Below are 223857 nucleotides of genomic sequence, written 5' to 3'. Positions count from 1 at the left end.
GCGGCAGCCGGCGGCAACGCCAGCCTGATGACCATCGGCTGATGGCCCGTGCCCGGTCGCCGCGAGGCGGCCGGGGTTTGCCGAAACCTTGCCCGGGAAAGCGGCCTGAAAGCTTTCCCGGGCATGCTGCGCCCGCCATAGGGCCTCAAGGAACAGCATGAACGCACTCTTTATCGGTTACGGCCGCATGGGCAGCGCCATCGGTGCGGCCTGGCTCGAGGCCGGCCTGGCCCAGCGCCTGGTCGCGGTCGACCCGCACGCGCCGGCCGACGCCGCCGTCGCCCATTACCCGGCGCTGACCCAGGTGCCGGCCCAGCCCTTCGATCTGATCCTGGTCGCTACCAAACCCGGCCATGCCTGTCAGGTGCTCGGCGAGTTGCCCGACGCCCTGTGCCAGCACGCCGTGGTGGTGTCGGTGGCCGCCGGCGTCACCTGCGCCAGCCTCACCGCCGCCCTGCGCGGACGCTGCCCGGTGGTACGCGCCATGCCCAACACCCCGGTGCTGGTCGGCGCCGGCTGCACCGGCCTGTATGGCGACGCCGAGCTGGATAGCGGCAAGCGCGAGCTGATCGGCCGCCTGTTCGGCGCCGTCGGCAGCGCCAGCTGGGTCGAGCGCGAGGAACTGCTGGACGCGGTCACCGCCATCTCCGGCAGTGGCCCGGCCTACTACCACCTGTTCAGCGAGGCGCTGGCCGATGCCGGCATCGCCCTCGGTCTTTCCCCCGAACTGGCCAGGACCCTGGCGGCGAAGACCGCCTTCGGCGCGGCCTCGCTGCAGACCCAGGCCGGTGCGGACTTCGTCGAACTGCGCACGGCGGTGACTTCGCCCAACGGCACCACCGCCGCCGCCATCGCCGTCTTCGAACAGGATCAGGCCCTGCGCCGCCTGGTCGCAGCGGCGGCGCAAGCGGCCCAGCGCCGCTCCCAGGAGCTTTCCCAAGGCGCCTGACCGGCCACGCCAATTGGCGCGGCCAAGCGCGACACGGCTGCCTGCAGTGGGCTACCCGCCCGGTGTCGCGTTTCCTCCTCTCCGGGCTCGTTTCGAGTCCAGGCACCAGCCTACCCGGCCAGTGCAGCAGCGGGGCCATCCGCCCCGCTCGCCCCCCTCCCCGGTCGGCCCTGGCCGGGAGAAATTTTCATTTTGCCGTCCTTGCATTGCCATAAAAGCTGACTAGCGTTTCAACAGTCGGACGTCGCTCAACGCCCGGCGCAGAGCTGCCTTCCTGCCCCCCAGGTGCTCTTCAAAAACGGCTGATCGCTTTCGCGCAAGTGCGTTTGCGCAGTTGCCAGCAGCTCGGTTGATGCAAATCAACGTGGCTGTCCACCCAAACGCGCTCAATACCGCAGTCGCTCCCCGACATGGAGGTAACGAGATGTCCGATTCGACCCAGAAACTGCGCCTGGCCGCCTTGATCGCCCTGGTGGTCGGCTCCATGGTCGGCGGCGGGATCTTCTCCCTGCCGCAGAACATCGCCGCCAGCGCCGGCGCCGGCGCCACCCTGATCGGCTGGCTGATCACCGGGGTGGGCATGCTGATGCTGGCCTTCGTGTTCCAGACCCTGGCCAACCGCAAGCCCGAGCTCGACGGCGGGGTGTACGCCTACGCCAAGGCCGGCTTCGGTGACTACATGGGCTTCTCCTCGGCCTGGGGCTACTGGATCAGCGCCTGGATCGGCAACGTCAGCTACATGGTGTTGCTGTTCTCCACCCTCGGCTACTTCTTCCCGGTGTTCGGCGAAGGCAACACTCTGCCGGCGGTGATCTGCGCCTCGGTACTGCTCTGGCTGCTGCACTTCCTGGTGCTGCGCGGGATCAAGGAAGCGGCCTTCATCAACACCATCACCACCATCGCCAAGATGCTGCCACTGGCGCTGTTCATCGTCATCGCCGCGGTGGCGTTCAAGCTCGACGTGTTCACCAACGACTTCTGGGGCAGCGGCAACCCCGAGCTGGGCAGCGTGATGGACCAGGTGCGCAACATGATGCTGGTCACCGTCTGGGTGTTCATCGGCATCGAGGGCGCGAGCATCTTCTCGGCCCGCGCCGAGAAGCGCAGCGACGTCGGCAAGGCCACGGTGGTCGGCTTCATCGGCGTGCTGCTGCTGCTGGTGCTGGTCAACGTGCTGAGCCAGGGCATCATGGCCCAAGCCCAACTGGCCGGGCTGAAGAACCCGTCGATGGCCGGCGTGCTGGAGCAGGTGGTCGGCCCCTGGGGCGCCCAGTTGATCAGCATCGGCTTGCTCGTATCCCTGGCCGGAGCCCTGCTGTCCTGGACCCTGCTGTGTGCCGAGATAATCTACTCCTCGGCCAAAGATCACACGATGCCAGAGTTCCTGCGCAAGGAGAACGCCAACCACGTCCCGGCCAACGCCCTGTGGCTGACCAATGGGCTGATCCAGCTGTTCCTCATCGTCACCCTGTTCAACGCCTCCACCTACCTCAGCCTGCTGTACCTGGCCACCTCGATGATCCTGGTGCCCTACTTCTGGTCCAGCGCCTATGCGCTGCTGCTGGCCTGGCGCGGCGAGACCTACGAGAACGCCGGCGGCGAGCGTAACAAGGACCTGCTGATCGCCCTGATCTCCACCCTCTACGCCGTGTGGCTGGTGTATGCCGCCGGCGTCCAGTACCTGCTGCTCTCCGCCCTGCTCTATGCCCCAGGCGCGATCCTGTTCGCCAAGGCCAAGCGCGAGCTGGGGCAGCCCATCTTCACCGGCGTCGAAAAACTGATCTTCGTCGTCGTGCTGATCGGTGCCGCCATCGCCGCCTACGGGCTGTACGACGGTTTCCTGAGTCTCTAGCGAGAAGGAGTTCGATATGTCCAAGAAAGCCCTCGGCGTCCATTCGGAAGCCGGCAAACTGCACAAGGTGATGGTCTGCTCGCCGGGCCTGGCCCACCTGCGCCTGACCCCGAACAACTGCGACGAACTGCTATTCGACGACGTGATCTGGGTGTCCCAGGCCAAACGCGACCACTTCGACTTCATGACCAAGATGCGCGAGCGCGGCATCGAGGTGGTGGAGATGCACAACCTGCTGGAAGAGACGGTGAGAAATCCCCAAGCGCTGAAGTGGATTCTCGACCGCAAGATCACCCCCAACAGCGTCGGCCTCGGCCTGCAGGGCGAGGTGCGCTCCTTTATCGAGGGCCTGGAGGCGCGCAAGATCGCCGAGTTCCTCATCGGCGGCGTATCCGGCGCCGACCTGGTCAGGCACAAGGACTCCGACGCGGCGAAGATGTTCAACGCCTACCTGGGCGAGTCCAGCTTCGTCTTCCCGCCGCTGCCCAACACCCAGTTCACCCGCGACACCACCTGCTGGATCTACGGCGGCGTCACCCTCAACCCCATGTACTGGCCGGCGCGCCGCCAGGAAACCCTGCTGACCACCGCCATCTACAAGTTCCACCCGGACTTCGTCGGCGAGCAGTTCGAGATCTGGTACGGCGACCCGGATCAGGATCATGGCGCCGCGACCCTGGAGGGCGGCGACGTGATGCCGATCGGCAACGGCACCGTGCTGATCGGCATGGGCGAGCGCACCTCGCACCAGGCCATCGGCCAGGTCGCCCAGGCGCTGTTCGCCAAGGGCGCAGCCGAGCGGGTGGTGGTGGCCGGGCTCGGCAAGTCGCGTGCGGCCATGCACCTGGACACCGTGTTCAGCTTCTGCGATCGCGACCTGGTGACCGTCTTCCCGGAAGTGGCCAACTCCATCGTGCCCTTCGTCCTGCGCCCGGACGAGAGCCGCCCCGGCGGCATCGACCTGCGCCGCGAGGACAAGTCCTTCCTCGACGTGGTCGCCGAATCGCTCAACCTGAAGAAACTGCGCGTGGTGGAAACCGGCGGCGACGCCTACGAGGCCGAGCGCGAGCAGTGGGACGACGGCAACAACGTGGTCTGCCTGGAGCCGGGCGTGGTGGTCGGCTACGACCGCAACACCTACACCAACACCCTGCTGCGCAAGGCCGGCGTCGAGGTGGTGACCATCAGCGCCAGCGAACTGGGGCGTGGCCGCGGCGGCGGCCACTGCATGACCTGCCCGATCATCCGCGACCCGATCGATTACTGAACAAGCCAGCCCCGGCGGTCATCCACCGCCGGGCGCCGTTTTCAGCTGCCCACAAGGAGAAAGAATCATGGCTTTCAACATGCACAACCGTAACCTGCTCAGCCTGATGCACCACAGCACGCGTGAGCTGCGCTACCTGCTCGACCTCTCGCGCGACCTCAAGCGCGCCAAGTACACCGGCACCGAGCAGCAGCACCTCAAGCGCAAGAACATCGCGCTGATCTTCGAGAAGACCTCCACCCGCACCCGCTGCGCCTTCGAGGTGGCCGCCTACGACCAGGGCGCCAACGTCACCTATATCGACCCGGGCTCCTCGCAGATCGGCCACAAGGAATCGATGAAGGACACCGCCCGCGTGCTCGGGCGCATGTACGACGCCATCGAATACCGCGGCTTCAAGCAGGAAATAGTCGAGGAACTGGCCAGCTACGCCGGCGTACCGGTGTTCAACGGCCTGACCGACGAATACCACCCGACGCAGATGCTCGCCGACGTGCTGACCATGCGCGAGCACAGCGACAAGGCCCTGCACGAGATCAGCTACGCCTACCTGGGCGATGCGCGCAACAACATGGGCAACTCGCTGCTGCTGATCGGCGCCAAACTGGGCATGGACGTGCGCATCGCCGCGCCCAAGGCACTGTGGCCGAGCGACGAACACGTCGCCGCCTGCAAGCAGTTCGCCGAGGAAAGCGGCGCACGCATCACCCTCACCGAGGACGCCAAGGCAGCGGTCAAGGGCGTGGACTTCGTCCACACCGACGTCTGGGTGTCGATGGGCGAGCCGGTCGAGGCCTGGGGCGAACGCATCCAGGAGCTGCTGCCCTACCAGGTCAACATGGCCATCATGAAGGCCACCGGCAACCCGCGGGCCAAGTTCATGCACTGCCTGCCGGCCTTCCACAACAGCGAGACCAAGGTCGGCAAGCAGATCGCCGAGCAGTACCCGCACCTGAAGAACGGCATCGAGGTCACCGAGGACGTGTTCGAGTCGCCCTACAACATCGCCTTCGAGCAGGCGGAAAACCGCATGCACACCATCAAGGCGATATTGGTCTCGACCCTGGCCGACATCTGACGCCCTAGAACCGTAGCCCGGATGAAAGCCGGGCTACGGCCTCGAACAAGGAGAACACCATGCGACTCGTCATCGCCCTGGGCGGCAACGCCCTGCTTCGCCGCGGCGAAGCCATGACCGCGGAAAACCAACGGGAAAACGTGCGAATCGCCTGCGAGCAGATCGCCAAGGTGGCGCCCGGCAACGAACTGGTGATCGCCCACGGCAACGGCCCGCAGGTCGGCCTGCTGGCCCTGCAGGGCGCCGCCTATGACGCCAGCAACCCCTACCCGCTGGACGTGCTCGGCGCCGAGACCGAAGGCATGATCGGCTACATGATCGAACAGGAGCTGGGCAACCTGCTGCCGTTCGAGGTGCCCTTCGCCACCATCCTCACCCAGGTCGAGGTGGACAGCGCCGACCCGGCCTTCAGGAAGCCGACCAAGCCGATCGGTCCGGTCTATGACAAGGCGGAGGCCGAGCGCCTGGCCGCCGAGAAAGGCTGGAGCATCGCCCCGGACGGCGACAAGTTCCGCCGCGTGGTGGCCAGCCCACGGCCACAGCGCATCTTCGAGATCCGCCCGATCAAGTGGCTGCTGGAGAAAGGCAGCGTGGTGATCTGCGCCGGCGGCGGCGGCATCCCGACCATGTACGACGGCAACAAGCTGCGCGGCGTCGAGGCGGTGATCGACAAGGACCTGTGCTCGGCGCTGCTGGCCGAACAACTGGCCTGCGAGCTGCTGGTGATCGCCACCGACGTCGACGCCGCCTATGTCGACTGGGGCAAGCCGACGCAGAAATCCATCGCCGCCGCCCACCCCGACGAGATCGACAAGCTCGGCTTCGCCGCCGGCTCCATGGGGCCCAAGGTGCAGGCCGCCTGCGAGTTCGCCCGCAACACCGGCAGCACCGCGGTGATCGGCTCGCTGGAAAACATCGAGGCCATCGTCCAGGGCACCTCGGGCACCCGCATCAGCCTGGACTGCGACGGCATCCGCTACTACTGACCCCGGCGCGGGGCCATGACCCCGCTCGCCACGTTGCAGGGACGTTCAGCATGTTCACCCCAGGCCATCTGCACCGCGACAACCTCGACCGCCCGGAAAGCCTGCGTCTGGCGCCGCCCTTCTCCGTCGACTTCTACTACCAGGTGCGCCAGGACCCGGCGCAGGGCCCGATGCTGCATATGCGCCTGGTCGGCGAGGTGCAGGGCCGGCATTTCGACGAGGAGTTCGAGCTGCACCGCGACGTCGCCTTCAACTTCGCCAGCGCCGCCACCCGCGTCGCCGCCCGTCACGGCCTGCCGATCAACGCCAGCCCGGTGATGCGCGGCCACGACGAGTACGACAAGGTGTTCGCCGATATCCGCGCCAAGCTGCATGCCAAACCGGGCGAAACGGTGAATCTCGATCACGTGCTGTGAGCGCCGTGGCCCGGATGAAATCCGGGCTGGCTGATCGACGCACAACGCTCGCAGGACGCGCGTCGCGTAGCGCCTGCCGGACACTCGGCGCTGCCGGCGCGCAAGGCGCCCCTATGCCTGCATGGTCCAGCCGTGCACACCCATCGCCGCCTGGCGCCCGGCCTCCGAGCGGGTCGGGTGCGGGTGGCAGGTCAGGGCGATGTCCTCGGCCGAGGCGGAGAACTCCATGGCCACGCAGTATTCGCCGATCAGCTCGCCGACGCTCGGGCCGATCATGTGCACGCCGAGAATCTGATCGGTAGTGGCGTCGGCGAGAATCTTCACGAAGCCTTCGGTCTCGTGGTTGATCTTCGCCCGGCTGTTGGCGCTGAAGGGGAACTTGCCGACCTTGTAGGCGCGGCCTTCGGCCTGCAGCTCCTCCTCGCCCTTGCCGACGCTGGCCACCTCAGGGCGGGTGTAGATCACCCCGGGGATCACCCCGTAGTTGACCTCGGCCGCATGCCCGGCGATGCGCTCGATGCAGGCCACCGCCTCGTCCTCGGCCTTGTGCGCCAGCATCGGCCCGGAGGTGACGTCGCCGATCACCCACACGCCGGGCACGCCGCTCTGATGTTTGTCGTTAGCGAGCATGCCGCGCCGGTCGGTGCTCAGGCCGACGCTCTCCAGCCCGAGCCCTTTGGTGTAGGGGCGGCGGCCGATGGCCACCAGCACGTAGTCGGCTTCCAGGCTTTCCGCCGCGCCGCCGGCGGCCGGCTCCAGGCTCAGGGTCACCCCCGACTTGCCGGTCTTGGCAGCGGTGACCTTGGTGCCGAGCTTGAAACTCATGCCCTGCTTGCCCAGGGTGCGCTGCAGGGTCTTGGCGGTCTCGCCATCCAGCCCGGGGCAGATGCGCTCGAGGTATTCCACCACGGTGACCCGGCTGCCCAGGCGGCGCCACACCGAGCCCAGCTCCAGGCCGATCACCCCGGCGCCGATCACCACCAGGTGCCCCGGCACCTCGGGCAGCGACAGCGCGCCGGAGGAATCGAGGATGCGCTGGTTGTCGATCTCCACGCCTGGTAAAGGCGTCGGTTCGGAGCCGCTGGCGATGACGATGTTCTGCGTCTCCAGCAGGCGTTCGCCGCCCTCGTGCAGCTTGACCTGCACCCGCCCCGGGCCGTCGATGCGCGCCCAGCCCTTGACCCACTCCACCTTGTTCTTGCGAAACAGGAATTCCACGCCCTTGGTCAGGGCTTCGACGCTGCCTTCCTTCTGTTTCATCATCTGCGGCAGGTTCAACTGCGGCGTCACCTCCACCCCCAGCGCACTCAGCTCGCCACCGGCCGCCGCCTCGTACAGCTCGGAGGCATGCAGCAGGGCCTTGGATGGCATGCAGCCGACGTTCAGGCAGGTGCCGCCGAGGGTCTCGCGGCCCTCCACGCAGGCCACCTTGAGCCCCAGTTGGCCGGCGCGGATGGCGGCGTTGTAGCCGCCGGGGCCGGCGCCGATGATGACCACGTCGTAGCTGCTCATGGCGAAACTCTCCTTGCCTCGGAAAATGCGCTCGGGCGGGCGCGCAACAGATGGAAGCCGATGAACGCCAGCGCGGCGAACAGGGCTTGCAAGGCAACCATAGGCCAGGCCGAGCCATCCTGCAGCCAGGCCAGCAACAGGCCGCTCACCGTAGCCCCGCTCATCTGCGCGAAGCCCATCAGCCCGGCCGCCAGCCCGGCGCGCTGCGGGTTGGGAATCACCGCGCCGGCCACCGCCGCCGGCAGCAGCATGCCGCCGCCCAGGGTCACCAGCACCTGCGGCAGGGACAGGCCGAGCAGCGACAGGCCAAACAGCACATAGATCGCCAGGGACAGGGCGGCGCCGGCTAGCACCAGCGCCACGCCGATGGCCACCACTCGCTGCGGTCCCAGGCGCTGCACGTTGCGCAGGGTGAACAGGGCGCCGCCGAGCAGGCCCGAGACAATGGCCGCGAAGGTCATGCCGTACTGCGCCGCGCTCAGCCCGAGCAGCCCGATATAGACCGCCGAGGAGCCGGCCACCACGACGAACATGGCGCCGTAGGTCATGGCGATGGTCAGCGCCAGCGCGCGGCAGCTGCCCAGCAGATCCCAATAGTCGCCCGCCAGACGACTCAAGCGCCCGGCCTGCGGGTCGCGCTGCAAATGGCTCTCGCGGTAGCTGCCGAGCACCGCCAAGAGCGCCACGCCGCCCAGCACCAGGCTGGCCACCAGCGGCGCCCGCCAGCCGCCGTACTGGGTCAGCAGACCGCCGAGCAGCGGCGACAGGACGATGGCGACGAACATGCCCAGCACCGTCAGCGCCAGGGCCGGACCCGCCTCGGCCTGCCACACGTCGCGCACTATGGCGCGCGCCAGCACCAGCGCGGCGCAGGCGCCGAAGCCCTGCAGCACACGGGCGGCGATCAGCATCTGGATGTTCTCCGCCAGCAGCATGCCCAGGCTCGCCAGCAGGTACAGCGACAGTCCGGCCAGCAGCACCGGGCGCCGGCCGAGACGGTCGGACAGCGGGCCGAGCAGCAGCTGGCCGAGACCGAAGGCGGCGACGAACAGCGACAGCGCCAGCAGGCTGCTGCCCGGCGCGGCGTGCAGGCCGCGCTCCAGGGCGCCGAGCGCGGGAATCAGCAACTGGGTGGAGATTTCCCCCAGGGCGGTGAGCAGCATCAAAAGCAGCAGCAACAGACGGGAGGGGGACGGACGCATGGCGAATCTCCGGCTCGGGGTGTTTATATTTCAACCATAATATGAAAGATTAGATGTCGTCCATCATAAAATTGGGAGACCCGCATGAACCCGCAAGACCGCGATACCCGTCTGGCCGCCTGGCACGCCGAAGAACAGGCGCTGCGCGCCAATCTCGCCGCCCCCGGCACCCTGGCCCTGGCCGAGGTGGCCAGCATGGCGCCCATGGACTTCTTCGACCGCATCGGCCGCGGCGAGCTGCCCAGCCCGCCCTTCGGCCAGCTGCTGGATTTCGTGCCGCTGCAGTGGGCCAGCGGTCGTTTCGTCTTCCAGGGCACGCCCGATGCGCGTCACTACAACCCACTGGGCAGCGTGCACGGCGGCTATATCGCCACCCTGCTCGACTCCTGCATGGGCTGCGCGGTGCACACCCTGCTCAAGCGGGGCCAGGGCTACACCACCAGCGACCTGCGCGTCAGCTATATCCGTGCCCTGCGCAGCGGCGCCGGCCCGGTACGCGCCGAGGGCCGCATCATCCACCTCGGCCGCTCCACCGCGCTGGCCGAAGGACGCCTGTACGACGTCGACGAGCGCCTCTACGCCATGGCCTCCACTACCTGCCTGATTCTCGATATGGCGCCGCCGGCGCCCTGAGTGCACAACGCGGTCGCGCCAAGGCGCGGCCGCGGGTGTAAGATGACAGCCAACATCTGAATCATCCGGAGCACCCCATGCGCTATTCGGAAGACCACAAGGCCAAGACCCACCAACGCATCATCGACGAGGCCGCGCTGCGCTTTCGCCGCGACGGCATCGGCGCCACCGGCCTGCAGCCGCTGATGAAGGCCCTGGGCCTGACCCACGGCGGCTTCTACGCCCACTTCAAGTCCAAGGACGAGCTGGTGGAGACCGCCCTGCGCCATGCCGTGCAGGACCTTGCCAGCAACACCGAACAGCAGGCCGAGAAGTCCGAGGCGCCGCTGCCGCGCTTTATCGCCAGCTACCTGTCCAGCGCGCACCGCGCCAACCCCGGCGCCGGCTGCCCGCTGCCGACCATGTCGGCCGAGCTGGGCCAGCGCGGCGAGGCCAGCGAGATCACCGACGCGCTGATCCGCAATCGCCTGGCGCTGATCGAAGAAAACCTCAAGGGCGACGACGCCGCCGAGCAGAGCGTGCTGCTGCTCTCGGCCATGGTCGGCGCCCTGCTGCTGTCGCGCAGCGTCAAGGACCCCGAGCTGTCCGACCGCCTGCTGAAGACCACCCGCCGCCTGCTGATCGAGCAGGCGCAGGACGCCCAGCAACAATAGGGGCGCCTGACCGGCGCCCCGCGCGCTTATTTGTAGCGCGCCGCCGCCTGGCTGTGCGACAGGTTCGGCCCCAGCGCCGCGCGGGCGGCGACGAAGGCGTCCCAGTCGGCGGCATCCGGCAGCGAGGGGATGGTCACCAGCTCGCCCTGATCGAAACCGGCCAGCGCCGCGTCGACCATCTCGCCCACCTCCATGATCATCGACGGCGGCAGCGCCGAGGCATCGGTGCCGCTGCGCTCCCAGATCTCGGTGCGGGTCACCCCCGGCAACACCGCCTGCAGTTGCACGCCCGAGCCACGCAGTTCGCCGGCCAGGGTCTGGGTCAGGCTCAGCACATAGGCCTTGGTGGCGCTGTACACGGCGTTGAACATCTCCGGCGCCAGCGCCACCACCGAGCCGATATTGACGATGGCGCCACGCCCGGCCTGGCCGAAGCTGGCGGCCGCGGCGGCGGCCAGATGGGTCAGGGCCACCACGTTGAGCTGGATCATCGCGTCCACCTGTTCCAGGTCGGCGCCGGCCAGCGGCCCGTTCATCGCCACCCCGGCATTGTTCACCAGCAGGCCGATGCGCGCGTCCTCGCGCAGGCGCTGCGCCACCTTGCGCACGTCGGCCGGCACGGTCAGGTCAGCCGGCATCACCTCGACGGCGACGCCGTACTCGCCGCCCAGGCGCTCGGCCAGGGCCTGCAGGCGCTGGGCGTCGCGCGCCACCAGCAGCAGGTCGTGACCACGCCGAGCCAGACGCTCGGCATAGGTGGCACCGATGCCGGAAGAGGCGCCGGTGATCAGGGCGGTGGCGGGTTTGCTTGCAGCGTTCATAGCGTTCTCCATGAAGAGGTTTGAGCGGGCCAGTTAGATTACGACCATAATCTTAATCACCTATATGAACCTCGCCATACTGCTCGTCAATGGCCTTTCCACTCCAGCCGACCAATGACCGCCACGGCCGTGCGCACCAACTTATGGCCGTTTCTGTCCCAGCGGTCAGCAAAAGGTGCACGAACGGCCGCCATCCTGCGCCGAAATGCAAGCCATCCGATTGATTTGCAAGGTCTATCGCCAATCACGAGAATTGGCGCCGTTTTTGCTCTAGCTGCACCAGCCTGACCAAGCAGACAGGTTTACAACCATAACGACACGCTACACACCAGGAGCCTTCATGAACCGCACCCTTTCTTCGCTGATCCTCGCCGGCGGCCTGCTGGCAGGCGGCCAGGCCGCCGCCGGCGACCTGCTGCACTGGCAGGACAACAGCCTGACCTACCTCTACGGCCAGGACTTCAAGATCGACCCGGAGATCCAGCAGACCGTCACCTTCGAGCACGCCAGCGGCTGGAGCTTCGGCGACCTGTTCATCTTCGTCGACGCGATCAAGTACAACACCGACGCCCGCAACGGCGCCGGCGACGGCCATACCTTCTACGGCGAGTTCAGCCCGCGCTTCTCCCTGGGCAAGCTCAGCGGCGCCGACCTGTCGTTCGGCCCGCTCAAGGACGTGCTGATCGCCACCACCTACGAGTTCGGCGAGGACGACGTCGAGTCCTACCTGATCGGCCCGGGCTTCGACCTGGCCATCCCCGGCTTCGACTACTTCCAGCTCAACACCTACCTGCGCACCACCGATGGCAGCCGTCCCGGCGACAACGTCTGGCAGATCACCCCGGTGTGGAGCTACACCATCCCGGTCGGCGAGTCCGACATCCTCATCGACGGTTTCATGGACTGGGTGGTGGACAACGACGAGAACAGCCGCGGCGACTACCACGCCAACCTGCACTTCAACCCGCAGATCAAGTACGACCTGGGCAAGGCGCTGAAGTGGGGCGAGAAGCAGCTGTACGTCGGCATCGAGTACGACTACTGGAAGAACAAGTACGGCATCAAGGACGGCGGCTTCGTCAGCGCCAACTTCGTCGGCCCGACCGACCAGAACACCGCCAGCCTGCTGGTCAAGGCGCACTTCTAAGCACCACCGAGGACTGGGCAACGCCGCTTGCGAGTGCCAGCATGCTCTGGTCACCTTCGGGAGCGGCGCCATGTCCGAGCTCATCGCCAGCCACACCGCCGAACGGCTGCAGGCCCTGCACCAGCAGGGCTTCGTCCTGCTGCCCGGGGTGCTGGAGGCGCCGCGCATCGCCGCGCTGCGCACCGCCATTGATGCCCTGCGTCCCATCCACTGGGACTACCAGGGCAGCCTCGACCACTACAAGTGCCTGTTCAACCGCGACCCGTTCTGGCTGCCCTACCTCGACCTGCCGCAGGTGATCGAGCTGGCCGAAGCGGCGCTGGGCGAGGATTGCCACGTGATCGGCCAGACCGCCTGGCGCTGCCACCCCGGCTTCGTCGGCAGCGAGCTGCACCTGGATCATCTGCCGATGGCGCTGCCGCCGAGCCTGCTGGACGATCCCGCCTTCGAGCTGCCGATGCAGATCTGCACCGCCCAGCTCTATCTCGACGACATCGACGCCGAGCTGGCCCCGACCCGGGTAATCCCCGGCAGCCACCGCGCCGGCCGGCCGCCCGCTGCCGGCGAGCGTCACTGGCGTGGCCGCGAGCCCGAGCCGATCTTCTGCCGCGCCGGCGATCTGCTGTTCTTTCGCAGCGAGCTGTGGCACGCCGGCAGTCCCAACCTGAGCCGCACGCGCAGCCGCTATCTGCTGCAGATCCATTACGGCCGGCGCATGGTGGCGCAGAAGTTCTCGCCCTACCTGCACTTTCGCTTCGACCCGGCGGTGCTGGCCGCCTGTACCCCGCGCCAGCGGCGCCTGCTCGGCGATCACGCCGAGGCCGAGTACGACTGAGCGCCGACGCAGTTGCGACCTTCGGCCAATCCCATCCATCGCTGCGCTGTGCTTAGCTGGCGGTCACGCCCGCACAAGGATGGCCGATGCCCCCGCGTATCCTGCTGCTCACTGCCCTGGCCATGCTGGCCTTCGCCGGCAACTCGCTGCTGTGCCGCCTGGCCCTGCGCGAGACGGCCATCGACGCTGCCAGTTTCACCGCCATTCGTCTCGCTTGCGGGGCGCTGACGCTCTGGCTGCTGCTGCGCCTGCGCACGGTGCGCCAGCCCATGGCCGGCAACTGGCCGGGGGCGCTGGCGCTGTTCGCCTACGCCGCGGCCTTCTCCTTCGCCTACCTGCAGCTGGACACCGGCGTCGGCGCCCTGCTGCTGTTCGGCGCGGTGCAACTGAGCATGCTGCTCTGGGGCCTGTGGCGCGGCGAACGCCTGGGCCTGGCGGCCAGCCTCGGCACCGCCCTGGCGGCCGGCGGTCTGCTTGCGCTGCTGCTACCCGGCGCCAGCGCGCCGCCGCTGGCGGCCGCCCTGCTGATGCTGCTGGCCGGTATCGCCTGGGGCGGCTATTCGCTGCTCGGCCGTGGCCAGGGCGACCCGCTGGCGGTGACCGCCGGCAATTTCCTGCGCGCCGCACCGCTGGCCCTGCTCCTGGCCCTGACGCTGCTGCCGCGGTTGAGCTGGGACGGCGCGGGGCTGTGCTACGCCCTGCTGTCCGGCGCGCTGACCTCGGGCGTCGGCTACGCCATCTGGTACAGCGCCCTGCCCGGCCTGCGCGCCAGCCAGGCCGCCACCGTGCAGCTCAGCGTGCCGATCCTCGCCGCCCTCGGCGGCGCCCTGCTGCTCGGCGAAGCGCTGAGCCTGCGTCTGCTGCTCAGCGCCGGCGCGGTACTCGGCGGCATCGCCCTGGTGCTCGGCAGTCGGCAACGCAGGGCCGGGAGCTAAAGCGGCTGGCGACGGTCTTCTATGCTGTAGCCAATGCTCATCCGGAAGATCGCCATGCCCCGTCTGTTTCGCCTCTGTTTTATCCTGCTGCTCGCCCTGGGCCTGGGCGCCTGCGCCAGCCTGGGCCAGCACGACCCGCTGCGCATCGACCTGGCCGGGCTGGACCCCTTGCCCGGCCAGGGCCTGGAGATGCGCTTCGCGGTCAAGCTGCGGGTGCAGAATCCCAACGACAGCGCGGTGGACTTCGACGGCGTGGCGCTGGAGCTGGAGGTCAACGGCCAGCCGCTGGCCAGCGGCGTGAGCGACCAGCGCGGCAGCGTGCCGCGCTTCGGCGAGACCCTGATCAGCGTGCCGGTGAGCATTTCCGCCTTCTCCGCCATGCGCCAGGCCTGGGGCGCCACCGACTACCGCCCGGGCCAGGGCCTACCCTACGTGCTGCGCGGCAAGCTGGCCGGCGGCCTGTTCGGCACCCGCCGGTTCAGCGACAGCGGCACTCTGGACTGGCCGGAGCCGCCGCGCGTCTACTGACAGGCCGCGCACGCCAACCCTTTTGGTGCACCCACTCGGCGCCGCTGCACCAAGACGGCTCGCCTGCGCCTCAGGCCGCCTGAGCCCGGCCCTGCAGCAGCTTGTCCAGCTGCTGCAGCAGATGGCGACGGCTGATCACCCCGAGCACCCGGCCACCGGCGTCGACCACCGGGTAGTTCTTCGGCTTGTCGCCGAGCATCTGCTGCACCAGTGCCATGGGGTCCATGTCGGCGCGCACGCTGAGCACGTCGCGGCGCATGATGTCGCCGACCGTGGCCACCCGCTGGTTGTAGTAGGCCACCTGGATCGCCACCTTCAGGCATTCCTGCTCGGACAGCCAGCCGAGCAGGCGGCCGTCGCCGTCGGTCACCGGGCCGCCGAGCAGCTCGTGGCGCATCAGTTTGGCGACCGCCTTGACCACGGGCATATCGGGATGGATGCGGGCGAAATCCCGGCTCATGCAGTCGGCGATGGAGGCAGTGATCATCGAGGTGGTCCTTGTGCGATTGGAGGAAGCGCCCGGGGACATGGCCCGGACGCTCAGCCGCTAGCAAGTTCCACGCCCTTTCCTGACAGATCGACGCAGGACGCGCCGGGAACCGCCTCTTGGAGGGCTCAGTTCTGTTCGGCGACGCGGCGCCGGCAGGCCTCGCCGAAGGCCTGGAAGATCTTCACCGAGTCGGGGTTGGCGGCGGCGCGCCATTCCGGGTGCCACTGCACTGCCAGCAGGAAGGGCGACAGGCTGGGGGCGTGAATGGCCTCGATCAGGCCGTCCTCGGCGCTGGCCAACACTTCCAGGCCCTGGCCCAGGTTGCGGATGGCCTGGCCATGCAGGGAGTTGACGCGGATCTCCGGCTGCCCCAGCAGCTCGGCGAACCAGCTGCCGGGCACCGGGTACACCGCATGGCGCGGCGCGTACTGCACCTCCACCGGGTCGTCGGGGTTCTCCCGGTGGTCGTGGTAGCCGGGCTCGGCATAGACCTTCTGGAAGATGTCGCCGCCCAGGGCCACGTTGATCTCCTGCATGCCGCGGCAGATGCCGAAGATCGGCAGGCCGCGCGCGAGGGCGGCGCGGATCAGCGGCAGGTCGAACAGATCGCGGTCGCGATCCTGGGTCTTGTTCGGCGTCTCGTTTTCCTGGCCGTAGAGCGCCGGGTCGATATTGCTGCCGGCGCCGGTCAGGTACACGCCGTCGGCCATGTCCAGGTACTGCTCGAGGTCAGCCGTGCCGCAGCAGGTCGGCACCAGCAGCGGCACGCAGCCGGAAAGCTCGACCAGCGGCTGGATGTATTTGTGGGTCATCACTTGATAGTCGTGGCCCTTGCGCTCCTGAGCGCCCATGGACATCAACACGACGGGTTTGCGCGGGGTACTGCGGATTTTCTTGTCGGACATACGTCACCTTGGGACAGGCCGGGCCTGTCGTTGCTGTGCAGGCCGGTGGCTGTCGCCGACTGCGGCCTGTTTGGCTAACTCCGTGCACCCGGGCTCGTCCTGAGCCGGGGTGCCGCCTTCCGACGGCGGCGCGAAACCGGGCCTTGGCGACTCTGCGCAAAGGGGCGCCACAGGAGCGCCCGCCACCCGGTTCGGCAGCGGAATCTATCGCCAGTCTGCCCGAGCCGTAAAATATGTCAAACAAATAAGCGCGACATTGTCGAACAAAATGCACTCGCAGATTCCGCTTAAATGGCTTAAGTCGGCATGATTCAAGCAAAAAGCGGTGAAACCTGCCCGCCCGGCAAGTCCAATATTTTTGACATCTCCGGTGAGCCGAGCGGCGTCCTAGAGCGGCGCCCACGGGCAAAACCCTATACAATTCAGGGTCTCTCAACCCACAGTCGAGGACGTCCCTTGAGCAGCCTGCCACCTTGCCCCCAGTGCAACTCCGCATACACCTACGCTGACGGCGAGCAGCTGATCTGCCCCGAATGCGCCCATGAATGGCGGGCCGGCGACGCCGCCGGGGGCGACGAGGCGGCGCGGGCGATCAAGGATTCGGTGGGCAACCTGCTGCAGGACGGCGACAGCGTCACCGTGATCAAGGACCTCAAGGTCAAGGGCTCGTCGCTGGTGGTCAAGGTCGGCACCAAGGTGAAGAACATCCGCCTGGTCGACGGCGACCACGACATCGACTGCAAGATCGACGGCATCGGCGCGATGAAGCTCAAGTCGGAGTTCGTGCGCAAGGTCTGATCTGCCGCACGCCCTCGGGGAAAATTGGCTAGCCTGAACACAAGCCCGCCCCGAGGAGACCCGCCATGCGCCTTCTGCTGCTCGTCCTGCTGGCCCTGGCCGCGGAGCCCTGGCGGGTGGTCGGCGACGAGCAGTTCGCCCCCTACAGCTTCGTCACCGCCGAGGACGACACGCCGCGCGGGCTCGACGTCGAGCTGGTCGAGGCGGTGCTGCGCGAGGCCAGGGTCGCGCACCAGATCCGCCTCTACCCCTGGGAGCGGGTCAAGCGCATGCTCGAGCGCGGCGAGGCGCAGATGGCCTTCCAGTTCGCCGGCACGCCGCAGCGCCAGGAGCAGTACGAACTGGTCGGCCCGCTGCGCAGCGGCGCCACGGTGTTCATGACCACCGCCAAGACCGCGATCGCCGACTGGCGCACGCTGGACGACTTCGCCCCCTACGTGATCGGCCAGGTGCGCGGCTACGCCTACGAGGAGCACTTCGACCGCGCCGACCTGGCCCGTGACAGCAGCGCGCAGAACCCGCGCCAGCTGGTGTCGATGCTGCTGGCCGGACGCATCGACATCATCGTCGGCGACCGCGTGCAACTGCAGTACTTCGTCCGCGAACAGCGCGCCCAGCAGCAGGAGCGCATCCTGCCCCGCCCGCTGGTGCAGATGCCGCGCTTCGTCGCCTTCGCCAAGGGCGATATCCAGCGTGCCCGGCAGTTCTCCGAGGCGCTGGTACGGCTGCGTAAGGCCGGCACGCTGGAGCGCATCGAGCAGCGCTGGGCACAATAGCCCGAGCCAGAGCGGCACCAGTGGTTGCACCCGGCGCCCCGCGCCGGCTTTACTCAGCTTTTACAGTCGCCGGCGAAATAATTGGCGCGATGCACGGTCGAAGGGATTAACCGGAACGCTCCGGCCCTAAAGGAGGCACGCTCATGCATACGCGTATTTCCCTCGTCACCGGGCTGCTCGCCAGCCTGGCGCTGGCCGGTCCGGAGCCCGCCCAAGCCTCGGACCGCCGCGATGCGGCCATCGCCGGAGCGGTAGTCGGCGCCGTGGTCGGTGGCGTGATCGGCGCCAACAGCCGGATCTACTACGCCCCACCACCGCACGTGGTGTACTACCCGCCACCGCCGGTGTACTACGAGCCGCCGGTCTACTACCGCCCCTATACCGTGGTGGTGGGCCCGCGCTACTACGAACCCCGGCCGTATCACTACAAATCGCGCCACTATCACCACCCGCACAAGCACTGGCGCGGCCACAAGCACCATCATCGCTATCGTCGTTAAACCCGCTCGCTCTGTGAAAAAGCCGCGACTATCGCGGCTTTTTCATCATTGGTGCGCGCGGCGCCCCTTACGGGGCTCAGGCCGGGCTGGCCGCCCATTGTTCCAGGCGCACCACGCTCTCGCGGTAGGGCTTGAGGCTCTTGCCCAGCAGCACGATGGACATCAGCACCGCCAGGGTGGTGACGATCAGCAGCGAGTAGCGCAGCGCGTTGTCGTCGGCGAAGACGAAGTCGGTCACCAGCGCTACCGCGGTCGGGCCTATTCCCAGGCCGATCAGGGTGATGACGAACAGGTAGATGGCCGAGGCCTGGCCGCGCATCGAGTTGGGCATGATCTCCTGGATCGCCGCCGGCGCCACGCCGAACGGCATGCTCAGGCAGAACACCGTCGGCGCCAGCAGCACGCTGGCCCAGAAGGCGGTGTCCATCAGCGGGAACAGCAGCACCAGCGGCAGCGCGCCGAGCGCGGCGTACAGGCCGACGCGCATGTTGGCGTCGCTGCGCCCGCGCTTGGCCATCCAGTCGGCCAGGCGCCCGCCGAAGACGATGCCCAGGCAGCCGAACACCGCCACTATGCAGCCGTAGACGATGCCGACCTGACCGGCGTCCCAGCCGTAGGTGCGGATATAGAAGGTCGGCACCCAGGCCGCGCTGCCGTAGCCGGCGAAGGCCAGGCCGGCGAAGCCGAAGTTGTGCAGCAGCACGGTGCGACGGTTGGCACGGATATAGCGGCCGACATCCGCCAGCGGCACCGCCACGCCGGCGCCGGCGCCACGCCGGGCCGGCTCCTTGACCGCCAGCATGAGCAGGGTGAACAGCACCCCGGCGCCGCCGAGGATCAGGAAGATCAACTGCCAGGGGCGCACTTCGCCCAGCACCGGCAGCAACACGTTGCCCTGCGCCGAGGCGAACTGGATGACCAGCCCGCCGACCAGGAAGGCCAGCCCCGAACCGAGGTAGACGCCCATGGAGTAGACGCTGATGGCGGTGGCGCGGCGCTCGGCGGGAAAGCTGTCGGCGATCAGCGAATAGGCCGCCGGCGACAACGCCGCCTCGCCCACGCCGACGCCGATGCGGCACAGCAGGAACTGCCAGTACAGCTTGGCCATGCCGCAGGCGGCGGTGGCGGCGCTCCAGAACAGCACGCCGACGGCGATCAGCCCGCGCCGGCTGCGGGTGTCGGCGACGCGCCCGAGGGGAATGCCGCAGATGGTGTAGAACAGGGCGAAGGACAGGCCCATCAGCAGGCTCATCTGCGTGTCGTTGATCAGCAGGTCGCGGCGGATCGGTTCGACCAGCAGGTTGAGAATCTGCCGGTCGACGAAGGACAGCACGTAGGCCACCATCAGGATGGCGACAGTGACCCAGGCACGGGCACTGGAGGGATAGCCGTTATTGTTGTTATGCACGGACGCTCTCCTCGGCACCGCTGAACGCGGCGCGCGGCGGTTGAAAGTGCGTCAGCTTAGGGCGATATAAACGGCGCTGAGTATCGCTCGAAGGTGTTATCAGGCGGGCGAATGCTTCATACCCGCCAGGGCGAATGGCGCGGCGGCCGCTTCAGATGGCCAGCGGCGCACGCTCGCACAGGGTCTTCAGCGCCGCCGCCCAGTCCGGGTGGTCGTTGAGGCAAGGCACCAGCTGCAGGCTCTCGCCGCCGGCTGCAACGAACTGCTCGCGGCCGCGGTCGCCGATTTCCTCCAGGGTCTCGATGCAGTCGGCGACGAAGGCCGGGCACATCACCAGCAGCTTCTTCACCCCCTGCGCGGCCAGCTCGTCGAGGCGCGTCTCGGTGTAGGGCTCGATCCACTTGGCCCGGCCCAGGCGCGACTGGAAGCTCACCGACCACTGCTGCGGCTGCAGGCCCAGGCGCGCGGCGAACAGCTCGGCGCTGCGCAGGCACTGCGCGCGATAGCAGCCGGCGAGCACCTCGGCCGAAGCCGTGCGGCAGCAGTCGGCGCCCTTCAGGCAATGGCCGCTGGGATCGAGCTTGTGCAGGTGGCGCTCGGGCAGGCCGTGGAAGCTCAGCAGCAGGTGATCGAACGGCTGCTCCAGGTAGGGCTTGGCGCTGGCCGCCAGGGCGTCGAGGTATTCGGCTTGCTCGAAGAACGGCGGCAGGATCGACAGGCGCAGCTTCAGCCCGCGTTCGCGCAGTACCCGCTTGGTCTCTTCGATCACCGTGGTGGTGGTGCTGTCGGCGAACTGCGGGTAGAGCGGCGCCAGGGTCACCTCGCGGACGCCCTGGTCGGCCAGGCGCTGCAGGGTGGTTTCGATGGACGGCTCGCCATAGCGCATCGCCAGTTCCACCGGGCCGCGCGTCCAGTGCGCCTGCATCGCCTGCTGCAGGCGGCGGCTGAGCACGATCAGCGGCGAGCCCTCGTCCCACCAGATCGAGGCATAGGCATGCGCCGAGGCCGCCGGGCGCTTGATCAGGATCAGCGACACCAGCAGGCGGCGCAGCGGCCAGGGCAGGTCGATGACATAGGGGTCCATCAGGAACTGATTGAGGTAACGGCGGACATCGGCTACTTCGGTGGACGCGGGCGAACCCAGGTTAACCAGCAACAATGCGTGATCGGTCATGCGAAATCCTAGTCAGTGATGGCCCAGCAGATCGGCCAGGGCCACGTCCAGATGGGTGAAGCGAAAACTGAAACCCGCCTCCAGCAGGCGCGTCGGCACCGCGCGCTGGCCGCCGAGCAGCAGCTCGGACAGCTCGCCGAGGCCGGCGCGCAGGGCGAAGGCCGGCGCCGGCAGGATCGCCGGGCGATGCAGGGCCTGGCCCAGCGCCCTGGCGAACTCGGCGTTGCGCACCGGCTGCGGCGCGCACGCATTATAGGGACCCCGGGCAGCGTCTCGCTGCAAGAGAAAGTCCATCAGGGCGATTTGATCGGCGATATGCACCCAGGGCATCCACTGCCGGCCGTCGCCGAGGCGTCCGCCCAGGCCCAGCCTGAACGGCAGCAGCAGACGTTTGAGCATGCCGCCATCGGCGCTGAGCACCAGGCCGGTGCGCACCAGCACCACGCGCAGGCCCAGTTCCTCGGCGCGCAGGGCAGTCTCCTCCCAGGCGCCGCACAGCTGCGCGGCGAAATCGTCGGTGACCTGCGGCGTGTCCTCGTGCAACTCGCGCTCGCCGCCGTCGCCGTACCAGCCCACCGCCGAGCTGGACAGCAACAGCGCCGGGCGCTGGCTGCGGCCCTGCAGCCAGGCCAGCAGCTGTTCGGTCAAGCCGATGCGGCTGGCCCACAGCAGCGCCTTGCGCTTGCTGCTCCAGGGCCGGTCGGCGATGGGCGCGCCGGCCAGGTTGACCACGGCATCGAGCGGCTCCTCGGCCAGCTCCTCGAGCCGGCCGATGCCGCGCACGGTCGCGCCGCACAGGCGCTTCACCTTGTCCGGCTCGCGGCTCCAGACGGTCAGGCGGTGGCCCTGCTCGGCCCAGTAGGCGCAGAGCCCGCGGCCGATCAGGCCAGTACCGCCGGTCAGCAGGATATGCATGGCATCGTCCTCGCATGGAAATTGATGAGCTTTCACCCCTAGTCTGGTTTATGACGCGCACACGTGCCTTTATTGATGGCCGCGTTTGTCCTAAACCTAGAATAAGGAGCGACACCCGAGGCAACAGCTGTACATGAAAGCATTCTTGTATAGCTTTTGTCCAAAGCGTAGCCTGTAAAGCATTCAGAGCTGACGAGGTCACCATGAACGCACCCATCGCCATCATCGGCACCGGCATCGCGGGATTGTCCGCCGCCCAGGCCCTGCACGCCGCCGGCCAGGAGGTCCAGCTGTTCGACAAGAGTCGCGGCAGCGGGGGGCGCATGGCCAGCAAGCGCAGCGATGTCGGCAGCCTCGACCTGGGCACCCAGTACTTCACCGCGCGCGACCGCCGCTTCGTCGAGGTGGTGCAGCAGTGGCTGACCCGCGGCTGGGTCGCCGAATGGACGCCGGGCATGTACCACGCCAAGGACGGTCAGCTCAGCGCCTCGCCGGACGAACAGGTGCGCTGGGTCGGCACGCCGCGCATGAGCGCCATCACCCGCGCCCTGCTCGGCGCCCTGCCGGTGCACTTCGCCTGCCGCATCACCGAGGTGTTCCGCGGCGGCAGCCACTGGAGCCTGCAGGATGCCGAAGGCTGCAGCCACGGCCCGTTCAGCCACGTCGTCATCGCCACCCCGGCGCCGCAGGCCAGCGCCCTGCTGGCGGCCGCGCCCAAGCTGGCCGGCGCCGCCGCCAGCGTGATCATGGAGCCGACCTGGGCGGTGGCGCTGGGCTTCGACACGCCGCTGGAGACCAAGGTCGAGGGCTGCTTCGTACAGGACAGCCCGCTCGACTGGCTGGCGCGCAACCGCAGCAAGCCCGGCCGCGACAACCGCCTGGACACCTGGGTGCTGCACGCCAGCAGCGCGTGGAGCAAGCAGCACCTGGACCTGCCCAAGGACACCGTGATCGAGCAGCTGCACGGTGCCTTCGCCGAGCTGATCGGCTGCGCCGTGCCGCCGCCCAGCTTCACCCTGGCCCACCGTTGGCTCTACGCCCGTCCGGCGCAGGCCCACCAGTGGGGCGCGCTGGCCGACGCCGACCTGGGCCTGTACGCCTGCGGCGACTGGTGCCTGTCCGGCCGCGTCGAGGGTGCCTGGCTCAGCGGCCAGGACGCCGCCCGCCGCCTGCTCGAACACCTGGCATGACGCCCGCGCGGCGGCTCAATCCGCGCAAGCTGCTGCTGTCGAAATGGACCGCGGCGCAGCCGCAGAACCGCGAACGCCACTTCCTGGTCACCGAACTGATCCGCGACGAGGCCGACACCATTCTCGCCGTGGAGCTGCAGGCCGTGCTGACCCGGCGCAGCCAGCGGCTCGACTGGCGCCAGCTGCAGGACACCCAGCGCTGGCTGCAAGGCTGGCGCTGAAGCCCCTCTCTTCCCCTCCCCGCCCTGACGCCGCGCTCGCGCGGCGCTTGTCGTCACACACAAAAAGCCATACACAAGCTGTACAAAGCATTTGACTTGTACAACAGCAGACCTATGATGGACAAAAGTTGTACATGGCTAAGCCCATGTACAAGACAGTCGGAGGTCGAGCCATGCAACCGAGCAAAGCCAAACTGGGCATCAGCGCCTGCCTGCTGGGCGCCGAGGTGCGCTACAACGGCGGTCACAAGCTGTCGCGCCTGTGCAGCCGCAGCCTCGCCGAGCATTTCGAGTTCGTCCCGGTGTGCCCGGAAGTCGGCATCGGCATGCCGGTGCCGCGCCAGCCGATTCGCCTGGTGGGCGACCCGCAGGCGCCGCGCGCAGTCGGCACGGTGGAACGCTCGCACGACGTCACCGACGCCCTGGCCGCCTATGCCGAACGCATGGCCGGCGAGCTGCAGGGCATCTGCGGCTTCATCTTCATGCAGCAGTCGCCGTCCTGCGGCCTGGAGCGGGTCAAGGTCTACCAGGACGGCGGCCGCCCCAGCGAGCCGGGCCGTGGCATCTTCGCCGCGGCCTTCTGCGCCCGTCATCCCGACCTGCCGGTGGAGGAAGACGGCCGCCTCAACGACCCGGTGCTGCGCGAGAACTTCCTCACCCGCGTGTTCGCCTATGCCGAGTGGCAACGCCTGCTGCAGGAGGGCCTGACGCGCCGCGCGCTGATCGCCTTCCACTCGCGCTACAAGTACCTGCTGCTGGCCACCGACCCGCTGCAGTACAAGGCCCTCGGCCGCCTGCTCGGCGACCTCGCCCGGCACGACCTGGCCAGCCTGGCGCCGCACTATTTCAGCCAGCTAATGGCGGCGCTGAAGCGCTGCGCCACGCGCGGCACCCACAGCAACGTGCTGCAGCACCTGGCCGGCTACCTCAAGCGCGCCCTAAGCCCCGACGAGAAACAGGAGATGCAACAGCTGATCGGCCAGTACCGCGACGGCGTGGTGCCGCTGGTGGTGCCGCTGACCCTGCTCAAACATCATTTTCGCCGCCACCCGGATCGCTACATCGCCGAGCAGGTCTACCTGCAGCCGCATCCGGAACGTCTGAGTCTGCGCAATGCCCTCTGAGCCGAACGACCAGCTGCAGCGCAGCGAGGCCGCCGATCAGCTGCGCAGCGCCCTCGCCCAGGGCTACCTGCCGATTCGCGACGTGGCGCGCAGCACCGGGGTCAACGCCGTCACCCTGCGCGCCTGGGAGCGCCGCTACGGGCTGATCGTGCCGCACCGTACGGCCAAGGGTCACCGCCTCTACTCGCCGCAACACGTGGCGCGCATCCAGGCCATCCTCGGCTGGCTCGGACGCGGCGTCGCGGTGAGCCAGGTCAAGGAACTGCTGGACAGCCGCCAACCGCTGCAGCCGCCGGCCGACGGCGGCTGGCGACAATTGCGCGGCGAGCTGCTCGGGCATATCGCCCAGCTCGCCGAACGGCGCCTGGACGAAAGCTTCAACGCCGCCCTGGCGCTCTACCCGCTGCGCACCCTGGTCGAACGCCTGCTCTGGCCGCTGCTCGGCGAACTGCAGCAGCGCTGGCAGGGTCAGTTCGGCGCGCGCCTGGAACAGGTGTTCTTCTTCTCCTGGCTGCGCAGCAAGTTCGCCACGCGCATCTACCACAACAACCGTCAGGCCGGCGGTGCGCCGCTGCTGCTGGTCAACCTCGGCGACGCGCCGATGGAGCCCGGCCTGTGGCTATGCGCCTGGCTGGTCAGCGACAGCGACTGCCCGGTGGAGGTGTTCGACTGGCCGCTGCCGCCCGCCGAACTGGCCCTGGCCCTGGAGCAGATCGCCCCGCGCGCGTTGCTGCTGTACGCCGACCAGGCGCTCGACGGCGCCCTGCTGCGCCGCCAGCTGCCGCGCCTGCACCAGCAGTGCCAGATTCCACTGCTGCTGGCCGGCCCCGCCGCCCATATCCACCGCGACGTGCTGGCCGAGCTGGCGCTGGCCGCCGACCCGCTGGCCGCCCATGCCTGGCTGCAGCGCCAGGGCCTGCTCGGCCCCCTCGAGGATTCACCATGCGTCAACTGATCTGGCTGCGCAGCGACCTGCGCGTGCACGACAACAGCGCCCTGGCCAGCGCCATGGCCGCCGGCCCGACCCTGGCGCTGTACCTGCTCAGCCCCAGGCAGTGGCTGGCCCACGACGACGCACCGTGCAAAGTCGACTTCTGGCTGCGCAACCTGGTCGAACTGCAGCGTGCCTTGCAGCGGCTGAATGTGCCGCTGCTGGTGCGCCAGTGCGACGACTGGGAGCAGGCACCCGCCATCGTCGCCGAAGTCTGTCACCAGCACGCCATAGGCACGGTGCAGGTCAACGAGGAGTACGGCGTCCACGAGAGCCTGCGCGACCGCACCACCGCAGCCTACCTGGCGCAGCAGGACGTCGCCTGGCACAGCCATCTGGACCAGTTGCTGTTCAAGCCCGGCAGCGTGCTGACCCAGTCCGGCGGCTACTTCCAGGTCTACAGCCAGTTCCGCAAGGTCTGTTACCAGCGCCTACACTCCGCCCTGCCGGCGCTGCGCGCACAACCAAAGGCGCAGGCGCCGCTGGACGTGGCCAGCGACCCGCTGCCCGCCGCGGTCGCCGGTTTCGCCGCTCCGAGCGAGGCGCTGCGCGCGCTCTGGCCGGCCGGCGAAGAGCAGGCGCACAGCCGCCTGGCGCGCTTCGCCGAGGAGCGCATCGAGTTCTACCAAGAGGCGCGCGATTTTCCCGCCACCCCCGGCACCAGCCAGCTGTCGCCCTACCTGGCCGCCGGCGTGCTGTCGCCGCGCCAGTGCCTGCATGCGGCGCTGCGCGCCAACCGCGGCGAGTTCGACAGCGGCAACCCCGGCGCCGTCACCTGGATCAACGAACTGCTCTGGCGCGAGTTCTACAAGCACATCCTGGTGGGCTACCCGCGGGTCTCGATGCACCGCGCCTTCCGCCAGGAAACCGAGGCGCTGCCCTGGCGTGACGCGCCGGAAGAGCTGGCCGCCTGGCAGCAGGGCCGCACCGGCCTGCCCATAGTCGATGCCGCCATGCGCCAGCTGCGCGAGACCGGCTGGATGCACAACCGCCTGCGCATGATCGTCGCCATGTTCCTGACCAAGAACCTGCTGATCGACTGGCGCGAGGGCGAGCGCTTCTTCATGCGTCAGCTGATCGACGGCGACCTGGCGGCGAACAACGGCGGCTGGCAGTGGAGCGCCTCCACCGGCACCGACGCGGCCCCCTATTTCCGCATCTTCAACCCCATCAGCCAGTCGCAGAAGTTCGATCCCGACGGCCACTTCATCCGTCACTGGGTGCCGGAGCTGGCCGGGCTGAACAAGCGCGACATCCATGATCCGGCCGCGCTCGGCGGGCTGCTCGCCCCGGCCGGCTACCCGCGGCCGATCGTCGATCTGGCGCGCTCGCGCGAACGCGCCCTGGCCGCGTTCAAGCATCTCGGCAACCGGGAGGTGCCCGCATGAGCGATTTCCTGTCCACCTTCGGCGAACGCTTCGCCGCGCTGAACAAGGACAACCTCGAGCGGCTCGGCGAGCTGTACAGCGACGACGTGCTGTTTCGCGACCCGCTGCACGAGGTACGCGGCCTGGACGCGCTGCGCCGCTACTTCGCCGAGCTGTACGCCAATGTCGACGCGCTGCACTTCGAGTTCCACGGCTGCGACCGGGTCGACGAGGGCCAAGGCTACCTGCGCTGGACCCTGAGCTACCGCCACCCGCGCCTGGCCCGCGGCGCACCGATCCGGGTCGACGGCTGCACGCACCTGCTGTGGCGCGACAAGGTCTATCTGCACCGCGACTACTTCGACGCCGGCGCCCTGCTCTACGAGCATCTGCCCGTGCTCGGCCAGAGCATCGGCTGGCTGAAGCGGAGGCTGGCATGAAGCGTATCTGGCTGACCGGCGCCAGCAGCGGCATCGGCATCGCCCTGGCCGAGGAACTGCTGCGCGGCGGCCACCGCCTGGCCCTCAGCGCGCGCCGCAGCGGCCCGCTGCAGGAGCTGGCGATGCGCTTCCCCGAGCAGGTGCTGGTGGTACCGGGCGATCTCTGCGAGCCCGAGCAGGTGCGCGCCATCGCCCAGCGCATCGAGCAGGCCTGGGGCGCGCTGGATTGCGCCATCCTCAACGCCGGCACCTGCGAGTACCTCGACGCCCAGGCGTACGAGTCCGCCCTCATCGAGCGGGTGATACGCGCCAACCTGCTGTCGACCAGCCACTGCATCGAGGCGGCCCTGCCCCTGCTGCGCCGGGGCGAGCGGCCGCACCTGGTCGGCGTCGGCAGCTCGGTGACCTTCCTCGCCCTGCCGCGCGCCGAGGCCTACGGCGCCTCCAAGGCGGCCATGCGCTACCTGCTGGAGGCGCTGCGCATCGACCTGGCCGGCGAAGGCATCGACGTCACCCTGATCAGCCCCGGCTTCGTCGACACCCCGCTGACGCAGAAGAACGACTTCCCCATGCCCATGCGCTGGCCGGCGGCAAGGGCCGCCCGGCACATCGCCGCACGGCTGGACAAGCACCCGCTGGAAATCGCCTTTCCCGCGCCCTTTATCGTCACCCTGAAACTCCTCGGCCTGCTGCCCAAACGCCTGCGCCTGGCCATCGGCCGCCGCCTGGCGCGCAGCGAGTCCACCACCCAGGACGCCCCATGAAAATCGCCATCATCGGCAGCGGCATCGCCGGCCTGACCAGCGCCTACCTGCTCAATCGCCAGCACGAGATTCAGGTGTTCGAGGCCAGCGACTGGGTCGGCGGCCACACCCATACGGTGGACGTCGAGGTGGACGGCCGCGCGTACGCCATCGACACCGGCTTCATCGTCTTCAACGACTGGACCTACCCCAACTTCATCCGCCTGCTGGAACAGCTCGGCGTGGCCTACCAGCCCACCGAGATGAGCTTCTCGGTCAGCGATCCGGCCAGCGGCCTGGAGTACAACGGTCACGACCTCAACAGCCTGTTCGCCCAGCGCCGCAACCTGGTCTCGCCGGGATTCTGGGGCATGCTGCGCGACATCCTGCGCTTCAACCGCCAGACCCAGGACGACCTGGCCTGCGGCCGCATCGCCGCCGACACCACCCTCGGCGACTACCTCGCGCGCAACGGCTACGGCCAGCGCTTCATCGACCACTACATAGTGCCCATGGGCGCGGCGATCTGGTCGATGTCGCTGGCCGGCATGCTCGGTTTTCCGCTGCAGTTCTTCGTGCGCTTCTGCAAGAACCACGGCCTGCTGTCGATCAGCGACCGCCCGCAGTGGCAGGTGATCGCCGGCGGCTCGCGCAGCTACTTGGCGCCGCTGAGCGCCAGCTTCGCCGAGCGCATCCGGCTCAATTGCCCGGTGCAGCGGGTCGAGCGCGATGCCGGCGGCGTCACCCTGCACAGCGCCGCCGGCGCCGAGCGCTTCGACAAGGTGGTATTCGCCTGCCACAGCGACCAGGCCCTGGCCCTGCTGGCAGGGCCCAGCGCCGCCGAACAGGCCATCCTCGGCGCCCTGCCCTACGCCGACAACGAGGTGGTGCTGCATACCGATACGCGCCTGCTGCCCCGGCGCCAGCTGGCCTGGGCCAGCTGGAACTACCGCCTGGGCGGGCCGACCGATCGACCGGCAGCGGTCACCTACAACATGAACATCCTGCAGGGTATCGACAGCGATACCACCTTCTGCGTCAGCCTCAACCAGGGCGCGGCCATCGACCCGGCCAAGGTGCTCGCGCGCTTTCGCTACGCCCACCCGCAGTACAGCCTGGCCGGCATCGCCGCCCAGGCGCGCTGGGAAGAGCTGCAAGGCAGCCAGCACAGCTACTACTGCGGCGCCTACTGGGCCAACGGCTTCCACGAGGACGGCGTGCTCAGCGCGCTGCGCGTGGCCCGCGCCTTCGGCGAGGCGCTGTGATGCACAGCGCCCTGTACAGCGGCTGGGTGCAGCATCGGCGCTTCGCCCCGCGCGCGCACGCCTTCCGCTACCGCATGGGCCTGCTCTACCTCGATCTGGACGAGCAGGACGCCCTGTTCGCCCTCTCAAAGCTGGCCGGGCGCAGCCGCTGGATGCCCTTCGCCTTTCGCGAGTCCGATTACCTGCCGCAATTCACCCGCGGCGGCATGCCCCTGGCCGAGGCGGTGCGCCAGCGCGTCGAGCAGGCCATCGGCCGGCGCCCGCTGGGGCGCATCTGCCTGCTGACCCAGCCGCGCAGCTGGGGCCTGGCGTTCAACCCGGCGAGCTTCTTCTACTGCTTCGACGCCGACGAGCAACTGCTGGCGATCCTCTGCGAAGTGAGCAACACGCCCTGGCGCGAGCGCTATCACTACGTGCTGCCGGCAGCCGGCACTGGGCGGCAGCAGTTCAGCGTGGCCAAGGCCTTCCACGTCTCGCCCTTTCTGCCGCACGAGCTTGAGTACCGCATGAGCTTCAGCCCGGTGGGCGAGCGCCTGGGCATTCATATGGCCGACTGGAACGGCGAGGAAAAGCTCTTCGACGCCAGCCTCAGCCTGCAGCGCCAGCCCCTGAGCCGCGCCAGCCTGCACCGCCATCTGCTGAGTTTCCCCTGGATGACCGCCAAGACCCTCGCGGCCATCTACTGGCAGGCCCTGCGCCTGCTGCTCAAACGCGCGCCCCTGTTCGCTCACCAGGCCGCGGAAGGCGACTTCCGCGTCGCCCGCCCGCAACCGAAGGACCTGCCCTATGAAAAGCTCTAGCCTGACCTCCGCCAAAGACAGCGTGCGTGCCGGCAGCGGCCTCGGTGCCGGCCTGTTGCGCCGCGCCGTACTGCGCCAGCTGGGTCGCCTGCGCCATGGCCGGCTGACCATCCACGAGGGCGCCGAGACCCTGCACTTCGGCGACCCGCAGGCCAGCCTGCGCGGCGAAATCCGCGTGCTCGACGGCGCGGTCTGGGGCCTGGTGGCCGGCAACGGCTCGATCGGCTCGGGCGAGGCCTATATCCACGGGTACTGGAGCACCCCGGACCTGACCGCGGTGATCCGCATCTTCGTCGCCAACCTGGAGGTGCTCGACGCCATGGAGCGCGGCCTGGCGCAACTCGGCCGGCCGCTGATCCAGGGCCTGCACTGGCTCAACCGCAACACCCGCCAGGGCTCGCGGCGCAATATCGCCGCGCACTACGACCTGGGCAACGAACTGTTCGAGCAGTTCCTCGACCCGACCATGATGTATTCGGCGGCCATGTTCAAAGGCGCGGATGACAGCCTGGAGCAGGCGCAGCTCAACAAGCTGGAGCGCATCTGCCAGAAGCTGGCGCTCAGGCCATCCGACCACCTGCTGGAGATCGGCACCGGCTGGGGCAGCATGGCCATCCATGCCGCCACCCGCTACGGCTGCCGGGTGACCACCACCACCTTGTCGCGCGAGCAGCATGCCCATACCGCACGGCGCATCCGCGAGCTGGGCCTGGAGGATCGCATCACCCTGCTGCTGGAGGATTACCGCGACCTCGAGGGCCAGTACGACAAGCTGGTCTCCATCGAGATGATCGAAGCGGTCGGCCACCGTTTTCTGCCCACCTACTTCCAGCAGTGCGCGCGCCTGCTCAAGCCCGACGGGCTGATGCTGCTGCAGGCCATCACCATCCGTGATCAACGCTACGAGCAGGCTTGCAAGTCGGTGGACTTCATCCAGCGCTACATCTTCCCCGGCGGCGCGCTGCCCTCGGTACAGAAGATGCTCGACGTGGTCACCCGCCATACCGACTTCAACCTGCATCACATGGAAGATTTCGGCCTGCACTACGCGCGTACCCTGCGCCTGTGGCACGACAACCTGCGCCAGGCCCGCCAGCGCCTGGAGCAGTTGGGCTACGACGACTACTTCTACCGACTCTGGGAGTTCTACCTGTGCTATTGCGAGGGAGGCTTCCTCGAACGCACCATTGGCACCGCGCAACTGCTGCTGGCCAAGCCGGCCGCGCGGCCCGCCCCTCTGCTAGGAAACTTCGATGCCTAAACTGATCGCCAACGCCCTTCTCTTCCAGCTCGGCTGGCTGGTCTGCGTCTTCGCCGGCGACAGCCCCTGGCTGCTGCTGGTGGCAGTGATCATCGGTGTGCACCTGCTGTGGGTCAGCAGTTGGGCGGCCGAAGGCAAGCTGCTGCTCAGCGTGTTTCTCGCCGGCAGCGCGCTGGACAGTTTCCTGCTCAACCTCGGCCTGTTCGACTTCGGCGAGCCGCGCCAACTGATCCCGCTGTGGCTGGCGCTGCTCTGGCTGCTGCTGGCCAGCACCCTCAACCATTGCCTGGCCTGGACCGCGCAGCCCTGGTGGAAAGGCAGCCTGCTCGGCGCGCTGGCGGCGCCGCTGTCCTACTACGGCGGCGCGCAGATCGCCGACGTCGGCCTGCCGCTGGGCACCTGGCCGACCCTGGCCATCCTCGCCGCGGTCTGGGCGGTGGCGATGCCGGTGCTGCACGGCTTCGCCCGGCTGTATCGCGCCCAGTACGAACAGAGTCTGCGTAGCCGGCGAGCGGCGTAGATTCGGCCTTGAGATCGACGGGCGGAGCGCTGCGCGCTCGCTGTTGGGCTTCGCTACGCTCAGCGCCAACCGGCGCCGCGAACCGCTCAGCCGTCCGCACACCACGACGGCGAGCCTTGGCGTACACTGCCGCGCCATGAGCCAGACCATCCCCCACAGCCAATTGCCGAGCGAGCCCGAAGTCAGCTGCAGCACCTGCGCGGCCTGCTGCTGCCAGCTGGAAGTGATGCTGTTCGGCGACAGCGGCGTGCCGCCGCGCTATATCGATACCGACCAGTGGGGCGGCGAGGTGATGCGCCGCCTGGACGACGGCTGGTGCGCGGCGCTGGATCGCGACAGCATGCGCTGCACCATCTACGCAGTGCGCCCGCTGATCTGCCGCGAATTCGAGCTGGGTGCGGCCGAGTGCCTGGAGCAGCGCCGCGGTATCGCCGGGGCCTATCGATAACGGGGTAAACCCGTGCGCCGCGCGCCCCCAATCCCCAGGCGAGACGCGCAACGAAAAAGACCGGGACTGGCCCGGTCTTGTGGTTCAGAAGCTCAGCCGATAATGCAGGGTGTAGGCTTCGGCGCCGTCGTTGGGGTTCTTCAGGCCGGCGTTGGAGTAGTGCACCGCGCGCAGGCCGACCTCCTGGCCGGAGAAGCGCAGGCCGACGCCGATGCGGTCCTCGAACTGGAAGGACGAGCCCAGGTCGTTGTCTTCCAGCTCGGTGCTGGAGAAGGCCGCCACGCCGATGCCCGCCTCGATATAGGGGCGCACATGCTGGCCGGCGAACTCGTAGACGAACACCGGAGCGAACGACAGGCTGTGGTTGCTCGCCGTCTCGTCGCCGTCCCAGTAGGTGTACCCCAGATCCCAGTAGCCGGTCAGGCGACCGACGTCGCTCTGCAGCCAGCTGCTGCTCCAGTCCCATTGCGCCCCCAGGCGATAGACCATGGTGGAATCGCCGCTCTGGCCGATGGCAGCGGTCACGTCCGCCGCCTGTACCGCCCCCATCTGTCCCATGGACAAGGCTGCACAGGCAGCCAAAACACACAGCTTCTTCATGAATTATTCCTTCTCGAGAAGTCAGCTAGAACGAATGACCTGCACCTCAGTATAGAAGCCTTCGTTATGAGCGAAAGGCTACAAAGGTACAAAACCCCGCTCAGAATGCCCGTACTTCGGCCGTCTCGCCCAGCAGCACCGGCAATACCCGCTGCATTTGCGCAGGCGACCCGCTGCTCCAGTAACGGGTCGCCTGCGCCGGCCCGGCGGCCAGCAGCTGGCCCTGTTCGAGCAGACGCTGCAGCTGGCGCGCCACCGCCGCGCCGGTGTCGATCAGGCTCACCGAGTCCGGCACCAGACGACGCAGCAGCGGCTTGAGGAAGGGGTAATGGGTGCAGCCGAGGATCAGCGTGTCGCAGCCCTCGGCCAGCAGCGGCGCGACATAGCCCTGCAGCAGCTCGCGGGTGGCCGGCGCCTCCAGCGCGCCGGCCTCGATGCACTCCACCAGCCCCGGGCAGGGCTGGGTGATCACCCGCACGTCGCTGGCGAAGCGGTCGAGCAAGGCGGCGAACTTGGCGCTCTTCAGCGTACCGGTGGTGGCCAGCACGCCGACCACGCCGCTGCGGGTGGCCGCCGCGGCCGGCTTGACCGCCGGCTCCATGCCGACGATGGGCAGCGCCGGGTAACGCTCGCGCAGCTCGGCCACCGCCGCCACGGTGGCGGTGTTGCAGGCCAGCACCAGCGCCTTGGCGCCTTGGGCGAGGAGGAACTCGGCGATGACGCGGCTGCGCTCGCGGATGAACTCGGGGCTCTTCTCGCCGTAGGGCACGTGGCCGCTGTCGGCGACGTAGAGCAGCGACTCGTGCGGCAGCAACTGGCGAATCTCGCGCAGCACCGACAGCCCGCCGACCCCCGAGTCGAACACGCCGACCGGCGCGTTACCGGCCATCGCCACCGCCGCACACGTTGCAGGCCGGATCGCGCTTGACCCGCAGCTCGCGAAAGCGCGTGCCGAGGGCATCGATCAACAGCAGGCGGCCGACCAGCGGCTCGCCGAAGCCGGCCAGCAGCTTGAGCGCCTCCAGCGCCTGCAGGCTGCCGACCAGGCCCACCAGCGGGCCGACCACCCCGGCCTCGCTGCAGGTCAGCTCGGCCTCGCTGCCGTGGCCGTAGAGGCAGTGGTAGCAGGGGCTGGCGGCGTCGCGCGGATCGAATACCGAGAGCTGGCCTTCCAGACGGATCGCCGCGCCGGACACCAGCGGCTTGCCGGCGGCCACGCAGGCGGCGTTGACCGCCTCGCGGGTGGCGAAGTTGTCCGAGCAGTCCAGCACCAGGTCGACGCCACCGACCGCCGCAGCCAGCGAGTCGGCATCCAGCGCCTGGCGATGCGGCACCAGGCGCACCTGCGGATTGATCGCGGCCAGCCGCGCCATGACCGAATCCACCTTGGTCTGGCCGATGCTGGCGGTGTCGTGGGCGATCTGCCGCTGCAGGTTGGTCAGGTCGACGCGGTCGAAGTCGGCCAGGTGCAGCTCGCCGACGCCGGCGGCGGCCAGGTACAGCGCCACCGGCGAGCCCAGCCCGCCAAGGCCGACGATCAGCGCGCGGCTCTGCTTGAGGCGCAACTGGCCGTCGACGTCGATCTGTTTGAGGAGAATCTGCCGGCTGTAGCGCAGCAGCTCGTCGTCGCTGAGCATGGTGGGGTCACTCATGATGGAAACGTCCCAGACTGATGCGCTGGTGGCCGGCCAGGTCACGCCGGCTGTCCACCTCGGCGAAGCCGGCAGCTCTGAGCAGCGCGCGCACCGCCTCGGCCTGATCGAAGCCGTGCTCCAGCAGCAGCCAGCCGCCGGGCTGTAGATGGGCCGGCGCGGCCTGGATGATGACACGGATATCGTCCAGCCCGTCGGCGCCGGAGACCAGCGCGCTGCTCGGTTCGAAACGCAGGTCGCCCTGATCGAGGTGATGGTCGTCGGCGCGAATATAGGGCGGGTTGCTGAGGATCAGGCCATAGCGCCGGCCGGCCAGGGCGGAGAACCAGTGGCTGTGGAGAAACTCGGCATTGTCCAGCTTGAGGCGCTGGCGATTGCGCTCGGCCAGGGCCACCGCCTCCGCCACCCGGTCCACCCCGGTGACGCGCCAGGCCGGCCGCTCGCTGGCCAGGGCCAAGGCGATGGCGCCGCTGCCGGTACCCAGGTCCAGCACCGCCAGCGGCGTGGCCGGCAGCAGCTCGAGGGCGCTTTCCACCAGCAGTTCGGTGTCCGGGCGCGGAATCAGGGTATGGCTCGCCACCTCCAGATCCAGGCTCCAGAAGCCCTGGTGGCCAAGGATATAGGCCACCGGCTCGCCGGCGCGGCGGCGCTGCAGATAGGTGTCGAACAGCGCCTGCTGCGCGGCATCGGGCTCGCGCTCCGGCCAGGTGCGCAGGTAGCTGCGCGGCTTGCCTAGGGCGGCGGCCAGCAGCAGCTCGGCGTCCAGCCGCGGCGTGGGCGAGTCGGGCAGATCGGCGGTATTGAGCAGGGATTCGATGGTGGCCATGGTTCTCTCGTAGGGTGGATCGGCGCGTAGCTCGCGCTTTATCGACCCACCGTGCGGGATGGTGGATGAAAACAGCGTCATCCACCCTACGGGTCTGTCAGCTCTTCCCGGATCGCCTCCGGGCTGCGGTGCGCACGGCGCAGCCTACGAGGCGCGCACCGTGCGGCTGCACTCAATCGCCCAGCGCCGCCAACTGGTCGGCCTGGTACTCGGCCAGCAGCGGCTCGATGATGGCGTCGACGCCGCCGGCGATCACTTCGTTCAGCGAATACAGGGTCAGGTTGATGCGGTGGTCGGTGACCCGGCCCTGCGGGAAGTTGTAGGTGCGGATGCGCTCGGAGCGGTCGCCGGAGCCCACCAGCAGCTTGCGCGTCTCGGAGATTTCCTTGTGCGCCGCGGCTTCCTGCTGGTCCTGCAGCTTGGCCGCCAGCCAGGCCATGGCCTTGGCGCGGTTCTTGTGTTGCGAACGCTCTTCCTGGCATTCCACCACGGTGCCGGTGGGAATGTGGGTGATGCGGATCGCCGAGTCGGTGGTGTTGACGTGCTGGCCGCCGGCGCCGGATGAGCGGTAGGTGTCGACGCGCAGGTCGGCCGGGTTGATCTCGATGGCCGCCTGCTCGTCCGGCTCCGGCAGCACCGCCACGGTGCAGGCGGAGGTGTGGATGCGGCCCTGGGACTCGGTTTCCGGCACGCGCTGCACGCGGTGGGCGCCGGACTCGAACTTGAGCTTGGCGTAGACGTTGTCGCCCTCGACGCGGGCGATCACCTCCTTGAAGCCGCCGTGCTCGCCTTCGTTGCACGACAGCACCTCGACCCGCCAGCCCTGCTTCTCGGCGTAGCGCGAGTACATGCGGAACAAATCGCCGGAGAAGATCGCCGCCTCGTCGCCGCCGGTGCCGGCGCGCACCTCCAGGTAGACGTTGCGGCCGTCGTTGGGGTCTTTCGGCAGCAGCATGCGCTGCAGCTTGTCTTCCAGGGCGACCAGGGCTTCCTTGGCCTGGGCCACTTCCTCTTCGGCCATCTCGCGCAGATCCGGGTCGCTGTCCTTGAGCAGCGCCTGGGCGCTTTCGAGGTCGCCCTGCACCTTGCGCAGTTCGCGGAAGGTGGCGATCACCGGCTCGATCTCGGCGTATTCCTTGGAATAGGCGCGGAACTGGCTCTGCTTGGCGATCACCTCGGCGTCGCCGAGCAGCGCCGTCAGCTCCTCGAAGCGGTCGCTGAGGTTGTCCAGCTTGTTCAACAGTGAAGCTTTCATTGCAGACCTTTATCGGACGGCGCGCCCTCGTCGAGGGCGAAGAGTTCCTGGGCCAGACCGAGCGCATCGAGGCGCCCTTCGGCGGTGAGTTTCTTCATGCGCACGCTGGGCGCGTGCAGCAGCTTGTTGGTCAGGCCGCGGGCCAGCTGCGCCATCACCTCTTCGGCGCTGGCGCCATTGGCCAGCAGGCGCTGGGCCTTGGCCAGCTCCTCGTCGCGCAGACGCTCGGCCTGCTGGCGGTAGGCCTTGAGCACGTCCACCGCGGCCAGCTCGCGCAGGCGCTGCATGAACTCCTCGGTGCCGGCGGCGATCAGCTCCTCGGCGGCCTGCGCCGCACCCTGGCGGCTCTTGAGGTTTTCCTCGATGACCTCGTGCAGGTCGTCGACGGTATAGAGGTAGACGTCGTCCAGCTCGCCGACCTGCGACTCGATATCGCGCGGCACGGCGATATCGACCATGAAGATCGGCTTGTGCTTGCGTTTTTTCAGCGCGCTTTCCACCGCGCCCTTGCCGAGAATCGGCAGCTGGCTGGCGGTGGAGCTGATGACGATATCGCTGTGCGCCAGCACCTCGGGGATGTCCGACAGCAGCACGGCGTGCGCGCCGAACTGCTCGGCCAGCTGGCTGGCGCGCTCCAGGGTGCGGTTGGCGACGACGATGCGCTTGATGCCCTGATCGTGCAGATGGCGCGCCACCAGGCTGATGGTCTCGCCGGCGCCGATCAGCAGCGCCTGGCTGCGGTGCAGGTCGGTGAAGATCTGCTTGGCCAGGCTGACCGCGGCGAAGGCCACCGACACCGGGTTCTCGCCGATGGCGGTGTCGGTGCGCACGGTCTTGGCGGTACTGAAGGTGGCCTGGAACAGCCGGCCGAGCAGCGGGCCGACGGTGCCGGCCTCGCGCGCCACGGCATAGGCGGACTTCAGCTGGCCGAGAATCTGCGGCTCGCCGAGCACCATCGAGTCCAGCCCGCAGGCCACGCGCATCATATGGCGCACCGCGTCGTTGTCGCTGTGCACGTAGGCGCAGGCGCGCAGCTCGTCGAGGCTCAGGCGGTGATAGTCGGCCAGCCACTGCAGCACCTCGTCGATGCTCAGCTGATCCTGCTCCAGGTACAGCTCGCTGCGGTTGCAGGTGGAGAGGATCGCCGCCTCGCGACTGGGGGTCAGCCGGCACAGCTGCTGCAACGCCTCGACCAGTTGCTCCGGGGTGAAGGCAACGCGCTCGCGCACCTCTACCGAGGCGGTCTTGTGGTTGATACCGAGGGCGATAAAGGCCATGCAGGGTCGCTGAGGGGCAGTACGGAAGGCGGCGATTGTCCTACTTCGACCCGGCGAGAACAACTACCGCGACCTATTGTCCCAATAGACAGTTCGCCGCGGCGTCCGCTGCCAGTGGGCTTGCCCCATGGCTTGTGTCATGATGCCGCGAACGTCGCAGGGCGCCAGCCGCCCGGAAATAACGCACGACAAGGCCCTATGAACAGACCCCTCGCGTTGCTCACCGCACTCGCCTTGCTCGGCGGTTGCCAAACCTTCGCCCCCAGCGAGCCGGACGGCACCCCGCCGGTGCAGGAAGCCGACCAGAAGACCCAGCTGGAGCCGAGCGAATACGGCTCGTTCAGCCAGGAAACCCTGTTCGCCCTGCTCACCGCCGAGCTGGCCGGGCAGCGCAACCGCTTCGACATCGCCCTCGGCAACTACGTGCAGCAGGCCAATGCCACCGGCGACGCCGGCGTCGCCGAGCGCGCCTTCCGCATCGCCGAATACCTCGGCGCCGAACAGGCGGCCCTGGACAGCGCGCTGATCTGGGCCGAGAACGCCTCCGGCAATATCGACGCGCAGCGCGCCGCCGCCGTGCAACTGGCGCGCGCCGGCCGCTACGACGAGTCCATGACCTTTATGGAAGGGGTGCTGCAACGCCAGGGCGACACCCATTTCGACTTCCTCGCCCTGTCCGCCGCGGAAACCGACCCGGACACCCGCGCCGGCCTGCTGCAGGGCTTCGACCGCCTGCAGAGCAAGTACCCGGACAACAGCCAGCTACTGTTCGGCAAGGCCATCCTGCTGCAACAGGACGGCCGCGCCGAGGAAGCCCTGGCCCTGCTGGAAAGCCAGCCGAGCAGCCAGACCGAAGTCTCCCCGCTGCTGCTGCGCGCACGCCTGCTGCAAAGCCTGAAACGCGGCGACGAGGCCCTGCCGCTGCTGGAGAAGGGCATTCGCCAGCACCCGGACGACAAGCGCCTGCGCCTGACCTACGCGCGCCTGCTGGTGGAACAGGATCGCCTCGACGAGGCCAAGGGCGAGTTCTCCACCCTGGTCCAGGAAAATCCCAACGACGACGACCTGCGCTTCTCCCTGGCCCTGGTGTGCCTGGAGGCCGAGGCCTGGGAAGAGGCCATCGTCTACCTGGAAGAACTGGTCGAGCGGCGCAGCCATGTCGACGCCGCCCACTACAACCTCGGCCGCGCCTACGAGGCCCTGGAGGACGCCGACAGCGCCCTGCAGGAATACGGCCTGGTCGGCCCGAGCAACGACTACCTGCCGGCCCAGCAACGCCAGGCCGAACTGCTGTTCGCCCAGCAGCGCGGCGCGGAAGCCAGCGCCCGCCTGGCCCAGGCCCGCGAGGCGCAGCCCGACTACGCCATCCAGCTGTACCTGATCGAGGCCGAGGCGCTGAGCAACCGCAGCCAGGTCGAACCGGCCTGGGCCGTGATCCAGCAGGGCCTGGAGCAGTTCCCCAACGATCTGAACCTGCTCTATACCCGCGCCATGCTGGCGGAGAAGCGCGACGACCTCGGCCAGTTGGAAAGCGACCTGCGCTTCATCCTCGAACGCGAGCCGGATCACGCCATGGCCCTCAACGCCCTCGGCTACACCCTGGCCGACCGCACCACGCGCTATGAAGAAGCGCGCGAGCTGATCGAAAAGGCCCACCAGCTCAGCCCGGACGACCCGGCCATCCTCGACAGCCTGGGCTGGGTCAACTACCGCCAGGGCAGGCTCGACGAGGCCGAACGCCTGCTGCGCCTGGCCCTGGAGAAATTCCCCGACCACGAAGTCGCCGCCCACCTCGGCGAAGTGCTCTGGGCCCAGGGCAAACAGCGCGAAGCCCGGCGCATCTGGCGCGACGCGCTGGCCGAAACCCCCGACAGCTCCATCCTGCGCGGCACCCTGCTGCGCCTGACCGGTTCCGAGACGCTCTGATGTTCCTGCGCCACCTCCTCGTTTTCAGCCTGATCGCCCTGCTCGCCGGTTGCGCCGGCCTTACCTCGCGCGAAGCGCTGGAAGGCCAGGGCGACCCCGCCCAGTGGCAAGCCCACAAACGGCAGATCACCCAGCTCGACGGCTGGCAGATCAGCGGCAAGATCGGCATCCGCGCCCCGCGCGATTCCGGCAGCGCCACGCTGTTCTGGCTGCAGCGCCAGGACTACTACGACATCCGCCTGTCCGGCCCGCTCGGCGGCGGCGCCGCGCGCCTGACCGGCCGCCCCGGCGACATCCTGCTGGAAGTGGCCAACCGCGGACGCTACCAGGCCGCCTCGCCGGAAGCCCTGCTACGCGAACAGCTGCGCCTCGACCTGCCGGTGTCCAACCTCTTGTGGTGGATTCGCGGCCTGCCCGCACCGGACAGCCGCAGCCGCCTGACCCTCGACGGCGACAGCCACCTGGCGCGCCTGGAACAGGACGGCTGGCAGGTGGAATACCAGCGCTACGCGCAGCAGAACGGCTACGCCCTGCCCGAGCGCCTCAAACTGTACGGCCAGGACCTGGAAGTGACCCTGGTGATCAAGGACTGGCAACCGCGTCTGCTGGGGCAGTAGTTTCCTTAGCCCGGATGAAATCCGGGGAATGACGACGTAATCGCACCTAGGGTGGAAAACCGCGAAGCGTCTTCCACCGCAGCCGGTGGCTGGAAAAGCGTCATCCACCCTACAAGCTAAAAGCCGTAGCCCGCCCTCTCCCGCCCCCACAATTCGCCAACTTGCACCTATGACCGCCACGCCCATCCCCGCCCACGCCGAACTGACCCTGCCCGCCCCGGCCAAGCTCAACCTGATGCTACATATCCTCGGCCGCCGCGCCGACGGCTATCACGAGCTGCAGACCCTGTTCCAGTTTCTCGACCACGGCGACGAGCTCGGCTTCAGCGTCCGCCAGGACGGCGAAATCCGCCTGCACACGCCCATCGACGGCGTGCCGCACGACAGCAACCTGATCGTGCGCGCCGCCAGGCGCCTGCAGCAGGCCTCCGGCACCGCGCTCGGCGCCGATATCTGGCTGGACAAGCGCCTGCCCATGGGCGGCGGCATCGGTGGCGGCAGCTCGGACGCCGCCACCACCCTGCTCGGTCTCGACCACCTGTGGCACACCCAGCTCGGCGAGGAGCGCCTGGCCGAGCTGGGCCTGGCCCTGGGCGCCGACGTACCGGTGTTCGTGCGCGGCCGCGCGGCCTTCGCCGAGGGCGTCGGCGAGCGCCTCACGCCGGTCGAACTGGACGAGCCCTGGTTCCTCGTCGCCGTGCCGCAAGCCTTTGTCAGCACAGCAGAAGTTTTCGGCGCGCCCGAGTTGACACGGGATACGCCGCCCATTAAAGTTCGCAGCCTTCTTGCGGGGGGTGGTCGAAACGACTGCCAGCCGGTGGTCGAGAAGCGTTACCCAGAGGTTCGTAACGCTTTGATCTTGTTGAACAAATTTGTTTCAGCTAGATTGACCGGCACTGGAGCTTGCGTATTTGGGAGCTTCCCAAAGCGGGACGATGCTGATAAAGTCGCCCGCCAACTTCCAGGCACTCTGCCGAGCTTTGTCGCTCAAGGTCGCAACATCTCGATGCTGCACCGCAGGCTCCAAGCATTGGCCAAGAAGTGAATGCTGAGCATTCGGTTATACGATACAGGGGCGTCGCCAAGCGGTAAGGCAGCAGGTTTTGATCCTGCCATGCGTTGGTTCGAATCCAGCCGCCCCTGCCATAACCTCCCACGGGAGGCATCGCCAGCCGGATCACACAGCGTTCGACACAGAATATAGGGGCGTCGCCAAGCGGTAAGGCAGCAGGTTTTGATCCTGCCATGCGTTGGTTCGAATCCAGCCGCCCCTGCCATTTTCCATACCCATCCAGGTATACCCCAGCCGGCAGGTACTGCGCGTGTCCAAGATGATGGTCTTCACGGGGAACGCAAACCCCGATCTGGCGCGACGGATCGTTCGTCAGCTGCACATTCCCCTCGGCGATGCTTCGGTCGGCAAGTTTTCCGACGGCGAAGTCATGATCGAAATCAACGAGAACGTCCGCGGCAAGGACGTGTTCCTGATTCAGCCGACCTGTGCGCCCACCAACGACAACCTGATGGAACTGGTAGTGATGGCCGATGCCTTCCGCCGTTCCTCGGCGACCCGCATCACCGCGGTCATCCCCTACTTCGGTTACGCCCGCCAGGATCGCCGTCCGCGTTCCGCGCGCGTGGCGATCAGCGCCAAGGTAGTGGCCGACATGCTCACCGTGGTCGGCATCGACCGCGTGCTGACCGTCGACCTGCACGCCGACCAGATCCAGGGCTTCTTCGACATTCCGGTGGACAACATCTACGGCTCCCCGGTCCTGGTCGACGACATCGAAGACCAGCGCTTCGACAACCTGATGATCGTCTCCCCCGACATCGGCGGCGTCGTCCGCGCCCGCGCCGTGGCCAAGAGCCTGGGTGTCGACCTGGCGATCATCGACAAGCGTCGCGAGAAGGCCAACCAGTCCGAAGTGATGCACATCATCGGCGACGTCGAAGGCCGTACCTGCATCCTGGTCGACGACATGGTCGACACCGCCGGCACCCTCTGCCACGCCGCCAAGGCGCTGAAAGAGCGCGGCGCCGCCAAGGTCTACGCCTACTGCACCCACCCGGTGCTGTCCGGCCGCGCCATCGAGAACATCGAGAATTCCGTCCTGGACGAGCTGGTGGTCACCAACACCATCCCGCTGTCCGCTGCGGCACAGTCCTGCTCGCGCATTCGCCAGCTCGACATCGCCCCGGTCGTCGCCGAAGCGGTCCGCCGCATCAGCAACGAAGAATCGATCAGCGCCATGTTCCGCTAAGCGGAACAGGCCAGATCAACACTGCCCCGCCTCGTGCGGGGCTTTTTGCCCTACCGCCCAACGCTGGTCGCAAGCGTGCAGGCGGTTTGGTTATTTTGGAGAAATGCAATGACTGACTTTACCCTGAATGCCGAAGTGCGTTCCGACCTGGGGAAAGGTGCGAGCCGCCGCCTGCGTCGTAACGCCAACCTGGTTCCTGCCGTGATCTACGGTGGCGACAAGGCCCCGCAATCCATCAGCCTGCTGACCAACCAACTGGCCAAGCTGCTGGAAAACGAAGCCGCGTTCAGCCACGTACTGGCCCTGAACGTTGCCGGCACCACCGAAAACGTGGTGATCAAGGCCCTGCAGCGCCACCCGGCCAAAGGCTTCGTCCTGCACGCCGACTTCCAGCGCGTCGTCGCCGGCCAGAAGCTGAGCGCCCACGTACCGCTGCACTTCCTCAACGAAGCTACCTCCGTTGGCGTGAAGCAGCAGGGCGGCGAAGTCTCCCACACCATCAACGAAGTCGAAGTTTCCTGCCAGCCGCAAGACCTGCCGGAATTCCTCGAAGTCGACCTGGCTGCCGTAGAAGTCGGTCAGACCGTTCACCTGTCCGACCTCAAGCTGCCGAAAGGCGTCGAGCTGGTCGCACTGGCTCACGGTAACGACCTGGCCGTGGCCAACATCCACGCCAGCCGCGTGAAAGAAGAAGGCGCTGCCGAGTAATCGCAGCGCGGAACCCGCCCGGTAGGCGATCACGCCGGGCGATTTCCTCGAAAGGGCTCCTGTATGACTGCCGTACAACTGATCGTTGGCCTGGGTAACCCCGGCCCCGAATACGACCAGACCCGGCACAATGCAGGGGCCCTTTTCGTTGAGCGCGTGGCGGACAGCCAGCGCGTCAACCTCAGCGTCGATCGCAAGTATTTCGGCCTGGTGGGCAAGTTCAACCACCAGGGACGCGAAGTTCGTCTGCTCATCCCCACCACCTACATGAACCGCAGCGGCCAGTCCGTGGCGGCCCTGGCCAATTTCTTCAAGATCAAACCCGAAGAGATCCTGGTGGCCCACGACGAACTCGACATGCCACCCGGCATCGCCAAGCTCAAACAGGGCGGCGGCCACGGCGGGCACAACGGCCTGCGCGACATCATCGCCCAGCTCGGCAACCAGAATAGCTTCCATCGCCTGCGGCTCGGCATCGGCCACCCGGGGCACGCCAGCCTGGTTTCCGGCTACGTGCTCGGACGCGCCCCACGCAGCGAACAGGAACTGCTCGACCAAAGCATCGACTTCGCCCTCGGCGTGCTGCCCGACATCCTCGCAGGCGACTGGACCCGCGCGATGCAGAAGCTGCACAGCCAGAAGGCCACCAAGTAACCACCTTTCCCTCGAGGGACACATCATGGGATTCAACTGCGGCATCGTCGGCCTGCCCAACGTCGGCAAGTCCACCCTGTTCAACGCCCTCACCAAATCCGGCATCGCCGCGGAAAACTTCCCCTTCTGCACCATCGAGCCGAACAGCGGCATCGTACCCATGCCCGATAGCCGCCTGGACGCCCTGGCCGAGATCGTCAAGCCGGAGAAGGTCATCCCCACCACCATGGAATTCGTCGACATCGCCGGCCTGGTAGCGGGCGCGTCGAAAGGTGAAGGCCTGGGCAACAAGTTCCTCGCCAATATCCGCGAGACCGACGCCATCGCCCACGTGGTGCGCTGCTTCGAAGACGAGAACGTCATCCACGTCGCCAACAGCGTCGACCCCAAGCGCGACATCGAGATCATCGACCTGGAACTGATCATGGCCGACCTCGACAGCTGCGAGAAGCAGCTGCAACGCGTCGCCCGCACCGCCAAGGGCGGCGACAAGGAAGCCGTGGCGCAGAAGGCCCTGCTGGAAAAACTCATCCCCCACTTCACCGAAGGCAAGCCCGCGCGCAGCCTGCTGAAGGACCTGGGCGACGAGGAGAAGCGCCTGGCCAAGACCTTCCACCTGCTCACCACCAAGCCGGTGATGTACATCGCCAACGTCGCCGAAGACGGCTTCGAGAACAACCCGCACCTCGACGTGGTCAACGCCATCGCCAAGGAAGAAGGCGCCATCGTCGTGCCGGTGTGCAACAAGATCGAGGCCGAGATCGCCGAACTGGACGATCTGGAAGAGATGCAGATGTTCCTCGAAACCATGGGCATGGAAGAGCCGGGCCTGAACCGCGTGATCCGCGCCGGTTACTCGCTGCTCAACCTGCAGACCTACTTCACCGCCGGGGTGAAGGAAGTACGCGCCTGGACCGTGCGCGTCGGCGCCACCGCCCCGCAGGCCGCCGCCGTGATCCACACCGACTTCGAGAAAGGCTTTATCCGCGCCGAAGTGGTCGCCTACGACGACTTCATCGCCTACAAGGGCGAAGCCGGCGCCAAGGAAGCCGGCAAATGGCGCCTGGAAGGCAAGGACTACATCGTCAAGGACGGCGACGTGATGCACTTCCGCTTCAACGTCTGACCCTCGTCAGCGCATAAAGAAACCCCGCTTCGGCGGGGTTTTCTTTGCCCGCGATTCGGCAGCCCCAAGACATACGCCCTACCTGTAGGAGCCAGCTTGCTGGCGATGCCCTTGCCCTCCCCCCCCCGCCCCACCGGTGCCAATACTTCCACTAGCTCAAACTGGGCCGTAGTCACTTTTCGCGCACAAACAAAAAGGGGTTAGCTTGCGCTAACCCCTTGAAATTAATGGTGGCTACACCGGGACTTGAACCTGGGACATCAGCATTATGAATGCTGCGCTCTAACCGACTGAGCTATGTAGCCAACGTGGCGCGCATTTTCCGCGTCTCGGTGGCGACTGTCAACCCTGTATCCTAGATAAATTTACGCTTTATCAAGCGGTTAGCCGGGCTGCATGCGGCGGCCGGGAGCAGGCTTGCGCCAGCCGGCGGCGAACGCCCGGCTGGCGAACCGGGCTCAGGTGCGATCCCTCTCGCAAGCGCTCAATAGCCCCCACCACCGCCCGTGGGGCTGCGCGGTTTTTCCTGCTTCTGTTGCGACATGTCGCCGCCATCGCCGCGTGGCTGGACGTCGTGACAGGAAGAGCCGCTGAGGGCGATCAGCACGGCGAGGGCGAACAGGGGGAGCATCGGTCTGAACATGGCGGGGTCTCCTCTGCGGTTATCCCCCAAGGCGGTTAGACAGATGAGCCGGGTAAATATCGTGCGTGCGGTGCGGCGGGGAGACCAGCGGCGCACGCCGGCAAGCCGGCTCCTGCGCCGCGCAGCGGTTCGCTCAGGCCTTGCCCGGGCGGGTGGCCAGCAGCAGGCCGGCGAAGATCAGCGTGGCGCCGGCCCAGTGGTAGGGCTGCAGGCCTTCGCCCAGCAGCAGCCAGCCGAGCAGCGCGGTGAAGACCGGCATCAGGTAGTTGGACAGCGCCGCCTTGGCCGCGCCGATGACCTTGACCCCGTGGTTCCAGGCCAGGTAGGCCAGCAGCGAGGCGAACACCGCGGTGTAGGCGATGGCGGCGAGGTTGCTCGGGGTGCTGGCGAAGTGCGCGCCCTGGCTCAGTTCGTACAGGTAGAACGGCAGGATCAGCGGCACGCCGAGCAGGATCAGCACGCCGAGCAGCGCCAGCGGCGGGATGGCGTGCAGGTAGCCGGACCAGCGCCGCAGCAGCAGCGAGTACAGCGCCCAGTCGGCCACGGCGAGCAGCATGATCAGGTCGCCGCGGTTGAACGACAGGCTGGCCAGGCGGCTCCACTGGCCCTGGGCGATCAGCACCAGCAGGCCGATGCCGGCCAGGGCCATGCCCCACCAGGCGCGCCGCGCCGGCCATTCGCCGAGCAGCAGGCCCGCGCCGATAAAGGTCATCAGCGGCAGGCAGGTGTTGACCAGGGTGATGTTGATAGCCGCGGTGGTCTGCGCCGCGCTGTACAGCAGCGAGTTGTAGCCGGCGATGCCGAGGCCGGCGACCAGCAGCAGGCGCCAGCCGGCGGCCTTGAGTTGCTGGCGGTGGCGCCACAGCGGCAGCGCGACGAAGGGCAAGAGCAGCGCCAGGGCCAGGCTCCAGCGCCAGAACGACAGGGCGAAGGGCGGGATCTCGCCGGCGAAGGCGCGCGCCACCAGGGCGTTGCCGGACCAGCAGAGCACGGCCAGCAGCAGGCCGAACAGGGCCAGCGGACGGGAAGGGTTGAGCGAATTCATTGGGCGTGGCGCAGCGGGCAGTCGGCGAAATTTACGGCCCGCGAGGCGCGGCCAGGGCATGGGTTGTGCTGAGCCAGCATGGCGTCGCTTCCGGATCGGGCGGCCTTGCACCATACGGAGGCAGTGGGGGCTTGGCAAGGTTGCGGGGCAGGCGCCGGGGGTGTCGAGCCTCGGTGCGCACGGCGCACCCTGCGGGCGAAGCGTCGAGCCTTGGTGCACGCGGCGCCCCCTGAGGGCGGCGCATCAATCCGGCGACGCGCCCGGCGCCGCCGCTGGCTCGACGCTTCTGGGGCGGCGCAGCGGTCGGGTCAGCAGCCAGAGGATCAGCAGCAGGCCGGCCAGGATCACCGCGCTGGCGCCCCATTGCAGCGGGCCGGCCAGGCGCAGCAGTTCGGCCGGATGCAGGCTGGGCTGGCGCAGCATGCGCTGCTCGGCCGCCGCGCCGCTGGTGGGGATGTCGGCCAGGCCGTCGCCGTCCAGGTCCGGCAGGTTGCGGATATGGTCGAGTAACGCCTGCCATTCCTTGAGTTCCTGCACGCCGGGGGTGTCCGGGTCCTGGTCGATGATGGCGTCTTCGATGCGCGGCAGCGGACGGCCGGCGGCGTCCTTGGGCACCACGTCGAGCAGGCCCTTGGTCAGGTCCGGCACCAACCAGGTGAAGCTGCCGACGTAGCTGGTGGCGCCGATGCTGTAGAGGCGCGGGTCGTTCAGATCCAGCTCGCGGTAACCGTTGACCGGGTCGCCGATCTCGATGCGGCTGACGCGGTCGAACGGCACGCGCCAGGGGTTGTAGCTGAAGCGCACGCCGGACACCCGCGGGTAGTAGCTGCGGCTGTCGCGCAGCTGGTAGGCGAGCAGCAGCACCTCCAGCATGGTCTTGATCTCGCGCGCGCTGACGTGGACCTTGATCAGCGGGTAGCCGGGTTCGTCGTCGAATTGGCCGATGCCCAGCGGGGCGATGCGGAACAGGTCGGAGACGCTCTGCACGCCGTGGCGGCCCTTGATCAGGTCGTCGCGGATGGTGCCGTTGCCGGTGAAGGCCAGGTCGGCGCCGGCGGCGTGGCGCAGGGCGTCGGTGACCAGGTTGGCCAGGGTGGTATCGGTGAAGTCGCGGCCGAGGCGCTGGTCGACCTTGGCCAGCGGCTGGTCGAAGCGATAGCCCTTGGGCGCCAGCATACGCTCGCTGACCACTTGCTTGAAGTCCTCGACCTGGGCGGTGATCGCCGCATCGCCGGCGATGCGGTCGTCGAGCGGGTGCAGGCGGTAGTCACGCAGGCGCGGCACACCGTCGGCGCCGAGGCTCATGCGCAGCTCGCCGAGGTACTGGATTTCCGAGCCGGCCTGCATCACCGGGGTGCGCCCATTGACCAGCACCGGCTGCGGCAGCGCCACGTGCGAATGGCCGCCGACCACTATGTCGATGCCCGGCACCTGCTCGACCAGCTCCACTTCCTCGCCGCGCCAGCTGCCGTCGGCCTGCTGGGTGACGCCCATGTGCGAGAGCAGGATGACCACCTCGGCGCCCTCCTCGCGCAGCTTGGCGACCATGATCTTGGCGGTCTCTACAGGGTCGGCGAAGGTCACCGGCTTGATCATCGGGCTGACCGCCACGGCGTTGTTGCCGAGCAGGCCGAACAGGCCGAAGCGGATGCCGCCGCGCTCGATCAGCTGGTACGGCAGGATGCGCCCGGCCTCGAAGTGCGCCTGCAGGCTGTCGTCCTCCTTGCGCGCGGGGTCGAAGCGGATATTGCTCGACAGCAGCGCCGGCAGCGCCTCGCCCTTGGCCCTGTGCGCGGCACCGATCATCGCGGCGAGGCCGGCGGGGCGGAAGTCGAATTCGTGGTTGCCGAGCACCGCGGCGTCGTAGCCCAGCTCGCTCATCAGGCGCAGCTCGCTGCCCATCTCGCGGGCGACGGTGTGAAACAGCGTGCCCATGGTGAAGTCGCCGCCGTCGAGCAGCAGCACCGCCTCGCCCTCGGCCGCCGCGCGGCGCTCGCGCAGCAGGGTGGCCAGGCGCGCGACCCCGCCGACCGTGTCGTCGTCGTTCAGCGTGGCCGGGCTGTATTCGTTGTCGGGGCCGAAGCCGAGCAGGCGTGATTGCCAGTCGTTGCTGTGCAGGATGGTGAAGCTGCGTTCGGCGGCCGCCAGCGGCGCGGCGCTCAGCAGGCCGGCGAGCAGCAGGGTGGGAAACAGGCGCATGGACGATCCTTGACGATGACTGCGGCGAAGTATGCAGCAAGCCGCCGACAGCGGCAGCGACCGATCGGGCCGCGGCTTGTCGCCAATCGGGTCAGGCATTCATTGCCACAGGTCAGCGCCGCAGACCGGCACAGCGACTAGGCTGAAAGCAGGACAGCGAAGCGGAGAAGAGCGATGGATCACTTTCACCTGATGCTGGTGCTGCTGATCGGCGGCTTCGTGCTGCTGGGGGTCGGCTTCAACTTCCGTGAACACGAATGGGGCGTGCGCGTGCTCGGCCTGGGGGTGTTGCTGATGCTGGTGCCGATTGCGCTACGGGTGCATCTGGCATTGGCGTAGATCGGGCGCACCCTACTGTTTCCAGCGCTCGGCGGCGCTCTGGTCGCTGCAGCGGCCTTCGACCCAGCGCGGGCCTTCGCTGGTGTCTTCCTTCTTCCAGAACGGCGCGCGGGTCTTCAGATAATCCATGACGAAGTTGCAGGCGTCGAACGCGGCCTGGCGGTGGGCGCTGCTGGTGCCGACGAAGACGATGGGCTCGCCCGGCTCCAGGCGACCGATGCGGTGGATGATCTCGATGCCCAGCAGCGGCCAGCGCGCGTGCGCTTCATCGGCGATCTTGGCCAGGGCCTTCTCGGTCATGCCGGGGAAGTGCTCGAGGAACATGCCGCCGACGTCGCGCCCTTCGTTGAAGTCGCGCACGTAGCCGACGAAGCTCACCACCGCGCCGATGCCGAGGTTGGCGGCGTGCAGGGCGTTGAGTTCGCTGCCGGGGTCGAAGGGTTGGGCTTGGACGCGGATGGTCATGCGGGCGTGTCTCGTTTGATGAGGGCTGAGGTCAGGGTCGGTCGGCGGGCTCTTGGTGAGCCGATTGGTGGGCTGAAGCCCACCCTACGCGGAACGCCGCCCGACCGCTCCTACAGGGGTATCAGCCACCGGTAACGGTGGGGAAGAAGGCCACTTCGTCGCCCTCCTCCAGCGGCTCGTCGAGGCCGCACAGTTCCTGGTTGCGCGCGCACATCAGGTTCTGCTCGCCGAGCACCTCCCACTCGCCGCCACGGGCCAGCAGGTGCAGGCGCAGTTCGTCGAGGCTGGCGAAATCGCCGCTGAGTTGCTCCTCGTCGCGGCCCAGGGCTTCGCGGTAACGGGCGAAATACTGCACGCGGATCATGCTGGCTCCTCCGCCTTGTAGTGGCCGCTCTTGCCGCCGAGTTTTTCCAGCAGGCGCACGTTCTCGATGACCATGCCGCGGTCCACCGCCTTGCACATGTCGTAGATGGTCAGCGCGGCGACGCTGGCGGCGGTCAGCGCCTCCATCTCCACCCCGGTCTGGCCGGACAGCTTGCAGCGCGCGGTGATGCGCACGGCATCCTCGCCCTCTGCGCTCAGCTCGACCTTGACCCCGGTGAGCATCAGCGGGTGGCACAGGGGGATCAGGTCGGAAGTTTTCTTCGCCGCCTGGATGCCGGCGATACGCGCCACGGCGAACACGTCGCCCTTGGGGTGCTCGCCGGCGACGATCATCTGCAGGGTAGCGGGCAGCATGCGTACGCGCGCTTCGGCGGTGGCCTCTCGAAAGGTAGTCGCCTTATCGGTGACGTCGACCATATGCGCGCGGCCTTGGGAATCGAGGTGAGTCAGCACGGGAAAGCTCCAGGCGGGGATCGGCCGATTGTAAACCCCTGGGTCAGGATTTGGCAGGCATAAAAAAGCGATGCCGCGTCATATGCCGGGACTCCACCCTGCTTCTGTAGCGGCGGATTTATCCGCGACCATCGCGGCTGAGGCCGCTCCTAGAGGGCGCGCAAATAATAACGCCCCTGCTCTTGCGAACAGGGGCGCGAGCGCTCAACAGCCCGAGCGCTACATATGGGTTTCCGCGTATTCGGCGAGGATCGAGCGCGGCACCCCTTGCAGGGTGATGTGCACCCCGTGGGGGAAGTCCTTGAAGCGTTCGGTGAGGTAGGTCAGGCCCGAGCTGGGCGCCGACAGGTAGGGGGTGTCGATCTGCGCCAGGTTGCCCAGGCACACCACCTTGGAGCCGTTGCCGGCGCGGGTGATGATGGTCTTCATCTGGTGCGGGGTGAGGTTCTGGCATTCGTCGATGAGGATCAGGCTCTGCTGGAAGCTGCGCCCGCGGATGTAGTTGAGCGACTTAAATTGCAGCGGCACCTTCTGCAGGATGTAGTCGACGCTGCCGTGGGTGCTCTCGTCGTCCATGTGCAGGGCTTCGAGGTTGTCGGTGATGGCGCCGAGCCAGGGCTCCATCTTCTCCGCCTCGGTGCCGGGCAAAAAGCCGATCTCCTGATCCAGCCCCTGCACGCTGCGGGTGGCGATGATGCGCCGGTAGCGCTTGCTGACCATGGTCTGCTCGATGGCCGCGGCCAGCGCCAGGATGGTCTTGCCGGAACCGGCGGCGCCGGACAGGTTGACCAGGTGGATGTCCGGGTCGAGCAGGGCGAACAGCGCCAGCGACTGGTACACGTCGCGCGGCTTGAGGCCCCAGGCTTCCTGGTGCAGCAGCGGCTCCTGGTGCATGTCGAGGATCACCAGCTCGTCGCCCTTGATCGCCTTGATCCAACCGACGAAGCCCTGCTCGTCGAGGATGAACTCGTTGATGTGCACCGCCGGCAGGTTGTCGGTGAGCTGCACCCGGTGCCAGGTGCGGCCGTGGTCCTGACGGGTCTCCACCTTGCTGACGCGGTCCCAGAAAGAGCCGGTCATGTCGTGGTAGCCCTTGGACAGCAGGGAGACGTCGTCCACCAGCTGGTCGGTGTGGTAGTCCTCGGCATCGATACCACAGGCGCGCGCCTTCAGGCGCATGTTGATGTCCTTGGTCACCAGCACCACGGACAACCCCGGATTACGCGATTTCAGCTCCACCAGCTGGTTGATGATCTTGTTGTCGTTGAGGTCTTCCGGCAGCCAGGTGATGGGCGCCGCGCGCTTGCTCATGAGAATCGACAGACGCCCGCAGGGGCCGCTCTTGCCGCGCTGGATGGGTACGCCGTGCTCCACGTCGTCCGGGCTGGCGACACCGAGGATCTGATCGATGAGGCGGATGGCCTGGCGGCATTCGGCGGCGACGCCGTGCTTGCCGGATTTCAGCTTGTCGAGCTCCTCCAGCACCGTCATCGGGATGGCGACGTGGTGCTCTTCGAAGTTCAGCAAGGCGTTCGGATCGTGGATCAGGACGTTGGTGTCGAGGGCGTAGAGGGTTGGAGCGGTGGGCTTGGAGCGTCCGTGGTCATCCATACTCGGTCACCTTCTTGTAGTAGCCAAGCGACGCAATACCAAGGCGGTGCTGCGCCGCGGAGAGGCCGCCGACTCCTCAGTGCCGGGGCTGAGAAGGTGCAAGCAAGGTGAGGGCCAGTGGCCGCCACCTGTCTGCAGGTTTCGGCGGTCTTGCTGTTTAATTACTCCAATTCAGGTGACAGAAAAACGTTTTTTTATGGTTTCGCAGGTTTATTTGTCGCCGCGACAAATAGCGCTTGGCGGGCTCTGGCGACGCCGTTACAGTCCGAAGTCCCACCCGCCGTTTTTCGTCCTCAGCCGTGGCCGACCTCGGCGCAGCGATTGACCTCCACCGTGACGTGCACCAGCTCGGCAAAGCCCGCCAGACGGGCCTTGTAGCGATCGGCCGTGGTTTCGCCATGGGTCACCACGCTGACGATGCAGGCGTACTGGGCGCGACCGACGCGCCACAGGTGCAGGTCGGCCAGTTCGGTGTCGTGCTCCTGCTCCAACGCGGTGCGCACACGCTCCACCAGGGGGCTGTCCATCTCGCGGTCGAGCAGCACCTTGGCGGTCTCCAGCAGCAGGCCCTTGGCCCACACCGCGATGATCAGCGCGCCGACCACGCCCATCAGCGGGTCGAGCCAGTTCCAGCCCAGCCACCAGCCGCCGAGCAGGGCGAGGATCGCCGCCACCGAGGTCAGGGCATCGGCCAGCACATGGAGGAAGGCGGCGTGGCGGTTGAGATCGCGCCCGCTGGCCGGCGCGTGATCGTGATCGTGATCGTGATCGTGCCCAGCATGGCCGTGGCCATGCTCGTGCTGGTCGCGCAGCATCCAGGCCGACGCCAGGTTGACCAGCAGGCCGAGCGCCGCCACCGCCAGGGCCATGTCGAAGGCGATCGGCTGCGGCCGCCACAGACGCCACAACGACTCGACGGCGAGCAGGGCAATCACCACCAGCAGCAGCACGGCGCTGGCGAAGCCGGCCAGCACCTCCACCTTCCAGGTGCCGAAGGCGAAGCGCCGGTCGTTGGCATAGCGCCGCGCCAGCAGGTAGGCCAGCGCGGTGAGACCAATGGCGAGCATATGCGAGGCCATGTGCCAGCCGTCGGCGAGCAGGGCCATGGAGTTGAAGGCGTAGCCGGCGGCGATCTCCACCAGCATGGTCGCGCCGGTCAGCGCGGTGACCCGCCAGGCCTGGCGCTCGGCCGTGGACTCCAGCGGGCGATAGTCGTGGGAAGGCTCCCAGCGCGAATGGTTGCAGCTCGTCATGACGACTCCCTGTGCGAGGTTCGCCGCCACACTACAACCCCGGGGCGGCCCCGGGGTCAAGCCGGCGCCTGGCGCCCGCTCCTGCACACCAGGCCCCGGATTGCCTCCGGGCTGGGCGCTGCGGTCGCTGTCCTGACTCAATCGTCCCTATAGGTGGTCTTGCCCGGCCCCAGCTTCTAGAATCGCCGCCAGACTTTCAGGAGCAGATGTCCATGCTGATGGTGATTTCACCGGCCAAGACCCTCGACTACGAGACCCGGCCGGCCACGCCGCGCTTCACCCAACCCGAACACCTCGACCACGCCCAGGAACTGATCGAGCAGCTGCGCGACTTCAGCCCGGCGCAGATCGCCGAACTGATGCACCTCTCGGACAAGCTCGCCGGCCTCAACGCCGCGCGCTTCGGCAGCTGGCAGCGGCCGTTCAACCCGTCCAACGCCAAGCAGGCGCTGCTGGCATTCAAGGGCGACGTCTACACCGGGCTGCATGCCGAGGACTTCTCCGAGGACGATTTCGACTTCGCCCAGGCCCACCTGCGCATGCTCTCCGGCCTGTATGGCGTGCTGCGCCCGCTGGACCTGATGCAGCCCTATCGCCTGGAGATGGGCACCAAGCTGGTCAACGGCCGCGGCAAGGATCTCTATGCCTTCTGGGGCGAGCGCATCAGCGGCTGGCTGAACGAGGCGCTGGCCGCCCAGGGCGACGAGGTGCTGCTCAACCTGGCGTCCACCGAGTACTTCGGCGCGGTCAAGCGCAAGGCGCTGAAGGCGCGGATCATCGACACCGAGTTCAAGGACCTGAAGAACGGCCAGTACAAGATCATCAGCTTCTACGCCAAGAAGGCCCGCGGCCTGATGGCGCGCTACGTGATCAAGGAGCGCCTGACCAACCCCGAGGGCCTCAAGGACTTCGACTACCAGGGCTACCGCTACTCGGCCGAGCATTCCAAGGAAGACAACCTGGTGTTCCTGCGCGACCAGCCGCAGGACTGATCCTCGCCTCGCGGCCCGGCGCCCTGCCCGGCCGCCTCCTCTGCCGCCGCAGCGACTGGCCGTCCAGGCCAGGCGCAGCGCTGGCCATCGAAGCCCTGGCGCCCCCACGAACCTTGGTTCCCGCCAACCAAACCCGCACGCCTTGGCAATTTCGACGCTGGCCTGTTTTAGCGCGAACCATTGCCCGTCCTTAGTTACCCGCTAATTGCACGCCAATTAAACTGCAAAGTGCCATCGTGCAATTTGCAAGTTGCCATTAACTTGCGATCAATTAATCGTTCAGCTTGCGTTCAGGAACAGGACGAACGGTAGGAACTATCGCCAAAGTCATGCACTCATACAGCCCGTAACACATTTCAATACATAACTTTCTTGCCATTTTAAACTGCCACCATGCGAATCAACCTTCGCTGGGCGGTTTCGCCCGGAAGAAAGTAGACGGGCCACCAGAGGGAGATAGACACCCGCGCAAGAGTACCGAAACAGAGGCCTCCATTCGGGCCGCACAGACAATACCCAAGGGCCACCACTTTATATAAAGGCCCACATTTGGCGCCACTTCCGGCGCCCTACCCTACTTATGCCTGAAGGAACTTGCTGACGCACAAACAGCAAGTTCGCAGAACAGTTTTGGCCATTTGGCCAGTATTTGAAAACGCATCGAACGGACGAGGTGAATACCATGCGAATCAGTATTTTCGGTTTGGGTTATGTGGGCGCCGTGTGCGCCGGTTGTTTGTCGGCCCGCGGCCACGAGGTGATTGGCGTGGATATCTCCGCGTACAAGATCGAGCTGATCAACAACGGCAAATCGCCCATCGTCGAACCGGGCCTGGAGGAACTGCTGCAACAGGGCCTGCGCCAGGGTCGCCTGCGCGGCACCACCGACGTCGCCGCCGCCGTGCTGGAGAGCGACGTGTCGTTCATCTGCGTCGGCACGCCGAGCAAGAAGAACGGCGACCTGGAACTGAACTACATCGAAGGCGTGTGCCGCGAGATCGGCTACGCCCTGCGCGACAAGCCCGGCCGTCATACCGTGGTGGTGCGCAGTACGGTGCTGCCGGGTACCGCGAAGAACGTGGTGCTGCCGATCCTCGAGGATTGCTCCGGGAAGAAGGCCGGGGTCGACTTCGGCCTGGCGGTCAACCCCGAGTTCCTCCGCGAGAGCACCGCGATCAAGGACTACGACTTCCCGCCGATGACCGTGATCGGCGAACTGGACAAGGCCTCCGGCGACCTGCTGGCCAGCATCTACGGCGAGCTGGACGCGCCGATCATCCGCAAGGACATCGAAGTCGCCGAGATGATCAAGTACACCTGCAACGTCTGGCACGCGGCCAAGGTCACCTTCGCCAACGAGATCGGCAACATCGCCAAGGCGGTCGGCGTCGACGGCCGCGAGGTGATGGACGTGATCTGCCAGGACCACAAGCTCAACCTGTCCAAGTACTACATGAAGCCCGGCTTCGCCTTCGGCGGCTCCTGCCTGCCCAAGGACGTGCGCGCGCTGAACTACCGCGCCGGCAGCCTGGACGTCGAGGCACCGCTGATCGGCTCGCTGATGCGCAGCAACGCCGCCCAGGTGCAGAAGGCCTTCGACATCATCGCCAGCCACGACACCCGCAAGGTCGCCCTGCTCGGCCTGAGCTTCAAGGCCGGCACCGACGACCTGCGCGAGAGCCCGCTGGTGGAACTGGCCGAGATGCTGATCGGCAAGGGCTATGACCTGGGTATCTACGACCGCAACGTCGAATACGCCCGCGTCCACGGCGCCAACCGGGACTACATCGAGTCGAAGATCCCGCACGTGTCCTCGCTGCTGGGCAGCGACCTCGACGCGGTGATCGCCAAGGCCGACATCATCGTCCTCGGCAACGGCGACGAGCGTTTCGCCAAGCTGGCCGCGCAGGCACCCAGCGGCAAGCGGGTGATCGACCTGGTCGGCTTCATGCCGCACGCCAGCAATGGCGTGGCCGAAGGCATCTGCTGGTAAGGCCAAGCGTGCCCGCGTGCCCTGCGCGCGGGTACCGAGAGACGCATATGGACAAGCTCAAGAACGGCCTCAACCACGCCAGCGGCTGGCTGCTGTACCTCAGCGCGCTGATGCTGCTGGCACTGGCCCTGCCACGTACGGTGTTCGACCCCGAATCGCGGGACTTCCTCCTGCTGATCGGCATCGTCGGCATCTGGCGTTATTCCATGGGCGCCGTGCATTTCGTGCGCGGCTGCCTGTTCCTCTACCTGGTATACCCCTGGTATCGCCGCAAGGTGCAAAGACTCGGCAAGGATGCCGACCCCTCTCATGTCTTTCTGCTGGTCACCAGCTTTCGCATCGAGGCGCTGACCACCGCCATGGTCTATCGCTCGGTGATCCGCGAGGCGATCGACTGCGGCTACCCGAGCACCCTGGTGTGTTCGATCGTCGAGCTGTCCGACGAGCTGCTGATCAAGACGCTCTGGGCCCAGGCCCAGCCGCCGGCGCACGTCAAGCTGAACATCGTGCGCATTCCCGGCACCGGCAAGCGCGACGGCCTGGCCCACGGTTTCCGCGCCATCTCCCGGCAGCAGCCGGATCGCGATGCGGTGGTGGCGGTGATCGACGGCGACACCGTGCTCGAGCCGGGCGTGGTGAGCAAGAGCGTGCCCTGGTTCAAGCTGTTCCCCAACGTCGGCGGGCTGACCACCAACGAGTTCTGCGAGGTGCGCGGCAGCTACCTGATGAGCGAGTGGCACAAGCTGCGCTTCGCCCAGCGCCACCTCAACATGTGCTCGATGGCCCTCTCCAAGCGCGTGCTGACCATGACCGGGCGCATGTCGGTGTTCCGCGCCAGCGTGGTGACCGACCCCGAGTTCATCCGCGACGTGGAGAGCGATCACCTCGAGCACTGGCGTCTGGGCCGCTTCCAGTTCCTCACCGGCGACGACAAGTCCAGCTGGTACAGCCTGATGCGCCTGGGCTACGACACCTTCTACGTGCCGGATGCGGCGATCAACACGGTCGAGCATCCGCCGGAGAAGAGCTTCATCAAGGCCAGCCGCAAGCTGATGTTCCGCTGGTACGGCAACAACCTGCGGCAGAACTCGCGCGCCCTGCGCCTGGGCCTGAATCGCCTCGGCGCCTTCACCAGTCTGGTGCTGCTGGACCAGCGCGTGTCGATGTGGACCTGCCTGCTCGGCCTGTGCGTGGCGATCATCGCCAGCATCAAGTACAGCCTGATGTACCTGTTGATCTACCTGCTGTGGATTGGCAGCACGCGCCTGGTTCTGACAGTGCTGCTGATGCTCTCCGGCCACCGCGTCGGCCCGGCCTACCCGGTGCTGCTCTATTACAACCAGATCGTCGGCGCCCTGGTGAAGATCTACGTGTTCTTCCGCCTCGACCAGCAGTCCTGGACGCGCCAGAACACCAAGCTCAACCGCGGCCTGTCCAGCTTCGCCAACTGGTTCAACAGCTGGTCGTCGCGCGCCATGACCTTCTCTGCCTCCTGTGTATTCATCGCCGCGCTGTTGGCGCTGGTATGACCGAACTCGAATAGGAACTAGCCACCATGAACTCAGTCGCCAACCTCAACGTCGTCCATGAGTCCGAGGCCCAGCGCCAGCACGCCCGGGTCAAGCTGCCCGGACGCCTGCGCTACAGCAATGCCCAGCGCGAACGCATCGACGTGCGCCTGCTGGATGTCTCCGCCGGCGGCTTCAGCTTCGCCAGCGAACGCACCGCGCACAAGGTCGGCGATTTCCATCGCGGCCAGCTGCAGTTCCAGCTCGACAGCCTGGTGCTGGGCCTGGACATGGATTTCCAGGTCTGCTCGGTGCAACCCGAACAGGGCCGCGTCGGCTGCCAGTTCCACAACCTCGGCACCCGCGAAACCGCCGCCCTGCGCCACCTGATCAGCGCCCACCTGGCCGGCGAGCTGGTCAACGTCGGCGAGGTGCTGCACATCCTCCAGCGCGAGAATTTCACCAAGGCGCGCAAGGCCGGCGCCGGGGCCGGCATGGGCTGGTTCGGCCGGCTGCGCGCGGTGTCGTTCAGCGCCGCGATCTTCCTCGTCGGCCTGGCCGCCTTCGGCTACATCGGCAAGTCGATCTACGGCCTGTACTTCGTCACCCACGCGCAGTCGGCGCAGATCAGCCTGCCCGCCCTGCAGGTGACCATGCCGCGCGAAGGCAGCGTGCAGAGCCTGGTGCAGCCCGACGGCATCGTCGAGAAAGGCGCACCGATCGCCACCTTCACCACCAGCATGCTGGAGATGCTCAAGGGCCATCTGGGCGAGGAGCAGCTCGAGCCGAGCCAGATCGAGGCACTGTTCAGCCGCGAGATGCAGGGCACCCTGACCAGCCCGTGCAACTGCAAGATCGCCCGCCAGCTGGTGGCCGACGGCCAGTTCGCCAGCAAGGGCGACGTGATCTTCGAACTGGTGCCGCAGGACGGCATCGCCACCGTCAGCGCCAGCTTCCCCTACCGCCACCTGGAACAGGCGCGCCCGGGCACCCCGGTGAGCTTCAAGGTGGCCGGCGAAGACCAGCCGCGCCGCGGCGAGATCGTCAGCAGCAGCCTGCACGATGGCGGCCTGTCCGCCGACATCCGCGTGCAGATCAAGCCCGAACAGACCCTGCCCGCCAGCCTGGCCGGCCAGCCGGTGGACGTGGTCATCGACCGCGGCCCGTCGCTGAGCTGGCTGGTCGACCGGGCCATCGCCGCCGGACGTTAACGCCATGTCTCTGCCTCTTCTCCGCCCCGCCCTGCTCGGCCTGGCCGTGAGCGCCGCCCTCGCCGGTTGCGCCGGCCTGCCCGATCAACGCCTGGCCCGCGAGGCGCTGCAGCGCGGCGACCAGCAGACCGCCGAGCGGCATTTCCGCCAGCTCGCCGAACTGGGTTACGACGAAGCGCAGATCGGCCTGGCCGACCTGTATGTCGCCAACGGCCAGCCGCAGGACCTGGCCGAGGCCGAGCGCGTCTATCGCCAGGCCCTCGACGGTTCGCCGCGGGCCAAGGCGCGGCTCGGCAAGCTGCTGGCGCGCAAGCCCGGCAGCAGCTCCGCCGAGCGCCAGGAAGCGGCCGAACTGCTGGAGACCGCCAGCCGCGCCGGCGAGCCCGGCGTGCTGCTGCCGCTGACCGAGCTTTACCTGTTCTACCCACAGGACTTCCCCGCCATGAACCTATCGCAACGCATCCATGACTGGCGCCAGCAGGGACTGCCGCAGGCCGAACTGGCGCAAATCCTCGTCTACCGCAGCGACGGCAGCTACGACCAGCACCTGGGCGAAATCGAACGCATCTGCCAGGCCGGCCTGGCGGCGAACGACGTCTGCTACGTCGAGCTGGCCACGGTGTACCAGAAGCAGGGGCGCGAAGAAGAACTCGACGCCCTGCTCGAACAGCTGATGGTCGGCTACCGCGCCGGCCGCGTGTCGCCCAATCGGGTCGACGCCGTGGCCCAGGTGCTGGCCGACGCCGAAGTCGGCCAGCCGCAGCCCGGGCGCGCGCAGGAGCTGCTCGAAGCCATCGCGCCGCAGCATCCGGCCGCCTGGGTCAGCCTGGCGCGGCTGCTCTACGACTACCCGCAGCAGGGCGACAGCGAGACCCTGCTCGGCTACCTGGACAAGGGCCGCGACGCCGCCCTGCCGCGCGCCGAGCTGCTGCTCGGGCGCCTGTACTACGAAGGCAAGCTGCTGCCGCAGGAGCCGAAGAAAGCCGAGGAGCACCTGCGCAAGGCCGCGCCCAGCGAGCCCAGCGCCAACTACTACCTGGGGCAGCTCTACCTGCGCGGCTACCTCGGCGAGGTCTACCCGCAACAGGCGCTCGATCATTTGCTCAGCGCCGCCCGCGCCGGCCAGCTCAGCGCCGACTTCGCCCTGGCGCAGATGTTCAGCCAGGGCCGCGGCGTCAAGCCCAACCCGGTCAATGCCTATGTCTTCAGCCAGCTCGCCCTGCCGCGCAACACGCCGCAGACCCACGAGCTGGCCCATGCCATCGCCCAGCGCCTGACCCCGGCGCAACTGGCCGAGGCCCAGCGCCTGCTGCAAGAGGAGCGCGAGGCGCGTGGCAACGCCTGGCGCGAACAGAACAGCCTGCAGGCGAGCCAGCCATGAACAAGGACACCCGTATGCAGTTCAATCGAATCGTCAGCCAGCTCGGCCTCGGTGCCAGCCTGCTCGCCGCCGGCACCGCCTGGGCGACCGACAACCAGACCGACTTCGGCCTGGACATCAAGATCACCGCGCAATCGGAAGACGACCGCGACCTCGGCACCCGCGACGGCGGCGACGTCAACGGCATCGGTCTCGATCTGCGCCCCTGGGCCTATGCCCAGCGCGGCGACTGGAGCGCCTTCGCCATGGGCCAGGCGGTGACCGCCACCGACACCATCGAGACCGACCCGCTGCAGCGCGCCGGCGACGACGGCGAAACCGCCGCCAGCAGCAGCCGCAGCGACGCGCGCCAACCGGACGACAGCTACCTGGCCCTGCGCGAGTTCTGGGTCGACTACAGCGGCCTCACCGCCTACCCCGGCGAGCGCCTGCGCTTCGGCCGCCAGCGCCTGCGCAGCGACGAAGGCACCTGGTGGGACACCAATATCGAGGCCCTGCACTGGCGCTTCGACAGCACCCTGCTGCAGGCCGATATCGGCGTCGCCGAACGCTTCTCCGAGTACCGCACCGACCTCGACGAGCTGGCCCCGGAAGACGAGGACCGCCGCCACTACTTCGCCGGCCTCGCCTACCAGTGGACCCCGGGCCACCGCATCGGCGCCAAGCTGCACCACAGCCGCGACGACGGCAGCCTGCCCAATGTCGGCGAGCGCGTCGACGAGCTGAGCAAGCGCCATACCGGCGACCTCACCTGGTTCGGCCTGCACGCCGACGGCGGCTTCTTCGAGCGCAACTCGCGCAACCGCCTCAACTACTGGGCGCAGATGACCTGGCTCAAGGGCGACACCGACCAGCTGCAACAGCAGGTGATCGGCGACGAACGCCTGGCCAGCGGCTCGCGTAGCCAGGACGTCGACGCCTGGGCGGTGGACCTCGGCCTGCGCTACAGCCTCGACGAGCACTGGAAGATCGGTGCGGCCTATGCCCGCGGCAGTGGCGGCGGCGATGAGGACGAGTCGCGCCAGTTCATGCAGACCGGCCTGCACAGCAACCGCGCCAATTTCACCGGCGTCGAATCGCGCCTGCACCGCTTCGGCGAGGCCTTCCGCGGCGAGCTCTCCAACCTGCAGGTGGCCAGCGCCTTCAGCTCCTGGCAACTGGGCCAGGACTACGACGCCAGCCTGGTCTACCACCGCCTGTGGCGCGTCGACGGCGACCAGGACATCGGCGACAGCGGCGTCGACGCGCCGCTGGTGGCGGGCGAGAAGGACGTCGGCCAGGAGGTCGACCTGGTCCTGACCCGCTACTTCAAGCAGGGCCTGCTGCCGGCCTCGGTGGCGGAACGACTCGACGAGCGTTCGGCCCTGGTGCGTCTGCGCGGCGGCGTGTTCCTGCCCGGCGACGCCTATGGCCGCGGCACCGACTCGGTGATGCACCGCGCCTTCGTCGACTTCATCTGGCGCTTCTGAGGAGAGATCCCATGCCACGCAGGATCAACAAGCGCCTCGCCTTCTGCCTGCTCGGCGCAGGCGCGCTGCTCGGCGCCGTGCAGCTGGCCGCGCCGCCGGCGCTCGGCGCCGAGAGCGAGCACCAGTTCGACTACCGGGTGCGCAGTGCGCCGGCCGAGCCGCTGCACCTGGAAGCGCCGACGCTGCCGGATCTGTCCGGCTACACCATGGACGCCGTGCTGGCCAAGATTCCGCGCCAGGACAAGGGCCGCGTGGCGGTGCGGCGCATGCTGCGCCAGGACGCGCTGAAGGACTTCACCGGCGGCAACGAGCGCCTGCGCGAATGGGTCAAGCGCCAGCAGGGCATGCCCCAGGCGATCTTCATCGAAGGTGGCCTGGTCACCGCGCAGGACCTGGCCAAGGCCCTGCCCGCCAGCCAGTTCGAAGAACAGCAGCCGGGCGTCTACATTGCCCGCCTGCCGATCGTGGTCGCCCAGGGCGCGACCCTGCACGTCGGCAAGGAGACCCGCGAGCTGCGCCTGTCGCAGGAACGCGGCGCGTTCCTGGTCAACGACGGCCTGATGTTCCTCACCGACACCCGCGTCACCGCCTGGCGCGAGGCCGACAAGGGCCCGGCCACCCTGCGCGACGACGGCAAGGAGTTCCGCCCCTTCCTGGTGTCCTGGGGCGGCAGCGAGCTGTACATCGCCGGCAGCGTGCTGACCAGCCTGGGCTATTCGAATTCCAAGTCCTACGGCGTGTCGATCACCCAGTACACGCCGAACATGCATGCCCGCCTCAAGCGCGAGGAGCCGACCGGCTGGCTGATCGATTCGGAGTTCGTCGACCACTGGTACGGCTTCTACTGCTACGAAGCGCAGAACGTGGTGATCAAGGGCAATACCTACCGCGACAACATCGTCTACGGCATCGACCCGCACGACCGTTCGCACGGCCTGATCATCGCCGAGAACAAGGTGTTCGGGACCAAGAAGAAGCACGGCATCATCATTTCGCGCGAGGTCAACGACAGCTGGATCATCAACAACGAGAGCCATGACAACAAGCTCTCCGGGGTGGTCATCGACCGTAACAGCGTCGGCAACCTGATCGCCTACAACCGCGTGCACGGCAACCATGCCGACGGCATCACCATCTACGAGAGCGGCGACAACCTGCTGTGGGGCAACCAGGTGCTGCGCAACCGGCGCCACGGCATCCGCATCCGCAACAGCGAGAACATTCGCCTGTACGACAACCTCGCCGCGCTCAACGAGCTGACCGGCGTGTACGGCCACATCAAGGACCTGTCCGATACCGACCGCGACCTCAAGCTCGACCCCTTCGACACCAAGGTGTCGATGATCATCGTCGGCGGCACCCTGGCCGGCAACGGCTCCAGCCCGATCAACATCGACTCGCCGCTGTCGGTGGAGCTGTACCGGGTCAAGCTGATCGCCCCGCGCAAGAGCAACGGCATCCAGCTCGCCGGCATCCTCGGCGAAAAACAGGAACAGATCCTCGACCTGCTGGTGCGCCAGCGCCAGCCCGTGCTGATCGACCCGATCGATCCCGAGCAGATGACCAATTGACGAGGCCCACCATGATCGTTTCTCCGCTCAAATCCCTCGCCCTGGCCGTGGCCTGCGCCGCCTGCGGTGCCCTGCAGGCGCAGGAGCGCCAGGCGCCGCAATACCAGGTCGAAGACTGCTGCTCGCTGTGCCCCGCCGCGCACGACGCCAGCCGCTACACCAGCAACTACATGAAGAACTTCATCACCCTGATGGACGCCGAGGAAGGCTGGCTGTTTCGCAGCGTGGAAGACCTGCGCACCGAGTTCGGCACCAGCGAAACCGGCTACCAGCGCCTCAAGGAACTGCGCGACGGCCTCAAGCAGCGCGGCGTGGAATTGGTGGTGGTCTATCAACCGACCCGCGGCCTGGTCAATCGCAGCAAGCTCAAGCCCGCCGACTACCAGCGCTTCGACTACGACAAGGCGCTGGCCAACTACCGCCAGGCGCTGACCCGCTTCGAGCAGCTGGGTATCTGGGTGCCGGACCTGAGCAACCTGACCGACGAGGACAGCGACCAGGCGTTCTACTTCCGCCGTGACCAGCACTGGACGCCCTATGGCGCCGAGCGCACCGCGCGCCTGGTGGCCGAGACGGTCAAACGCATCCCCGGCTTCGAAGATATTCCGCGCAAGGAGTTCGTCACCGAGCGCGTCGGCCTGATGGGCAAGACCGGCACCATGCAGAACGTCGCCAGCCAGCTGTGCGGCACCGGCTACGCGGTGCAGTACGTCGACCAGTTCGTCACCGAGCCGAAGGACGCCAGCGATGGCGACGCACTGTTCGGCGAGGCGAGCAGCCCGAAGATCGCCCTGGTCGGCACCAGCCACAGCGGCAAGAACTACAACTTCGGCGGCTTCCTCGAACAGCACCTGGGCGCCGAGGTGCTCAACGCCGCCTTCGCCGGCGGCGGCCTGGAAGGGGCGATGCTCGAGTACCTGGGCAGCGAGGCGTTCCAGAAGGATCCGCCGAAGATCCTGATCTGGGAATTCTCGCCGCTCTACGACCTGGCCTCGGACAAGATCCACCGCCAGCTGATGGCCACCCTGAACAACGGCTGCAGCGACCAGAGCGCCCTGCTCAGCGCCGAGACGCACCTGCGCCCGGGCAGCAACGAGGTGCTGGTCAACGGCGAGAATCGCCTGCTGACCCTGGCCGGCACGCGCCATCAGCTCGACCTGCGCTTCAGCGATCCCTCGGTCAAGCGCGTCGACGCCACCGTCTGGTACCTCAACGGCCGCCGCGAGCAACTCAAGCTGGAGAAACCCGACACCGCCGACACCGACGGCCGTTTCGCCTTCGAGCTGCGCGACGAGCCGGGCTGGGGCGAACAGAACTTCTTCGCCCTGGAAATCCAGAAACCCGAAGACAGCGCCGACGACCTCAAGGTCGAGGCCAGCCTGTGCCAGCGCCCGAGCGGTGCCGGCCAGCAGGTGGCCCGCCACGAGCCCAGGAGTTGAGGTTGCCCATGAAGCGATTCGCCCCCGCCCTGCTCGCCAGCCTGCTGTTCGGCGCTCCGGCCTTCGCCGCGCTGCAGCCGCCGCCCGGCTACCAGGCGCCGGTACGGCAGCAAGGCGGCCAGGCGCCCAGCTGCCCGGTGACGCCTGCGCCCTACACCGGTGCGCTGCAGTTCACCAGCAAATACGAGGGTTCAGGCAGCGCCCGCGCCACGCTCAACCGCCAGGCGGAGCAGAACTTCCGCGCGCAGACCGCGCCCATCACCCGCCTGGAAAAGGAAGCCGGGCGGATGATCACCGGCTATATGCGCACCGGTCAGCAGGGGCGCCTGGACTGCGCCATCGACTGGCTCGACCAGTGGGCCAGCGCCGATGCGCTGGCGTCCGAGCAGTTCAACCACACCGGCAAGTCGATGCGCAAATGGGCGCTCGGCAGCCTGGCCGGCGCCTGGCTGCGCCTGAAGTTCTCCGCGTCGCAGCCGCTGGCCGCCTACCCGCAGCAGAGCGCGCGCATCGAAGCCTGGTTCGTGCGTCTGGCCCAGCACACGGTGCGCGAGTGGAGCGACCTGCCGCTGAAGAAGATCAACAACCACAGCTACTGGGCCGCCTGGTCGGTGATGGCGGTGGCCGTCATCGCTGACCGCCGCGACCTGTTCGACTGGTCGGTGGGCCAGTTCCGCGTCGCCGCGGGTCAGGTCGACGACCAGGGTTACCTGGCCAACGAGATGCGCCGCAGCCAGCGCGCCCTGGCCTATCACAACTACGCTCTGCCGCCGCTGGCGATGATCGCGGCCTTCGCCGAGGCCAACGGCGTCGACCTGCGCGGCGAGAACCAGGGCGCCCTGCAGCGCCTGGCCGAGCGTGTGCTGCAAGGCGCGCGCGATCCGGCGGCGTTCGCCCAACGCAGCGGCGCCAAGCAGGACATGAGCGAGCTGCGCAAGGACTACAAGTACGCCTGGCTGGCGCCTTACTGCAGCCTCTACGCCTGCAGCGAACAGACCCGCGAACTGAACCGGACGATGGGGCCGTTCAACAGCTTCCGCCTCGGCGGCGAGGTAAGCCAGGTATTTGAAAGCCCGTAGGCGCGGCTTGAGCCGCGAATTTCGCGAACAAGTTCGCGCCTACGGGACGCAGCAAAACAAACCCTCCGCTCGCGGGGGGAAAGGGGGGCGCTGCCCCGGCTATTTTCGGAGAAGCCCGGATGGTCTTTTCGTCCAACGTCTTTTTGTTCCTGTTCCTGCCGATCTTCCTCGGCCTGTACTACCTGTGCCCGAATCGCGGGCGCAATCTGCTGATCCTGGTCGGCAGCTACACCTTCTATGCCTGGTGGCGGGTGGATTTCCTCCTGCTGTTCGCCGCGGTGACGCTGTGGAACTACGTCTTCGCCCTGCGCATCCAGGCCCATGCCGGCACCGAAACGGCACGCCGCTGGGTGGTGGCCGGGGTGGTCGGCAACCTGGCCACGCTGGGCTACTTCAAGTACGCCAACTTCGGCGTGGCCAATATCAACGCCCTGCTCGAATCCTTCGGTCTCGAGCCCTTCGTCCTCACCTCGGTGATCCTGCCGATCGGCATCTCCTTCTACATCTTCCAGTCGATCAGCTACCTGATCGACGTGTACCGCCGCGACACCGAACCGACGCGCAACCTGATCAACTTCGCCGCCTTTATCGCCCTGTTCCCGCAGCTGATCGCCGGCCCGGTGCTGCGCTACAAGGACCTGGCCGACCAGTTCACCGAGCGCACCCACAGCCTCGACAAGTTCAGTGAAGGCGCCACGCGCTTCATGCAGGGCTTCGTCAAGAAGGTGTTCATCGCCGACAGCCTGGCGCCGCTGGTCGATCACTGCTTCGCCCTGGAAAACCCCAGTACCGGCGACGCCTGGCTGGGCATGATCGCCTACACCGCGCAGCTCTACTTCGACTTCTCCGGCTACAGCGACATGGCCATCGGCCTGGGCCTGATGATGGGCTTTCGCTTCATGGAGAACTTCAACCAGCCCTATATCAGCCAGTCGATCACCGAGTTCTGGCGGCGCTGGCACATCAGCCTGTCGACCTGGCTGCGTGACTACCTCTACGTGCCACTGGGCGGCAACCGCCACGGCACCTTCAACACCTACCGCAACCTGTTCCTGACCATGCTGCTGGGCGGTTTCTGGCACGGCGCCAACTGGACCTTCCTGATCTGGGGCGCCTGGCACGGCACCTGGCTGGCCGTCGAACGGGCGCTCGGCGTGAAAGCCGCACCGATTGTGTTCAACCCGCTGAAATGGGCCTTCACCTTGCTGCTGGTGATGCTCGGCTGGGTGATCTTCCGCGCCGAGAATCTGGAGGTGGCCGGGCGCATGTACGCCGCGCTGCTGCCCTTCGGCGACTGGCGCCCGAGCGAGCTGACCCTGGCGCAGATCAGCGGGCTGCAGATGGTCACCCTGGCGCTGGCCTGGGTGGTGATCGCCGTCAACGGCGCCCGTCAGTTCCTCGCCAGCCGCAGCCAGGAGCCGGGCCTGACCCTGGCCAGCGCCGGTGTCGCCCTGCAGGCCGTCGACCTGCGCCTGCTGGCGCTGCGCGGTGCCCTGCTGCTGCTGTTCTGCGCCTCGCTGCTCAAGCTCTCCGCGCAGAGCTACTCCCCCTTCCTCTACTTCCAGTTCTGAGCGGAGGTCATCCATGAATCGCCCCGTCACTACCCTCTACGTCGCGCTGTTCAGCCTGCTGCTGGTACCCACCAGCCTGCTCGCCCTCGGCGGCCTGGCGGACTACCGGCCGCCCGCCGAACCGCGCGTGCTTGACGGCAGCCTGGCCAAGAGCCTCGAGCGGCACTACGACGAGCACTTTCCGCTCAAGCAGGTCGGCATCAACCTGTGGGCGGCCCTGGAATACCTGGCGTTCGGCGAAGGCCGCGCCGGCCTGGTGATCGGCCAGGACGGCTGGCTGTACTCGGACGAGGAATTCGACCCGGTGGTCGATGCTCAACGCCAGCTGCGCGACAACCTGGCGCTGATCCGTGGCGTGCAGCGCCAGCTGGAAGAACGCGATATCCAGCTGCTGCTGGCCATAGTCCCGGCCAAGACCCGCCTCTACCCGGAGCACACCGGCGCCCATCAGCCCAGCGCCCTGCAGCGCAGCCTCTACCCGCGCTTTCATCGCGCGGTGCGCAATGCCGGGATCGCCGCACCGGATCTGCTCGGCCCGCTGCAGGCGGCCAAGAGTGAGGCGCCGATGTTCCTGCGCACCGACACCCACTGGACGCCGGAAGGCGCCGAGGTCGCCGCGCGTGCCCTGAGCGAGGTGGTGCGCAGCGCCGTGCAGCTGCGCGGCGAGCCGCAGGAGTTCGTCACCGAGCCCCTGGAAACCCGCGCGCACCAGGGCGACCTGACCCGCTTCCTGCCGCTCGGCCCGCTGTTCGAGAGCCTGCTGCCGAGCGCCGACCGCCTGCAACTGCGCCAGACCCATGCCGCCGGCGGCGACGGCGATGCGCTGTTCGCCGAGACCGACCTGCCGGTGGCGCTGGTCGGCACCAGCTACAGCGCCAACCCGGCCTGGAACTTCGCCGGCGCGCTGCGCCAGCACCTGCAGCGCGACCTGGCCAACCACGCCGAGGAAGGCGGCGGCCCGCTGGTGCCGATGCTCAAGTACCTGCAGAGCGAGGAGCTGAACAACGCCCCACCGCAGCTGGTGATCTGGGAGTTCCCCGAGCGCTACCTGCCGATGACCAGCGATCTCACCGACTTCGACCCGCAATGGCTCGCCGCCCTGAAAGACGGCGGCGAGCGCCAGGGGCTGGCTGCCGCCAGCCACTGATTCATCCCCCAAGGAGGACTATCCGATGAACACTCAAACCACCCTGCGCCGCTTCACCCTGGGCGCCTGCGCCCTGGCCCTGGGCCTCGGCATGTTCCAGGCCCAGGCCGACGACGGCGCCCTCTACGGGCCCAAGGCACCCAAGGGCTCGGCCTTCGTTCGCGCCTACAACGCCGGCAACGCCGAGCTCGACGTCAACGTCGGCGAGGTGCAGCTCAAGCGGGTCGCACCGCTGGGCTCCAGCGACTTCGAGTACCTGCCGGCCGGCAGCTACCAGGCCCAGGTCGGCAACGCCCGGTTGCCGGTGCAGCTGCAGGCCGCCCACTACTACACCCTGGTCAGCCAGACCGGCAGCGCGCCGCGCCTGGTCGAGGAACCGGCGTTCAGCAACAAGCAGAAGGCGCTGCTGCGGGTGCAGAACCTCAGCGACAGCCCGCTCAGCCTGAAGACCGCCGACGGCAAGACCGCGGTGGTCGCCGATGTGCAGCCCGACGGCCGCGGCGAGCGCGAGATCAACCCGGTCAAGGTCGGCCTGGCGCTGTTCGAGGGCGAGCGCAAGGTGGCCGACCTCAAACCCGTGACCCTGGAGCGCGGCGAGGTGGTCAGCCTGTTCGTCACCGGCGCCCAGGGCAAGTTGGCGCCGGTGTGGGTCAAGCGCCCCATCGACGGTTGAGGAAACTCTGAAATAGCCGTCATTCCCGCGCAGGCGGGAATCCAGAGCCTGCGTAGTCCCTGGGCTCCCGCCTTCGCGGGAGTGACGATAAATGGCTTTTTCAGAACTTCCTTAAAGGCAACGAGTTTTTTCGAGAACAAGGAAAACGGCGGGCACACGCCGCACCACATGACGCTGGAGCACCTCATGACCCTCATCTCAGGAGACACACCATGACCCCGATCATCCTTTCCGGTGGCAGCGGCTCGCGACTCTGGCCGCTCTCGCGCAAGCAGTATCCCAAGCAGTTCCTCGCCCTCACCGGCGAGCACACGCTGTTCCAGCAGACCCTGCAGCGCCTCTCCGTCGAGGGCATGCAGCCGCCGGTGCTGGTGGCCAACCTGGAGCACCGCTTCATCGTCCAGGAACAGCTGCAGCAGATCGGCCAGCAGGCGCAGCTGCTGCTGCTCGAACCCTTCGGCCGCAACACCGCGCCGGCGGTGGCCATGGCCGCCCTGCAGCTGATCGCCGAGGGCCGTGACGAGCTGATGCTGGTGCTGCCGGCCGACCACGTGCTGGACGACCAGCAGGCCTTCAGCCAGGCCCTGGCGCTGGCCACCGTGGCCGCCGAGAAGGGCGAGATGGTGCTGTTCGGCGTACCGGCCGACCGCCCCGAGACCGGCTACGGCTATATCCGCGGCGACGTCGATGCGCAGCTGCCGGACGGCGTGGCGCGGGTCGCCCGCTTCGTCGAGAAGCCCGACGCCGAGCACGCCGCCGAATACGTGGCCAGCGGCGACTACTACTGGAACAGCGGCATGTTCCTGTTCCGCGCCAGCCGCTTCCTCGAGGAGCTCAAGCGGCACGACGTGGACATCTACGACACCTGCCTGCTGGCCCTGGAGCGCAGCCAGCGCAAGGACGCGGAAATCAGCATCGACCCGGCCACCTTCGCCTGCTGCCCGGACAACTCCATCGACTACGCGGTGATGGAGAAGACCACCCGCGCCTGCGTGGTGCCACTGGCCGCCGGCTGGAACGACGTCGGCAGCTGGTCGTCGATCTGGGAAGTGCACGACAAGGACGCCGCCGGCAACGTCACCAAGGGCGACGTGCTGCTCGAGGACAGCCGCAACTGCCTGGTGCACGGCAACGGCAAGCTGGTCTCGGTGCTCGGCCTGGACGACATCGTGGTGGTGGAAACCAAGGACGCCATGATGGTGGCGCACAGGGACCGCGTGCAGGACGTCAAGAAGCTGGTGGGCAGGCTCGACGCCCAGGGCCGCAGCGAGACCCAGAACCACTGCGCCGTGTACCGCCCCTGGGGCTCGTACGACTCGGTGGACATGGGCGGGCGCTTCCAGGTCAAGCACATCACCGTCAAGCCGGGGGCGCAGCTGTCGCTGCAGATGCACCACCACCGCGCCGAGCACTGGATCGTGGTGTCCGGCACGGCCAAGGTGACCTGCGACGACCGCGAGTTCCTGCTCACCGAGAACCAGTCCACCTACATCCCGATGACCTCGGTGCACCGCCTCTCCAACCCGGGCAAGATCCCGCTGGAGATCATCGAGGTGCAGTCCGGCACCTACCTGGGCGAGGACGATATCGAGCGCCTGGAGGACGTCTACGGCCGCAGCGATGCCGCGGTCATCAGCGCACATTGAGCCGCCGTAGTCCGGACGCAATCCGGGGCCCCGCCGCCGAGGCCCCCGGATTGCATCCGGGCTACGCCCCCTGTCACAGCTTGAGACAGCCCGTGCGGTTACCCTGACAAACCGCCTTGTGTAGGATGAGGGCAGACTTTTCCAAGGCTGCCCCCATGCTGATCGGTGTCCTGCTCGTCGTCTCCTGGCTGATCCTGCTGATCCGCTACCCGCTCAAGGCCCTGCCGATCTCCATGGCGGCGCTGGCCGGCCTGGCCCTGGTCGCCAGCTGGGTGCTCTGGCAGGAAAACCGCGACGCCCGCTACCTCGCCCACCTGGAACTGCGCCTGCGCTACGATCCGCAGCAGTGCCCGGCCGACCGGCCGTTGTTCGTCACGCTGAAGAACGGCAGCGACGCCGCCCTGCTGGAACTGCGCTGGGAAGTCGCCGCCTACCGCCCCGGCAACGCCACCAACCTGGCTCAGCGCCTGTACGAATCGCCGCGCTACAGCGGCCCCGGCGAACTGCTGCCTGGCGCCAGCTGGAACGACTGCCTGCCGCTGCCCGACCTGCGCAGCGGCTACAGCCCGGCTACCCTGGAGTTTCGCGCCGAGCGCCTGCAGGGCCAGTTCGTCCGTTGAGCCCCGGGCTGCGCCGCGCATACCGATAACCCGCCACAAGGAAGACCGCCGCATGTCCCAAGCCAATGTCCTGATCACCGGTTGCTCCAGCGGCATCGGCCGCGCCCTGGCCGACGCCTTCCAGGCCGCCGGTTACCGCGTCTGGGCCACCGCGCGCAAGGACGGCGATCTGGCGGCGCTGCGGCAGGCCGGTTTCCAGGCGGGGCAGCTGGACGTCAACGACGGCGAGGCCCTCGAACGCCTGGCCAGCCGCCTGAACGAGGAGATCGGCGGCCTCGAGGTGCTGATCAACAACGCCGGCTACGGCGCCATGGGCCCGCTGCTCGACGGCGGCGTTCAGGCCATGCGCCAGCAGTTCGAGACCAACGTGTTCGCCGTGGTCGGCGTGACCCGCGCCATGTTCCCGCTGCTGCGTCGCAGCCGCGGCCTGGTGGTGAATATCGGCAGCGTCTCCGGCGTGCTGGTCACCCCCTTCGCCGGCGCCTACTGCGCCTCCAAGGCGGCGGTGCACGCGCTGAGCGACGCCTTGCGCCTGGAGCTGGCGCCCTTCGCCATCGAGGTGATGGAAGTGCAGCCCGGCGCCATCGCCTCCAGCTTCGGCGCCAACGCCAGCCAGCAGGCCGAAGCACTGATCCGCCAGGACTCGCCCTGGTGGCCGCTGCGCGACGGCATCCGCGCCCGCGCCGGCGCCTCGCAGGACAACCCCACCCCGGCCGAGGCGTTCGCCGCGCAACTGCTCGCTGCCGTGCAGCGCGACAAACGCCCGCGCCTGCTGCGCCTGGGCAACGGCAGCCGCGCCCTGCCGCTGCTCGCCGCGCTGCTGCCCGGCGCCCTGCTGGACCGGGTACTGAGCAAACGCTTCGGCCTGGCCCGCAGCCTGTGAGCGGCGCCGTGCAACTGCGCTACTACGCCCTCGGCGGGGTGCTCGCGGCGGTGCTGCTGAACCTGCTGCTGCGCACCTTCGTGCGCCTCGGCGGGGTGCTGACCACCCTGCTGATCGCCGCCGCCATCGCCGCCGGCCTGGCGCTGCTGTTCCACTGGCGCGAAGGGCGCGCGCCGAGCAACGCCGAACGCTGGCGCTTCACCGCGCTCTACGGCGGCCTGCTGGCGCTGCTCTACCTGGGCCTGCTGGCGATGATGGCCCTGCAGGACACCCCCAGCCCCATGGGCCTGTTCCTGTTCAGCCTGCACTACCTGTGCTACCCGCTGCTGGCCTGGCTGGCCTTCTCGCCGCGCCACGGCCGCTGATTCCTGGTCAGGACGACACCCATGCTGCATACCCTCGCCGTCGCCAACTACCGCTCGATCAACAGCCTGGTGCTGCCGCTGGGCCAACTCAACCTGATCACCGGCGCCAACGGCAGCGGCAAGTCCAATCTCTACCGCGCCCTGCGCCTGCTGGCGGAAACCGCCCAGGGCGGGGTGGTCAATGCGCTGGCCCGAGAGGGCGGGCTGGAGTCGAGTTTCTGGGCCGGGCCGGAGCAGATTTCCCGGCGCATGCGCAGCGGCGAGGCACCGGTGCAAGGCGGCCCACGGCAGCACGCGATGCGTCTGCGCCTGGGCTTTGCCGGCGAGGATTTCGGCTATGCGATTGCCCTCGGCCTGCCCGAGCCGAGCCGCTCGGCCTTCGCCCTCGACCCGGAGATCAAGCGCGAGTGCATCTGGGCCGGCGCCAGCTACCGCCCCGCCTCGCTGCTGGTGGATCGCGCCGGGCCCATGGTGCGCCTGCGCGAAGGCCGCAGCTGGCAGGTGCTGGCCCAGCACCTGCCGAGCTACGACAGCCTGTTCGACCAGATCGGCAACGACCCGAGCTGCCCGGAAGTCTTCCAGCTACGCGAAACCATCCGCCGCTGGCGTTTCTACGATCACTTTCGCAGCGACGCCGAGGCCCCGGCGCGCCAGCCGCAATTAGGCACGCGCACACCGGTGCTGCATCACGACGGCCGCGACCTGGCCGCGGCGCTGCAGACCATCCGCGAGATCGGCGACCGCGCCGCGCTGGATGCCGCCATCGACGACGCCTTTCCCGGCAGCCGCCTGCATATCGACTTCCAGGCCGGCGGACGCTTCGCCGTCGAGCTGCGCCAGGAAGGCCTGCTGCGCCCCTTGAGCGCCGCCGAGCTATCCGATGGCACCCTGCGCTACCTGCTGCTGGTGGCCGCCCTGCTCACCCCGCGGCCGCCGTCGCTGATGGTGCTCAACGAACCGGAAACCAGCCTGCACCCGGATCTGCTGCCCGCGCTCGGCCGCCTGATCATCGCCGCCTCGCAGCACACCCAGGTGTGGGTGGTGTCCCACGCCAGCCGCCTGATCGCCACGCTCAAGCAAAGCCCGGCGTGCAACGCCCTGGAGCTGGACAAAGCGCTGGGCCAGACCGGCATCCGCGGCCAGGGCCTGCTGGACGAACCGGCCTGGCACTGGCCGGATTGAGTCATAGTGGGTGGGGGGCTACCACGAAAAAGCCCCGCCATCTCGCGATGCCGGGGCGTTGTCCACAACCGGAGCTCAATGCCCGTCGAGATAACGCTCGACATCCAGCGCCGCCATGCAGCCGGCACCGGCCGAGGTGATCGCCTGGCGATAGACCGAGTCGGCCACGTCGCCGGCGGCGAACACGCCGGGGATGCTGGTGGCGGTGGCGTTGCCCTCGCGCCCGCCGTTGACCACCAGGTAACCGTCCTTGAGCGCCAGCTGGCCCTCGAACAGGCTGGTGTTGGGGGTGTGGCCGATGGCGACGAACAGGCCGTCCACGGCCAGCTCGCTGCTGGCGCCGTCCTGGTGTTTCAGGCGCACGCCGGTGACGCCGCCGGCATCGCCCAGCACCTCGTCCACCTCGGCATTCAGGCGCAGCTCGATCTTGCCCTCGGCGATCCGCGCGCGCAGCTTGTCCTGCAGGATCTTCTCGGCGCGGAAGGTCTCGCGACGGTGGATCAGGGTCACCTTGCTGGCGATATTGGCCAGGTACAGCGCCTCCTCCACCGCGGTATTGCCGCCACCGACCACCGCCACCGGGCGACCGCGGTAGAAGAAGCCGTCGCAGGTGGCGCAGGCCGAGACGCCCTTGCCCATCAACGCCGCCTCGCTGGGCAGCCCCAGGTAACGGGCGCTGGCGCCGGTGGCGATGATCAGCGCGTCGCAGCTGTAGATGGCGCTGTCGCCGACCAGGGTGAAGCGCGGCCCGACCAGGTCCACCGCGTTGATATGGTCGAAGACGATCTCGGTCTCGAAGCGCTCGGCGTGTTCCTGCATGCGCTGCATCAGCGCCGGGCCGGTGAGGCCGTGGGGATCGCCCGGCCAGTTGTCCACTTCGGTGGTGGTGGTCAGCTGGCCGCCGGCCTGGATGCCGGTGATCAGCAGCGGCTTGAGATTGGCCCGCGCCGCGTACACCGCAGCGCTGTAACCGGCCGGCCCGGAACCCAGGATGATGACGCGGGCATGGCGAATGGCAGACATCGACTACTCCTCCCGGCACCTGCGCCGGCTGAGATAAGAACGGGCTCCCGAGCACGTGGGTAAGGCTGACGCAGGGGGAGCCCGGCAAAGTGTGAAACTGGTCGCCAGGCTAGCGAGCGCTCGGCGCGAGCGGAAATACCCATTGCCAATGCGCGACATAGAGCCCCGCTATCGACCGGAAGGATCGTCCGCCCTGGCTATACTGGGCCCATCGACTTCAGGGACGAATGCCGTCATGACCCTGCGCACCCGCCTGTTCTCGCTGTTCGCCCCCCTGCTGGTGCTGACCCTGCTGGCCGTCTACGGCCTCTCCGAGCGCCTGCTGCTGAGCCGCTTCGACCAGCAGGACAACCTGCGCCTGCAGGCCGAGGCGCACAAGGCGCATGCCCTGCTGCTCGCCCATATCCACCGCACCAGCAGCCTGCTGCGCAGCTATGCCTGGTGGGACGGCAGCTACGAGCTGCTGCTCGGCGAAGGCGACCGCAGCCGCTTCCTGCGGCGCAACCTCGACCCCGGGCAACTGGCCAACCTCGACTTCGACTTCATGGTGCTGCTCGACGACCGCGGCCAGGTGGTGGTCGAACAATGGGCGCCGCCGGACCTGCTCGACATGCTCCCGGTCGGCGGCGAGCGCCCGCGCAGCATCGCCAGCCTGCGCCGCGACATCCTCGCCCGCAGTCAGCGCCTGGGCCTTTTGCAGCACGGCGGCGATGCGCAGTTCCAGTCCGGCCAGCTGCTGCTGGTGCAGGGCGTGCCGCTGCTGCTGACGGTCAGCGCGGTGAGCAACAGCCAGGGCAGCGCCGAGGCCATCGGCAGCCTGCTGGCCGGCTATTTCTTCGACGGCGCACGCCAGGAGAACCTGCAGCTGCGCACCCTCGGCGACCTGCGCCTGCTGCCGCCCGTGGCGATGGACGACGACTGGCAACGCCTGGCCCTGCCCGCCGACACCCCGCTGCCGCAGGGCTGGCTCAGCCCGCGCAGCCTGCTCGACGCGCAGCGTCAGCGTATCGAGCTGCAATCGGCCAACAGCCTCGGCGAGCCGGAACTGCGCCTGCAGCTGACCGGCGAGCGCATCAACTTCCGCAAGGGCGGCGAGGCCATCCACTTCTTCCTCGGCCTCAGCCTGGCGATCGCCCTGGCGGCGGCGCTGCTGGTGTACATCGGCCTGGAGTTCTGGGTGCTGCGCCGCCTCGGCCGGCTCAATGGCGAGATCGCCGCCATCGGCGACCAGGCCCGCCTGCCGCGGGTCGGCGACCTCGGCCGCGACGAGCTGGGCGCGCTCAGCACCGGCCTCAACCAGATGCTCGAGCGCCTGGAACAGAGCGAGGCGCGCGACCGCGTGGTGCTCGACGCGATCCACGACGGCTACTTCGAGGTGGACGCCGAGGGCCGCCTGCAGCGTTTCAACCGCGCCCTGGAGCGCCTGCTCGGCTACCGCGACGACCAGCTGCTGCACCGCCCCTTCGTCGAGCTGCTGGCCGGCGACGAGGTCGAGCGCGCCCGCCAGCTGTTCCAGCAGGCGCGCGACGACGCCAGCCGCGACACCTTCACCGCGCGCTTTCGCCGCGGCGACGGCCAGACCCTGGACTGCGAGGCGCGGGTCAGCGCCATCCGCGAGCGCGGCGGCGCCTTGCTCGGCTACCGCGGCATCCTGCGCGACGTCAGCGAACGCATGGCCTACCAGCGCCACCTGCACGACCTGGCCTACCGCGACCCACTCACCGGCCTGGGCAACCGCAAGGCGTTCAACGAACAGCTGCAGCACGACCTCGACCAGGCGCTGAGCGGCAACGCCGGCCCGCTGGCCCTAATGTTCATCGACCTGGACCACTTCAAGCAGGTCAACGACCAGTTCGGCCACGACGCCGGCGACGCCCTGCTGGTGGCCATCGCCGCGCGTCTGCAGCACGGCCTGCGCCAGCCCGGCAAGCTGTACCGCCTGGGCGGCGACGAATTCACCCTGCTGCTCGCCGGCGCCAGCGCCGAGGCCGCGCAGGCCCTGGGCGAGCGTATGCTGGCCAGCCTCGGCGCGCCGTTCGACATACTCGGCGAGCGCATCGACTTCGTCACCCCGAGCATCGGCATCGCCCTCTGCCCGCTGCACGCCGGCGAGGCCGAGGCGCTGATCAAGGCCGCCGACAGCGCCATGTACCTGGCCAAGCGCAAGCGCAACCAGGTGGTGCTGTACCAGCCGCAGGCCAGCACGGCGGAGCCATGAACCGCTGAACTTTCGCCGCCCCGGCAAAGTCGGTATGGTCGCGCGACTCAACCACCCTGGAGCCCCTCATGCCCGCTGCCCCCGTTCTGTCCGGCCCGCAATACCTGCGCGAAGGCCTGAAGCTGGTGCTCAGCCCCGGCCTGCGCCTGTTCGTGCTGCTGCCGCTGACGGTCAACCTGATCCTCTTCGTCGCCTTGATCGGCGTCGCCGTGCAGCAGTTCGGCGGCTGGGTCGATGCCTTCATGCCCAGCCTGCCGAGCTGGCTGAGCTTTCTCGAGTACCTGCTGTGGCCGCTGTTCGTGGTGCTGGTGCTGCTGATGGTGTTCTTCAGCTTCACCCTGCTGGCCAATATCATCGCCGCGCCGTTCAACGGTTTTCTCGCCGAGAAGGTCGAGGTGGTGGTGCGCGGCGAGGATCACTTCCCGCCCTTCAGCTGGGCCGAACTGGCGGCCATGGTGCCGCGCACCCTCGGCCGCGAGGCGCGCAAGCTGGCCTATTTCCTGCCGCGCGCCATCGCCCTGCTGATCCTGAGCTTCATCCCGGTGGTCAACCTGGTGGCCGCGCCGCTGTGGCTGCTGTTCGGCGTGTGGATGATGGCGGTGCAGTACATCGACTACCCGGCGGACAACAACAAGCTGAGCTGGCAGGACATGCTCGCCTGGCTGCGCGAAAAGCGCTGGCAGAGCCTGAGCTTCGGCGGCATCACCTACGCCGCGCTGCTGATTCCCTTCGTCAATATCCTCGTCATGCCGGCGGCGGTGGCCGGCGCCACGCTGTTCTGGGTGCGCGAACGCGGCGCGGAGCCCGTCACAAAAACGCAACCCTGACGTCACATGGGCTACATGGCGGCGGCCCACACTGCCGTCATGAACCCGACCGCCCTGCAAATCACCCTGATCAGCGAAACCTACCCGCCGGAAATCAACGGCGTGGCCAACACCCTCGGCCGCCTGGTCGAGGGCCTGCGCGGCCGCGGCCATCGCGTGCAGCTGGTGCGCCCGCGCCAGGCGACGGACCCGGCGCAGCCGCTGGACGCCGACCTGCTGCTGACCCGCGGCTGGCCGCTGCCCGGCTACCCCGGCCTGCAGTGGGGCCAGTCGGCGCTGCACAAGCTGCTGCGGCGCTGGCAACGGCAACGCCCGGACGTGCTCTATATCGCCACCGAAGGCCCGCTCGGCCTGTCCGCCCTGCGCGCCGCCCGGCGCCTGGGCATCCCGGTGGTCAGCGGCTTTCATACCAACTTCCAGCAGTACACCGGGCACTACGGCGTCGGTCTGCTGACCCGCCTGCTGACCAACTACCTGCGCTGGTTCCACAACCGCTCGCAACTGACCCTGGTGCCCAGCGCCGGGCAGCAGATCGAGCTGCAGCGGCGCGACTTCGAGCGCCTGGCCCTGCTCGCCCGCGGCGTCGACAGCCAGCTGTTCCACCCCAGCCGGCGCAGCGAGGCGCTGCGCGCCAGCTGGGGCCTGGGCCCCGACGAGCTGGCCGTGCTGCATGTCGGCCGCCTGGCCGCGGAGAAGAACCTCGGCCTGCTGGGCAAGGCCTTCACCGCCCTGCAGGCGAGCCAGCCGCGCCGGCGCATGCGCCTGATCCTGGTGGGCGACGGCCCGCAGCGCGCCAGTCTCCAGGCGCAGCTGCCGGACGCGGTGTTCTGTGGCCTGCAACGCGGCGAGGCGCTGGCCGCACACTATGCCTCGGGCGATTTGTTCCTGTTTCCCAGCCTGTCTGAGACCTTCGGCAACGTGGTGCTGGAGGCGCTGGCCTCGGGCCTCGGCGTGGTGGCCTACGACCAGGCCGCCGCCGCCCAGCATATTCACCACGGGCACAACGGCGCCCTCGCCCGCCCCGGCGACGAGCACGGCTTCTGCGAGGCGGCCTGCTGGCTGCTGGAAGACGACGAGACCCTGCGCCGGGTTCGCCTCAATGCCCGCCAGCACGCCGGCAGACAGGGCTGGGACGGCATCGTCCAGCTGTTCGAACAGCACCTGCGCGGCGCCCTGCAGGCACCGCCCAAGGTCGCCGACAGGGCTGGCGCGGCCGCAATCCGGGGCAAGGCGCCCGGGCCCTGAGCCCTGCCGGATTGCAGCCAGGCTAGGCAGCCGAGGCGCACCCCGCACCCTGCCAGCGGGCGTAAAAAAGCCCCGATGTGCCGGGGCTCGAAAGTGGGCGCCGCAGACCGGCGCCCGGGGAAGAAGCCTCAGACCAGCTGCATCAGCGCATCGCGGCTGAACGGCAGGATGTCGCCCTCGCGCCCTTCGCGCACCTTCAGCGCCCAGTCCGGGTCGACCAGCAGCGCGCGGCCCACCGCCACCAGGTCGAACTCCTGCTTGTGCAACCGCTCGAGCAGGTTGTCGATGCTGGCCGGCTCGGCGACCTTGTCGGTCTTGACCATGAACTGCAGGAACTCGCCGTCCAGGCCGACGCTGCCGACGGTGATGGTCGGCTTGCCGGTGAGCTGACGGGTCCAGCCGGCCAGGTTGAGGTCGCTGCAGGCGAACTCCGGCTCCCAGAAGCGCCGGGTCGAGCAGTGAAAGATATCCACGCCGGCCTCGGACAGCGGCTTGAGAAAGGCTTCCAGCTCCTCGGGGCTCTGCACCAGGCGGGCGCTGTAGTCCTGCTGCTTCCACTGCGAGAAGCGCAGGATGATCGGAAAGTCCGGGCCGACCGCGGCGCGCACCGCCTGGATCAGCTCGATGGCGAAGCGCGAGCGGCCGGCCAGGTCGCCACCGTACTCGTCCGTGCGCTGGTTGCAGCCTTCCCAGAAGAACTGGTCGATCAGGTAGCCGTGGGCGCCGTGGATCTCCACACCGTCCATGCCGATGGCCTTGGCATCGCGCGCGGCCTGGGCGAAGGCGGCGATCACCTCGTCGATATCCTGTTTGGTCATGCCGTGCACCACGACATTGCCGTCCTTGAGCTTCTCCATCGGCCCGTAGCCCGGCACGCCGGCGTCCGGCTCGGTACCCAGGCGTCGCACGTTGCCCACGTGCCACAGCTGCGGAACTATCTTGCCGCCCTCTGCATGCACCGCCTCGACCACCTGCTTCCAGCCGGCCAGGGCGTCCTCGCCATGGAAACGCGGCACGTTGGGGTAGCCGTTGGCGGCCTGGTGGCCGACCGTGGTGCCCTCGGTGATGATCAGGCCGACGCCGGCGGCGGCGCGGCGGCGGTAGTACTCCACCACCTGGGCGTTGGGCACGCCGCCGGGGGAGAAGGAACGGGTCATCGGCGCCATAACCACGCGGGTCGGCAGCTCCAGGTTGCCGAGGCGGAAGGGGGCGAACAGGGCTTGTACGGGGGCGCTCATGGGGTCTCCTGGGGCCGGCCAACCGACCGGTCGTCTCGTTTCAAGGGTCAAGAAAAATCAGGCCTGCAGCAGACGCTCCAGGCGCAACACGAAAGCTTCCAGCGGCTGCAGGCTGCGGCCCACCTTGAGCCGCGCCAGCACGCCCTGCCAGGCGTTGGCAATAAAGATCGCGAGGTTGCCGCAGTCCTCGTCAGCGCTCAGCTCGCCGCTGGCGCGCGCCTGCTCCAGGCACTGACGGAGGATCTCCACCGAGGCCTGCTGGATGGCCTCCACTTCGGCGCCGATGGCCGGCAGCATCTCGCTCATCTCGAAACTCAGGCTGCCGATGAAGCAGTGGTACTGCGGCGAATCCTGGCGGGCGAAGTGCGCCAGCAGGTCGCGGTAGTAGCCGAGGATGCGCGCCCGCGGGCTCAGCGCCGGGTTGCCCAGCGCCTGGGCATAACGCTCCAGCCGCGGACGGTAGATAAAGGCCAGCGCCTGCAGGGCGAAGTCTTCCTTGCTGGCGAAGTAGTGATAGAAGCTGCCCTTGGGAATCCCGGCGGCCTGGACGATCTCCTGTACCCCGGTGCCGTGGTAGCCGCGACGGGTCATCACCGCCGAGCCCTTGCTCAGGATCAGGTCGCGCTTGTCGAGTCGAATGCTGTTCATGGCGCCGAGCATATGACCGGTCGTCTCGCTCGGCACAGCACTATTGATGATGGTGATTAAGAGCTACAAAAGCGCCGATTAGCGGAGATGGCGGGATGGCGGGATGGCCGTAGGGTGGATATCGCTTTTTATATCCACCAGAGCGGTGGATCGATAAAGCGCGATCCACCCTACGCGGCCAGGGTATCCCGACTCAGGGTTGCAGCCAGATCAGCGAGGCGAAACGCCCGGTGCGTGGGCTGCGCCGGTAGGAATAGAAACGCGGGTCGCTGTAGGTGCACAGGCCGCCGCCGCTGACCGCAGTGACGCCGACGGCGGCCAGGCGGATGCGCGCCAGCTGGTAGATATCGGCCATGTACTTGCCGGCATTGGCGCCAGGCACGAAGGCGCTTGCCGCTTCGCCGTGCTGGCGGACGAAGGCCTCGCGCACCTCGGCGCCGACTTCGAAGGCCGCCGGGCCGATGGCCGGGCCAAGCCAGACCAGCAGGTCCTCGGGCGCCACGTCGAGCGCCTGCACGGTGGCCTCCAGCACGCCGCCGGCCAGCCCGCGCCAGCCGGCATGGGCGGCGGCCACCCGAGTGCCGGCGCGGTCGCAGAACAGCGCCGGCAGACAGTCGGCGGTCATCGCGGTGCAGGCGATCCCAGGGGTGGCGGTCCAGCTGGCATCGGCCTCGGCGACCCGCGCCGGGTCGGCGGCGACCACCTGGATACCATGCACCTGGCGCAGCCAGGCCGGCTGGCAACCCAGCTGGCTGAGCAGGCGCTGACGGTTCTTGGCCACGGCGGCGGGGTCGTCGTCGACGTGCTCGCCGAGGTTGAGGCTGTCGAACGGCGCCGCGCTGACCCCGCCGCGGCGGGTGGTGACGCAGGCGCGCACCCTGGCCGGCGCGGGCCAGTCCGGGGTCAACCAGTCATGTGCCCAGGCGTTCACCCGACGAATGCCTCGCGGTCCTGGCGCAGCAGGGTGAGCAGCCAGACCAGGTCGTCCGGCAGCGGCGACTCCCACTTCATGCGCTTGCCGGTGGCCGGGTGGTCCAGCTCGAGGAAGCGCGCGTGCAGCGCCTGGCGCGGGAATTCCTTGAGGCTCTGCACCAGGCTCGGGCTGGCCGCCGGGGGAATGCGGAAGCGCCCGGCATACACCGGGTCCCCCACCAGCGGGTAGCCGACGTGGCTCATGTGCACGCGAATCTGGTGGGTGCGCCCGGTTTCCAGCTTGACCCGCACGTGGGTGTGCGAGCGGTAGCGTTCCAGCACCCGGTAGTGGCTGACCGCCGGCTTGCCACCGTCGGTCACCGCCATGCGCTGGCGCTGCGCCGAGCTGCGGCCAATGGGCGCGTCGATGGTGCCGCCGGCGGTGATCACGCCGATGCAGATGCATTCGTAGATGCGGCTGACCGTGCGCTTCTGCAACTGCTCGACCAGGATGGTCTGCGCCTGCAGGGTCTTGGCCACCACCATCAGGCCGGTGGTGTCCTTGTCCAGGCGGTGGACGATGCCGGCGCGCGGCACGTTGACGATGTCCGGCACGTGGTGCAGCAGGGCGTTGAGCAGGGTGCCGTCGGCGTGTCCGGCCGCGGGGTGGACGACCAGACCGGCCGGCTTGTCGATCACCAGCAGGTGCTCGTCCTCGTAGACGATGTTCAGTTCGATATCCTGCGCCAGCCACTCGCCCTGGGCTTCCTGCTCGGCGTCCAGCACCAGCTGCGCGCCGGCATGGACGATGTCGCGCGGGCGCGCCACGGCGCCGTCGACGGTCAGCCGGCCGTCCTTGATCCAGGCGGACAGGCGCGAGCGGGAGAACTCGCCGAACAGCTGCGCCGCCACCTGGTCGAGGCGCTGCCCGCCCTGTTCGAAGGGCACGGTGGCCTGGAGTTGGATCAGCTGTTTATTGATAGAAGTCATCTTCGGCAACGGCGGGAGCCCGGCCTTTGGTTTCGGCTACGGGCTTGTGGTTAAATACGGCGTCTTTGCCCCAGGGGAACCCAGGGGGCGCTCATCATAACAGGACGGCCGCGCGGCCGTCACAGGGACGCAAGCCGCCATGCAAGTGAGACACCTGCTGCTGATCGCCATCCTCGCCCTCACCGCCGCCTGCTCCTCGAAGCAGCCGGAGGTCGACGAAAACCTGAGCGAGGTGGAGCTGTACCAGCAGGCCCAGGCCGACCTGGACAACCGCAGCTACACCAGCGCCATCAGCAAGCTCAAGGCCCTGGAATCGCGCTACCCGTTCGGCCGCTACGCCGAGCAGGCGCAGCTGGAGCTGATCTACGCCTACTACAAGAACGTCGAGCCGGAGGCCGCCAAGTCCGCCGCCGAGCGTTTCATCCGCCTGCACCCGCAGCACGCCAACGTCGACTACGCCTACTACCTCAAGGGCCTGGCCTCCTTCGACCAGGACCGCGGCCTGCTGGCGCGCTTCCTGCCGCTGGACATGACCAAGCGCGACCCCGGCGCGGCGCGCGACTCCTATAACGAGTTCGCCCAGCTCACCAGCCGCTACCCCACCAGTCGCTACGCGCCGGACGCCAAGCAGCGCATGATCTACCTGCGCAACCTGCTGGCCGCCTACGAAGTGCACGTCGCCCACTACTACCTCAAGCGCCAGGCCTACGTCGCCGCCGCCAACCGCGGCCGCTACGTGGTGGAAAACTTCCAGGAAACCCCGGCGGTCGGCGACGGCCTGGCGATCATGACCGAGGCCTACCAGCGCCTGTCCCTTGACGACCTGGCCGCCACCAGCCTGGAAACCCTCAAGCTCAACTACCCCGACCACCCCAGCCTGGTCGACGGCCAGTTCGTGCCGCGCGAGGAAGAGGCGGACAACCGCTCCTGGCTGGCCAAGGCCACCCTCGGCCTGATCGAGACCGACACCCCGCTGCCGCCGGGCGAAACCCGCGCCAGCCAGGACGTGATCCGTCAGTACGAAGATGCCGAGCAGCAGATTCCGGCTGAGCTGCAGCAGGACGCCGAGACCGGCGAGACCGAAAAGAAGCGTTCGATCTGGAGCTACCTGACCTTCGGCCTGTTCGACTGATCGCTACGTCCGCATAGAAGGGAGGCCACGGCCTCCCTTTTTTATTGCCCGGAATCAGCGCACAGCCTGCCACCCGGCCCCTGTGCCGATGGCCGCGGCTTGGCTAAACTGCCGGCTTTAACCGACTAAAGAGCACACCATGGGCCTGTTCCGCCTGCTGTTCTGGATCGCCGTGATCTTCGCCGCGATCTGGATCTGGCGCCGCTTCGTCAGCAAACCGAAACGCCCGCGTCCGCGCGAGGACGCCGCCGCGCCCATGGTGCGCTGCGCCCACTGCGGCGTGCACGTGCCGCAAAGCCAGGCACTGAGCCAGGATCAGCGCTGGTACTGCAGCCAGGCCCACCTCGAACAAGGCCCGCACGCCGGTGATCGCTGACGCCAGCGTCCTCGACAGCACGCAGGGGCGGCGCATCCTCAGGCTCTACCACTTCTATCGCCTGAGCATCGGCCTGGCGCTGATCCTGCTGATCTCCAGCAACCTCGACGAGCAATTGCTGGACGTGGTGCATATCGAGCTGTTTCGCACCGGCAGCTGGATCTACCTGGTGATGAATATCTTCATCGCCGTGCTGGTGCAGAAGCCCAGGCACCTGATGCAGCTGTTCAGCCTGGCGCTGGTCGACGTGATCTTCCTCTCCGGCCTGTTCTACGCCGCCGGCGGCACGCCCAGCGGCATCGGCAACCTGCTGGTGGTGGCGGTGGCCATCGCCAATATCCTGCTGCGCGGACGCATCGGCCTGCTGATAGCCGCCGTCGCCGCGATGGCGCTGATCTACCTGACCTTCTACCTCAGCCTCAGCCGCCCGGCCGCCGCCGCGCAGTACGTACAGGCCGGCGCCCTCGGCGCGCTGTGCTTCGCCGGCGCGCTGTTCGTCCAGGGCATCACCCGCCGCCTGCGCCTGAGCGAGAGCCTGGCCGAGCAACGCGCCGCCGACGTGGCCAACCTGGAAGAACTCAACGCGCAGATCCTCCAGCGCATGCGCACCGGCATCCTGGTGCTCGACAGCCAGCACCGCGTGCTACTGGCCAACCAGGGCGCCACCCAGCTGCTGGGGCGCGGCGAACTGACCGGCAAGATCATCGACCCGCACTGCCCCGAGCTGGTCAAGCGCCTGCAGCAGTGGCAGCACAACCCCACCCTGCGCCCGGACAACCTGCAGGCCCAGCCCGGCGGCGCGGTGCTGCAACCCAGTTTCATTTCCCTGCAGCGCGGCGAGCAGCAGCACACCCTGGTGTTTCTCGACGACATCTCGCAGATCGCCCAGCAGGCCCAGCAACTCAAGCTGGCCTCCCTGGGAAGACTGACCGCCGGCATCGCCCACGAGATCCGCAACCCGCTCGGTGCCATCAGCCACGCCGCGCAGCTGCTGCAGGAGTCGGAAGAGCTGCAGGGCCCGGACCAGCGCCTGGCGCAGATCATCCAGGATCACTCCAAGCGCATGAACATGGTGATCGAGAACGTCCTGCAGCTGTCGCGCCGGCGCCAGGCCGAGCCGCAACTGCTCGACCTGAAATACTGGCTGCACCGCTTCGCCAGCGAGTTCCGCAGCTCGGCGCCGGCGGACCGGCAGATCCACCTGGAGACCCAGGGCGGCAGCCTGCAGACGCGCATGGACCCGCACCAGCTGACCCAGGTGCTGACCAACCTAGTGCAAAACGGCCTGCGCTACAGCGCCAAGCAGCACAAGAGCGGCCAGGTCTGGCTGCGCCTGTTCCGCGACGAGACCAGCGACCTGCCGGTGCTGGAAATCCTCGACGACGGCCCCGGCGTGCCGCCCGAGCAGGAGCAACACATCTTCGAGCCCTTCTACACCACCGAGAACAAGGGCACGGGCCTGGGCCTGTATATTTCCCGCGAGCTGTGCCAGGGCAACCAGGCGCGCCTCGACTACAAACCCCGCGAAGGCGGCGGCAGCTGCTTTCGCATCACCTTCGCCCACCCGCGCAAACTGAGCTGACCATGACCCGCCAGAGAGCCTTGATCGTCGACGACGAACCGGACATCCGCGAACTGCTGGAAATCACCCTCGGCCGGATGAAGCTGGACACGCGCAGCGCGCGCAACGTCAAGGAAGCGCGCGAGTGGCTGGCGCGTGAACCCTTCGACCTGTGCCTGACCGACATGCGCCTGCCCGACGGTACCGGCCTGGAGCTGGTGCAGCACATCCAGCAGCGCCACCCGCAGGTCCCGGTGGCGATGATCACCGCCTACGGCAGCCTGGACACCGCGATCAACGCGCTCAAGGCCGGCGCCTTCGACTTCGTCACCAAGCCGGTGGACCTCGGCCGGCTGCGCGAACTGGTCGCCACCGCCCTGCGCATCCGCTCTCCCGAGGGCGAGGACGCGCCGGTCGACAACCGCCTGCTCGGCGACTCGCCACCGATGAAGGCGCTGCGCAAGCAGATCCAGAAACTCGCCCGCAGTCAGGCGCCGGTCTATATCAGCGGCGAGTCGGGCAGCGGCAAGGAACTGGTGGCGCGACTGATCCACGAACAGGGCCCGCGCGCCGAGCAGCCGTTCGTTCCGGTCAACTGCGGCGCCATCCCCTCGGAGCTGATGGAGAGCGAGTTCTTCGGCCACAAGAAGGGCAGCTTCACCGGCGCCATCGAGGACAAGCAGGGCCTGTTCCAGGCCGCCAACGGCGGCACTCTGTTCCTCGACGAAGTGGCCGACCTGCCACTGCCGATGCAGGTCAAGCTGCTGCGCGCGATCCAGGAGAAGGCCGTGCGCGCCGTCGGTGGCCAGCAGGAAGTGGTGGTGGACGTGCGCATCCTCTGCGCCACGCACAAGGACCTGGCCGCCGAGGTGGCCGCCGGGCGCTTCCGCCAGGACCTCTATTACCGCCTCAACGTCATCGAGCTGCGCGTGCCGCCGCTGCGCGAGCGCCGCGAGGACATCGCCCAGCTGGCCACGGTGATGCTCGCGCGCCTGGCCGACGGCAGCGGCCTGGCCGCCGCCAAGCTGCAACCCGAGGCGCTGGAAAAACTGAAGAACTACCGCTTCCCGGGCAACGTGCGCGAACTGGAGAACATGCTCGAACGCGCCTACACCCTGTGCGAGGACGACCAGATCAGCGCCGCCGACCTGCGCTTGGCCGACGCCGGCGGCCCGAGCGGCGAGGCCGGCGAAACCAGCCTGGCGCAGATCGACAACCTGGAGGACTACCTCGAAGGCGTCGAGCGCAAGCTGATCATGCAGGCCCTGGAAGAAACCCGCTGGAACCGCACCGCCGCCGCCCAACGCCTGGGCCTGACGTTCCGCTCGATGCGCTACCGCCTGAAGAAACTGGGGATCGACTAGGAGACACACAGCGTTCCGCAGGGTGGATGTCGCTGTTTACATCCACCAAAGCGCGGGATCGATACCGCATGCAGCTGGCCAAGCTAGCCCAACCGCCCCGCCGGCGCATAGGGCGCCGGATCGATGATCGGCTCGCGCCCCAGCAGCAGATCGGCCAGCAGGCGGCAGGACGCCGGCGCCAGCACCAGGCCGTTGCGGTAATGCCCGCAATTGAGCCACAGCCCGGGATACGAAGGCACCTCGCCGATAAAGGGAATACCCTCCGGCGAACCCGGCCGCAGACCGGCCCAGTGGCCGACCACCTCGGCCTCCTTCAACGCCGGCAACAGCGTCTCCGCCGAATCCTTCAGACTGGCCAGGGCCACCTCGGTCGGCGTCTTGTCGAAGCCGGCATGCTCCAGGGTGCTGCCCACCAGGATATGGCCGTCGCGCCGCGGGATCGCGTAGCGCCCGCCGGCCAGCACCATGCTCGGCAGAAAGTCCGCGGCGCACTTGTAGAGAATCATCTGGCCCTTGACCGGCTGCACCGGCAGATCGATCCCCAGGCCCTTGAGCAACTCGCCACTCCAGGCCCCGGCGGCCAGCACCACACGCTCCGCGCGAATCTCGCCGTCGGCCGTGGTGACGCCGCAGATCCGCCCCCCCTCCTGAATGAAGCCGCTGACCGCACACTGCTCGTGCAACTGCACCTTGGGCATCGCCAGCAGCGCCGCGCGCAGCGCCTTGACCAGCCGCGGGTTACGCACATTGGCCACCCCCGGCATATGGATGGCGTGCGCGAAGCCCGCTCCCAACGCCGGCACCCGGGCATGCACCTCGTCAATCTCCACCGCCCGCAACACCCGCCCCTCGCGCGCCGCCCAGGCCAGCGCCTCGGCCTCGTCGTCCAGATCCAGCCAGTACAGGCCGGTGACATGCACCTCGGGATCGATCCCGGTCGCAGCCAGCAACTGCTCGCCGAGCCCCGGATAGAAATCCTGCGACCAATGCGCCAACGCCGTCACCGCCGCGCCGTAACGCCAGGGATAGAGCGGCGAAACGATGCCGCCGCCGGCCCAGGAGGATTCGCCGCCCAAGGGCCCGCGATCGAGCAGGCACACTTCGGCGCCGCCCTGCGCCAGCAGGCTGGCACTCAACAGGCCGATGGCCCCTCCCCCTACGATCAACACGCGCATGACTTTTCCTCGGACGAATACGCCGTGATCCGGGCGACCGGCACAGGAACCGGGCGAGTTCGCCAGCTGTGCGACGCTAGGCTTGGATCTTGGCTAACGAAAACGGGCCGCCTCGTGCAAGACGAGGCGGCCCGTTATACGCCAGCAGCGCGTCGGCTACCAGCACTCGGCGGCGCTACGGCTGGCATTGCTCAGCGTACGAGCGCCGGTGTGGCTGACACGAAAGTCGCCACAGGGATCGCTGGCCATGCTGCCGGTGCGAGTGGCCTGCAGGAGGAAACTGGTGGCCGTGGCGTTGCCGCTGGCCGCCAGGGTATAGCTGGTACCGGCCGCCTGCGGGAACACCGCCGCCAGGTTGCCATCCGCGCCCAGGTAAGTGCCCTGAGCGGCGAAGTGGCGCTCCAGGCTCTGTGCGCCGTCCATCAGCGCGGCCTTGGCCTCGGCGCGCTTGCCGCGGGCGACGTACTCGGTGTAGTTGGGATAGGCGATGGCGGCGAGGATGCCGATCACCGCTACCACAATCATCAGTTCGATCAGGGTGAAACCTTGTTGTCGTGACATCTGTTTGAGTCCGAGGCGCCGAACCGGCGCCATTGTCATCGCTAAATTGGGTGTGCCAGGGCAATCGCTCGAAGCGGAAAGAACCAGCAGGCGGCGCCCTGTAGGAACCAAGGAGGCACCTGGCCTCTATCGCGAAATCGCGAATAAATTCGCTCCTACCCCCTCATGCCCTTGCCCTGGACCGCGCCTGGGCTACTTGATCTGATTCCACGACTGGCGCCCTTCGATGACATTCAGACCATTGGCGGCAGGAATGCAATCGTCCACCCCGGTGCCGCGGCAGAGCCAGTACTTGTTATCGTCCAGCAGGTCGTAACCGCCGGTGGGAATGCCCCCCTCCGAGCCCAGGCCGGAAACGTCCATCGGCACGCCGTCGACCAGCACGGTATCGCCGCTGTCGAAACTGCCGTCCTTGTTCATATCGAACAGGGTGTAGTTGAGCCGTCCTCCCGTCCCCAGGTCGAGTACCAGGGTCCAGCCGCTGCCGCCGCCCATGCACGGGTCGCTGGACGGAATGGCGGTCTGCACCACCAGGCGGTTGAGCAGGATGCTCGGCGCATGGATCACCCGCTCGCCCTGGGCGCCGGATACCGGCGAGGTCAGGTCGAGGTACCAGCCGCGCTGCGTGGCCCAGTTGAGCCCGGCGGACCGATCCAGCACCCGCACCAGACGCTCGTGCGCTCTGCCCTCGAAGAGGATGGAACGAGCGTCCAGCGCGCCGCGACCAGTGAAGGCGATGGAGCCGCCGTTGCTGGCCGGCTTGTCCCAGATGCCGTAGAAGCTCTGGGTGCTGCGATCGGTGACGTCGCCGGCGCTGTACATGCGTCCGCTGCCGAAGAAGATCATGTTGCCTGCGAAGCCCTCCTGCGGGTGGGGGGCGATCTCCGGCTTGACGGTGATCGGCTGGCGCTTGCCACTGCTGTCGCTGGCCACGTAGAGCGGTTGCGGCCGGCCGCCGGAGCGCAGGCTGACCTCGAAGTCGTCGGCGCCGCTGCCATTGTTCTTCAGGTTGAACTTCCACAGGTTGCCGCTGAGGTCGCCGGCATAGATGGCATCGACGTAGATGTATCCGTCGTCGTCGCGCGCATAGACGAAGGACGGGCTGGACAATCCGCCGGTCGCGGCACCGGCGCGCACCTTGTTCAGCTCGCCGCTGGCCAGGTCGACGATCAGCAGCACCGAGTCGTCGTTGGTGCTGCCGTGGCCGTTGCCGAAGATCGCCACCCACTTGCCGTCCTTCAGGCGACCGATCACCGGGTCGCCGAACACATGGCCCAGATCGGCATCGTCCTTGATCTCCCAGAGCACCTTGCTGGCGTCGAAACCGCTGCTGGAGGTGTCGGTCACGTCTAGGGCGAATACCGTCTTGCCGCCCGCGCCGAGACTGCCCACCAGCACCGAGCGCCAGCGTCCGTCGAGTACGGCGTCGCGAACCTGTAGGCCGCCGTCGACGAAGTAACGGTGGTTGTAGTCGCTGGCGGCCAGCTGTTTGACATTGCTCAGCACACCGCTGGGCATGTAGGCGAACAATTCTCGGCCGCTGTTGGCGTCGAAGGCATGGAGGAAACCGTCGTTGGCCCCGACGAACAGGGTCGGCGTGCGCCCGGCCTTGCCGGCGACGAAGGCGTTGTAGTCCTGGGCTCCGTTGCCGGGCGCCGGCACCCGCCCCTGGAAGCCCCAGTTCTGCTTGTTGGCGAGCACCAGGGTGGAATTGACGATATCGCCCAGCAGCGTACTGCGCGACCGATACTTGAGCCCGGCGGGCGCCTCGTTGGCATCGCTGCCCATCAGGTAATCGAACAGCGCCTGGTTGTTGTCGAAGTGCCCGCGCATCTCGCTGGACAACCCGCTCCAGTTCAGCGCCAGGCCCTGGCCGCTGCCGGCCGCGCCGCTGTGGCCGAACAGCCGCCGGGCGCTCGGGTTGATCAGCCTCCCGGCCTCCCACTGGTCGCTGAAGACGATGCCCGTGCTGGTCTGCGTCGGGCGCTTGGCCAGCAGCTTGCCGGACCAGTCGGCACTGCTGAAGTTGGCCTCGTAGACCAGGGTCTCGCTGTCCAGACGCCGGGCGCTGGGCACCGCCGCCGTGTTGGAGCCGTTGCGCACGGCAATCGAACCCAGGGTGTCGCTCAAGGCCTTGGCGAAGGATTGCGGATCCTGGGCGCTGAAGAACTCGCCGCGGCTGTTGACGGCGGCGTGCAACAGGTCGTCGATCTTGGCCGGCTCGCTGGCCGACGGATCCGGCCAGGTCAGGGAGGCGCCGCTGCCGATGGCGGCGAACGCCTGCTGCGCATCGACGCTGCCACTGACCCCCAGGCCGATGCCGAAGGTCACCATATGCTGCCAGAAGGCCGGATTGGCCGGCGACGTCGGCACCCGGTTGGCCAGGTTGGCGATCAGGTCGCGGCTCCAGTAGTACATCGCCACGTCGGCCAGGGTGCCGGCGTGGTTGTCGCGGAACGGCGACTTGGGCACGTAGCGGTAGGTGGCGCCGTCCGGCCCACTGATGGTCGGCCCGTTGCCGTTATCGACGTTGCCCTGCGCGTCGCTGTTGGCGGCGCCGTCACCATTCCAGTAGCCGTCGGTGGTGAGCAGGCTGTAGCTCTGCCGGCAGGCATAGTCCTGCCCACCGCTGGCACCCGGCGTGGAACTCCAGGGCCCGCGCGCATCGGCGCGCGAATAGTACTCGCCGGCATCGCCCAGAGCCTTGCGCAGCGGCGTACTGCCACTGGCCTGGGCGGCGAACAGCCAGTCGTAAAAATCGCTGCGGCCGCTGCCCTCGAAGCGCCGCACGCCGCGCACCAGGGTATCGGTGGCGACGCCATCGACCGTGTTGCCGGCAAGGTTGATGGCGCCGTAGCCGACGCGGATATCGCCGCCCTGGCCATGGAAGGCCTGGCTGACGCCGGCCTTGGCCGCCAGCATGCGAGTACGGTAGTAGGAAAACCAGTTGGCGAAGTTCTGCTGCTGGTCAGCGCTGACGGCACGCTCGGCGTAGCAGCTGTCCTGGCGCGGATTACTGGCACAGCTGCCGCCGCCGACGTAGTCATGGTAGAAGGCGGCCACGCCGCCAGAGGCGTTGCCGATGGCGAAGCCACGGTAGTAACGCACGTTGTCGCAGCGCCGATTGAGGCATTCGTAGCTGCTGGCGGCGAAATAATCGTCCATGGTCGCCATGTAGTTGCTGCGCAGGTCCACGGTCGCGCTGCCGGCATAGCCATCGAGCCAGGCCGCACTGAAGCTGGCGCTGGCGAAACGCTGGCCATCGCTCTTGATCGGTGGCAGGTAGGTGACGGCCGGGTTGAAATACACCTTATTCAGATGACTGGAGGTCAGATAACGGCGCGTGCCCTTGCTGCAGAAATGGGTGTAAGCGCCGCCATAGGCACCACGGCCGGTACACTCGGCCTGGTTGTACCAGCCCTGCCCGGATTCCATGTAGGACGGGCGCAACTCATCGGGCATGAACCCCCAGCGCATCGAGCCCGAGTCGTCGAGGATGAACAGGATGTTCGGCTCCACCTGACCGCCGAGGTTGAGCGGCGACTGCGCCGGGGTAAAGGCCCAGGCGGCTTGCAACGACGCGCCGGTCAGCAGCGCCGCCAGCAGCGCGCGCAGGGTGAAGGAAGCCATTGCCGCTTGCATCTCATGCTCCTTGATCAGTTCTGTCCGCGAATGGCGATGGCCACCGTGGAGCGCAGATGGACTTCCGCGTCGCCGCTGCCGTAACCCCGTGCCTCGACATTGAACAGGAAGGTGCGGCTGAGGCAGTCGAAGGCGCGATCCTCGCTGATCGAGCCGTCGGTCTCGCAGATGAAGGTGGTTCCGCTTGCGGCGTCGCCGTAGAAATTACTCACCGTGCAGGTCGGCGTGGCAGGCTGGCGCCGGAGATTGTCCGGCGCGGCCCACTGCTCGGCGGTCAGCACCGGACAGGCGCTCGCCACCAGGAACAGGCTGGCCGGATCGGCACTGGCCTCCACCTGCTGACGCACATAGGCTTCGCCGCTACGCAACGCCGCCTCGGCGGCCTGGAAGGCGGTGTTGTAATCGCGGGTACCACCGACCATGCGCTCCTGCAGGGTGCTGCCGGACATGGACGCCAGACCGATCACCGTGAGGATCAGCACCATCACCAGGCATACCAGGAGCACCACGCCCCGCTGCCGTTTCATCTGCATAAAGGGCCTCATCAGTCGATCCGGTTGCGCAGGGCGACCACGGTCCGGTAGACCTGGCGCAGACGTCCATCGGCGGCGACCGCCGCCCCATCGAACACCACCGTCTGATCGCGGGCACTGGCCAGTTGGCCGTCGCTCTCCAGCAGCAGCTCGAAACTGAGGGTGCGCACGTCATCCCAGCGGTTGGCCGCCTCGACCTCGGCGGCGCTCAGATAGTCGCGCACTCCCACCCCGCCGGCGGCAACCAGTCCATAGTGCACGCGCATGGACTGCACGCCCTCGACCATCTCCTCGGCGACGCCGGTGGCCGAATTGCGCACGAACAGAGCATGCAACGGCCGGCCGTCGACGCCGTTGCGCCCGGTCTCGGCGACGTAGAACACCCGGTGGGCGAAACCGAAGATGCGCGCGGGGCTTTCGAAGCGAATCTCGGAGAATTTGAAGCCGCCGCACAGGGCTGCAGCGTTGTTGGTGCCCGCGGCATGGGCCAGGGTCGGCTCCTTGACATTGGCATTCGGGGCGTTGGTGATACGGATCACCACCGCCTTCTGCAGATCCGCCACCATCACCAGTTGATTCTGTTGCATGCTCGGGCAGTAGCGGTCGACCTTGACGTTGGCGTTCTTGCCGGGCGCCATCACCTCGCCCTCGGTGAGGAAGGCCTCGCAACCGTCGTTGGCGAACACATGTACTTCGTCGCTGCCGGCCACGCCCAGCTCGCCCGCGGCACCTGCGCTGGTACGGCCCCAAACGGGACGATTGATGCCTGCCCAGTCGGCCGGATCGGCATTGCTGGCCACCACGCAAATGCTTTCTTCCGGCAGGCGCACGCCAAGGCCGATGCCGGCCGGGCGAACCTGCTGCGCCAGATACTGCAAAGCGAAACGGCCGTTTTCCTGCAGCCGGTTCAGGTTGCCCTGCATGACGAAGGTAGTCTTGCTGCTGAGAAACACCTGCAGAACCGCACCGGTGACGATCAGGCCGAGCAACATGGCCACCATCAACTCGATCAGGCTCAAACCGCGCTGTTTGCGCATAGCCACCTCGTCAGATCTGAGTCACGAAAGAGAACTGCTGGGCCGGACTGCCACCCACCCGCTCCTCTGTCCATTGAACCGTGATGGTGAAGCGTTGCCCGTCGCGAGCCACGCCACCGGTACCGTCCGGCAGCTGGCTGGCCAGGTTGGCGCGCCACTGCGCCTGGTCGCGCTGGAACGGCAGGCAGTCGTCCTCTGCGGACGGCACGCAGGCCAGCTCGGCATCCAACGCCAGGTCGTAGAGACCGGCCTGGGCGTCGCCACGACCAGCGCGCATGCGGTCGGCCATCTCGTAGGCGAGGAACACCGCATGCGAGCGAACCGATGCGCTCTGGTTGGCCTTCAGCGCGTTGAGCTGCATGGCCGCCAGACCGAGAATCGCCAGGGAAAAGATCACCACCGCGACCAGCACCTCGATCAACGAGGCGCCCTGCTGCATGCATCGGCTCATCGCGCTTGCTCCTTGGCTACCGAGACCACACCGGACAGGGCGATGGTTACGGTGCGCGCATACTGGGCCGCGCTCTCGCCATACTGGGTATCGACGCTCAGGGTCAGGGCCTTGGCCGCATTGGCGACCAGGCGTCCCTGGCCATCGAAGACGACCGCCTGCACGCCGGCGGGCTGGACGAAAAACGCCTCCATGGCCGGAAACTCGCGCAACAGCAGATCATCCGCGACCCGGCTCACCTGCCATATGCCGCTATCCTGCAGCGGCCCGCGCAGGCGCACCTGCTGGCCACGTTGAGCGGCTTCGCCGCGGGCATAGTTGAGCATGCTGACGAAGCCGTTGGCCTCGGCAGCCAGGCGGTTGTCGCGCAGCATCTGCGAAAAGCCGGGGGCCGCCACACCGAGGAGAATGGCCAGCACGGCGAGCGTCACCATCAGCTCGATTAGCGAAAATCCTTTCTGCGACATCACTGCGCCTCATAGACAATGCCCGCGCCATGGATAAACGGCGATGCGAAATCCCGACAAACCAACCGCTCATCCATGAAAAGTTGCCGCTCATCGCAAAAACCGACGAAGGCCCGAATACTAAACGAATAAACATTCGTTTGAAAAATGGGATGCGGCGAATGCGACACTGCCCGCAGGAATACTGCGAACCGATAGGATTTTTTTGAATTGGCACGAAAGTGCATGCCATCCGCCGGGACGGCACATTAGCAGATCGCAGGCGCGATGAGGAAAACGCGCCGCGGCCAGACAGGTGTCCGACCGGTAGACGCGTAAGGCTTAGGGACTAGGGGGACGGTTTGTGCCGCCCACGCCTATTAGGAACAACTGGAGGAAGACTTGCGCTCGACGGCTACACCCACTGGTTTCTGCAGTGGCTCGCCCACCGGCCGAGCCACATGATGATCAGCAGGCAAGCTCCTGCAATCAACGATCAATATCCGTATTCCAATAGATTCGCTGCCTGGTTTGATCCGTCTCCGGCACGATCTCGTTGACCTTGAGGCCCTCGCAGCCGATACAGACGGTCACCAGTTCCTCTCCATTTCCATCCGCGTCCGTTACCGGGACCGTTGTGATGATTGGCGGAATCGGCATGCCGCCGCCAACAATTTCAGTGCTGGTATCACGATCACAAGACGACGGCGTGAACAGGCTCCGCTGATAAGCCTTGCCAATACCCGGCGCCCGCGAACACAACCCTGGCTTGTCACCTCCGGGTTGATAGGAATTGAACAGTACCTGACCGCCTGCAATGGCTGCAGGATTGACAATCTGCTCCCCTCGCCCATTCAAGTTCATATACCAACCGCGCGGCCCTGCGACATTACAACTGGTGTTAGCGTCGACATTGGAGAAGCTGACGTTGGCCAACTGATTGCCATCCAAATCGACGGCACCTGACTGAGTAGCGCCAGGAAGATCCACATAGGCATAGAAGCGATCCTGGACGCTGGAAACATAGGGGTAATTGCTTTCCAACGGACGCTCACGGTTGCCCGAGCCAAGCGCGACATAGACGCTGTCGCGGAGGACTGCAACGGTTGGGCGGTTCAGGAACCGCCGGGTCGTATCCAGCGTATTGGCGATCTTGGTGATCGACCAGGCGCTCTGCGCTAGGGCGGTAAGACTGCCATCCGCGTTCAATGTGGCGAAGTTGACTCTGTACAACCCACCGGCTGCGTCCGCAGCATAGGCAAAATCGACGGTGCCGTTGAAGTCCATATCTACAGTCGCCACCTCGGCAACCACAGGCGCATCGGTCGACAGATCAGTCGGCCCGCGAAGTACGACCCCACTCACAGCGTCCAGAACATAAACGCCCTTGCCCTTGGCGGAGGAACTGCATGGATACGCCGCCTGATCGCTATCCAAGCATTTGTCATAGCCACCACCAAAAACGACTACAGCCTTCTTCGCCCCCGCGTTACTGGTATCCGCCACGAAAGCCCCTTGCGGAGTCGACCAGCTCTGGCCCAGCCCCTCAAAGCCCGTTGGGCAACCGGTGTCGTTGTCGAGGCTCGGGCAACCGAAGCGCCACAAAAGCGTGGGCGAGGTTGGATTGGTTACATTCAGGCCATACACCATCCGCCCACCACGCCGCATGGAAGGATAGATGTAGGCGCTATTGACTTGATTATTCTCGCCGTATGTCACGATCTGCCCGATCGAACCGTCGAAGAAGTAGTCCTTCGGCAACGGCGTCGGCGTGGCCGTCATGTCCTGATTCGGGAAGGCAACAATCGGCGAGTTCTGGTAGAGCCGGTTGATTTTGGCCACATGCTCGGGCGCCAGCAACGACCACTGTTCCCCGCCATCCGCCGCACGCACCGACCTGAACAGCCCGTCATTGGAGCCGTAGTAGACGAAGATCCCTGTGCTGCCGCCGTAGTTGATCGTCAGTGGCCGCGAATGGATAACGTCACCATGGATACTTGGCCGACCACCGACGTCTTGCTCCTCGCCAGTTTCCGACTCTTCGGCTGCCGGCATCTTTTCACCGGCCCCAGGCTCGGTGCCTATGATGTAATCCAACAGCGCCTGATCGACATGAGAGCTGGTCAGCGCAGTTAAACCGCTAGCTCCGACAGTGAAGAGAGTGCGGGCATCGAGATCACTGCGACGGGTAACCTGGGCCACCCCCCCTTTTTCGACAAAGGGACCATCGGGCGAGTCGGACCATACGCTATTAGTGTTGGATTCATCCACGCATTGGCTGCGCGGCGGGGGAGTGATACTCAGCCCCGACCAGTAGTCGCCAGAATCTTCTGTCCAGAAACTTTCCGCGCACTCTGTCGCAAAGCCGGAAAGTGGGTTGATCGCCTGCTTACGATTGGCGTCGGCGAGCTCGGGGCGACCATTGAACAAGGTGATCTGGTAGCGCTTGAGGTTACCGAACCAGCGCGGCAGCGCCTCCTTGTCCGGACGGAACATGCCGATAAAGACCTGGTTCTCCTGCTGAGCGCGGTTGGTCGCACTCAGCGGCAGGGTAACAGCCGCAAAGGTTGAACTGGTAGAGAGGATATCGGACAGCGCATTACCGATGGCCTCGACGATTGCATCTTCACTGCGCGCAGCGAAATAACGGCCGCCCCCTACACCCTCAGATGCACTGAGCATCAGCCCGGTGTGGTCTTCGTTCTGCTGCCTATTGAACACATCAATTGCATAGGTGATGACATTGACACGCTGTTGCTGCACCTCGCCCTCTGCGTCGGTGTAGCTAACAGGAACACCATAGTCGTGCAGGAACTTGGCCCAATCATCGAAGTTCCAAGCCCTGCCGGAGGAGCTATCCACCCCGTCAGTGGGCTCTATCGTCGTTGTTGTCCCCCCCCCTTGCAAAACGGCAAGCCGCGCAGTCCGCTGATTCTGGTTGCCCGATGTGATGCAGCCGGAGGTATTCGTGCTCTTAGTAGTGATACTGCAGGAACAGTTAGTTTGACCTACACAAAGTCCAGTACCGGTAGACTCTGCCGCCGTACAGCTATCGACAGCGGCATCCGTATAGCACTGACTCGAGAATCCTAGAGTAGTGGACGGCTCGGTAACATCGGTGCGCGAAAACTCTGGTATTGGAAGAGGTGCACTGCCGGTCGAGCCGGCCAAGCCATCGGGAGTTCCTCCAACCTCAGCATAGAGCGCGCGCAACGCCGCACTATTGGCTGCACTATCGGCAGTAGGCCCACTACTGTTTGGATTACCGATAAAAATCACATAGGTGTTGGAGCACATGCTATTGGAGGTCAACGGTGAGCGGAACACGCCATACTGCGAGCTATAGCCCCCAGTATCAGCCTTGCTCGCCGGAGTACCACCACCCGAAAAGCTTTGCGCCCTTCCCGACAGGTAGTTGTACACGTCGTACATCAAGTTGCCATAGGGCGTATTGGCACTGCGCTTCTCGACAGGCGCTTCGATATTCTGATAGATCGAGCCACTACCATCGACCAAGGTATTACTAAGTTGCGCGTAGCTTGCCGCTGTCAACTGCTGCAAGTTGAACCGAACATATCCGCCATCTTGGTTGGCATTGCCCTCGGTCGTGAACTCAACCAGCCCAACATTAACCTTATCCACCAGACCGGCCAATGCGCGCTTGATTGCCCGCACCTCGGACTGCCCCTGGGTCAAGCCGCCCGGCCATTGCTGGCTTTGCCGCGACCAATTGGAGGTATTATCAAGAACGAAAATGATATTCGGCAGACCACTATCGGCACCGGCACTGCCCACGAATATATCGATATCCTCAGCCTGAGCTGCCCCAGCAACCCCCAATCCGGCGAGCAGAAGAACACGCTGCAACCAATTCAGACACTTCATCATTACATTGCCCTCCTGCTACTCCGGACAAGCCGTCGCAATATTATTACTGGTCGCGCGAACCGCAACGCCCTGCCGCACAACGACCTCAGCGCCTGTAAGCACGTCACGCGCCGTTGCCCGCATTTCCCAAACAGAATTTACACACATGGAATTTTCGGATTCCGGAATAAAGCAACTGGCGTCGGAAGGATCTGCCACGTTCAACGCAGAGTTCTTGATCGGCAAAACAATCACGCAACTCGGACTATCCACTACAACAGCTATATCGACGCTGCCGTCTCCATTGAAGTCGTAGCATTTGCGATTGGACTGCCCGCATGACGCCTGAAAAATATTGGAAGGCGAACTGAGGAACTGCGCGGAACTTATTGCCTCTTCTAAGGCAGCATTGGCTGCATACTTGGCAAGGTTACGACTCTCCATATTTTGAACGACCTTAAGGTTGGTCTGAGTCATATTGAAGCCGCTAACCACCATCAGCGTCACTAACAGCAGCATTATCAGCGCCACCAGTAGCACAGCCCCTCGCTGTCGGCGGATCGACTCAAAATTGCTCATGGCAGCTCCCTCCGCCCGGCCACGTTGCGCAAGTGCACAGTGGTGGAATAAAGCTGGCGCTTGAACCCCCTTTGCGCTTCAGGCACCTCGTACTCCTCTCCCGCGAGAGTGTAACTACGAGAGTCGGTGTAGCCCGCTGTGGGCTCTGGGTTACGCGCGATGAGCGACACCTTGACTGCCACCACATCTGACCATTGAGCCGTTGCGGGGGCAGCAGTGAACTCGTCAATCTGGCCGTCACCATCGGTATCGATCCCATATTCGAAACGCATGATCTCGATGCCATCGACCAACGAGGTGACGGTGTTGTAGTTCCCACCCGCCAACTCGGCACGCACCAACTCATCACTGTCATTCACGTAGTAGACACGGCTAAATAAGCGGTAAACCGGGGCAGGGGTTGAACAATCTCGTTGCGTGAAAGTCAGATCAGCCGAAGCACTCTTCAGCAATACCGTTCCTGGCGAGACATCCTTGCAGGCAGAAACCTGAATATGAAAGTTGCCATTGCTGAAAAGCGCGCATCCGGCAGTACCTACCGCGCAGGTGCTCGCTCGACGCAGCGCAATGAAATCGGAACTTGCCTTGCTATTCTCACAATCGGTGCCGGAGTCCGCCGCTCCCTGTACCGGGTAGCCCATGGCATCCTCCAGTTCCGCAGCACTGGTCGGACACAGGGGCGGTAGGCCCGCCGGCACCGGCTGAGCCCCGGCCTCCCCCCAGAATCCTGCGTTGGCCAACTCGTCCTCCATCAAGCGCAGCGCATATATGCCGTTCTCGATCTGCCGGCCGGTCTTCTCGATCTCTCCGCGGGTACGGCTGTTACTGATAAAAACCTCCGAAACCGCCAGCAAGATCACGATGCCGAGCACCATTGCCACCATGATCTCCACCAGGGAGAAGCCGTGCTGTCGTCCGGGCGTCATGAGACCGCTACCTTTCATCCTCATACTCCCAGATAAGCCAGAACGACATCGACGCTGACCGCCCGGCGCAACCTGTCGTCAGCACCATAGGCATTGGCGCCACAGGACAGTGGGGGGATCACCGTTGGCGTCAAGCCTTGCCAGGCAACGGTTACCCGGATGACAGCCTGCCCGGTCGCCGCGATGCTAACGTTGTCGATACAGCCCCTGGCCCCCATGATGCTGCCAAGTTGCTGCCCCGATGCCTCGACGCTGGCGCCACGAAGCGCCTGATTCCATTCACACAAATCGATCGATACACCGTAGGCGCCGGAGCAATTCTGGTTGTTCAGACCATGCACGGTGTCCGTGTCGTAGTCGCCGTTACGAGCAGCCTGGGGATTACTCCGGATTCGGCTAGCCATATCCTCCACCAACATCATGGCCTGGGCACGCTGATAGGCCTCGAACTGGCTGTTGAGCATCCTGGCATTCATGCCCGCGAGCCCCAGCAAGCCGATGGCAAGTACCAGCAGCGTGACCAATACCTCTACCAGAGTGAACCCATACTGCCCTGCACGAAGAGATACGCTGTTCATTTCAGCATTCCCCCTTGCTGGAGCTGGCTCGACCATCCAGGCCAAGCGAAAGACAACTGACCGATGCCGCGTCGCTAGCGTCACTGCTCACTTCAAACTCCACGGCACTAGTAGTTCGGCCGGAAGCGCTGAAAATAATGCCGGCATTCGGACCAGTTATCCCCACGCCAGACGACAGGGTATGCGCCAAAATCGCAGGCTGCCCCGCCGTAGGATGTGCAATGCCCCAGCCCGCAGCCCAACCACCAGCCGCGGGGGCGAGAGTAATCTGACGATTAAGCTTGATTGCTTCGGAACGCGCCAAACTGATCGCAGTATGGAGGTCGGTGATAGTTGCCCGCACCCTCTGCTCAGCGATGATCGCGCGGTAAGACGGCACTGCGACCCCTATCAAAATGCCCAGAACCACCAGGCTTACCATCAACTCGATCAACGAGAACCCCCGAGAGCGATAAACCTGCTCTGTATTTCGGCGCGCCATAAGCTCCGAACGACCGGCAAGCAGCAGCTTCATTACCATGAGCCTCCCGCCCAAGTCTTAGCGCCACTCTGGTTGATCGTCAGGTTGCCGTCTCCAGCCTGAGCCGTACCGGACTTAGGGGCAGCAGTGATAGTGAAAGTCGGAGGCGTGGCACTCACCCCACTCAGGCTCACATCGTAATTGCGTGCAACGCTCGCCGGCTCCGGAACGCCGAGAGCGCTGACGGTGGACGCATATGCTCGCGAGTCCATAAGAATCTGCTGCTGGCGCTGCGCCAAATCCATCAAGTAGGCCTGGGCTTCGCCACGATTGGCGCGAACCACGTACTGCGTATAGGAGGGGTAGGCTACTGCGGCCAAGATACCGATAACCGCTACCGTGATCATGAGTTCAATCAGGGTAAATCCTTTGGCTGTTTGCACGCTGGGACTCCTCCATCAAATGCAGGGCAGAATTGCACAACTAGGCTATACAGGTCTTCACGGCAAGGACGACCGGCTCATCTGGACCGTTGAGCGGCACAACGCCGCTCTCTTTGTCGATTTAATAGCCACTGCATACGAGGCAGGACGCCATGTATAAAAGCGCGAAGGGATTTACCCTGCATGAGCTAATGATCGGCATGGCCATTCTGGTCCTAACAGCCAGCCTAGGTCTGCCAACTCTGTACAATTTCATCCACGATTACCGCCTGACAGCCGCAGCGAACGACCTTCTGCTGGCAGCCCTGTATGCGCGCAGCGAGGCGATAAAGCGCAATGCGCCAGTATTACTTGTGGCGCGCTCCGGATCCTGGCCGAGCGGCTGGGAGGTGTACCCCGACTACAATTACAGCAGCACTCGAGATGAAGCGGAAAATGTACTGCTGGTGGGAAAGGAGCAGCCAGAACTGACAATTAGGGGCAATCAACCGGTAGCCGCCTACATCAGATTCAGCCCCAGCGGGAGGGCCAAACTTCCGGGCGGGGCTTTTCAAGCAGGCACCATAACCCTCTGCCACCCGAAGAGTAGATCCATGCAACGAGAGCTAGTGTTGAACTCCAGAGGTCGCCTCAAGCTCCAGAAATCTTCTCGTGAAGGCTGCTCCCCATGACCAAAGCTCAGAGCGCCTTGACCCTGAGTTCCTTGGGCATCGAGAAGGTCACGTTCTCCGGCCGCCCGTCCAGTTCGGTCTCCCCTTGCGCGCCCCAGGCGCGCAGCTGTTCGACCACCCCGCGCACCAGCACTTCCGGGGCCGAGGCGCCGGCGGTGATGCCGATGCCGCTTACCCCGTCGAACCATTCGGCCTTGAGATCCTCGGCGCCGTCGACCAGGTAGGCCGGGGTGCCCATGCGCTCAGCCAGCTCGCGCAGGCGGTTGGAGTTGGAACTGTTGGGGCTACCCACCACCAGCAGCACGTCGCACTCGGCGGCGAGCTGCTTGACCGCGTCCTGGCGGTTCTGCGTGGCGTAGCAGATATCGTCCTTGCGCGGCCCACCGATGGCCGGGAACTTGGCGCGCAGGGCGTCGATCACCTTGCCGGTGTCGTCCATCGACAGCGTGGTCTGGGTCACGAAGGCCAGCGCCTCGGGGTTGCGCACCTGCAGCTCGGCGACGTCGGTCTCGTCTTCCACCAGGTAGATGGCACCGCCGTTGCTGGCATCGTACTGGCCCATGGTGCCTTCCACTTCCGGATGACCCTCGTGGCCGATGAGGATGCACTCGCGGCCCTCGCGGCTGTAGCGCACCACCTCCATATGCACCTTGGTCACCAGCGGGCAGGTGGCGTCGAACACCTTGAGTCCACGACGCTCGGCCTCGTCACGCACGGCCTTGGACACGCCGTGGGCGCTGAAGATGACGATGACGTCGTCCGGCACCTGATCCAGCTCCTCGACGAATACCGCGCCGCGGGCGCGCAGATCCTCGACCACGAACTTGTTGTGCACCACTTCGTGACGCACGTAGATCGGCGGGCCGAAGACTTCCAGGGCGCGGTTGACGATCTCGATGGCGCGGTCGACGCCGGCGCAGAAGCCGCGGGGATTGGCGAGTTTGATATGCATGCTGGTTGTCTCGGTATTGATCGAGGATCGACGCGCCGCTATGGGTCGATCCCGGAAGGTACAGCCTGCGCGGGATAAGCGCAGGCTGCAACAAGAGCTTCGCGGCCAAAGCCGCTCCCACGGAAGCGGCGATTCGGGCTAGAGCGCCTTGACCGAGAGGATCTCCACCTCGAAGTCGAGCACCTTGCCGGCCAGCGGGTGGTTGAAGTCGATGGTCACCTGCTTGTCGTCGAAGGCCTTGACCACCCCGGGCAGCTCGGCATTGGCGGCGTCGTTGAAGATCACCAGCAGCCCTTCGGACAGTTCCATGCCCTCGAACTGGCTACGCGGCATGACCTGCACGTTCTGCGGGTTGGGCTGGCCGAAGCCCTGCTCCGGCTGTACCTGCACGCTGCGCTTGTCGCCGGCCTTGAAGCCGTAAAGCGCCTGCTCGAAGCCGGGCAGCAGGTTGCCGTCGCCGACCTTGAAGGTGGCCGGCTGCTTGTCGAAGGTGCTGTCGACCACGTCGCCGTTCTCCAGCTTGAGGGCGAAATGCAGGGTGACTTCCCTGTCCGGGCCGATGCGTACGTCAGTCATTGGCAGGTTCTCCGGACTTGTTGCTCTTGAACATATCCAGCGCCAGGAGGATGGCGCCGACGGTGATGGCGCTGTCGGCCAGGTTGAACGCCGGGAAATACCAGCGGTTCTGCCAGTGCACCAGGATGAAGTCGACCACATGGCCGAGCACCACGCGGTCGTAGAGGTTGCCCAGCGCACCGCCGAGCACCAGCGCCAGGGCGATGGCCAGCCAGGTTTCCTCGGGCTTCAGGCGCTTGAGCCAGACCACCAGCACGCCGCTGACCACCACCGCGATGGCAGCGAAGAACCAGCGCTGCCAGCCGGCGGCATCGGCCAGGAAACTGAAGGCCGCACCGGTGTTGTAGGCCAGGGTCCAGCTGAAGTAGTCGGGAATCACCACGATCTGCTGGTACAGGCTGAGGCTGCCCTCGAAATAGTGCTTGGTCAGCTGATCGACGACGAACACCGCCAGGGTCAGCCAGAGCCAGGCCAGTCGGCCGAAACGCGAGACCTCAGGCATGCTTGCGCACCTCGCCTGCACCTTCGATATTGCTCACACAGCGGCCGCACAGTTCCGGGTGGGCGGCATGGCTGCCGACGTCGGCGCGGAAGTGCCAGCAGCGGCCGCACTTGGCGTGGGCGGACTTGAGGATCTTCAGCTTCAGCCCCTCCACCTCGGTGACCACCGCATCGGCCGGCGCCTCGGCCAGTGGCGCAGTCTGCGCCGCCGAGGTGATCAGGGCGAAACGCAGCTCGTCGCCGAGCTTGGCCAGATCGGCCTGCTTGGCCTCGTCGCAGAACAGGGTGACCTCGGCCTGCAGGCTGCCGCCGATGGCCTTGGCCGTGCGCAGGTTCTCCAGTTCCTTGTTGACCGCGGCCTTGACCGCCATGATCCGATCCCAGTAGGCACGATCCAGCTCGAAACCCTCCGGCAGGCGGCTGAGGCCCTCGTACCAGGTATTGAGCATCACCGACTCGTTGCGCTCGCCCGGCAGGAACTGCCAGATTTCCTCAGCGGTGAACGCCAGGATCGGCGCGACCCAGCGCACCAGCGCCTCGCTGATGTGGTACAGCGCGCTCTGGCAGGAGCGACGCGCGACGCTGTCGGCAGCGGTGGTGTACTGACGGTCCTTGATGATGTCCAGGTAGAAGCCGCCCAGCTCCTGCACGCAGAAGTTGTGCACCTTGGAGTAGACGTTCCAGAAGCGGTAGTCGGCGTACGCCTCGATGATCTCTTCCTGCAGGCGCAGGGCCGCGTCGACGGCCCAGCGATCGAGGTCGAGCATCTGCTCGGGCTGCAGCAGGTCCTTGGCCGGATCGAAGCCATTGAGGTTGGCCAGCATGAAGCGCGCAGTGTTGCGGATGCGGCGGTAGGCGTCGGCGCTGCGCTGCAGGATCACCTTGGACACCGCCATCTCGCCGGAATAGTCGGTGGAGGCGACCCACAGACGCATGATGTCGGCGCCCAGGCTGTCGTTGACCTCCTGCGGCGCGACCACATTGCCGAGCGACTTGGACATCTTGCGGCCGTTCTCGTCGACCACGAAGCCGTGGGTCAGCAGCGCCTTGTACGGCGCGTGGCCGTCGATGGCGCTGCCGGTCAGCAGCGACGAGTGGAACCAGCCGCGATGCTGGTCCGAGCCTTCCAGGTACAGGTCGGCGCGCGGGCCGTCGGTGTGGCCCATGTCGTGCGAACCGCGCAGCACGTGCCAGTGGGTGGTACCGGAGTCGAACCAGACGTCCAGGGTGTCGTTGATCTTGTCGTAGTCGGCAGCCTCGGCGCCGAGCAATTCGGCGGCGTCGAGCTTGAACCAGGCTTCGATGCCCTCTTGCTCGACACGCTTGGCCACGATCTCCATCAACTCGACGGTGCGCGGGTGCAGCTCGCCGGTGACCTTGTGCAGGAAGAACGGGATCGGCACGCCCCAGTTGCGCTGGCGCGAGATGCACCAGTCGGGACGGCCGGCGATCATGCTGTGCAGACGCGCCTGGCCCCAGGCCGGGACGAACTGGGTCTGCTCGATGGCCGCCAGCGCGCGCTCGCGCAGGGTCGCGCCATCATTGGGTTGAGTATCCATGCCGACGAACCACTGCGCGGTGGCGCGGTAGATCAGCGGGGTCTTGTGCCGCCAGCAGTGCATGTAGCTGTGCTGGATCGGCTGATGCTTGAGCAGCGCGCCGACTTCGTCGAGCTTGGCCACGATGTTGGCATTGGCCTTCCAGATAAACTGGCCGCCGAAGAACGGCAGATCCGCGGTGTAGACGCCATTGCTCTGCACCGGGCTGAGGATGTCGTCGTTGCTCATGCCGTAGGCCTTGCAGGTGCGGAAGTCGTCCTCGCCGTAGGCCGGCGACGAGTGGACGATGCCGGTACCTGCGTCGAGGGCGACGTAGTCGGCCAGGTAGATCGGTGAGAAGCGCTCGTAGAAGGGGTGGCGGAAGCGGATCAGCTCCAGCGCCGCGCCCGGCGCGGTGGCGAGCACCTGGCCGTCGAGGCCGTAGCGCTGCAGGCAGGACTCGACCAGCTCCTCGGCCAACAGCAGCAGGCGCGCGCCGGTGTCGACCAGCGCGTAGCTGAATTCCGGGTGGACGTTGAGCGCCTGGTTGGCCGGGATGGTCCAAGGCGTGGTGGTCCAGATGACGATGGCGGCCGGCTTGCTCAGCTCGGCCAGGCCGAACGCGGCGGCCAGCTTGCCGGCGTCTTCCACCGGGAAGGCGACGTCGATGGCGTCGGATTTCTTGTCCTGGTACTCCACCTCGGCCTCGGCCAGCGCCGAGCCGCAGTCGAAGCACCAGTTGACCGGTTTCAGGCCCTTGAACACGAAGCCCTGCTTGACCATCTCGGCCAGGGCGCGGATCTCGCCGGCCTCGTTGGCGAAATCCATGGTCTTGTAGGGGTTGTCCCAGTCGCCCAGCACGCCGAGGCGGATGAAGTCGGCCTTCTGCCCTTCGATCTGCTCGCCGGCGTAGCTGCGGCAGCGCTCGCGGGTCAGGTCGGCCGGCTGGTTCTTGCCGAAGGTGGTCTCGACCTTGTGCTCGATCGGCAGGCCATGGCAGTCCCAGCCCGGCACGTAGGGCGCGTCGAAACCGGCCAGGGTCTTGGAGCGGGTGATGATGTCCTTGAGGATCTTGTTCACCGCATGACCGATATGGATGCTGCCGTTGGCGTAGGGCGGGCCGTCGTGCAGGACGAACTTGGGCCGACCCTCGCCGATCTGCCGCAGCTTGCTATACAGGCCAATCTCGTTCCAGCGCTGCAGGGTCTGCGGCTCGCGTTGCGGCAGGCCGGCCTTCATCGGGAACGGGGTATCGGGCAGGTTCAGCGTGGCTTTGTAATCGGTCATGTCGGACTCTTCATCAGCGGGTGGCTCTGCCAATAATCACGGGCAGCGGCAATATCGGCGGCAATCGCCGTCTTCAGGGCCTCCAGCGAGGCGAAACGCTGCTCGTCACGCAGCTTGTGGTGGAAGGCCACCGAGAGGCGCCGGCCATACAGGTCGCCGGCGAAATCCAGAAGGTGCACTTCCAGATGGGCGCTGCCGTCGCCGGCAACGCTGGGGCGCACGCCGATATTGGCCACGCCCGGTTGAATTTGGCCGTCCACCACGCAACTCACCAGGTACACCCCGGACAGCGGCACCTTGCGCCGCTTGAGCTGGATATTGGCGGTGGGGGCGGCCAGCTGGCGGCCGAGCTTCTGCCCGTGCAGCACACGCCCGGCGATGCGGAACGGCCGGCCCAGCAGCGCCTCGGCCAGCTCGAAATCGCCATCGGCCAGGGCCTGGCGTACGCGGGTGCTGCTGACCCGGCCACCGCGCACCTCCACCGTGGTCGAGGCATCGACGCTGAAACCGTGGCGCCGCCCGGCGGCCTGGAGAAATTCGAAATCGCCGGCGCGGTCGCAGCCGAAGCGGAAATCGTCGCCGATTTCCAGGTCCTTCACGCCGAGGCCGTCGACTAGCACGCGCTGGACGAACTCGGCCGCCGACAGCTCGCGCAGGCGGCGGTTGAAGGCCAGGCACAGCACCATGTCGACGCCTTCGGCGGCCAGCAGGGCGAGTTTGTCGCGCAGCCGGGTCAGGCGCGCCGGAGCGGTGTCGGGACCGAAGAATTCGCGCGGCTGCGGCTCGAAGATCACCACGCAGCTGGGCACGGCCAATTCCGCGGCACGCTCGCGCAGGCGCGCCAGGATGGCCTGGTGCCCACGATGAACGCCGTCGAAATTACCGATGGTGACCACGCAGCCCCGCGTCTGGGGCTGCAGGTTATGAAGACCTCGAACCAGCTGCATAGCACGCTTCTTGTTCACAAAGTGGCCGATTATACGCACAGCCCGCGGCCCAATACAGGCGTCAGACCGTCCGCCGGGCAAAGTCGCGCAGGCGGAAACCGAGCAGCAGCAGCATGCCGAAGTAGACCAGCAGCCCGGCGACCACCAGCGCGCCGAGACGCAGCAGGCGCAGCGGCATGTCGCCCTCGGCCCAGGCCGGCATGATCTGCAGCAGGCCCAGCAGCACCGCCACCATCGCCGTCACCGCCAGCACCAGCTTGAGCAGGAACAGGCCCCAGCCCGGCAGCGGCCGGAAGATATCGGCGCGGCGCAGCTGCCAGTACAGCAACCCGGCGTTCAGGCAGGCCGCCAGGCTGATCGCCAGGGCCAGGCCGGCGTGCGCCAGCGGGCCGACCAGCACCAGGTTCATCAACTGGGTGAAGACCAGGGTCACCACGGCGATCTTCACCGGCGTCTTGATGTTCTGCTGGGCGTAGAAGCCGGGCGCCAGGATCTTCACCAGGATGATGCCGAGCAGGCCGATGGAATAGGCGATCAGCGCCTGCTGGGTCATCAGCGCGTCGCTGGCGGTGAACTTGCCGTACTGGAACAGCGACACGGTCAGCGGCTCGGCCAGCACCGCCAGGGCCAGGGCGCTGGGCAGCACAAGCAGGAAACACAGGCGCAGGCCCCAGTCGAGCAGGCGGCGGTACTCCTCGCGGTCGCGGCTGGCGTAGGTCTTCGACAGCGCCGGCAGCAGGATGGTGCCCAGGGCCACGCCGAGCACGCCCGAGGGCAGCTCCATCAGGCGGTCGGCGTAGTACATCCAGGACACCGAGCCGGCGACCAGGAAGGAGGCGAAGATGGTGTTGATGATCAGCGAGATCTGGCTCACCGAAACGCCGAAGATCGCCGGCCCCATCTGCTTGAGCACGCGCCACACGCCGAGGTCACCAAAACTCAGGCGCGGCAGCACCAGCATGCCGATCTTCTTCAGATGCGGCAGTTGCCAGAGCAGCTGCAGCAGGCCGCCGACCAGCACCGCCCAGCCCAGGGCCATGATCGGCGGGTCGAAATAGGGCGTCAGGAACACGGAAAAGCCGATCATGCTGACGTTCAGCAGGGTCGGCACGAAGGCCGGCACCGAGAAACGGTTCCAGGTGTTGAGGATGGCGCCGGCCAGCGACGACAGCGAGATCAGCAGGATATAGGGGAAGGTCACCCGCAGCAGGTCGACGGTCAGCTCGAAGCGCTCGGCCTCATCGGCGAACCCCGGCGCGGTGGCCCAGACGATCCAGGGTGCGGCCAGCACGCCGATGGCGGTGACCAGCGCCAGCACCAGGGTCAGCAAGCCCGAGACGTAGGCGACGAAGGTACGCGTGGCCTCCTCGCCCTGCTGCATCTTGTACTCGGCCAGGATCGGCACGAAGGCCTGGGAGAACGCCCCCTCGGCGAAGATGCGGCGCAGCAGGTTGGGCAGCTTGAAGGCCACCACGAAGGCGTCCGACGCCACCCCGGCGCCGAAGGTCCGAGCGATGATGGTGTCGCGCACGAAACCCAGCACGCGCGAGACCATGGTCAGGGAACTGACCGCGGCCAGGGATTTGAGCAGATTCATGGAGTGACTCGATTTCCCGCAAACGGGCGCGCCGCTGGACAATCCGCCGGCGCGCGAAGGCGTCGAGTGTAGCGAGCCGCCATTGGTCAGGCCAGCGCGGGAAAGCGCCAGCGGGCTTGACAGATGCCCAGGGGGTCGGCATGATTCGCGGCCTTATTTGTCGTAACCCCCCAGTTTTCGAGGAGCTTGACGGTGGCCAACTCACCTTCTGCCAAAAAACGCGCCAAACAGGCTGAGAAGCGCCGTAGCCATAACGCCAGCCTGCGCTCCATGGTCCGTACCTACATCAAGAACGTGGTCAAGGCTATCGACGCCAAAGACCTCGAGCTTGCCAAGTCGTCCTACACCCTGGCCGTTCCGGTCATCGACCGCATGGCCGACAAGGGCATCATCCACAAGAACAAAGCCGCTCGTCACAAGAGCCGCCTGAACGCGCACATCAAGGCGCTGGGCGAAGCTGCTGCCGCCTAATCGCGACAGGTTCTTGAAAAACCGGCCCCCGTGGCCGGTTTTTTATTGCCTGGAAGAAAGGCAAACCACAGGGCGGACAAGCCTTCGGCATGTCCGCCCGACTGCAGGATCAGCCGGCGCGCGCGGCCTTGATCACCTCGATATAGGGCTCGGCGTTGCGCTGATCCTGGATCAGGGCGACGAAGTCGTGGCCCTGCGCGTCGGTAGCCGTCAGGTCGTAGCCGGCGGCAACGAAGAAGCCGACGAAACGTTCGAAGTCGTCGATGCGCAGACCGCGATAGGCCTTGATCAGCTTGTGCAGCGAGGGTGGCGTGGCGTCGGCCGGCTCCACCGCCAGGAACAGCTTGATCGAGTCGTCGCTGATTTCTTCGCCAATCACCTGCTTCTTGTCTTTACGCATCGCCCGCTCCCGCCAGCATTACAGAGGGCCGGCAGTTTACCGCCGCGCCGCGCGCGGCTCAACGCGCAGCCGAGCAAGCTAGCACGCGAACATTCGACGCAACAGCCGACCTAGGTCATGCCGCCGCACGGCGCGCCGCTCCTATAATGCGCCGAGCCATCCCGGAGCCACCATGCCACGCCACTCCCTGCCGCTGTTCGCCGCCTGGCGCCAGACCCTGCGCGCCGGCTACTCCTGGAAGGCCCTGCGCGGCGACCTGAGCGCCGGGCTGACGGTCGGCGTCATCGCCATCCCCTTGGCCATGGCGCTGGCCATCGCGGTCGGCGTGGCGCCGCAGCATGGCCTGTACACCGTGCTGATCGCGGCGCCGCTGATCGCCCTGTGCGGCGGCTCACGCTTCAATATCTCCGGGCCCACCGCGGCCTTCGTGGTGATCCTGCTGCCGATCACCCAGCAATATGGTCTGGGCGGGTTGCTGCTGTGCACCCTGCTGGCCGGCATCATCCTGATCACCCTGGGCCTGCTGCGCGCCGGCCGCCTGATCGAGTTCGTGCCCTACCCGGTGACCCTGGGCTTCACCGCCGGCATCGGCATCGTCATCGCCATCCTGCAGCTCAAGGACCTGCTCGGCCTGGAACTGGCCGAAACCCCGCAGCACCTGCTGCAGCAGCTCGCCCTGCTGGCCAGCGCGCTGCCCAGCCTGCAGCCGGGCGACAGCCTGGTCGGCGCCATCTGCCTGGCCACCCTGCTGCTGTGGCCGCGCCTGGCGCCGAAGATTCCCGCGCACCTGGTCGCCCTGGCCGTCGGCGCCCTGCTGGCCCTCGCCCTGGAACACCTCGGCCTGCCGGTGGCGACCCTGGGCGAACGCTTCAGCTATACGCTCGACGGCATCGAGCACCCCGGCATCCCGCCCTTGCTGCCCAGCCCGAGCCTGCCCTGGCAGTTGCCCGGCGCGGACGGCCAGCCGCTGGTGCTGTCCTTCGAGCTGGTCCGCCAGCTGCTGGCGCCGGCCTTCGCCATCGCCATGCTCGGTGCCATCGAATCCTTGCTCTGCGCCGTGGTCGCCGACGGCATGAGCGGCAGCAAGCACGACCCCAATGCCGAGCTGATCGGCCAGGGCCTGGGCAACCTGGCCGCGCCCTTCTTCGGCGGCATCACCGCCACCGCGGCCATCGCCCGCACCGCCGCCAACGTGCGCGCCGGCGCCTTCTCGCCACTGGCAGCGCTGATTCACGCCGGCGTGGTGCTGGCGGCGATCCTGCTGCTGGCGCCGCTGTTCAGCTACCTGCCGATGGCGGCGCTGGCGGCCCTGCTGCTGGTGGTGGCGTGGAACATGAGCGAACCGCAGCATGTGGCCCACACCCTGCGCATCGCCCCGCGCGGCGACGTGCTGGTGCTGCTCACCTGCCTGCTGCTGACGGTGCTGTTCGACATGGTGCTGGCGGTCGGCGTCGGCCTGCTGCTGGCCGCCGGGCTGTTCATCAAGCGCATGAGCGAGCTGACCGACACCGCCGCGCTGAGCCGGCAGCAGCGCCAGGCCCTGCAGGACCTGCCCGAGCACGTGCTGGCCTACGCCATTCGCGGGCCGCTGTTCTTCGGCGCGGCGGAGAAGGCACTGAGCGTGCTGCGCCGCTTCACCCCCGGGGTGCGCGTGGTGATAGTCGATATCAGCGCGGTGCCGCTGCTGGACATGACCGCCATCGCCGCGCTGGACAACGTGCTGCGCGACTACCGCCAGCAGGGCGTGGCGCTGATCCTCAGCGGCCCGACCGCGCAGGTGCGCCTGCAACTGCGCCGCGCCGGGGTGCACCGGCGCGCCGGCGAACTGGCCTACGTGCGCGATCTGGCGCAGGCGCGGCAGAAGGCGCTGCGCTGGCTGGGAGAAGGCCTGGAACCGTAGCCCGGATGAAATCCGGGCGCAGCACGCGCTTACAGCCCCTTGACCGCGTAGATGCCGGCGGCGTTGCGCCAGTAGCCCTTGTAGTCCATGCCGTAGCCGAAGATATAGCGGTCGATGCAGTGCAGGCCGACGTAGTTGGCCTTGAGGTCCGGGCGTGCCTTGCGCTGGTGTTCCTTGTCGATCAGCACCGCGGTGTGCACCGCACGGGCGCCGGCGTGGCGGCAGAAATCGATGATCGCGCCGAGGGTGTGCCCTTCGTCGAGGATGTCGTCGATGATCAGCACGTCGCGGTCGATAAAGGACACTTCCGGCTTGGCCTTCCAGAACAGCTCGCCGCCGCTGGTCTCGTTGCGGTAGCGGGTGGCGTGCAGGTAGGACGCCTCCAGCGGGAAGGCCAGCTTGGGCAGCAGCTTGCCGGAGAAGATCAGGCCGCCGTTCATCACGCAGAACACCACCGGGTTGCGTTCGGCCAGATCGGCGTTGATTTGGGCGGCGACGCGGTCGATGGCCGCTTCCACCTCGGCTTCGGTGAACAGGCAGTCGGCTTCCGCCATGACTTGGCGGATGTGCGCGAGATCGGCGGACATGGGGCGTTCTCTCTTGGTCGGGCTGATGAAATGAGCGGCGATCGGCGGCAAAAGCTGAGCGATCAGTCAAATAAAAGCGGGCAAAGGTACAGACCTGCGTCGCACTTGCCAAGCCTCGCCTGACCAGCGTAGCCGAGGCCGCTCGCGCGGTGCGCTGACCCATCAGTCACCCACCACCTGGCATGAGCAATGCTTTAATCTAACGCGATTTTTCCCAGAGCCCGTTCAGGGTCTCGCGAGCTAGAGCAAAACAGCGGCGAAAAAAGCTGAGGAAGCGGAGTTTACGAATGGTAAATGAGCATTCCGAAGCTGTTTTCAACGCTGTTTGGCCGACGCGCAGCAGACCGTGAATGGGCTCTCAGCCCGCCGGAGACCCCAGCCCATGCCCATCCGCGAGATCCGCCACCCGCTGATCCGTCACAAAATCGGCCTGATGCGCCGCGCCGACATCAGCACCAAGAATTTCCGCGAACTGGCCCAGGAAGTGGGCGCGCTGCTGACCTACGAGGCGACCAACGACCTGCCGCTGGAAAGCTACGAGATCCAGGGCTGGGCCGGCGCGGTGCAGGTGGAGAAGATCGCCGGCAAGAAGATCACCGTGGTGCCCATCCTGCGCGCCGGCATCGGCATGCTCGACGGTGTGCTCAGCCTGATCCCCGGGGCCAAGGTCAGCGCCGTGGGCGTGGCGCGCAACGAGGAAACCCTGGAGGCGCACACCTACCTGGAGAAACTGGCACCGGAGATCGACGAACGCCTGGCGCTGATCATCGACCCGATGCTGGCCACCGGCGGCTCCATGGTCGCCACCATCGACCTGCTGAAGAAGGCCGGCTGCAAGGACATCCGCGCCATGGTGCTGGTCGCCGCGCCCGAGGGCATCAAAGCGGTCGAGAAGGCCCACCCCGACGTGACCATCTTCACCGCCTCGATCGACGAGCGCCTGAATGAGCACGGCTACATCATCCCCGGCCTGGGCGATGCCGGCGACAAGATCTTCGGCACCAAGCAGAAGGACGCCTGAACATGTCGCAAACGGAATTCAAGGATCCGCTCTGGCGCCAGGGCCTCTCCGGCGCGCAGATGCTCTTCGTGGCCTTCGGCGCCCTGGTGCTGATGCCGCTGATCACCGGCATGGACCCCAACGTCGCGCTGTTCACCGCCGGCCTCGGTACCCTGCTGTTCCAGCTGGTGACCAAACGCCAGGTGCCGGTGTTCCTCGCCTCCAGCTTCGCCTTCATCGCGCCGATTCTGGCGGCCAAGGGTGAGTTCGGCCTGCCGGCGGTGCTCGGCGGAGTGATGGCGGCCGGCCTGGTCTACATCCTGCTCTCGGTGCTGGTCAAACTGCGCGGCCCCAGCTTCATCGACCGCCTGCTGCCGCCGGTGGTGATCGCCCCGGTGATCATCTCCATCGGCCTGGCCCTGTCGCCGGTGGCGGTGAACATGGCCATGGGCAAGGCCGGCGACGGCAGCGTCGAGCTGGTGCCCTATACCACCGCCATGCTGATCTCGATGCCGGCGCTGCTCACCACCCTGCTGGTCGCCGTGCTCGGCCGCGGCATCTTCCGCCTGGTGCCGATCCTTGCCGGCATCGCCGTCGGCTGCCTGATCGCCGCCGTGCTCGGGGTGATCGACACCAGCGCGGTGGCGAGTGCGCCCTGGCTGGCGCTGCCCAATTTCGTCGCGCCCGAGCTGCACTGGGGCGCCATCCTGTACATGGTGCCGGTAGCGCTGGCGCCTGCCATCGAGCATATCGGCGGCGTGGTGGCGATCGGCAGCGTCACCGGCAAGAACTTCGTCAAGAAGCCCGGCCTGCACCGCACCCTGCTCGGCGACGGCCTGGCCACCTCGGCCGCCGGCCTGTTCGGCGGCCCGCCCAACACCACCTACGCCGAAGTGACCGGCGCGGTGATGCTGACCAAGAGCTACAACCCGAAGATCATGACCTGGGCCGCGCTGTTCGCCATCGCCCTGGCCTTCGTCGGCAAGTTCGGCGTTGCCCTGCAGAGCATTCCGGTGCCGGTGATGGGCGGCATCCTCTGCCTGCTGTTCGGCTCCATCGCGGTGGTCGGCCTCAACACCCTGATCCGCCACCAGGTCGACCTGTCCGAGGCGCGCAACCTGATCATCGTCTCGGTCACCCTGGTATTCGGCATCGGCGGCATGGTGATCGGCGGCAAGGAATTCGCCCTGTCGGGGATTTCCCTGTGCGCCGTCAGCGCCCTGCTGCTCAACCTGCTGCTCCCCGGCGGCGCCGGCTGGAACAACAAAAGCCTCGAAGAGGCCGACTGAGTCGTCCCCATGAAAAAGCCCGCGATAGTCGCGGGCTTTTTCGTGCTCGGCCACTGCGCCGGGCGCTTACCAGCCGACGCCGAAGCCCAGGCTGTAGCGGGTCTCGTCCAGCTCGCCCTCGGCACCGCTGACGATGTCCTTTTCCGCCTTCATGTTCAGCGAGGCCCAGTCGGTGACCTTGTAGCGCAGGCCGACCTCGGCATCCAGGGTGTAGTCGGCGACGCCTTCCAGCGGCTTGCCCACCTCGCCGACGCTGAACAGTTCCACCGCCTTGCCGATCAGGTAGCGGTTGTAGTCCCACTTGACGCTGAGCGCGTAGAAGCGGTCCTGCTCGCCGTTGCTGTAGACGTAGTCGCTGCGGTTGGCCAGGGTGGCGACGGAGAAGGCGCCCAGTTCGTTGTCCCAGAACTGGTAACCGGGACCGGTACCCAGGGTGCGCTGACGCTCCAGCTCCTCGATGCGGTCGCGCTTGTACTCGAAGCGGCCCTGCCAGAACCACTGTTCGGTGAGGAAGCGGTCGAGGGCGTACTCGGCGCTCCAGTTGTCGGTGCTGACCACATCGTCCTTCAGCTCGCGGTTGTACTCGGCCTGCGCGTTGTGCCGCCACCAGCCGTGGCGGGCCTGGGTCTTGACGTCGACGTCGTAGTCGTCGGTGTCGCTCTCGGCGCGCTTGTAGTCCAGCGCCAGGTCGACGTTGCCCTTCCAGGTGAAATCCTCCACCAGCGGCTTGGGCTTGATGATCTGGGCGATCTCGCTCAACTCCACGGTCTTCGGCACGTCGCCATTGGCCAGGGTCACCTTGCCCGGCTCGGCGGCCTGCAGCGACTTGGCGCGCTCGCCATTGAAGTCGTCCTGCTTGATCAGCAGCGCCTGCTCGCTCTCCAGGGTGGCGATCTTCTTCCAGTCCAGGGCGATGGCGCCGCCATAGTCGGTCTGGAGCAGCAACTTGTTGCCGTCGTAGAACTTGATGGTGCCGGTCAGGCGGTCGCCGTTCTTAAGCCAGACGGTGTCGGCGACGGCGGTGGAACTGAGCAGGGCGAGGCTCAGGCTGAGCAGGGAAAGCGGTAACGAACGCGACATAACGAGGACAGTTGAGCTCTGATGGGGCGAAAAGCCGGGCATTATGCGCAAGCCCGACGCCAGAGCAAGAGCTGACCGGCATCGGCCGGCAGAGTTCAGCTGTTTCCGCCGGGCGGCACTCCGTAGGGCGGCATCACCAGCCCACGCCGACGCCGATCAGGTAATGGCGATCCGAGATGGTCTGGCCCTGGCCGCGCAACTGGTCGAGCTCGTACAGCAGCGACAGCCGCGCCCACTGGTTGAGGCGGTAGCGCAGGCCGAACTCGCTGTCGAGCACGTAGTCGATGGCGTCGATATGCGGCATCTGCAGCTCGGCGTTGGCATAGAACTCCAGCCGCGTGCCCCACAGCAGGCGCTTGTAGTCCAGCTCCAGCGAGGTGGTGTCGAAGGCCAGATCGACGATGTCCGACTCCAGCCGCACCCGGTTGAACTGGGCGATCAGGTCGAAGCGACCCAACTCGTCGTCCCAGAAGCGGTAGCCCGGCCCGGTGCCGAGGATGCGCTGGCGCTCGATGGACTCGAACTCGTCCTCGCGCTGCTCCCCCCCCACCCGCCAGAACCAGTGCTCGGTGAAGAAGCGGTCGAGGTCGTACTCCAGCTCCCAGTTGTCGTCGACCTTCTCGCCGTTCTTGGTCTCGTGCTCCAGCTCGCCGCTCAGCACGTGGCGCCAGCGCCCATGTTCGACGCGCGTGTTGCCCTTGAGCTTCCACTCGTCGACCTTGCTGTCGTTGCGTTCCATATCCAGCTTGGCGTCGAGATTGCCTTCCCAGACGCGATCCTCCAGCAGCGGCCGCGGCGGCACCAGGCGGGTGATCTCGGCCAGCGGCAGGACCTGGCTGCGCTCGCCCTCCACCCGCACCATGCCGGCGCCGGCCGCCGCCAGGGTCTTGCTCAGCTCGCTGTCGAAGCCCTGGCGGCGCAGCAGCAGGGGTTTGTCCGAGCTCAGGGTGTCGATATCCTTCCAGTCGATCAGCACCTGGCCGGCGTACTTGGTCTTCAGCGCCAGCTTGCCGCCGTCGAGCAGGACGATCTCGCCGCTGAGGCGGTCGCCGTTGTCGAGCCACACGGTGTCGGCCCACAGCGGTGCGGCCAGGGTATAAAGGACGAAGGCGAACAACAGGCGTGGCAGCATGACGAGGACAACCCATAGGGGCACAGTGGACCCGGCAGAGTCTGCATGGCCGGCCCCGCCACCGGCAAGCGCCGAGGCCCGGCGCGAGGCGCTGTACCTGGTGCTGGCGCAGGTGCCGGCGGGCAAGGTGATCAGCTACGGCGAGCTGGCCCGACTGGCCGGCCTGGGTCGCGCCGCGCGCTGGGTCGGGCGCACCCTCGGCCAGTTGCCGGAGGGCACCGCGCTGCCCTGGCATCGGGTGCTCGGCGCCGGCGGACGCCTGAGCCTGGGCGCCGGAACGCCGGCGGGCAACGAGCAGCGCGCGCGCTTGCGCGCCGAAGGCATCAGTATCCTGAACGAACGGGTGGATATCCGTCGGCACGGCTGGCGCCCGATGGAGCACAGCGGTTAGAGTGCGCGCTATCACCCGTTCCCCAGATTCGAGCCCGATGCCACGCAAATCCTGGCGAGAAGCCCTCGCCACCTATGCCAGCCCCGCCACCCTGGCACTGCTCCTGCTCGGCTTCGCCGCCGGCCTGCCTTACATGCTGGTGTTCTCCACCCTGTCGGTGTGGCTGCGCGAAGCCGGCGTGGCGCGCGAGACCATCGGCTTCGCCAGCCTGATCGGCCTGGCCTACGCCTTCAAATGGGTGTGGGCGCCGATGCTCGACCAATGGCGCCTGCCGCTGCTGGGCAAGCTGGGCCGGCGCCGCTCCTGGCTGGTGCTGGCGCAGAGCCTGATCGCCGTCGGTCTAGTCGGCATGGCCAGCTTCGACCCGCAGACCCAGCTCAGCTGGCTGATCGCCCTGGCGGTGGTGGTGGCCTTCGCCTCGGCCACCCAGGACATCGCGGTGGACGCCTACCGCCTGGAGATCGTCGACGACACCCGTCAGGCCGCCCTGGCCGCCGCCTACATGGCCGGCTACCGGGTCGCCGCGCTGCTCGCCACCGCCGGCGCGCTGTATTTCGCCGAGGGCTTCGGCTCCACCGCGCAGCTGTACAAGCACGGCGCCTGGGCCGGCACCTACCTGGTGTTCGCCCTGCTGATGCTGCCGGGCCTGCTCACCAGCCTGTGGATGCGCGAGCCGCCGGTGCCGCTGAAGACCCAGCTGGCGGCGGCCAAGTACGGCTTCGTGCGGCAGATCCTCTCGGTGCTGGTGCTGATCGTGCTGCTGGTGTCGGTGCCGGCGATGTTCACCCAGTTCTTCCACACCGACTTCGCCAGCGTGCTGCGCGGCGAGGCCAGCCTGCTCGACCTGCTGCTGGAGGACCGCGCCTTCCTGCGCGCCCTGCTCTACACCATCCTCACCGCGCTGTGCCTGTCGGCCATGGGCCGGCGCAGCCTGGCGCCGGTGCTGACCCCGGTCAACGACTTCATCCTGCGTTACCGCTGGCAGGCCCTGCTGCTGCTGGGCCTGATCGCCACCTACCGGCTGTCGGACACGGTGATGGGGGTGATGGCCAACGTCTTCTATATCGACCAGGGCTTTTCCAAGGATCAGATCGCCAGCGTCAGCAAGCTGTTCGGCCTGGTCATGACCCTGCTCGGCGCCGGCATGGGCGGCCTGCTGATCGTGCGCTTCGGCATCATGCCGATCCTGCTGATCGGCGCCTTCGCCTCGGCGGCGACCAACCTGCTGTTCATGCTGCTGGTGGGCATGGGCCCGCACCTGAACATGCTGATCGTCACCATCAGCTGCGACAACTTCAGCGCCGGCCTGGCCACCGCGGCCTTCGTCGCCTACCTGTCGAGCCTGACCAACCTGAAGTTCTCCGCCACCCAGTACGCCCTGCTCAGCTCCATCATGCTGCTGCTGCCGCGTCTGATCGGCGGCTACTCCGGGGTGATGGTGGAGAAGCTCGGCTACGCCCACTTCTTCCTCGCCACCGCGCTGCTCGGCATCCCCACGCTGATCCTGATCGCCCTGCAGTGGGGCCGCGACCGCCGCCAGCCCAACGGCGACACGCCGGTCGCGCCGGCGGAGAAGGCCTGAACGACAGACAGAAAAAAGCCCCGGACCTGCCGGGGCTTTTTCCATCCGCTACGCCTCAGTCGGCCTTGGCCAGGTGCACCACCCGCTGCGGGAAGGGGATGCCGATGCCGGCGGCAGTCAGGCGCTCCTTGGCCAGCTCGGTGAACTCGAAGGTCACCGGCCAGAAATCGGCGGTGGCCACCCACACCCGCAGCGACAGGTTGACCGCGCTGTCGCCCAGACCGGTGACGAACACCACGGGCGCCGGATCGAGGTGCACGCGCGGGTCCTTGGCGATCTCCAGCAGCACTTCGCGGGCGCGCTTGATGTCGCTGGAGTAGTCGATGCCGATATTGATGTCGGCACGCCGGCGCGGTTCGCGCGAATAGTTGGTGATGTGGCCGTTGGACAGGCTGCCGTTGGGCACGATGACCACCTTGTTGTCGGCGGTCTTCAGCGTGGTGTGGAAGATCTGGATGCTGTCGACGCTACCGGCCACGCCCTGCGCCTCGATCCAGTCGCCGGCGCGGAACGGGCGGAACAGCATGATCAGCACGCCGCCGGCAAAGTTGGCCAGACTGCCCTGCAGGGCCAGGCCGATGGCCAGGCCGGCGGCACCGATCATGGCGATGAAGGAGGTGGTCTCCACGCCGATCATCGAGGCCACGCTGATCAGCAGCAGAATGCGCAGCACGATGCTGACCAGGCTGCCGATAAAGCTGCTCAGCGCCCGATCCACGCGCCGCGCCTCGAGCAGACGACCGATGCTGGCAGTCAGCCGGCCGATCAGCCACCAGCCGATCAGCAGGGTGATCAGCGCCAGGGTCAGCTTGCCGCTGTACTCCAGCACCACCGGCAGCCAGGCCTCCGAGAGCTTCACCAGTTCGTCGACGTTCATCTCCATGGGGTACTCCTTTCCTGTGCATGAAACGACACCGCCATGGCATGCCATGGCGGTCAGAATGCTATCAATCCTGCGTTGCGACGCCGCTAGGCGGCAAAGGTTCAATCGCGGAAGTTGTTGTACTGCAGCGGCATGCCGAAATCGTGACCGCGCAGCAGGGCGATGGCCTCCTGCAGGTCGTCGCGCTTCTTGCCGGTGATGCGCACCTGCTCGCCCTGGATGGCGGCCTGCACCTTGAGCTTGGCGTCCTTGATATGGGCGACGATCTTCTTCGCCAGCTCCTTGTCGATGCCCTCGCGGAAGGTCACCTCCTGTTTCATCACCTTGCCGGAGGCGTAGGCCTCCTTGGCTTCCATGCACTGACAGTCGATCTTGCGCTTGATCAGGCTGCTGCGCACGATGTCGAGCACCTGCTCGAGCATGAACTCGGCTTCGGCGGTCAGGGTGAGGGTCTTGTCCTTGCTTTCGATGCTGCACTTGCCGCGCAGATCGAAACGGCGATCGAGTTCCTTGACAGCATTGTCGACCGCGTTGGTCAGTTCGTGTTTGTCCAGTTCCGACACCACGTCGAACGAAGGCATGGGCTTGCTCCTGATGGACGGCGCGATCCCCTTCACGGAGTGAACGCGCCTGACTTGACGATAACTATGGCGGGCCCATTATAACCGGACTGATCCACGCCGTTTGGCGTCCTTCCTCCCTGTCGCGAGCCTGCCCATGCCCAACCCCCATCTCAGCATCCTGGTGGTGGACGACGCCAAGTTCTCCAGCGCCATGATCGGTCGCGCCCTGAGCCAGGCCGGCTACCAGGACGTGCGCTTCGCCAGCAGCGCCGCCGAGGCCCTGCAGCTGCTCGAAGAGCGCCCCGCCAGCGTACTCCTGGCCGACTGGCTGATGCCCGAGATAGACGGCCTGGAGCTGACCGCGCGGGTGCGCCAGCTGGACGAGACGGCCGATCACTACACCTACGTCATCCTGCTCACCGGCAAGGAGGGCGAGAACGTGCTGGGCGAGGCCTTCGATCGCGGCGTCGACGACTTCATCAGCAAGGCGGCGATGAACGAGCAACTGGTGCCACGGGTCTACGCCGCCGACCGTCTGTGCAATACCCTGCAGCGCCTGCTGCAGGAAAACCGCCTGCTGACGCAGAACATCGCCAGCCTGGAGCGGCGCAACCTGGTCGACCCGCTCACCGGCCTGGGCAACCCGCGCTACCTGCGGCAGAAGCTGGCCGACAGCCTGCGCCAGGTGGAGTCGCGCGGCGGCGCGGTGTGCTACCTGCTGATCGGCCTGCCAGAGGCCGGCCAGCTGCACCGCAAGTTCGGCGACCGCTTCTACAACGAGCTGCTGCACGGCGTGGCCCGGCGCCTGCAGCAACTGGTGCGGCCGCTGGACGTGCTGACCCGCCTGGACGACAACCACTTCGGCCTGATCACCCTGCTCGAAGACCTCCACGAATGCTCGCCGAGCAGCTTCAAGCGCCTGCACGAGGGCCTCAACCTCAAGGCGTTCAAGACCAGCGAAGGCTTTGTCACGCTCAAGGCCGGCATCAGCCTGGTGGGCCTGGACGCCAAGGCCATGCCTACCGATCCGGAACAGCTGATCCGCCATGCCGAGAGCCTGCTGGCCGAGTCCTACGCCAGCGGCCGGGTCGCCGCCATGCGCCTGCCGCTGCTGTGACCTGGCACGTTCTCGGCGCCGGCAGCCTGGGCAGCCTGTGGGCCGCCCGCCTGGCCCGCGCCGGCCTGCCGGTACGGCTGATCCTGCGTAACCGCGAACGCCTGGCGGCCTACCAGCAGGCCGGCGGCCTGACCCTGGTCGAGCGCGGCGCAGCCCGCCGCTACGCCATCCCCGCCGAACTGCCGCAGGCCGATGCGCCGATCCACCGCCTGCTGCTGGCCTGCAAGGCCTACGATGCCGAGGCCGCAGCCGCCGAACTGGCGCCGCGCCTGGCCGCCGATGGCGAGTTGCTGCTGCTGCAGAACGGCCTGGGCAGCCAGGACGCGGTGGCCCAGCGCCTGCCGCAGCAGCGCTGCCTGTTCGCCTCCAGTACCGAGGGTGCGTTTCGCCAGGCCGACTTCCAGGTGGTGTTCGCCGGCAACGGCCACACCTGGCTGGGCGATCCGGCCGACCCGCTGCCGCCGCCCTGGCTCGACGAGCTCGAACGCGCCGGCATTCCCCATCAGTGGAGCCCGGACATCCTCGCCCGGCTGTGGCGCAAGCTGGCGCTGAACTGCGCGATCAACCCGCTGACCGTGCTCCATGACTGCCGCAACGGCGGCCTGCGCGAACACCCGGCCGAGGTCGCCACGCTCTGCGCCGAGCTGAGCGAGCTGCTGCAGCGCTGCGGCCAGCCGGCGGCGGCCGAGCAGCTGCACGAGGAAGTGCAGCGGGTGATAGAAGCCACCGCGGCCAACTACTCCTCCATGCACCAGGACGTGGCCCAGGGCCGCCGCACCGAGATCGCCTACCTGCTCGGCCATGCCTGCGCCACCGCCCGCCGCCATGACCTGCAGCTGCCGCACCTGCAGCACCTGCAGCAGCGCCTGCTGGCGCACCTCGGTGCACGCGGCCTGCCGCTGGACTGACGGCGCTGTCAACCAGCGCCCGCCCCCGTGGACAAGCCGGGCTGCGGCATGTCCACCCCACGACCTGTGCGCAGCCGCCCGATCCCGCCATGGCAATGGCCGCCCGGCCGCGCTAACCTGCCCTTCCCGCCCGTCACAGCGATAGCCACATGCGACTGCGTCAGCACCTCGACAACCTGCCGGTCGGCCGCAAGCTGCTCGCCGCGCTGCTGGTGCTGCTCGCCGCGGTGCTGCTGATCGCCAACCTGGCCTTTATCAGCGCCGCCTACTGGATCACCCAGGAGAGCATGGCGCCGCAGGCCCTGCACACCCTCGGGCGGCTGATCGCCAGTCCGGCGCTGAGCAAGGAGGCGCTGCACTCGCCGGCCTCCGCCGAAGCCCTGCTCAAGCGCCTGGACGACTACGCGCCGCTGCGCGCGGCGGTGATCTACGACAGCAACGGGGTCAGCCTGGCGCAGCTGCAGCGCGGCGAGAAACTGCAGGTGCCGTTGCAGCTCAGCCAGCTGCCGCACTGGCGCGAGACCGCCTTTCGCGCCAACCACCTGGTCGAGCTGCCGCACCCCAGCGGCCGCCCCGGCGCCCTGCTGCTGGTGGCCTCCAGCGAACTGCCCGGCGCCTTCTACACCGGCACCCTGACCGCCAGCCTGGCGATCCTGGCGCTCAGCGTGCTGCTCTGGCTGCTGGTGGCGCGGCAGATCAGGCGCCTGGTGACCAGGCCGATCCGCAAGCTGGAGGAGCTGTCGCGCCAGGTCACCCGCGAGGAGAACTACGCCCTGCGCGCCGCCCGCGGCAACCAGGACGAGATCGGCAGCCTGGCCGACGCCTTCAACACCATGCTGATGCGCATGGAGGCGCGCGAGCAGCAGCTCAGCCGCGCCCGCGACGACGCCCAGGCCGCCTTCGACCAGGCGCAGAGCCTGGCCGAGGAAACCCGCCACTCCAACCGCAAGCTGGAGCTGGAGGTGCAGGTGCGCAGCAAGATCGAGAAAAAGCTCACCGGTTTCCAGAACTACCTCAACAGCATCATCGACTCCATGCCCTCGGCGCTGATCGCCCTCGACGAGCAGCTCTACGTCACCCAATGGAACCAGGAGGCCAGCGCGCTTTCCGGCACGCGCCTGGACGAGGCGCTGAACCAGCCGGTGTTCCTCGCCTTCCCGCCGCTCAAGCCCTTCCTGCCACAGCTCAAGCGCACCGCCGAGCAGCACCGGGTGGAGAAGATCGAGCGGGTCACCTGGCACAAGGACGAGGAGCCGCGCCACTATGCTCTGACCTTCTACCCGCTGATGGGCGGTGCCGGGCGCGGCGCGGTGATCCGCATCGACGACATCACCCAGCGCCTGGCGCTGGAGGAAATGATGGTGCAGTCGGAGAAGATGCTCTCGGTCGGCGGCCTGGCCGCCGGCATGGCACACGAGATCAACAACCCGCTCGGCGCCATCCTGCACAACGTGCAGAACATCCGCCGGCGCCTGTCGCCGGAACTGGAAAAGAACCGCGAACAGGCCGAACAGGTTGGCGTCTGCCTGGAAAGCATCGACCGCTACCTCGAGGCCCGCGAGGTGCCGCGCCTGCTCGACGGCATCCAGCAGGCCGGCCAGCGCGCCGCGAAGATCGTCAGCCATATGCTCAGCTTCAGCCGGCGCAGCGACCGGCAACTGGCGCCCTGCCAGCTGCCGGCACTGATCGACCAGGCGCTGGAGATCGCCGGCAACGACTTCGACCTCACCGACAGCTTCGACTTCAAGGCGCTGCAGATCGTCCGCGACTTCGACCCGCAGCTGGGCGCGGTGGCCGCCACCGCCAACGAGCTGGAGCAGGTGCTGCTCAACCTGCTGAAGAACGCCGCCCAGGCCATCCACCAGCGCAGCGCGCCCGACGAACCCGGGCGCATCACCCTGCGTACGCGCCAGGTCGGCAACTGGGCCGAACTGCAGGTCGAGGACAACGGCACCGGCATGAGCGAGGCCGTGCGCAAGCGCATCTTCGAGCCGTTCTTCACCACCAAGGAAGTCGGCCAGGGCACCGGCCTGGGCCTGGCGGTGTCCTATTTCATCGTCACCAACAACCACAAGGGGCAGATGGAAGTGCAATCCAAGCCCGGCCAGGGCACCTGCTTCACCCTGCGCCTGCCGCTGGCCCCCGCTCCCGACAGCACAGGACTCTGAACATGGGCTACCGCCTTTCCAAGATATACACCCGCACCGGCGACAAGGGCGAGACCGGCCTGGCCGATGGCCGCCGGGTGACCAAGGACCACCCGCGCATCGAAGCCATGGGCGAGCTGGACACGCTGAACAGCCAGCTCGGCCTGCTGCTGGCCGAGCTGGCCGAAGGCGAGGCCAGGTGGCCGGGCTTGCAGGAAATCGCCGCGGTGCTGGCGCCCTGTCAGCACCGCCTGTTCGACCTCGGCGGCGAACTGGCGATGCCCGACTACCAGGCCCTGCAGGCCAGCGAAGTGCAGCGCCTGGAGGCGGCCATCGACTGCTGGAACGAGGAGGTCGGCCCGCTGGAGAACTTCATCCTGCCCGGCGGCTCGCGCCTGGTGGCCCAGGCCCATCTCTGCCGCAGCGTCGCCCGCGGCGCCGAACGCCGCTGCCAGCACCTCAACGCGGTGGAACCGCTGCGCGCCGAGGGTCTGGCCTACGTCAACCGCCTCTCCGACCTGCTGTTCGTCGCCGCGCGCCTGATCGGCAAGCGCCAGGGCATCGCCGAGGTGCTCTGGCAGGCGGCGGAGAAACACGACGCACCCTAGGGGCCTAGCGAGCTCAGGCCGGGGTCAGGCACTCCGGCGCATCCAGCTTGGGGTCGTTGACCAGGGTGGCCAGGGCGCGCTCGCGCAGCCCCCCCTGGGGCCTGGCCAGCAGCGCCTGCAGTTGCTCCAGCCCGGTCTCGCCGCTCAGCCACAGGGCCCGCTCCTGCTCGTCGAGAATCAGCGGGCGGCGCTGCGAGGCGGCTGCCTGGGTGATCAGCGCCACGCTCAGGTACTCGTGCCCGCCGACCGGATAGACCTCCCACAGCGCGGCGAAATACAGCAGCGAATCGGCGTTGGTCATCCAGTACGGGCGCTTGCGCGCTGCGCCGCGCCATTCGTAGAAACCGTTGGCCGGCAGCAGGCCGCGGCGCAGGCGCAGGGGTTCGCGGAACATCGGTTGCTCGGCCAGGGTCTCGGCGCGGGCATGCGCGGGGGTCTTCGACAGGTCCTTGAGCCAGGCCGGGGTCAAGCCCCAGCGCGCCGCGGCGGCTTCAGTCCCGGCGGCGCCGGCACGCAACAGCAGCACCTGGCCGTTCGGCGCGATATTCCAGTGCGGCTGCTGATCGGTGGGAAAACCGGGCAAGGCCGCCAGGGCCGGCGACCAGCGAAACAGGGCGTAGCGTCCACACATGCGGCAACTCGACAGGTAGGCAGGGGCGCGTCAGCACAGCAGCACGCCCTGGAAGGATTCCGGCTCGTCGCCGGGCAGAGGTTGCGCGGCATTGTACGCCCCGATCAGCGCGCGTGCCCGCTCGGCGTCATGGTCGGCTACCAGCAGCGCGAGCAGCCCGCAGACCGGCAACTCGCCCACCGCACCGACCAGGTGCTGGCCGAGCAGATGCGCCTCGATACCCTCGCTGGCCAGCATGCCCAGCAGCATCTCGCCCTCCAGCAGATTCTCCGGCTCGTAGATTCGTTGCATCAGTCGTTCTCCCCGCGAACCTCCAGTTGCCAGTCGACGCCGTCGGTGCGCAGCTCGAACAGGATCGGTCGGCAGCACACCGGGCAATCCTCGATATAGGACTGATCACCCGCCGACAGATCGAGCACGGCTTCGGCCGGCTCGCCGCAGTAGGGGCAGAAATAGGCCTCGGTTTCCAGCATCGCGGCCTCCTTGTGACTTGGCGGTATAATCGCCGGTCTATTGCTGGCCTGTTCGCCAGGCGTTTTCGTTCAGCACCTCATTTCAACCATAGCCGTTCTACAACAAGAGAGCATGATGGGCGCATTCGATGCCATCCGACCCTATGCCGACGCAGAAGTACGCCCCGTACTGGCGCGCCTGCTCGCCGACCCGGCCTTTCTCGGCACCCTCACCCGCTTTCGCTTCCCGCGCCTGGCCGGGCCGCTCGGCTGGTTGCTCAAGCCGCTGATCGCCGCGCGCCTGCGCAGCGAGTTCGCCGGCATCGACTCGGTGGCCAAGCTACAGGAGAAGATCGAGCCCTACGTCGACCGCAGCATCGAGCGCGCCAGCGACGGCATCACCTACTCCGGCCTCGAGCACCTGCAACCGGGCAAGGCCTACCTGTACCTGGCCAACCACCGCGACATCGTCATGGACCCGGCATTCGTCAACTACGCGGTGTACCACGCCGGCCTGCAGACGCCGCGCATCGCCATCGGCGACAACCTGCTGCAGAAGCCCTTCGTCGGCGACCTGATGCGCCTGAACAAGAGCTTCATCGTGCACCGCTCGATCAGCGGCCGGCGCGAGAAGCTGGCGGCCTACCAGCTGCTCTCGGCCTATATCAACCACTCGATCCGCGAGGACGGCGAGTCGATCTGGATCGCCCAGGCCGAAGGCCGCGCCAAGGACGGCGACGACCGCACCGATTCGGCGATCCTCAAGATGTTCCACATGAGCCGCAAGGACGAGCCGTTCGCCGCGGTGATCGACTCGCTCAACCTGATCCCGGTGTCGATCAGCTACGAGTACGACCCCTGCGACCTGGCCAAGGCCCGCGAGCTGAGCGTGCGTGCCGCCACCGGCAGCTACACCAAGGCACCCGGCGAGGACGACGCCAGCATCGCCCTCGGCATCACCGGCTACAAGGGTCGCGTCCACCTGCACTTCGGCGCCCCGGTCGCAGGTCTGGACGACACCAAGCAGCTGGCCCAGGAACTGGACCGGCAGATTCTCGGCCAGTACCGCCTGTTCCCGGTGCACTACCTGGCCTATGCCATGTGGGCGCAGCGCGACCCGGAGCTGGCCGTGCCCGCCGCCCGCGAGCTGTTCGCCGCCGACGAACTGGCCAAGGCCGAGGCTGAGTGGAACAGGCGCCTGGCCGCCTGCAGCGCCGAGGAGCAAGCCTACCTGGTGCTGCAATACGCCAACCCGGTGCGCAACCAGTACCGGATCAAGGCCGGCCTGCCGCTCTGAAAGACCCCGCCACAAAGGAAAACGGCAGCCCGAGGGCTGCCGTTTTCGTATCTGTCGCCCATTACAGCCGCGTGCTGAACCAGGACAGCAGCAGCGCCGCTGCCAGGCAGGCGCCGCCGAAGCGGTAGAAGAAGCGATTGATGCGCAGGGTGCGCTCGTCGCACGTCTCGGCCTCGGCGCTCAGGCTTTCCAGTTCGCCCTGCGCCAGCATGCGGGCCTGGCCGCGCTGCTCGCGCAGGCGGGTCATCAGGCACAGCCAGGCGCCGGCCAGGCCGAAAAACAATGCCAGCGCATTCATCGCCACGGCCGGATGGGCGAGGAACAGCGACCACAACATCTGCAGCGACATGCAACACCTCAGGATCAGCTCGGTGCAGCGACGCCGTCGCCGCACCAGAATGGGGATTCACGCCGAAAATGAGGTGCAGCAGCGCCCGTTCCGGCCGTCGAAAGTCGTCGCGCAGTGTACTGAAATCCATGTTTTATAAGGTTCGTTTCCGACGAACGCGGCGGCTATCCCGAAATCGTCTGAAAACTGTCATATCCCTGGCCTAGGGTTTGTATCTCTCATCCTGACCACGCAGTCACGACCTGCAGTGGAGCCTTACCCTTAATGTCCGCGGAGGACCTGCCATGCTCAACCCACAACCGCTGGATCGCGACTACCTGATCGACTCGCTGGATGAAGTGGACGCAGTGGTCGACGAACTTTCCTTCAACGTGCAGGACCACCACTGGCTGGTCTACTGCGCCCTGGGCGGTCACGAACACTACGACCTGCCAGACATCGACAACCGCACCGGCATGAGCCTGCCGGAGCTCTACGAGCAGGCTGCCTGAAGCGTGCGCAGAAATGAAAACGCCCCGCAATGCGGGGCGTTTTCGTGTCGGGGCTCTGCGTTACTGCAGCAGCACCTGACCAATGGTCGGATCCTTGAAGGCACGGGTCAGGGCGTCGCTGAGCACGTCGCTGACCAGCTTGGTGTTGGTCTGCTGGTTCGGCGCCATGCCGAAGCGCTGGTTCAGCGAGGCGCCGTAACGGCCGCTGTAGCGGCGGCTGGCGCCCTGCACGTCGGCGCGGATGGAGGCGGTGATGTCGGCCTCGGTGACGTACAGGCCTTCCTTGGGCGACTGGTACTTCAGCTCGGCCAGGGTCAGGGTCAGCTGCGGCGCGTTGTAGGCGTTGCTCGACGGGGTGAAGCCGAGCAGGCGTACCGCGGCCTCGGCCTCGGCCTGCAGCTTGGGCAGGATGGCTTCGCTGCTGACGCTGATGGCGCTGGTTTCCGGATACAGGCCGCCGCGGGTGCCGAGGTTCGGCGACGGACGCCCGTCGACCACCCGTACCACCACCGGCTGGCCCTGACCGACCGCGGTCAGCGCGCTGGTGAGCTTGGGTTGCGGGCTGAGTTGCTGAGGGCTGTGGGCGCAACCGGCCAGGGTCAGGCTGGCGGCGGCAAGCAAGGCGAACAACGCGCGGTGCAACATGCTCATCTCTCCAAGAGGGGTTGAAAAAGTGGCCGGCAGTATACCCAGCGGCGACTGGCGCCGACAGCACTCGCAGTATCGGACTGCCAGCCCCGGCCTGCGGTTCCTGTCATCAGCCTGTCACCGCCGTACGGCATAAAGGACGCCAGCCCATCCGCCGGAGTTTTCGCCATGTCGCTGCTGCGCCGCCTGTTCAGCCCCCGCCGCCCGCTGCGTCATTTCGCCTGGCTCGACGCCCAGGGGCATTGCCGCGCGCTGCGTCAGGCGCAGGCGCATCCGCAGCAGGCCGGCTGGGTCGAGGTGAGCGAGTCGCGCCCCTGCTGGCTGGGGGCGCCGCTGCCCGCCGGCGTGCGCGTCACACCGGTCGTCACGCATGCAGCAGACGTCCGGCCGTTGGCGGCCTGACCGACGGAAGAAGAAAAGTCACGCAGGGCGATCAATTTCGCCTCATTCACCGCTATAATCGCGCCCCGATTATAAGGACGTCTCCTGATCGGGCCGCACCACCTCGCCGATGCTAGGTCATCGCTCCCGCCCCAGAGAGTCGCCCACTTCGCGCTGCCGTTTCCGGCCAGCCGCTTTAAGCCCATACGCAGAGCCGATTGCAGCCATGCAATGCATGACCTGCGCGGGCTAGAAGCGCGCCGAGGCAGACGAGCTTTTGAGGTTCACCGCTCCAAAAGAGCGTGAAAAAACGGTTTTTACAACTTCACAAGAGTGTGGCGAATAAATGAACAGTTTTGCGTCCGCAAATCCCAGCCTTAACCCTCCCGGCCGCGCGACCAGGCACTGCGTCTGAGTCCACCGGCATCGCCCTAGCAGGCCGACAGGCCGTCAATCTGGTGCAGTATTTCTTGGAGTGAGGTTAATGGCGCATAACGATTACCAAAGCGTAGATGTGGTGCTGGTCGGCGCCGGCATCATGAGCGCGACCCTGGGCGTGCTGCTCAAGGAACTCGATCCCGGCATCACGCTGGAAGTGGTGGAACTGCGCGAGTCCGGCGCGGTGGAAAGCTCCAACCCCTGGAACAACGCCGGCACCGGCCACGCCGCGCTGTGCGAGCTGAACTACACCCCGGAAGGCGCCGACGGCAGCATCGACATCAAGAAGTCGGTGAGCATCAACGCCCAGTTCGAGGAGTCCAAGCAGTTCTGGGCCTACCTGATCGACAAGGGCGCGATCAACTCGCCGAAATCCTTCATCAACCCGGTGCCGCACATGAGCTTCGTGCGTGGCCAGGATGGCATCGCCTTCCTCAAGAAGCGCTTCGAGGCCCTGCGCCAGCACCATGCCTTCAGCGCCATGGAGTACACCGAGGATCGCGCCACCATCGCCGACTGGGCGCCGCTGCTGATCCCCGGCCGCGACCCCGGCGAACCGCTGGCCATGACCCGCGTGCAGGCCGGCACCGACGTCAACTTCGGTGCGGTCACCCAGCAGATGCTCGACTACCTGGCCAGCCAGGCGGACGCCAAGGTCATCTGCAACCAGAAGGTCACCGACCTCAAGCGCGAAGACGACGGCTGGCGCGTCAGCGTCAAGGACACCCAGACCGGCGCCACTCGGCAGATCCAGGCCAAGTTCGTCTTCCTCGGCGCCGGCGGCGGCGCCCTGCCGCTGCTGCAGCTGTCCGGCATCCCAGAAGGCAAGGGCTTCGGCGGCTTCCCGGTGAGCGGCCAGTGGCTGCGCTGCGACAACCCCGAGGTGGTGGCCAAGCACCAGGCCAAGGTCTACAGCCAGGCCGAAGTCGGCTCGCCGCCGATGTCGGTGCCGCACCTCGACACCCGCGTGGTGGACGGCAAGAAATCCCTGCTGTTCGGCCCTTACGCCGGCTTCTCCACCAAGTTCCTGCGCCACGGCTCGTTCCTCGACCTGCCGCTGTCGGTACGCCCCAACAACATCGGCCCGATGCTGGCGGTGGCGCGCGACAACATGGACCTGACCCGCTACCTGATCAAGGAAGTGATGCAGTCCGAAGAGCAGCGCCTGAAGACCCTGCGCGGCTTCTACCCCGAGGCCAAGGCCGAGGACTGGCGCCTGGAAGTGGCCGGTCAGCGCGTGCAGATCATCAAGAAAGACAGCAAGAACGGCGGCATCCTGCAGTTCGGCACCGAGCTGGTGGCCGCGGCTGACGGCTCCATCGCCGCCCTGCTCGGCGCCTCGCCGGGCGCCTCGGTGACCGTGTCGATCATGCTCGACCTGATCCGTCGTTGCTTCCCCGAGCAGGCCCAGTCCACGGACTGGCGCAGCAAGCTGGACCAGATCTTCCCGGCCATGGCCGACGTCCTGGCCAAGGACGCCGAGCGCTACCGTGAAGTGCAGGCGCAGTCGAACCAGCGCCTGCAGCTCGACGCCGGCGCCTGATCGGCCCGCGCACAAGAAACCGCCCTTAGGGGCGGTTTTTTATTGATGCCGTAGCGCGCGCGCCGCTCCCCAACTTTCCGCTGGCCAAGCGTCGATGGCCGGATATGACTGCAACATTGGCTGTTGCGAACCTGTGCCGGTAAGCCCGCTGACGCCATAGTCGGTCGCACTTCATCAGCGCAAGGGAGCCCTTATGGCCAGCACCACCCCGGAAGGTTTGCAGATCCGCCCCCGACACATGGACTTCGACCTGCCCAACCCGCTGCCGCGCCACTGGAACGGCGGCGACGCCTTCAAGACCCACCTGTTCGATGCCATGTCGGTGCTGTTTCCCGACGGCGAACGCTTCTTCATCGACTCGGTGCGCCAGTTCCGCGACCGCATCGACGACCCGCTGCTGAAGGAGCAGATCCGCGGCTTCATCGGCCAGGAGGGCCATCACAGTCGCGAGCACCTGGAATACAGCCAGCGCCTGCGCGACCTGGGTTACGACATCGAGCGCATCGAGAAGCGCGCCCGCGCGCGCATCCGCTATACCCAGAAGAAGTTCTCGCAAGAGCGCCAGCTGGCCGCCACCGCGGCGCTGGAGCACATCACCGCGATCATGGCCGACGGCCTGCTGAAGAACCCGGCGCACATGGCCGGCGCCCATCCGACCCTGGTGCGCCTGTGGCGCTGGCATGCGCTGGAAGAGACAGAGCACAAGGCGGTGGCCTTCGACGTCTACAACCAGGTGTGCGGCAGCCGCAAGCTGCTGCGCCGGGCGATGGTGATGGGCACCTTCTTCTTCGTCCTCGACACCACCCGCGGCCTGGCGCATATGCTCAAGGTCGACGGCCTGCTGTGGAACTGGCGCGTATGGCGCGACGGCCTGCGCTGGATGTGGGGCAAGGACGGCGTGTTCCGCCCGCTGATCGGCACCTATCTGGACTTCTTCAAGGACGGCTTCCACCCCTGGGAGCACGACAACCTCGCGCTGCTGCACGCCACCCGCGAGGAGTTCGACGCCGCGCCGCAGCCCCAGGCCAGCGCGGCCTGACACCACCCGCTCCTTTTCTCCGGCGGAAAAGGAGCGCCCTCCCCTCATGATTTCCGCTCCGAACGTCGTTGCTCCAGAGGGCTAAGGAGCCCCTGGATCGCTCGGGGAAAGTCCCAGGTGGGGCTCGGTCGCCCGCCGCCGCAGCGCTAAAGATTGAATATCTCTCTCGCCGATCGTGCGATCTCGGTATCCAGAACGTCGATCGTCGCTTGATTCTGTCGATGCGCGGCAGTGAGGCGATGCCGTCCGTCCGCGGTACGAATCCGGATCATCCCGCCCTCGTCCACAAGTTTCTCAATCGCGATAGCAGGTAGAGGCTGGTTGAGAATCAGCATGTTCACATAATGCTGAACCGCTGGCTCGTGGATGTTGTTGTCCCTCTGGGATCGCTGCCAGTTATCCCAAAGCCCTTGGACGCTCAGTGCTATGGTCATGGGCCACTCCTTGCTGTTGAGGACAAAGCACAGGGTAGAAGGCCGCACCCGACCTGTCGAAGCAGGTCGGGCCGCCCGCCGCTCTCGCAGGAGCGTCCCGACCGTGGCGGGACGCATCAACCCAGCAGAAACCTCATCGCATCGGCCGCGCTCTGCTCGGCAATCTCCTCCATGGGAATGTGCCCGACGCCCGGGTAGGTCTTGACCTGGATGCCCGGCAAATCGCGCTGCCACAGCGGCACGTGCTTGGGCGAGATCCAGCGGTCGCGCTCGCCCCACAGCAGCAGGGTCGGCGCCTGGATCTGCGCCACCCGCTGCGGCGTGGCGTGCAGCTCCTCTTTGTTGACCTTGAGCAGCACGCGGAAGATATCCATCATGCCGCGGCGATTGCCGGGCCGGCGCGACAGGTCGTAGTAGCGGTCGACCACCCCTGGCTTGATCCGCCCCGGCTCGCCGTAGACCTCCTTGATGCCCAGGGCGATCAGCGCACGCGGCATCCACAGCGGCATGGCCAGGGTGGCGCCGGGCAGCGCGGCGGCGGCGATCATCCACGGCACCTTGGCCATGGGGTAGCCGGCCGGGTCGACCAGCACCAGCTTGCTCACCCGCTGCGGCTGGGCCAGGGCGAAGTTCCAGGCGATATAGCCACCGAGGGAGTTGCCGGCGATATCCGCCCGCTCCACCTGCAGGTAGTCGAGCAACAGGCCGAGCACGCGAATCATGCGCTCGGCCGAATACTCGCCGTCGCGCGCCGGGCCGGTGAGGCCGAAGCCCGGCACGTCGAAACGGATGATCCGGTAGTGCGGGGCGAAGGCCTGCACCCAGCCATCCCAGGTGTGCAGCGAGGCGACCACGCCGTGGATCAGCACCAGCGCCGGCTTGTCGCGGCTGCCCTCGTCGCGGTAGTGGATATTGAAACCGTCCAGCTCGATATAGCGCGAACCGCTTTCGGCACTGCCGTAGCGGGCCTTGAGGCGCTCCAGCGGCAGGGCGCCGAAGCCCAGGCGGGCGAAACCGACGGCCAAGGGCGGTTGTAGAGACAGGCTGTTGGCGGACATGCGGGCACCTCGATCTTGTTATGGGCACCCTGTATCAGAGCACGGGCAAACCCCGCGCGCCGCCCAACCTAGGGTCTGTTCCCGCTTCATTCGCGGCCGCGCCGGAGCCAGTTTTGGCGCGAGGCGAGGCACGAGATGCGAAGTTTAGTGGGCTAAATGAGCTATCGAGTAACACTGCATCGCGCCAAAACTGGCCCGGCCCTGCGGGTTGCGCGGGAAATGCCCCCCGCTGTCGTTGCAGGACTTGGCAAGGGAGCGACCATTACCTGCGTCCTGCGCCTAACCGGGGGCCATTTCTCGCAGCAACGCGGCTCGCGAATGAAGCGGGAGCAGACCCTATTAGCTGGGGCACAACGAGGCGATCAGCAGGTCGCCGAGCACCGCCTTGGCCCGCTCGATCTCCGCGCGACTGGCGCTGCGCCCGAGCAGGTCGAGGGAGGCGGCCTCCAGCGCCCAGATCAGCGCCTGATAGACCAGCGGATCGCGCGGCGCCAGCTCCGGCTCCAGGCGCTCCACCAGCAGGCGCAGCATCTCCTGGTGGGCACGCTGGCGATGCGCGGCCAGCGGCGACTCGGCGCGCAGCGCCTCCTCCTGCATCAGACGGATGATCGGGCCGACCGCCAGGTGATAGTCGAAAAACCGCCCGACCATGGCGCGCAGCCAGGCCTGCGGGCTGCCGGCCACCTGCTGCATCTCGCGAAAGCGCGCCAGCAGGAGCAGCACCGAGGTCTGGTAGATGCCCTCGAGCACCTCCATCTTGTTGGCGAAGTACTTGTAGAAGGTGCGCCGCGACACCTGCGCGGCATCCAGCAGGTCGTTCACCGTGACCTGCTCCAGGCCCTTGCGGGCGAACAGGGGAATCGCCGCCAGCTGGATATTGGTGCGTTGCAGGTGGCCGACCAGCGGCCCCGCGCCGCCCTGCTGCGAGGTCAGCGCGCCGTAGCCGCCCAGGTCCTCGAACACCGCGCGGATGGCTCCGTGCTCGGCCAGCTCGTCCATGCCCTCTCCCCAACCAAGGCGCGGGTGACGCAGGTCTCCGAGCTGGGTACTCTGGAGCCGCCTCTAGCCGCGGATATTCATCGTGTCGCCCACCCTAGCACGTCGCCTGCTCTGGCCGCTGGCCATCCTTTTGCTGGTCTGCCAGGCGCCGGCCGGCGCCGCCGAGCTGTTCTACCTGGGCCAGCGCATCCCGGACATCCACCAGCCCTGGCGCAGCGGCGACTACCAGCAGCTGCACGCGGCCCTGGAGCAGATCGACAAGACCCAGGCCAATGCCCTGCCGCGGCGCAGCGGCGAATTCACCGGGCCGATCTACCAGCGCATGGTCTCGGCGGAGAACTTTCGTCCGCAGCTGAATATCTACGCGCCGCTGGAGCTGCGGCAGAACGAGGCGCGCGAAGTGCTGTTCCAGCTCAAGGAGCTGATGCGCCTGTACTTCGATTTCCGCGCCAAGCAGCAGCCCTATGCCGCCGAAGCCCTCGGCCTGATGAGCTACTCGCTGCGCCAGCAGGCCATCCTCTTTACCCTCACCACCGAGTTCTGGATGACCCTGTCGCAGAGCGAGCAGAGCAACCCGGTGCGCCTGCAGGGCCTGCAGGAGACCAAGGCGGCGGCGGCGATGCTCACCGGCAGCGCGCTGGACTACCTGGAGCTGACCCAGGCCTTCGGCCGCGACGAGCTGCTGCTGTACAGCGCCGAACTGAGCCAGCAACTGCCGGAGCTGTTCGTCCACCTGCCGGCCGAGGTGCAGGCGCAGCTGCTGACGCGCATCGACGGGCTGGCGAGCGACCATCGTTACCCCCAGGTGCAGAGCAACATGGCCGAACTGCTGCCGGTGCTGCAGATGATCCAGCGGGACGTGCAGGCCAAGCTGGCGCAGCCGCCCACGCCGGTGCTCAAGGCGCCGACGCTGGATCTGTCGCTACCGGGTTCAGCGCAGTAAGCCGAGGCCCTTGGCCCGCGCCACCGCCTGGGTGCGGCGTTCGACGCCGAGCTTGCTGTTGATGTGGCGGGCGTGGGTCTTGACCGTGTGCAGGGAGATGAACAGGCGCTCGCTGATCTCCTGATTGGAGCAGCCGCCGGCGATCAGCTGCAGCACCGCCAGCTCGCGGGCGCTGAGTTTCTCGGTCAGCACGCCCTCCTCCGTCAGCGCCTCCTCGCCCTCGCCCTGTCCCGTCGGCAACTGCCCAAGCAGGGCCTCGCGCAGCGGGCAAACCGGCCGTGCGAGCAGGCGCTCGCGCAGCCACTGCGGCTGGTGCTGGAGCAGTTCGACGAAGGGCAGCAAGGCGCCTCCCTGCGCCACCTCCAGGCAGGCGTCGAACTGCTGCTGCGCCTCGCGCTCGCGCCCGTTCTGGCGCAGCAACTGGGTCAGTTGCGCCTGCGCCATCAGCCCAACCAGTTGCCCGCCCAGGCCGTGGGCACGCTGCTGCAGTGCGCGCAGGCGCCGCTCGGCCGCCTCCGCCTGCCCCTGCAGGCGCTCCAGCGCGGCCTGCTGCAGATCGATATGCAGCGCCAGCTGCGGGTGGAACTCCGGCGCCACCGCCCGCCCCTGGGCACCGTAGGTCTCGCCCAGTTGCGGCAGCCAGGCCGCCGCCAGCTCGACCTGGTCCTGGCGCAGCCACAGCTCGCATTTGCTCAGGGTAATCATCGCCAGATAGTAGATCGCCGGCACGTCCCACACGTGCATCAACCGCTCGGCCTCGCCGAGCAGGGCGAAGGCCTCGGCCGGCCGGCCGCTGCGCCCTTCCAGGCCGGCCAGCACGCAGTAGCCGATCAGCACGCCGACATCGCGGCAGGCGCGCGCTTCGGCGATGCCGGCGCGCAGGCGTGGCGCCGCCTGCGGCTGCAGGCGCAGGCTGAGCAGATAGCCTTCGTAGAGGGTCAGTCGCGCGCGCACCGAATAGCTGCGCTGCGCCGTCAGGCCCTGCAACCGCGCCAGGCCCTGGCGCACTTCCTCCAGAGCGCGCAACACCTCGCCGCGGGCCTGCAGCACGCGTGCCCGCTCGTAATGGGCCAGGGCCTCGAACAGCGGGTTGTCGATGCGCTGCGCCAGCTCCAGCGCCTCGCGATTGAGGCCGCGCGCACGCCACAGATCGCCGCGCACCATGGCCAGGTTGGCCAGGGTGGACAGGCACATGAAATGCGGACCGTAGCGCTCCGCGGACAGGCCGGCCAGCGCCTCGGCGCATTGCCGCTCGGCCCGCCCGCTGTCGCCGCGACCGCGGGCGATCACCCCGTCCAGCGCCTGCCACTGCGCCAGCAGGCTGCACTGGCTGGTCGCATCCGCCGCCGGCAGGAAGCGCCCCAGTTGCTCGAGCAGCTCCTGCGCCGCATCCAGCTGGCAGGCCAGCGCCAGCGCCCAGCCATAGAGCATGATCAACCGCGGCGTGCTGGCCAGCAGCTCGTCCGGCAGGTTGGTCTTCCAGCGCAGCAGCATGGCGACGTTCTGCTCGGCCAGCAGCTGCTCCTCGGAGAGGTTCTGCACCAGGCTGGCGGCGACGTCGGCCTGGCCGGCCAGCAGCGCCTGCTCGATGGCGGCATCGAGCAGGCCCTCGGCGGCGAACCAGCGACAGGCGCGCAGGTGCGAACTGCCGCGCGAGCGACTGAGGCCCTCGGCCGGGCGCGCGTTGAGCAGATCGGAAAACAGATGGTGGTAGCGAAACCAGCGCCCCTGCTCGTCCAGCGGCACCAGGAACACCTGGTTGGCCTGCAGCTGGCGGATGATCGCGGCGCTGTCATGGCTGTCGCGCAACGCGTCGCACAGCTCGGCGCAGAAGCGCTCCAGGCAGGCGGTGTCGTAGAGGAACTGCTGCACCTCGGCCGGCTGGCGCTCGATCACCTCCTCCAGCAGGTAGTCGCGGATCAGCCCCTCGCCGCCGTGTAGCTCGAGCCTGGCCTGCGCCTCGCTGCCCAGGTCCTCGCCGGCCAGCAGCCACAGGCGCAGACCGGCGACCCAGCCCTCGCTGCGCTGCAGGATGCCGGTGACCTGCTGGCGTTCCAGGCAGGCGCCCTGGCTGGCCAGCAGGGCGTCCAGCTCGTCGGCGGTCAGGCGCAGATCCTGCTCGCTCAGCTCCAGCAGCTGGCGCGACAGGCGCAGACGCGCCAGGTGCCAGTCCGGCCGCTGGCGACTGGTCACCAGCAGCAGGACGCCGGGTGGCAGGTGATTGAGGAAGAACTGCAGGCAGCGGTCGAGCACCGGCCCCTGGGCCAGGTGATAGTCGTCCAGCACCAACAGCAGCGGCTGACCGCCGTCCAGTTCATGGGCCAACTCGTCGAGCAGGCCGTCAAGCCACTGCTCGAAGGCGAAAGGCTGATGGCGCTGACGCATCTTCAGCAGGCCCAGCGCCTCTTCCCCCAGGCTCGGGTAGAACTGCTGCAGGCCCTGCAGCAGGCGTTCGAGAAAACGCCCGGGATCGCTATCGCGCTCGCTCAGGCCCAGCCACAGGCTGTGCCAATGGGCCGGCAGGCGCTCGCAGAATTCGATGGCCAGGGAACTCTTGCCGAACCCGGCCGGCGCACAGACCAGCAGCAGACGGCCCTGCAACCCCTCCTCCAGACGCTGGCACAGGCGCTCGCGGGGCGTATGCCCCGCCGGTAGCGGCGGCCGGTAGAAACGGGCTTCGACCGGCGTGGCCGGCATGTAGGGGAAACCTGGCGAACGGGAAAGGTCAGTCATCGGCCAATTCTTGGAAGTCTCATGTATGCAGCGGGCGCGACCTGACCCCAGCCTAGCGGCTTGCACTGACCATTTGAAGCGCCGGCTACAGTCGGTAACGAAAAAGCCGGTTGGCAAGCGCAGCAGCTGCGGTTGCCAGACCCGGGCTCAACTGGCTGCGGTGCCGGCAATGGCGGACCAGGCTGCGCCATGTGCCCAGCCCGAGAAAGTCGGCGCGCAGCAACGAAAAAGCCGGCACAAGGCCGGCTTCTTCGTGTTGCAGGACGCGAGGGTTTAGCGCACGCCCGCCTGGCGCAGCGCCGCCGGGGTATAGTCGCTGCCGGCTGCCTTGTAGTTGAAGTCGTAGGCCTGTTTCTCCTCGTTCTTCATGCCCAGGGCCAGGTAACGACCGGACAGCAGGTCGTACAGGGTCTCGACGGTGTACCAGGGCACCTGCTTGTCGTAGTAGTACTGAGCATGAGCCTCGGCCACGCGCCACAGGGTACCGCGACCGTCGTAGTGCTCGATCAGTGCGGCCTGCCAGGTGTCCTCGTCGATGAAGAAGTCACGCTTGGCGTAGATGTGGCGCTCGCCGTCCTTCAGGGTCGCGGTCACGTGCCAGACGCGGTGCAGCTCGTAACGGGTCAGGTCCTGGTTGATGTGGCCGGCCTTGATGATGTCGGAGTACTTCAGGCTCGGCGAATCCAGCTTGTAGGCGTTGTAGGGGATAAAGATCTCCTTCTTGCCGTTGAGCTGCCAGTTGTAGCGATCCGGCGCACCGTTGTACATGTCGAAGTTGTCGGAGGTACGCAGGCCGTCGGAGGCGGTACCCGGACCGTCGTAGGACACCTGCGGGGCGCGGCGCACGCGCCGCTGACCGGCGTTGTACAGCCAGGCCAGACGCGGTTCCTTGACCTGGTTGAGGGTCTCGTGCACCAGCAGCACGTTACCGGCCAGACGCGACGGGGCGGTGACGCGCTGCTTGAAGTAGAACAGCACGTTGCTTTCCTTGCTGGCGTCGAAGTCGGTCAGCGCATCGCGGAAGGTGAACTCGTCCTGGAAGTACACCAGCGAGTAGGAACCGTTGGCCTGCGGCGTGGCCTGGGTGACCAGACGACGCACGCTGCCGCCGCGGTAGCGGGTGATATGGTTCCAGATCGCTTCCAGACCGTTCTGCGGGATCGGGAAGGGGTTGGCGGTCTGGAAGTTTTCCAGGCCGTTGCCGCCCTCGACCATCTTGGTGTTGACCGCGTTCTGCTTGGTCGCCTCGAGCACCGCCGACGGCAGGCTGGCCGAACGGTGGGTCGGATAGACCGGCATCTTGTAGCTGTCCGGGTAGCGCTTGAACATGGCCAGCTGGCCGGGAGTCAGCTTGTCCTTGTACTGCTCGACGTTCTGCGCGGTGATGGTGAACAGCGGCTGCTCGCTGGCGAAGGGGTCGGAGAGGAAGCCCTTGCCGTCGACGGTGCCGGCATTGGCCGGCAGGCCGCCGGTCCAGGCCGGAATCGAACCATCGGCGTTGCCGGCCATCTCGGCGCCCAGCGGCGTCAGGCTGGTGCCAAGCTTGGCCGCTTCGTCCGGAGATACTGCCGCCATCACACCACTGGCCAGCAGGGACAGGGTCAGGACGCCGCTTTGCCACAGAGTTTTTGTTGTTTTCATTCGCATCATGATTCCTCGAAATTCCTGGCCGCTTAGAAGTTCAAACCGAAGCTGAGCGCGACGAAGTCGCGGTCGATATTGGTGTTGTACTCGCCACCGAAGAAGTCGGTGTAGGACAGGCTGGCGGTGTAGGTGTTCTGGTATTCGGCATCCAGGCCCAGGCTGATGGCCTTGTTGCCTTCGTTGAAGGTCGGACCGTAGCCGTCCACGTCATGCGACCAGGACAGGCTGGGCTTGAGGTTCACGCCGGCGAACACGCTGTTGTAGTCGAGCACCGCACGCAGGCGATAACCCCAGGAGGTGTTGGTGAAGAAACCCTTGTCGTCGCAGTTCTGCGGATTCGCCGGGTTGGCAATACCGGTGCAGAGGCTGTTGTCGGGGTAGGCGCCAGCGCCGAACTCAGGGGCGCGGCCGAAACGCAGCTCGTTCTTGCCCAGGTTACTGACGTGCGTGTAGCCCACCTCGCCCACCAGGGTGAGGCGCTCGGCGCCGGCAACCTGATCGACGAACTGGGTAACGCTGACCTGCGCCTGAGTCATGGGCTTGCGCACATAACCGGTCAGGGTCTCGCCTGCGCCGAACGCCGCATGGCCGCTGGTATAGATCGGCAGGTTGGTCGGCACACCGAGCCCACCAGCCACAGGCCCCTGTGCGATGGAGGCCAGGGTCAGGTCGGTGGTGTTGATCTGCATCGGCATGTTCGGCCGATAGCTCAATTCGCCGTTCACCGCGGTGGAGCCGACGTTGGTGGCGAAGCTCACGCCATGCAGGCGAATGTCTTCCGGGTATTCCAGGCCGTACTTGGCGAACAGCTCGCCGGTGGCCGGATTTTCCACCGAGTCGGGGAACAGGTAGACGCTCTGCCCCGCCTTGTAGGACAGGATCGGCGTACGGCTGTGGTAGTTCATGGTGTAGAAGCCGAACTCGGTATTGTTCAGTTCCTCGACGAACCAGCGCAGCGCGATACCGTACTGCCCGCTGTCGCGCGCGTCCTTGTCGGCCATGCGCCCCACGTACTTGTAGCCGGGGCTGCCCGGACCACCGAAATCGCTGCCATCGACGGCCAGACGATCGACGCAGCCGTCTTGCACCACATCGACGGCGAAGAAGGTGCCGCAGTTGTCGAGAACGGTCTGGTCCCACTCGAGCTGATAGAAGAACTCGGCCGAGAGGTTGTCGGTCAGGCTCTGCGACACATAGAACATGTTGACCGGGATCAGGCCTTCCTTGATCTCGGCGCCGGGACGACGGAATGCCGAGACGTCCACCGGGTTGATCGAGTTGATCGAGTTCTGGATAAAGGTGCTCTCGCCCCAGCTCACCACCTGCTTGCCGACGCGCACGCTGCCCGGCAGGTCGCCGATGGCGTAGTTGTGGTAGAGGAAGGCGTCAAGCAGTTGCACGCCGGACGATTGCGCGGCGGTCTTGCGGTTGCTGTCGTCGATGTCGTAGAGCAGGCGGCTCTCGTCCTTCAGCTCGAAGTCGTACCAGTACTTGCCGCGCACGAACACACCAGTATCGCCGTACTTCAGCTCGAGGTCGTGGATGCCCTTGAAGATCTTCGAGAAGGTCTCGCCCTTCTTGAAGTTCAGACGACCGTCGTCGCCGGTCTGGGACGAGGCCTCGCCACCGTTACGACTCCCCACCAGACTCGGGTCGGCGCCGCGCACCGCCCAGCTGGCGCCAACGGACAGTTGCGAATCGAACTGACCCTCGATCTCGCCGATATTGAAAGTGACGCCGAATGCCGGAGCGGCGAGGGTGGAAGCGAGGCTGACGGCCAGCGGCAGTTTCGCCAGGCGCCAGTAAGGTGTTGTTTTTGTCATCGACGCTACTCCATCTATTTTTGTTATGGATGCTTGGACTATAGCCAGCGGGTATTACTGCTTGATCCCTCGAAAGTGTGATTTGCAGCCCCCAGGCACTCTGGCTCGCCGGTTTCAAGGCCTGCGACTAGCCAAGCATGGACGTGAAACAGCAATTAGCAAGCCAAACGCTTGTTTGACTGAGCGGTCATTTCCGCCGCCCAGTCAAACCGCTACTCACAGGGTGGAGAGGAAGGCGCTGCCGGCCTCCTGCCACTGGGCGATATCGACGCGAATGCGCTTCTTGTCCAGCTTGCCGACGCTGGTCTTGGGAATTTCGGTAACAAGGGCGATCTGCGTGGGAATAGCCCACTTGTTGATGTGGCCCTGCTCGACGAAAGGCTTGAGGTGCTCCTTGAGCCCCTTGGCGTCCAGCGCCTGGCCTTCACGCGCCACCAGCAGGGCAAACGGCCGCTCGCCCCACTGCGGATCGGGTACGCCGACCACCGCCACCTCGCGCACCGCCGGATGGCGGCTGATCAGGTCCTCCAGCTCCAGCGAGGAGATCCACTCGCCGCCAGTCTTGATCACGTCCTTGATGCGGTCGCGGATCTCGATGAAGCCCATGCCGTCGATGGTCGCCACGTCGCCGGTATGCAGCCAGCCGTGCGCCCAGAGTTCCTCGCCCTTCTCCGGTTCGCGGAAGTAGCCCTGGGTCAGCCAGGGCGCGCGCAGCACCAGCTCGCCCTGGGCCTCGCCGTCGCTCGGCAGCAGCCTGCCCTCGGCATCCATGATCGCCGCCTCCACCAGCGGCACCGGAATGCCGGCCTTGATCCGGTAGGCGGTGCGCTCGTCCTCGCTGCCGGCGCGCAGCTCCTCGTTGAGGTAGGCACAGGAAATCAGCGGGCAGGTCTCGGACATGCCGTAGGCCGCGGTCAGCTGGATGCCGCGCGCCTTGGCCGCCTCGTACAGCGAACGGTTCAGCGCGCTGCCGCCGATGATCATCTTCATCCCGCCGAAGTCATGGCCCTGGGCATTGGGTGCATTGAGCAACATCTGCAGGATGGTCGGTACGCAGTGGGAGAAATTGACCTGCTCCTCCTTGATCAGCCGGCACAGCATCTCCGGCTCGTAACGACCCGGGTAGACCTGCTTGACCCCGAGCATGGTGGCCACGTAGGGCACGCCCCAGGCGTGCACGTGGAACATCGGGGTGATCGGCATGTAGACGTCGTCGTTGCCGAGCAGGCGAATGCTGTCCAGCGAGCCCATGGTGGCGGCCATCGACAGGGTGTGCAGCACCAGTTGGCGATGGGTGAAGTACACGCCCTTGGGGTTGCCGGTGGTGCCGGTGGTATAGAAGGTGGTGGCCACCGAGTTCTCGTCGAAATCGGCGAAGTTGTACTGCGGGCTGGCGGCGGCCAGCAGGCTCTCGTACTCGCCGACCAGGTTCGGCAGCGCCGCGGTCTTGTCCTCGACATCGGTCAGCAGCAGGGTCTTTTCCACCGTGGTCAGCTGGCCGGCGATGCCGTTGTACAGCGGCACGAACTCGCTGTTGACCAACACGAAGCGGTCTTCGGCGTGATTCATGGTGTAGAGGATCTGCTCCGGCGACAGGCGGATGTTGATGGTATGCAGCACCGCGCCGAGCATGGGGATGGCGAACATGCACTCGAGATAGCGGTGGCTGTCCCAGTCCATCACCGCCACTGTGTCGCCGGCCTTGACCCCGGCCGCGCTCAGCACGTTGGCCAGGCGCGCGACGCGCTCGTTGAAGGTGGCGTAGCTGTAGCGCAGCTGGTCGCGGTAGACGATTTCGCGGGTCTTCTCGTAGCGGCTGCCGGACAGCAGCAGGCGCTTGATCAGCAGCGGGTAGGCGTGGGCATTGGCGGCGGAAGGGATCAGACGGGTCTGCAACATGGAGTCACCTGAAGGCGCACAAGGAAGGGATGCTGCGACTCTAGAGCGGCGCCGGCGGGGCGAAATCAGCCCAAAGAATGATTTGCCGCGTGACCCTTTGGCCACTTTCGGTCACAGGTTAGAATCCAGCCATGCAGCCGGTCGTGAAACAGGCTGCTCCCAGCCCAACTTTCGTTCGAGGTAACAGCTATGTCCGACATCGTCATCGTCAGCGGCGCCCGCACCCCCATGGGCGGCTTCCAAGGCAGCCTGGCCAGCGTGTCCGCCGTCGACCTGGGCGCCGCCGCCATTCGCGAGGCGGTCAGCCGCGCCGGTATCGCCCCGACCGAGGTGCAGGAAGTGATCATGGGCTGCGTGCTGCCCGCGGGCCTCAAGCAGGGCCCGGCGCGCCAGGCCGCGCTCAACGCCGGGCTGCCCGCCGCCACCGGCTGCACCACCATCAACAAGCTGTGCGGTTCGGGCATGAAGGCGGTGATGCAGGCCTTCGACGCGCTCAAGGCCGGCAGCAACCAGGTGATGATCGCCGGCGGCATGGAAAGCATGTCCAACGCCCCCTACGTGCTGGAAAAGGCGCGCACCGGCCTGCGCATGGGCCACGGCGAGATCAAGGACCACATGTTCCTCGACGGCCTGGAAGACGCCCGCAGCGGCCGCCTGATGGGCTCCTTCGCTCAGGAAACCGCCGATAAGTACGGCATCAGCCGCGAAGAGATGGACGCCTACGCCATCGAGTCGCTCAAGCGCGCCCAGGCCGCCATCAGGGACGGTTCGCTGGACGCCGAGATCGTGCCGATCACCGTCGTCACCCGCAAGGGCGAGGTGCTGGTCAAGGACGACGAGCAGCCGCTGACCGCCAACCTGGACAAGATCCCCGCGCTCAAGCCCGCCTTCCGCAAGGACGGCAGCATCACCGCGGCCAACGCCAGCTCGATCTCCGACGGCGCCAGCGCCCTGCTGCTGATGACCGCCGAAGAAGCGGCCAGGCGCGGCCTCAAGCCGCTGGCCAGGATCGTCGCCCACGCCACCCAGAGCCAGGAGCCGAGCGAGTTCACCCTGGCGCCGATCGGTGCGATGAGCAATCTGCTGAAGAAGACCGGCTGGAACAAGGACGAAATCGACCTGTTCGAGATCAACGAGGCCTTCGCCATGGTGACCATGCTGGCCATGCGCGAACACGGCCTGGATCACGCCAAGGTCAACGTCTTCGGCGGCGCCTGCGCCCAGGGTCACCCGGTCGGTTCCACCGGCTCGCGGATCATCCTCACCCTGATCAACGCCCTGCAGAAGAAAGGCGGCAAGCGCGGCGTCGCCTCGCTGTGCATCGGCGGCGGCGAAGCCACCGCGGTGGCCATCGAACTGCTGTAAGCCAGCCCATCAAGAAAGAGCCCCGCAGTTGCGGGGCTCTTGCGTTCAGCGCATCTCGCTCAGCGCCAGCTTCACGCCGATGGCCACCAGCACCGCGCCCATCAGCCGATCGAACCAGTGGCCCATGCGGGCGAAGCCGGCGCGCACCCGCTGCTGGCTGAACAGCCAGGCGACCATGCAGAACCACAGCGCGGTGGCCAGCGCCAGGTAGAGGCCGTAGCCGGCCTGCACCGGCACCGGCGTGTGCGGGTCGATCACCACGGTGAACAGCGACAGGAAGAACAGCGTCGCCTTGGGGTTCAGACCGTTGGTGACGAAGCCGCTGACGAAGGCGCCGCGAGCGCTGCGCTCGCCCGCCGCCAGGCTCAGCTCGGCGCTGGCCGGATCGGCCGGGCGCGCGCGCAGCGCCTTGATGCCGATATACAGCAGGTAGGCCGCCGCCAGCCATTTCAGCGCGTTGAACAGGACGATCGACTGCGACACGATCAGGCCGATGCCGAGCAGCGAGTAGGTGACGTGCACGAGGATCCCGGTGCCCACGCCGAAGGCGCTGAACAGCCCGGCGCGACGACCATGGGCCACGCTCTCGCGCACCACGATGGCGAAGTCCGGCCCCGGGCTGGCCACGGCCAGCAGGTGGATCAGGGCGACGGTGAGAAACTCGGTCCAGTACATGGTGGCTCCGCAGCGGCAGGCGAGGTCTGGTAGGCTCGCCAATCTACTCCTGCGCCCCCTCTGCGAAAAGGTACAGCTGATGAGCAACAGCGCCCGCGCCGTCTTCCTCGACCACGCCTCCCTCGACCTCGGCGACCTCAACCTGCTGCCCCTGCAGCAGGCCTTCGCCACATTGACCCTGCACCCGCAGACCGCCCCCGAGCAGGTCGCCGAACGCCTGCAGGGCGCCCAGGTAGCGATCAGCAACAAGGTACCGCTGACCGCCGCCACCTTCGCCGCCTGCCCCGAGCTCAAGCTGGTGCTGGTCACCGCCACCGGCACCAACAACGTCGACCTGGCCGCCGCCCGCGCCCACGGCGTGGTGGTGAGCAACTGCCAGGGCTACGGCACGCCGTCGGTGGCGCAGCACTGCCTGATGCTGCTGCTGGCCCTGGCCACCCGTCTGCCCGACTACCAGCGCGACGTCGCCGCCGGGCGCTGGCAGCAGGCCAGCCAGTTCTGCCTGCTCGACCACCCCATAGTCGAGCTGGAGGGCAAGACCCTCGGCCTGCTCGGCCACGGCGAGTTGGGCGGCGCGGTGGCGCGCCTGGCCGAAGCCTTCGGCATGCGCGTGCTGCTCGGCCAGTTGCCGGGCCGCCCGCCGCGCGAGGATCGCATCGCCCTGCATGAACTGCTGCCGCAGGTGGACGCCCTGACCCTGCACTGCCCGCTCAACGAGCAGACCCGCAACCTGATCGGCGCCGCCGAGCTGGCGCTGATGAAACCGCAGGCGTTTCTGATCAACACCGCGCGCGGCGGCCTGGTCGACGAACAGGCCCTGGCCGACGCGCTGCGGCACGGCCACCTGGGCGGCGCCGCCACCGACGTGCTGCTGCAGGAGCCGCCGAAGGACGGCAACCCGCTGCTGGCCGCCGACATCCCGCGCCTGATCGTCACGCCGCACAATGCCTGGGGCAGTCGCGAGGCGCGCCAGCGCATCGTCGGCCAGGTGGCGGAGAACGCCGCAGCCTTCTTCGCCGGTGCGCCGCGGCGGCTGGTCGGCTAAGCTGCGCAGCTTTTTCAGGAGCCCCCGATGGACCCGCGAAGCGAAGTTCTCCTGCGTCAGGCCGAGCTGTTCGGCGGCGAGCTACTGCTGGCCGGTCTGCCGGCCGACGACCTGCTCGGCGCCCTGCCCCAGGCGCGCGGCTGGAGCTGGCACGCTGGCGACCAGGCACTGCTGCAGGCACGCTTTGCCGGGCGCAGCCAGTTCGACACCCTGATGCCGGAGGGCGACTACCGCGCCGCCGTGCTGTTTCTGCCCAAGTCGCGCGAACTCGCCGATTACCTGCTGCAGGCCCTGGCCGCGCGCCTGAGCGGCCGCCCGCTGTACCTGGTCGGCGAGAAGCGCGGCGGCATCGAGCGTGCGGCCAAGCAGCTGGCGGCCTATGGCACGCCGCGCAAGCTGGACAACGCGCGCCATTGCCAGCTGTGGTGCGTGCAGGTCGAGCAGGCGCCCGCGCAGCCCGAGCTCGAAGCCCTGGCCCAGGTCTACAGCCTGCCGCTGGCCGACGGGCCGCTGCAGGTGGTGAGCCTGCCCGGGGTGTTCGCCCACGGCCGCCTGGATCGCGGCAGCGCGCTGCTGCTGGAGCACCTCGACGACCTGCCGCACGGCCATCTGCTGGACTTCGGCTGCGGCGCGGGCGTGCTCGGCGCCGCGCTCAAGCGCCGCTACCCGGCCAGCCAGCTGAGCCTGCTGGACGTGGACGCCTTCGCCCTGGCCAGCAGCCGCCTGACCCTGGCCCGCAACGGCCTGGATGCCGAGCTGATCGCCGGCACGGGCATCGAGTCGGCGCCACAAGGGCTGGCCGCCATCGTCAGCAACCCGCCCTTTCACCAGGGCGTGCACACCCATTACCAGGCCAGTGAGAACCTGCTGACCCAGGCCGCCGCCCACCTGAACATCGGCGGCGAACTGCGCCTGGTGGCCAACAGCTTCCTCAAGTACCCGCCGCTGATCGAGCGCCACCTCGGCCCCTGCCGCACCCTGGCCGAGGCCGACGGCTTTCGCATCTACGCCGCCCGGCGGCGTTGAGCGGGGTTGCTCTGGGCGAGACGCTTGGGCACAATGCGCCGGTCCTAGGGGAGTAGTCTCCCGCGAGCGCCCAGCTCGCCCGGCACGCGTCAACACACTTGCTCCGCAGAGCATGGCGCGCGCGACCCAAGGCCTCCCAGAGGGGCCTGCGGTTTGACAAGACCTATGACACGCACACCTTACCCGGGGCGGGAAGGTCGTACGTGTCATAGCCGTGTCGACCCGCCCCTTTAGGAAAACCCCATGCTGGAATCCCTGTTCGTCCCCACCCTGATCGTCGCCCTCGCCGAAATCGGCGACAAGACGCAACTGCTCGCCTTGCTCCTGGCCGCGCGCTTTCGCCGGCCCTGGCCGATCATCTGGGGCATAGTGGTCGCCACCCTGGCCAACCACTTCGCCGCCGGCGCCGTCGGCAACTGGGTCGCCGGCCTGTTCTCGCCCGCCACCCTGAGCTGGATACTCGCCGCCAGTTTCGTCGCCGTGGCCGCCTGGACGCTGATCCCCGACAAGCTGGACGAGGACGAGGAATCCGGGTTGAAGAAGTACGGTCCCTTCCTCACCACCCTGATCGCCTTCTTCATCGCCGAGATGGGCGACAAGACCCAGGTCGCCACGGTGATGCTGGCCGCGCAGTACCCGCACTTCGTGCTGGTGGTGCTCGGCACCACCCTGGGCATGCTGATCGCCAACGTGCCGGTGGTGCTGGCCGGCAACTTCGCCGCCGAGCGCCTGCCGCTGACCCTGATCCGTCGCCTGGCCGCCTGCGCCTTCGCCGCCCTGGCGCTGTACGCCGGCTACCAGGCGCTGCAGTTGAGCGGCCTGGCATGACGCATCGCTGACGCCATCTAGCTGGCACATCGGCCAATTCCAGCCCCCTCCTGCCTGCTGCTAAAGTGCCCGACACGTCACGCAACTTGAGTCGGCAGTCCGGAGGGCGTCATGTCATTGGATGATCGGAAGAAGGTGGTGTGCCAGCACATCGACCTGACCTGGAACAAGGGCCGTCTGGCGCTGGCCGAGCAACTGCACAGCCGCGACTTTCTCTACAAGAGTTCGTTTATCGGCCGCCCGCTGAGCAGCGCCGGCTTCGCCCAGATGGTGCAGGACATCCGCCACGCCATGCCGGACCTGCAGGTGGTGGTCGAGGAATGCATCGCCGAAGGCTACAAGGTGGTCACCTGGAGCACCCTGATCGGCACCATCGAGAAACCCGCGCTGGGCTACCCGCCCAGCGACAAGGTGCTGAGCATCTCGGCCATGGCCTTCTGGACCCTGACCCCGGGCAACGAGATCCAGGAAATCTGCACCATGTTCGACATGGAAAGCTTCCGCGCCCAGCTCAATCTGGAAACCCGCCCCTTCGCCGAAAAAGCCCTGCCCTGAAACGCCAACGGCGCGCCCTGAGCCCTCAGGACGCGCCGCCGGTCCATCCCGAGGCCGGACTCAGCGCCCGGCCTTGGCCTGCTCGTACAGCGGCATCACCTTGGGAATCGCCGCCTGCAGCGAGGCGATACGGCTGCTCGAGGACGGGTGGGTGCTCATGAACTCCGGCGGCGCCCCGCCGCCGGCGGCCGCCATCTTCTGCCACAGGCTGACCGCCGCATTGGGGTCGTAGCCGGCGCGCGCGGCCAGTTCCAGGCCGATCAGGTCGGCCTCGTTCTCGTTGCCGCGGCTGTTGGGCAGGGTCAGGCTGTACTGCACCACGGTGTCGGCCAGGGCCAGGCCGCCCTCGCCGAGACCGAGCAGGGCGCCGGCGCCCTGCTTGGCCATCTCGATGCCATAGGCCTTGGACATCGCCTCGCGGCTGTGCTCGCGCAGGGCGTGAGCCATCTCGTGGCCCATGATCGCGGCGATCTCGTCGTCGCTCAGCTTGAGCTTCTCGATGATGCCGCTGTAGAAGATGATCTTGCCGCCGGGGCCGCAGTTGGCGTTGAGCTCCGGGCTCTTGATCAGGTTGACCTCCCACTGCCAGTTGGCCGCATCCGGGCGGAAACGCGGCGCCTGCGGGATCAGCCGGTTGGCGACGGCCTGCAGGCGCTTGGCGTTGGCGCTGCTCTTGTCCAGCACGCCCTGGCTCGACGCCTCGCTCAGGGTCTGCTGGTAGGACTGCGCATACATCTGGTTGACCTGGTCGGCCGACAGCATGCTGAACATGTACTGCTTGCGCTCCACGCCCACCGCACCGCCGCTGGTGGTGTTGACGGCCTGACAGCCGGCCAGCAGCAGCGCCGCCGCCAGGCCACCCAGGGTAAGAACCTTGTTCATCGAACGATCTCCTTTATCGACCGACCTATGCTAGGCCGCCGCCTCGGCGCGAGCAACCACGCCACTTGCACGATGGCCGCGGGCCATCTTTGCTAAGCGATGAAACCGCCGAAACGCCGTCCGAGAGCTTATCCACGACAGCCCGCTAAGGTTTTCCGCCGACGCTGCCGATAGCCGCGTTAGAGCCTGTTCAAAGGCTCGCGCGCTAGAGCAATGCAAGGCGCAACGACCAACGGGAGTAACAGCCAAAGGCTGGCCCGAAGGGTGAGCGCCAGCGAATCAAACAGGCGAGAAAGCGGAGTGTACTTTTGTACATGAGCATTACTCGCTGCGCTCGCCCTGCGGGCCGTCCTGCGGACGTTCAGTGACAAGTCACTGTCCGAGCCTGTTTTTAACGCAGCAGTGCCGACGCGCAGCAGCCTTTGAACAGGCTCTTACAGGCCACCTCGCGCCCCGGAGCCAATATGAAGTTCAAGTCGATCCAGTTTTCCGTCGCCTTCCTCGCCGGCGCCAGCGTGCTGGCCGTGGTCGTGGCCCTGGTGCTCTATGCCCTGTTCGCCAGCGCTCGCACCCAGGCGCTGATGGAGCAACGGACCCAGGCGTTGCTCGAACAGGTCATCGAACAGCGCCTGGCGGCACTGGCGCGCGCCCAGGTCAGCGAAATCCAGCGCGAGCTGGAGGTGCCGCTGCAGATCACCGCCGACCTGGCCCGGGTCAACGCCCTGCTCGGCATGAGCGATGCCAACGGCGCCCCGCTGCTGGCCGTCAGCCGCGAGGAACTGGCCAACCTGGTGCGCGAGACCACGGCGCAGAACCCCAAGCTGCTGGGCAGCTACATCGGCTGGGAAGCGAACGCCTTCGACGCCAGCGACGACCTCTATGCTGGCAGCCGCGAGAACGGCTACGACGGCAGCGGCCGCTTCCTGCCCTGGTGGTACCGCAACGCCGACGGCAGCCTGGGTCTCGACGCTATCGGCTCGATGGAAAGCGAGAAACTGCTGCCCACCGGGGTGCGCGAGGGCGAGTACTACCTGTGTCCCAAGGAGCGCAAGCGCCCCTGCGTGATCGACCCGGCGCCCTACGACGTCGGCGGCAAGATGACCATGCTCGCGTCTTTCACCTCGCCGATCCTGGTGGACGGCGAATTCCGCGGCATCGCCGGCGCCGACCTGGCGGTCAACTTCATCCAGGACCTGCTGACCCAGGCCGACGCCCAGCTCTACGACGGCGCCGGCGAGATGGCGCTGATCGCCGGCAACGGCCGCCTGGTGGCCTCGACCAAGGCCCCGGACAAGCTCGGCGAACCGGCCACCGCGCTGCTCGACGCCAACGAACTGAGCAACCTGAGCGGCCTGCAGCCGGGCCAGCCGAAGTACGACATCCACGTCGAGGACAACCCCGCCGCCAGCCATATCCAGCTGTTTCTCAGCTTCACCATCGGCCAGGCCGATACCCGCTGGGTGCTGATGCTGGTGCTGCCGCTGGACACCGTGATGGCCGACCTGCGCCAGCTGCAGGGCGAACTGGCCGCGCAGCGCGAAGCCGATACCCTGGGCATGAGCCTGGTCGGCCTGCTGATCGCCGCCCTCGGCCTGCTGGTGATCTGGTTCGTCGGCTACGGCATCGCCCGCCCGCTCAAGCAGATGGTCGGCATGCTCGACGACATCGCCAAGGGCGACGGCGACCTGACCGTGCGCCTGCGGGTCGAGCGCAGCGACGAACTGGGGCAGATCGCCCAGGGTTTCAACGCCTTCCTGGCCAAGCTGCAGGCGATGATCGGCGACGTGGTGACCTCGGTACAGCAAGTCAGCGACTCGTCCGAGCACACCGCCGACATCGCCATCCGCACCAACCAGGGCGTGCAGAAGCAGCTGGCCGAGATCGAGCTGGTGGCCACCGCCGTTCACCAGATGACCGCCACCGCGCAGGATGTGGCGCGCAACGCTACCCACGCCGCCGAGGCCGCCAATCACGCCGACCGCGCCGCCAACCAGGGCAAGCAGGTGGTGCAGAGCACCTCGAGCGCCATCGCCGCGCTGGCCAGCGAAATCGGCCGCGCCGTCGGCGTGGTGCAGAGCCTGGCCAAGGACAGCGAGAACATCAACGCGATCCTGGTGGCGATCCGCGGCATCGCCGAGCAGACCAACCTGCTGGCGCTCAACGCCGCCATCGAGGCGGCGCGGGCCGGCGAACAGGGCCGCGGTTTCGCCGTGGTCGCCGACGAGGTGCGCAACCTGGCGCAGAAGACCCAGCAGGCCACCGAAGAGATCCAGAGCATGATCCAGCAGCTGCAGCACGGCACCCGCGAGGTGGTCAAGGTAATGGAGCAGAGCCAGGTCAAGACCGACGACAGCGTGGCGCACGCCAACCAGGCGGCCGACTCGCTGGAGGCCATCACCCAGGCAGTCTCGGTGATCAACGACATGAACACCCAGATCGCCAGCGCAGCCGAGCAGCAGAGCGCGGTGGCCGAGGACATCAACCGCAACGTCACCAATATCGGCCAGGTGGCCAACGAGGTGGCCGGTGGCGCCGAAGAGGCCAGCCAGGCCAGCGCCGGGCTGACCAAGCTGGCCGAGCAGCAGCGCCGGCTGATCAACCAGTTCAGGGTGTAACAGCCACTCCGCACCGGCAGGCTACGCCATGTGCACCCTGTCCCCAGGCGCGCACGACCTGGGCGGCCCTGCGACACCCTAGGGCCAGAACGCGCGGATTCCGGCGACGCCCTGGGCGCCGATCTGCAGGGCGCGCTCGATTTCGCCGGGGCCGACGCCGCCGAGCAGGTAGGCCGGCCGGTTGCAGTGCTGCAGCAACTCGGCGGCGGCGTCCCACCCCAGCGGCCGGGCCTGCGGGTGGGACTGGGTGGCCTGCAGCGGCGACAGGGTGACGAAGTCCACTGCCAGCTCGCCGGCCAACGCCAGCTCCTCGGCATCGTGACAGGAGGCGGCCAGCCAGCGCCCGGGCTCCAGCGGCCGGCCGCGGCCGGCGAGCTGGCGCAGCTGCGCCGCGCTCAGGTGCCAGCCGGCGGCGGGAAAGTCCGCCAGCCACTCCACCGGGCCCTTGAGCATCAGCTGCGCCTTGCCGGCGCACAGGCCCTGGATATCCAGCGCCAGATCACGATACTGGGCGTCGAACAGATTCGGCGCGCGCAGCTGCAGCAGCCGCGTGCCGCCGGCGATGGCGCGCTGCACGCCGGCGAGCAATTGCTCGGGCGTCAGCCCGTCGGGGGTGATCAGGTACTGCTCGGGCAGGCGCGCCGCGGCGACTATCGGCGCGTTGGCGGCGGGGAACTGGTAATCGCCGAGCCGTCCCGGGGCGACCCAGGCCAGCGGCTGGCCCTCGGCGCCATGGGGCTCGCCGGCGAATGCCGAGACCTCCCAGACATCCAGCAGCACCTGCTTGTCCGGGTAGTCGTGGCGCACCTGGATCAGCGGCCGCACCACCGTCGGGCGGATGCCCAACTCCTCCTCCAGCTCGCGGGCCAGGGCACGCTCGACCGCCTCGCCGTCTTCCACCTTGCCGCCGGGAAACTCCCACAGGCCGCCCTGGTGCTTGTCCGGCGGGCGCTTGGCGATGAGGATGCGGCCGTCCGCGGCGCGAATCACCGCCGCCGCGACATGGATGCGCTTCACCCCTGCACCTCCTGCAGGGCGGCCCGGTACCAGCGCTGGAACGCCGGCCACTGGTAGAGGGTCTCGACATAGGCCGCCGCGGTCGTCGGCAGCACCACCCGGTAGCTGCGCAGGCGCGCCGCCACCGGCGCGTAGAAGGCATCGGCGATGCTGGCGTGGCCGAACAGGTAATGACCGTCCTGGCCGAAGCGCTCGCGGCAATCGGCCCAGATCGCGCAGATGCGGTCGATGTCGGCCTGGGCCGCGTCGGGCAACTCGGTCAACGCCTGGTCGCGCGCCAGGTCCATCGGCAGGTGGCTGCGCAGCACGGCGAAGCCGCTGTGCATTTCCGCGCAGATGCTGCGCGCCAGCGCACGGGCGTACTCGCCGCGCGGCCACAGATGGGCCTCGGGAAAGCGCTCGGCCAGGTACTCGGCGATGGCCAGCGAGTCCCACACCGGGCCTTCCTCGGTCAGCAGCACCGGCACCTTGCCGGTCGGCGAATGCTCGAGCAGGCGCGCTCGGCTGTCCGGCTGGTAGAGCCGCACCTGCACCTCGTCGTAGGGCTCGCCGGCCAGTTCCAGGGCCAGGGCCGCGCGCAGCGACCAGGAGGAATAGTTCTTGTCGCCGATCACCAGTTGCAGGGCCATGCCGATGCTCCTTGGATTGCTTAAGGAAGGGATCGAGAGACGGTAAAAGTTCGCTCCCCGAAAGGCAAATTCCCGCGCGTCATGGGGGCATGAGGCGCGGGAATAGTGCACAGCCGAGGTTACTCAGGTGCGGTATTCGGCGTTGATCTTGACGTATTCGTGGGACAGGTCGGTGGTCCAGATGGTCTCGCTGCAGCTGCCGCGGCCCAGCTCGATGCGGATTGTGATTTCCTCGCGGGCCATCACCGCCGCGCCCTGCTCCTCGGTGTAGCTGGTCGCACGGCAACCCTTGCTGGCGATACAGACTTCGCCGAGGAACACGTCGATCTTGCTCACGTCCAGTTGCGGTACGCCGGCATAGCCCACAGCTGCAAGGATGCGCCCCCAGTTCGGGTCGGAGGCGAACAGCGCGGTCTTGATCAGCGGCGAGTGGGCCACGGCGTAGGCCACGTCGAGGCATTCCTGGTGGGTGCCGCCGCCGTTGACCTGCACGGTGACGAACTTGGTCGCACCCTCGCCGTCGCGGACGATGGCCTGGGCCACTTCCATGAACACCTCGAACACCGCCTGCTTGAGCTTGGCGAACAGCTCGCCGGAGGCCTCGACGATCTCCGGCAGGGCGGCCTGGCCGGTGGCGATCAGCATGCAGCAGTCGTTGGTCGAGGTGTCGCCGTCGATGGTGATGCGGTTGAACGACTTGTTCGCCGCGTCGCGCACCAGGTCCTGCAGCACGCCGCGGGCCACTTTGGCATCGGTGGCGATGTAGCCGAGCATGGTCGCCATGTTCGGCCGGATCATCCCGGCGCCCTTGGAAATGCCGGTCACGGTGACGGTGACGCCGTCGTGCTGGAACTGGCGGCTGGCGCCCTTGGGCAGGGTGTCGGTGGTCATGATGCCGGTGGCGGCATTGACCCAGTTGTCTTCCTTGAGATCGTCCAGCGCCGCCTGCAAGGCGGACTCGATCTTCTCCACCGGCAGCGGCTCGCCGATCACCCCGGTGGAAAACGGCAGCACCGCCGCCTCGGCCACGCCGGTCAGCTCGGCCAGCCGGGCGCAGGCACGGCGGGCACGCGCCAGGCCATCGGCACCGGTGCCGGCGTTGGCATTGCCGGTGTTGGTCAGCAGGTAGCGCACCTCGCCACCCAGGCGCTCGCGGGTGATCAGCACCGGTGCCGCGCAGAAGGCGTTGGTGGTGGTCACCCCGGCGATGCGCGAACCTTCGGCGCAGCGCATCACCACCACATCCTTGCGCCCCGGGCGCTTGATGCCGGCCGAGGCGATGCCCAGCTCGAAGCCGGGAACCGGGTGCAGGGTGGACAGCGGGCCAAGACCAACAGCCATAGAGTGCGCTCCTTTGAGGTGTTCGGTGACCGCGCAGGCGGCCGGGAAGATGGTAAAACGCCGCGAGCGGCTGGGCCGTTCGCGGCGTTGTCAGGGCGGCGACAGCATAGCTGAAGCGCCCTCTACTGCAAGCGGCCCATACGGGCCGGCGGTCAGCCGATCTGGCCGTGGCAGTGCTTGTACTTCTTGCCCGAGCCGCAGGGGCAGGGCTCGTTGCGGCCGACCTTGGGCTCGGCGCGCACCGGCGCGGCGGCCACGGCGACGTCACCCTCCTCGCCGAGCGCTTGCGGCTGGGCCAGGGCGGAGGCTTCGGCGTGCTGGAACTGCATGCGCTCGGCCAGGGCCTCGGCCTCGCGACGCAGGCGCGCCTCTTCCTCGGCCGGGTCTTCGCGGCGCACCTGCACATGGCACAGCACGCGGATGGTGTCGCGCTTGATCGACTCCAGCAGGTCCTGGAACAGGGCGAAGGACTCGCGCTTATATTCCTGCTTGGGGTTCTTCTGCGCGTAGCCGCGCAAGTGGATGCCGTGGCGCAGGTGATCCATGGTCGACAGGTGGTCCTTCCACAGGTCGTCCAGCACGCGCAGCAGGATCTGCTTCTCGAAGGTCCGCAGGGCCTCGGCGCTGGCCTGGGTTTCCTTCTCGTTGTAGGCGGCCAGCAGTTCGGCGAGGATGCGCTCGCGCAGGGTCTCCTCGTACAGCTTGTCGTCCTCGTCGAGCCACTGCTGAATCGGCAGCTTGAGGCCGAAGTCGCTCTGCAGGGTGGCCTCCAGGCCGGCGACGTCCCACTGCTCGGGCATCGACTGCGGCGGGATGTGGCCGTTGATCGCGGCGCTCAGCACTTCCTCGCGGAACTCGGCGATGGTGTCACCGACGCTTTCCGCGGCCAGCAGGCTGTTGCGCATGTGGTAGATCACCTTGCGCTGCTCGTTGGCCACGTCGTCGAATTCGAGCAGCTGCTTGCGCATGTCGAAGTTGCGCCCTTCCACCTTGCGCTGCGCCTTCTCGATGGCGTTGGTGACCATGCGGTGTTCGATGGCCTCGCCGGACTGCATGCCGAGGGCCTTCATGAAGTTCTTCACCCGGTCCGAGGCGAAGATGCGCATCAGGTTGTCTTCCAGCGACAGGTAGAAGCGGCTGGAACCCGGATCGCCCTGGCGACCGGCACGGCCGCGCAGCTGGTTGTCGATACGTCGCGATTCATGACGCTCGGAGGCGATCACGTGCAGGCCGCCGGCCTCGATCACCTGCTGGTGGCGCTTCTGCCACTCGGCCTTGATCTGCGCGATCTGCTCGTCGGTGGGGTTCTCCAGGGCGGCGACTTCCACCTCCCAGTTACCGCCGAGGAGGATGTCGGTACCGCGACCGGCCATGTTGGTGGCGATGGTCACCGCGCCGGGACGCCCGGCCTGGGCGATGATCTCGGCTTCCTTGTCGTGGTACTTGGCGTTGAGCACCTTGTGCTCGATCTTTTCCTTGTTCAGCAACTGGCTGACGTACTCGGACGCCTCGATCGACGCGGTACCGACCAGGGTCGGCCGGCCCAGGGCCTGGCATTCCTTGATGTCGGCGATGATCGCCTGGTACTTCTCCTCCTGGGTCAGGTAGACCAGGTCGTTGAAGTCCTTACGGGCGACGGCCTTGTTGGTGGGGATCACCACCACGTCGAGGCCGTAGATCTGACGGAACTCGAAGGCCTCGGTGTCGGCGGTACCGGTCATGCCGGACAGCTTGTTGTACAGGCGGAAGTAGTTCTGGAAGGTGGTCGAGGCGAGGGTCTGGCTCTCGGCCTGGATATTCACCCCTTCCTTGGCCTCGATGGCCTGGTGCAGGCCTTCGGACAGGCGACGGCCGGGCATGGTGCGGCCGGTGTGCTCGTCGATCAGGATCACCTGGCCGTTCTGCACTATGTATTCGATGTTGCGGTGGAACAGGGTGTGTGCGCGCAGGCCGGCGTAGACGTGGGTCAGCAGGCCCAGGTTGTGCGCCGAATAGAGGCTCTCGCCCTCGGCCAGCAGGCCGGCGTCGGTGAGCATTTCCTCGACGTACTGGTGGCCCTGCTCGTTGAGTTCGACCTGGCGCGACTTCTCGTCGACCTTGTAGTGGCCTTCCTGAGTGACCACGCCTTCCTCTTCCTCGATGTGCTGCTTGAGGCGCGGGATCAGCTTGTTGATCTCGATATACAGCTTGGAGCTGTCCTCGGCCTGACCGGAGATGATCAGCGGGGTCCGCGCCTCGTCGATGAGGATGGAGTCGACTTCGTCGATCACGGCGAAGTTCAGCTCGCGCTGGAACTTGTCCTCCAGGCTGAAGGCCATGTTGTCGCGCAGGTAGTCGAAACCGAATTCGTTGTTGGTGCCGTACGTGATGTCGGCGGCGTAGGCGGCGCGCTTCTCTTCCGGCGGCTGGAAGGGGGTGACGATGCCCACCGACAGGCCGAGGAACTCGTACAGCGGCCGCATCCAGTTGGCGTCGCGGCGGGCCAGGTATTCGTTGACCGTGACCACGTGGGTGCCCTTGCCGGACAGCGCGTTAAGGTACACCGCCAGGGTGCCCACCAGGGTCTTGCCCTCGCCGGTGCGCATCTCGGCGATCTTGCCTTCGTGCAGGGTCATGCCGCCGATCAGCTGCACATCGAAGTGACGCATGCCCATCACCCGCTTGCCGGCCTCGCGGGCCACGGCGAAGGCTTCGGGAAGCAACTGATCGAGGGTTTCGCCCTGGCCCAGACGGGCCTTGAACTCTTCGGTCTTGCCGCGCAGTTGCTCGTCCGAGAGGGCGATCATCTGCTCTTCGAGGGCGTTGACGGATTGCACCGCCTTGAGCATGCGTTTGACTTCACGCTCATTCTTGCTTCCGAAAAGTTTTTTCAACAGAGGCGCAAACATATCGACAGGATCTTCCGGCGAATGGATGGAGGTCGGCGCAAATCGCGACCTGGCAGCCAGTGTGGCTGCGGGCGAAGGGGGCATTCTACCCGGAAAAGCCGGGGAGGAAAGTGACGTTGTCTGCCCATTGCTACCGCGTGAGGCGCAGGCCGCGCACGCCCCGGACAATCGCGGCGGCGCGGCATGAACCAATAGGTTGGGGCGAATGCGAGGAATTCAAGCGACGGCGGTTGCCGACCCTTTCAGACGCAACTCACTCGACGCCGCTGGCGCGGGCGATATAGAGCGCGGGATTGACCTGGCGGCCATCCTTGCTGACTTCGAAATGCACGTGATAACCGGTGGAGCGGCCGCTGCGGCCGACCTTGGCGATGGTCTGACCACGCTGCACCAGGTCGCCGATCTGCACCGTGTTGCTCTGGTTGTGCGCATAGAGGGTGACATAACCGTCGGCGTGGCTGATTTCCACCACATTGCCGTAGCCGCTCTTCCTGCCGGAGAAGGTCACCACCCCGGCGGCCACCGCCACCACGTCGCTGCCGGGCTTGGCGGCGAAGTCGACGCCCTTGTGCATGCTCGAACGCCCGGTCAGCGGGTGCACCCGGCGGCCGAACGGCGAAGACATGTGGCCCTGCAGCACCGGCCGCCCGGAGAGGAACTCGGCCTCGCTGAGGCGGCGCTCGCCGAGCAGTTGCTCGAGCACTTCCAGCTGCTGCTCGCGGCTGTCGACGCGCAGGGCCAGCTCGTCCAGCGCGGTCATGAACGGCGGCGGCGCATAGGCCGAGGCGCCGAGGGCATCCTCGGCACCGCCCTGGCCGACGTCGAGGGAGAAATCGAATTCACTGGCGTCCAGCTCGGCCAGTTCGGTCAGGCGCTCGCCGAGGGCATCGAGACGGGTCAGGCGCGCCTGCAGTTCGGCGACGTGAGCGGCGAAGGCATCCAGCTGGCGCTGGGCGTCCAAGCGTACCGCGCCGACCTGCTCGCGCTGCTGGTCGAGGGCTTCGGCCAGCTGGCTGTCGGCAATGGGTTCGGCGATCAGCCACTTGGCGCCGAGGGCGGCGCCGGCGCCGAGGCTCAGGCTGAGCAGCAGGAACAAAGCCAGCAGCAGCCAGCGCAGGTCGAGATTGATCGTTCGCGCCGAACCGTGCCGGCCGTTGAGCAGGATAATATGCATGGCATCCCCTTCTGGCAGAACCCAGGCTGGTAGCAGGCTCTGCTACCATGACGGCTCTGCAATACTAAGGCCTCCTGCCATGACGTTCCGTCCCTTGCCGGCCCAGGCACCCGCTGCGCTGTTACGCGAAGCCAAGCCCCTGAAAGCGCTGTTCGGTCAGGCGCAACGCCTGGCCCATCTGCAGCGTCTTGTCGAAAGCCAGCTGCAACCAGCCGCCCGGGAGCACTGTCATGTGGCCTCCTGGCGCGACGGCTGTTTGTTGTTGATCGTGACCGATGGCCACTGGGCAACACGCTTGCGCTATCAGCAGCGCAGGCTGCACAGACAGCTGCAAGCGTTGGAAGAGTTCGCGACCTTAACGAAAATCCTGTTCAAGGTGCAACCGCAAAGCGGCGCGAGTCGTGCGCCCGGTCGCACAATTCACCTCTCCGCCAGCGCCGCGCAGAGCATCCAGGCCGGCGCCGAAGGTATCCGCGATCCCAGGCTGCGCGCGGCTCTCGAGCGCCTGGCCAGCCATACCAAGGACGCCGAATAAGCGCCCAAGACCGCTCGTCGAAAGAACCACGCAAAAAAGAGGCCACCCTAGGGTGGCCACTAATTTTGAAGCGAGAAAGAGAGGTCGAACTACACCGCCGCAACCGGGCGCATGTAGGAGATCGGCGCGAGCTTGGCGTCCTCGAAGGTCACCATTTCCCAGGCATCGGTCTGCTCGATCAAGGTGCGCAGCAGGCGATTGTTCAGCGCGTGCCCCGATTTGAAGCCCCTGAACTCGCCGATCAGGCTGTTACCCAGCAGGTACAGATCGCCGATGGCATCGAGAATCTTATGTTTGACGAATTCGTCCTCGTAACGCAGGCCGTCTTCGTTGAGCACGCGATACTCGTCGACCACGATGGCGTTTTCCACACTGCCACCGAGCGCCAGGTTCTGCGAACGCAGGAACTCGATGTCACGCATGAAACCGAAGGTGCGGGCCCGGCTGACTTCCTTGACGAAGGAGGTGCTGGAGAAATCCACACTGGCGCTCTGCGTGCGATTGCGGAACACGGGGTGATCGAAATCGATCTCGAAGCTCACCTTGAAACCGTCGAAGGGCACGAAGGTGGCGCGCTTGTCGCCCTCCTCCACCGTGACTTCGCGCAGGATGCGGATGAACTTCTTCGGCGCGTCCTGCTCCTGCAGGCCGGCGGATTGAATCAGGAATACAAAGGGACCGGCGCTGCCATCCATGATCGGCACTTCGGACGCGGAGAGCTCGACGTAGGCGTTATCGATGCCCAGGCCTGCCATGGCCGAAAGCAGGTGCTCTACCGTATCCACCTTGACATCACCATTGACCAGCGTGGTCGACATGGTGGTTTCACCGACATTCCCGGCCAGCGCGCGGATTTCCACCACGGGGTCGAGGTCGGTACGACGGAACACGATGCCGCTGTCCACCGGAGCCGGCTTCAGGGTCAGGTAAACCTTTTCCCCCGAGTGCAGGCCGACGCCGGTGGCACGGATGATGTTCTTCAGGGTGCGTTGTCTGATCATGGCTTTGGCCGCTATATCGCTAGTTGCGAACTGTTTTCAACAATGGCCGGGGATGATAGCAGAACCGGCCTTTGCTGAACACCAATCACCCTTATACTCCTGATACATTCCATCAATCGGCCTGACGACGCAGGAACGCCGGAATATCCAGGTAATCGAGATCGTCCTGGGTATTGAGCTTGGCCGCGGTCGCCGCGCCGCCGTGGCTCTGGCGCTGTACGGTGGGACGCTCGTAGTCCTTGTAGTTGACCGACTGCTCGCTGCGCGGCTGCGCGGCGGACTGCTGGGCAACCGGCTGGCTGGCGGCGACCTGCACGGTGTTGTCGATCACCTTGACCGGCTTCTCCATGCGCGCGCCGAGGCCGGTGGCGACCACGGTGACGTGCAGCTCGTCGCGCATGTCGGCGTCGATCACGGTGCCGACCTTGACGGTGGCCTGGTCGGAGGCGAACTGCTCGATGATGTTACCTACGTCGGAGTACTCGCCCAGCGACAGGTCCGGGCCGGCGGTGATGTTGACCAGGATGCCGCGCGCGCCCTGCAGGTTGACGTCTTCCAGCAGCGGGTTGCGGATCGCCGCCTCGGTGGCCTCGCGGGCGCGGTTCGGGCCGCTGGCGCAACCGGTACCCATCATGGCCATGCCCATTTCGCTCATCACCGTCTTCACGTCGGCGAAGTCGACGTTGATCATGCCCGGACGCTTGATGATGTCGGAGATGCCGCGCACCGCGCCGGCCAGCACGTCGTCGGCCTTGGCGAAGGCGGACAAGAGGCTCGCGTCCTTGCCGAGGATGGTCAGCAGCTTCTCGTTGGGGATGGTGATCAGCGAGTCGACGCTCTCGGCCAGCGCACGGATGCCTTCGTCGGCGATCAGCATGCGCTTCTTGCCCTCGAAGGGGAACGGACGGGTGACCACGGCGACGGTGAGGATGCCCAGCTCCTTGGCCACCTCGGCGATCACCGGCGCGGCGCCGGTGCCGGTGCCACCGCCCATGCCGGTGGTGATGAACACCATGTCGGTGCCCTGCAGGACTTCGGCGATGCGCTCGCGATCTTCCAGCGCGGCCTGACGACCGACTTCCGGATTGGCGCCGGCGCCCAGACCCTTGGTCACGCCTGGGCCGAGCTGCAGCACGGTACGCGCACCGATGTTCTTCAGCGCCTGCGCATCGGTGTTGGCGCAGATGAACTCGACGCCTTCGATGTTGCTGACCGCCATGTGGTTGACCGCGTTGCCGCCGCCACCACCGACACCGATGACCTTGATGACCGCGCTTTGCGGAATGTTATCTACTAGTTCGAACATGATCCCTCTCCTTCCTTTCTAGTTGTAACGCCTACTGCAAATTCAGAAATTGCCTTGCACCCAGCGCTTGAGGCGCTCGAGTACCGGGGTCTTGTTTTCGTCCTGGTAAGGACTGCCCACCGACATGGAAACGCCGTCGTTCTGCTTCTGCAACCCGTACATCAGCAGCCCCACGCCGGTGGAATAAATCGGGTTGCGCACCACGTCGGCCATGCCCTTGACGCTGTGCGGCACGCCGAGACGCACGGGCATGTGGAAGATCTCCTCGGCCAGCTCCACCGCACCTTCCATCTTCGCCGTGCCGCCGGTCATGACGATGCCGGCGGGAATCAGGTCTTCGTAGCCGCTGCGGCGCAGCTCGGCCTGGATCAGGGTGAACAGCTCGTCGTAGCGCGGCTCGACCACCTCGGCCAGGGACTGGCGCGACAGATCGCGCGGCGGCCGATCGCCGACGCTGGGCACCTTGATGGTTTCGCCGGCACCGGCCAGCTTGGCCAGGGCACAGGCGTAGCGGATCTTGATTTCCTCGGCGTACTGGGTCGGGGTGCGCAGGGCCATGGCGATGTCGTTGGTGACCTGGTCGCCGGCAATCGGGATCACCGCGGTGTGGCGAATCGCGCCCTCGGTGAAGATGGCGATATCGGTGGTGCCGCCGCCGATGTCGACCAGGCAGACGCCCAGTTCCTTCTCGTCCTCGGTCAGTACCGAATAAGCCGAGGCCAGCTGCTCGAGGATGATGTCGTCGACTTCCAGGCCGCAGCGGCGCACGCATTTTTCGATGTTCTGCGAAGCATTCACGGCGCAGGTGACCACGTGCACCTTGGCCTCTAGGCGCACGCCGGACATGCCCAGCGGCTCGCGCACGCCTTCCTGGTTGTCGATCACGTAGTCCTGCGCCAGGGTGTGCAGCACCCGCTGATCCGCCGGGATGGCCACCGCCTGGGCGGCGTCGAGCACCCGCTCGATATCGGCGGGGCTCACTTCGCGATCACGAATGGCGACGATGCCGTGGCTGTTCAGGCTGCGGATATGGTTGCCGGCCACACCGACGAAGGCCGAGTGGATGCGGCAGCCGGCCATCAGCTGCGCCTCTTCCACCGCGCGTTGGATCGAGGCCACGGTGGACTCGATATTGACCACCACGCCTTTCTTCAGGCCGCGCGACGGGTGCGTGCCGATGCCGACGATTTCCAGCTGGCCGTCGGCCGTCACCTCGCCCACCAGCGCCACCACCTTGGAGGTGCCGATGTCCAGGCCGACGATCATCTTGCCGCTCTGCGCGCTATTCATTGTGCTGCCTCTCCTCAATTCACTTTCTGCTCGGCCGCGGCCGGCTCCACCGGCTCGCGCCAGGCCACGGCCAGGCCGTTGGCGTAGCGCAAGTCGATGCGCGCGATGTTCGCGCTCTGTTCTTTCAGTTCCCGCTCGTATATGGCGGCGAACCGACGCATTTTTTCCACCACGTGATCGCGCCCCAGCAGCAGCTCGATGCGTTGGCCGCTGGCGTTCTCGGTGGCCGAGAGGAACCAGCTGCCGCGCTCGCGCAATTGCAGGCCGACCACGGTAAAACCCAGCGGCCGCAGCAGCTGGCTGAGCATCTGGTACTGCTGCATCACCCTGGGCTGCGCGCGCTTGGGGCCGGACAGCTGCGGCAGGTGCTGATAGTGGTTCAGCTCCTGCGGGGCGAACGCCTGGCCCTGGTTGTTGAGCAGCGCCTCGTCGCCCCAACGGGCGATCGGCAGTTGCTCCTCCAGGCGTACGTCGACCTGGTCCGGCCACACCCGGCGCACCTCGGCGTGGGCGATCCAGGGCATCTGCTCCAGCTCTTCGCGCATGCCGCGCAGGTCGACGCTGAAGAAGCTGGCCTCGATATAGGGCGCGATGCGCCGCTGCACCGCCTGCTGGCTGACATAGGCCAGATCGCCCTGCACGCTGACCTTGGCGATGGGCCGGTCGGCATAGGGCAACAGACGCAACGCGCCTTCGTAGGCGCCGAAGCCCAAGCCCACCAGCAGCAGCGGCCAGGCCAGACGCCCCACCCAGGAAAAATCCGCCTTGGGCAGGCGCAGGCGCACCGGCTCCTTGGCCACCAGACGGCTGGCGCCACGCGGCGCGGGCTTGCCGCGCAGCGGCGCCCTCAGCGAGTCCTGGTGACGCACGGCCGTGACCATTGCTTAACCCCTCGCCTCGACGCTGTCGGCCAGGATCGCCAGCACCAGCTGCTGGAAATCCAGGCCGGCGGCGCGCGCGGCCATCGGTACCAGGCTGTGATCGGTCATGCCCGGTACGGTGTTGACTTCCAGCAGCCAGAACTGGCCGCTGGCATCCTGCATCACGTCGGCGCGCGCCCAGCCCTGAGTGCCCACGGCCTCGCAGGCACGCGCGGTCAGCTCTTTCAGTTCCGCCTCCTTCTCGGCCGAAAGGCCGCAGGGCATGCGGTACTGGGTGTCATCGGCCAGGTACTTGGCGTCGTAGTCGTAGAAGCTGTGCGGGGTGCCCAGGCCGATCGGCGGCAGCACCTGGCCGCGCAGCACGGCAACGGTGAATTCCGGACCGGCGATCCACTGCTCGACCAGCACCTGGCTGTCGTAGCGCGCGGCGTCCTGCCAGGCCGCGATCAGCGCCTCGACGCTGTCGACCTTGGCCATGCCGATACTGGAGCCTTCATGGGCCGGCTTGACGATCAAGGGGAAGCCCAGCTCGGCGGCGGCCGCCTCGCAGTCGGCCTGCGAGCTCAGCACCGCATGGCGCGGCGTCGGCAGGCCGAGGCTGTGCCAGACCTGCTTGGTGCGCAGCTTGTCCATGGCCAGCGCAGAGGCGAGGATGCCGCTGCCGGTGTAGGGGATGCCGGCACACTCGAGCAGGCCCTGCATGGAGCCGTCCTCGCCGCCGCGACCGTGCAGCACGATAAAGGCGCGGTCGATCTTCTCGGCATTCAGGCGAGCCAGGAAGTCGTCGCCCACGTCGATGCCGAAGGCGTCCACCCCGGCGGCCTGCAGGGCGCCGAGCACGGCCTTGCCGGACTTCAGCGACACCTCGCGCTCGGCGCTCTTGCCGCCGAACAGCACGGCGACGCGGCCGAAAGCCTTGGGATCGAGGCTACTGTGCAAACTCATTGCGACTCCCCCACGAACAGCGGGTGCTTGATCAGTTGCGGCGCCACCGCACCGATATCGCCGGCGCCCTGGCACAGCAGGATGTCGCCGGCACGCAGCAGCGGTTTGAGCAGCGGCGCCAGGTCGGTACCGCGCTCGACGTAGATCGGGTCGAGCTGGCCGCGCTGGCGGATGCTGTGGCACAGCTGCCGGCTGTCGGCGCCGGGGATCGGCTCCTCGCCGGCCGGGTAGACCTCCACCAGCAGCAGCACGTTGGCCTCGCCGAGCACCTGCACGAAGTCGTCGTACAGGTCGCGGGTACGGCTGTAGCGGTGCGGCTGGTAGACCATCACCAGGCGGCGCTCCGGCCAGCCGCCGCGCACGGCCTTGATCACCGCGGCCACTTCGCGCGGGTGGTGGCCGTAGTCGTCGACCAGCATCACGCTGCCGCCGTCCACCGGCAGCTCGCCGTAGACCTGGAAGCGTCGACCGACGCCCTGAAAGCCCGACAGGCCGGCGACTATGGCGGCATCGTCGATGCCCTCGTCGGTGGCGATGGCGATGGTCGCCAGGGCATTGAGGACGTTGTGATTGCCGGGCATGTTGACCGACACGTCGAGCGGCGCGCAGTCCGGGCGCAGCACGGTGAAGTGGGTGCGCATGCCTTCCTGACGCACGTTGATCGCGCGCACGTCGGCGTCCTCGGCGAAACCGTAGGTCACGGTCGGGCGACCGACCTGCGGCAGCAACTCGCGCACCACCGGATCGTCCACGCAGAGCACGGCCAGGCCGTAGAACGGCAGGTTGTGGAGAAACTCGATGAAGGTCTTCTTCAGCACATTGAAGTCGCCGCCATAGGTGCTCATATGGTCGGCGTCGATATTGGTGACCACCGAGACCATCGGCTGCAGGTGCAGGAAGCTGGCGTCGCTCTCGTCCGCCTCGGCGATCAGGAAACGGCTAGAGCCGAGCTGGGCATTGGTGCCGGCAGCGTTCAGGCGGCCACCTATGACGAAGGTCGGGTCCAGGCCACCGGCGGCGAACACCGAGGCCAGCAGGCTGGTGGTGGTGGTCTTGCCGTGGGTGCCGGCCACCGCGATGCCGTGGCGGTAGCGCATCAGCTCGGCGAGCATCTCGGCGCGCGGCACCACCGGAATGCGCCGCTCCAGGGCGGTGGCGACCTCCGGGTTGCTGGTGTTGACCGCGCTGGACACCACCAGCACGTCGGCCTGCTCGGCGTTCTCCGCGGCATGGCCGATAAAGATCTTGGCGCCGAAGCTTTCCAGGCGCTCGGTCACCGCCGAGGCCTTGAGGTCGGAGCCGGACACTTCGTAGCCCAGGTTCAGCAGCACCTCGGCGATGCCGCACATGCCGGCGCCGCCGATGCCGACGAAATGGATGCGGCGGATACGGCGCATGCGCCGCACTTCGGCCTTGACCGCGGCGGGCGACTTAGCCATGGGCCACCTCCTGGCAGATATCGACCACCGCGCGGGTGGCGTCGGGCTTGGCCAGGCGACGCGCGGTGGCGCCCATGGCGGTGAGTTTTTCCAGGTGCATCAGAACCTCGGTGAGCTGCGCGGCGAGCTTGGCCGCGTCAGTGGCGTGTTGCGGAAGAAGGACGGCCGCGCCCTCCTTCGCCAGGTATTCGGCGTTGCGGCTCTGGTGGTCGTCGATGGCGTGCGGCAGCGGCACGAGAAACGACGGCAGACCGGCGGCAGCCAGTTCGCTGACGGTCAGCGCACCGGCGCGGCAGATCACCAGATCGGCCCAGCCGTAGGCACGGGCCATGTCCTTGATGAAGGGCGCGACCTCGGCTTCGACCGCGGCATCGCGATAACGCTCCGCAGTGACCTCTGCGTGCTGCTTGCCGGCCTGGTGGAACAGCTGCGGGCGCAACTCGGCCGGCAGCAGGGCCAGGGCCTCGGGCAGCAGCTTGTTCAGCGGTTCGGCGCCCAGGCTGCCACCCAGCACCAGCAGGTGCGGCTTGCGCCCGGCCAGCGGTTCGCGCGGGGTCTCGAGGAACAGCTCCTCACGCACCGGGTTGCCGGTGGTACGGCGCTTGTCGGACGCGGCGAAGGTATTCGGGAAGGCCTCGCAGATGCGCGCGGCGATGCGCGACAGCAGGCGGTTGGCGGTGCCGGCCACGGCGTTCTGCTCGTGGATCACCAGCGGCACGCCGGCCAGGCGCGCGGCCAGGCCGCCGGGGCCGGTGACGTAGCCGCCCATGCCGAGCACGCACACCGGCTGCAGCTCACGCACGATGCGGCGCGCCTGCAGCAGCGAGCGCAGCAGCTGGAACGGCGCCTTGAGCAAGGACAACTTGCCCTTGCCGCGCAGGCCGCTGACGTCGATCAGGTGCAGCGGCAGGCCGGCCTGCGGCACCAGCTCGTTCTCGATGCCACGCGGCGTGCCCAGCCAGTGCACGGCGTAGCCGCGTGCCTGGAACTCACGGGCGCAGGCCAGCGCCGGGAACACGTGGCCGCCGGTGCCGCCGGCCATGATCAGCACGTTACCGCGCATGGGCGACCTCCTGGTTCGGCTCGGCGAAATCCGCCTCGTCGAACTCGACGTCCTCGTTGCCCAGCACGTTGCGACGCTCCCACTCGATTCGCAGCAGCAGCGCCAGGCTGACGCAGCAGATCACCAGCGAGCTGCCGCCATAGCTGAGGAACGGCAGGGTCAGGCCCTTGGTCGGCAGCAGCCCGGTGTTCACCCCGATATTGATCAGGAACTGGCCGATCCACAGGAACGACAGGCCATAGGCCACGTAGGCGGCGAAGAACTGCTTGGCCTTCTCCGCCCACAGGCCGATGTAAAGGCCGCGCACGCAGACGAAGACGAACAGCGCCAGGGTCGCCAGGGCGCCGATCAGGCCGAGCTCCTCGGCCAGCACCGAGAAGACGAAGTCGGTGTGGGCTTCCGGCAGGTAGAACTGCTTCTGGATGCTGTTGCCCAGGCCGACGCCGAACCATTCGCCACGGCCGAAGGCGATCAGCGCCTGGGTCAGCTGGTAGCCGGCGCCGTACTGGTCGGCCCAGGGGTCGGTGAAGGTGATCAGGCGCTGCAGGCGGTATTCCTGGGTCTGCACCAGGACGAACACCGCGCCGACCGCCAGGGCCACCATCAGGCCGAAACGCAGCAGGCCGACGCCGCCGAGGAACAGCATGGCCATGGCCGCGCCCATCATCACCACGGTGGCGCCGAAGTCCGGCTCCAGCAGCAGCAGGCCGGCCATCGGCAGCAACACGACAAAGGGTTTGAAGAAACCGGCCCAGCTCTCGCGCACTTCTTCCTGACGGCGCACCAGGTAGCCGGCCAGATAGACCACCACGAACACCTTGGCGATTTCCGAGGGCTGCACGTTGAACGCGCCGAAGCCGATCCAGCGCCGCGCGCCATTGACCTCGCGGCCGATGCCCGGCACCAGCACCAGCACCAGCAGGGCGAAGGCGGCCAGCAACAGCATCCAGCCGTAGCGTTGCCAGAAGCTCATGGGGATCAGCAGCACCACGCCGGCGGCGCCGAGGCCGATGACCAGGTAAATCAGGTGGCGAATCATGTGGTACAGCGGGTTGCCGGACAGCGCCGCCGCCACCTCCGAGGAGGCCGAGGTGATCATCACCAGGCCGAGACCGAGCAGGCCCAGACAGCCGGCCAGCAGCGGGAAGTCCAGGTCGAGGCCACGACGGCTGAGCAGCGGCGACGGGTAGGGACGCAGGAAGGCCAGCATCAGACCAGTCCCTCCACGGCCTGGGCGAACAGCCGCCCGCGTTCTTCGAAGTTCTTGAACATGTCCAGGCTGGCGCAGGCCGGCGACAGCAGCACGGCATCGCCCGCCTCGGCCAGCTCGCTGCAACGCAGCACGGCTTCGTCGAGGGTTTTCACCCGAACCAGCGGCGCGGCGTCGCCCAGGGCCGCGGCGATCCGCTCGGCATCGCGGCCGAGCAGCACCACGGCGCGGCAGAAACGCGCCACCGGCGCCTTCAGTGCGGAGAAATCGGCGCCCTTGCCGTCGCCGCCGGCGATCAGCACCAGCTTGCCGGCGATATCGCCACCCAGGCCTTCGATGGCGGCCAGCGCGGCGCCGACGTTGGTGGCCTTGGAATCGTCGTAGTAGTTCACCCCGGCGCGCTCGCCGACCCACTGGCAACGGTGCGGCAGCCCGGCGAACTGGCGCAGGGCGGCCAGCATGGCGTCCATCGGCAGGCCGACGGCATGGCCAAGGGCCAAGGCGGCCAGGGCGTTGGACTGGTTGTGCGCGCCGCGGATCTTCAGCTCGCTCACCGGCAGCAACGCTTCGAAGCGAAACGCCAGGGACTTCTCGCCGTTTTCCTCGAGCAGACCGAAGCGCTTGAAGTCGGGCTTGCCCAGACCGAATTCCCAGCAGGTCACCTGGTCGGCGATCAGCGGACGCGACAGCGCGTCGTCGCGGTTGATCACCACCTGACGGGCACCACGGAAGATCCGATGCTTGGCCAGGTGATAGGCCGGCAGACCGCTGTAACGGTCCATGTGGTCTTCGCTGACGTTCAGGCAGGTGGCCACTTCGGCATTGAGCTGATCGGTGGTCTCCAGCTGGAAGCTGGACAGCTCCAGCACGTACAGCTCGACATCGTCGGCCAACAGATCCAGCGCCGGGGTACCGAGGTTGCCACCCACGGCGACGCGCTTGCCCGCCGCAGCCGCCATCTCGCCGACCAGGGTGGTGACGGTGCTCTTGGCGTTGGAGCCGGTGATGGCGACGATCGGCGCCTTGGCGTGGCGGGCAAACAGGTCGATATCACCAGACAGTTTGACCCCGCGTGCAGCCGCTGCGGCCAGCGCTGGAGTCGCCACAGCCAGGCCCGGGCTCACGTACAGTTCCGAGGCGCGGCAGAGGAAGTCCACGTCCAGCTCGCCGCAACGCACTTCCACCTCGGGGTAGTCACGCTTGAGCGTCTCCAGCTCCGGCGGGTTCGCGCGCGTATCGGCCACGGCGAAGCGCACGCCCTGCTGCGCCAGGAAGCGCACCAGGGACATGCCGCTCTTGCCGAGGCCGACAACGATGCGGAACTGGTCGGAAGCGATCAATGACACGCTCTATTACCTCAGTTTCAGGGTGGCCAGGCCGATCAGCACGAGAATCACGGTGATGATCCAGAAACGGACGATCACGCGCGGCTCAGGCCAGCCCTTGAGTTCGAAATGGTGGTGAATCGGCGCCATGCGGAACACGCGCTTGCCGGTCAGCTTGAAGCTGGCGACCTGGATGATCACCGACAGGGTTTCCATGACGAACACCCCGCCCATGATGAACAGCACCACTTCCTGGCGCACGATCACGGCGATGGTGCCCAGCGCGGCGCCGAGGGCCAGCGCACCGACGTCGCCCATAAAGACCTGCGCCGGGTAGGTGTTGAACCAGAGAAAGCCCAGGCCGGCGCCGACCAGCGCGGCGCAGAACACGATCAGTTCACCGGCGCCCGGCACGTAGGGAATCAGCAGGTACTCGGCGAATTTGATGTTGCCCGACAGGTAGCAGAAGATCGCCAGCGCGCCAGCCACCATCACCGTGGGCAGAATGGCCAGGCCGTCGAGGCCGTCGGTGAGGTTCACCGCGTTGCTGGTGCCGACGATGACGAAATAGGTCAGGACGATGAAGCCGACGCCCAGGGGAATGGCGACGTCCTTCAGCAGCGGCAGGATCAGGGTGGTCTCCACCGGGCTCTGTGCGGTCATATAAAGGAAGATCGCCGCCGCCAGGCCGAATACCGACTGCCAGAAATACTTCCAGCGGCTCGGCAGGCCGCGCGAGTTCTTCTCGATCACCTTGCGGTAGTCGTCGACCCAGCCGATGGCACCGAACAGCAGGGTCACCGCCAGTACCACCCAGACGTAGCGGTTGGACAGGTCGGCCCAGAGCAGAGTGCTCACGGCGATGGCACTGAGAATCAGCGCGCCGCCCATGGTCGGCGTGCCCTTCTTCGACAGGTGCGACTGCGGGCCGTCGTGGCGCACGGCCTGGCCGATCTGGCGGATCTGCAGGGTGCGGATCATCCAGGGCCCGAGCCACAGCGACAGGGCCAGGGCGGTGAGCACGCCGAGGATGCCGCGCAGGGTCAGGTATTGAAAGACCGCGAAGCCCTTGTGGAACTGTTGCAGGTACTCCGCCAGCAGCAGCAGCATTTAGTGATTCTCCCCAGATACGCCACAGAGCGCCGCCACGACCTTGTCCATGGCAGCGCTGCGTGAACCCTTGATTAGTAGTGTGCTGCCGGCCTGCTCGGCGCGAAGCGCTGCGATCAGGCTGGCTTGATCGGCGAAATGGCGGCCTTGTGAGCCGAATTCCTCGACCGCAAAGCGCATCAGCGGCCCCACGGCATAGAGCGCATCGACCTTGCCGGCGGCATGACGGCCGACATCGCGGTGGCCCTGCTCGGCCCACTGGCCCAACTCGCCCATATCCCCGAGCACCAGGACGGTGCGGCCGGAGAAGGCGGCGAGTATATCCACCGCCGCGCACATCGACACCGGGTTGGCGTTGTAGCTGTCGTCGATCACCCGCACGCCATTGGCCGTCAACTGCGCTACGGCGCGGCCTTTGACCGGCTGCAGGCTTTCCAGGCCCTGAATCATGGCGACCAACGGCAGGCCCAGGGCATGGGCGGCGGCGCAGGCGGCCAGGGCGTTGGCGACGTTGTGCACGCCGAGCAGGTTGAGCTGGATGCGCGCGCTGCCAGCCGCACCCTGCAGGGTGAAGCCCTGGCAGCCGCGCTCGTCGCGGCTCAGCTCGCTGGCATGGAAGTCGGCGGCCTGATCGACCAGCGAGAAGCTCAGCACCCGGCGCCCGGCGGCCCGTTGCTGCCAGATGGCGAAAGCCTTGTCGTCCAGATTGAGCACGGCCACGCCGTCCTGCGGCAGGCCTTCGAGAATCTCGCCCTTGGCCTGGACAATCTTTTCCGGGCCGCCGAACTCGCCGACGTGAGCATTGCCGGCATTGGTGATGATCGCCACCTGCGGCCGGGTCAGGCTAACGGTGTAGGCGATCTCGCCGACATGGTTAGCGCCCAGCTCGATCACCCCGGCGCGGTGCTCCGGCGCCAGTTCGAGCAGGGTCAGCGGCGCGCCGAGGTCGTTGTTGAGGTTGCCGCGGGTGGCCAGCACTGCACCGTTCAGGCCGGCGCGCAGAATGGCGGCGAGCATCTCCTTGACGCTGGTCTTGCCGCTGGAACCGGTCACGGCCGCCAGCGGGCCGCTGAAGGCCTGGCGATTCAGCGCGCCGAGCTGGCCGAGGGCCAGGCGGCTATCGGCCACCAGCAGCTGCGGCAGCGGTGCATTGGCCACCTCACGCTCGACCAGCGCGGCGACCGCGCCCTTGGCGGCGACTTCGGCCAGGTAGTCATGGCCGTCGAAGCGCGGACCGGTCAGCGCCACGAACAGCTGGCCAGGGGCGATGGTACGGCTGTCGGTGCCGACGGCGGAGAAGGCGACGTCGGTACCGATCAGGCGGGCGTTGAGAGGGCCGGCGACTTCGCCGAGCAGCCAGGGTTTAAGCATGAGCCGCCTCCCAGACCGCCAGGGCCTTGTTCGCCTCGATCAGATCGGAGAAGGGGTGACGCACGCCCATGATCTCCTGGTAATCCTCGTGACCCTTGCCGGCCAGCACCAGCACATCGGCGGCCTCGGCCTGCGCCACCAGGCGGGCGATGGCCTCGCCGCGCCCCGGGACGAACTGCACGGCATCCGGTGCTTTGAGGCCGGCGCGGATATCCTTGATGATCTGCGCGGGGTCTTCGCTGCGCGGATTGTCGTCGGTGACCCACACCGCATCGGCCAGACGCTCGGCCGCCGCGGCCATCAGCGGGCGCTTGCCGCGGTCGCGGTCGCCGCCGCAGCCGAACAGGCAGATCAGCCGCCCGCGCACGTGCGGGCGCATGGCCTCGAGCACCTTCTCCAGGGCGTCCGGGGTGTGCGCGTAATCCACCACCACCAACGGCCGGTCGCCGCCGCCGAGGCGCTGCATGCGCCCGGCCGGCCCCTGCAGCTGCGGCAGCACCTGGAGAATCTCGTCGAGGCCGTAGTCCATGCCCAGCAGCGCGCCGACCACCGCCAGCAGGTTGCTCAGGTTGAAGCGGCCGAGCAGGTTGCTGCGCAGCATGCCTTCGCCACGCGGGGTGACCAGGCGCGCACGTACGCCATGATCATCGAACTGCGCTTCGCTGCAATAAACGAAGGCGTTGGCGTCGCTCAGGCTGTAGCCGATCAGGCGCGAATCATGCACCTGCTGCGCCAACTCCTGACCGAAGGCGTCATCCAGATTGATCACCCGACAACGCAGGTTCGGCCAGGCGAACAGCTTGGCCTTGGCCGCACCGTAGGCCTGCATGTCGCCGTGGTAATCGAGGTGGTCGCGCGACAAGTTGGTGAACACCGCGACGTCGAACTCCAGCGCCGCCACTCGGCCCTGATCCAGGCCGTGGGAGGACACTTCCATGGCCACCGCACGGGCACCGGCCTGCTTGAGGCCGGCCAGGGTGGCCTGCACCCCGACCGGGTCGGGCGTGGTGTGCTTGCCCTGTTCCAGCGCGCCGTGGAAACCGTTGCCCAGGGTACCGACGATGCCGCAACGCTGGCCGAGCAGGTCCAGCGCCTGGGCCAGCAGCTGGCTGACGCTGGTCTTGCCGTTGGTGCCGGTGATGCCGACCAGGTGCAGGCCGCGGCTCGGCTCACCATAGAAGCGCCCGGCGATGGCCGACAGCTGGCCGGCCAGCCCCTTGACCGGCACCAGCACCGCAGTTTCGGCGTGCATGGGGGCAGCCCCTTCGGCCTCGTAGGCCACCGCGGCGGCGCCGCGGGCGACGGCGTCGGCGATATGCACGCGGCCATCCTGCTGGGTGCCGGGCACGGCGAGGAACAGGTCGCCCGGGCGCACCTTGCGGCTATCCAGGGTCAGTTCGCGAATCAGCACGGCGCTCTCGGCGGCCGGCAGCAATTGATTGAGTGGCATGGGCATCAGTTGCGCCCTCCCTGGGTCATGGCGGCTACCTTCTGCTCCGGCGGCGGCAGGTTGTCCGGCGCGATATTCATCAGGCGCAGCGAACCGGCCATCACCCGGCTGAATACCGGCGCGGAGATCAGGCCGCCGTAATAGGCGCCCTTGCCGGGCTCGTCGACCACCACCACCATGGCGATGCGCGGGTTCTGCGCCGGGGCGAAGCCGGCGAACAGCGAACGGTAGGAGTTGGCCTGGTAGCCCTTGGTACCGACGCTGGTCTTGCGCGCCGTACCGCTCTTGCCGGCCACGTGGTAGCCCGGCACCTGGGCGCGAACGGCCCCGCGCGGGGACTCGATGACCTGTTGCAACATGCCCTGCAGGGTCTTGGCCACCTCTGGCGGCACCACCTGCATCGAGCCCGGCGTGCTGTCCACGCGGATCATCGACAGCGGCACCATGCCGCCGCCGTTGCCCAGCGCGGCGTAGGCGTGGGCCAGCTGCACCGCGGTCACCGACAGGCCGTAGCCGTAGGACAGCGTGGCGGTCTCGGCCTGGCGCCACTGGCGGTGGTTGGGCAGATTGCCGACCCGCTCGCCGGGAAAGCCCAGACCGGTGTCGCGACCGAAGCCCAGCTTGCTGAATACTTCGTAGAGCTGCTCGCCGCCGACGTCGAAGGCGATCTTGCTCATGCCGACGTTACTGGAATTGATCAGGATGCCAGGCAAATCCAGCGCCGGGCCCTGGGTGCGGGACACGTCGCGGATGTTGTAACGGCCGATCTGCAGCGTGCCGTTGCCCACCTGGACGATATCGCTGGGCTTCCAGCGTCCGGTCTCCAGGGCGGCGGCCATCGACAGCGGCTTGATGGTCGAGCCGGGCTCGAACACGTCGATCATGGCGCGGTTGCGCATCGCCGCCGGGGTCAGGTTGCGCCGGTTGTTGGGGTTGTAGGTGGGGTGGTTGACCATGGCCAGCACTTCGCCGGTCTTGACGTCGACCATCACCAGGCTGCCGGCCTTGGCGTCGTGTTCCAGCAGCGCGTTGCGCAGCTCGCGATGGGCCAGGTACTGCAGACGCAGGTCGATGGACAACGCCAAGGCCTTGCCGGCCTTGGCGTTCCGCGCGACCTGGACGTCCTTGATCAGCTTGCCGCGGCGGTCCTTGAGCACCTGGCGCTTGCCCGGCACGCCGGCCAGCCATTCTTCATAGGCCAGCTCCATGCCTTCGCGGCCGCGGTCGTCGATATCGGTGAAGCCGACCACATGGGCCGCCACCTCGCCGGCCGGGTAGAAGCGGCGGAATTCCTCGATGGCGTAGACGCCCGGCACCTTGAGGTCGAGCACGCTCTGGCCCTTCTCCGGGGTCAGGCCGCGCACCAGGTACATGAACTCGCGCTCCTTGTTCTGCTGCAAGCGTTCGGCGAAGGCCTTGGGCTCCTGGCCCAGGGCGGCGGCCAGCGCCGGCCAGCGCTCGCGCCCGGCCTGCAGTTCCTTGCCATTGGCCCACAGGGTGGTGACCGGGGTGCTCACCGCCAGTGGCTCGCCGTTGCGATCGGTGATCAGGCCGCGGTGCGCCGGAATCGGGATGTGCCGCACGCTGCGCGCATCGCCATGGGCCTTGAGGAAATCGTGGTCGAGCACCTGCAGATCAAGCATGCGCCAGGCGATGGCGCCGACCATCAGCGCCAGCAGGGCCAGCACCAGGCGGAAGCGCCATGGGTAGAGCGCGCCTTCGAGTCCGATCATGGCTGCACCATGCGCACTTCGGCGGGGTCGGGAATGCGCATCTGCAGCCGCTCGCTGGCCAGCGCCTCGATGCGGTTGTGCGCGGTCCAGGTGCTTTGTTCGAGAATCAGTCGGCCCCACTCGGCCTGCGCCTTGTCGCGCACGCTGAGCTCACCGTACAACTCGTTGAGCAGCTGGCGGTTCCAGTGCGCGCTGTAGGACACCGCCAGGGCAGACAGCAGCACCGCGATGAACAGCACCAGCATCAGCAGGCTGCCGCTGGGCATGGTCTTGCCGAGACGCAGGTTCACCGCAGTTTCTCCGCGATGCGCATCACCGCGCTGCGCGAGCGCGGGTTGGCCTTGAGCTCGGCTTCGCCGGCGAAGACCGGCTTGCCGATCAGCTTCAGGCGCGGCTCGAAGGCCTTGGGGATGATCGGCAGGTCGCGCGGCAGCTTGTCCGCCTCGCCCTTGGCCTGGCGCTTCATGAACTGCTTGACGATGCGGTCTTCCAGCGAGTGGAAGCTGATCACCACCAGGCGACCGCCGACTTCCAGCGCTTCCAGCGCCGCGTCGAGGCCGCGCTCGAGGTCGCCCAACTCGTTGTTGATATAGATACGAATGCCCTGGAAAGCGCGGGTCGCCGGGTTCTTGCCCTTCTCCCAGGCCGGGTTGGCCACGGTCAGCACCTGCGCCAGGTCGGCGGTGCGGGTAAAGGGCTGCTGCTCGCGGCGCTGCACCACGGCACGCGCCATGCGCTTGGCGAAACGCTCTTCGCCGTAGTCCTTGAGCACGCGGGCGATCTCGTCTTCGGCGGCCGTGGCGATCCAGTCCGCCGCGCTGACGCCCACTGCGGGGTTCATGCGCATATCCAGCGGGCCGTCGTTGAGGAAGCTGAAGCCGCGCTCGGGATCGTCCAGCTGCGGCGACGACACGCCGAGGTCCAGCAGGATGCCGGCGACCTTGCCGACCAGGCCGCGGACAGCGACTTCCTCGCCGAGTTCCGCAAAACTGCGCTGCACAACGACAAAGCGGCCGTCTTCGGCCGCCAATGCTTCCCCGGTGGCTATCGCCAGGGGGTCCTTGTCGAACCCCAGGAGCCGCCCGTCCGGGCCGAGCTTCTGCAAGATCAGCCGACTGTGTCCGCCGCGACCGAAGGTGCCGTCCAAGTAGCAGCCGCCGGCGCGCACGGCGAGCCCCTCGACGGCCTCGTCGAGCAGCACGGTGATATGGCGCAAGGTGCTATCGGTCATGGTCACAGGATCAGGTCACGCAAGTCGTCGGAAAGGGCGCCGGGCTGCTTGATGGCAGCCAGATCGGCTTCGGCTACGGCATTCCAGGTATCTTCGTCCCAAAGTTGAAACTTGTTGAGCTGGCCGACGAGCATCGCCCGCTTGTCCAGCTTGGCGTACTCGCGCAGGCGCGGCGGCACCAGGAAACGGCCGCTGGCATCCAGCTCGAGGTCGACGGCGTTGCCGATCAGCAGGCGCTGCAGGCGGCGGTTCTCTTCACGGAAGGAGGCCAGTTCGCGCAGCTTGTTCTCGATCAGCTCCCATTCGGCCAGCGGGTAGACACAGAGGCAGGGGTCGACGGCATCGATGGTGACGATGAGCTGGCCGGCACAACGCGAAACGAGCTCGTCGCGATACCGACTCGGCATCGCGAGGCGCCCTTTGGCGTCGAGACTGATGGCGTTAGCTCCGCGAAACACGGCTGCGCTTCCCCTGTAATTAGCTTTCCATGCCCAAAAAAACCCACTTCATGCCACTTCTCACCACTTGCGCACACTATAGGAATGCGTACGCCCCACCGTCAAGGCGCGCCAGAAGGGAAAAATCCTTACAGGACGGAGATTTAGCGAAGGAAAGCGAGGAAAAAAGCGATGCCGGAAGGGGTAGTCGAGAGACAAAAACCAGCTATTCCAGAGAGCTGAAATTCGAACTTAAAGTAATTTGTTAAGAGTAAGATTTTTTCGGTATTAGAAAGGCGGGAAGTAAAAGCGCAAATCGAGGGGAAAAAGAGGTGGAGAGTCGATCTGTAAGCCGGGTTCTGTCGAGGACAGTCATTCCTCTACGACGTACATCACTGCACGCCTTTAGCAACCTACCCGGTTCCAGCGCGGGCCACGCCAATGGAACCCTATTTGGTCTTGCTCCGAGTGGGGTTTACCTAGCCACGGACTGTTGCCAGCCGCGCGGTGCGCTCTTACCGCACCTTTTCACCCTTACCGGCGCCGAAGCGCTTAGGCGGTTATTTTCTGTGGCACTTTCCGTAGGCTCGCGCCTCCCAGGGGTTACCTGGCACTCCGCCCTATGGAGCCCGGACTTTCCTCCCCCTTCTTGCGAAGGCAGCGACTGTCCGATCGACTCTCCGCCGGCAAGGGTAACAAAGCCGCAAGCGGCAAGCCACAAGCTGCAAGAAAAAGCGGCCTGCCCCCTGCAGGAGCGAGCTCATCCCTGGCGCGTCAGCGCCACCTGGTAGAGCAGGTTCTTACGCACCCCGGTGATCTCGGCGGCCAACGCCGCCGCGCGCTTGAGCGGCATTTCCGCCAGCAGCAGGTCGAGCACCCGCAGCGCCTCGGTGCTGACCGCCTCCTCGCCTTCCGGCGCCTGCCAGCCGGCTACCAGCACCACGCACTCGCCGCGCTGCTGATTGCTGTCGCCGGCCACCCAGGCGCACAGTTCGGCCAGCGGCAGGCCCTTGAGGGTCTCGAAGGTCTTGGTCAGCTCGCGGGCCAACAGCGCCGGACGCTCGTCGCCGAACACCGCACGCATATCCTCCAGGCACTCGAGAATCCGGTGCGGCGCCTCGTAGAAGATCAGCGTGCGCGGCTCCTCGCGCACCTGCTCCAGGCGCGCACGCCGCCCCACGGCCTTGGCCGGCAGAAAACCCTCGAAGATGAAGCGATCCGACGGCAGGCCGGCGGCCGACAGCGCGGCGATCAGCGCACAGGCCCCCGGCACCGGCACCACGGCGAAGCCGGCGGCGCGCGCCTGGCGTACCAGGTGGTAGCCGGGATCGGAGATCAGCGGCGTGCCCGCATCGGAGATCAGCGCCACATCCTCGCCGGCCTCCAGTTTGGCGAGAAAGCGCCCGCCCTGGTCGCGCTCGTTGTGCTCATGGCAGGCCGCCAGCGGCGTTTCGATGCCGAAATGCTGCAGCAGGCGCACCGAGTGACGGGTGTCTTCGGCGGCGATCAAGGCCACGTCGCGCAGAACTCGCAGGGCGCGGGCACTGATGTCGTCCAGGTTGCCGATCGGCGTGGCGACCACGTAGAGAGTGCCGGGCTGAGCACTGGCGACGGCGGAATGACTCACTGGAAACACCTCGTTAATTGAAAGAGCGCTCATTCTAGCCGCTTCCACCCCGGCAACATCGCACCGACTGCAGGGCTTGGGTACAATCGCCGCCTGATTCGCTCAAGCACCAGGATGCCCCGATGATCGCTAGCCTGCGCCCCCTTTCCGTCCTTTGCCTGGCCGGCCTGCTCGCCGCCTGCGCCAGCTCGCCCTCCAACACCCTGGGTCAGCTGCCGCGCACCCCACAGGCCAGCATCGAGCAGATGCTCCAGCAGGCCGCCGAAAGCAAGCCGGAGCAGGCCGCCCTGCTGCGCCTGTCCGCCGCCGACCAGGCCTATCAGCAGAAGGACATCGCCCGCGCCGCGCGCATCCGCGAACAGATCGACCTGGCCGCCCTGGCGCCAGCCCAGCAGATCTTCGCCAGCACCCTGGACGCCGAACTGGCGCTGGCCCGCCAGCAGCCCAAGAGCGCCCTGCAGGCCCTGCAACATCCCAGCCTGGAGCGCCTGGCCGAGCTGCCGGTGGAGCAGCAGATCCGTACCCAACTGGTCCGCGCCCGCGCCCTGGAAGCCGACGGCCAGGTCCTGGCCGCCGCCCGCGAGCGGGTGTTCATCGCCCCGCTGCTCAGCGGCCAGGCCGCCCACGACAACCATGAAAGCATCTGGGCCCTGGTTTCCACCCTGCCGCCGCAGACCTCGGCCGGCGCCGACAGCGACCTGGCCGGCTGGCTGGAACTAGCGCGCGTGACCAAGGCCGGCGCCACCCTGGAGCAGCAGCAAGCCGCCATCGATCAATGGGTCGCGCAGAACCCGCAACATCCGGCCGCCGAACAGCTGCCCGAGGCGCTGGGCAAGCTGCGCGAGCTGGCCAGCCAGCCGCTGACCCGCATCGCCCTGCTGCTGCCCCAGGAAGGCCAACTGGCCAGCGTCGCCCGCGCCCTGCGCGACGGCTTCCTCGCCGCCCACTACGAGGCCCAGCAGGCCGGCCAGAACCCGCCGCAGATCCAACTCTACGACAGCGCCCGCATCGGCTCGCTGGATGCCTTCTACCAGCAGGCCCAGGCCGACGGCGTGCAACTGGTGGTCGGCCCGCTGGAGAAGCCGCTGGTCAAGCAGCTCAGCGAGCGCGAGCAGCTGCCGATCACCACCCTGGCGCTGAACTACAGCGACGCCGGCCAGGAAGGCCCGGCCCAGCTGTTCCAGTTCGGCCTGGCCGCCGAGGACGAGGCCCGCGAAGTGGCCCGTCGCGCCTGGGACGACGGCATGCGCCGCGCCGTGGCCCTGGTGCCGCGCGGCGACTGGGGCGACCGCGTGCTGGAAGCCTTCCGCCAGAGCTGGCAGGCCCAGGGCGGCAGCCTGATCGCCGCCGAACACGTCGACCAGCCGGTGGAACTGGCCCGGCAGATCGCCGACCTGTTCCAGCTGCGCGAAAGCGAGGCCCGCGCCCGTCGCCTGCAGAACACCCTGGGCACCAACCTCGACGCCCAGCCGGCGCGGCGCCAGGACATCGACTTCATCTTCCTCGCCGCCACCCCGCAACAGGCGCAGCAGATCAAGCCGACCCTGGCCTTCCAGTACGCCGGCGACGTACCGGTGTACGCCACCTCGCACCTGTTCACCGGCGCCCACAGCCAGGCGCAGTACCAGGACCTGGAAGGCATCCGCTTCTGCGAGACGCCCTGGCTGCTGGACGCGCAGGATCCGCTGCGCCAGCAGGTCAGCGGTCAGTGGCCGCAGGCCGCCGGCAGCCTCGGCCGGCTGTACGCCATGGGCGTCGACGCCTACCGCCTGGCGCCGCGCCTGGGCCAGCTCAAGGCCCTGCCGGAGTCGCGCATCGACGGCCTGTCCGGCAGCCTCAGCCTCAACCCGGCGCAGCGCATCGAACGCCAGTTGCCCTGGGCCGAGTTCCGCGGCGGCCAGGTCCAGCGCCTTCCCGACGCGCTCAATTGAGTGCCCACAACGAGCTCGGCCGGGCCGCCGAACAGGCAGCCCGAGAGCATCTGGAACGTAACGGCCTGCGCTTGATCGAACGGAACTGGAGCTGTCGCCGCGGCGAGCTCGATCTGGTCATGCTCGACGGCGATACAGTAGTATTCGTCGAAGTCCGCGCCCGCCGTCACAGCGCCTGGGGCGGCGCCCTGGAGAGTATCGATGCGCGCAAGCGCGGCAAGTTGATCATGGCCGCCGAGCTCTTCCTCCAGCAGCAGTCTCGCTGGGCCCGCCACCCCTGCCGCTTCGACGTGGTCGCCATCGGCGGCCCCGGCCTCGACTGGATCAAGAACGCCTTCGACGCCTGACGGCCGCACACTCAAGGTTTAACCGATGGACATGCAATCCCGAATCCGCCAGCTGTTCCAAGCCAGCATCGACACCAAGCAACAGGCCATGGAAGTCCTGGTTCCCTACATCGAGCACGCCAGCCTGGTGATGGTTCAGGCCCTGCTCAACGAGGGCAAGATTCTCTCCTGCGGCAACGGCGGCTCGGCCGGCGATGCCCAGCACTTCTCCTCCGAGCTGCTCAACCGCTTCGAGCGCGAGCGCCCCAGCCTGCCGGCCATCGCCCTGACCACCGACAGCTCGACCATCACCTCGATCGCCAACGACTACAGCTACAACGAGGTGTTCTCCAAGCAGATCCGCGCCCTCGGCCAGCCCGGCGACGTGCTGCTGGCCATCTCCACCAGCGGCAACTCGGCCAACGTGATCCAGGCCATCCAGGCCGCCCACGACCGCGAGATGACCGTGGTCGCCCTCACCGGCCGCGACGGCGGCGGCATGGCCTCGCTGCTGCTGCCCGAGGACGTGGAGATCCGCGTGCCGGCCAAAGTCACCGCACGCATCCAGGAGGTCCACCTGCTGGCCATCCACTGCCTCTGCGACCTGATCGACAGTCAACTATTCGGGAGTGAAGAATGAAGCGTTCCGCCCTGATCCTGGCCGCCCTGGCCGTTACCCTGAGCCTGGCCGGCTGCGGCAGCCGCAGCATCGGCAACAAGATCGACGACCAGTTCCTCGGCCCGGATGTCGCCACCCAGGTCAGCAAGGCCCACGCCGACCTGGCCAGCCCGACCTCGCGGATCATCGTCACCAGCTACAACGGCGTGATTCTGCTCGCCGGGCAGACCCCGCGCAGCGAGCTGAAGGACGCCGCTGCCCAGGCCGCGCGCCGCGTGCAGGGGGTGAAGAAGGTCTATAACGAGCTGCAGGTGCAGCAACCGGCCTCGCTGCTGGCGCGCAGCAACGACTCGCTGCTGACCACCAAGATCAAGACCCAGATGCTCGCCGACGCCACGGTGCCGAGCACGCGGATCAAGGTGGTCACCGAAAACGGCATCGTCTACTTGCTCGGCCTGGTGACCCGCGAGGAAGCCAACGCCGCCACCCGCGTGGTGCAGGGCGTGGCCGGGGTGCAGAAGGTGGTGCGCCTGTTCGAGTACACCAACTGAGGCAGCGGCAAACCATAAGGCGGATGGCCGCCGCCCCCGCAAGCTGCAAGTAAAAACGGGCGCCATTGGCGCCCGTTTTTATTGTCATGCAACTCTTTCTTGCCCTGGCCTGCAGCAGCCCTACTTGACCACCTTGAGGCTCGGCCGACCGCTGGGCCGCGGCGGCTCGCCGCCGGACGGGCCGTCGTCGTCCGGACCTTGCTCGTCTTCGTCGTCCGCCTGCGGTGGTTCCATGTCGAAGACCATGCCCTGGCCGTTCTCCCGCGCATAGATCGCCAGGATCGCCGCGGCCGGGATGTACAGGCTGTGAGCCACGCCGCCGAAGCGCCCCTCGAAGCTCACCGCCTGATTGTCCATATGCAGGTTTCGCACCGCGCCGGGCGATGCGTTGAGCACGATCTGCCCGTCGCTGGCGAAGCCCGGCGGCACCTGCACCCCGGGGTATTCGGCATTGACCAGCAGGTGCGGGGTGCAGTCGTTGTCGACTATCCACTCGTACAGGGCGCGCACCAGGTAGGGACGGCTGGAATTCATGGTTTTCTCCTTCTCAGCGCATTTCGCGCTCGGCGGCGGACAGACTGGCCTGGAAGGCCTCGCGGGCGAACTGCCGCTCCATGTAGTCGAGCAGCGGCTTGGCCGGTCGCGGCAACTCGATCCCCAGCCGCGGCAAACGCCAGAGAATCGGCAGCAGGCAGCAATCCACCAGGCTCAACTCGTCACTGAGAAAGAACGGCTTGTCGGCGAACAGCGGCGACACGCCGGTCAGGCTCTCGCGCAACTCCTTGCGCGCCAGCTGGCGCTCGGCCTCCTTGCTGCGCTTGTCGAGAATGCGGTCGACCAGGGCGCACCAGTCGCGCTGGATACGGTGCATCAGCAGGCGGCTGTTGGCGCGCGCCACCGGATACACCGGCAACAGCGGCGGATGCGGGTAACGCTCATCCAGATATTCCATCACCACGGACGATTCGTACAGCGCCAGGTCGCGGTCGACCAGGGTCGGCACGCTGCCGTAGGGATTGAGTTCGGCCAGCTTGGGCGGACAGCGGCCCAGCTCGACATCGACGATCTCGACGCTGACACCTTTCTCGGCGAGCACCAGACGCACGCGATGGGAATAGTGGTCGGCGGGGTCGGAGTAGCAGGTCAACCTATTGGTCACCGCCATGGCGATCCTCCTCGCGTTTTGGATTTATCAGAAGCAGGAAAAATTGCCGGGAGCAATTTTTGACGTCGCTTGCGACGGCCCCGCAGGGGTGGCCGCCAGGGATGGCAGGTCACAAAAACCTGCGCGCCCATATAGGGCGCGCAGGTCGACAGCAGGGGTAAAGCGGCTTAGTGCACGTCCTTCCAGTATTCGCGCTTGAGCAGGTAGGCGAAGACGAAGAAGAAGGCCAGGTACAGCAGCACGTAGGTGCCGATGCGCTGGGACTCCAGCTTGACCGGATTGGCCGAGTAGGCCAGGAAGGTCACCAGGTTCTTGATCTTCTCGTCGAACTCGGCCTCGCTCAGGCTGCCGCTGTTCGGCTCGACGGTCAGCTGGTCGCAGGCTTCGTGAGTGATCGGGGTGCCGGTCAGCGGGTCGAACTGCTTCTTGCCGTTCTCCACCACCTGCACCTGCTTGCAGCCGATCACCTGGTTGCCCTGCAGACCGACCAGCACGTTGGGCATGCCGACGTTGGGGAACACCTTGTTGTTGGCGCCCAGCGGACGTGCCGGGTCGGCGTAGAAGGTGCGCAGGTAGGTGTACAGCCAGTCGTTGCCGCGTACCCGGGCGACCAGGGTCAGGTCGGGCGGCGCCGCACCGAACCAGGCCTTGGCGTCGTCCGGCTTCATGCCGATCTTCATGTGGTCGCCGATCTTGGCATCGGTGAACACCAGGTTCTCCAGCATGATCTCGTGCGGAATGCCGAGGTCGTCGGCCACGCGCTCGTAACGCTGGTACTGGGCCGAGTGGCAGCCCATGCAGTAGTTGGCGAAGGTGCGCGCGCCGTCCTGCATGGCGGCCTTGTCGCGCAGGTCGATATCCACTTTGTCCAGCGGATAGTTGCTGGCTGCGCCCAGGGCCAGGGCCGGCAGCGCAGCGATCACAAATGCAGCGAAGAGCTTTTTCATCAGCCAGTCACCCTTTCCGGAACCGGTTTGGTCTTCTCCATCCTGGTGTAGAACGGCATCAGGATGAAGTACGCGAAGTACAGGAAGGTGCACACCTGCGACAGCAGGGTACGACCCGGAGTCGGCGACAGCACGCCCAGTACGCCGAGGATGACGAAGGAAATGCAGAAGATCACCAGCCAGATCTTGCTCAGCCAGCCCTTGTAGCGCATGGACTTGACCGGGCTACGGTCGAGCCACGGCAGGACGAACAGCACCGCGATGGCCGCGCCCATGGCGATTACGCCGAGCAGCTTGTCCGGCACCGCGCGGAGGATCGCGTAGTAGGGGGTGAAGTACCACACCGGGGCGATATGCTCGGGGGTCTTGAACGGGTTGGCCGCTTCGAAGTTCGGCTTCTCGAGGAAGTAACCGCCCATTTCCGGGAAGAAGAACACCACGAAGCAGAACACGAAGAGGAACACCACCACGCCGACGATATCTTTCACGGTGTAGTAAGGGTGGAAGGCGATGCCGTCCAGCGGCACACCGTTCTCGTCCTTGTTCTTCTTGATGTCGACGCCGTCCGGGTTGTTCGAGCCAACTTCGTGCAGCGCCAGGATGTGCAGCACCACCAGGCCGAGAATCACGATCGGCAGGGCGATCACGTGCAGGGCGAAGAAGCGGTTCAGGGTGATCCCGGAAATCAGGTAGTCACCGCGAATCCACTGAGTCAGGTCGTCGCCGATCACCGGGATGGCGCCGAACAGCGAGATGATCACCTGGGCGCCCCAGTAGGACATCTGGCCCCAGGGCAGCAGGTAGCCCATGAAGGCCTCGGCCATCAGCATCAGGTAGATCAGCATGCCGAAGATCCACACCAGCTCGCGCGGCTTCTGGTAGGAGCCGTAGAGCAGACCGCGGAACATGTGCAGGTAGACCACCACGAAGAACGCCGAAGCGCCGGTGGAGTGCAGGTAGCGCAGAATCCAGCCGTACTCGACGTCGCGCATGATGTATTCGACGGAGGCGAAGGCGCCCTCGGCCGAAGGCTCGAAGCTCATGGTCAGCCAGATGCCGGTGACGATCTGGTTGACCAGCACCAGCAGCGCCAGGGAGCCGAAGAAGTAGAAGAAGTTGAAGTTCTTCGGTGCGTAGTACTTGGACAGATGGTCTTCCCACATCTTGGTGGCGGGGAAGCGCGCATCCACCCATTCCATGAATTTGCTCATCAGGCGTTCTCCTGGTCCACACCGATGATGATCACATCATCCGTCTCGTAGGTGTGCGGCGGCACTGGCAGGTTCAACGGCGCGGGCTGAGCCTTGTAGACGCGGCCGGCGAGGTCGTAGCGCGAACCGTGGCAGGGGCAGAAATAGCCACCGACCCAATCCGGACCGAGGTCGGCCGGGGCCACTTCCGGGCGGAAGGACGGTGCGCAGCCCAGGTGGGTGCACAGGCCGACCAGCACCAGCAGCTCGGGCTTGATCGAACGGGTCTTCTTGTCGACGTACTCCGGCTGCACCGAGGCAGCGGATTCGGGGTCGGCCATGCCGCCTTCGATCTTGGTCAGGTTGGCCAGGATCTCCTCGGTACGGCGCACGATGAACACCGGCTGACCGCGCCACTCAGCAACCATCTGCTGACCCGCCTCGATCTTGCTGACGTTCACCTTCACCGGTGCCCCGGCCGCCTTGGCCTTGGCACTGGGGAACCATGACCCCACGAACGGAGTCGCAGCACCTACCGCTCCGGCAGCACCCACCACGGAAGTGGCTGCCACCAGGAAGCGACGTCGGCCTGCATTCACGCCGTCATTGCTCATTCAGTCGTCTCCCATCAGCTTTGTGGCCTGTTGTTCAGGCCTCTACTAAGTAAAAATCGGGCCGCGCAAAAAATTCGCCAAATGGTAAAGAAAAGCCCCTTTTCTGACAAGGTAATTACCCCCGAACAGGCCGGCGAAAGCCTTGTCGCGCGCGGCTTGCGCGGCTGCGGCACGTTGTCGCAGCGTTTTGTCTCGCCCATAAAAAACGCCCAGTTCCGAAAGGAAACTGGGCGTCTTCGAAAGCGCCAGCGAATTAACGCTTGGAGTACTGCGGACGCTTACGCGCCTTGCGCAGACCGACTTTCTTACGCTCGACTTCACGGGCGTCGCGAGTGACGTAACCAGCTTTGCGCAGCGGGCTGCGCAGGGTCTCGTCGTACTCGATCAGGGCGCGGGTGATGCCGTGACGGATGGCACCGGCCTGGCCGCTGACACCGCCACCGATAACGGTAACGTAGATGTCGAACTTCTCGGTGGTCTCGGTCAGCTCCAGCGGCTGACGCACGACCATGCGAGCGGTCTCGCGGCCGAAGAAGGTATCCAGGCTGCGGTTGTTGATGGAGATGTTACCGGTGCCCGGACGCAGGAATACGCGCGCGGTTGCGGTCTTGCGACGGCCAGTGCCGTAGTTTTGAGTCGCCGACATAATGAACTATTCCGTTAAATCTTCAGTTCTTGGGGCTGCTGAGCGGTGTGCGGGTGGACGGCACCCTTGTACACCTTCAGCTTACGGTACATGTCGCGACCCAGCGGGTTCTTCGGCAGCATGCCTTTGACCGCGGTCTCGATCACGCGCTCAGGAGCACGAGCGATCAGCTTCTCGAAGTTGATCGACTTGATGCCGCCCGGGAAACCGGAGTGGGAGTAGTACATCTTGTCGCTGGTCTTGGCACCGGTGACACGCACCTGCTCGGCGTTGATCACGACGATGTAATCGCCGGTGTCGACGTGCGGGGTGTACTCGGGCTTGTGCTTGCCGCGCAGACGGCTGGCGATTTCGGTGGCCAGACGACCCAGGGTCTGACCTGCAGCGTCGACGACGTACCAGTCGCGCTTAACAGTTTCCGGTTTTGCAGTAAAAGTCTTCATTCGCTATAGCCTCAGGGGCCGCCCTGAAAATAAGACGGCGGATCTTACTGAATAGTGCTTGCTTTGACAAGTCAAAGACGGCCGGAAACAGACGCTATCGGGGGCTCGGGTCAGCGCGTCCGCTACGGCGGGGTGTTCGGCGGGCTAGGCATCCCCACCTTCTCTTTCAGCGAGCTAGGCGTTCCCGCGTCGAGAGCCGCGGAATTATGCCGATTGCAGCGAAAATAGCAACCTGCTTTGATGCACCCTCTCACCTGCAGTCGAAACTAGGAGTCAGCAATGGAATACCGTCAGCTGGGCCGTACCGACCTCAGGGTCAGCGCCCTCTGCCTGGGCACCATGACCTGGGGCGAACAGAACAGCGAGGCCGAAGGCCATGCCCAGATCGAGCGCGCCAAGGCCTGCGGCATCAATTTCATGGATACCGCCGAGATGTACCCGGTGCCGCCGCGCGCCGAGACCTACAGCCGCACCGAACAGATCATCGGCAGCTACTTCAGGCAGCGGGGCGACCGCGCCGACTGGATTCTGGCGAGCAAGATCGCCGGCCCCGGCAACGGCATCGGCCATATCCGCGGCGGCAAGTTGAAATTCGACCGCGCGCATATAGTCGCGGCGCTGGACGCAAGCCTGAAACGCCTGCAGACCGACTGGATCGACCTCTACCAGCTGCACTGGCCGGAACGTCCGACCAACTTTTTCGGCCAGCTCGGCTACCAGCATCAGGAAGCGGACTTCACGCCGCTGGAAGAAACCCTGCAAGTGCTCGACGAGCAGGCCAAGGCCGGCAAGATCCGCCACATCGGCCTGTCCAACGAAACGCCCTGGGGCACCATGAAATTCCTGCAACTGGCCGAAAGCCGCGGCTGGCCGCGTGCTGTGTCGATCCAGAACCCCTACAACCTGCTCAACCGCAGCTTCGAGGTGGGCCTGGCGGAGGTGGCCTGCTCGCGCTACGTCGCCCTGGCCCGCGCGCACGGCCTGGATCCGGCGCAGATGGCCCTGGCCTTCGTCACCGCACAGCCCTTCGTCACCAGCAACATCATCGGCGCCACCAGCCTGGCGCAACTGGACAGCAACCTGGCCAGCGCCGAGCTGCGACTCCCCGAGGACGTGCTGGCCGGCATCGAGGCGATCCATAAGGCGCAGCCCAACCCGGCGCCCTGATCCCGACTCAAACGAAAAAGCCCGGCAATGCCGGGCTTTTTCTTGTCATCACCGCACTCAGACCAGCGAGCGGGCGATGATTTCCTTCATGATCTCGTTGGTGCCGGCGTAGATGCGCTGCACCCGCGCGTCGGCCCAGGCGCGCGCCACCGGGTATTCCCACATGTAGCCGTAGCCACCGTGCAGCTGCACGCACTCGTCGAGCACCTTGCACTGCAGGTCGGTGCCCCAGTACTTGAGCATCGCCGCGGTGGGCACGTCGAGCTTGCCCTGCAGATGCAGCTCCAGGCAGCGGTCGACGAACACCCGGCCGACCTGGATCTCGGTGGCCATCTCGGCCAGCTTGAAGCGGGTGTTCTGGAAGTCCGCCACCGCCTTGCCGAACGCCTTGCGCTCGCGGGTGTAGTCCAGCGTCCACTGCAGCGCAGCCTCGGCCGAGGCCAGGGCGCCGACGCCGACGGTCAGGCGCTCCTGCGGCAGCTCTTGCATCAGGTAGGCGAAGCCCATGCCGGCCTGACCCAGCAGGTTTTCCTTGGGGACGCGCACGTCCTGGAAGAACAGCTCGGAGGTGTCCTGCGCCTTCATGCCCACCTTCTCCAGGCGCTTGCCCTTGGCGAAGCCCGGCGTACCCGCCTCCACCAGGAACAGACTGGTGCCCTTGGCCCCGGCCTTGGGATCGGTCTTGGCCACCACGATGACCAGGTCGGCCAGCCAGCCGTTGGTGATAAAGGTCTTCGAGCCGTTGATCACGTACTCGTCGCCGTCCAGCACCGCGGTGGTCTTCACCCCCTGCAGGTCGGAGCCGGCGCCCGGCTCGGTCATGGCGATGGCGGTGACCAGCTCGCCGCTGACCAGCTTGGGCAGGTAATGCTGCTTCTGCGCCTCGCTGCCGTAATGCAGGATGTAGGGCGCGACTATGTCCGAATGCAGGGAGAAGCCGATGCCGGTCAGGCCCAGGCGGCCGATCTCCTCGATCACCACGGCGCTGTAGAGGAAGTCCGCGGCCATGCCGCCGTATTCCTCGGGGATGTGCGAGCAGAGCATGCCGGCCTCGCCGGCCTTGTTCCATAGCGCGCGGTCGACATGACCGTCCTTTTCCCACTGTGCATGAAAAGGCACCGCTTCCTGCTCGAGGAACTTGCGCACGCTGTCGCGGAACAGTTCATGGTCGGAGCTGAAAATCGTTCTGGGGATCATGGCGCTACCTGTGTCTGAGACCTTGGGGAAAGTGGCCTCGACTTTAGCCAAGCAAACGCTTGGTCACACTGGACACAAGCGCCAAAAAATAAGACGATCCAGCCGTCGCATGACCGCTTAGCCCTAAAAAGAACAATATCTATGCCTACCCAATCCAATGCCCCGCTGCGCCGCGTCAGCATCCTCGCCACCGACGGCGTATTCGCCTCCACCCTGATGCAGGCCAAGGACTTCTTCCATATGGCCGGCATCCGTTACGCCAAGCAGCAGGGCCTGGGCCATGAGCCACCGTTCGAGATCCACCTGGTCAGCCCGGACGGCCTGCCGGTGAACAGCTTCAGCAAGGTGCAGGTGCCGGTGGACGGCGGCCTGGAGGCCTGCGACGTGATCATCCTGCCGGCCTTCTGGGACGACTTCGACGCCCTCAGCCGCCGCTATCCGCAGGTGCTGGACTGGCTCAAACGCCAGCACGCGGCCGGCACGGCGATCTGCGGCGAAGCCAGCGGGGTGTTCTGGATGGCCGAGGCCGGCCTGCTCGACGGCAAGGAGGCGACCACCTACTGGCGTTTCTTCCGCGAGTTCGCCGAGCGCTTCCCCAGGGTGCTGCTCAACCAGGACAAGCACCTGTCCGATGCCGACAACCTGTACTGCGCCGGCGGCGTCACCTCGGCCTGCGACCTCTATATCTACCTGATCGAGCGTTATTGCGGCGCCGGCGTGGCCCAGGGCGTGGCACGCGACATTCTCTACGAGGTACAGCGCAGCTACACCCCGGGGCGCATCGGCTTCGGCGGCCAGAAGCTGCACCAGGACGTCACCGTGCTGCAGATCCAGCACTGGCTGGAGGAGCACTATGCCGACAAGTTCCGTTTCGAGGACGTGGCCCGCGAGCACGGCATGAGCATCCGCAACTTCATGCGCCGGTTCCAAGGTGCGACGGGCGACAAGCCGCTGCACTACCTGCAGCGCCTGCGCATCGAAACCGCCAAGAGCCTGCTGTCCTCAACCCGCAAGAGCATCAAGACCATCAGCTACGAGGTCGGTTACGACGACGCCAGCTTCTTCGCCCGACTGTTCCGCCAGCACACCGAGCTGTCGCCGAATCAGTACCGCCGCCAGTTCCAGCACAAGGACAGCCACTGAACAGCCACCCACCCTTGGTTAGGTTGGCCGCAGGTGACGCCAGCCTATGATCGGGACACTGATAACAACAACAGGTCCATCGCCATGCGCCGCACCCTTATCGCCCTGCTTGCCGCCTGCAGCCTCACCGCCGTGGCGGACGACAACTGGAAGCCCTTCCCGCTCGACCAGAGCGCCTACGACTACAGCGGCGACAAGCTGCGCCAGGCCTGGCCGCAGCTGACCCGCGGCTTCGGCGACTACCCCTTCCCCGACGCCGACTGGGTGGTGAGCATGGCCAGCCGCCATCCGCAGGCGCTGGAGAGGACCGTGGCGGCTGGCACCGGCTTCACCGGCAAGCCGGAAGAGGCCGAGGTCTATGCGCAGAAACTGCAGGAGGTCTGGCGCCTGATGTTCCGCGGCGACTTCGCCCAGGCCAAGGAGCAGGGCCTGGCCCTGGGCGTCGGCGGGCAGATCCCGGCGCTGTTCGCCCAGGTGATCTACGCCATGTTCCTGGTGCCGGAGCAGGCCGAGAAGCATCGCCTGCTGGAAGAAGTGATCGCCTACACCGACGAGGCCGGCGAACTGGTGCAGGCCGACACCGTCGCCCAGTTCGGCCGGGTCTACGCCAAGGCGCGCCTGGGCGAGGAGCTGTCGGTGCCGGTGGTGCTCAAGCGCGGTTACACCTCGCAGATCCCCGACGAGCTCGAGGCGCTGCTGGCCAAGCAGCCGCAGCAGCCCTTCGCCCTGGCGCTGTACGGCGGCTACGAGGCCGGGGTGATCCGCAAGGTGGGCAAGCTGGTGGGCAAGATGACCTACGGGGTCAGCGCGGACAATATGGAAAAATACTTCAGCCGCAGCTTCCAGGCCCGCGACGACCTGCCGATCGGCCATTACGAATACGCCAACGCGCTGACCTACGTGTACGGCGACGACCAGCACGACAAGGTCGTCGAGCACCTCGAGCGCGCCGTGGCGATCACGCCGATCAACGCCATGGAGGCGCTGGAAGTGGCCCACGCGCAGAAGATGCTCGCCCAGTACCAGCAGAAGCTGGCGAAGCACTGAGCCGCCGGCAGCGCCCCCCATCCGGATCGCCGCGCGCACCAACCAATATGAAAAAGGCGACCTTGCGGTCGCCTTTTTCATGCTGCGCAAGCCATCAGGGCTTGTGCGGCCGCGACAGGAATTCGTGCGACTGCATCTCCAGCAGACGGCTGAGGGTGCGCTGGAACTCGAAGGTCAGGCGGCCGCCGGTGTACAGGTCCTTCAGCTCCACCTCGGCGGAGATGATCAGCTTGACGTTGCGGTCGTAGAACTCGTCCACCAGGTTGATGAAGCGCCGCGCCATGTCGTCCTTGGCGGTGCTCATCTGCTCGACGTTGGCCAGGATCACCGCGTGGAAGATCTTGCCCAGCTCGATGTAGTCGTTCTGGCTGCGCGGGCCGTCGCACAGCTCGCGGAACTCGAACCAGGCCACGTCGTCGCCGACCTTGCGCGCGACTATGGGGCGGTTCTCGATCATCAGCGCCTCGTGCTCCTGCACCGAGCAGTGCTCCGGCAGCAGGCTCCTGAAGCTCTTGTCCAGGCTGATCTCGGCCTCGGCGTCCAGCGGGAAGTGGAACAGCTCGGCCTGCTCCAGCGCGCGCAGGCGGTAGTCGACGCCGCTGTCGACGTTGACGATGTCGGTGTGCTGCTTGAGCAGGGCGATGGCCGGCAGGAAGCGCGCGCGCTGCAGGCCGTCCTTGTACAGGCCGTCCGGCACGATGTTGGAGGTGGCCACCAGGGATACGCCGTTCTTGAACAGCTCCTCCAGCAGGGTGGCGAGGATCATCGCATCGGTGATATCGCTGACGAAGAACTCGTCGAAGCAGATCACCCGCGCCTCGTCGGCGAAGCGCCGGCCGATGATGGTCAGCGGGTTCTTCTCTCCCTTGAGGGTGCGCATCTCCTCGTGCACGCGCTTCATGAAGCGGTGGAAGTGGGTGCGCATCTTCCGCTCGAAGGGCAGCGCGTCGAAGAAGGTATCGACCAGGTAGGTCTTGCCGCGCCCGACGCCACCCCAGAAATAGATGCCCTTGACCGGCCCCTGCGGCTTCTTGCCGAACAGCTTGCCGAGCAGACCGCCCTTGCCCTGGTCGGCGGCGACCAGCTCGTCGTACAGCCGCTGCAGGTGGCGCACGGCGTTTTCCTGGGCCGCATCATGGAAGAAGTCGGGCCGCTGGAGGTCGGCCTGATAGCGCTCGAAAGGAGTCATGATTCGTTAGCCGGGCAAGTAAAAACGGGGGCGTCACTTTAGCGACGCCCCCGTGGATTGGCAATCGCAGGTTGGGCTGAGCGCAGCGCAGCCCAACGACCGGCAACGGCATGCCATGAGCCGTTGGGCTTCGTCGCTGCGCGCCTCAACCCAACCTACGGCGTCAGGCCGTCGCCCGGCTGCCATCCGGGCGACATCATTCCTGCGTCGCCAACGCCTCGCGCAGACGGGCGATGGCGGCGTCCAGTGCCACGGCATCGGCGAATGCGGGGCTGGTCGCCACGCATTCGTCATCCAGCCAGACGCCGAAGCCCTGCCCTTCGGCGCGCACATCCAGTGGTTCGCCGGACTGCAGGCGCTTATTGACCATGCCGGCCGACTTGCCATCGGCGAAGGCTTTTGACAGCAACAGCTGCTCGCCGGCGGCGTCCAGCAGGCGGAAGCGGAAGCTGCCGTCCTCGTCGCGGAAGCTGACGAAGCGCGCGCTCTTGGCCGCCTTCTTCTTCTCGCCAGCCGCGGTTTGCACCTGCTCGCGGAACGAACGCAGGCCCACCGCTTCACGCAGTTCGCCGAGGAAGGGCGTGGCAATCTTGCGCGCCTTGGCGGCGCCGGCCAGGAGGATGTCCTCCAGGTCGGCAGGCCTGGCGATCAGCGCGTTGTAGCGCTCGCGCGCCTCGCCCAGCTCGCTTTCCAGCAGCTGGTACAGGCGATTCTTCGCCTCGCCCCAGGCCAGGCCGCCTTCCAGCTCGGCGCGGAACTCGGCCTGCTGCGCCGGGGTGGCGAAGGCCTGGTACAGGGTGAACAGGTGCGAGCCGTCGGCGTCCTTGGGTTCGCCCGGCAGGCGCGAGTCGGTGACGATGCGGGCGATGGCGTCCTTGAGCTGCTTGGCGCTACCGAACAGCGGGATGGTGTTGTCGTAGCTCTTGCTCATCTTGCGGCCGTCGAGGCCGGGCAGGGTCGCCACTTCCTCCTCGATCACCGCCTCGGGCAGGGTGAACAGCTCGCGGCCGGCACCGAACAGGTGGTTGAAGCGCTGGCCGATGTCGCGGGCCATCTCCACGTGCTGGATCTGGTCGCGGCCGACCGGCACCTTGTGCGCGTTGAACATCAGGATGTCCGCCGCCATCAGCACCGGGTAGCTGAACAGGCCCATGGTGATGCCGGCGTCCGGGTCTTCGCCGGCCTCGACGTTCTTGTCCACCGACGCCTTGTAGGCGTGGGCGCGATTGAGCAGGCCCTTGCCGGCGACGCAGGTGAGCAGCCAGCACAGCTCGGGAATCTCGGGGATGTCGGACTGGCGGTAGAAGGTCGCCTTGTTCACGTCCAGGCCCAGCGCCAGCCAGGTGGCGGCGATCTCCAGACGCGAACGCTGGATACGCGCCGGGTCGTCGCACTTGATCAGCGCGTGGTAGTCGGCGAGGAAGTAGAAGGAATCGGCATCCGCGGCGCGGCTGGCGACTATGGCCGGGCGGATGGCGCCGGCGTAGTTGCCCAGGTGCGGGGTGCCGGTGGTGGTGATGCCGGTGAGGATACGGGTGGTCATGGCGTTCGCTTGTCGTACAGCTGGTTCAGAGACGCGGCAACAGCAGATCCTTCAGATCGGTCAGCTTGCCGTGAAAGAAGTGGCCGCATTCTGCCACTTTCAGCAGCTCGTGGGCACGCCCAAGGTTCGCCGACCAGTCGTACACCGCCTGCGGCTCGACCACTTCGTCGGCGTCCGGCTGGATCAGCACCAGCGGGCAATTAGCCGCCGGCGGATTGTCGGCGGTCAGCCGGTGCACCGCCGGCGCCACCATAAACAGCTTGTCCAGCGCCACGCCCTGGCGCTCCAGACGCGCGCCCAGCGCGGCGGCGACGAACCCGCCGAAGGAGAACCCGAGCAGGGTGAGCGGCAGATCCGGGTACCCTTCGCGCAGCCAGGCGGCCACCGCTTCGGCGTCGTCCACCTCGCCGCTGCCCATGTCATGGCTGCCGGCACTGGCGCCGACGCCGCGATAATTGAAGCGCAGGGTATGCAGGCCGCAGTCGCGGGCGCTGCGTTGCAGGGTGGAAACCACCTTGTTGAGCATGGTGCCGCCCTGCACCGGATTGGGGTGGCAGATCAGCGCCACGCCGCGGGCGTCGGGCACTTCGAGAAAAAGGGCTTCGAGCTGGCCGACGGGGCCAGGGATAAAAACGGCGGTTTCGCGGTTGAGCAACAGAGAACTCCGTGACCCCGGATCGGGTCGACTCGTCTAGCAAACTGTCTGCGCGGCACGGCATAGCCGTATACAGCGCAGGTTCGAGCCGCTAACGTAAAGCAAAGCCGTTTTGAGAGGAAGGACTCGTGGAACAGACCCTTACAGCCTGGTTGATACCCGCCCTGACCCTGGTGGTCGGCATTGCCGTCGGCTTTCTGATCGCTCGCCTGGCGCCCAGCGCCGCACCGAGCCGCACGCAGCGGCAGATGGAAGAAATGCAGGCACGCTTCGAGGCCTACCAGAACGAAGTGGTGACCCACTTCAACACCACCGCCAGCCTGGTGAAGAAACTCACCCAGAGCTACCAGGACGTGCAGGAGCACCTGTCCGACGGCGCCAATCGTCTGGCCCTGGACGAACTGACCCGCCAGCGTCTGCTGGCCGCCCTCAGCAGCAGCGAAGGTGGCGAGAAGCGCGAACGCCTGACCCCGCCGAAGAACTACGAAATGCCCAAGGACTACGCGCCGAAAAGCGACGGCCCCGGCATGCTGGACGAGAGCTACGGGTTGAAGAAGTAACCCCTCGGCCAAGACAGGGAGCCCCGCTATTGCGGGGCTTTTTATTGGCCTTGTAGCCCGGATGCAATCCGGGAAGGCTCCACCCGGGCACCCTGGATGGCCGCCAAGGCGCAGGTTTATCCGCGAAACTCACCGCGCAACCGCGAATAGATTCGCACCTGCGGAGGCCGGTTCTGCGCATCGACAGGCCAGGTGGACCTCGCCCGTTACGCGCCACGAAAGCGCAGCCAACAAAAAGCCCCGCTGGCGAGCGGGGCTTTTTGCATTGCGCACAGGCTGTTAGATGGCGCCGCGGCTACGCAGCAGCTGCAGCACCTGCTTGACGCCCTCTTCCACCGACACGGTCTGGGTGTCGATCACCAGATCGGCGTCCAGCGGCACGTCGTAGGCGAAGGACTCGCCGGGGATGTTGTCGCCGGCGGCGGCATACAGGCCCTGCGGGTCGCGTTCGCGGCAGACCTGCGGCGAGGCCTGCACGTAGACGGTGAGCAGGCGCTCGCCGCCGATCAGCGCCTTGGCCTGCTCGCGGCCCTCGGCATCCGGGGCGACGAAGGCGGCCAGGGTCAGCAGGCCGGCCTCATTGAACTGGCGCGCCACATGGGCGGCGCGACGCCAGTTCTCGGTACGCCCGGCGCGATCCTGCGGCAGGCCCTTGTTCAGGTCGTGGCGCAGGTTCTGGCCATCGAGCACGTAGACGGCGCGGCCCATGTCGAACAGCTTGCGCTCCACGGCGTAGGCCAGGGTGCTCTTGCCGGCGCCGGACAGGCCGCTGAACAGCACGGTGGCCGGCTGCTGGCCGAAGCGCGCGGCGCGCTCCTCGGTCGACACATGGGCCAGGCGGCCGTGCTGGCCGCCGCCATGGCCGACCGGATCGGCAATGATCATGCCCGCGCCGACGGTGCCGTTGGTCAGGCGGTCGATGACGATAAAGGCGCCGGTGGTGCGGTTGTGCTCGTAGCCGTCCAGGGCAATGGGCGCATCCAGGGCGACCTTGACCCGGCCGATCTCGTTGAGCTTCAGTTCGCTGGCCGCGCCCTGCTCCAGGGTGTTGACGTCGACGCGGTGCACGATGCTCGGGATCGAGCCCGGCACGTAGCTGGTGGCGCGCTTGATGTCGTACTTCTTGCCCGGCAGCATCGGCTCTTCGCCCATCCACACCAGCATGGCCTCGAAGCTGTCGGTGACCTGCGGACGGTTGTCGGCGTGCACCAGCATGTCGCCGCGCGACACGTCGATCTCGTCTTCCAGGGTCAGGGTGATGGCCTGGCCGGGGCCGGCGTGCTCCAGCTCGCCCTCGAAGGTGACGATGGACTTGACCTTGCTGGTCTTGCCCGACGGCAGCGCCATCACTTCGTCGCCCTTGCGCACGATGCCGCTGGCCAGGGTGCCGGCGAAGCCGCGGAAGTTGAGGTTGGGGCGGTTGACGTACTGCACCGGGAAGCGCAGGTCGTCGAAATTGCGGTCGCCCGCCACTTCCACGGTCTCGAGGATTTCCATCAGCGACTGGCCGTCGTACCAGGGCGAGCGCTCGGACTTGTTGACCACGTTGTCGCCCTTGAGCGCCGACATGGGGACGAAATGCAGCGTACTGGGCTTGAGGCTGATCTTGTCGGCGAAGGCCAGGTAGTCGGCCTTGATCGACTCGAACACGCCCTGGTCGAAGTCCTTGAGGTCCATCTTGTTGACCGCGACGACGATGTGCTTGATGCCCAGCAGGGAGGCGATGAAGCTGTGGCGCTTGGTCTGGGTCTGCACGCCGTAGCGGGCGTCGATCAGGATGATCGCCAGGTCGCAGGTGGACGCGCCGGTGGCCATGTTGCGGGTGTACTGCTCATGGCCGGGGGTGTCGGCGATGATGAACTTGCGCTTGGCCGTACTGAAATAGCGGTAGGCCACGTCGATGGTGATGCCCTGCTCGCGCTCGGCCTGCAGGCCGTCGACCAGCAGCGCCAGGTCGATGTCGTCGCCGGTGGTGCCGACCTTCTTCGAGTCGCGGCTGATGGCTTCCAGATGGTCTTCGTAGATCATCTTGGAGTCGTGCAGCAGGCGCCCGATCAGGGTGCTCTTGCCGTCGTCGACGTTGCCGCAGGTGAGGAAGCGCAGCAGTTCCTTGCGTTCGTGCTGGGCCAGGTAGGCGAGGATGTCCTCGCTGATCAAATCGGATTGATGACTCATGGTGCGGAATCCTTAGAAGTAGCCCTGGCGTTTTTTCTCTTCCATCGAGCCGGCGGCGTCGTGGTCGATCACCCGGCCCTGGCGTTCGGAAGTACGAGTCAGGAGCATTTCCTGGATGATGTCCGGCAGGGTCGCCGCGGTGGACTCCACCGCGCCGGTCAGCGGGTAGCAGCCCAGGGTGCGGAAGCGCACCATCTTCTTGGTGATGCGCGCCTTCTCCTCGTCCGACAGGTGCTCGAGGATGCGCTCGTCGTCGATCATGATCAGGGTGCCGTTCCTCTCGATCACTTCGCGCTCGGCGGCGAAGTACAGCGGCACGATCGGGATCTGCTCCAGGTAGATGTACTGCCAGATGTCCAGCTCGGTCCAGTTCGACAGCGGGAACACGCGGATCGACTCGCCCTTCTTAACCTTGCCGTTGTACACGTTCCACAGCTCGGGACGCTGGTTCTTCGGGTCCCAGCGGTGCTTGCTGTCGCGGAAGGAATACACGCGCTCCTTGGCGCGGGACTTCTCCTCATCGCGGCGCGCGCCACCGAAGGCGGCGTCGAAGCCGTACTTGTCCAGTGCCTGCTTGAGACCCTCGGTCTTCATCACGTCGGTGTGCTTGGCACTGCCGTAGGTGAAGGGGTTCATGTCCTGCGCCACGCCATCGGGGTTGATGTGGGTGATCAGGTCCAGGCCCATCTCGCTGACCATCTTGTCGCGGAAGCGGTACATCTCCTGGAATTTCCAGCGGGTGTCGACGTGCATCACCGGGAATGGCAGCTTGCCGGGAAAGAACGCCTTGCGCGCCAAGTGCAGCATCACGGCAGAGTCTTTACCGATGGAATAGAGCATTACCGGGTTGTCGAATTCGGCGGCCACTTCACGAATGATGTGGATACTTTCCGCCTCCAGCTGCTTCAGGTGGGTCAGTTTATCGAGCATGGCTACTCACGGTTTGCTGTGTAATTGGGCCGGCGGGCCGTGGACGAGGGCGCACTCTAGCACAGCGCCAACTTCTAATCAGGACGCTACTTAGATCGAAAAGGTCTAGTTTTATACCCGCAAGAAAGCGCCCTCAGATCGGATTCGGGCAGTCGATAAACAGGTGTTCGAGGGCGAAGCGCCGCGCCAGGTAGTCGCCAAGCGCCTGCACGCCGTAGCGCTCGGTGGCGTGGTGGCCGGCGGCGATGAAGGCGATGCCGTTCTCCCGCGCGCTGTGGAAGGTCTGCTCGGAGGCTTCGCCGGTCAGGTACAGGTCGGCGCCGGCGGCGATGGCCTGGTCGATGTAGCCCTGACCGCCGCCTGTACACCAGCCAACCCGGCGGATCAGTCCCTCGCCCTCCACCAGCAGCGGCTCGCGGCCGAGCGCCTGTTGCACCTGGCGAGCGAAATCGGCGGCGCTCATCGGCTCCTCCAGCGACCCCACCAGGCCAACGGTGCGCGGGTTGTCCGGCTCCAGCGGGCCTTCGACGACGATGCCGAGCTGGCGCGCCAGTTGCACGTTGTTGCCCACCTCGGGGTGCAGATCCAGCGGCAGGTGATAGGCCAGCAGGCTGATGTCGGCAGCCAGCAGTGCCTTCAGCCGGCGCTGCTTCATACCGGTGACGCAAGGGTTCTCGCCCTTCCAGAAGTAGCCGTGGTGCACCAGCAGCACGTCGGCCTCGGCGTCGATGGCCGCCTCGATCAGCGCCTGGCTGGCGGTGACGCCGCTGACGATGCGACGCACCTGCGGCCGCCCCTCGACCTGCAGGCCGTTGGGGCAGTAATCGGCGATGCGCGCGGCGCCCAGATAGGCATCGGCTTCGGCGACCAAGGTAGACAAGGCAATGGCCATGGGGTTTCCTCACAAGCTGTTGCGGGCCGCTGCCTTATTGGCCGGCACCTCTCTATAATGCGCCACCTTAAGGGGCACCTTGGCCCCTCGCAACTCTCAGAGATCGTCTCGATGTCCCAGGCCCTGCGTTTCCTCGGCTGGCCCTTGCTGGTCGGCGTGCTGCTCGCGCTGTTGATTATCCAGCGCTACCCGGAGTGGGTCGGCCTGCCCCGCCAGGAAGTGCATATGCTGCAGGCGCCGATCTACAGCCGTCTGCAGGAAGGCCCGGTGTCCTATGCCGAGGCGGTGGATACCGCCTCGCCGGCGGTGGCCAACCTCTACACCACCAAGCTGGTGAGCAAGCCGACGCACCCGCTGTTCGAGGACCCCACCTTCCGCCGCTTCTTCGGCGACAACCTGCCGCGCCAGCAGCGCATGGAGTCGAGCCTGGGCTCGGCGGTGCTGATGAGCCGCGAGGGCTACCTGCTGACCAACAACCACGTGGTCAGCGGCGCCGACCAGATAGTGGTGGCGCTCAAGGATGGTCGCGACACCCTGGCGCGGGTGATCGGCACCGACCCGGAAACCGACCTGGCGGTACTCAAGATCGACCTGCCCGACCTGCCGGCCATCACCCTGGGCCGCTCCGATACCATCAAGATCGGCGACGTCACCCTGGCCATCGGCAACCCCTTCGGCGTCGGCCAGACCGTGACCATGGGCATCATCAGCGCCACCGGGCGCAACCAGCTGGGCCTCAATACCTACGAGGACTTCATCCAGACCGACGCGGCGATCAACCCGGGCAACTCCGGCGGCGCGCTGGTCGACGCCCACGGCAACCTGGTGGGCATCAACACCGCGATCTTCTCCAAGTCCGGCGGCTCGCAGGGCATCGGCTTCGCCATCCCGGTCAAGCTGGCGCTGGAGGTGATGCAGGCGATCATCGAGCACGGCCAGGTGATTCGCGGCTGGCTGGGCATCGAGGTGCAGCCGCTGACCCCGGAACTGGCCGAGTCCTTCGGCCTCGAAGGCCGCCCCGGCATCGTCGTCGCCGGCCTGTACCGCGACGGCCCGGCGCAGAAGGCCGGCCTGCAGCCGGGCGACCTGATCCTCAGCATCGACGGCGAACCGGCCGGCGACGGCCGCCGCTCGATGAACCAGGTGGCGCGCACCAAGCCGGGCGACCAGATCCGCATCGAGGTGCTGCGCAACGGCAAGACGCTGGAACTGACCGCGGAAATCGGCCTGCGCCCCCCCGTTAACGGCAACTGATCGGCTGAATTTTCATCTGGGAACTCTTCTCGATTGGGTTTAATGTTATGTTATTACATTAAAACTTCATCGACAGGAGCCTTCCCTTGCGCGCCACCCTTGCCCTGCTTGCCAGCCTGCTGGCTCCCAGCGCCCTCGCCACGCCATCTCCCGCCCAGCTCGAAGACAGCATCATCAGCGCCGACGCCGAGCTGGCCGACGGTCCGGTGCAGGGCTACCGCGCCACGCGCTCGGCCAGCGCCACCCGCACCGACACGCGCATCGAGGCGATTCCCCAGAGCATCGCCGTGGTGCCCGCCCAGGTGCTCGACGACCTCGGCAGCACGCGCATCGACCGCGCCCTGGATTTCGCCGGCGGCGTGTCGCGGCAGAACAACTTCGGCGGCCTGACCTTCCTCAACTACAGCGTGCGTGGCTTCACCACCGGAGAGCTGTACCGCAACGGTTTCGCCATCAACCGCGGCAGCTACAGCTCGCCGGACGCCTCGGCCATCGAGCGCCTGGAGGTGCTCAAGGGCCCGGCCGCGGCACTCTATGGCCGCGGCGACCCCGGCGGCCTGGTCAATATCGTCACCAAGCGCCCGCAACTGGAGCCCTTCACCCAGTTCAAGGCCAGCGCCGGACGCTGGGATCGCTACCGCAGCAGTCTCGACGTCAACACGCCGCTGAACGCCGAGGGCACGCTGCTCTCGCGGGTCAACCTGGCAGTGGAAGACAACGGTAGTTTTCGGGACCACGTCGGCAACCAGCGGCAGATCGTCAATCCGACTTTCAGTTGGCAGTTGTCGCCGGACACCCTGCTGACCCTCGATAGCGAGATCTCGCGCACCGACTCGGTGTTCGACCGTGGCATTCCGGCGGTCGACGGCAAGATGGGCGCGGTCAAGCGCTCGACCTTTCTCGGCGAGCCCAACGACGGCAAGATCCGCAACGACAACCAGCTGCTGCAGGCCAGCCTCGAGCATTATCTGAACGATGCCTGGAAACTGCGCCTGGCCAGCCATTACAGCCAGGGCACGCTGGACGGCAACAGCTCGGAGCCATCGCGGCTGATCGGCGACCAGGTCACGCGCTTCTATCGCGAGCGCAGTTTCGAGTGGAACGACAGCATCACCCAGGCCGAACTGCACGGCCAGTTCGAGCTGGCCGGCTGGCAGCACCAGACGCTGCTGGGCCTGGAGTACGAGAACTACCGCAACAGCCAGAAGTACCCGCAGAGCGTCACCGGCCTGGGCTACGGCCAGGACATCCATAACCCGATCTACGGGCAACCGAAACCACCCATCGTCAATCCCAACGACTTCCACGAGCACACCGAGAGCTACGCCCTCAACCTGCAGGACCAGATCGCCTTCAGCGAGCGCTGGAGCGGCCTGCTCGGCGTGCGCCTGGAGCGTTTCGAGCAGACTGCGCGCAACCGCAGCACGCGGGTCAGCAACGAGCAGAGCAAGGATGTCGCCACCCCACGCGCGGGCCTGCTCTATCAGCTGACGCCGGAGGTCGGCGTATTCGCCAACGCCTCGATGTCGTTCAAACCCAATGCCATCGGCGCTCAGGGCCAGGTGTTCAAACCGGAAAAGGGTCTCGGCTATGAAACGGGGCTCAAGCTCGACCTGCTCGACAGCCGCCTGGGCGCCACCGTGGCGCTGTTTCATATCGACAAGGAAAACGTGCTGACCGCCGACCCGAACAGTCCCGGCGACAGCATCGCCGCCGGCAAGGCGCGCAGCCAGGGCCTCGACCTGCAGATCAGCGGCCAGCTCAGCGAGGCCATGAGGCTTATCGGTGCCTACGCCTACATCGACGCCGAAGTGACCGAGGACAACAGCATTGCCGAGGGCAGCGACCTGCTCGGCATCGCCCGCAACAGCGCCAGCCTGATGGGCGTTTATCAGTTCCAGGGCGGCGCCCTGCAAGGCTCGGAGCTGGGCGCCGCGATCACCCATGTCGGCGACCGCTCCGGGCAGACCGGCAGCGATTTCGAGCTGCCGGCCTACACCACGGTCGACCTGCTGGCGCGCTGGCAGGCCACCCAGGACCTCAGCCTGGGCCTGAACCTCAACAACCTGTTCGACCGCAAGTACTACGAGCGCTCGTTCAACAGCGTCTGGGTACTGCCCGGCGAACCCCGCAACCTCAGCGTCAGCCTGACCCTCAACCTCTGAACCGGAGTTTCACATGCGTATCCCTGCCTACCTGCTCCTCGCCGGCCTGTTCGCCAGCGGTAACGTCCTTGCCCATGGTCTGTGGACCGAACAGCGTCGCGGCAACATCGAAGTGGTCTATGGCCACGGCGCCGAGGACAACGTCTTCAAGGCCGAGAAGATCAGCGGCGCCTGGGCCTATGACGCCGCCGGCAAGATGATCCCGGTGAGCGTCGAGCGCCTGAGCGACCACGCCCGCCTGCAACCCTTGAAGCCCCCCGCCGTGCTCGGCGTGGCGCTGGACAACGGCGCCTGGTCGAAAACCCCGGACGGCCAATGGATCAACCAGGGCCGCAGCCAGGTGGCGAACTCGACCCAGTCGCTGCACACCTACAAGTACAGCCTGGCGATCTACGCCGAAGGCGCCCAACTGCCGGCGCTGGACCAGCTGAAGATGGTCATAGTGCCGGAAACCGATCCGCTCAAGGTCGGCCCGGGCAAGTCGCTGCCGGTGCGGGTGCTGGTGGACGGCAAGCCGCTGGCGGGCGTCGAGCTGGTCGGCGACTACCGCGGCGCACCGCACCAGGTCAGCGCGGTGACCGATGCCGAGGGCCGCGCCCAGGTACCGGTGCGCAACCAGGGGCTGAACATCATCAGCGCCGAGGTCAGCCTGCCGGTGGCGAACGATGCGGATATCGAGACTCGCGGCCTGTTCGCCTCGCTGACCTTCCTCGGCCAGGCGCACCACGAATAACCGCGGCCGGCCTGACCGCGCGCCCAGGGCGGCGCGCGGTCAGGGGGCTCAGGAGGCCAGGTAGGACGAGCGGGTCAGGCCCAGACGCAGGGCGTCGAGGAACTGGGTGCGCTCGCGGGCGCTGATCCTGGCGCTGGCCACCTTGTCGCGGTAGTGGGTCATCAGCTCCTCGGGCGACAGGTGCACGTAGCGCAGCATGTCCTCGATGGTGTCGTGGGTCTCGATGCCGGCGTGGTACACGCTGCCGTCGGCGTTCTGATAGATGTTCACCGAGTCGGTGTCGCCGAACAGGTTGTGCATATCGCCCAGGATCTCCTGGTAGGCGCCGACCAGGAAGATCCCCAGCACATAGTCCTCGCCCTCGCGCACCTCGTGCACCGGCAGGCTGGTCTCGATCGACTGCTCGTCGACGTACTGGCGGATCTTGCCGTCGGAGTCGCAGGTCAGGTCCTGCAGCACGGCGCGGCGCAGCGGCTCCTCGTCCAGCCGCGACAGCGGCAGAATCGGCAGGATCTGGCCGATGGCCCAGGTGTCCGGCAGACTCTGGAACACCGAGAAGTTGCAGATGTACTTGTCCGCCAGCTTGTCGTTGAGCTCGTCGAGCACCGCGCGGTGCGAACGCTGACGCGCCTTGAGCTGGTTGTACAGGCGCCGGCAGATGGCGAAGTAGCACTGCTCGGCCAGGGCCTTCTGCGGCAGATCGAGCTTGCCCGCCGAGTACTGTGCCGCCACCTCCTCGATGTAGTGGGTGGCGCGCCAGTAGGTCTCGGCGACCATCTCCGGGTCGCTGTCGTCGAGCAGCTCGATCAGCACCTGCAGCACTTCCGGCTGTTCGACGCTCGCATCGATCTCCGGCACCTTGTCGTTGTGCCGCTCGACGTCGGTGACCTGCACCAGCAGCACGGCGTGGTGCGCGGTCATGGCCCGGCCGCTCTCGGAGAAAATGTGCGGATGGGGGATTTCCTGGCGGTCGCAGAATTCCTTGAGCATGTCGACCACGGCATCGGCGTAGTCCTGCATGTCATAGTTGATCGAGCTGGCGTTGCGCGAGTGGGTGCCGTCGTAGTCCACCCCCAGGCCGCCGCCGACGTCGATGTGATCGACCGGCAGGCCCAGCGCGCGCAGCTCGCCGTAGTAACGGATGGCCTCGCGGAAGCCCTTGCGGTAGTCGGCGATGTTGGCGATCTGCGAGCCCATATGGAAATGCAGCAGGCGAATCCCCTGATCCAGGCCGGCGGCCTTGAAACGCTCGACCACCTGCAGGATCTGCGCGGCGGACAGGCCGAACTTGGACTTCTCGCCGCCGGTGTCGGCCCACTTGCTCGAGGCCAGCGAGGACAGGCGCACGCGCAGGCCGATCTGCGGCGCGACCTTGAGCTCGGCCGCCTCCTCGATCACCAGGCGGACCTCGGATTCCTTCTCGATGACGATGAACACGTTGTGGCCGAGCTTCTGCCCCATCAGCGCCAGACGGATGAACTCGCGGTCCTTGTAGCCGTTGCAGACGATGGTGCCGCCCTTCGGCGCCAGCGCCAGCACCGCCAGCAGCTCGGGCTTGGAGCCGGCTTCCAGACCGATGGAGACGTTCTGCGTGGCGATGATGTTCTCCACCACCGCCTCCTGCTGGTTGACCTTGATCGGGTACAGCGCGGTGTAGCGGCTCTGGTATTCGAGGCGCTCGATGCTGGCGTCGAAGGCACCGGTCAGGCGCCGTACGCGGTCCTGCAGGATGTCCGGAAAGCGCACCAGCAAGGGCAGCGACAGACCGCTCTGACGCAACTCGTCGACCTGGTCGTAGAGGTCGATCGGCGCGCTGTCCGGGCCGTTGGGACGCACCTCGATGCGGCCGGCATCATTGATCGAAAAATAGCCGGCGCCCCAATGGCGAATACCGTAGACACTGCGGCTGTCGGCTACCGTCCACTGGCTGCCGTCGTCTTTGCGGGTGCGTCGTGCGGACATCGGGTTCTCCCATGAGAATGAGTCTGGCCCTCTAGGTGGCCAGCCTGGAAATTAAGGATGCAAGATGACGTTTGCTCGGCGGTTGACCGCATGAGCACCGTCGAAGTTTAGGAAATGGCGCTTCAGCCGCCGGACTTCTTCGCGGTGAAACCGCGCTTGCTCAGTTCCGCGAGGAGCAACTCGACATGATCGCCCTGGATCTCGATCACCCCGTCCTTCAGCGCGCCGCCGGTGCCGCAGCGCTTCTTCAGCGCGCTGGCCAGCTCCTTGAGCGGCTCCTCGGCCAGCGGCACGCCGCTCACCGTGGTCACCGTCTTGCCGCCACGGCCCTTGGTTTCACGGCGTACGCGGGCGATGCCGTCACCGGCGGGAATCTGGCTCTGCTTGCAGCTGCAGGCGTCCACCGGTTGGCCGCAGTCGGGGCAATGCCGACCACTGTCGGTGGAATAGACGAGACCGCTCAGGGCGGAAAATGACGAAGCTTTCTTGACCACCGGCTTGTCCTCGTAGGGGTCAGGATAGCGACTGGTCGACGGGCGTCGACCGCGAAGCCCCACTCTGGCAGGGGCAGCGCAAGCGGACAGACGTCCGCTGAAAAGGTCGCGCAGTGTAACGGCAAAGGCGGCGCTTGCTAAGTACGGATTTGCGTCATTGTGCGGCACTTTGGCGACGCCATGGGCCGCGGGGTTCGCTCCAAGGAATGAGTGGTACGCACCAGCCGGAAAAGCCGGTGCGCGCAGCGCACCCCATGAGCCAACGAAACCACTGGGTCAGCGCTGGCACTTGCAGGTCAGTGCACAGGCGTTAACCTTGTCAACCGATTGATCTGCGCAGGGATAGTCGCAGCCGTTTCGTACCGCCCCGGGGCCGACAGAAGCCCCTTGTCAGAAGGCCTCCTTCGCATGCTGCATTTTCTCCCCGCGCCGCTTCGCGGCCTGCTCGCCGGCCTGCTGCTGGCGCTCAACACCCTGTTCTGGTGCTGGCCCTTGTTCTGTGTGGCCCTGCTCAAGCTGTTGCTGCCCTTCGCCCCGCTGCAACGCGCGCTGCGCTTCGTCATGCACGGCATCGCCGAGGCCTGGATCGGCGTCAACAAATGGTGGATGCGCCTGGTCGGCCGCATCCAGTGGGACGTGCAAGGCCTGGAGCGCTTCGACACCCGCCATTCCTACCTGGTGACCAGCAACCACCAGAGCTGGGTCGACATCCTGGTGCTGCAATACATCCTCAACCGCCGCCTGCCGCTGCTGAAGTTCTTCCTCAAGCAGGAGTTGATCTGGGTGCCGGTGATCGGCCTGTGCTGGTGGGCGCTGGAATTCCCCTTCATGAAGCGCTTCAGCAAGGAATACCTGGCCAAGCACCCGGAGAAGCGCGGCCAGGACCTGGCCACCACGCGTCGCGCCTGCGCACGCTACAAGAGCAACCCGGTGGCGGTGTTCAACTTCCTCGAGGGCACCCGCCTGACCGCGGCCAAGCACGCCCAGCAGAACTCGCCGTTCCGCCACCTGCTCAAGCCCAAGGCCGGCGGCATCGCCTTCGTCCTCGACGCCATGGGCGAGCAGCTGCACAGCATCGTCAACGTCACCATCCACTACCCGCACGGCGTGCCCGGCTTCTGGGACCTGCTCTGCGGCCGTCTCGACGCGATGCACATGCGCTTCCAGCAGGTACAGATCCCGCGCGAGTTCATCGGCCGCAACTACGATCAGGACGAGGCCTACCGCCTGGCGTTCCAGCAGTGGGTCAACCAGCTGTGGGAAGAGAAGGACGCCGAACTGGCCGCACTCAAACGCTCGGCGTAGCGCCCCGCAGGGTGCGCCGGGTGCGCACCGTTACTCATCGCGAATCGATGGTGCGCGCAGCCTCGGCGGCCCCGCGTCACCCTACGCGGGCTGCGCCTGGTAGCCCTCCTGACGAATCGCCGCCAGCAACTGCTCCTGGCTCAGTCGGCTGGCCACCCGCACCTCGCCGCCCGCCAGGTCGACCTGCACCTCGGCCGCATCGTCCAGCGCCCTGATCGCCTCGCCGATGGCCCGCACGCAATGACCGCAGGACATGCCGCTCACCTTGAAAATCTGCATCTGTCACTCCTCGTTGGTTTGCTTGACGGCGTTCAGTCTCGAGCTTGCCACGGTGGCAAGGTCAAGCCCCCGGGTGCAGACCCCTTGCCGATCCGGCTCGATGAGCCAAGCTCAATAGGTCTTCGAAAGGATCGCCGCCATGCGCCTCATCCCGCTCCTGCTCGCCGCCCTGCTGAACCAGCCGCTCGCCGCCCAACCCCTGGCACCGCTGCCCGACACCGCCCAGGGCGAGGGTTATGCGGTGCTGATCGTCTCGCGCGAGCGCCTGGAGGTGGCCAGCCCCTGCGAGGTGGCGCTGTACCTGCAGGACCAGTTGGCGGCGCGTCTGTATCAGGGCCAGTCGGTGGCCTTCAACCTGCCGCCGGGCAGCGTTTCGCTGCGTCTCGGCCTGCAGGGCCCGGGCGCCTGCGGCCTGGGTATCGCCCAGCTCAGCGGCCAGGCGCTGCAACTGCAGGCCGGCGAGGTGCGCCGCTACCGCATCGCCATGGACGCCGCCGGCCTGCGCCTGCATGCCGCACCGCCCGTGCATTGAAGTGCTTGACCTTGCCATGGCGTCAAGGTTGATCCTGTAGCCCTCGCTACAGGGAGACCCAGCATGTCCAACCTCACCACCTACGACCTGCCGATCCAAGGCATGACCTGCGCCAGCTGCGCCGGCCGCGTCGAACGCGCCTTGCGCCAGCTGCCCGACGTGACCAGCGCCAGCGTCAACCTGGCCAGCGAACAGGCGCGCATCGAGGCGCCAGGCGACAGCCTCGGCGGGCTTATCGCCGCGGTCGAGCGCGCCGGCTACCGGGTGCCGAGCCAGCCGCTGGAGCTGGCCATCGACGGCATGACCTGCGCCAGTTGCATCGGCCGCATCGAACGCGCCCTGCACCAGCTGCCCGGGGTGACCCGCGTCGCGGTCAACCTGGCCGACGAGAAGGCCCATCTGCAGGTGCTCGCCAGCTTCGACGTGCAGCTCGCCCTGCGCGCCGTCGCCGCCGCCGGCTACCATGGCCGCCTGCTCGAGCAAGGCCCGTCCGAGACGCACATGGCGCAAAAGCGCCTGCGCCGCGAACGTCTGGTGCTGCTGGCGGCCATCGCCCTGACCCTGCCGCTGGTGCTGCCGATGCTGGTCGAGCCCTTCGGCCTGCACTGGATGCTGCCGGCCTGGGTGCAATTCCTGCTGGCCACGCCGGTGCAGTTCGTGTTCGGCGCGCGCTTCTACCGCGCCGCTTGGCAAGCGCTCAGAGCCCGCGCCGGCAATATGGATCAGCTGGTGGCCATCGGCACCAGTGCCGGCTACGGCCTGAGCCTGTACCAGTGGGCGGTGACCCCGGCCGGTGGCATGCCGCACCTGTATTTCGAGGCCTCGGCGGTGATCATCAGCCTGATCCTGCTCGGCAAGTACCTGGAAAGCCGCGCCAAGCGCCAGACCGCCGGCGCCATCCGTGCCCTGCAGGCGCTGCGCCCCGATCGCGCCGTGCGCCTGGTCGACGGCCGCGAGCAGAGCGTGGCCATCGATGCCCTGGCACTCGGCGACCGGGTCGTGGTCAAGCCGGGCGAGCGCTTCCCGGTGGACGGCCGGGTCGTCGAAGGCCACAGCCACGCCGACGAGGCGCTGATCAGCGGCGAGAGCCTGCCGGTGGCCAAGCAGCCGGGCGACAAGGTCACCGCCGGCGCGATCAACGGCGAAGGCCGCCTGCTGGTGGAAACCACCGCACTGGGCGCGGAGACCGTGCTGGCACGGATCATCCGCCTGGTGGAGGACGCCCAGGCGGCCAAGGCGCCGATCCAGAAGCTGGTGGATCGGGTCAGCCAGGTATTCGTGCCGGCCGTGCTGCTGGTCGCCCTGGCCACCCTGCTCGGCTGGCTGGCGTTCGGCGCACCGCTGGAAAGCGCCCTGCTCAACGCCGTGGCGGTGCTGGTGATCGCCTGCCCCTGCGCCCTCGGCCTGGCCACGCCGACCGCGATCATGGCCGGCACCGGCGTGGCCGCGCGCCACGGCATCCTGATCAAGGACGCCCAGGCGCTGGAAGTGGCGCATGCGGTCGACACCCTCGCCTTCGACAAGACCGGCACCCTCACCGAAGGGCGTCCGCGTATCGTCCACCTCGGCCTCGCCGCGGCCGACGAGACCGAACTGCTGCGCCTGGCCGGCGCCCTGCAGCAGGGCAGCGAGCACCCGCTGGCCAAGGCCGTGCTGCAACGCTGCGCCGAGCTGGAGATTGCCCTGCCCGCGGTGCGCGACAGCCGCGCGCTGGCCGGCCGCGGCATCGCCGGCACGGTCGAGGGCCGTGCCCTGCAACTGGGCAGCAGCCGCCTGCTCGACGAACAGCAACTGCAGATGGACGCGCTGGGCGAATCCGCCCGCGCCTGGGAAGCCGAGGGCCGTACCCTGTCCTGGCTGCTCGAAACCGGCGAATCGCCGCGCCTGCTCGGCCTGCTGGCCTTCGGCGACGCGCTCAAGCCGGGCGCGGCCGAGGCGGTCGAGCAGTTGCGTGCGCAGGGCATCGCCAGCCATCTGATCAGCGGCGACAACCGCGGCAGCGTCGCCGCGGTGGCCGGCGTACTGGGCATCGACCAGGCCCACGCCGAGGTGCTGCCGGCGGACAAGGCGCGGCTGATCGGCGAGCTGCGCCAGAAGGGCACGGTGGCCATGGTCGGCGACGGCATCAACGACGCCCCGGCGCTGGCCGCCGCCGACGTCGGTATCGCCATGGGCGGCGGCACCGATGCGGCCATGCACGCCGCCGGCATCACCCTGATGCGCGGCGACCCGCGCCTGGTGCCGGCGGCGCTGGAGATCAGCCGACGCACCTACGCGAAGATCCGCCAGAACCTGTTCTGGGCCTTCGTCTACAACCTGATCGGCATTCCCCTGGCCGCCGCCGGCCTGCTCAACCCGATGTTCGCCGGCGCCGCCATGGCCCTGTCCAGCGTCAGCGTGGTCAGCAATGCGCTGCTGCTGACCCGCTGGAAGCCGCAAGACTTGTAGGAGAAGGCTTACCCGCGCGGCGCCAGCCCAGGCGCCGCGGCGGTTTTTTCATGACCCGGCGCATAGTATGGGAATGCCATCATTGAACCGCTGCCCGGCGTCCGGCACCCTTCAGCCCTCGCCCAACTCAAGGATGGAGGCCACGGCATGCTGGATGCCAACCAGGCGCATATCACCCTCACCATTCCCGCCGTCGACAACGACCTGCAGGTGCTGAGCTTCGAGGGCCGCGAGGCGCTCAACAAGCCCTACCGTTTCGACATCGAGCTGGTCAGCCAACGCGCCGACCTCGACCTCGATGCGCTGATCAACCAGACCGCCTACCTGGCCTTCGGCCCCTCCGGCAAGGGCGTGCACGGGGTGATCTACAGCATCGAACAGGGCGACTCGGGCAAGCGCCTGACCCGCTACCGCATCGGCCTGCGCCCGCAACTGGCCTACCTGGCGCACCGCCACAACCAGCGCATCTTCCAGCACCTCACGGTGCCGCAGATCGTCGGCCAGATCCTCGAAGAGCACGGCATCCACAGCGATGCCTACCAGTTCCAGCTCGGCTACCTCTACCCCGAGCGCGACTACTGCGTGCAGTACGACGAATCCGACCTGCACTTCATCCAGCGCCTGTGCGAGGAGGAAGGCATCAGCTTCCACTTCCAGCACGGCGAAACCGGCCACCGCCTGGTCTTCGGCGACGACGCCAGCGTATTCCCCAAGCTCGCGCCGCTGAGTTACCAGCAGGACAGCGGCCTGGCCGCCGACCACGAGGTGGTGCGCGCCTTCGGCGTGCGCCTGGAAACCCGTAGCACCCAGGCCAGTTGGCGCGACTACGACTTCGAGCAGCCCAAGCTGCAGATGGACGCGGACTACCGCAGCGAATTCGCCCCGGCGCTGGAGGTCTACGATTACCCCGGTCGCTTTACCGACCGTACGCGGGGCAAACACCTGGCCAAACGCAGCCTGGAACGCCTGCGCAGCGACTACGAGCTGGCCGAAGGCAAGAGCGATGCCTACCTGTGCAGCGGCCACTTCCTCGCCCTGGCGGATCATCCACGCGAACCGTGGAACGACCTCTGGCTGCTGGTCGAGGTGATCCACGAGGGCAAGCAACCGCAGGTGCTGGAAGAATCAGTCACCAGCAACACCCAAGCCGGTGATGGCTTCCAGCAGGGCTATCGCAACCGCTTTACCGCCACCCCCTGGGACATCCCCTACCGCCCCGCGCTCGAACATCGCAAACCCAAGGTACTGGGTAGCCAGACCGCCGTGGTCACCGGCCCGGCTGGCGAGGAAATCCACTGCGACCAGTACGGCCGGGTGAAGGTGCAGTTCCACTGGGACCGCGAAGGCCAGGGTGACGACACCACCAGCTGCTGGCTGCGCGTGGCCTCCAACTGGGCCGGCAAGGCCTACGGCGGCGTCGCCATCCCGCGGGTGGGCATGGAGGTGCTGGTCACCTTCCTCGAAGGCGACCCCGACCAGCCGCTGATCACCGGCTGCCTATACCACGCCGAGCACCTGGTGCCCTACGACCTGCCGGCGAACAAGACCCGCAGCGTCTTCAAGACCCTGAGCAGCCCGGGCGGTGGCGGCTACAACGAATTTCGCATCGAAGACCGCCAGGGCGCCGAGCAGATCTACATCCACGCCCAGCGCGACTGGGACGAAAACATCGAGCACGACCAGAAGATCCGCGTCGGCAATGAACGCCACGACACGGTGGAGGCCAACAGCTACAGCGAGATGCGTGCCGAGGAACACCGCGCCACCGACCTCGAGCGCAAGGTGGAAGTGCGCGCCAACGACCACCTCACCGTCGCCGCCACCCAGCACAACAAGATCGGCACCGGCCTATTCATCGAAGCCGGCAACGAGATTCACTACAACGCCGGCAGCAAGCTGGTGATCGACGCCGGCATGGAACTCACCGCCGCCGGCGGCGGCAGTTTCCTCAAACTCGACCCCAGTGGGGTGACGCTGAGCGGGGCGACGATCAAGATGAATTCGGGGGGCGGATCGGGTAAAGGCTCGGGCGCCAAGCCCATCCTGCCGGGGCCGGTGAAGCCGGCCGATGCGGACAGGGCTGGAATGTCCCTGGAGGCCCTGGCCAAGCAGCGCCGTGTTTTCCTACAAGCCACCAGCGGCATCTGCGAAGTCTGTGAGGCGGCCAAGCAGGCCAGGGAGGCGAAATGACCGACGCTGGCTTTCTGCTATTCGATGGGGCATCGCACAAGCGGGCACTGGCCTGGCTCTGCCAGACCTTCCCCGAACACGGCGCCCGCCCACTCTTGCTGGACACAGCCTACGCCTCCCTCGCGGATATAGGACCCATTCTGCTAGAGGCGGATGGCGGCAGTGCCCTGCGTAACGCCTGGTGTCAGGGCGTCCCCGAATTGCGGCACGCCGTATGGCTGAAAAGCAATTTCGCCCTGCATGATCTACGCGACACCCTGCGGCGCCGTCTACGCATCTTCTCCCCAGACGGCAGAGAGTTCTGGTTGCGTCTGGCCGATGGCCGGCCCCTGCTCAATGCCTGGCGGAAAAATTCCCAATGGCCTTCGGGGTTCTGGCATGGCGTGCATGAGATTTGGCTGCACGATGGCGAGGCACCCTTGCTGGCCTGGCGCAACCCTTCTCCCGAACAGGACGAGACCGTCGCCAGCGATACCCTGGATGCGCAAATCACTCTGGACTGGCCGCTGCTGGAAGCACTGGCGCACAGCGAGACCACTTTGCAGGAAGCAACCACATGAACCAACCCGCAACTCGACCCGACCGCCTGCAACCTGCTGCCTGCCCGTTGCTAGCGGCGGTGCTGCCCCTTCGCTACGCCATCGGCCCTATCGATCCGCGCACTCCATCCGGCCTGGATGCCTCAGCCCTGGGCTTGCCCGAAATCCGGGGGCTGTTCCCCGACCTGGGGCCGGATCATCCCCAACTGCAGGAGCGCCCGCTCGGTTATGTGCCGCGCATGCTGCGCGATGGCTGGCTCTACGTCTGGGAAGACAGCCTGCAGGAACTGAGCGAATACCGGGTCGAGGCCTCCATGCTCACCCCTACCGCGCGGGGTGGCCGTGCCCGGGATAACAGCGCCATGGCCTACCTCCTGCTGGAAGCTGGTGCGCCGGCAGCTCTGGCCTGGTCGCCCGTCGAGTGGAGCGCGGATACCTTCGCCGCAGCCGAGCAAAAGGCCGAGACACGCCAACGCCTAATGCGTCCGCTGGTTCCCGGCGCAGCCCCCTTCAGCGGGATGGTCCAGACCTTGCACCCGCAGATCGGCGATGTGAAACCGGAAAATTACCGCTGGAGCTGTGCCCGCGAATCCAAGTACTGGCTGCTGGAAGAACCGCCGCTGAAACGCATGCGGCGCTGCGAACAACAACACTTCGCGCTGCTGGACGACCCCTGGGGCGTGCTGTTCGACCTCGCCGCCCTACTGCGCACGCGCAACCAGGCCTTCGACAAACTGAACAGGCACCGGGCCGATGAGTGGTCCATTGCCGCCGTGGTCAAGTCCGTCAGCGACGGCGACAAGGACATCCGCGACCGCTTGGCCACAATGGTCGATGTGCCGAGCCTGCAACGTGTGCTGCAGGAACAGGAGCGCGAGCAGGAAACCCTGGACGCGGACAGGCGCCGCCTGGCCGAACTCTGGGCGGCCTGGTTCGCGACCCTGGGCGGCAGCACGCCCGCTGACCTGGAAACGGCCTGCGAACACTTCGATATCACCCAACTCGATCAGCGCGACATGCTCGAGGCCAGCTTCGCCGCTGCCTGCCTCGGCCCTGCGGCCACGCCGCCCGGCGTCCTGGCCATCGAAGAAGCCCTCGACCCCGAGCGTGTCAAAGGCCAGCCTTGGCTGCTATGGGCAATTCTCGGCCTGTTGCAGAAGCCTCGCCCGGGCGAGCTGAAACAGTTGCTGAATATTCCGGAAGGCGTGTCTGAAGTCGCGACCGACGCGAGCGCGGCTGCGGCTCGCCTGGCTCGCGCAACGGCCCTGAGCCTGGCCCTGAATCACGGGGCGGATGGTCTGCAGGGGCTGGCACCGGTAGGCGGTGGCGAACCCTTGTTCGCGGCGGTGTCGCCCATTCTCGCCGGCCGGCTGCGCACCCTGGCCGAGCAGGTTCACCCGCTGGCCTACAACCTGATGGTCGCCATGCTGGTGCGTAGCCGGCAACGCATGGAGGTAGAGAAACTGCGGCCCGTCGATGCCCTGCGCTGGCTCAGCGAGCAGATGGGCCAGGCCCATAACAAGGGGCAGCGGCGCAGCATCGGCAAACGCATCGAGCAGATCGAGCGCGAGCAGGCGCGCACCGCTCGCACACCCCCTGGCGCGGCGCCCAACAAAAGCCCGACGGCGACCCAGGTTGAGGACGCCATTGCACATCTTCGCCTGGTACCCGCCCCGCAATCCGCGCCCCCTCATTCCCAGCCGGGCTATGGCAGTGAGGTGCCACGCGCCATGCCCAACAAACCGACGCCGGTGCTGCCCCCGCTGAGCGGCGATGCGGCCAAGCTGGAACTGCCGCGCAATGTCGCCGAACTGCTGGACGAGGCGCCGCTAAAGACGCTGATTGTGTTGGTGGCTGCTTGGAATGTGGCGGAGGCTGGAAAGCAAGCTTGGGCGGACATGTCATCCAAGAACGTTGTTTCCGCAACAAGTGCAATCATGGCAACGGCAACTGCCTCAACCGCAGTACTGCAGCAACTGGCCGATATCCGCTGGGAGCGGTATGTGGCCCAGGCCAGCCATCTCGATCCAAAGGCCAGAGAATACCTGGCGCGTGCACTGGGTTTAGGCTCCGCGGCCATGCTGTTGCAGGCCATTACCGCCGGTATCGATGTGTTCTATTTCGGCTGGCATGCGCTGGAGGCCTTCCGCACGGGGGATCTGGACACGGCCGTGGTCAGCACCGGCCTGGTCGGCGCCAACCTGGGCTATGCCCGCATATCGCTGCAGGCCATGCGCGCCATGCGTATCGCTCGCGCCGCGGCACTGGCCGGCGAGGCGGAGGCCCTGGCCACCGGCATCCGCGTGCTATCGCTGCCGCTGCGCCTGAGCCTGGTCGGGCTGACCGTCACCCTCTTTATCGGGCTGATCTCGCTGATCTATACCGAGGACACCCCGCTGGAACAGTGGATCAAGCAGACCCGCTTCGGCATCCGCCCGGCGGATTGGTCCGGCGACTTCGCAGCCACCATGCGCGCCTTCTACCAGATCGTATTGCCGGTAAACCTTGCCCTGGAGCGCTGGAACGATATGGGGCCGAGTGGCGTGGTCAATGAACTGCGCCTGGTACTGCGCCTGCCCGGCCAGCGCGAATACCGTCAGGGCATGGTCAGCTTCGACGGGCACGAGGAGTGGAAGCGCTCGACTGGCCTGCTCGGCTCGGCCAAACGCTGCGTGCCGCTGGTCTGGGGCGAGGACGATCCCATTCCCTTCGACCTGGATATCGGCACTCGCGTGGCGCCGGAAGCCGATGGCAGCGTCCGCCTGCGCCGCGCCTATCACGAGCACGTCGAGGATCTTACGGCCATTCGCGGCAGCTTGACCTATCAACCCATCGAAGGGCTCTACCTGCCGCCCATCGATATCGACCTGAGCTAAGCCATGACCGCCACCACCAATCACCCCTTCGCCCAACGCCTGGCCCAGGTGCCGGACAGCCATCTGCTTCAGGCCAATCAGCCCACCGGCGCACCGCTGATATGCATGCCCGAAGTCGAGGAGCAGACCGAGTACTACCTAGCCATCGAGCATGGCGATAGTGCGGATAGAGGAATGTGGACTGGGGCGCTAGGGGGAGTGGCTGGTACTTTTTGGGCTATTTTCGCTCTTGCTCTCTTCCTGGATCATCGTCCTGAGCAAGCGCTAAACACCCTCCTACTTGCATTGGCCTTTTTTGTAATTCCTTTTATCTGGGAAGTCCTTCGCCCCATGCCTCTCCCCATCCTGCTCAACCGACGCAGCCGCGAGCTGTATTTCGAGCAGGACGACGAGCTTTACCACACACCCTGGGATGACGTCGCGGCAGCCGCCTACGCCTACGGCACCGTTGGCCCCTATACCGCCGGCATGCGCCATGCGGCGCTCGAAGTTCTCCTGCATCGCTTCGGCCACCCCGAGGAACAGGTGCTGCTCAACCTCGGCTCGCCCATTGGCAAGAGTCTGGAAATGCAATTGGGCTTCTGGGAATACCTGCGCGCCTATATGGACAACGGCCCCTGGTTCGACGAGCACGGCAATTCCAGCGACTCGCCTGAGTCCATTCAGAGCCTGCTGGCAGTACGCAAACGCCGAGGACATTGGACGCGCCTGCAATGGCGTGACATCAAGGAACAGTACAAGGCTAACGGCGGTCGCAACTTCCTCAGCGCTTCCGACTTCTTGTTGTTGCTCGGCGGCATCGTCCTCGCTCCGCTCAACGCCCTGCAAAACTTCACCTACGCCATCGCCAAGCGCCGCTCGCGCAGCCAATGGCCGCAGATGATTCGTGAGCGCCTGCGTGCCGACGGCCCGGCTAGTCGGCTGGTGGATCTGGAGCGAGAACAGGGCCTGATTTGATCGCCGCAGCGCTATCCTGGCGCAATGTACTCACGACGAGGCTCCAAGCATGAACATCGGCCAAGCCGCCAAGCACACCGGCCTCAGCGCCAAGATGATCCGCTACTACGAGTCCATCGACCTGCTGCCGCGGGCCGGGCGTACGGAGAGCGGCTATCGGCAGTACAGCGCCAACGACCTGCACCGCCTGGCCTTTATCAAGCGGGCGCGGGATCTGGGGTTTTCCCTGGAGGAAGTGGGCCGGCTACTGGCGCTGTGGCAGGACAAGAGTCGCGCCAGCGCCGATGTGAAGGCGCTGGCCGAGGGACATATCGCCACACTTTCGCGCAAGATCGCCGAGATGAGCGCGCTGCGCGATACGCTGGTGGAGCTGGCGAACAGCTGCCAGGGCGATAGCCGGCCGGATTGTCCGATTCTGCAGGGGCTGGAAGAGGGCGTGGGTTGCGCCGCGCCGGGATGTTCGTCGCACCCTCAGCGCTAACGACGCGGCGTGGGGTACACAGCGACTAGGGTGTCGCGGGGCTGCCCAGGTCGTGCGCACCAGAGGCTCGCGCGCGGCGAACCCTACGGACGGCATATCCAGGCGTTGGGGGCATAGCCCTGCAATCCGGGAGATGCGAGCGTCAACCCCGGATTTCATGCAGTCCCACAAGCGTCGGCGCGCATGGCGCACCCTGCGGGTTTAGGCGTCCGCCGAGTCAGCGCATCCAGGGTGGCGTCGGTTCGGCGTCCTTGGGCGCGTCTTCGGCATTGAGCAAGGCCTGGCGCCGTGCCTCTTCGGCCAGGGCGGCCTTGATCTCGCGCATCACCGCGTCGATATCGGCGGCGTCTTCGGCTTCGGCGAATTCACCGGTCAGCTGGCTGTGCGGCTGCAGTTTGCCCGCCTCGTAGAGCGCCCACATTTCCTTGGCGTACTTGGTGTATTTCAGCTCGGGGGCGAATTGGCCGAAGTACTCGGCCATGTTGCGCACGTCGCGTTCGAGCATGCTGAAGGCATGGTTGTTGGCGGCGGCGTCCACTGCCTGCGGCAGGTCGATGATCACCGGGCCGTCGGGACCGAGCAGCACATTGAATTCCGACAGGTCGCCATGCACCAGGCCGGCGCAGAGCATCTTGACGATTTCCTGGATCATGAAGGCGTGGAACTCGCGGGCGTCGTCCGGGTGCAGCTCGACGTCGTTGAGCCGCGGCGCCACGTCGCCCTGGCCGTCGCTGACCAGCTCCATCAGCAGCACGCCGTCGAGAAAGTCGTAGGGCTTGGGCACCCGCACGCCAGCGCTGGCCAGGTGGAACAGGGCCGCCACCTCGGCGTTCTGCCAGGCCTGCTCCTGCTCCTTGCGCCCGTACTTGCTGCCCTTGGCCATGGCCCGCGCCTGGCGGCTACCGCGCACCTTGCGGCCCTCCTGATACTCGGCGGCCTGGCGAAAACTGCGTTTGTTGGCTTCCTTGTAGACCTTGGCGCAGCGCAGCTCGTCGCCACAGCGCACCACATAGACCGCTGCTTCCTTGCCGCTCATCAGCGGGCGCAGCACTTCGTCCACCAGGCCGTCTTCGACCAGGGGTTCAATACGTTTGGGCGTCTTCATCGGCGTGGATCACGGGTCCTTTTTGGCCTGGGGCGGGGCTTGCAGGAGCCATCCTCTCACAGCGCGAGGCAGATGCCGACTCCCGCCGCGCATGCGCTGACCAGTTGCCCGACCGGGCAGCGCGGAAAATGCCGGGACCGCGCCCTCAGAGTGCGTCCAGCTGCGCCCGCAGGCGTCGCAGCACGGCCAGCGACTCGGGGTTGTCGCCGTGCACGCAGAGGCTGTCGGCGCGCAGGCGCAGCGGTTTGCCGTCGAGGTCGGGGAAGGCCTGGCCGCGGGCGATGGCCAGGGCCTGGGCGAGGATGCGTTCGGGGTCCTGGTGCACCGCGCCGCTGAGCCGGCGCGGCGCCAGCTGGCCGTCGGCCAGGTAGGCGCGGTCGGCGAAGGCCTCGAACATCAGCGGTACGTCGGCCTCGTCGGCCAGACACAACTCACGCTGGTTGTCGGCCAGGGCCAGCACCATCAGCGGCAGGCCCTTGCGGTAGCTGGCGCAGGCATCGAGCACCGCGGCGAGCAGGGCATCGTCGCGCACCAGGTCGTTGTACAGCGCACCGTGCGGCTTGACGTAGGCCAGCTGGCCGCCGGCGGCGCGGCAGAAGGCGTCCAGCGCGCCGATCTGGTACAGCACCAGGGCGTGGACTTCCTCCGGCGAGCACTGCAGATGGCGGCGGCCGAAGCCCTGCAGGTCGGGGTAGGACGGATGAGCGCCGATGCGCACGCCGTGCTCGACCGCCAGCGCCACGCTGCGCGCCATGATCAGCGGGTCGCCGGCGTGAAAGCCGCAGGCCAGGTTGGCCTGGTCGATCAGCGGCATGGCCAGCGCGTCGTCGCCCATGCGCCAGGCGCCGAAGCCCTCGCCCATGTCGCAGTTGAGAAGGATGCGGTTCATGCCGGCAGCTTAAGGCGCGCCGGGCGATTCGCAAAGGCCGGCGGCTCAGTCGAGAAACAGTCGCATTTACAAAATTTACAACCCACTCCCAGCCCAGTCGCCACGCGCCCTGCAGAAGTTGCTTACGCCGCTGAAACTCATTCGCGATTGAACCTTATATGCAAATCACTATCATCTCGACCGTCTCGCCTCCAATCCTTACACCGCCAGGAGTAGATCGATGTCCGCCCTCAGTTCCCGCAGCGCCTTGGCCAGCGCCATTGCCCTCGTCACCAGCCTCGGCGCCCAGGCCAGCGAGCCGGTCGCCCTCGGCGACGTGGTGGTCACCGCCGCCGGCTTCGAGCAGAAGATCACCGACGCGCCGGCCAGCATCAGCGTGATCGGCCGCGAGGAGCTGCAGCAAAAGCGCTACAGCAACCTGGCCGAGGCCCTGGAGGACGTCGAAGGCGTCGACATCGGCCAGGGCACCGGCAAGACCGGCGGGCTGAACATCAGCATCCGCGGCCTGCCGAGCGACTACAGCCTGATCCTGATCGACGGCCGTCGGCAGAACGCCGCCGGCAACGTCACCCCCAACGGCTTCAACGAGACCGCCACCAGCTTCATGCCGCCGCTGTCGGCCATCGAGCGCATCGAGGTGATCCGCGGGCCGATGTCGACCCTGTACGGTTCCGACGCCATGGGCGGGGTGATCAACATCATCACCCGCAAGGTGGGCAAGGCCTGGGGCGGCAGCCTGACCCTGGATCACACCTTCCAGGAAAACCGCGACTTCGGCGACACCAGCAACACCAGCTTCTATGCCAGCGGCCCATTGATCGACAACCTGCTCGGCCTGCAGGTACGCGGCAGCCTGTACGACCGCGGCGAGTCCGACCTCGAGTTCGACGACGACAGCACCGTCAGCAAGCGCGGCGCAGCGCCGGTGGAGGGCCGCAACTACAACCTCGGCGGCCGCCTGACCTTCACCCCGCAGGACAACCACGATTTCGCCCTGGACTTCGAGCGCGGCCGCCAAGTCTACGACAACGACGACTGCCAGCTCGGCACCCTGGACGGCAAGAGCGGCGGCAACGCCATCGGCGGCTGCAGCGTCGACCAGCCGACCCTCGCCAACGGCTACCGGGACGAACTGCGTTTCCAGCGCGACCAGTTCGCCCTGTCGCACACCGGCCGTTTCGGTATCGGCACCCTCGACAGCAGCCTGACCCACAACACCACCGAGACCCTGGGGCGCACCATTCCCGGTACCGTCGGCGTGCCCTACACGGGCTACCCGGCCATCGTCGGCGGCGACGACCGCCTGCTGAAGTCCACCGACCTGGTGTTCGACAGCAAACTGGTGGCGCCAGTGGGCGAGTCGCACATCGTCACCCTCGGCGGCCA

211 protein-coding genes, 3 tRNA genes, 1 other RNA gene and 1 pseudogene (2 of these 216 cut by a window edge) are annotated in these 223857 nt (G+C 66.8%); 106 read left to right on the top strand and 110 right to left on the bottom strand.

Going from position 1 to position 223857, the window contains the following annotated elements; translation table 11 throughout:
• The 7 genes from putA to EA796_RS08680 form a co-directional block, all read left to right on the top strand.
• A protein-coding gene (putA, locus tag EA796_RS08710; protein WP_122108322.1) for a trifunctional transcriptional regulator/proline dehydrogenase/L-glutamate gamma-semialdehyde dehydrogenase crosses the window boundary here: on the top strand, window positions 1-42 show its 3' end. Its footprint begins 3894 nt before the window's first position; the window shows 42 of its 3936 coding nt (coding positions 3895-3936); the start codon falls outside the window, past its left edge; its stop codon occupies window positions 40-42.
• A 115-nt stretch (window positions 43-157) separates the two neighbouring features.
• A complete protein-coding gene (proC, locus tag EA796_RS08705; RefSeq protein WP_122108321.1) occupies window positions 158-949 on the top strand; it encodes a pyrroline-5-carboxylate reductase in 792 nt (263 codons plus the stop codon).
• A 424-nt stretch (window positions 950-1373) separates the two neighbouring features.
• The gene (gene arcD, locus EA796_RS08700) at window positions 1374-2801 is read left to right on the top strand and encodes an arginine-ornithine antiporter (protein WP_122108320.1); all 1428 of its coding nucleotides are present in this window, start codon (window positions 1374-1376) and stop codon (window positions 2799-2801) included.
• Window positions 2802-2817: 16 nt separating this feature from the next.
• The gene (gene arcA, locus EA796_RS08695) at window positions 2818-4068 is read left to right on the top strand and encodes an arginine deiminase (RefSeq protein ID WP_122108319.1); all 1251 of its coding nucleotides are present in this window, start codon (window positions 2818-2820) and stop codon (window positions 4066-4068) included.
• A gap of 67 nt (window positions 4069-4135) precedes the next feature.
• On the top strand, window positions 4136-5146 hold the full coding sequence (locus EA796_RS08690; RefSeq protein ID WP_021443087.1) for an ornithine carbamoyltransferase: 1011 nt from the start codon (window positions 4136-4138) through the stop codon (window positions 5144-5146).
• Window positions 5147-5205: 59 nt separating this feature from the next.
• Window positions 5206-6132: a carbamate kinase gene (arcC, locus tag EA796_RS08685; RefSeq protein ID WP_122108318.1), complete on the top strand. Its 927-nt coding sequence runs from the start codon at window positions 5206-5208 to the stop codon at window positions 6130-6132.
• A 50-nt stretch (window positions 6133-6182) separates the two neighbouring features.
• A complete protein-coding gene (locus tag EA796_RS08680; RefSeq protein WP_021443085.1) occupies window positions 6183-6548 on the top strand; it encodes a DUF5064 family protein in 366 nt (121 codons plus the stop codon).
• 111 nt (window positions 6549-6659) lie between these two features.
• Here the strand turns inward: EA796_RS08680 and lpdA are convergent, their stop codons facing one another.
• Complete coding sequence (gene lpdA, locus EA796_RS08675; RefSeq protein ID WP_122108317.1) at window positions 6660-8060, bottom strand: dihydrolipoyl dehydrogenase; 1401 nt, start codon at window positions 8058-8060, stop codon at window positions 6660-6662.
• Window positions 8057-9262 (bottom strand): MFS transporter, encoded by a 1206-nt coding sequence (locus EA796_RS08670; RefSeq protein WP_122108316.1) that lies wholly within the window; start codon window positions 9260-9262, stop codon window positions 8057-8059. The genes lpdA and EA796_RS08670 overlap by 4 nt, the downstream gene beginning before the upstream one ends.
• Window positions 9263-9346: 84 nt before the next feature.
• Between EA796_RS08670 and EA796_RS08665 the strand changes: the two genes are divergently transcribed.
• Window positions 9347-9895 carry a PaaI family thioesterase gene (locus tag EA796_RS08665; RefSeq protein ID WP_122108315.1) on the top strand — a complete coding sequence of 183 codons (549 nt, stop codon included), beginning with the start codon at window positions 9347-9349 and terminating at the stop codon, window positions 9893-9895.
• Between the two features lie 77 nt (window positions 9896-9972).
• On the top strand, window positions 9973-10548 hold the full coding sequence (locus EA796_RS08660) for a TetR/AcrR family transcriptional regulator (protein ID WP_122108314.1): 576 nt from the start codon (window positions 9973-9975) through the stop codon (window positions 10546-10548).
• A 26-nt stretch (window positions 10549-10574) separates the two neighbouring features.
• Here EA796_RS08660 and EA796_RS08655 read toward each other — a convergent pair whose 3' ends face one another.
• Window positions 10575-11369, bottom strand: a complete 795-nt coding sequence (locus EA796_RS08655; protein ID WP_122108313.1) for an SDR family oxidoreductase — start codon at window positions 11367-11369, stop codon at window positions 10575-10577.
• A 340-nt stretch (window positions 11370-11709) separates the two neighbouring features.
• Here EA796_RS08655 and EA796_RS08650 point away from each other — a divergent pair, with 340 nt between their 5' ends.
• The 4 genes from EA796_RS08650 to EA796_RS08635 all read left to right on the top strand — a co-directional run bounded on the left by EA796_RS08650 (window position 11710) and on the right by EA796_RS08635 (window position 14814).
• Window positions 11710-12516 (top strand): outer membrane protein OmpK, encoded by an 807-nt coding sequence (locus tag EA796_RS08650; RefSeq protein ID WP_122108312.1) that lies wholly within the window; start codon window positions 11710-11712, stop codon window positions 12514-12516.
• Between the two features lie 70 nt (window positions 12517-12586).
• Window positions 12587-13351 carry a phytanoyl-CoA dioxygenase family protein gene (locus EA796_RS08645; protein ID WP_122108311.1) on the top strand — a complete coding sequence of 255 codons (765 nt, stop codon included), beginning with the start codon at window positions 12587-12589 and terminating at the stop codon, window positions 13349-13351.
• A gap of 86 nt (window positions 13352-13437) precedes the next feature.
• Window positions 13438-14286: an EamA family transporter gene (locus tag EA796_RS08640; RefSeq protein WP_122108310.1), complete on the top strand. Its 849-nt coding sequence runs from the start codon at window positions 13438-13440 to the stop codon at window positions 14284-14286.
• Between the two features lie 54 nt (window positions 14287-14340).
• Complete coding sequence (locus tag EA796_RS08635; protein ID WP_122108354.1) at window positions 14341-14814, top strand: LEA type 2 family protein; 474 nt, start codon at window positions 14341-14343, stop codon at window positions 14812-14814.
• 70 nt (window positions 14815-14884) lie between these two features.
• Here EA796_RS08635 and EA796_RS08630 read toward each other — a convergent pair whose 3' ends face one another.
• Entirely contained in the window at window positions 14885-15301 is a 417-nt protein-coding gene (locus EA796_RS08630; RefSeq protein ID WP_021443489.1) for a CBS domain-containing protein, read from the bottom strand.
• Between the two features lie 128 nt (window positions 15302-15429).
• Window positions 15430-16209, bottom strand: coding sequence for a gamma-glutamyl-gamma-aminobutyrate hydrolase family protein (locus EA796_RS08625; RefSeq protein ID WP_122108309.1), 780 nt, complete (start codon window positions 16207-16209; stop codon window positions 15430-15432).
• A 456-nt stretch (window positions 16210-16665) separates the two neighbouring features.
• Here EA796_RS08625 and EA796_RS08620 point away from each other — a divergent pair, with 456 nt between their 5' ends.
• The 3 genes from EA796_RS08620 (at window position 16666) to EA796_RS08610 (ending at window position 18283) form a co-directional block, all read left to right on the top strand.
• Window positions 16666-17007: a zinc ribbon domain-containing protein YjdM gene (locus EA796_RS08620; RefSeq protein ID WP_122108308.1), complete on the top strand. Its 342-nt coding sequence runs from the start codon at window positions 16666-16668 to the stop codon at window positions 17005-17007.
• A gap of 65 nt (window positions 17008-17072) precedes the next feature.
• Window positions 17073-17783, top strand: coding sequence for an ABC transporter substrate-binding protein (locus EA796_RS08615; protein WP_122108307.1), 711 nt, complete (start codon window positions 17073-17075; stop codon window positions 17781-17783).
• 143 nt (window positions 17784-17926) lie between these two features.
• Entirely contained in the window at window positions 17927-18283 is a 357-nt protein-coding gene (locus EA796_RS08610; protein WP_021443493.1) for a hypothetical protein, read from the top strand.
• Window positions 18284-18359: 76 nt separating this feature from the next.
• Here EA796_RS08610 and EA796_RS08605 read toward each other — a convergent pair whose 3' ends face one another.
• The 3 genes from EA796_RS08605 to EA796_RS08595 form a co-directional block, all read right to left on the bottom strand.
• On the bottom strand, window positions 18360-19691 hold the full coding sequence (locus EA796_RS08605) for an MFS transporter (RefSeq protein WP_021443494.1): 1332 nt from the start codon (window positions 19689-19691) through the stop codon (window positions 18360-18362).
• A 151-nt stretch (window positions 19692-19842) separates the two neighbouring features.
• Window positions 19843-20865 (bottom strand): ferrochelatase, encoded by a 1023-nt coding sequence (gene hemH, locus EA796_RS08600; RefSeq protein WP_122108306.1) that lies wholly within the window; start codon window positions 20863-20865, stop codon window positions 19843-19845.
• A gap of 12 nt (window positions 20866-20877) precedes the next feature.
• Window positions 20878-21780 (bottom strand): TIGR01777 family oxidoreductase, encoded by a 903-nt coding sequence (locus EA796_RS08595; RefSeq protein ID WP_122108305.1) that lies wholly within the window; start codon window positions 21778-21780, stop codon window positions 20878-20880.
• Between the two features lie 203 nt (window positions 21781-21983).
• Here EA796_RS08595 and EA796_RS08590 point away from each other — a divergent pair, with 203 nt between their 5' ends.
• From EA796_RS08590 to EA796_RS08535, 12 genes are all read left to right on the top strand, one after another.
• Window positions 21984-22970, top strand: coding sequence for an NAD(P)/FAD-dependent oxidoreductase (locus tag EA796_RS08590; RefSeq protein ID WP_122108304.1), 987 nt, complete (start codon window positions 21984-21986; stop codon window positions 22968-22970).
• Window positions 22967-23191 (top strand): TIGR02450 family Trp-rich protein, encoded by a 225-nt coding sequence (locus tag EA796_RS08585; RefSeq protein ID WP_021444930.1) that lies wholly within the window; start codon window positions 22967-22969, stop codon window positions 23189-23191. Before EA796_RS08590 ends, EA796_RS08585 begins: the two co-directional genes overlap by 4 nt.
• A gap of 173 nt (window positions 23192-23364) precedes the next feature.
• Complete coding sequence (locus EA796_RS08580; protein ID WP_122108303.1) at window positions 23365-24315, top strand: DUF523 and DUF1722 domain-containing protein; 951 nt, start codon at window positions 23365-23367, stop codon at window positions 24313-24315.
• Window positions 24305-25270 carry a MerR family transcriptional regulator gene (locus tag EA796_RS08575; protein WP_122108302.1) on the top strand — a complete coding sequence of 322 codons (966 nt, stop codon included), beginning with the start codon at window positions 24305-24307 and terminating at the stop codon, window positions 25268-25270. Before EA796_RS08580 ends, EA796_RS08575 begins: the two co-directional genes overlap by 11 nt.
• A complete protein-coding gene (gene phrB, locus EA796_RS08570; protein ID WP_122108301.1) occupies window positions 25258-26694 on the top strand; it encodes a deoxyribodipyrimidine photo-lyase in 1437 nt (478 codons plus the stop codon). Before EA796_RS08575 ends, phrB begins: the two co-directional genes overlap by 13 nt.
• Window positions 26691-27113, top strand: coding sequence for a nuclear transport factor 2 family protein (locus EA796_RS08565; protein WP_122108300.1), 423 nt, complete (start codon window positions 26691-26693; stop codon window positions 27111-27113). The genes phrB and EA796_RS08565 overlap by 4 nt, the downstream gene beginning before the upstream one ends.
• Window positions 27110-27877 (top strand): SDR family oxidoreductase, encoded by a 768-nt coding sequence (locus EA796_RS08560; protein WP_122108299.1) that lies wholly within the window; start codon window positions 27110-27112, stop codon window positions 27875-27877. The genes EA796_RS08565 and EA796_RS08560 overlap by 4 nt, the downstream gene beginning before the upstream one ends.
• A complete protein-coding gene (locus EA796_RS08555; RefSeq protein WP_122108298.1) occupies window positions 27874-29121 on the top strand; it encodes an NAD(P)/FAD-dependent oxidoreductase in 1248 nt (415 codons plus the stop codon). The genes EA796_RS08560 and EA796_RS08555 overlap by 4 nt, the downstream gene beginning before the upstream one ends.
• On the top strand, window positions 29121-29921 hold the full coding sequence (locus tag EA796_RS08550; protein WP_122108297.1) for a DUF1365 domain-containing protein: 801 nt from the start codon (window positions 29121-29123) through the stop codon (window positions 29919-29921). Before EA796_RS08555 ends, EA796_RS08550 begins: the two co-directional genes overlap by 1 nt.
• The gene (locus tag EA796_RS08545; protein ID WP_122108296.1) at window positions 29908-31182 is read left to right on the top strand and encodes a cyclopropane-fatty-acyl-phospholipid synthase family protein; all 1275 of its coding nucleotides are present in this window, start codon (window positions 29908-29910) and stop codon (window positions 31180-31182) included. The genes EA796_RS08550 and EA796_RS08545 overlap by 14 nt, the downstream gene beginning before the upstream one ends.
• Window positions 31175-31702, top strand: coding sequence for a DUF2878 domain-containing protein (locus tag EA796_RS08540; protein ID WP_122108295.1), 528 nt, complete (start codon window positions 31175-31177; stop codon window positions 31700-31702). Before EA796_RS08545 ends, EA796_RS08540 begins: the two co-directional genes overlap by 8 nt.
• 136 nt (window positions 31703-31838) lie before the next feature.
• The gene (locus tag EA796_RS08535) at window positions 31839-32150 is read left to right on the top strand and encodes a YkgJ family cysteine cluster protein (RefSeq protein ID WP_021443347.1); all 312 of its coding nucleotides are present in this window, start codon (window positions 31839-31841) and stop codon (window positions 32148-32150) included.
• Between the two features lie 84 nt (window positions 32151-32234).
• On the opposite strand, the gene EA796_RS08530 is transcribed toward EA796_RS08535, so the two are convergent.
• From EA796_RS08530 to hemA, 6 genes are all read right to left on the bottom strand, one after another.
• Entirely contained in the window at window positions 32235-32750 is a 516-nt protein-coding gene (locus EA796_RS08530) for an acyloxyacyl hydrolase (RefSeq protein ID WP_031302943.1), read from the bottom strand.
• Between the two features lie 100 nt (window positions 32751-32850).
• Window positions 32851-33639, bottom strand: a complete 789-nt coding sequence (gene murI / locus EA796_RS08525; protein ID WP_122108353.1) for a glutamate racemase — start codon at window positions 33637-33639, stop codon at window positions 32851-32853.
• A complete protein-coding gene (locus EA796_RS08520) occupies window positions 33629-34387 on the bottom strand; it encodes a molybdopterin-synthase adenylyltransferase MoeB (RefSeq protein ID WP_122108294.1) in 759 nt (252 codons plus the stop codon). The genes murI and EA796_RS08520 overlap by 11 nt, the downstream gene beginning before the upstream one ends.
• Window positions 34388-34394: 7 nt before the next feature.
• Window positions 34395-35228 (bottom strand): peptide chain release factor N(5)-glutamine methyltransferase, encoded by an 834-nt coding sequence (prmC, locus tag EA796_RS08515; RefSeq protein ID WP_122108293.1) that lies wholly within the window; start codon window positions 35226-35228, stop codon window positions 34395-34397.
• 172 nt (window positions 35229-35400) lie between these two features.
• Window positions 35401-36483, bottom strand: a complete 1083-nt coding sequence (prfA, locus tag EA796_RS08510; RefSeq protein WP_031304060.1) for a peptide chain release factor 1 — start codon at window positions 36481-36483, stop codon at window positions 35401-35403.
• Window positions 36480-37760 (bottom strand): glutamyl-tRNA reductase, encoded by a 1281-nt coding sequence (gene hemA / locus EA796_RS08505; RefSeq protein WP_122108292.1) that lies wholly within the window; start codon window positions 37758-37760, stop codon window positions 36480-36482. The genes prfA and hemA overlap by 4 nt, the downstream gene beginning before the upstream one ends.
• A gap of 198 nt (window positions 37761-37958) precedes the next feature.
• Between hemA and EA796_RS08500 the strand changes: the two genes are divergently transcribed.
• The 9 genes from EA796_RS08500 to ychF all read left to right on the top strand — a co-directional run bounded on the left by EA796_RS08500 (window position 37959) and on the right by ychF (window position 45055).
• Window positions 37959-39686: a tetratricopeptide repeat protein gene (locus EA796_RS08500; protein WP_122108291.1), complete on the top strand. Its 1728-nt coding sequence runs from the start codon at window positions 37959-37961 to the stop codon at window positions 39684-39686.
• Window positions 39686-40303, top strand: coding sequence for a lipoprotein insertase outer membrane protein LolB (gene lolB, locus EA796_RS08495; protein WP_021446123.1), 618 nt, complete (start codon window positions 39686-39688; stop codon window positions 40301-40303). The genes EA796_RS08500 and lolB overlap by 1 nt, the downstream gene beginning before the upstream one ends.
• A 169-nt stretch (window positions 40304-40472) precedes the next feature.
• The gene (gene ispE / locus EA796_RS08490; protein WP_122108290.1) at window positions 40473-41348 is read left to right on the top strand and encodes a 4-(cytidine 5'-diphospho)-2-C-methyl-D-erythritol kinase; all 876 of its coding nucleotides are present in this window, start codon (window positions 40473-40475) and stop codon (window positions 41346-41348) included.
• Window positions 41349-41374: 26 nt separating this feature from the next.
• A tRNA-Gln gene (locus EA796_RS08485) sits at window positions 41375-41449 on the top strand.
• Between the two features lie 56 nt (window positions 41450-41505).
• Window positions 41506-41580: transfer RNA gene (locus EA796_RS08480), tRNA-Gln, on the top strand.
• Window positions 41581-41625: 45 nt separating this feature from the next.
• Window positions 41626-42567: a ribose-phosphate pyrophosphokinase gene (locus EA796_RS08475; RefSeq protein WP_003244667.1), complete on the top strand. Its 942-nt coding sequence runs from the start codon at window positions 41626-41628 to the stop codon at window positions 42565-42567.
• A gap of 108 nt (window positions 42568-42675) precedes the next feature.
• Window positions 42676-43275, top strand: coding sequence for a 50S ribosomal protein L25/general stress protein Ctc (locus EA796_RS08470; protein ID WP_021446125.1), 600 nt, complete (start codon window positions 42676-42678; stop codon window positions 43273-43275).
• A 63-nt stretch (window positions 43276-43338) separates the two neighbouring features.
• Complete coding sequence (gene pth, locus EA796_RS08465; RefSeq protein ID WP_122108289.1) at window positions 43339-43929, top strand: aminoacyl-tRNA hydrolase; 591 nt, start codon at window positions 43339-43341, stop codon at window positions 43927-43929.
• A gap of 25 nt (window positions 43930-43954) precedes the next feature.
• Window positions 43955-45055, top strand: coding sequence for a redox-regulated ATPase YchF (ychF, locus tag EA796_RS08460; RefSeq protein ID WP_122108288.1), 1101 nt, complete (start codon window positions 43955-43957; stop codon window positions 45053-45055).
• Window positions 45056-45283: 228 nt separating this feature from the next.
• Here the strand turns inward: ychF and EA796_RS08455 are convergent.
• From EA796_RS08455 to EA796_RS08445, 4 genes are all read right to left on the bottom strand, one after another.
• Window positions 45284-45360, bottom strand: a tRNA-Met gene (locus EA796_RS08455).
• Between the two features lie 179 nt (window positions 45361-45539).
• Entirely contained in the window at window positions 45540-45698 is a 159-nt protein-coding gene (locus tag EA796_RS23205) for a hypothetical protein (RefSeq protein ID WP_158603094.1), read from the bottom strand.
• A gap of 133 nt (window positions 45699-45831) precedes the next feature.
• Window positions 45832-46743 (bottom strand): DMT family transporter, encoded by a 912-nt coding sequence (locus EA796_RS08450; protein ID WP_122108287.1) that lies wholly within the window; start codon window positions 46741-46743, stop codon window positions 45832-45834.
• 243 nt (window positions 46744-46986) lie between these two features.
• On the bottom strand, window positions 46987-48942 hold the full coding sequence (locus EA796_RS08445; protein ID WP_122108286.1) for a bifunctional UDP-sugar hydrolase/5'-nucleotidase: 1956 nt from the start codon (window positions 48940-48942) through the stop codon (window positions 46987-46989).
• Window positions 48943-49116: 174 nt separating this feature from the next.
• Here EA796_RS08445 and EA796_RS23290 point away from each other — a divergent pair, with 174 nt between their 5' ends.
• Window positions 49117-49281, top strand: a complete 165-nt coding sequence (locus EA796_RS23290; protein WP_021441941.1) for a hypothetical protein — start codon at window positions 49117-49119, stop codon at window positions 49279-49281.
• Between the two features lie 12 nt (window positions 49282-49293).
• On the opposite strand, the gene moaE is transcribed toward EA796_RS23290, so the two are convergent.
• The 5 genes from moaE to dmeF form a co-directional block, all read right to left on the bottom strand.
• Window positions 49294-49746: a molybdopterin synthase catalytic subunit MoaE gene (gene moaE / locus EA796_RS08440; protein ID WP_122108285.1), complete on the bottom strand. Its 453-nt coding sequence runs from the start codon at window positions 49744-49746 to the stop codon at window positions 49294-49296.
• 121 nt (window positions 49747-49867) lie between these two features.
• Window positions 49868-50110: a MoaD/ThiS family protein gene (locus tag EA796_RS08435; protein WP_122108284.1), complete on the bottom strand. Its 243-nt coding sequence runs from the start codon at window positions 50108-50110 to the stop codon at window positions 49868-49870.
• Complete coding sequence (gene moaC, locus EA796_RS08430) at window positions 50107-50583, bottom strand: cyclic pyranopterin monophosphate synthase MoaC (RefSeq protein WP_122108283.1); 477 nt, start codon at window positions 50581-50583, stop codon at window positions 50107-50109. The genes EA796_RS08435 and moaC overlap by 4 nt, the downstream gene beginning before the upstream one ends.
• A gap of 219 nt (window positions 50584-50802) precedes the next feature.
• The gene (locus tag EA796_RS08425; RefSeq protein ID WP_021441937.1) at window positions 50803-52194 is read right to left on the bottom strand and encodes a PhoH family protein; all 1392 of its coding nucleotides are present in this window, start codon (window positions 52192-52194) and stop codon (window positions 50803-50805) included.
• A 293-nt stretch (window positions 52195-52487) separates the two neighbouring features.
• Window positions 52488-53447 carry a CDF family Co(II)/Ni(II) efflux transporter DmeF gene (dmeF, locus tag EA796_RS08420; protein WP_122108282.1) on the bottom strand — a complete coding sequence of 320 codons (960 nt, stop codon included), beginning with the start codon at window positions 53445-53447 and terminating at the stop codon, window positions 52488-52490.
• A 212-nt stretch (window positions 53448-53659) separates the two neighbouring features.
• Between dmeF and yaaA the strand changes: the two genes are divergently transcribed.
• The 17 genes from yaaA (at window position 53660) to EA796_RS08335 (ending at window position 74177) form a co-directional block, all read left to right on the top strand.
• Window positions 53660-54439 carry a peroxide stress protein YaaA gene (gene yaaA / locus EA796_RS08415; RefSeq protein ID WP_021441935.1) on the top strand — a complete coding sequence of 260 codons (780 nt, stop codon included), beginning with the start codon at window positions 53660-53662 and terminating at the stop codon, window positions 54437-54439.
• A gap of 682 nt (window positions 54440-55121) precedes the next feature.
• On the top strand, window positions 55122-56432 hold the full coding sequence (gene algD / locus EA796_RS08410) for a GDP-mannose 6-dehydrogenase (protein WP_122108281.1): 1311 nt from the start codon (window positions 55122-55124) through the stop codon (window positions 56430-56432).
• A gap of 47 nt (window positions 56433-56479) precedes the next feature.
• Entirely contained in the window at window positions 56480-57961 is a 1482-nt protein-coding gene (locus EA796_RS08405; RefSeq protein ID WP_122108280.1) for a glycosyltransferase family 2 protein, read from the top strand.
• A 26-nt stretch (window positions 57962-57987) separates the two neighbouring features.
• Window positions 57988-59151, top strand: coding sequence for an alginate biosynthesis protein Alg44 (locus EA796_RS08400; protein WP_122108279.1), 1164 nt, complete (start codon window positions 57988-57990; stop codon window positions 59149-59151).
• Window positions 59152-59155: 4 nt separating this feature from the next.
• Complete coding sequence (gene algK, locus EA796_RS08395; RefSeq protein ID WP_122108278.1) at window positions 59156-60532, top strand: alginate biosynthesis TPR repeat lipoprotein AlgK; 1377 nt, start codon at window positions 59156-59158, stop codon at window positions 60530-60532.
• A 14-nt stretch (window positions 60533-60546) separates the two neighbouring features.
• On the top strand, window positions 60547-62001 hold the full coding sequence (locus EA796_RS08390; RefSeq protein ID WP_122108352.1) for an alginate export family protein: 1455 nt from the start codon (window positions 60547-60549) through the stop codon (window positions 61999-62001).
• Window positions 62002-62012: 11 nt separating this feature from the next.
• Window positions 62013-63572, top strand: a complete 1560-nt coding sequence (gene algG / locus EA796_RS08385; RefSeq protein ID WP_122108277.1) for a mannuronan 5-epimerase AlgG — start codon at window positions 62013-62015, stop codon at window positions 63570-63572.
• 11 nt (window positions 63573-63583) lie between these two features.
• Window positions 63584-65011, top strand: coding sequence for an alginate O-acetyltransferase (locus tag EA796_RS08380; protein ID WP_122108276.1), 1428 nt, complete (start codon window positions 63584-63586; stop codon window positions 65009-65011).
• An 8-nt stretch (window positions 65012-65019) separates the two neighbouring features.
• A complete protein-coding gene (locus tag EA796_RS08375) occupies window positions 65020-66090 on the top strand; it encodes a mannuronate-specific alginate lyase (RefSeq protein WP_218567628.1) in 1071 nt (356 codons plus the stop codon).
• Between the two features lie 119 nt (window positions 66091-66209).
• Entirely contained in the window at window positions 66210-67661 is a 1452-nt protein-coding gene (locus tag EA796_RS08370) for an MBOAT family protein (RefSeq protein ID WP_122108274.1), read from the top strand.
• Between the two features lie 13 nt (window positions 67662-67674).
• Window positions 67675-68808 (top strand): alginate O-acetyltransferase, encoded by a 1134-nt coding sequence (locus tag EA796_RS08365; protein ID WP_122108273.1) that lies wholly within the window; start codon window positions 67675-67677, stop codon window positions 68806-68808.
• A gap of 25 nt (window positions 68809-68833) precedes the next feature.
• On the top strand, window positions 68834-69481 hold the full coding sequence (locus EA796_RS08360) for an alginate O-acetyltransferase AlgF (RefSeq protein ID WP_021443310.1): 648 nt from the start codon (window positions 68834-68836) through the stop codon (window positions 69479-69481).
• A 212-nt stretch (window positions 69482-69693) separates the two neighbouring features.
• Window positions 69694-71127 (top strand): mannose-1-phosphate guanylyltransferase/mannose-6-phosphate isomerase, encoded by a 1434-nt coding sequence (locus EA796_RS08355; protein WP_122108272.1) that lies wholly within the window; start codon window positions 69694-69696, stop codon window positions 71125-71127.
• A 155-nt stretch (window positions 71128-71282) separates the two neighbouring features.
• The gene (locus EA796_RS08350; protein WP_021443312.1) at window positions 71283-71747 is read left to right on the top strand and encodes a hypothetical protein; all 465 of its coding nucleotides are present in this window, start codon (window positions 71283-71285) and stop codon (window positions 71745-71747) included.
• 52 nt (window positions 71748-71799) lie between these two features.
• Complete coding sequence (locus EA796_RS08345) at window positions 71800-72630, top strand: SDR family oxidoreductase (protein WP_122108271.1); 831 nt, start codon at window positions 71800-71802, stop codon at window positions 72628-72630.
• The gene (locus EA796_RS08340) at window positions 72627-72995 is read left to right on the top strand and encodes a hypothetical protein (protein WP_122108270.1); all 369 of its coding nucleotides are present in this window, start codon (window positions 72627-72629) and stop codon (window positions 72993-72995) included. The genes EA796_RS08345 and EA796_RS08340 overlap by 4 nt, the downstream gene beginning before the upstream one ends.
• Before the next feature lie 21 nt (window positions 72996-73016).
• Window positions 73017-74177, top strand: coding sequence for an AAA family ATPase (locus EA796_RS08335; protein WP_122108269.1), 1161 nt, complete (start codon window positions 73017-73019; stop codon window positions 74175-74177).
• Between the two features lie 75 nt (window positions 74178-74252).
• Here the strand turns inward: EA796_RS08335 and trxB are convergent, their stop codons facing one another.
• Complete coding sequence (trxB, locus tag EA796_RS08330) at window positions 74253-75200, bottom strand: thioredoxin-disulfide reductase (RefSeq protein WP_021444336.1); 948 nt, start codon at window positions 75198-75200, stop codon at window positions 74253-74255.
• Between the two features lie 235 nt (window positions 75201-75435).
• Between trxB and EA796_RS08325 the strand changes: the two genes are divergently transcribed.
• The 3 genes from EA796_RS08325 to EA796_RS08315 all read left to right on the top strand — a co-directional run bounded on the left by EA796_RS08325 (window position 75436) and on the right by EA796_RS08315 (window position 79490).
• Window positions 75436-77418 carry a diguanylate cyclase domain-containing protein gene (locus EA796_RS08325; protein WP_122108268.1) on the top strand — a complete coding sequence of 661 codons (1983 nt, stop codon included), beginning with the start codon at window positions 75436-75438 and terminating at the stop codon, window positions 77416-77418.
• Window positions 77419-77486: 68 nt separating this feature from the next.
• Complete coding sequence (gene cysZ / locus EA796_RS08320; protein WP_122108267.1) at window positions 77487-78245, top strand: sulfate transporter CysZ; 759 nt, start codon at window positions 77487-77489, stop codon at window positions 78243-78245.
• Window positions 78246-78260: 15 nt separating this feature from the next.
• Window positions 78261-79490: a glycosyltransferase family 1 protein gene (locus EA796_RS08315; protein WP_122108351.1), complete on the top strand. Its 1230-nt coding sequence runs from the start codon at window positions 78261-78263 to the stop codon at window positions 79488-79490.
• Window positions 79491-79618: 128 nt separating this feature from the next.
• Here the strand turns inward: EA796_RS08315 and EA796_RS08310 are convergent, their stop codons facing one another.
• The 4 genes from EA796_RS08310 to rluD form a co-directional block, all read right to left on the bottom strand.
• Complete coding sequence (locus tag EA796_RS08310; RefSeq protein WP_122108266.1) at window positions 79619-80728, bottom strand: NADH:flavin oxidoreductase; 1110 nt, start codon at window positions 80726-80728, stop codon at window positions 79619-79621.
• Between the two features lie 57 nt (window positions 80729-80785).
• The gene (locus EA796_RS08305) at window positions 80786-81376 is read right to left on the bottom strand and encodes a TetR/AcrR family transcriptional regulator (RefSeq protein WP_031303298.1); all 591 of its coding nucleotides are present in this window, start codon (window positions 81374-81376) and stop codon (window positions 80786-80788) included.
• 193 nt (window positions 81377-81569) lie between these two features.
• Window positions 81570-82307: a peptidoglycan editing factor PgeF gene (gene pgeF, locus EA796_RS08300; RefSeq protein WP_122108265.1), complete on the bottom strand. Its 738-nt coding sequence runs from the start codon at window positions 82305-82307 to the stop codon at window positions 81570-81572.
• A complete protein-coding gene (gene rluD / locus EA796_RS08295) occupies window positions 82304-83278 on the bottom strand; it encodes a 23S rRNA pseudouridine(1911/1915/1917) synthase RluD (RefSeq protein ID WP_021441728.1) in 975 nt (324 codons plus the stop codon). The genes pgeF and rluD overlap by 4 nt, the downstream gene beginning before the upstream one ends.
• Window positions 83279-83417: 139 nt before the next feature.
• Here rluD and EA796_RS08290 point away from each other — a divergent pair, with 139 nt between their 5' ends.
• From EA796_RS08290 to EA796_RS08275, 4 genes are all read left to right on the top strand, one after another.
• Complete coding sequence (locus tag EA796_RS08290) at window positions 83418-84410, top strand: outer membrane protein assembly factor BamD (protein ID WP_021441729.1); 993 nt, start codon at window positions 83418-83420, stop codon at window positions 84408-84410.
• A gap of 139 nt (window positions 84411-84549) precedes the next feature.
• Entirely contained in the window at window positions 84550-84786 is a 237-nt protein-coding gene (locus EA796_RS08285) for a PP0621 family protein (protein ID WP_021441730.1), read from the top strand.
• Window positions 84776-86368 carry a PAS domain-containing sensor histidine kinase gene (locus EA796_RS08280; protein WP_021441731.1) on the top strand — a complete coding sequence of 531 codons (1593 nt, stop codon included), beginning with the start codon at window positions 84776-84778 and terminating at the stop codon, window positions 86366-86368. Before EA796_RS08285 ends, EA796_RS08280 begins: the two co-directional genes overlap by 11 nt.
• A 2-nt stretch (window positions 86369-86370) precedes the next feature.
• On the top strand, window positions 86371-87711 hold the full coding sequence (locus EA796_RS08275; RefSeq protein WP_122108264.1) for a sigma-54 dependent transcriptional regulator: 1341 nt from the start codon (window positions 86371-86373) through the stop codon (window positions 87709-87711).
• 83 nt (window positions 87712-87794) lie between these two features.
• Here the strand turns inward: EA796_RS08275 and thiO are convergent, their stop codons facing one another.
• The 14 genes from thiO to EA796_RS08210 form a co-directional block, all read right to left on the bottom strand.
• Window positions 87795-88886, bottom strand: a complete 1092-nt coding sequence (gene thiO / locus EA796_RS08270) for a glycine oxidase ThiO (RefSeq protein ID WP_122108263.1) — start codon at window positions 88884-88886, stop codon at window positions 87795-87797.
• A gap of 156 nt (window positions 88887-89042) precedes the next feature.
• Complete coding sequence (locus EA796_RS08265; protein ID WP_031302479.1) at window positions 89043-89447, bottom strand: type IV pilin protein; 405 nt, start codon at window positions 89445-89447, stop codon at window positions 89043-89045.
• A gap of 192 nt (window positions 89448-89639) precedes the next feature.
• Window positions 89640-93089 carry a pilus assembly protein gene (locus EA796_RS08260; RefSeq protein ID WP_122108262.1) on the bottom strand — a complete coding sequence of 1150 codons (3450 nt, stop codon included), beginning with the start codon at window positions 93087-93089 and terminating at the stop codon, window positions 89640-89642.
• A gap of 14 nt (window positions 93090-93103) precedes the next feature.
• The gene (locus tag EA796_RS08255; RefSeq protein ID WP_256679190.1) at window positions 93104-93622 is read right to left on the bottom strand and encodes a PilX N-terminal domain-containing pilus assembly protein; all 519 of its coding nucleotides are present in this window, start codon (window positions 93620-93622) and stop codon (window positions 93104-93106) included.
• Window positions 93623-93633: 11 nt separating this feature from the next.
• Window positions 93634-94659: a PilW family protein gene (locus EA796_RS08250; RefSeq protein ID WP_122108350.1), complete on the bottom strand. Its 1026-nt coding sequence runs from the start codon at window positions 94657-94659 to the stop codon at window positions 93634-93636.
• A gap of 10 nt (window positions 94660-94669) precedes the next feature.
• Window positions 94670-95110 carry a type IV pilus modification protein PilV gene (pilV, locus tag EA796_RS08245; protein WP_122108260.1) on the bottom strand — a complete coding sequence of 147 codons (441 nt, stop codon included), beginning with the start codon at window positions 95108-95110 and terminating at the stop codon, window positions 94670-94672.
• Window positions 95107-95577, bottom strand: a complete 471-nt coding sequence (locus EA796_RS08240; protein WP_021441739.1) for a GspH/FimT family pseudopilin — start codon at window positions 95575-95577, stop codon at window positions 95107-95109. Before EA796_RS08240 ends, pilV (EA796_RS08245) begins: the two co-directional genes overlap by 4 nt.
• Complete coding sequence (locus EA796_RS23065) at window positions 95577-95804, bottom strand: hypothetical protein (protein WP_147459042.1); 228 nt, start codon at window positions 95802-95804, stop codon at window positions 95577-95579. The genes EA796_RS08240 and EA796_RS23065 overlap by 1 nt, the downstream gene beginning before the upstream one ends.
• Before the next feature lie 241 nt (window positions 95805-96045).
• Window positions 96046-99444 carry a pilus assembly protein gene (locus tag EA796_RS08235; protein ID WP_082457760.1) on the bottom strand — a complete coding sequence of 1133 codons (3399 nt, stop codon included), beginning with the start codon at window positions 99442-99444 and terminating at the stop codon, window positions 96046-96048.
• A gap of 15 nt (window positions 99445-99459) precedes the next feature.
• Window positions 99460-100002, bottom strand: a complete 543-nt coding sequence (locus EA796_RS08230) for a PilX N-terminal domain-containing pilus assembly protein (protein WP_021441741.1) — start codon at window positions 100000-100002, stop codon at window positions 99460-99462.
• Entirely contained in the window at window positions 99999-100946 is a 948-nt protein-coding gene (locus EA796_RS08225) for a PilW family protein (RefSeq protein WP_021441742.1), read from the bottom strand. The genes EA796_RS08230 and EA796_RS08225 overlap by 4 nt, the downstream gene beginning before the upstream one ends.
• A 2-nt stretch (window positions 100947-100948) precedes the next feature.
• Window positions 100949-101506: a type IV pilus modification protein PilV gene (gene pilV / locus EA796_RS08220; protein WP_158603093.1), complete on the bottom strand. Its 558-nt coding sequence runs from the start codon at window positions 101504-101506 to the stop codon at window positions 100949-100951.
• Window position 101507: 1 nt separating this feature from the next.
• Window positions 101508-102020, bottom strand: a complete 513-nt coding sequence (locus EA796_RS08215; protein ID WP_021441744.1) for a GspH/FimT family pseudopilin — start codon at window positions 102018-102020, stop codon at window positions 101508-101510.
• Window positions 102020-102409 (bottom strand): type IV pilin protein, encoded by a 390-nt coding sequence (locus EA796_RS08210; protein ID WP_021441745.1) that lies wholly within the window; start codon window positions 102407-102409, stop codon window positions 102020-102022. The genes EA796_RS08215 and EA796_RS08210 overlap by 1 nt, the downstream gene beginning before the upstream one ends.
• 152 nt (window positions 102410-102561) lie before the next feature.
• Here EA796_RS08210 and EA796_RS08205 point away from each other — a divergent pair, with 152 nt between their 5' ends.
• Window positions 102562-103080, top strand: coding sequence for a GspH/FimT family protein (locus EA796_RS08205; protein ID WP_122108258.1), 519 nt, complete (start codon window positions 102562-102564; stop codon window positions 103078-103080).
• A gap of 7 nt (window positions 103081-103087) precedes the next feature.
• Here EA796_RS08205 and ispH read toward each other — a convergent pair whose 3' ends face one another.
• The 6 genes from ispH to murJ form a co-directional block, all read right to left on the bottom strand.
• Window positions 103088-104032 carry a 4-hydroxy-3-methylbut-2-enyl diphosphate reductase gene (ispH, locus tag EA796_RS08200; protein ID WP_122108257.1) on the bottom strand — a complete coding sequence of 315 codons (945 nt, stop codon included), beginning with the start codon at window positions 104030-104032 and terminating at the stop codon, window positions 103088-103090.
• Window positions 104033-104170: 138 nt separating this feature from the next.
• Window positions 104171-104608 carry a peptidylprolyl isomerase gene (locus tag EA796_RS08195; RefSeq protein ID WP_021441748.1) on the bottom strand — a complete coding sequence of 146 codons (438 nt, stop codon included), beginning with the start codon at window positions 104606-104608 and terminating at the stop codon, window positions 104171-104173.
• Window positions 104601-105110, bottom strand: coding sequence for a signal peptidase II (gene lspA / locus EA796_RS08190; RefSeq protein WP_021441749.1), 510 nt, complete (start codon window positions 105108-105110; stop codon window positions 104601-104603). The genes EA796_RS08195 and lspA overlap by 8 nt, the downstream gene beginning before the upstream one ends.
• The gene (gene ileS / locus EA796_RS08185) at window positions 105103-107934 is read right to left on the bottom strand and encodes an isoleucine--tRNA ligase (RefSeq protein ID WP_122108256.1); all 2832 of its coding nucleotides are present in this window, start codon (window positions 107932-107934) and stop codon (window positions 105103-105105) included. Before ileS ends, lspA begins: the two co-directional genes overlap by 8 nt.
• A complete protein-coding gene (ribF, locus tag EA796_RS08180; RefSeq protein ID WP_021441751.1) occupies window positions 107931-108881 on the bottom strand; it encodes a bifunctional riboflavin kinase/FAD synthetase in 951 nt (316 codons plus the stop codon). The genes ileS and ribF overlap by 4 nt, the downstream gene beginning before the upstream one ends.
• Before the next feature lie 61 nt (window positions 108882-108942).
• The gene (gene murJ, locus EA796_RS08175) at window positions 108943-110478 is read right to left on the bottom strand and encodes a murein biosynthesis integral membrane protein MurJ (RefSeq protein WP_122108255.1); all 1536 of its coding nucleotides are present in this window, start codon (window positions 110476-110478) and stop codon (window positions 108943-108945) included.
• A 192-nt stretch (window positions 110479-110670) separates the two neighbouring features.
• Here murJ and rpsT point away from each other — a divergent pair, with 192 nt between their 5' ends.
• Complete coding sequence (gene rpsT / locus EA796_RS08170; protein WP_021441753.1) at window positions 110671-110949, top strand: 30S ribosomal protein S20; 279 nt, start codon at window positions 110671-110673, stop codon at window positions 110947-110949.
• A gap of 109 nt (window positions 110950-111058) precedes the next feature.
• Here the strand turns inward: rpsT and EA796_RS08165 are convergent, their stop codons facing one another.
• Window positions 111059-111349: a PA4642 family protein gene (locus EA796_RS08165; RefSeq protein ID WP_021441754.1), complete on the bottom strand. Its 291-nt coding sequence runs from the start codon at window positions 111347-111349 to the stop codon at window positions 111059-111061.
• 172 nt (window positions 111350-111521) lie between these two features.
• Between EA796_RS08165 and dauA the strand changes: the two genes are divergently transcribed.
• Window positions 111522-113249: a C4-dicarboxylic acid transporter DauA gene (gene dauA / locus EA796_RS08160; RefSeq protein WP_122108254.1), complete on the top strand. Its 1728-nt coding sequence runs from the start codon at window positions 111522-111524 to the stop codon at window positions 113247-113249.
• A gap of 29 nt (window positions 113250-113278) precedes the next feature.
• Here dauA and EA796_RS08155 read toward each other — a convergent pair whose 3' ends face one another.
• Window positions 113279-113836, bottom strand: coding sequence for a hypoxanthine-guanine phosphoribosyltransferase (locus EA796_RS08155; RefSeq protein WP_122108253.1), 558 nt, complete (start codon window positions 113834-113836; stop codon window positions 113279-113281).
• Between the two features lie 382 nt (window positions 113837-114218).
• Between EA796_RS08155 and upp the strand changes: the two genes are divergently transcribed.
• On the top strand, window positions 114219-114857 hold the full coding sequence (gene upp / locus EA796_RS08150; RefSeq protein ID WP_021441757.1) for a uracil phosphoribosyltransferase: 639 nt from the start codon (window positions 114219-114221) through the stop codon (window positions 114855-114857).
• A 2-nt stretch (window positions 114858-114859) separates the two neighbouring features.
• The gene (locus tag EA796_RS08145) at window positions 114860-116125 is read left to right on the top strand and encodes a uracil-xanthine permease family protein (RefSeq protein ID WP_122108252.1); all 1266 of its coding nucleotides are present in this window, start codon (window positions 114860-114862) and stop codon (window positions 116123-116125) included.
• Between the two features lie 66 nt (window positions 116126-116191).
• Here the strand turns inward: EA796_RS08145 and EA796_RS08140 are convergent, their stop codons facing one another.
• Both EA796_RS08140 and EA796_RS08135 read right to left on the bottom strand, forming a co-directional pair.
• Window positions 116192-117205, bottom strand: a complete 1014-nt coding sequence (locus EA796_RS08140) for a DUF481 domain-containing protein (protein ID WP_122108251.1) — start codon at window positions 117203-117205, stop codon at window positions 116192-116194.
• Between the two features lie 133 nt (window positions 117206-117338).
• Window positions 117339-118337 carry a DUF481 domain-containing protein gene (locus EA796_RS08135; RefSeq protein WP_021441760.1) on the bottom strand — a complete coding sequence of 333 codons (999 nt, stop codon included), beginning with the start codon at window positions 118335-118337 and terminating at the stop codon, window positions 117339-117341.
• Here EA796_RS08135 and EA796_RS08130 point away from each other — a divergent pair.
• Together EA796_RS08130 and EA796_RS08125 are read left to right on the top strand one after the other, a co-directional pair.
• Entirely contained in the window at window positions 118336-118728 is a 393-nt protein-coding gene (locus tag EA796_RS08130; RefSeq protein ID WP_122108250.1) for an MGMT family protein, read from the top strand. The genes EA796_RS08135 and EA796_RS08130 overlap by 2 nt on opposite strands.
• Before the next feature lie 37 nt (window positions 118729-118765).
• Window positions 118766-120310, top strand: a complete 1545-nt coding sequence (locus tag EA796_RS08125; protein WP_021444167.1) for an AmpG family muropeptide MFS transporter — start codon at window positions 118766-118768, stop codon at window positions 120308-120310.
• A gap of 55 nt (window positions 120311-120365) precedes the next feature.
• Here EA796_RS08125 and EA796_RS08120 read toward each other — a convergent pair whose 3' ends face one another.
• Together EA796_RS08120 and EA796_RS08115 are read right to left on the bottom strand one after the other, a co-directional pair.
• On the bottom strand, window positions 120366-121193 hold the full coding sequence (locus tag EA796_RS08120) for a mechanosensitive ion channel family protein (protein WP_021444166.1): 828 nt from the start codon (window positions 121191-121193) through the stop codon (window positions 120366-120368).
• Window positions 121194-121294: 101 nt separating this feature from the next.
• Window positions 121295-121774 carry a YajQ family cyclic di-GMP-binding protein gene (locus EA796_RS08115; protein WP_021444165.1) on the bottom strand — a complete coding sequence of 160 codons (480 nt, stop codon included), beginning with the start codon at window positions 121772-121774 and terminating at the stop codon, window positions 121295-121297.
• 97 nt (window positions 121775-121871) lie between these two features.
• On the opposite strand from EA796_RS08115, the pseudogene EA796_RS08110 reads away from it, so the two are divergent.
• The 4 genes and pseudogenes from EA796_RS08110 to EA796_RS08095 form a co-directional block, all read left to right on the top strand.
• A pseudogene (locus EA796_RS08110) lies at window positions 121872-122873 on the top strand (response regulator); the annotation flags it as partial.
• Window positions 122870-123781 (top strand): putative 2-dehydropantoate 2-reductase, encoded by a 912-nt coding sequence (locus EA796_RS08105; protein WP_122108248.1) that lies wholly within the window; start codon window positions 122870-122872, stop codon window positions 123779-123781. The pseudogene EA796_RS08110 and the gene EA796_RS08105, both read left to right, overlap by 4 nt.
• Window positions 123782-123930: 149 nt before the next feature.
• Complete coding sequence (locus tag EA796_RS08100) at window positions 123931-125949, top strand: HAMP domain-containing sensor histidine kinase (protein WP_122108247.1); 2019 nt, start codon at window positions 123931-123933, stop codon at window positions 125947-125949.
• A gap of 2 nt (window positions 125950-125951) precedes the next feature.
• Window positions 125952-126536 carry a cob(I)yrinic acid a,c-diamide adenosyltransferase gene (locus tag EA796_RS08095; protein WP_021446058.1) on the top strand — a complete coding sequence of 195 codons (585 nt, stop codon included), beginning with the start codon at window positions 125952-125954 and terminating at the stop codon, window positions 126534-126536.
• 13 nt (window positions 126537-126549) lie between these two features.
• Here EA796_RS08095 and EA796_RS08090 read toward each other — a convergent pair whose 3' ends face one another.
• From EA796_RS08090 to EA796_RS08080, 3 genes are read right to left on the bottom strand one after another with little or no spacing between them, the layout of a single operon-like run.
• A complete protein-coding gene (locus tag EA796_RS08090) occupies window positions 126550-127167 on the bottom strand; it encodes an SOS response-associated peptidase (protein ID WP_122108246.1) in 618 nt (205 codons plus the stop codon).
• 30 nt (window positions 127168-127197) lie between these two features.
• The gene (locus EA796_RS08085) at window positions 127198-127458 is read right to left on the bottom strand and encodes a DUF2007 domain-containing protein (protein ID WP_021446060.1); all 261 of its coding nucleotides are present in this window, start codon (window positions 127456-127458) and stop codon (window positions 127198-127200) included.
• Window positions 127458-127640: a CPXCG motif-containing cysteine-rich protein gene (locus tag EA796_RS08080; RefSeq protein ID WP_021446061.1), complete on the bottom strand. Its 183-nt coding sequence runs from the start codon at window positions 127638-127640 to the stop codon at window positions 127458-127460. The genes EA796_RS08085 and EA796_RS08080 overlap by 1 nt, the downstream gene beginning before the upstream one ends.
• Window positions 127641-127752: 112 nt before the next feature.
• Here EA796_RS08080 and EA796_RS08075 point away from each other — a divergent pair, with 112 nt between their 5' ends.
• Complete coding sequence (locus EA796_RS08075) at window positions 127753-128916, top strand: 1-acyl-sn-glycerol-3-phosphate acyltransferase (RefSeq protein WP_051365833.1); 1164 nt, start codon at window positions 127753-127755, stop codon at window positions 128914-128916.
• A gap of 61 nt (window positions 128917-128977) precedes the next feature.
• Here EA796_RS08075 and EA796_RS08070 read toward each other — a convergent pair whose 3' ends face one another.
• Window positions 128978-129265 carry a hypothetical protein gene (locus tag EA796_RS08070; RefSeq protein ID WP_122108245.1) on the bottom strand — a complete coding sequence of 96 codons (288 nt, stop codon included), beginning with the start codon at window positions 129263-129265 and terminating at the stop codon, window positions 128978-128980.
• A gap of 284 nt (window positions 129266-129549) precedes the next feature.
• Here EA796_RS08070 and EA796_RS08065 point away from each other — a divergent pair, with 284 nt between their 5' ends.
• The gene (locus tag EA796_RS08065; protein ID WP_021446064.1) at window positions 129550-129756 is read left to right on the top strand and encodes a hypothetical protein; all 207 of its coding nucleotides are present in this window, start codon (window positions 129550-129552) and stop codon (window positions 129754-129756) included.
• A 60-nt stretch (window positions 129757-129816) separates the two neighbouring features.
• Here the strand turns inward: EA796_RS08065 and EA796_RS08060 are convergent, their stop codons facing one another.
• Window positions 129817-130401: a YajG family lipoprotein gene (locus tag EA796_RS08060; RefSeq protein ID WP_021446065.1), complete on the bottom strand. Its 585-nt coding sequence runs from the start codon at window positions 130399-130401 to the stop codon at window positions 129817-129819.
• Between the two features lie 171 nt (window positions 130402-130572).
• Between EA796_RS08060 and EA796_RS08055 the strand changes: the two genes are divergently transcribed.
• The 3 genes from EA796_RS08055 to EA796_RS08045 all read left to right on the top strand — a co-directional run bounded on the left by EA796_RS08055 (window position 130573) and on the right by EA796_RS08045 (window position 133805).
• Window positions 130573-130806 carry a hypothetical protein gene (locus tag EA796_RS08055; protein ID WP_122108244.1) on the top strand — a complete coding sequence of 78 codons (234 nt, stop codon included), beginning with the start codon at window positions 130573-130575 and terminating at the stop codon, window positions 130804-130806.
• 463 nt (window positions 130807-131269) lie between these two features.
• The gene (mqo, locus tag EA796_RS08050; protein ID WP_122108243.1) at window positions 131270-132766 is read left to right on the top strand and encodes a malate dehydrogenase (quinone); all 1497 of its coding nucleotides are present in this window, start codon (window positions 131270-131272) and stop codon (window positions 132764-132766) included.
• A gap of 193 nt (window positions 132767-132959) precedes the next feature.
• The gene (locus tag EA796_RS08045; RefSeq protein ID WP_122108242.1) at window positions 132960-133805 is read left to right on the top strand and encodes a metal-dependent hydrolase; all 846 of its coding nucleotides are present in this window, start codon (window positions 132960-132962) and stop codon (window positions 133803-133805) included.
• A 146-nt stretch (window positions 133806-133951) separates the two neighbouring features.
• Here EA796_RS08045 and EA796_RS08040 read toward each other — a convergent pair whose 3' ends face one another.
• The 3 genes from EA796_RS08040 to EA796_RS08030 form a co-directional block, all read right to left on the bottom strand.
• Window positions 133952-134239, bottom strand: coding sequence for a hypothetical protein (locus tag EA796_RS08040; RefSeq protein ID WP_021446069.1), 288 nt, complete (start codon window positions 134237-134239; stop codon window positions 133952-133954).
• Window positions 134240-134355: 116 nt separating this feature from the next.
• The gene (locus EA796_RS08035; RefSeq protein ID WP_122108241.1) at window positions 134356-135297 is read right to left on the bottom strand and encodes an alpha/beta fold hydrolase; all 942 of its coding nucleotides are present in this window, start codon (window positions 135295-135297) and stop codon (window positions 134356-134358) included.
• Between the two features lie 339 nt (window positions 135298-135636).
• Window positions 135637-136296, bottom strand: coding sequence for a TetR/AcrR family transcriptional regulator (locus EA796_RS08030; RefSeq protein ID WP_122108240.1), 660 nt, complete (start codon window positions 136294-136296; stop codon window positions 135637-135639).
• Between the two features lie 82 nt (window positions 136297-136378).
• Between EA796_RS08030 and EA796_RS08025 the strand changes: the two genes are divergently transcribed.
• On the top strand, window positions 136379-137239 hold the full coding sequence (locus EA796_RS08025; protein WP_122108239.1) for a hypothetical protein: 861 nt from the start codon (window positions 136379-136381) through the stop codon (window positions 137237-137239).
• Here the strand turns inward: EA796_RS08025 and EA796_RS08020 are convergent.
• The 4 genes from EA796_RS08020 to EA796_RS08005 all read right to left on the bottom strand — a co-directional run bounded on the left by EA796_RS08020 (window position 137228) and on the right by EA796_RS08005 (window position 145338).
• Window positions 137228-139972: a LuxR C-terminal-related transcriptional regulator gene (locus tag EA796_RS08020; RefSeq protein WP_122108238.1), complete on the bottom strand. Its 2745-nt coding sequence runs from the start codon at window positions 139970-139972 to the stop codon at window positions 137228-137230. The two genes, EA796_RS08025 and EA796_RS08020, sit on opposite strands and share 12 nt — an antisense overlap.
• A 273-nt stretch (window positions 139973-140245) precedes the next feature.
• Complete coding sequence (locus EA796_RS08015) at window positions 140246-141613, bottom strand: DUF1329 domain-containing protein (RefSeq protein ID WP_122108237.1); 1368 nt, start codon at window positions 141611-141613, stop codon at window positions 140246-140248.
• A 32-nt stretch (window positions 141614-141645) separates the two neighbouring features.
• Window positions 141646-143439 carry a DUF1302 domain-containing protein gene (locus EA796_RS08010; RefSeq protein WP_122108236.1) on the bottom strand — a complete coding sequence of 598 codons (1794 nt, stop codon included), beginning with the start codon at window positions 143437-143439 and terminating at the stop codon, window positions 141646-141648.
• A 216-nt stretch (window positions 143440-143655) separates the two neighbouring features.
• Window positions 143656-145338, bottom strand: a complete 1683-nt coding sequence (locus EA796_RS08005; RefSeq protein WP_122108235.1) for a fatty acid--CoA ligase — start codon at window positions 145336-145338, stop codon at window positions 143656-143658.
• Between the two features lie 189 nt (window positions 145339-145527).
• Here EA796_RS08005 and EA796_RS08000 point away from each other — a divergent pair, with 189 nt between their 5' ends.
• Window positions 145528-146703 (top strand): acetyl-CoA C-acyltransferase, encoded by a 1176-nt coding sequence (locus EA796_RS08000; RefSeq protein WP_122108234.1) that lies wholly within the window; start codon window positions 145528-145530, stop codon window positions 146701-146703.
• Window positions 146704-146748: 45 nt separating this feature from the next.
• Here the strand turns inward: EA796_RS08000 and EA796_RS07995 are convergent, their stop codons facing one another.
• Window positions 146749-147378 carry a LysE family translocator gene (locus EA796_RS07995; RefSeq protein WP_021442591.1) on the bottom strand — a complete coding sequence of 210 codons (630 nt, stop codon included), beginning with the start codon at window positions 147376-147378 and terminating at the stop codon, window positions 146749-146751.
• A 79-nt stretch (window positions 147379-147457) separates the two neighbouring features.
• Between EA796_RS07995 and EA796_RS07990 the strand changes: the two genes are divergently transcribed.
• From EA796_RS07990 to EA796_RS07975, 4 genes are all read left to right on the top strand, one after another.
• A complete protein-coding gene (locus EA796_RS07990) occupies window positions 147458-148423 on the top strand; it encodes a 2-hydroxyacid dehydrogenase (RefSeq protein ID WP_122108233.1) in 966 nt (321 codons plus the stop codon).
• 27 nt (window positions 148424-148450) lie between these two features.
• Window positions 148451-149449 (top strand): class I SAM-dependent methyltransferase, encoded by a 999-nt coding sequence (locus EA796_RS07985; protein WP_122108232.1) that lies wholly within the window; start codon window positions 148451-148453, stop codon window positions 149447-149449.
• Between the two features lie 246 nt (window positions 149450-149695).
• Window positions 149696-150277 (top strand): TMEM165/GDT1 family protein, encoded by a 582-nt coding sequence (locus EA796_RS07980; protein WP_031303026.1) that lies wholly within the window; start codon window positions 149696-149698, stop codon window positions 150275-150277.
• A gap of 111 nt (window positions 150278-150388) precedes the next feature.
• Window positions 150389-150832 (top strand): ketosteroid isomerase-related protein, encoded by a 444-nt coding sequence (locus EA796_RS07975; protein ID WP_021443668.1) that lies wholly within the window; start codon window positions 150389-150391, stop codon window positions 150830-150832.
• Between the two features lie 60 nt (window positions 150833-150892).
• On the opposite strand, the gene EA796_RS07970 is transcribed toward EA796_RS07975, so the two are convergent.
• The gene (locus EA796_RS07970; protein WP_122108231.1) at window positions 150893-151714 is read right to left on the bottom strand and encodes a M48 family metallopeptidase; all 822 of its coding nucleotides are present in this window, start codon (window positions 151712-151714) and stop codon (window positions 150893-150895) included.
• A gap of 464 nt (window positions 151715-152178) precedes the next feature.
• Between EA796_RS07970 and EA796_RS07965 the strand changes: the two genes are divergently transcribed.
• Window positions 152179-154329 (top strand): methyl-accepting chemotaxis protein, encoded by a 2151-nt coding sequence (locus tag EA796_RS07965; protein ID WP_122108230.1) that lies wholly within the window; start codon window positions 152179-152181, stop codon window positions 154327-154329.
• Window positions 154330-154407: 78 nt separating this feature from the next.
• Here the strand turns inward: EA796_RS07965 and EA796_RS07960 are convergent, their stop codons facing one another.
• The 5 genes from EA796_RS07960 to EA796_RS07940 form a co-directional block, all read right to left on the bottom strand.
• On the bottom strand, window positions 154408-155346 hold the full coding sequence (locus EA796_RS07960) for a Nudix family hydrolase (protein WP_122108229.1): 939 nt from the start codon (window positions 155344-155346) through the stop codon (window positions 154408-154410).
• Window positions 155343-155975 (bottom strand): glutathione S-transferase family protein, encoded by a 633-nt coding sequence (locus EA796_RS07955; protein ID WP_122108228.1) that lies wholly within the window; start codon window positions 155973-155975, stop codon window positions 155343-155345. Before EA796_RS07955 ends, EA796_RS07960 begins: the two co-directional genes overlap by 4 nt.
• Before the next feature lie 123 nt (window positions 155976-156098).
• The gene (gene argJ / locus EA796_RS07950) at window positions 156099-157316 is read right to left on the bottom strand and encodes a bifunctional glutamate N-acetyltransferase/amino-acid acetyltransferase ArgJ (protein ID WP_122108227.1); all 1218 of its coding nucleotides are present in this window, start codon (window positions 157314-157316) and stop codon (window positions 156099-156101) included.
• A 152-nt stretch (window positions 157317-157468) separates the two neighbouring features.
• The gene (gene secA, locus EA796_RS07945) at window positions 157469-160204 is read right to left on the bottom strand and encodes a preprotein translocase subunit SecA (RefSeq protein WP_122108226.1); all 2736 of its coding nucleotides are present in this window, start codon (window positions 160202-160204) and stop codon (window positions 157469-157471) included.
• Window positions 160205-160457: 253 nt separating this feature from the next.
• Window positions 160458-161378, bottom strand: coding sequence for a M23 family metallopeptidase (locus EA796_RS07940; protein WP_122108225.1), 921 nt, complete (start codon window positions 161376-161378; stop codon window positions 160458-160460).
• A gap of 79 nt (window positions 161379-161457) precedes the next feature.
• Here EA796_RS07940 and EA796_RS07935 point away from each other — a divergent pair, with 79 nt between their 5' ends.
• Window positions 161458-161913, top strand: coding sequence for a DUF721 domain-containing protein (locus EA796_RS07935; RefSeq protein WP_122108224.1), 456 nt, complete (start codon window positions 161458-161460; stop codon window positions 161911-161913).
• A gap of 89 nt (window positions 161914-162002) precedes the next feature.
• Here the strand turns inward: EA796_RS07935 and lpxC are convergent, their stop codons facing one another.
• The 18 genes from lpxC to rsmI form a co-directional block, all read right to left on the bottom strand.
• Window positions 162003-162914 carry a UDP-3-O-acyl-N-acetylglucosamine deacetylase gene (gene lpxC, locus EA796_RS07930; RefSeq protein ID WP_021442017.1) on the bottom strand — a complete coding sequence of 304 codons (912 nt, stop codon included), beginning with the start codon at window positions 162912-162914 and terminating at the stop codon, window positions 162003-162005.
• Between the two features lie 112 nt (window positions 162915-163026).
• Window positions 163027-164220 (bottom strand): cell division protein FtsZ, encoded by a 1194-nt coding sequence (gene ftsZ / locus EA796_RS07925; RefSeq protein ID WP_021442018.1) that lies wholly within the window; start codon window positions 164218-164220, stop codon window positions 163027-163029.
• A gap of 42 nt (window positions 164221-164262) precedes the next feature.
• The gene (gene ftsA, locus EA796_RS07920) at window positions 164263-165510 is read right to left on the bottom strand and encodes a cell division protein FtsA (protein WP_021442019.1); all 1248 of its coding nucleotides are present in this window, start codon (window positions 165508-165510) and stop codon (window positions 164263-164265) included.
• A gap of 14 nt (window positions 165511-165524) precedes the next feature.
• Window positions 165525-166391: a cell division protein FtsQ/DivIB gene (locus EA796_RS07915; RefSeq protein ID WP_021442020.1), complete on the bottom strand. Its 867-nt coding sequence runs from the start codon at window positions 166389-166391 to the stop codon at window positions 165525-165527.
• A 3-nt stretch (window positions 166392-166394) separates the two neighbouring features.
• Window positions 166395-167336, bottom strand: coding sequence for a D-alanine--D-alanine ligase (locus tag EA796_RS07910; protein ID WP_122108223.1), 942 nt, complete (start codon window positions 167334-167336; stop codon window positions 166395-166397).
• Complete coding sequence (gene murC / locus EA796_RS07905; protein ID WP_122108222.1) at window positions 167333-168775, bottom strand: UDP-N-acetylmuramate--L-alanine ligase; 1443 nt, start codon at window positions 168773-168775, stop codon at window positions 167333-167335. The genes EA796_RS07910 and murC overlap by 4 nt, the downstream gene beginning before the upstream one ends.
• Window positions 168768-169838, bottom strand: a complete 1071-nt coding sequence (murG, locus tag EA796_RS07900; RefSeq protein ID WP_122108221.1) for an undecaprenyldiphospho-muramoylpentapeptide beta-N-acetylglucosaminyltransferase — start codon at window positions 169836-169838, stop codon at window positions 168768-168770. Before murG ends, murC begins: the two co-directional genes overlap by 8 nt.
• Entirely contained in the window at window positions 169828-171048 is a 1221-nt protein-coding gene (ftsW, locus tag EA796_RS07895; protein WP_122108220.1) for a putative lipid II flippase FtsW, read from the bottom strand. The genes murG and ftsW overlap by 11 nt, the downstream gene beginning before the upstream one ends.
• On the bottom strand, window positions 171048-172394 hold the full coding sequence (gene murD, locus EA796_RS07890; RefSeq protein ID WP_122108219.1) for a UDP-N-acetylmuramoyl-L-alanine--D-glutamate ligase: 1347 nt from the start codon (window positions 172392-172394) through the stop codon (window positions 171048-171050). Before murD ends, ftsW begins: the two co-directional genes overlap by 1 nt.
• A gap of 6 nt (window positions 172395-172400) precedes the next feature.
• Window positions 172401-173483 carry a phospho-N-acetylmuramoyl-pentapeptide-transferase gene (gene mraY, locus EA796_RS07885; RefSeq protein ID WP_021443818.1) on the bottom strand — a complete coding sequence of 361 codons (1083 nt, stop codon included), beginning with the start codon at window positions 173481-173483 and terminating at the stop codon, window positions 172401-172403.
• Window positions 173484-174854 (bottom strand): UDP-N-acetylmuramoyl-tripeptide--D-alanyl-D-alanine ligase, encoded by a 1371-nt coding sequence (gene murF / locus EA796_RS07880; protein WP_122108218.1) that lies wholly within the window; start codon window positions 174852-174854, stop codon window positions 173484-173486.
• Window positions 174847-176310 (bottom strand): UDP-N-acetylmuramoyl-L-alanyl-D-glutamate--2,6-diaminopimelate ligase, encoded by a 1464-nt coding sequence (locus EA796_RS07875; RefSeq protein ID WP_122108217.1) that lies wholly within the window; start codon window positions 176308-176310, stop codon window positions 174847-174849. The genes murF and EA796_RS07875 overlap by 8 nt, the downstream gene beginning before the upstream one ends.
• A complete protein-coding gene (locus EA796_RS07870; RefSeq protein WP_122108216.1) occupies window positions 176310-178037 on the bottom strand; it encodes a penicillin-binding protein 2 in 1728 nt (575 codons plus the stop codon). Before EA796_RS07870 ends, EA796_RS07875 begins: the two co-directional genes overlap by 1 nt.
• On the bottom strand, window positions 178034-178303 hold the full coding sequence (gene ftsL / locus EA796_RS07865; RefSeq protein ID WP_031303043.1) for a cell division protein FtsL: 270 nt from the start codon (window positions 178301-178303) through the stop codon (window positions 178034-178036). The genes EA796_RS07870 and ftsL overlap by 4 nt, the downstream gene beginning before the upstream one ends.
• Before the next feature lie 20 nt (window positions 178304-178323).
• On the bottom strand, window positions 178324-179268 hold the full coding sequence (gene rsmH / locus EA796_RS07860; RefSeq protein WP_021443735.1) for a 16S rRNA (cytosine(1402)-N(4))-methyltransferase RsmH: 945 nt from the start codon (window positions 179266-179268) through the stop codon (window positions 178324-178326).
• Between the two features lie 2 nt (window positions 179269-179270).
• Window positions 179271-179726, bottom strand: a complete 456-nt coding sequence (gene mraZ / locus EA796_RS07855; protein ID WP_031303041.1) for a division/cell wall cluster transcriptional repressor MraZ — start codon at window positions 179724-179726, stop codon at window positions 179271-179273.
• Between the two features lie 311 nt (window positions 179727-180037).
• Window positions 180038-180385: RNase P RNA component class A (rnpB, locus tag EA796_RS07850), an RNA gene on the bottom strand.
• Window positions 180386-180465: 80 nt separating this feature from the next.
• Window positions 180466-181365, bottom strand: a complete 900-nt coding sequence (rsmI, locus tag EA796_RS07845; RefSeq protein WP_122108215.1) for a 16S rRNA (cytidine(1402)-2'-O)-methyltransferase — start codon at window positions 181363-181365, stop codon at window positions 180466-180468.
• Between the two features lie 89 nt (window positions 181366-181454).
• On the opposite strand from rsmI, the gene EA796_RS07840 reads away from it, so the two are divergent.
• The 4 genes from EA796_RS07840 to EA796_RS07825 are packed head-to-tail and all read left to right on the top strand — an operon-like array spanning window position 181455 to window position 184759.
• Window positions 181455-183263, top strand: a complete 1809-nt coding sequence (locus EA796_RS07840) for a penicillin-binding protein activator (RefSeq protein WP_122108214.1) — start codon at window positions 181455-181457, stop codon at window positions 183261-183263.
• A complete protein-coding gene (locus tag EA796_RS07835; RefSeq protein WP_021442286.1) occupies window positions 183260-183610 on the top strand; it encodes a YraN family protein in 351 nt (116 codons plus the stop codon). Before EA796_RS07840 ends, EA796_RS07835 begins: the two co-directional genes overlap by 4 nt.
• 25 nt (window positions 183611-183635) lie before the next feature.
• A complete protein-coding gene (locus tag EA796_RS07830; protein ID WP_021442287.1) occupies window positions 183636-184229 on the top strand; it encodes a phosphoheptose isomerase in 594 nt (197 codons plus the stop codon).
• Window positions 184226-184759, top strand: coding sequence for a BON domain-containing protein (locus EA796_RS07825; protein WP_021442288.1), 534 nt, complete (start codon window positions 184226-184228; stop codon window positions 184757-184759). The genes EA796_RS07830 and EA796_RS07825 overlap by 4 nt, the downstream gene beginning before the upstream one ends.
• Before the next feature lie 120 nt (window positions 184760-184879).
• On the opposite strand, the gene EA796_RS07820 is transcribed toward EA796_RS07825, so the two are convergent.
• The 7 genes from EA796_RS07820 to rplM all read right to left on the bottom strand — a co-directional run bounded on the left by EA796_RS07820 (window position 184880) and on the right by rplM (window position 189764).
• Window positions 184880-185293 (bottom strand): ClpXP protease specificity-enhancing factor, encoded by a 414-nt coding sequence (locus tag EA796_RS07820; protein ID WP_122108213.1) that lies wholly within the window; start codon window positions 185291-185293, stop codon window positions 184880-184882.
• A gap of 13 nt (window positions 185294-185306) precedes the next feature.
• Window positions 185307-185924 carry a glutathione S-transferase N-terminal domain-containing protein gene (locus tag EA796_RS07815; protein ID WP_021442290.1) on the bottom strand — a complete coding sequence of 206 codons (618 nt, stop codon included), beginning with the start codon at window positions 185922-185924 and terminating at the stop codon, window positions 185307-185309.
• A gap of 167 nt (window positions 185925-186091) precedes the next feature.
• Complete coding sequence (locus EA796_RS07810; protein ID WP_021442291.1) at window positions 186092-186871, bottom strand: cytochrome c1; 780 nt, start codon at window positions 186869-186871, stop codon at window positions 186092-186094.
• Window positions 186871-188082 carry a cytochrome bc complex cytochrome b subunit gene (locus EA796_RS07805; protein WP_021442292.1) on the bottom strand — a complete coding sequence of 404 codons (1212 nt, stop codon included), beginning with the start codon at window positions 188080-188082 and terminating at the stop codon, window positions 186871-186873. Before EA796_RS07805 ends, EA796_RS07810 begins: the two co-directional genes overlap by 1 nt.
• Window positions 188082-188675, bottom strand: coding sequence for a ubiquinol-cytochrome c reductase iron-sulfur subunit (petA, locus tag EA796_RS07800; RefSeq protein ID WP_031302693.1), 594 nt, complete (start codon window positions 188673-188675; stop codon window positions 188082-188084). Before petA ends, EA796_RS07805 begins: the two co-directional genes overlap by 1 nt.
• A 253-nt stretch (window positions 188676-188928) precedes the next feature.
• Window positions 188929-189321 (bottom strand): 30S ribosomal protein S9, encoded by a 393-nt coding sequence (gene rpsI, locus EA796_RS07790; protein WP_003242948.1) that lies wholly within the window; start codon window positions 189319-189321, stop codon window positions 188929-188931.
• A 14-nt stretch (window positions 189322-189335) separates the two neighbouring features.
• Window positions 189336-189764, bottom strand: a complete 429-nt coding sequence (rplM, locus tag EA796_RS07785; protein WP_021442294.1) for a 50S ribosomal protein L13 — start codon at window positions 189762-189764, stop codon at window positions 189336-189338.
• A gap of 279 nt (window positions 189765-190043) precedes the next feature.
• Here rplM and EA796_RS07780 point away from each other — a divergent pair, with 279 nt between their 5' ends.
• Entirely contained in the window at window positions 190044-190931 is an 888-nt protein-coding gene (locus tag EA796_RS07780) for an aldo/keto reductase (protein WP_122108211.1), read from the top strand.
• A 57-nt stretch (window positions 190932-190988) separates the two neighbouring features.
• Here EA796_RS07780 and EA796_RS07775 read toward each other — a convergent pair whose 3' ends face one another.
• Window positions 190989-192128 carry an acyl-CoA dehydrogenase family protein gene (locus EA796_RS07775; RefSeq protein WP_122108210.1) on the bottom strand — a complete coding sequence of 380 codons (1140 nt, stop codon included), beginning with the start codon at window positions 192126-192128 and terminating at the stop codon, window positions 190989-190991.
• Window positions 192129-192368: 240 nt separating this feature from the next.
• Here EA796_RS07775 and EA796_RS07770 point away from each other — a divergent pair, with 240 nt between their 5' ends.
• Both EA796_RS07770 and EA796_RS07765 read left to right on the top strand, forming a co-directional pair.
• Complete coding sequence (locus EA796_RS07770; protein ID WP_177342870.1) at window positions 192369-193271, top strand: GlxA family transcriptional regulator; 903 nt, start codon at window positions 192369-192371, stop codon at window positions 193269-193271.
• Window positions 193272-193355: 84 nt separating this feature from the next.
• Window positions 193356-194318, top strand: coding sequence for a hypothetical protein (locus EA796_RS07765; RefSeq protein WP_122108208.1), 963 nt, complete (start codon window positions 193356-193358; stop codon window positions 194316-194318).
• A gap of 94 nt (window positions 194319-194412) precedes the next feature.
• Here EA796_RS07765 and zapE read toward each other — a convergent pair whose 3' ends face one another.
• The 3 genes from zapE to EA796_RS07750 form a co-directional block, all read right to left on the bottom strand.
• On the bottom strand, window positions 194413-195507 hold the full coding sequence (gene zapE, locus EA796_RS07760) for a cell division protein ZapE (protein ID WP_122108207.1): 1095 nt from the start codon (window positions 195505-195507) through the stop codon (window positions 194413-194415).
• A gap of 196 nt (window positions 195508-195703) precedes the next feature.
• Complete coding sequence (locus EA796_RS07755; RefSeq protein ID WP_122108206.1) at window positions 195704-197050, bottom strand: tryptophan--tRNA ligase; 1347 nt, start codon at window positions 197048-197050, stop codon at window positions 195704-195706.
• Between the two features lie 25 nt (window positions 197051-197075).
• Window positions 197076-197705 (bottom strand): alpha/beta hydrolase, encoded by a 630-nt coding sequence (locus EA796_RS07750; protein WP_122108205.1) that lies wholly within the window; start codon window positions 197703-197705, stop codon window positions 197076-197078.
• A 128-nt stretch (window positions 197706-197833) separates the two neighbouring features.
• Here EA796_RS07750 and EA796_RS07745 point away from each other — a divergent pair, with 128 nt between their 5' ends.
• Window positions 197834-198265, top strand: a complete 432-nt coding sequence (locus EA796_RS07745; protein ID WP_031302694.1) for a YhcB family protein — start codon at window positions 197834-197836, stop codon at window positions 198263-198265.
• Window positions 198266-198544: 279 nt separating this feature from the next.
• Here EA796_RS07745 and cysN read toward each other — a convergent pair whose 3' ends face one another.
• From cysN to EA796_RS07730, 3 genes are all read right to left on the bottom strand, one after another.
• The gene (gene cysN, locus EA796_RS07740; RefSeq protein WP_021442303.1) at window positions 198545-200440 is read right to left on the bottom strand and encodes a sulfate adenylyltransferase subunit CysN; all 1896 of its coding nucleotides are present in this window, start codon (window positions 200438-200440) and stop codon (window positions 198545-198547) included.
• A 12-nt stretch (window positions 200441-200452) separates the two neighbouring features.
• Window positions 200453-201370, bottom strand: a complete 918-nt coding sequence (gene cysD / locus EA796_RS07735) for a sulfate adenylyltransferase subunit CysD (protein WP_021442304.1) — start codon at window positions 201368-201370, stop codon at window positions 200453-200455.
• A gap of 133 nt (window positions 201371-201503) precedes the next feature.
• Window positions 201504-202262, bottom strand: coding sequence for a Nif3-like dinuclear metal center hexameric protein (locus EA796_RS07730; protein ID WP_021442305.1), 759 nt, complete (start codon window positions 202260-202262; stop codon window positions 201504-201506).
• Window positions 202263-202373: 111 nt separating this feature from the next.
• Between EA796_RS07730 and algW the strand changes: the two genes are divergently transcribed.
• The 3 genes from algW to EA796_RS07715 all read left to right on the top strand — a co-directional run bounded on the left by algW (window position 202374) and on the right by EA796_RS07715 (window position 206414).
• Window positions 202374-203516 carry a Do family serine endopeptidase AlgW gene (algW, locus tag EA796_RS07725; RefSeq protein WP_021442306.1) on the top strand — a complete coding sequence of 381 codons (1143 nt, stop codon included), beginning with the start codon at window positions 202374-202376 and terminating at the stop codon, window positions 203514-203516.
• Between the two features lie 104 nt (window positions 203517-203620).
• Entirely contained in the window at window positions 203621-205681 is a 2061-nt protein-coding gene (locus tag EA796_RS07720) for a TonB-dependent siderophore receptor (RefSeq protein WP_305955985.1), read from the top strand.
• A gap of 13 nt (window positions 205682-205694) precedes the next feature.
• Window positions 205695-206414 (top strand): DUF4198 domain-containing protein, encoded by a 720-nt coding sequence (locus tag EA796_RS07715; protein WP_122108203.1) that lies wholly within the window; start codon window positions 205695-205697, stop codon window positions 206412-206414.
• A 48-nt stretch (window positions 206415-206462) separates the two neighbouring features.
• Here the strand turns inward: EA796_RS07715 and speA are convergent, their stop codons facing one another.
• Both speA and EA796_RS07705 read right to left on the bottom strand, forming a co-directional pair.
• A complete protein-coding gene (speA, locus tag EA796_RS07710; RefSeq protein ID WP_021442309.1) occupies window positions 206463-208376 on the bottom strand; it encodes an arginine decarboxylase in 1914 nt (637 codons plus the stop codon).
• A 122-nt stretch (window positions 208377-208498) separates the two neighbouring features.
• Window positions 208499-208870, bottom strand: a complete 372-nt coding sequence (locus tag EA796_RS07705; RefSeq protein ID WP_122108202.1) for a translation initiation factor Sui1 — start codon at window positions 208868-208870, stop codon at window positions 208499-208501.
• 408 nt (window positions 208871-209278) lie between these two features.
• On the opposite strand from EA796_RS07705, the gene EA796_RS07700 reads away from it, so the two are divergent.
• Window positions 209279-210175, top strand: coding sequence for an acyltransferase (locus EA796_RS07700; RefSeq protein WP_122108201.1), 897 nt, complete (start codon window positions 209279-209281; stop codon window positions 210173-210175).
• Between the two features lie 81 nt (window positions 210176-210256).
• Here EA796_RS07700 and EA796_RS07695 read toward each other — a convergent pair whose 3' ends face one another.
• Window positions 210257-210454, bottom strand: a complete 198-nt coding sequence (locus EA796_RS07695) for a heavy-metal-associated domain-containing protein (protein WP_021442312.1) — start codon at window positions 210452-210454, stop codon at window positions 210257-210259.
• A 139-nt stretch (window positions 210455-210593) separates the two neighbouring features.
• Here EA796_RS07695 and EA796_RS07690 point away from each other — a divergent pair, with 139 nt between their 5' ends.
• From EA796_RS07690 to cueR, 7 genes are all read left to right on the top strand, one after another.
• Window positions 210594-210986 carry a hypothetical protein gene (locus tag EA796_RS07690; RefSeq protein WP_021442313.1) on the top strand — a complete coding sequence of 131 codons (393 nt, stop codon included), beginning with the start codon at window positions 210594-210596 and terminating at the stop codon, window positions 210984-210986.
• A gap of 63 nt (window positions 210987-211049) precedes the next feature.
• Window positions 211050-213434: a heavy metal translocating P-type ATPase gene (locus EA796_RS07685; RefSeq protein WP_122108200.1), complete on the top strand. Its 2385-nt coding sequence runs from the start codon at window positions 211050-211052 to the stop codon at window positions 213432-213434.
• A 147-nt stretch (window positions 213435-213581) separates the two neighbouring features.
• Window positions 213582-215624, top strand: coding sequence for a type VI secretion system tip protein VgrG (locus EA796_RS07680; protein WP_122108199.1), 2043 nt, complete (start codon window positions 213582-213584; stop codon window positions 215622-215624).
• Complete coding sequence (locus EA796_RS07675; protein ID WP_122108198.1) at window positions 215621-216184, top strand: DUF4123 domain-containing protein; 564 nt, start codon at window positions 215621-215623, stop codon at window positions 216182-216184. The genes EA796_RS07680 and EA796_RS07675 overlap by 4 nt, the downstream gene beginning before the upstream one ends.
• Window positions 216181-219039 carry a toxin VasX gene (locus EA796_RS07670; protein ID WP_147459040.1) on the top strand — a complete coding sequence of 953 codons (2859 nt, stop codon included), beginning with the start codon at window positions 216181-216183 and terminating at the stop codon, window positions 219037-219039. Before EA796_RS07675 ends, EA796_RS07670 begins: the two co-directional genes overlap by 4 nt.
• A 3-nt stretch (window positions 219040-219042) precedes the next feature.
• Entirely contained in the window at window positions 219043-219996 is a 954-nt protein-coding gene (locus EA796_RS07665; RefSeq protein WP_256679189.1) for a hypothetical protein, read from the top strand.
• A gap of 49 nt (window positions 219997-220045) precedes the next feature.
• A complete protein-coding gene (cueR, locus tag EA796_RS07660) occupies window positions 220046-220477 on the top strand; it encodes a Cu(I)-responsive transcriptional regulator (RefSeq protein ID WP_122108195.1) in 432 nt (143 codons plus the stop codon).
• Between the two features lie 217 nt (window positions 220478-220694).
• On the opposite strand, the gene EA796_RS07655 is transcribed toward cueR, so the two are convergent.
• Together EA796_RS07655 and EA796_RS07650 are read right to left on the bottom strand one after the other, a co-directional pair.
• A complete protein-coding gene (locus EA796_RS07655) occupies window positions 220695-221582 on the bottom strand; it encodes a PA4780 family RIO1-like protein kinase (protein ID WP_122108194.1) in 888 nt (295 codons plus the stop codon).
• 145 nt (window positions 221583-221727) lie between these two features.
• Window positions 221728-222471 carry a 5-oxoprolinase subunit PxpA gene (locus EA796_RS07650; RefSeq protein WP_021446336.1) on the bottom strand — a complete coding sequence of 248 codons (744 nt, stop codon included), beginning with the start codon at window positions 222469-222471 and terminating at the stop codon, window positions 221728-221730.
• Between the two features lie 220 nt (window positions 222472-222691).
• On the opposite strand from EA796_RS07650, the gene EA796_RS07645 reads away from it, so the two are divergent.
• Window positions 222692-223857, top strand: the 5' portion of a protein-coding gene (locus tag EA796_RS07645; RefSeq protein ID WP_122108193.1) for a TonB-dependent receptor domain-containing protein. It continues 1063 nt past the right edge of the window; only the first 1166 of its 2229 coding nucleotides appear in the window; the start codon lies at window positions 222692-222694; its stop codon lies off the right edge, out of view.

Origin of the sequence: Pseudomonas sp. AOB-7 (assembly GCF_003696305.1) — a bacterium.
Classification (GTDB): domain Bacteria; phylum Pseudomonadota; class Gammaproteobacteria; order Pseudomonadales; family Pseudomonadaceae; genus Aquipseudomonas.
Note: the sequence above shows the minus strand (reverse complement) of the source record. Positions and strands in the feature narration are given on the sequence as shown.

What these genes read in the sequence shown, in the direction of transcription:
- EA796_RS07940 (WP_122108225.1), bottom strand. Translation starts at nt 161,378, where the DNA reads ATGCATATTATCCTGCTCAACGGCCGGCACGGTTCGGCGCGAACGATC.
- secA (WP_122108226.1), bottom strand. Translation starts at nt 160,204, where the DNA reads ATGTTTGCGCCTCTGTTGAAAAAACTTTTCGGAAGCAAGAATGAGCGT.
- EA796_RS08500 (WP_122108291.1), top strand. Translation starts at nt 37,959, where the DNA reads ATGAACAGACCCCTCGCGTTGCTCACCGCACTCGCCTTGCTCGGCGGT.
- thiO (WP_122108263.1), bottom strand. Translation starts at nt 88,886, where the DNA reads ATGCGCGTGTTGATCGTAGGGGGAGGGGCCATCGGCCTGTTGAGTGCC.
- EA796_RS08145 (WP_122108252.1), top strand. Translation starts at nt 114,860, where the DNA reads ATGTCGCAAACGGAATTCAAGGATCCGCTCTGGCGCCAGGGCCTCTCC.
- EA796_RS07680 (WP_122108199.1), top strand. Translation starts at nt 213,582, where the DNA reads ATGCTGGATGCCAACCAGGCGCATATCACCCTCACCATTCCCGCCGTC.
- EA796_RS08070 (WP_122108245.1), bottom strand. Translation starts at nt 129,265, where the DNA reads ATGTCGCTGCAGATGTTGTGGTCGCTGTTCCTCGCCCATCCGGCCGTG.
- EA796_RS08155 (WP_122108253.1), bottom strand. Translation starts at nt 113,836, where the DNA reads ATGTCCGCCGATCTCGCGCACATCCGCCAAGTCATGGCGGAAGCCGAC.
- algD (WP_122108281.1), top strand. Translation starts at nt 55,122, where the DNA reads ATGCGAATCAGTATTTTCGGTTTGGGTTATGTGGGCGCCGTGTGCGCC.
- EA796_RS08585 (WP_021444930.1), top strand. Translation starts at nt 22,967, where the DNA reads ATGACGCCCGCGCGGCGGCTCAATCCGCGCAAGCTGCTGCTGTCGAAA.
- EA796_RS07820 (WP_122108213.1), bottom strand. Translation starts at nt 185,293, where the DNA reads ATGAATTCCAGCCGTCCCTACCTGGTGCGCGCCCTGTACGAGTGGATA.
- EA796_RS07715 (WP_122108203.1), top strand. Translation starts at nt 205,695, where the DNA reads ATGCGTATCCCTGCCTACCTGCTCCTCGCCGGCCTGTTCGCCAGCGGT.
- EA796_RS08065 (WP_021446064.1), top strand. Translation starts at nt 129,550, where the DNA reads ATGCTCAACCCACAACCGCTGGATCGCGACTACCTGATCGACTCGCTG.
- EA796_RS08520 (WP_122108294.1), bottom strand. Translation starts at nt 34,387, where the DNA reads ATGCTCAGCGACGACGAGCTGCTGCGCTACAGCCGGCAGATTCTCCTC.
- EA796_RS08680 (WP_021443085.1), top strand. Translation starts at nt 6,183, where the DNA reads ATGTTCACCCCAGGCCATCTGCACCGCGACAACCTCGACCGCCCGGAA.
- EA796_RS08625 (WP_122108309.1), bottom strand. Translation starts at nt 16,209, where the DNA reads ATGTCCGACAAGAAAATCCGCAGTACCCCGCGCAAACCCGTCGTGTTG.
- EA796_RS08230 (WP_021441741.1), bottom strand. Translation starts at nt 100,002, where the DNA reads ATGAGCAATTTTGAGTCGATCCGCCGACAGCGAGGGGCTGTGCTACTG.
- EA796_RS08310 (WP_122108266.1), bottom strand. Translation starts at nt 80,728, where the DNA reads ATGAGCGCCCCCGTACAAGCCCTGTTCGCCCCCTTCCGCCTCGGCAAC.
- EA796_RS08665 (WP_122108315.1), top strand. Translation starts at nt 9,347, where the DNA reads ATGAACCCGCAAGACCGCGATACCCGTCTGGCCGCCTGGCACGCCGAA.
- EA796_RS08055 (WP_122108244.1), top strand. Translation starts at nt 130,573, where the DNA reads ATGTCGCTGCTGCGCCGCCTGTTCAGCCCCCGCCGCCCGCTGCGTCAT.
- lolB (WP_021446123.1), top strand. Translation starts at nt 39,686, where the DNA reads ATGTTCCTGCGCCACCTCCTCGTTTTCAGCCTGATCGCCCTGCTCGCC.
- EA796_RS08115 (WP_021444165.1), bottom strand. Translation starts at nt 121,774, where the DNA reads ATGCCTTCGTTCGACGTGGTGTCGGAACTGGACAAACACGAACTGACC.
- mraY (WP_021443818.1), bottom strand. Translation starts at nt 173,483, where the DNA reads ATGCTGCTGCTGCTGGCGGAGTACCTGCAACAGTTCCACAAGGGCTTC.
- EA796_RS07770 (WP_177342870.1), top strand. Translation starts at nt 192,369, where the DNA reads ATGGCCGGCATCCGTTACGCCAAGCAGCAGGGCCTGGGCCATGAGCCA.
- EA796_RS08135 (WP_021441760.1), bottom strand. Translation starts at nt 118,337, where the DNA reads ATGCTGCCACGCCTGTTGTTCGCCTTCGTCCTTTATACCCTGGCCGCA.
- EA796_RS08615 (WP_122108307.1), top strand. Translation starts at nt 17,073, where the DNA reads ATGCGCCTTCTGCTGCTCGTCCTGCTGGCCCTGGCCGCGGAGCCCTGG.
- EA796_RS08060 (WP_021446065.1), bottom strand. Translation starts at nt 130,401, where the DNA reads ATGTTGCACCGCGCGTTGTTCGCCTTGCTTGCCGCCGCCAGCCTGACC.
- EA796_RS08545 (WP_122108296.1), top strand. Translation starts at nt 29,908, where the DNA reads ATGAAAAGCTCTAGCCTGACCTCCGCCAAAGACAGCGTGCGTGCCGGC.
- EA796_RS08100 (WP_122108247.1), top strand. Translation starts at nt 123,931, where the DNA reads ATGCGACTGCGTCAGCACCTCGACAACCTGCCGGTCGGCCGCAAGCTG.
- EA796_RS08335 (WP_122108269.1), top strand. Translation starts at nt 73,017, where the DNA reads ATGCTGCATACCCTCGCCGTCGCCAACTACCGCTCGATCAACAGCCTG.
- EA796_RS07670 (WP_147459040.1), top strand. Translation starts at nt 216,181, where the DNA reads ATGAACCAACCCGCAACTCGACCCGACCGCCTGCAACCTGCTGCCTGC.
- arcA (WP_122108319.1), top strand. Translation starts at nt 2,818, where the DNA reads ATGTCCAAGAAAGCCCTCGGCGTCCATTCGGAAGCCGGCAAACTGCAC.
- EA796_RS08125 (WP_021444167.1), top strand. Translation starts at nt 118,766, where the DNA reads ATGCCACGCAAATCCTGGCGAGAAGCCCTCGCCACCTATGCCAGCCCC.
- EA796_RS23290 (WP_021441941.1), top strand. Translation starts at nt 49,117, where the DNA reads ATGGATCACTTTCACCTGATGCTGGTGCTGCTGATCGGCGGCTTCGTG.
- ftsZ (WP_021442018.1), bottom strand. Translation starts at nt 164,220, where the DNA reads ATGTTCGAACTAGTAGATAACATTCCGCAAAGCGCGGTCATCAAGGTC.
- EA796_RS08640 (WP_122108310.1), top strand. Translation starts at nt 13,438, where the DNA reads ATGCCCCCGCGTATCCTGCTGCTCACTGCCCTGGCCATGCTGGCCTTC.
- pilV (WP_122108260.1), bottom strand. Translation starts at nt 95,110, where the DNA reads ATGAGCCGATGCATGCAGCAGGGCGCCTCGTTGATCGAGGTGCTGGTC.
- algK (WP_122108278.1), top strand. Translation starts at nt 59,156, where the DNA reads ATGTCTCTGCCTCTTCTCCGCCCCGCCCTGCTCGGCCTGGCCGTGAGC.
- rplM (WP_021442294.1), bottom strand. Translation starts at nt 189,764, where the DNA reads ATGAAGACTTTTACTGCAAAACCGGAAACTGTTAAGCGCGACTGGTAC.
- EA796_RS08445 (WP_122108286.1), bottom strand. Translation starts at nt 48,942, where the DNA reads ATGCGCCTGTTTCCCACCCTGCTGCTCGCCGGCCTGCTGAGCGCCGCG.
- EA796_RS08365 (WP_122108273.1), top strand. Translation starts at nt 67,675, where the DNA reads ATGAATCGCCCCGTCACTACCCTCTACGTCGCGCTGTTCAGCCTGCTG.
- murF (WP_122108218.1), bottom strand. Translation starts at nt 174,854, where the DNA reads ATGCTTAAACCCTGGCTGCTCGGCGAAGTCGCCGGCCCTCTCAACGCC.
- EA796_RS08195 (WP_021441748.1), bottom strand. Translation starts at nt 104,608, where the DNA reads ATGACTGACGTACGCATCGGCCCGGACAGGGAAGTCACCCTGCATTTC.
- EA796_RS08325 (WP_122108268.1), top strand. Translation starts at nt 75,436, where the DNA reads ATGACCCTGCGCACCCGCCTGTTCTCGCTGTTCGCCCCCCTGCTGGTG.
- EA796_RS08560 (WP_122108299.1), top strand. Translation starts at nt 27,110, where the DNA reads ATGAAGCGTATCTGGCTGACCGGCGCCAGCAGCGGCATCGGCATCGCC.
- EA796_RS08580 (WP_122108303.1), top strand. Translation starts at nt 23,365, where the DNA reads ATGCAACCGAGCAAAGCCAAACTGGGCATCAGCGCCTGCCTGCTGGGC.
- EA796_RS07825 (WP_021442288.1), top strand. Translation starts at nt 184,226, where the DNA reads ATGAAGCGTTCCGCCCTGATCCTGGCCGCCCTGGCCGTTACCCTGAGC.
- EA796_RS08000 (WP_122108234.1), top strand. Translation starts at nt 145,528, where the DNA reads ATGTCCGACATCGTCATCGTCAGCGGCGCCCGCACCCCCATGGGCGGC.
- EA796_RS07875 (WP_122108217.1), bottom strand. Translation starts at nt 176,310, where the DNA reads ATGCCCATGCCACTCAATCAATTGCTGCCGGCCGCCGAGAGCGCCGTG.
- EA796_RS08015 (WP_122108237.1), bottom strand. Translation starts at nt 141,613, where the DNA reads ATGAAAACAACAAAAACTCTGTGGCAAAGCGGCGTCCTGACCCTGTCC.
- EA796_RS23205 (WP_158603094.1), bottom strand. Translation starts at nt 45,698, where the DNA reads ATGTTCAGACCGATGCTCCCCCTGTTCGCCCTCGCCGTGCTGATCGCC.
- EA796_RS08075 (WP_051365833.1), top strand. Translation starts at nt 127,753, where the DNA reads ATGATGGGCGCATTCGATGCCATCCGACCCTATGCCGACGCAGAAGTA.
- murI (WP_122108353.1), bottom strand. Translation starts at nt 33,639, where the DNA reads ATGGCCGGTAACGCGCCGGTCGGCGTGTTCGACTCGGGGGTCGGCGGG.
- murG (WP_122108221.1), bottom strand. Translation starts at nt 169,838, where the DNA reads ATGCGCGGTAACGTGCTGATCATGGCCGGCGGCACCGGCGGCCACGTG.
- EA796_RS07970 (WP_122108231.1), bottom strand. Translation starts at nt 151,714, where the DNA reads ATGAACAAGGTTCTTACCCTGGGTGGCCTGGCGGCGGCGCTGCTGCTG.
- hemH (WP_122108306.1), bottom strand. Translation starts at nt 20,865, where the DNA reads ATGACCGATCACGCATTGTTGCTGGTTAACCTGGGTTCGCCCGCGTCC.
- cysN (WP_021442303.1), bottom strand. Translation starts at nt 200,440, where the DNA reads ATGAGTCATCAATCCGATTTGATCAGCGAGGACATCCTCGCCTACCTG.
- ispE (WP_122108290.1), top strand. Translation starts at nt 40,473, where the DNA reads ATGACCGCCACGCCCATCCCCGCCCACGCCGAACTGACCCTGCCCGCC.
- EA796_RS08435 (WP_122108284.1), bottom strand. Translation starts at nt 50,110, where the DNA reads ATGATCCGCGTGCAGTATTTCGCCCGTTACCGCGAAGCCCTGGGCCGC.
- EA796_RS08400 (WP_122108279.1), top strand. Translation starts at nt 57,988, where the DNA reads ATGAACTCAGTCGCCAACCTCAACGTCGTCCATGAGTCCGAGGCCCAG.
- EA796_RS08305 (WP_031303298.1), bottom strand. Translation starts at nt 81,376, where the DNA reads ATGAACAGCATTCGACTCGACAAGCGCGACCTGATCCTGAGCAAGGGC.
- EA796_RS08350 (WP_021443312.1), top strand. Translation starts at nt 71,283, where the DNA reads ATGCTGATCGGTGTCCTGCTCGTCGTCTCCTGGCTGATCCTGCTGATC.
- EA796_RS08540 (WP_122108295.1), top strand. Translation starts at nt 31,175, where the DNA reads ATGCCTAAACTGATCGCCAACGCCCTTCTCTTCCAGCTCGGCTGGCTG.
- EA796_RS08530 (WP_031302943.1), bottom strand. Translation starts at nt 32,750, where the DNA reads ATGAAGAAGCTGTGTGTTTTGGCTGCCTGTGCAGCCTTGTCCATGGGA.
- murJ (WP_122108255.1), bottom strand. Translation starts at nt 110,478, where the DNA reads ATGAATCTGCTCAAATCCCTGGCCGCGGTCAGTTCCCTGACCATGGTC.
- EA796_RS08550 (WP_122108297.1), top strand. Translation starts at nt 29,121, where the DNA reads ATGCACAGCGCCCTGTACAGCGGCTGGGTGCAGCATCGGCGCTTCGCC.
- phrB (WP_122108301.1), top strand. Translation starts at nt 25,258, where the DNA reads ATGCGTCAACTGATCTGGCTGCGCAGCGACCTGCGCGTGCACGACAAC.
- EA796_RS08040 (WP_021446069.1), bottom strand. Translation starts at nt 134,239, where the DNA reads ATGACCATAGCACTGAGCGTCCAAGGGCTTTGGGATAACTGGCAGCGA.
- EA796_RS08660 (WP_122108314.1), top strand. Translation starts at nt 9,973, where the DNA reads ATGCGCTATTCGGAAGACCACAAGGCCAAGACCCACCAACGCATCATC.
- EA796_RS07700 (WP_122108201.1), top strand. Translation starts at nt 209,279, where the DNA reads ATGCTGCATTTTCTCCCCGCGCCGCTTCGCGGCCTGCTCGCCGGCCTG.
- EA796_RS07910 (WP_122108223.1), bottom strand. Translation starts at nt 167,336, where the DNA reads ATGAGTTTGCACAGTAGCCTCGATCCCAAGGCTTTCGGCCGCGTCGCC.
- EA796_RS08450 (WP_122108287.1), bottom strand. Translation starts at nt 46,743, where the DNA reads ATGAATTCGCTCAACCCTTCCCGTCCGCTGGCCCTGTTCGGCCTGCTG.
- EA796_RS08630 (WP_021443489.1), bottom strand. Translation starts at nt 15,301, where the DNA reads ATGATCACTGCCTCCATCGCCGACTGCATGAGCCGGGATTTCGCCCGC.
- EA796_RS07810 (WP_021442291.1), bottom strand. Translation starts at nt 186,871, where the DNA reads ATGAAAAAGCTCTTCGCTGCATTTGTGATCGCTGCGCTGCCGGCCCTG.
- argJ (WP_122108227.1), bottom strand. Translation starts at nt 157,316, where the DNA reads ATGGCTGTTGGTCTTGGCCCGCTGTCCACCCTGCACCCGGTTCCCGGC.
- EA796_RS07695 (WP_021442312.1), bottom strand. Translation starts at nt 210,454, where the DNA reads ATGCAGATTTTCAAGGTGAGCGGCATGTCCTGCGGTCATTGCGTGCGG.
- EA796_RS08030 (WP_122108240.1), bottom strand. Translation starts at nt 136,296, where the DNA reads ATGGACGAGCTGGCCGAGCACGGAGCCATCCGCGCGGTGTTCGAGGAC.
- EA796_RS08390 (WP_122108352.1), top strand. Translation starts at nt 60,547, where the DNA reads ATGCAGTTCAATCGAATCGTCAGCCAGCTCGGCCTCGGTGCCAGCCTG.
- prfA (WP_031304060.1), bottom strand. Translation starts at nt 36,483, where the DNA reads ATGAAAGCTTCACTGTTGAACAAGCTGGACAACCTCAGCGACCGCTTC.
- EA796_RS07685 (WP_122108200.1), top strand. Translation starts at nt 211,050, where the DNA reads ATGTCCAACCTCACCACCTACGACCTGCCGATCCAAGGCATGACCTGC.
- EA796_RS08235 (WP_082457760.1), bottom strand. Translation starts at nt 99,444, where the DNA reads ATGATGAAGTGTCTGAATTGGTTGCAGCGTGTTCTTCTGCTCGCCGGA.
- EA796_RS07665 (WP_256679189.1), top strand. Translation starts at nt 219,043, where the DNA reads ATGACCGCCACCACCAATCACCCCTTCGCCCAACGCCTGGCCCAGGTG.
- EA796_RS08595 (WP_122108305.1), bottom strand. Translation starts at nt 21,780, where the DNA reads ATGCATATCCTGCTGACCGGCGGTACTGGCCTGATCGGCCGCGGGCTC.
- murC (WP_122108222.1), bottom strand. Translation starts at nt 168,775, where the DNA reads ATGGCTAAGTCGCCCGCCGCGGTCAAGGCCGAAGTGCGGCGCATGCGC.
- EA796_RS08140 (WP_122108251.1), bottom strand. Translation starts at nt 117,205, where the DNA reads ATGTCGCGTTCGTTACCGCTTTCCCTGCTCAGCCTGAGCCTCGCCCTG.
- EA796_RS08670 (WP_122108316.1), bottom strand. Translation starts at nt 9,262, where the DNA reads ATGCGTCCGTCCCCCTCCCGTCTGTTGCTGCTGCTTTTGATGCTGCTC.
- EA796_RS07805 (WP_021442292.1), bottom strand. Translation starts at nt 188,082, where the DNA reads ATGAGCAAATTCATGGAATGGGTGGATGCGCGCTTCCCCGCCACCAAG.
- EA796_RS08590 (WP_122108304.1), top strand. Translation starts at nt 21,984, where the DNA reads ATGAACGCACCCATCGCCATCATCGGCACCGGCATCGCGGGATTGTCC.
- rpsI (WP_003242948.1), bottom strand. Translation starts at nt 189,321, where the DNA reads ATGTCGGCGACTCAAAACTACGGCACTGGCCGTCGCAAGACCGCAACC.
- algG (WP_122108277.1), top strand. Translation starts at nt 62,013, where the DNA reads ATGCCACGCAGGATCAACAAGCGCCTCGCCTTCTGCCTGCTCGGCGCA.
- cysD (WP_021442304.1), bottom strand. Translation starts at nt 201,370, where the DNA reads ATGCTCGATAAACTGACCCACCTGAAGCAGCTGGAGGCGGAAAGTATC.
- pilV (WP_158603093.1), bottom strand. Translation starts at nt 101,506, where the DNA reads ATGAACAGCGTATCTCTTCGTGCAGGGCAGTATGGGTTCACTCTGGTA.
- EA796_RS08655 (WP_122108313.1), bottom strand. Translation starts at nt 11,369, where the DNA reads ATGAACGCTGCAAGCAAACCCGCCACCGCCCTGATCACCGGCGCCTCT.
- EA796_RS08005 (WP_122108235.1), bottom strand. Translation starts at nt 145,338, where the DNA reads ATGTTGCAGACCCGTCTGATCCCTTCCGCCGCCAATGCCCACGCCTAC.
- ftsW (WP_122108220.1), bottom strand. Translation starts at nt 171,048, where the DNA reads ATGCTGGCCTTCCTGCGTCCCTACCCGTCGCCGCTGCTCAGCCGTCGT.
- EA796_RS08215 (WP_021441744.1), bottom strand. Translation starts at nt 102,020, where the DNA reads ATGAAGCTGCTGCTTGCCGGTCGTTCGGAGCTTATGGCGCGCCGAAAT.
- pth (WP_122108289.1), top strand. Translation starts at nt 43,339, where the DNA reads ATGACTGCCGTACAACTGATCGTTGGCCTGGGTAACCCCGGCCCCGAA.
- EA796_RS08250 (WP_122108350.1), bottom strand. Translation starts at nt 94,659, where the DNA reads ATGCGCAAACAGCGCGGTTTGAGCCTGATCGAGTTGATGGTGGCCATG.
- EA796_RS07995 (WP_021442591.1), bottom strand. Translation starts at nt 147,378, where the DNA reads ATGTACTGGACCGAGTTTCTCACCGTCGCCCTGATCCACCTGCTGGCC.
- speA (WP_021442309.1), bottom strand. Translation starts at nt 208,376, where the DNA reads ATGTCCGCACGACGCACCCGCAAAGACGACGGCAGCCAGTGGACGGTA.
- EA796_RS08470 (WP_021446125.1), top strand. Translation starts at nt 42,676, where the DNA reads ATGACTGACTTTACCCTGAATGCCGAAGTGCGTTCCGACCTGGGGAAA.
- ribF (WP_021441751.1), bottom strand. Translation starts at nt 108,881, where the DNA reads ATGCAGCTGGTTCGAGGTCTTCATAACCTGCAGCCCCAGACGCGGGGC.
- ftsL (WP_031303043.1), bottom strand. Translation starts at nt 178,303, where the DNA reads ATGCCCAGCGGCAGCCTGCTGATGCTGGTGCTGTTCATCGCGGTGCTG.
- petA (WP_031302693.1), bottom strand. Translation starts at nt 188,675, where the DNA reads ATGAGCAATGACGGCGTGAATGCAGGCCGACGTCGCTTCCTGGTGGCA.
- EA796_RS08375 (WP_218567628.1), top strand. Translation starts at nt 65,020, where the DNA reads ATGAAGCGATTCGCCCCCGCCCTGCTCGCCAGCCTGCTGTTCGGCGCT.
- EA796_RS08120 (WP_021444166.1), bottom strand. Translation starts at nt 121,193, where the DNA reads ATGGAGATGAACGTCGACGAACTGGTGAAGCTCTCGGAGGCCTGGCTG.
- EA796_RS08260 (WP_122108262.1), bottom strand. Translation starts at nt 93,089, where the DNA reads ATGCAAGCGGCAATGGCTTCCTTCACCCTGCGCGCGCTGCTGGCGGCG.
- EA796_RS08275 (WP_122108264.1), top strand. Translation starts at nt 86,371, where the DNA reads ATGACCCGCCAGAGAGCCTTGATCGTCGACGACGAACCGGACATCCGC.
- ftsA (WP_021442019.1), bottom strand. Translation starts at nt 165,510, where the DNA reads ATGAATAGCGCGCAGAGCGGCAAGATGATCGTCGGCCTGGACATCGGC.
- dmeF (WP_122108282.1), bottom strand. Translation starts at nt 53,447, where the DNA reads ATGACGAGCTGCAACCATTCGCGCTGGGAGCCTTCCCACGACTATCGC.
- EA796_RS07985 (WP_122108232.1), top strand. Translation starts at nt 148,451, where the DNA reads ATGGACCCGCGAAGCGAAGTTCTCCTGCGTCAGGCCGAGCTGTTCGGC.
- EA796_RS07990 (WP_122108233.1), top strand. Translation starts at nt 147,458, where the DNA reads ATGAGCAACAGCGCCCGCGCCGTCTTCCTCGACCACGCCTCCCTCGAC.
- EA796_RS08425 (WP_021441937.1), bottom strand. Translation starts at nt 52,194, where the DNA reads ATGGATGACCACGGACGCTCCAAGCCCACCGCTCCAACCCTCTACGCC.
- lpxC (WP_021442017.1), bottom strand. Translation starts at nt 162,914, where the DNA reads ATGATCAGACAACGCACCCTGAAGAACATCATCCGTGCCACCGGCGTC.
- EA796_RS08010 (WP_122108236.1), bottom strand. Translation starts at nt 143,439, where the DNA reads ATGACAAAAACAACACCTTACTGGCGCCTGGCGAAACTGCCGCTGGCC.
- EA796_RS08130 (WP_122108250.1), top strand. Translation starts at nt 118,336, where the DNA reads ATGACGAGGACAACCCATAGGGGCACAGTGGACCCGGCAGAGTCTGCA.
- EA796_RS08355 (WP_122108272.1), top strand. Translation starts at nt 69,694, where the DNA reads ATGACCCCGATCATCCTTTCCGGTGGCAGCGGCTCGCGACTCTGGCCG.
- EA796_RS07965 (WP_122108230.1), top strand. Translation starts at nt 152,179, where the DNA reads ATGAAGTTCAAGTCGATCCAGTTTTCCGTCGCCTTCCTCGCCGGCGCC.
- EA796_RS08085 (WP_021446060.1), bottom strand. Translation starts at nt 127,458, where the DNA reads ATGCAACGAATCTACGAGCCGGAGAATCTGCTGGAGGGCGAGATGCTG.
- hemA (WP_122108292.1), bottom strand. Translation starts at nt 37,760, where the DNA reads ATGGCCTTTATCGCCCTCGGTATCAACCACAAGACCGCCTCGGTAGAG.
- EA796_RS07650 (WP_021446336.1), bottom strand. Translation starts at nt 222,471, where the DNA reads ATGAACCGCATCCTTCTCAACTGCGACATGGGCGAGGGCTTCGGCGCC.
- rluD (WP_021441728.1), bottom strand. Translation starts at nt 83,278, where the DNA reads ATGACTTCTATCAATAAACAGCTGATCCAACTCCAGGCCACCGTGCCC.
- cysZ (WP_122108267.1), top strand. Translation starts at nt 77,487, where the DNA reads ATGCCCGCTGCCCCCGTTCTGTCCGGCCCGCAATACCTGCGCGAAGGC.
- prmC (WP_122108293.1), bottom strand. Translation starts at nt 35,228, where the DNA reads ATGGCCACCATCGAATCCCTGCTCAATACCGCCGATCTGCCCGACTCG.
- EA796_RS08165 (WP_021441754.1), bottom strand. Translation starts at nt 111,349, where the DNA reads ATGCGTAAAGACAAGAAGCAGGTGATTGGCGAAGAAATCAGCGACGAC.
- ileS (WP_122108256.1), bottom strand. Translation starts at nt 107,934, where the DNA reads ATGACCGATTACAAAGCCACGCTGAACCTGCCCGATACCCCGTTCCCG.
- EA796_RS07870 (WP_122108216.1), bottom strand. Translation starts at nt 178,037, where the DNA reads ATGATCGGACTCGAAGGCGCGCTCTACCCATGGCGCTTCCGCCTGGTG.
- EA796_RS07840 (WP_122108214.1), top strand. Translation starts at nt 181,455, where the DNA reads ATGATCGCTAGCCTGCGCCCCCTTTCCGTCCTTTGCCTGGCCGGCCTG.
- EA796_RS07935 (WP_122108224.1), top strand. Translation starts at nt 161,458, where the DNA reads ATGACGTTCCGTCCCTTGCCGGCCCAGGCACCCGCTGCGCTGTTACGC.
- EA796_RS08090 (WP_122108246.1), bottom strand. Translation starts at nt 127,167, where the DNA reads ATGTGTGGACGCTACGCCCTGTTTCGCTGGTCGCCGGCCCTGGCGGCC.
- EA796_RS08345 (WP_122108271.1), top strand. Translation starts at nt 71,800, where the DNA reads ATGTCCCAAGCCAATGTCCTGATCACCGGTTGCTCCAGCGGCATCGGC.
- EA796_RS08290 (WP_021441729.1), top strand. Translation starts at nt 83,418, where the DNA reads ATGCAAGTGAGACACCTGCTGCTGATCGCCATCCTCGCCCTCACCGCC.
- EA796_RS07975 (WP_021443668.1), top strand. Translation starts at nt 150,389, where the DNA reads ATGTCATTGGATGATCGGAAGAAGGTGGTGTGCCAGCACATCGACCTG.
- rsmI (WP_122108215.1), bottom strand. Translation starts at nt 181,365, where the DNA reads ATGAGCGCTCTTTCAATTAACGAGGTGTTTCCAGTGAGTCATTCCGCC.
- EA796_RS08080 (WP_021446061.1), bottom strand. Translation starts at nt 127,640, where the DNA reads ATGCTGGAAACCGAGGCCTATTTCTGCCCCTACTGCGGCGAGCCGGCC.
- lspA (WP_021441749.1), bottom strand. Translation starts at nt 105,110, where the DNA reads ATGCCTGAGGTCTCGCGTTTCGGCCGACTGGCCTGGCTCTGGCTGACC.
- EA796_RS08020 (WP_122108238.1), bottom strand. Translation starts at nt 139,972, where the DNA reads ATGACTGACCTTTCCCGTTCGCCAGGTTTCCCCTACATGCCGGCCACG.
- EA796_RS08285 (WP_021441730.1), top strand. Translation starts at nt 84,550, where the DNA reads ATGGGCCTGTTCCGCCTGCTGTTCTGGATCGCCGTGATCTTCGCCGCG.
- EA796_RS07655 (WP_122108194.1), bottom strand. Translation starts at nt 221,582, where the DNA reads ATGAAGACGCCCAAACGTATTGAACCCCTGGTCGAAGACGGCCTGGTG.
- arcC (WP_122108318.1), top strand. Translation starts at nt 5,206, where the DNA reads ATGCGACTCGTCATCGCCCTGGGCGGCAACGCCCTGCTTCGCCGCGGC.
- EA796_RS08315 (WP_122108351.1), top strand. Translation starts at nt 78,261, where the DNA reads ATGGCGGCGGCCCACACTGCCGTCATGAACCCGACCGCCCTGCAAATC.
- EA796_RS08650 (WP_122108312.1), top strand. Translation starts at nt 11,710, where the DNA reads ATGAACCGCACCCTTTCTTCGCTGATCCTCGCCGGCGGCCTGCTGGCA.
- EA796_RS07675 (WP_122108198.1), top strand. Translation starts at nt 215,621, where the DNA reads ATGACCGACGCTGGCTTTCTGCTATTCGATGGGGCATCGCACAAGCGG.
- EA796_RS08205 (WP_122108258.1), top strand. Translation starts at nt 102,562, where the DNA reads ATGTATAAAAGCGCGAAGGGATTTACCCTGCATGAGCTAATGATCGGC.
- EA796_RS08610 (WP_021443493.1), top strand. Translation starts at nt 17,927, where the DNA reads ATGCATACGCGTATTTCCCTCGTCACCGGGCTGCTCGCCAGCCTGGCG.
- EA796_RS08255 (WP_256679190.1), bottom strand. Translation starts at nt 93,622, where the DNA reads ATGCAGATGAAACGGCAGCGGGGCGTGGTGCTCCTGGTATGCCTGGTG.
- EA796_RS08045 (WP_122108242.1), top strand. Translation starts at nt 132,960, where the DNA reads ATGGCCAGCACCACCCCGGAAGGTTTGCAGATCCGCCCCCGACACATG.
- EA796_RS07915 (WP_021442020.1), bottom strand. Translation starts at nt 166,391, where the DNA reads ATGGTCACGGCCGTGCGTCACCAGGACTCGCTGAGGGCGCCGCTGCGC.
- EA796_RS08035 (WP_122108241.1), bottom strand. Translation starts at nt 135,297, where the DNA reads ATGTCCGCCAACAGCCTGTCTCTACAACCGCCCTTGGCCGTCGGTTTC.
- ispH (WP_122108257.1), bottom strand. Translation starts at nt 104,032, where the DNA reads ATGCATATCAAACTCGCCAATCCCCGCGGCTTCTGCGCCGGCGTCGAC.
- mqo (WP_122108243.1), top strand. Translation starts at nt 131,270, where the DNA reads ATGGCGCATAACGATTACCAAAGCGTAGATGTGGTGCTGGTCGGCGCC.
- EA796_RS08645 (WP_122108311.1), top strand. Translation starts at nt 12,587, where the DNA reads ATGTCCGAGCTCATCGCCAGCCACACCGCCGAACGGCTGCAGGCCCTG.
- EA796_RS08240 (WP_021441739.1), bottom strand. Translation starts at nt 95,577, where the DNA reads ATGTCGCAGAAAGGATTTTCGCTAATCGAGCTGATGGTGACGCTCGCC.
- EA796_RS07775 (WP_122108210.1), bottom strand. Translation starts at nt 192,128, where the DNA reads ATGATCCCCAGAACGATTTTCAGCTCCGACCATGAACTGTTCCGCGAC.
- cueR (WP_122108195.1), top strand. Translation starts at nt 220,046, where the DNA reads ATGAACATCGGCCAAGCCGCCAAGCACACCGGCCTCAGCGCCAAGATG.
- upp (WP_021441757.1), top strand. Translation starts at nt 114,219, where the DNA reads ATGCCCATCCGCGAGATCCGCCACCCGCTGATCCGTCACAAAATCGGC.
- EA796_RS08360 (WP_021443310.1), top strand. Translation starts at nt 68,834, where the DNA reads ATGAACACTCAAACCACCCTGCGCCGCTTCACCCTGGGCGCCTGCGCC.
- EA796_RS08265 (WP_031302479.1), bottom strand. Translation starts at nt 89,447, where the DNA reads ATGTCACGACAACAAGGTTTCACCCTGATCGAACTGATGATTGTGGTA.
- moaE (WP_122108285.1), bottom strand. Translation starts at nt 49,746, where the DNA reads ATGACCATCCGCGTCCAAGCCCAACCCTTCGACCCCGGCAGCGAACTC.
- zapE (WP_122108207.1), bottom strand. Translation starts at nt 195,507, where the DNA reads ATGACTCCTTTCGAGCGCTATCAGGCCGACCTCCAGCGGCCCGACTTC.
- dauA (WP_122108254.1), top strand. Translation starts at nt 111,522, where the DNA reads ATGCCACGCCACTCCCTGCCGCTGTTCGCCGCCTGGCGCCAGACCCTG.
- EA796_RS08370 (WP_122108274.1), top strand. Translation starts at nt 66,210, where the DNA reads ATGGTCTTTTCGTCCAACGTCTTTTTGTTCCTGTTCCTGCCGATCTTC.
- EA796_RS07830 (WP_021442287.1), top strand. Translation starts at nt 183,636, where the DNA reads ATGGACATGCAATCCCGAATCCGCCAGCTGTTCCAAGCCAGCATCGAC.
- EA796_RS07755 (WP_122108206.1), bottom strand. Translation starts at nt 197,050, where the DNA reads ATGACCACCCGTATCCTCACCGGCATCACCACCACCGGCACCCCGCAC.
- EA796_RS07730 (WP_021442305.1), bottom strand. Translation starts at nt 202,262, where the DNA reads ATGGCCATTGCCTTGTCTACCTTGGTCGCCGAAGCCGATGCCTATCTG.
- algW (WP_021442306.1), top strand. Translation starts at nt 202,374, where the DNA reads ATGTCCCAGGCCCTGCGTTTCCTCGGCTGGCCCTTGCTGGTCGGCGTG.
- EA796_RS08405 (WP_122108280.1), top strand. Translation starts at nt 56,480, where the DNA reads ATGGACAAGCTCAAGAACGGCCTCAACCACGCCAGCGGCTGGCTGCTG.
- EA796_RS23065 (WP_147459042.1), bottom strand. Translation starts at nt 95,804, where the DNA reads ATGCACTTTCGTGCCAATTCAAAAAAATCCTATCGGTTCGCAGTATTC.
- EA796_RS08635 (WP_122108354.1), top strand. Translation starts at nt 14,341, where the DNA reads ATGCCCCGTCTGTTTCGCCTCTGTTTTATCCTGCTGCTCGCCCTGGGC.
- EA796_RS08690 (WP_021443087.1), top strand. Translation starts at nt 4,136, where the DNA reads ATGGCTTTCAACATGCACAACCGTAACCTGCTCAGCCTGATGCACCAC.
- EA796_RS08575 (WP_122108302.1), top strand. Translation starts at nt 24,305, where the DNA reads ATGCCCTCTGAGCCGAACGACCAGCTGCAGCGCAGCGAGGCCGCCGAT.
- arcD (WP_122108320.1), top strand. Translation starts at nt 1,374, where the DNA reads ATGTCCGATTCGACCCAGAAACTGCGCCTGGCCGCCTTGATCGCCCTG.
- ychF (WP_122108288.1), top strand. Translation starts at nt 43,955, where the DNA reads ATGGGATTCAACTGCGGCATCGTCGGCCTGCCCAACGTCGGCAAGTCC.
- lpdA (WP_122108317.1), bottom strand. Translation starts at nt 8,060, where the DNA reads ATGAGCAGCTACGACGTGGTCATCATCGGCGCCGGCCCCGGCGGCTAC.
- EA796_RS08565 (WP_122108300.1), top strand. Translation starts at nt 26,691, where the DNA reads ATGAGCGATTTCCTGTCCACCTTCGGCGAACGCTTCGCCGCGCTGAAC.
- EA796_RS08555 (WP_122108298.1), top strand. Translation starts at nt 27,874, where the DNA reads ATGAAAATCGCCATCATCGGCAGCGGCATCGCCGGCCTGACCAGCGCC.
- rsmH (WP_021443735.1), bottom strand. Translation starts at nt 179,268, where the DNA reads ATGACCGATAGCACCTTGCGCCATATCACCGTGCTGCTCGACGAGGCC.
- proC (WP_122108321.1), top strand. Translation starts at nt 158, where the DNA reads ATGAACGCACTCTTTATCGGTTACGGCCGCATGGGCAGCGCCATCGGT.
- EA796_RS07780 (WP_122108211.1), top strand. Translation starts at nt 190,044, where the DNA reads ATGGAATACCGTCAGCTGGGCCGTACCGACCTCAGGGTCAGCGCCCTC.
- trxB (WP_021444336.1), bottom strand. Translation starts at nt 75,200, where the DNA reads ATGTCTGCCATTCGCCATGCCCGCGTCATCATCCTGGGTTCCGGGCCG.
- EA796_RS08095 (WP_021446058.1), top strand. Translation starts at nt 125,952, where the DNA reads ATGGGCTACCGCCTTTCCAAGATATACACCCGCACCGGCGACAAGGGC.
- EA796_RS08535 (WP_021443347.1), top strand. Translation starts at nt 31,839, where the DNA reads ATGAGCCAGACCATCCCCCACAGCCAATTGCCGAGCGAGCCCGAAGTC.
- EA796_RS07955 (WP_122108228.1), bottom strand. Translation starts at nt 155,975, where the DNA reads ATGGCCCTGCAACTGGTGATCGGCGACAAGAACTATTCCTCCTGGTCG.
- EA796_RS08225 (WP_021441742.1), bottom strand. Translation starts at nt 100,946, where the DNA reads ATGAAAGGTAGCGGTCTCATGACGCCCGGACGACAGCACGGCTTCTCC.
- yaaA (WP_021441935.1), top strand. Translation starts at nt 53,660, where the DNA reads ATGCTGATGGTGATTTCACCGGCCAAGACCCTCGACTACGAGACCCGG.
- EA796_RS08380 (WP_122108276.1), top strand. Translation starts at nt 63,584, where the DNA reads ATGATCGTTTCTCCGCTCAAATCCCTCGCCCTGGCCGTGGCCTGCGCC.
- EA796_RS07815 (WP_021442290.1), bottom strand. Translation starts at nt 185,924, where the DNA reads ATGGCGGTGACCAATAGGTTGACCTGCTACTCCGACCCCGCCGACCAC.
- EA796_RS07765 (WP_122108208.1), top strand. Translation starts at nt 193,356, where the DNA reads ATGCGCCGCACCCTTATCGCCCTGCTTGCCGCCTGCAGCCTCACCGCC.
- EA796_RS07690 (WP_021442313.1), top strand. Translation starts at nt 210,594, where the DNA reads ATGCGCCTCATCCCGCTCCTGCTCGCCGCCCTGCTGAACCAGCCGCTC.